The sequence below is a fragment of the Roseateles flavus genome (genome assembly GCF_039872765.1).
Taxonomy (GTDB): Bacteria; Pseudomonadota; Gammaproteobacteria; order Burkholderiales; family Burkholderiaceae_C; genus Roseateles_B; species Roseateles_B flavus.
Map to the genome: position 1 here is coordinate 53,318 of NZ_JBDPZC010000001.1, position 225,167 is coordinate 278,484.

The 225,167-nt window shown below is 67.3% G+C and carries 198 protein-coding genes, 6 pseudogenes and 1 riboswitch (1 of these 205 cut by a window edge); of the genes and pseudogenes, 105 read left to right on the forward strand and 99 right to left on the reverse strand.

Annotation, left to right across the window (positions count from 1 at the left end; genetic code table 11):
* From ABDJ40_RS00270 to ABDJ40_RS00290, 5 genes are all read left to right on the forward strand, one after another.
* On the forward strand, positions 1-812 hold the 3' portion of the coding sequence (locus tag ABDJ40_RS00270) for a GNAT family N-acetyltransferase (protein ID WP_347604518.1). It extends 373 nt beyond the left edge of the window; 812 of the gene's 1,185 nt are visible here — the last part of the coding sequence; its start codon lies beyond the left edge, outside the window; the stop codon is at positions 810-812.
* Positions 813-1,010: 198 nt separating this feature from the next.
* Positions 1,011-1,604, forward strand: a complete 594-nt coding sequence (locus ABDJ40_RS00275) for a response regulator (protein WP_269632387.1) — start codon at positions 1,011-1,013, stop codon at positions 1,602-1,604.
* Positions 1,605-2,117: 513 nt separating this feature from the next.
* Entirely contained in the window at positions 2,118-4,547 is a 2,430-nt protein-coding gene (locus ABDJ40_RS00280; protein WP_347604521.1) for a penicillin acylase family protein, read from the forward strand.
* Positions 4,548-4,595: 48 nt separating this feature from the next.
* Complete coding sequence (locus ABDJ40_RS00285) at positions 4,596-5,489, forward strand: hypothetical protein (protein ID WP_347604524.1); 894 nt, start codon at positions 4,596-4,598, stop codon at positions 5,487-5,489.
* A gap of 156 nt (positions 5,490-5,645) precedes the next feature.
* A complete protein-coding gene (locus ABDJ40_RS00290; protein WP_347604526.1) occupies positions 5,646-7,424 on the forward strand; it encodes a serine/threonine protein kinase in 1,779 nt (592 codons plus the stop codon).
* A 97-nt stretch (positions 7,425-7,521) separates the two neighbouring features.
* Here ABDJ40_RS00290 and ABDJ40_RS00295 read toward each other — a convergent pair whose 3' ends face one another.
* The 7 genes from ABDJ40_RS00295 to ABDJ40_RS00325 all read right to left on the reverse strand — a co-directional run bounded on the left by ABDJ40_RS00295 (position 7,522) and on the right by ABDJ40_RS00325 (position 13,197).
* Positions 7,522-7,878, reverse strand: a complete 357-nt coding sequence (locus ABDJ40_RS00295) for a hypothetical protein (protein ID WP_347604529.1) — start codon at positions 7,876-7,878, stop codon at positions 7,522-7,524.
* Positions 7,879-8,029: 151 nt separating this feature from the next.
* Complete coding sequence (gene pstS, locus ABDJ40_RS00300; protein ID WP_347604532.1) at positions 8,030-9,121, reverse strand: phosphate ABC transporter substrate-binding protein PstS; 1,092 nt, start codon at positions 9,119-9,121, stop codon at positions 8,030-8,032.
* Positions 9,122-9,223: 102 nt separating this feature from the next.
* Complete coding sequence (locus ABDJ40_RS00305; RefSeq protein ID WP_347604535.1) at positions 9,224-9,742, reverse strand: RidA family protein; 519 nt, start codon at positions 9,740-9,742, stop codon at positions 9,224-9,226.
* A gap of 24 nt (positions 9,743-9,766) precedes the next feature.
* Entirely contained in the window at positions 9,767-10,210 is a 444-nt protein-coding gene (locus ABDJ40_RS00310) for a c-type cytochrome (RefSeq protein WP_347604538.1), read from the reverse strand.
* The gene (locus ABDJ40_RS00315; protein WP_347604541.1) at positions 10,207-11,814 is read right to left on the reverse strand and encodes a flavin monoamine oxidase family protein; all 1,608 of its coding nucleotides are present in this window, start codon (positions 11,812-11,814) and stop codon (positions 10,207-10,209) included. Before ABDJ40_RS00315 ends, ABDJ40_RS00310 begins: the two co-directional genes overlap by 4 nt.
* A 101-nt stretch (positions 11,815-11,915) precedes the next feature.
* Positions 11,916-12,557, reverse strand: a complete 642-nt coding sequence (locus tag ABDJ40_RS00320; RefSeq protein WP_347604544.1) for a histidine phosphatase family protein — start codon at positions 12,555-12,557, stop codon at positions 11,916-11,918.
* The gene (locus ABDJ40_RS00325) at positions 12,550-13,197 is read right to left on the reverse strand and encodes a glutathione S-transferase family protein (protein WP_347604547.1); all 648 of its coding nucleotides are present in this window, start codon (positions 13,195-13,197) and stop codon (positions 12,550-12,552) included. Before ABDJ40_RS00325 ends, ABDJ40_RS00320 begins: the two co-directional genes overlap by 8 nt.
* Before the next feature lie 213 nt (positions 13,198-13,410).
* Between ABDJ40_RS00325 and ABDJ40_RS00330 the strand changes: the two genes are divergently transcribed.
* Positions 13,411-14,031, forward strand: coding sequence for a DUF6515 family protein (locus ABDJ40_RS00330; protein WP_347604550.1), 621 nt, complete (start codon positions 13,411-13,413; stop codon positions 14,029-14,031).
* Between the two features lie 15 nt (positions 14,032-14,046).
* On the opposite strand, the gene ABDJ40_RS00335 is transcribed toward ABDJ40_RS00330, so the two are convergent.
* Positions 14,047-15,474: a GGDEF domain-containing protein gene (locus tag ABDJ40_RS00335; protein ID WP_347604553.1), complete on the reverse strand. Its 1,428-nt coding sequence runs from the start codon at positions 15,472-15,474 to the stop codon at positions 14,047-14,049.
* A gap of 150 nt (positions 15,475-15,624) precedes the next feature.
* On the opposite strand from ABDJ40_RS00335, the gene ABDJ40_RS00340 reads away from it, so the two are divergent.
* Both ABDJ40_RS00340 and ABDJ40_RS00345 read left to right on the forward strand, forming a co-directional pair.
* A complete protein-coding gene (locus ABDJ40_RS00340) occupies positions 15,625-16,170 on the forward strand; it encodes a GNAT family N-acetyltransferase (protein WP_347604556.1) in 546 nt (181 codons plus the stop codon).
* Positions 16,171-16,838: 668 nt separating this feature from the next.
* Positions 16,839-17,939: an acyltransferase family protein gene (locus tag ABDJ40_RS00345; RefSeq protein ID WP_347604559.1), complete on the forward strand. Its 1,101-nt coding sequence runs from the start codon at positions 16,839-16,841 to the stop codon at positions 17,937-17,939.
* Here ABDJ40_RS00345 and ABDJ40_RS00350 read toward each other — a convergent pair whose 3' ends face one another.
* Positions 17,940-18,620 (reverse strand): helix-turn-helix transcriptional regulator, encoded by a 681-nt coding sequence (locus ABDJ40_RS00350; protein ID WP_269632371.1) that lies wholly within the window; start codon positions 18,618-18,620, stop codon positions 17,940-17,942.
* Between the two features lie 58 nt (positions 18,621-18,678).
* Here ABDJ40_RS00350 and ABDJ40_RS00355 point away from each other — a divergent pair, with 58 nt between their 5' ends.
* Positions 18,679-19,593, forward strand: a complete 915-nt coding sequence (locus ABDJ40_RS00355) for a 2OG-Fe(II) oxygenase (protein ID WP_347604562.1) — start codon at positions 18,679-18,681, stop codon at positions 19,591-19,593.
* A 17-nt stretch (positions 19,594-19,610) separates the two neighbouring features.
* On the opposite strand, the gene ABDJ40_RS00360 is transcribed toward ABDJ40_RS00355, so the two are convergent.
* Together ABDJ40_RS00360 and ABDJ40_RS00365 are read right to left on the reverse strand one after the other, a co-directional pair.
* Positions 19,611-19,859, reverse strand: coding sequence for a TfoX/Sxy family DNA transformation protein (locus tag ABDJ40_RS00360; RefSeq protein ID WP_347604565.1), 249 nt, complete (start codon positions 19,857-19,859; stop codon positions 19,611-19,613).
* A gap of 38 nt (positions 19,860-19,897) precedes the next feature.
* Complete coding sequence (locus tag ABDJ40_RS00365) at positions 19,898-20,290, reverse strand: VOC family protein (protein WP_347604568.1); 393 nt, start codon at positions 20,288-20,290, stop codon at positions 19,898-19,900.
* A gap of 79 nt (positions 20,291-20,369) precedes the next feature.
* Positions 20,370-20,487: riboswitch (yybP-ykoY riboswitch) on the forward strand.
* Positions 20,488-20,592: 105 nt separating this feature from the next.
* Here ABDJ40_RS00365 and ABDJ40_RS00370 point away from each other — a divergent pair.
* On the forward strand, positions 20,593-21,174 hold the full coding sequence (locus tag ABDJ40_RS00370) for a TMEM165/GDT1 family protein (protein ID WP_269632367.1): 582 nt from the start codon (positions 20,593-20,595) through the stop codon (positions 21,172-21,174).
* A 332-nt stretch (positions 21,175-21,506) separates the two neighbouring features.
* Entirely contained in the window at positions 21,507-24,596 is a 3,090-nt protein-coding gene (locus ABDJ40_RS00375) for an ATP-binding protein (RefSeq protein WP_347604572.1), read from the forward strand.
* A 133-nt stretch (positions 24,597-24,729) separates the two neighbouring features.
* Here ABDJ40_RS00375 and glpK read toward each other — a convergent pair whose 3' ends face one another.
* On the reverse strand, positions 24,730-26,223 hold the full coding sequence (gene glpK / locus ABDJ40_RS00380) for a glycerol kinase GlpK (RefSeq protein ID WP_347604575.1): 1,494 nt from the start codon (positions 26,221-26,223) through the stop codon (positions 24,730-24,732).
* 41 nt (positions 26,224-26,264) lie between these two features.
* On the opposite strand from glpK, the gene glpD reads away from it, so the two are divergent.
* From glpD to ABDJ40_RS00395, 3 genes are all read left to right on the forward strand, one after another.
* On the forward strand, positions 26,265-27,791 hold the full coding sequence (gene glpD / locus ABDJ40_RS00385) for a glycerol-3-phosphate dehydrogenase (RefSeq protein ID WP_347604578.1): 1,527 nt from the start codon (positions 26,265-26,267) through the stop codon (positions 27,789-27,791).
* Positions 27,792-28,096: 305 nt separating this feature from the next.
* Positions 28,097-28,486 carry a hypothetical protein gene (locus ABDJ40_RS00390; protein ID WP_347604581.1) on the forward strand — a complete coding sequence of 130 codons (390 nt, stop codon included), beginning with the start codon at positions 28,097-28,099 and terminating at the stop codon, positions 28,484-28,486.
* 37 nt (positions 28,487-28,523) lie between these two features.
* Entirely contained in the window at positions 28,524-29,369 is an 846-nt protein-coding gene (locus ABDJ40_RS00395; RefSeq protein WP_347604584.1) for an AraC family transcriptional regulator, read from the forward strand.
* A 1-nt stretch (position 29,370) separates the two neighbouring features.
* On the opposite strand, the gene ABDJ40_RS00400 is transcribed toward ABDJ40_RS00395, so the two are convergent.
* Positions 29,371-30,252 carry a LysR family transcriptional regulator ArgP gene (locus tag ABDJ40_RS00400; protein WP_347604587.1) on the reverse strand — a complete coding sequence of 294 codons (882 nt, stop codon included), beginning with the start codon at positions 30,250-30,252 and terminating at the stop codon, positions 29,371-29,373.
* A gap of 101 nt (positions 30,253-30,353) precedes the next feature.
* Between ABDJ40_RS00400 and ABDJ40_RS00405 the strand changes: the two genes are divergently transcribed.
* Both ABDJ40_RS00405 and ABDJ40_RS00410 read left to right on the forward strand, forming a co-directional pair.
* On the forward strand, positions 30,354-30,968 hold the full coding sequence (locus tag ABDJ40_RS00405; RefSeq protein ID WP_347604590.1) for a LysE/ArgO family amino acid transporter: 615 nt from the start codon (positions 30,354-30,356) through the stop codon (positions 30,966-30,968).
* A gap of 70 nt (positions 30,969-31,038) precedes the next feature.
* Entirely contained in the window at positions 31,039-32,010 is a 972-nt protein-coding gene (locus tag ABDJ40_RS00410; protein WP_347604593.1) for a DMT family transporter, read from the forward strand.
* Between the two features lie 12 nt (positions 32,011-32,022).
* Here ABDJ40_RS00410 and pssA read toward each other — a convergent pair whose 3' ends face one another.
* On the reverse strand, positions 32,023-32,640 hold the full coding sequence (gene pssA / locus ABDJ40_RS00415; protein WP_183106042.1) for a CDP-diacylglycerol--serine O-phosphatidyltransferase: 618 nt from the start codon (positions 32,638-32,640) through the stop codon (positions 32,023-32,025).
* A 304-nt stretch (positions 32,641-32,944) separates the two neighbouring features.
* Between pssA and ABDJ40_RS00420 the strand changes: the two genes are divergently transcribed.
* From ABDJ40_RS00420 to ABDJ40_RS00455, 8 genes are all read left to right on the forward strand, one after another.
* Positions 32,945-33,586: a hypothetical protein gene (locus tag ABDJ40_RS00420; RefSeq protein ID WP_347604597.1), complete on the forward strand. Its 642-nt coding sequence runs from the start codon at positions 32,945-32,947 to the stop codon at positions 33,584-33,586.
* 78 nt (positions 33,587-33,664) lie between these two features.
* Positions 33,665-33,937, forward strand: a complete 273-nt coding sequence (locus tag ABDJ40_RS00425; protein WP_347604600.1) for an HPr-rel-A system PqqD family peptide chaperone — start codon at positions 33,665-33,667, stop codon at positions 33,935-33,937.
* The gene (locus ABDJ40_RS00430; RefSeq protein WP_347604603.1) at positions 33,927-34,859 is read left to right on the forward strand and encodes an HprK-related kinase A; all 933 of its coding nucleotides are present in this window, start codon (positions 33,927-33,929) and stop codon (positions 34,857-34,859) included. Before ABDJ40_RS00425 ends, ABDJ40_RS00430 begins: the two co-directional genes overlap by 11 nt.
* The gene (locus ABDJ40_RS00435) at positions 34,856-35,929 is read left to right on the forward strand and encodes a nucleotidyltransferase domain-containing protein (RefSeq protein ID WP_347604607.1); all 1,074 of its coding nucleotides are present in this window, start codon (positions 34,856-34,858) and stop codon (positions 35,927-35,929) included. Before ABDJ40_RS00430 ends, ABDJ40_RS00435 begins: the two co-directional genes overlap by 4 nt.
* A gap of 117 nt (positions 35,930-36,046) precedes the next feature.
* Positions 36,047-36,460, forward strand: coding sequence for an FKBP-type peptidyl-prolyl cis-trans isomerase (locus ABDJ40_RS00440; RefSeq protein WP_347604610.1), 414 nt, complete (start codon positions 36,047-36,049; stop codon positions 36,458-36,460).
* Between the two features lie 39 nt (positions 36,461-36,499).
* Complete coding sequence (locus tag ABDJ40_RS00445; protein ID WP_347604613.1) at positions 36,500-37,003, forward strand: PH domain-containing protein; 504 nt, start codon at positions 36,500-36,502, stop codon at positions 37,001-37,003.
* On the forward strand, positions 36,996-38,576 hold the full coding sequence (locus ABDJ40_RS00450) for a PH domain-containing protein (protein ID WP_347604616.1): 1,581 nt from the start codon (positions 36,996-36,998) through the stop codon (positions 38,574-38,576). Before ABDJ40_RS00445 ends, ABDJ40_RS00450 begins: the two co-directional genes overlap by 8 nt.
* Positions 38,577-38,638: 62 nt before the next feature.
* Positions 38,639-39,571: a class I SAM-dependent methyltransferase gene (locus ABDJ40_RS00455; protein ID WP_347604619.1), complete on the forward strand. Its 933-nt coding sequence runs from the start codon at positions 38,639-38,641 to the stop codon at positions 39,569-39,571.
* Here ABDJ40_RS00455 and ABDJ40_RS00460 read toward each other — a convergent pair.
* The 3 genes from ABDJ40_RS00460 to exaC form a co-directional block, all read right to left on the reverse strand.
* The gene (locus ABDJ40_RS00460) at positions 39,553-41,148 is read right to left on the reverse strand and encodes a methyl-accepting chemotaxis protein (RefSeq protein WP_347604622.1); all 1,596 of its coding nucleotides are present in this window, start codon (positions 41,146-41,148) and stop codon (positions 39,553-39,555) included. The two genes, ABDJ40_RS00455 and ABDJ40_RS00460, sit on opposite strands and share 19 nt — an antisense overlap.
* A gap of 188 nt (positions 41,149-41,336) precedes the next feature.
* Positions 41,337-41,729 (reverse strand): DUF779 domain-containing protein, encoded by a 393-nt coding sequence (locus tag ABDJ40_RS00465; RefSeq protein ID WP_347604625.1) that lies wholly within the window; start codon positions 41,727-41,729, stop codon positions 41,337-41,339.
* Between the two features lie 77 nt (positions 41,730-41,806).
* Entirely contained in the window at positions 41,807-43,327 is a 1,521-nt protein-coding gene (gene exaC, locus ABDJ40_RS00470; RefSeq protein ID WP_347604628.1) for an acetaldehyde dehydrogenase ExaC, read from the reverse strand.
* A 344-nt stretch (positions 43,328-43,671) separates the two neighbouring features.
* On the opposite strand from exaC, the gene ABDJ40_RS00475 reads away from it, so the two are divergent.
* Both ABDJ40_RS00475 and ABDJ40_RS00480 read left to right on the forward strand, forming a co-directional pair.
* Positions 43,672-45,594, forward strand: a complete 1,923-nt coding sequence (locus ABDJ40_RS00475) for a sigma-54-dependent Fis family transcriptional regulator (RefSeq protein ID WP_347604631.1) — start codon at positions 43,672-43,674, stop codon at positions 45,592-45,594.
* A 194-nt stretch (positions 45,595-45,788) separates the two neighbouring features.
* On the forward strand, positions 45,789-47,264 hold the full coding sequence (locus ABDJ40_RS00480) for an outer membrane protein assembly factor BamB family protein (protein WP_347604634.1): 1,476 nt from the start codon (positions 45,789-45,791) through the stop codon (positions 47,262-47,264).
* 18 nt (positions 47,265-47,282) lie between these two features.
* Here ABDJ40_RS00480 and ABDJ40_RS00485 read toward each other — a convergent pair whose 3' ends face one another.
* Entirely contained in the window at positions 47,283-49,010 is a 1,728-nt protein-coding gene (locus tag ABDJ40_RS00485; protein ID WP_347604637.1) for a sensor domain-containing diguanylate cyclase, read from the reverse strand.
* Between the two features lie 71 nt (positions 49,011-49,081).
* On the opposite strand from ABDJ40_RS00485, the gene ABDJ40_RS00490 reads away from it, so the two are divergent.
* The gene (locus tag ABDJ40_RS00490) at positions 49,082-50,188 is read left to right on the forward strand and encodes an S-(hydroxymethyl)glutathione dehydrogenase/class III alcohol dehydrogenase (RefSeq protein WP_347604640.1); all 1,107 of its coding nucleotides are present in this window, start codon (positions 49,082-49,084) and stop codon (positions 50,186-50,188) included.
* Positions 50,189-50,200: 12 nt separating this feature from the next.
* Positions 50,201-51,052 (forward strand): S-formylglutathione hydrolase, encoded by an 852-nt coding sequence (gene fghA / locus ABDJ40_RS00495; protein WP_347604643.1) that lies wholly within the window; start codon positions 50,201-50,203, stop codon positions 51,050-51,052.
* A gap of 18 nt (positions 51,053-51,070) precedes the next feature.
* Here the strand turns inward: fghA and ABDJ40_RS00500 are convergent, their stop codons facing one another.
* Positions 51,071-52,786 (reverse strand): alkaline phosphatase family protein, encoded by a 1,716-nt coding sequence (locus ABDJ40_RS00500; protein WP_347604646.1) that lies wholly within the window; start codon positions 52,784-52,786, stop codon positions 51,071-51,073.
* A 114-nt stretch (positions 52,787-52,900) separates the two neighbouring features.
* Positions 52,901-53,899 (reverse strand): hypothetical protein, encoded by a 999-nt coding sequence (locus ABDJ40_RS00505; RefSeq protein WP_347604649.1) that lies wholly within the window; start codon positions 53,897-53,899, stop codon positions 52,901-52,903.
* 364 nt (positions 53,900-54,263) lie between these two features.
* Between ABDJ40_RS00505 and ABDJ40_RS00510 the strand changes: the two genes are divergently transcribed.
* Positions 54,264-54,728, forward strand: a complete 465-nt coding sequence (locus ABDJ40_RS00510) for a hypothetical protein (RefSeq protein WP_347604652.1) — start codon at positions 54,264-54,266, stop codon at positions 54,726-54,728.
* Between the two features lie 99 nt (positions 54,729-54,827).
* Here the strand turns inward: ABDJ40_RS00510 and ABDJ40_RS00515 are convergent, their stop codons facing one another.
* From ABDJ40_RS00515 to ABDJ40_RS00560, 10 genes are all read right to left on the reverse strand, one after another.
* Positions 54,828-55,454 carry a cold shock domain-containing protein gene (locus tag ABDJ40_RS00515; protein WP_347604655.1) on the reverse strand — a complete coding sequence of 209 codons (627 nt, stop codon included), beginning with the start codon at positions 55,452-55,454 and terminating at the stop codon, positions 54,828-54,830.
* A gap of 67 nt (positions 55,455-55,521) precedes the next feature.
* Complete coding sequence (gene sodC, locus ABDJ40_RS00520; RefSeq protein ID WP_347604658.1) at positions 55,522-56,040, reverse strand: superoxide dismutase [Cu-Zn] SodC; 519 nt, start codon at positions 56,038-56,040, stop codon at positions 55,522-55,524.
* Positions 56,041-56,497: 457 nt separating this feature from the next.
* Positions 56,498-57,088: a hypothetical protein gene (locus ABDJ40_RS00525; RefSeq protein ID WP_347604661.1), complete on the reverse strand. Its 591-nt coding sequence runs from the start codon at positions 57,086-57,088 to the stop codon at positions 56,498-56,500.
* Between the two features lie 196 nt (positions 57,089-57,284).
* A complete protein-coding gene (locus ABDJ40_RS00530) occupies positions 57,285-57,650 on the reverse strand; it encodes a hypothetical protein (RefSeq protein ID WP_347604664.1) in 366 nt (121 codons plus the stop codon).
* Between the two features lie 105 nt (positions 57,651-57,755).
* Entirely contained in the window at positions 57,756-58,190 is a 435-nt protein-coding gene (locus ABDJ40_RS00535; protein ID WP_347604667.1) for a hypothetical protein, read from the reverse strand.
* Entirely contained in the window at positions 58,177-58,674 is a 498-nt protein-coding gene (locus tag ABDJ40_RS00540; protein ID WP_347604670.1) for an ASCH domain-containing protein, read from the reverse strand. Before ABDJ40_RS00540 ends, ABDJ40_RS00535 begins: the two co-directional genes overlap by 14 nt.
* 34 nt (positions 58,675-58,708) lie before the next feature.
* Positions 58,709-59,110 (reverse strand): DUF4345 domain-containing protein, encoded by a 402-nt coding sequence (locus tag ABDJ40_RS00545; RefSeq protein ID WP_347604673.1) that lies wholly within the window; start codon positions 59,108-59,110, stop codon positions 58,709-58,711.
* Positions 59,107-59,310, reverse strand: coding sequence for a GNAT family N-acetyltransferase (locus ABDJ40_RS00550; RefSeq protein ID WP_347604675.1), 204 nt, complete (start codon positions 59,308-59,310; stop codon positions 59,107-59,109). Before ABDJ40_RS00550 ends, ABDJ40_RS00545 begins: the two co-directional genes overlap by 4 nt.
* 235 nt (positions 59,311-59,545) lie before the next feature.
* A complete protein-coding gene (locus ABDJ40_RS00555; protein ID WP_347604677.1) occupies positions 59,546-59,947 on the reverse strand; it encodes a hypothetical protein in 402 nt (133 codons plus the stop codon).
* Positions 59,948-60,236: 289 nt separating this feature from the next.
* Positions 60,237-60,863, reverse strand: a complete 627-nt coding sequence (locus ABDJ40_RS00560; protein ID WP_347604680.1) for a PEP-CTERM sorting domain-containing protein — start codon at positions 60,861-60,863, stop codon at positions 60,237-60,239.
* Between the two features lie 313 nt (positions 60,864-61,176).
* Between ABDJ40_RS00560 and ABDJ40_RS00565 the strand changes: the two genes are divergently transcribed.
* The gene (locus ABDJ40_RS00565; RefSeq protein ID WP_347604683.1) at positions 61,177-61,551 is read left to right on the forward strand and encodes a putative quinol monooxygenase; all 375 of its coding nucleotides are present in this window, start codon (positions 61,177-61,179) and stop codon (positions 61,549-61,551) included.
* 42 nt (positions 61,552-61,593) lie between these two features.
* On the opposite strand, the gene ABDJ40_RS00570 is transcribed toward ABDJ40_RS00565, so the two are convergent.
* From ABDJ40_RS00570 to ABDJ40_RS00630, 13 genes are all read right to left on the reverse strand, one after another.
* On the reverse strand, positions 61,594-62,064 hold the full coding sequence (locus ABDJ40_RS00570; protein ID WP_347604685.1) for a hypothetical protein: 471 nt from the start codon (positions 62,062-62,064) through the stop codon (positions 61,594-61,596).
* Positions 62,065-62,075: 11 nt separating this feature from the next.
* Complete coding sequence (locus ABDJ40_RS00575) at positions 62,076-62,525, reverse strand: hypothetical protein (protein ID WP_347604688.1); 450 nt, start codon at positions 62,523-62,525, stop codon at positions 62,076-62,078.
* On the reverse strand, positions 62,522-62,974 hold the full coding sequence (locus ABDJ40_RS00580) for a DUF3592 domain-containing protein (protein WP_347604691.1): 453 nt from the start codon (positions 62,972-62,974) through the stop codon (positions 62,522-62,524). The genes ABDJ40_RS00575 and ABDJ40_RS00580 overlap by 4 nt, the downstream gene beginning before the upstream one ends.
* Positions 62,975-63,094: 120 nt before the next feature.
* Positions 63,095-64,360 carry a glycolate oxidase subunit GlcF gene (gene glcF, locus ABDJ40_RS00585; RefSeq protein WP_347604694.1) on the reverse strand — a complete coding sequence of 422 codons (1,266 nt, stop codon included), beginning with the start codon at positions 64,358-64,360 and terminating at the stop codon, positions 63,095-63,097.
* A gap of 12 nt (positions 64,361-64,372) precedes the next feature.
* The gene (gene glcE / locus ABDJ40_RS00590; protein ID WP_347604697.1) at positions 64,373-65,500 is read right to left on the reverse strand and encodes a glycolate oxidase subunit GlcE; all 1,128 of its coding nucleotides are present in this window, start codon (positions 65,498-65,500) and stop codon (positions 64,373-64,375) included.
* Positions 65,501-67,000, reverse strand: coding sequence for an FAD-linked oxidase C-terminal domain-containing protein (locus ABDJ40_RS00595; RefSeq protein ID WP_347604700.1), 1,500 nt, complete (start codon positions 66,998-67,000; stop codon positions 65,501-65,503).
* Positions 67,001-67,073: 73 nt separating this feature from the next.
* On the reverse strand, positions 67,074-68,732 hold the full coding sequence (locus tag ABDJ40_RS00600; RefSeq protein WP_347604703.1) for an L-lactate permease: 1,659 nt from the start codon (positions 68,730-68,732) through the stop codon (positions 67,074-67,076).
* A 179-nt stretch (positions 68,733-68,911) separates the two neighbouring features.
* The gene (locus tag ABDJ40_RS00605) at positions 68,912-69,379 is read right to left on the reverse strand and encodes a hypothetical protein (RefSeq protein ID WP_347604706.1); all 468 of its coding nucleotides are present in this window, start codon (positions 69,377-69,379) and stop codon (positions 68,912-68,914) included.
* 2 nt (positions 69,380-69,381) lie between these two features.
* Positions 69,382-69,858 carry a hypothetical protein gene (locus tag ABDJ40_RS00610; RefSeq protein WP_347604709.1) on the reverse strand — a complete coding sequence of 159 codons (477 nt, stop codon included), beginning with the start codon at positions 69,856-69,858 and terminating at the stop codon, positions 69,382-69,384.
* A gap of 9 nt (positions 69,859-69,867) precedes the next feature.
* The gene (locus ABDJ40_RS00615) at positions 69,868-70,749 is read right to left on the reverse strand and encodes a LysR substrate-binding domain-containing protein (protein WP_269632319.1); all 882 of its coding nucleotides are present in this window, start codon (positions 70,747-70,749) and stop codon (positions 69,868-69,870) included.
* Positions 70,750-70,803: 54 nt separating this feature from the next.
* Positions 70,804-71,559, reverse strand: a complete 756-nt coding sequence (locus ABDJ40_RS00620) for a PhaM family polyhydroxyalkanoate granule multifunctional regulatory protein (RefSeq protein WP_347604712.1) — start codon at positions 71,557-71,559, stop codon at positions 70,804-70,806.
* Positions 71,560-71,614: 55 nt separating this feature from the next.
* On the reverse strand, positions 71,615-72,577 hold the full coding sequence (locus ABDJ40_RS00625; RefSeq protein WP_347604715.1) for a TraB/GumN family protein: 963 nt from the start codon (positions 72,575-72,577) through the stop codon (positions 71,615-71,617).
* Positions 72,574-73,053 carry a retropepsin-like aspartic protease family protein gene (locus tag ABDJ40_RS00630; protein ID WP_269632316.1) on the reverse strand — a complete coding sequence of 160 codons (480 nt, stop codon included), beginning with the start codon at positions 73,051-73,053 and terminating at the stop codon, positions 72,574-72,576. The genes ABDJ40_RS00625 and ABDJ40_RS00630 overlap by 4 nt, the downstream gene beginning before the upstream one ends.
* A gap of 165 nt (positions 73,054-73,218) precedes the next feature.
* Between ABDJ40_RS00630 and ABDJ40_RS00635 the strand changes: the two genes are divergently transcribed.
* The gene (locus tag ABDJ40_RS00635) at positions 73,219-73,629 is read left to right on the forward strand and encodes a VOC family protein (RefSeq protein ID WP_347604719.1); all 411 of its coding nucleotides are present in this window, start codon (positions 73,219-73,221) and stop codon (positions 73,627-73,629) included.
* A gap of 73 nt (positions 73,630-73,702) precedes the next feature.
* Here ABDJ40_RS00635 and infA read toward each other — a convergent pair whose 3' ends face one another.
* The 4 genes from infA to ABDJ40_RS00655 form a co-directional block, all read right to left on the reverse strand.
* Positions 73,703-73,963, reverse strand: a complete 261-nt coding sequence (gene infA / locus ABDJ40_RS00640; protein ID WP_269632314.1) for a translation initiation factor IF-1 — start codon at positions 73,961-73,963, stop codon at positions 73,703-73,705.
* 552 nt (positions 73,964-74,515) lie between these two features.
* Positions 74,516-76,003: a DUF3999 family protein gene (locus ABDJ40_RS00645; RefSeq protein WP_347604723.1), complete on the reverse strand. Its 1,488-nt coding sequence runs from the start codon at positions 76,001-76,003 to the stop codon at positions 74,516-74,518.
* Positions 76,000-78,912, reverse strand: a complete 2,913-nt coding sequence (locus ABDJ40_RS00650) for a DUF2339 domain-containing protein (protein ID WP_347604726.1) — start codon at positions 78,910-78,912, stop codon at positions 76,000-76,002. Before ABDJ40_RS00650 ends, ABDJ40_RS00645 begins: the two co-directional genes overlap by 4 nt.
* A gap of 85 nt (positions 78,913-78,997) precedes the next feature.
* A complete protein-coding gene (locus ABDJ40_RS00655) occupies positions 78,998-79,345 on the reverse strand; it encodes an antibiotic biosynthesis monooxygenase family protein (protein ID WP_347604729.1) in 348 nt (115 codons plus the stop codon).
* A gap of 130 nt (positions 79,346-79,475) precedes the next feature.
* Here ABDJ40_RS00655 and ABDJ40_RS00660 point away from each other — a divergent pair, with 130 nt between their 5' ends.
* On the forward strand, positions 79,476-79,934 hold the full coding sequence (locus ABDJ40_RS00660; RefSeq protein ID WP_347604732.1) for a nuclear transport factor 2 family protein: 459 nt from the start codon (positions 79,476-79,478) through the stop codon (positions 79,932-79,934).
* A gap of 21 nt (positions 79,935-79,955) precedes the next feature.
* Here ABDJ40_RS00660 and ABDJ40_RS00665 read toward each other — a convergent pair whose 3' ends face one another.
* The 4 genes from ABDJ40_RS00665 to ABDJ40_RS00680 form a co-directional block, all read right to left on the reverse strand.
* The gene (locus ABDJ40_RS00665; RefSeq protein WP_347604735.1) at positions 79,956-80,327 is read right to left on the reverse strand and encodes a hypothetical protein; all 372 of its coding nucleotides are present in this window, start codon (positions 80,325-80,327) and stop codon (positions 79,956-79,958) included.
* A gap of 81 nt (positions 80,328-80,408) precedes the next feature.
* The gene (locus ABDJ40_RS00670) at positions 80,409-82,706 is read right to left on the reverse strand and encodes an ATP-binding protein (protein ID WP_347604738.1); all 2,298 of its coding nucleotides are present in this window, start codon (positions 82,704-82,706) and stop codon (positions 80,409-80,411) included.
* A gap of 187 nt (positions 82,707-82,893) precedes the next feature.
* Positions 82,894-83,175, reverse strand: a complete 282-nt coding sequence (locus ABDJ40_RS00675; protein WP_269632307.1) for a BTH_I0359 family protein — start codon at positions 83,173-83,175, stop codon at positions 82,894-82,896.
* Positions 83,176-83,326: 151 nt separating this feature from the next.
* Positions 83,327-84,337: a DUF3108 domain-containing protein gene (locus ABDJ40_RS00680; protein WP_347604741.1), complete on the reverse strand. Its 1,011-nt coding sequence runs from the start codon at positions 84,335-84,337 to the stop codon at positions 83,327-83,329.
* Positions 84,338-84,372: 35 nt separating this feature from the next.
* Between ABDJ40_RS00680 and ABDJ40_RS00685 the strand changes: the two genes are divergently transcribed.
* The 3 genes from ABDJ40_RS00685 to ABDJ40_RS00695 are packed head-to-tail and all read left to right on the forward strand — an operon-like array spanning position 84,373 to position 87,067.
* Positions 84,373-85,461 carry a fumarylacetoacetate hydrolase family protein gene (locus ABDJ40_RS00685; RefSeq protein WP_347604744.1) on the forward strand — a complete coding sequence of 363 codons (1,089 nt, stop codon included), beginning with the start codon at positions 84,373-84,375 and terminating at the stop codon, positions 85,459-85,461.
* Complete coding sequence (locus tag ABDJ40_RS00690) at positions 85,458-86,426, forward strand: nucleoside hydrolase (protein ID WP_347604747.1); 969 nt, start codon at positions 85,458-85,460, stop codon at positions 86,424-86,426. Before ABDJ40_RS00685 ends, ABDJ40_RS00690 begins: the two co-directional genes overlap by 4 nt.
* Positions 86,426-87,067, forward strand: a complete 642-nt coding sequence (locus ABDJ40_RS00695; protein WP_347604750.1) for a pyridoxamine 5'-phosphate oxidase family protein — start codon at positions 86,426-86,428, stop codon at positions 87,065-87,067. The genes ABDJ40_RS00690 and ABDJ40_RS00695 overlap by 1 nt, the downstream gene beginning before the upstream one ends.
* A gap of 71 nt (positions 87,068-87,138) precedes the next feature.
* Here the strand turns inward: ABDJ40_RS00695 and ABDJ40_RS00700 are convergent, their stop codons facing one another.
* Positions 87,139-88,482: a hypothetical protein gene (locus ABDJ40_RS00700; RefSeq protein ID WP_347604753.1), complete on the reverse strand. Its 1,344-nt coding sequence runs from the start codon at positions 88,480-88,482 to the stop codon at positions 87,139-87,141.
* A 186-nt stretch (positions 88,483-88,668) separates the two neighbouring features.
* Between ABDJ40_RS00700 and ABDJ40_RS00705 the strand changes: the two genes are divergently transcribed.
* Both ABDJ40_RS00705 and ABDJ40_RS00710 read left to right on the forward strand, forming a co-directional pair.
* Positions 88,669-89,727: a homocysteine S-methyltransferase family protein gene (locus tag ABDJ40_RS00705; RefSeq protein ID WP_347604756.1), complete on the forward strand. Its 1,059-nt coding sequence runs from the start codon at positions 88,669-88,671 to the stop codon at positions 89,725-89,727.
* Positions 89,724-90,029: a hypothetical protein gene (locus ABDJ40_RS00710; RefSeq protein WP_347604759.1), complete on the forward strand. Its 306-nt coding sequence runs from the start codon at positions 89,724-89,726 to the stop codon at positions 90,027-90,029. Before ABDJ40_RS00705 ends, ABDJ40_RS00710 begins: the two co-directional genes overlap by 4 nt.
* A gap of 47 nt (positions 90,030-90,076) precedes the next feature.
* Here the strand turns inward: ABDJ40_RS00710 and ABDJ40_RS00715 are convergent, their stop codons facing one another.
* Positions 90,077-91,276, reverse strand: a complete 1,200-nt coding sequence (locus tag ABDJ40_RS00715) for an HD-GYP domain-containing protein (RefSeq protein WP_347604762.1) — start codon at positions 91,274-91,276, stop codon at positions 90,077-90,079.
* A gap of 153 nt (positions 91,277-91,429) precedes the next feature.
* Between ABDJ40_RS00715 and metH the strand changes: the two genes are divergently transcribed.
* Complete coding sequence (metH, locus tag ABDJ40_RS00720) at positions 91,430-94,303, forward strand: methionine synthase (RefSeq protein ID WP_347604765.1); 2,874 nt, start codon at positions 91,430-91,432, stop codon at positions 94,301-94,303.
* A 133-nt stretch (positions 94,304-94,436) separates the two neighbouring features.
* Complete coding sequence (locus tag ABDJ40_RS00725; protein WP_347604768.1) at positions 94,437-95,045, forward strand: glycine zipper 2TM domain-containing protein; 609 nt, start codon at positions 94,437-94,439, stop codon at positions 95,043-95,045.
* 84 nt (positions 95,046-95,129) lie between these two features.
* Here ABDJ40_RS00725 and ABDJ40_RS00730 read toward each other — a convergent pair whose 3' ends face one another.
* The 6 genes and pseudogenes from ABDJ40_RS00730 to ABDJ40_RS00755 all read right to left on the reverse strand — a co-directional run.
* Entirely contained in the window at positions 95,130-95,951 is an 822-nt protein-coding gene (locus tag ABDJ40_RS00730; RefSeq protein WP_347604771.1) for an SPFH domain-containing protein, read from the reverse strand.
* A 9-nt stretch (positions 95,952-95,960) separates the two neighbouring features.
* Positions 95,961-96,143, reverse strand: coding sequence for a hypothetical protein (locus tag ABDJ40_RS00735; protein ID WP_347604774.1), 183 nt, complete (start codon positions 96,141-96,143; stop codon positions 95,961-95,963).
* A gap of 133 nt (positions 96,144-96,276) precedes the next feature.
* Positions 96,277-97,320 carry a Gfo/Idh/MocA family protein gene (locus ABDJ40_RS00740; protein WP_347604777.1) on the reverse strand — a complete coding sequence of 348 codons (1,044 nt, stop codon included), beginning with the start codon at positions 97,318-97,320 and terminating at the stop codon, positions 96,277-96,279.
* A gap of 183 nt (positions 97,321-97,503) precedes the next feature.
* Entirely contained in the window at positions 97,504-97,926 is a 423-nt protein-coding gene (locus ABDJ40_RS00745) for a magnesium chelatase subunit ChlI family protein (protein ID WP_347607316.1), read from the reverse strand.
* A 668-nt stretch (positions 97,927-98,594) separates the two neighbouring features.
* Entirely contained in the window at positions 98,595-99,068 is a 474-nt protein-coding gene (locus tag ABDJ40_RS00750; protein ID WP_347604780.1) for a DUF4431 domain-containing protein, read from the reverse strand.
* Between the two features lie 93 nt (positions 99,069-99,161).
* Positions 99,162-99,590, reverse strand: a pseudogene (locus ABDJ40_RS00755) (IS66 family transposase); the annotation flags it as partial.
* A 58-nt stretch (positions 99,591-99,648) separates the two neighbouring features.
* Between ABDJ40_RS00755 and ABDJ40_RS00760 the strand changes: the two are divergent.
* Positions 99,649-100,419: a substrate-binding periplasmic protein gene (locus ABDJ40_RS00760; RefSeq protein WP_347604782.1), complete on the forward strand. Its 771-nt coding sequence runs from the start codon at positions 99,649-99,651 to the stop codon at positions 100,417-100,419.
* Positions 100,420-100,775: 356 nt separating this feature from the next.
* On the opposite strand, the pseudogene ABDJ40_RS00765 reads toward ABDJ40_RS00760, so the two are convergent.
* The 3 genes and pseudogenes from ABDJ40_RS00765 to ABDJ40_RS00775 all read right to left on the reverse strand — a co-directional run.
* A pseudogene (locus tag ABDJ40_RS00765) lies at positions 100,776-101,483 on the reverse strand (IS91 family transposase); the annotation flags it as partial.
* Between the two features lie 6 nt (positions 101,484-101,489).
* Entirely contained in the window at positions 101,490-102,389 is a 900-nt protein-coding gene (locus ABDJ40_RS00770; RefSeq protein ID WP_347604785.1) for a tyrosine-type recombinase/integrase, read from the reverse strand.
* 350 nt (positions 102,390-102,739) lie between these two features.
* Positions 102,740-103,342 (reverse strand): hypothetical protein, encoded by a 603-nt coding sequence (locus tag ABDJ40_RS00775; RefSeq protein WP_347604788.1) that lies wholly within the window; start codon positions 103,340-103,342, stop codon positions 102,740-102,742.
* 1,099 nt (positions 103,343-104,441) lie between these two features.
* Here ABDJ40_RS00775 and ABDJ40_RS00780 point away from each other — a divergent pair.
* Positions 104,442-105,683: a hypothetical protein gene (locus ABDJ40_RS00780; RefSeq protein ID WP_347604791.1), complete on the forward strand. Its 1,242-nt coding sequence runs from the start codon at positions 104,442-104,444 to the stop codon at positions 105,681-105,683.
* 40 nt (positions 105,684-105,723) lie between these two features.
* Here the strand turns inward: ABDJ40_RS00780 and ABDJ40_RS00785 are convergent, their stop codons facing one another.
* Both ABDJ40_RS00785 and ABDJ40_RS00790 read right to left on the reverse strand, forming a co-directional pair.
* Positions 105,724-106,317 (reverse strand): S1/P1 nuclease, encoded by a 594-nt coding sequence (locus ABDJ40_RS00785; RefSeq protein WP_347604794.1) that lies wholly within the window; start codon positions 106,315-106,317, stop codon positions 105,724-105,726.
* Positions 106,318-106,571: 254 nt separating this feature from the next.
* The gene (locus ABDJ40_RS00790; RefSeq protein WP_347604797.1) at positions 106,572-106,760 is read right to left on the reverse strand and encodes an antitoxin VbhA family protein; all 189 of its coding nucleotides are present in this window, start codon (positions 106,758-106,760) and stop codon (positions 106,572-106,574) included.
* A gap of 310 nt (positions 106,761-107,070) precedes the next feature.
* Between ABDJ40_RS00790 and ABDJ40_RS00795 the strand changes: the two genes are divergently transcribed.
* The 11 genes and pseudogenes from ABDJ40_RS00795 to ABDJ40_RS00835 all read left to right on the forward strand — a co-directional run bounded on the left by ABDJ40_RS00795 (position 107,071) and on the right by ABDJ40_RS00835 (position 117,283).
* Positions 107,071-107,403: a hypothetical protein gene (locus ABDJ40_RS00795; protein WP_347604800.1), complete on the forward strand. Its 333-nt coding sequence runs from the start codon at positions 107,071-107,073 to the stop codon at positions 107,401-107,403.
* Between the two features lie 653 nt (positions 107,404-108,056).
* Complete coding sequence (locus tag ABDJ40_RS00800) at positions 108,057-108,782, forward strand: PDDEXK family nuclease (protein ID WP_347604803.1); 726 nt, start codon at positions 108,057-108,059, stop codon at positions 108,780-108,782.
* Complete coding sequence (locus ABDJ40_RS00805; protein WP_347604806.1) at positions 108,736-110,106, forward strand: DDE-type integrase/transposase/recombinase; 1,371 nt, start codon at positions 108,736-108,738, stop codon at positions 110,104-110,106. Before ABDJ40_RS00800 ends, ABDJ40_RS00805 begins: the two co-directional genes overlap by 47 nt.
* Positions 110,103-110,834, forward strand: coding sequence for a Mu transposase C-terminal domain-containing protein (locus ABDJ40_RS00810; RefSeq protein WP_347604809.1), 732 nt, complete (start codon positions 110,103-110,105; stop codon positions 110,832-110,834). The genes ABDJ40_RS00805 and ABDJ40_RS00810 overlap by 4 nt, the downstream gene beginning before the upstream one ends.
* On the forward strand, positions 110,831-111,754 hold the full coding sequence (locus ABDJ40_RS00815; protein ID WP_347604812.1) for a TniB family NTP-binding protein: 924 nt from the start codon (positions 110,831-110,833) through the stop codon (positions 111,752-111,754). Before ABDJ40_RS00810 ends, ABDJ40_RS00815 begins: the two co-directional genes overlap by 4 nt.
* Positions 111,726-113,231, forward strand: a complete 1,506-nt coding sequence (locus tag ABDJ40_RS24700; RefSeq protein WP_430765579.1) for a TniQ family protein — start codon at positions 111,726-111,728, stop codon at positions 113,229-113,231. The genes ABDJ40_RS00815 and ABDJ40_RS24700 overlap by 29 nt, the downstream gene beginning before the upstream one ends.
* A pseudogene (locus tag ABDJ40_RS24705) lies at positions 113,228-113,731 on the forward strand (TniQ family protein); the annotation flags it as partial. The gene ABDJ40_RS24700 and the pseudogene ABDJ40_RS24705, both read left to right, overlap by 4 nt.
* Positions 113,732-113,863: 132 nt before the next feature.
* On the forward strand, positions 113,864-114,985 hold the full coding sequence (locus ABDJ40_RS00820; protein WP_347604815.1) for a hypothetical protein: 1,122 nt from the start codon (positions 113,864-113,866) through the stop codon (positions 114,983-114,985).
* Positions 114,982-115,305 (forward strand): hypothetical protein, encoded by a 324-nt coding sequence (locus ABDJ40_RS00825; protein WP_347604818.1) that lies wholly within the window; start codon positions 114,982-114,984, stop codon positions 115,303-115,305. Before ABDJ40_RS00820 ends, ABDJ40_RS00825 begins: the two co-directional genes overlap by 4 nt.
* A 236-nt stretch (positions 115,306-115,541) precedes the next feature.
* On the forward strand, positions 115,542-115,667 hold the full coding sequence (locus ABDJ40_RS00830) for a hypothetical protein (protein WP_347604821.1): 126 nt from the start codon (positions 115,542-115,544) through the stop codon (positions 115,665-115,667).
* A gap of 329 nt (positions 115,668-115,996) precedes the next feature.
* Positions 115,997-117,283: a methyl-accepting chemotaxis protein gene (locus tag ABDJ40_RS00835; RefSeq protein ID WP_347604824.1), complete on the forward strand. Its 1,287-nt coding sequence runs from the start codon at positions 115,997-115,999 to the stop codon at positions 117,281-117,283.
* A 235-nt stretch (positions 117,284-117,518) separates the two neighbouring features.
* On the opposite strand, the gene ABDJ40_RS24710 is transcribed toward ABDJ40_RS00835, so the two are convergent.
* The 3 genes from ABDJ40_RS24710 to ABDJ40_RS00850 all read right to left on the reverse strand — a co-directional run bounded on the left by ABDJ40_RS24710 (position 117,519) and on the right by ABDJ40_RS00850 (position 120,383).
* Positions 117,519-118,376 (reverse strand): sensor histidine kinase, encoded by an 858-nt coding sequence (locus tag ABDJ40_RS24710; protein WP_430765580.1) that lies wholly within the window; start codon positions 118,374-118,376, stop codon positions 117,519-117,521.
* A 502-nt stretch (positions 118,377-118,878) separates the two neighbouring features.
* Positions 118,879-119,571 (reverse strand): response regulator transcription factor, encoded by a 693-nt coding sequence (locus ABDJ40_RS00845; RefSeq protein WP_347604829.1) that lies wholly within the window; start codon positions 119,569-119,571, stop codon positions 118,879-118,881.
* Between the two features lie 11 nt (positions 119,572-119,582).
* Complete coding sequence (locus tag ABDJ40_RS00850) at positions 119,583-120,383, reverse strand: MipA/OmpV family protein (protein ID WP_347604832.1); 801 nt, start codon at positions 120,381-120,383, stop codon at positions 119,583-119,585.
* A gap of 157 nt (positions 120,384-120,540) precedes the next feature.
* On the opposite strand from ABDJ40_RS00850, the gene ABDJ40_RS00855 reads away from it, so the two are divergent.
* The 3 genes from ABDJ40_RS00855 to ABDJ40_RS00865 all read left to right on the forward strand — a co-directional run bounded on the left by ABDJ40_RS00855 (position 120,541) and on the right by ABDJ40_RS00865 (position 125,469).
* Entirely contained in the window at positions 120,541-121,650 is a 1,110-nt protein-coding gene (locus ABDJ40_RS00855) for an efflux RND transporter periplasmic adaptor subunit (protein WP_347604835.1), read from the forward strand.
* Positions 121,647-124,709 carry an efflux RND transporter permease subunit gene (locus tag ABDJ40_RS00860; protein ID WP_347604838.1) on the forward strand — a complete coding sequence of 1,021 codons (3,063 nt, stop codon included), beginning with the start codon at positions 121,647-121,649 and terminating at the stop codon, positions 124,707-124,709. The genes ABDJ40_RS00855 and ABDJ40_RS00860 overlap by 4 nt, the downstream gene beginning before the upstream one ends.
* 64 nt (positions 124,710-124,773) lie before the next feature.
* Positions 124,774-125,469, forward strand: coding sequence for an MlaA family lipoprotein (locus tag ABDJ40_RS00865; protein WP_347604841.1), 696 nt, complete (start codon positions 124,774-124,776; stop codon positions 125,467-125,469).
* Positions 125,470-125,739: 270 nt separating this feature from the next.
* Here the strand turns inward: ABDJ40_RS00865 and ABDJ40_RS00870 are convergent.
* A pseudogene (locus tag ABDJ40_RS00870) lies at positions 125,740-126,654 on the reverse strand (YifB family Mg chelatase-like AAA ATPase); the annotation flags it as partial.
* Positions 126,655-126,738: 84 nt separating this feature from the next.
* Here ABDJ40_RS00870 and ABDJ40_RS00875 point away from each other — a divergent pair.
* From ABDJ40_RS00875 to ABDJ40_RS00925, 11 genes are all read left to right on the forward strand, one after another.
* The gene (locus ABDJ40_RS00875; RefSeq protein ID WP_347604844.1) at positions 126,739-128,628 is read left to right on the forward strand and encodes a hypothetical protein; all 1,890 of its coding nucleotides are present in this window, start codon (positions 126,739-126,741) and stop codon (positions 128,626-128,628) included.
* Positions 128,606-130,891 carry a hypothetical protein gene (locus tag ABDJ40_RS00880; protein ID WP_347604847.1) on the forward strand — a complete coding sequence of 762 codons (2,286 nt, stop codon included), beginning with the start codon at positions 128,606-128,608 and terminating at the stop codon, positions 130,889-130,891. Before ABDJ40_RS00875 ends, ABDJ40_RS00880 begins: the two co-directional genes overlap by 23 nt.
* 7 nt (positions 130,892-130,898) lie before the next feature.
* A complete protein-coding gene (locus ABDJ40_RS00885) occupies positions 130,899-131,531 on the forward strand; it encodes a hypothetical protein (protein ID WP_347604850.1) in 633 nt (210 codons plus the stop codon).
* Positions 131,528-132,724, forward strand: a complete 1,197-nt coding sequence (locus ABDJ40_RS00890) for a tyrosine-type recombinase/integrase (RefSeq protein WP_347604853.1) — start codon at positions 131,528-131,530, stop codon at positions 132,722-132,724. The genes ABDJ40_RS00885 and ABDJ40_RS00890 overlap by 4 nt, the downstream gene beginning before the upstream one ends.
* A gap of 512 nt (positions 132,725-133,236) precedes the next feature.
* Complete coding sequence (locus tag ABDJ40_RS00895; protein WP_347604856.1) at positions 133,237-133,890, forward strand: hypothetical protein; 654 nt, start codon at positions 133,237-133,239, stop codon at positions 133,888-133,890.
* Entirely contained in the window at positions 133,887-135,815 is a 1,929-nt protein-coding gene (locus ABDJ40_RS00900) for a hypothetical protein (RefSeq protein ID WP_347604859.1), read from the forward strand. The genes ABDJ40_RS00895 and ABDJ40_RS00900 overlap by 4 nt, the downstream gene beginning before the upstream one ends.
* 17 nt (positions 135,816-135,832) lie before the next feature.
* The gene (locus tag ABDJ40_RS00905; protein ID WP_347604862.1) at positions 135,833-136,996 is read left to right on the forward strand and encodes a hypothetical protein; all 1,164 of its coding nucleotides are present in this window, start codon (positions 135,833-135,835) and stop codon (positions 136,994-136,996) included.
* A gap of 116 nt (positions 136,997-137,112) precedes the next feature.
* Complete coding sequence (locus tag ABDJ40_RS00910) at positions 137,113-137,712, forward strand: hypothetical protein (RefSeq protein ID WP_347604865.1); 600 nt, start codon at positions 137,113-137,115, stop codon at positions 137,710-137,712.
* 20 nt (positions 137,713-137,732) lie between these two features.
* A complete protein-coding gene (locus ABDJ40_RS00915; RefSeq protein WP_347604868.1) occupies positions 137,733-139,289 on the forward strand; it encodes an AAA family ATPase in 1,557 nt (518 codons plus the stop codon).
* A gap of 7 nt (positions 139,290-139,296) precedes the next feature.
* On the forward strand, positions 139,297-140,145 hold the full coding sequence (locus tag ABDJ40_RS00920; RefSeq protein ID WP_347604871.1) for a hypothetical protein: 849 nt from the start codon (positions 139,297-139,299) through the stop codon (positions 140,143-140,145).
* 1,524 nt (positions 140,146-141,669) lie between these two features.
* Positions 141,670-144,861: a glycosyltransferase gene (locus ABDJ40_RS00925; protein ID WP_347604874.1), complete on the forward strand. Its 3,192-nt coding sequence runs from the start codon at positions 141,670-141,672 to the stop codon at positions 144,859-144,861.
* A gap of 445 nt (positions 144,862-145,306) precedes the next feature.
* Here the strand turns inward: ABDJ40_RS00925 and ABDJ40_RS00930 are convergent, their stop codons facing one another.
* Positions 145,307-146,260 carry a WYL domain-containing protein gene (locus tag ABDJ40_RS00930; RefSeq protein WP_347604877.1) on the reverse strand — a complete coding sequence of 318 codons (954 nt, stop codon included), beginning with the start codon at positions 146,258-146,260 and terminating at the stop codon, positions 145,307-145,309.
* 121 nt (positions 146,261-146,381) lie between these two features.
* Here ABDJ40_RS00930 and ABDJ40_RS00935 point away from each other — a divergent pair, with 121 nt between their 5' ends.
* The 6 genes and pseudogenes from ABDJ40_RS00935 (at position 146,382) to ABDJ40_RS00960 (ending at position 152,874) form a co-directional block, all read left to right on the forward strand.
* On the forward strand, positions 146,382-147,470 hold the full coding sequence (locus ABDJ40_RS00935) for a nucleotidyltransferase domain-containing protein (RefSeq protein ID WP_347604880.1): 1,089 nt from the start codon (positions 146,382-146,384) through the stop codon (positions 147,468-147,470).
* Positions 147,467-149,200: a ThiF family adenylyltransferase gene (locus tag ABDJ40_RS00940; RefSeq protein WP_347604883.1), complete on the forward strand. Its 1,734-nt coding sequence runs from the start codon at positions 147,467-147,469 to the stop codon at positions 149,198-149,200. The genes ABDJ40_RS00935 and ABDJ40_RS00940 overlap by 4 nt, the downstream gene beginning before the upstream one ends.
* Positions 149,197-149,745 (forward strand): Mov34/MPN/PAD-1 family protein, encoded by a 549-nt coding sequence (locus ABDJ40_RS00945; protein ID WP_347604886.1) that lies wholly within the window; start codon positions 149,197-149,199, stop codon positions 149,743-149,745. The genes ABDJ40_RS00940 and ABDJ40_RS00945 overlap by 4 nt, the downstream gene beginning before the upstream one ends.
* Entirely contained in the window at positions 149,672-150,850 is a 1,179-nt protein-coding gene (locus tag ABDJ40_RS00950; protein ID WP_347604889.1) for an SAVED domain-containing protein, read from the forward strand. The genes ABDJ40_RS00945 and ABDJ40_RS00950 overlap by 74 nt, the downstream gene beginning before the upstream one ends.
* 286 nt (positions 150,851-151,136) lie before the next feature.
* Positions 151,137-151,700, forward strand: a pseudogene (locus tag ABDJ40_RS00955) (transposase); the annotation flags it as partial.
* A gap of 74 nt (positions 151,701-151,774) precedes the next feature.
* Positions 151,775-152,874, forward strand: a protein-coding gene (locus ABDJ40_RS00960) for an IS3 family transposase (protein WP_430765600.1) whose coding sequence is annotated in 2 segments (ribosomal slippage) — positions 151,775-151,985 and positions 151,985-152,874 — 1,101 coding nt in all. Because the reading frame shifts where the segments join, the coding sequence is not laid out codon by codon here.
* Between the two features lie 246 nt (positions 152,875-153,120).
* On the opposite strand, the gene ABDJ40_RS00965 is transcribed toward ABDJ40_RS00960, so the two are convergent.
* Entirely contained in the window at positions 153,121-154,122 is a 1,002-nt protein-coding gene (locus tag ABDJ40_RS00965) for a toll/interleukin-1 receptor domain-containing protein (protein WP_347604892.1), read from the reverse strand.
* 54 nt (positions 154,123-154,176) lie between these two features.
* Here ABDJ40_RS00965 and ABDJ40_RS00970 point away from each other — a divergent pair, with 54 nt between their 5' ends.
* The gene (locus ABDJ40_RS00970; protein WP_347604895.1) at positions 154,177-154,818 is read left to right on the forward strand and encodes a hypothetical protein; all 642 of its coding nucleotides are present in this window, start codon (positions 154,177-154,179) and stop codon (positions 154,816-154,818) included.
* A gap of 201 nt (positions 154,819-155,019) precedes the next feature.
* Here the strand turns inward: ABDJ40_RS00970 and ABDJ40_RS00975 are convergent, their stop codons facing one another.
* From ABDJ40_RS00975 to ABDJ40_RS00985, 3 genes are all read right to left on the reverse strand, one after another.
* Positions 155,020-155,568 carry a hypothetical protein gene (locus ABDJ40_RS00975; RefSeq protein WP_347604898.1) on the reverse strand — a complete coding sequence of 183 codons (549 nt, stop codon included), beginning with the start codon at positions 155,566-155,568 and terminating at the stop codon, positions 155,020-155,022.
* 348 nt (positions 155,569-155,916) lie between these two features.
* Positions 155,917-156,690, reverse strand: a complete 774-nt coding sequence (locus ABDJ40_RS00980) for a thermonuclease family protein (protein WP_347604900.1) — start codon at positions 156,688-156,690, stop codon at positions 155,917-155,919.
* A gap of 2 nt (positions 156,691-156,692) precedes the next feature.
* Positions 156,693-157,469, reverse strand: a complete 777-nt coding sequence (locus tag ABDJ40_RS00985) for a hypothetical protein (protein WP_347604903.1) — start codon at positions 157,467-157,469, stop codon at positions 156,693-156,695.
* A 631-nt stretch (positions 157,470-158,100) separates the two neighbouring features.
* Here ABDJ40_RS00985 and ABDJ40_RS00990 point away from each other — a divergent pair.
* Positions 158,101-158,832 carry an MbcA/ParS/Xre antitoxin family protein gene (locus tag ABDJ40_RS00990; RefSeq protein WP_347604906.1) on the forward strand — a complete coding sequence of 244 codons (732 nt, stop codon included), beginning with the start codon at positions 158,101-158,103 and terminating at the stop codon, positions 158,830-158,832.
* A 433-nt stretch (positions 158,833-159,265) separates the two neighbouring features.
* Here ABDJ40_RS00990 and ABDJ40_RS00995 read toward each other — a convergent pair whose 3' ends face one another.
* The 4 genes from ABDJ40_RS00995 to ABDJ40_RS01010 form a co-directional block, all read right to left on the reverse strand.
* Entirely contained in the window at positions 159,266-159,889 is a 624-nt protein-coding gene (locus ABDJ40_RS00995) for a tyrosine-type recombinase/integrase (RefSeq protein ID WP_347604909.1), read from the reverse strand.
* 270 nt (positions 159,890-160,159) lie between these two features.
* Entirely contained in the window at positions 160,160-161,110 is a 951-nt protein-coding gene (locus ABDJ40_RS01000) for a GGDEF domain-containing response regulator (RefSeq protein ID WP_334279790.1), read from the reverse strand.
* A 113-nt stretch (positions 161,111-161,223) separates the two neighbouring features.
* Positions 161,224-161,505: an alpha/beta fold hydrolase gene (locus ABDJ40_RS01005; protein WP_234687292.1), complete on the reverse strand. Its 282-nt coding sequence runs from the start codon at positions 161,503-161,505 to the stop codon at positions 161,224-161,226.
* A gap of 51 nt (positions 161,506-161,556) precedes the next feature.
* On the reverse strand, positions 161,557-166,734 hold the full coding sequence (locus ABDJ40_RS01010) for a CHASE domain-containing hybrid sensor histidine kinase/response regulator (RefSeq protein WP_347604913.1): 5,178 nt from the start codon (positions 166,732-166,734) through the stop codon (positions 161,557-161,559).
* Between the two features lie 130 nt (positions 166,735-166,864).
* Here ABDJ40_RS01010 and ABDJ40_RS01015 point away from each other — a divergent pair, with 130 nt between their 5' ends.
* Positions 166,865-168,625 carry a response regulator gene (locus tag ABDJ40_RS01015; protein WP_347604916.1) on the forward strand — a complete coding sequence of 587 codons (1,761 nt, stop codon included), beginning with the start codon at positions 166,865-166,867 and terminating at the stop codon, positions 168,623-168,625.
* A 151-nt stretch (positions 168,626-168,776) separates the two neighbouring features.
* Here the strand turns inward: ABDJ40_RS01015 and ABDJ40_RS01020 are convergent, their stop codons facing one another.
* From ABDJ40_RS01020 to ABDJ40_RS01050, 8 genes are all read right to left on the reverse strand, one after another.
* A complete protein-coding gene (locus ABDJ40_RS01020) occupies positions 168,777-169,325 on the reverse strand; it encodes a hypothetical protein (RefSeq protein ID WP_347604919.1) in 549 nt (182 codons plus the stop codon).
* Positions 169,326-169,690: 365 nt separating this feature from the next.
* Complete coding sequence (locus ABDJ40_RS01025) at positions 169,691-170,350, reverse strand: GAD-like domain-containing protein (RefSeq protein ID WP_347604922.1); 660 nt, start codon at positions 170,348-170,350, stop codon at positions 169,691-169,693.
* Positions 170,347-171,999 carry a polymorphic toxin type 15 domain-containing protein gene (locus ABDJ40_RS01030; protein ID WP_347604925.1) on the reverse strand — a complete coding sequence of 551 codons (1,653 nt, stop codon included), beginning with the start codon at positions 171,997-171,999 and terminating at the stop codon, positions 170,347-170,349. Before ABDJ40_RS01030 ends, ABDJ40_RS01025 begins: the two co-directional genes overlap by 4 nt.
* On the reverse strand, positions 171,996-173,180 hold the full coding sequence (locus ABDJ40_RS01035; RefSeq protein ID WP_347604928.1) for a DUF2169 family type VI secretion system accessory protein: 1,185 nt from the start codon (positions 173,178-173,180) through the stop codon (positions 171,996-171,998). Before ABDJ40_RS01035 ends, ABDJ40_RS01030 begins: the two co-directional genes overlap by 4 nt.
* A gap of 3 nt (positions 173,181-173,183) precedes the next feature.
* The gene (locus ABDJ40_RS01040; protein ID WP_347604931.1) at positions 173,184-175,463 is read right to left on the reverse strand and encodes a type VI secretion system Vgr family protein; all 2,280 of its coding nucleotides are present in this window, start codon (positions 175,461-175,463) and stop codon (positions 173,184-173,186) included.
* Between the two features lie 539 nt (positions 175,464-176,002).
* Positions 176,003-178,873 carry a TrlF family AAA-like ATPase gene (locus tag ABDJ40_RS01045; RefSeq protein ID WP_347604934.1) on the reverse strand — a complete coding sequence of 957 codons (2,871 nt, stop codon included), beginning with the start codon at positions 178,871-178,873 and terminating at the stop codon, positions 176,003-176,005.
* Between the two features lie 332 nt (positions 178,874-179,205).
* Positions 179,206-179,502, reverse strand: coding sequence for a helix-turn-helix domain-containing protein (locus ABDJ40_RS24715; RefSeq protein WP_430765581.1), 297 nt, complete (start codon positions 179,500-179,502; stop codon positions 179,206-179,208).
* Between the two features lie 70 nt (positions 179,503-179,572).
* A complete protein-coding gene (locus ABDJ40_RS01050; RefSeq protein ID WP_347604937.1) occupies positions 179,573-179,875 on the reverse strand; it encodes a helix-turn-helix domain-containing protein in 303 nt (100 codons plus the stop codon).
* 254 nt (positions 179,876-180,129) lie between these two features.
* Here ABDJ40_RS01050 and ABDJ40_RS01055 point away from each other — a divergent pair, with 254 nt between their 5' ends.
* A complete protein-coding gene (locus tag ABDJ40_RS01055) occupies positions 180,130-180,498 on the forward strand; it encodes a hypothetical protein (protein ID WP_347604940.1) in 369 nt (122 codons plus the stop codon).
* Positions 180,499-180,529: 31 nt separating this feature from the next.
* A complete protein-coding gene (locus ABDJ40_RS01060) occupies positions 180,530-180,733 on the forward strand; it encodes a hypothetical protein (protein WP_347604943.1) in 204 nt (67 codons plus the stop codon).
* A gap of 723 nt (positions 180,734-181,456) precedes the next feature.
* On the opposite strand, the pseudogene ABDJ40_RS01065 reads toward ABDJ40_RS01060, so the two are convergent.
* The 4 genes and pseudogenes from ABDJ40_RS01065 to ABDJ40_RS01080 all read right to left on the reverse strand — a co-directional run.
* Positions 181,457-181,669 (reverse strand): annotated as a pseudogene (locus ABDJ40_RS01065) (magnesium chelatase domain-containing protein); the annotation flags it as partial.
* Between the two features lie 96 nt (positions 181,670-181,765).
* Positions 181,766-182,671 carry a MipA/OmpV family protein gene (locus ABDJ40_RS01070; RefSeq protein WP_347604946.1) on the reverse strand — a complete coding sequence of 302 codons (906 nt, stop codon included), beginning with the start codon at positions 182,669-182,671 and terminating at the stop codon, positions 181,766-181,768.
* A gap of 128 nt (positions 182,672-182,799) precedes the next feature.
* Positions 182,800-183,609 carry a LytR/AlgR family response regulator transcription factor gene (locus ABDJ40_RS01075; RefSeq protein WP_347604949.1) on the reverse strand — a complete coding sequence of 270 codons (810 nt, stop codon included), beginning with the start codon at positions 183,607-183,609 and terminating at the stop codon, positions 182,800-182,802.
* Positions 183,602-184,708 carry a sensor histidine kinase gene (locus tag ABDJ40_RS01080; RefSeq protein WP_347604952.1) on the reverse strand — a complete coding sequence of 369 codons (1,107 nt, stop codon included), beginning with the start codon at positions 184,706-184,708 and terminating at the stop codon, positions 183,602-183,604. The genes ABDJ40_RS01075 and ABDJ40_RS01080 overlap by 8 nt, the downstream gene beginning before the upstream one ends.
* A 401-nt stretch (positions 184,709-185,109) precedes the next feature.
* Here ABDJ40_RS01080 and ABDJ40_RS01085 point away from each other — a divergent pair, with 401 nt between their 5' ends.
* The 3 genes from ABDJ40_RS01085 to ABDJ40_RS01095 are packed head-to-tail and all read left to right on the forward strand — an operon-like array spanning position 185,110 to position 187,762.
* The gene (locus tag ABDJ40_RS01085; RefSeq protein WP_269632291.1) at positions 185,110-185,826 is read left to right on the forward strand and encodes a TorF family putative porin; all 717 of its coding nucleotides are present in this window, start codon (positions 185,110-185,112) and stop codon (positions 185,824-185,826) included.
* 23 nt (positions 185,827-185,849) lie between these two features.
* Positions 185,850-186,188 carry a P-II family nitrogen regulator gene (gene glnK, locus ABDJ40_RS01090; protein WP_269632290.1) on the forward strand — a complete coding sequence of 113 codons (339 nt, stop codon included), beginning with the start codon at positions 185,850-185,852 and terminating at the stop codon, positions 186,186-186,188.
* 32 nt (positions 186,189-186,220) lie between these two features.
* The gene (locus tag ABDJ40_RS01095) at positions 186,221-187,762 is read left to right on the forward strand and encodes an ammonium transporter (RefSeq protein WP_347604957.1); all 1,542 of its coding nucleotides are present in this window, start codon (positions 186,221-186,223) and stop codon (positions 187,760-187,762) included.
* Between the two features lie 82 nt (positions 187,763-187,844).
* Here the strand turns inward: ABDJ40_RS01095 and ABDJ40_RS01100 are convergent, their stop codons facing one another.
* Positions 187,845-189,521 carry a WD40/YVTN/BNR-like repeat-containing protein gene (locus tag ABDJ40_RS01100; protein WP_347604960.1) on the reverse strand — a complete coding sequence of 559 codons (1,677 nt, stop codon included), beginning with the start codon at positions 189,519-189,521 and terminating at the stop codon, positions 187,845-187,847.
* Positions 189,522-189,619: 98 nt separating this feature from the next.
* Positions 189,620-190,003 carry a response regulator transcription factor gene (locus ABDJ40_RS01105; protein ID WP_347604963.1) on the reverse strand — a complete coding sequence of 128 codons (384 nt, stop codon included), beginning with the start codon at positions 190,001-190,003 and terminating at the stop codon, positions 189,620-189,622.
* Positions 190,004-190,150: 147 nt separating this feature from the next.
* On the opposite strand from ABDJ40_RS01105, the gene gshA reads away from it, so the two are divergent.
* Together gshA and ABDJ40_RS01115 are read left to right on the forward strand one after the other, a co-directional pair.
* Entirely contained in the window at positions 190,151-191,446 is a 1,296-nt protein-coding gene (gshA, locus tag ABDJ40_RS01110; RefSeq protein ID WP_347604965.1) for a glutamate--cysteine ligase, read from the forward strand.
* A 176-nt stretch (positions 191,447-191,622) separates the two neighbouring features.
* A complete protein-coding gene (locus ABDJ40_RS01115) occupies positions 191,623-193,461 on the forward strand; it encodes a potassium transporter Kup (RefSeq protein ID WP_347607322.1) in 1,839 nt (612 codons plus the stop codon).
* 18 nt (positions 193,462-193,479) lie between these two features.
* On the opposite strand, the gene ABDJ40_RS01120 is transcribed toward ABDJ40_RS01115, so the two are convergent.
* Entirely contained in the window at positions 193,480-195,843 is a 2,364-nt protein-coding gene (locus tag ABDJ40_RS01120) for an ATP-binding protein (protein WP_347604968.1), read from the reverse strand.
* A 140-nt stretch (positions 195,844-195,983) separates the two neighbouring features.
* Here ABDJ40_RS01120 and ABDJ40_RS01125 point away from each other — a divergent pair, with 140 nt between their 5' ends.
* The 3 genes from ABDJ40_RS01125 to ABDJ40_RS01135 all read left to right on the forward strand — a co-directional run bounded on the left by ABDJ40_RS01125 (position 195,984) and on the right by ABDJ40_RS01135 (position 199,766).
* The gene (locus ABDJ40_RS01125) at positions 195,984-197,138 is read left to right on the forward strand and encodes a benzoate/H(+) symporter BenE family transporter (protein WP_347604971.1); all 1,155 of its coding nucleotides are present in this window, start codon (positions 195,984-195,986) and stop codon (positions 197,136-197,138) included.
* A 49-nt stretch (positions 197,139-197,187) separates the two neighbouring features.
* Positions 197,188-198,174: a glutathione synthase gene (gshB, locus tag ABDJ40_RS01130; RefSeq protein WP_347604974.1), complete on the forward strand. Its 987-nt coding sequence runs from the start codon at positions 197,188-197,190 to the stop codon at positions 198,172-198,174.
* Positions 198,175-198,416: 242 nt separating this feature from the next.
* Complete coding sequence (locus ABDJ40_RS01135) at positions 198,417-199,766, forward strand: chitinase (protein WP_347604977.1); 1,350 nt, start codon at positions 198,417-198,419, stop codon at positions 199,764-199,766.
* Between the two features lie 75 nt (positions 199,767-199,841).
* Here the strand turns inward: ABDJ40_RS01135 and ABDJ40_RS01140 are convergent, their stop codons facing one another.
* Positions 199,842-201,236 carry a cytochrome P450 gene (locus ABDJ40_RS01140; RefSeq protein WP_430765582.1) on the reverse strand — a complete coding sequence of 465 codons (1,395 nt, stop codon included), beginning with the start codon at positions 201,234-201,236 and terminating at the stop codon, positions 199,842-199,844.
* 96 nt (positions 201,237-201,332) lie between these two features.
* Here ABDJ40_RS01140 and ABDJ40_RS01145 point away from each other — a divergent pair, with 96 nt between their 5' ends.
* Positions 201,333-202,193, forward strand: coding sequence for a helix-turn-helix domain-containing protein (locus ABDJ40_RS01145; protein WP_347604980.1), 861 nt, complete (start codon positions 201,333-201,335; stop codon positions 202,191-202,193).
* A 43-nt stretch (positions 202,194-202,236) separates the two neighbouring features.
* Here ABDJ40_RS01145 and ABDJ40_RS01150 read toward each other — a convergent pair whose 3' ends face one another.
* From ABDJ40_RS01150 to ABDJ40_RS01160, 3 genes are all read right to left on the reverse strand, one after another.
* Positions 202,237-202,938, reverse strand: coding sequence for a DUF6624 domain-containing protein (locus tag ABDJ40_RS01150; RefSeq protein WP_347604983.1), 702 nt, complete (start codon positions 202,936-202,938; stop codon positions 202,237-202,239).
* 120 nt (positions 202,939-203,058) lie between these two features.
* On the reverse strand, positions 203,059-203,247 hold the full coding sequence (locus ABDJ40_RS01155; protein ID WP_347604986.1) for a hypothetical protein: 189 nt from the start codon (positions 203,245-203,247) through the stop codon (positions 203,059-203,061).
* Between the two features lie 32 nt (positions 203,248-203,279).
* Positions 203,280-204,326, reverse strand: a complete 1,047-nt coding sequence (locus tag ABDJ40_RS01160; RefSeq protein WP_347604989.1) for an ATP-grasp domain-containing protein — start codon at positions 204,324-204,326, stop codon at positions 203,280-203,282.
* Between the two features lie 170 nt (positions 204,327-204,496).
* On the opposite strand from ABDJ40_RS01160, the gene ABDJ40_RS01165 reads away from it, so the two are divergent.
* Complete coding sequence (locus ABDJ40_RS01165) at positions 204,497-206,362, forward strand: ATP-binding cassette domain-containing protein (protein ID WP_347604992.1); 1,866 nt, start codon at positions 204,497-204,499, stop codon at positions 206,360-206,362.
* Between the two features lie 21 nt (positions 206,363-206,383).
* Here the strand turns inward: ABDJ40_RS01165 and ABDJ40_RS01170 are convergent, their stop codons facing one another.
* Positions 206,384-207,022 (reverse strand): response regulator, encoded by a 639-nt coding sequence (locus ABDJ40_RS01170; RefSeq protein WP_347604995.1) that lies wholly within the window; start codon positions 207,020-207,022, stop codon positions 206,384-206,386.
* A gap of 228 nt (positions 207,023-207,250) precedes the next feature.
* Here ABDJ40_RS01170 and ABDJ40_RS01175 point away from each other — a divergent pair, with 228 nt between their 5' ends.
* On the forward strand, positions 207,251-208,813 hold the full coding sequence (locus ABDJ40_RS01175; RefSeq protein ID WP_347604998.1) for a GGDEF domain-containing protein: 1,563 nt from the start codon (positions 207,251-207,253) through the stop codon (positions 208,811-208,813).
* Positions 208,814-208,826: 13 nt separating this feature from the next.
* Here the strand turns inward: ABDJ40_RS01175 and ABDJ40_RS01180 are convergent, their stop codons facing one another.
* Positions 208,827-210,266, reverse strand: a complete 1,440-nt coding sequence (locus ABDJ40_RS01180) for an aminotransferase-like domain-containing protein (protein ID WP_347605001.1) — start codon at positions 210,264-210,266, stop codon at positions 208,827-208,829.
* Positions 210,267-210,339: 73 nt separating this feature from the next.
* On the opposite strand from ABDJ40_RS01180, the gene ABDJ40_RS01185 reads away from it, so the two are divergent.
* Genes ABDJ40_RS01185 through ABDJ40_RS01210 form a run of 6 tightly spaced genes read left to right on the forward strand, consistent with a single transcriptional unit; the run spans position 210,340 to position 215,043 of the window.
* Entirely contained in the window at positions 210,340-211,056 is a 717-nt protein-coding gene (locus ABDJ40_RS01185) for an aspartate/glutamate racemase family protein (RefSeq protein ID WP_347605004.1), read from the forward strand.
* A 59-nt stretch (positions 211,057-211,115) separates the two neighbouring features.
* Entirely contained in the window at positions 211,116-212,327 is a 1,212-nt protein-coding gene (locus ABDJ40_RS01190; protein ID WP_347605007.1) for an aminotransferase-like domain-containing protein, read from the forward strand.
* A 12-nt stretch (positions 212,328-212,339) separates the two neighbouring features.
* Positions 212,340-212,828: a GNAT family N-acetyltransferase gene (locus tag ABDJ40_RS01195; protein WP_347605010.1), complete on the forward strand. Its 489-nt coding sequence runs from the start codon at positions 212,340-212,342 to the stop codon at positions 212,826-212,828.
* Between the two features lie 32 nt (positions 212,829-212,860).
* Complete coding sequence (locus ABDJ40_RS01200) at positions 212,861-213,706, forward strand: PhzF family phenazine biosynthesis protein (RefSeq protein ID WP_347605013.1); 846 nt, start codon at positions 212,861-212,863, stop codon at positions 213,704-213,706.
* A 39-nt stretch (positions 213,707-213,745) separates the two neighbouring features.
* Positions 213,746-214,324 (forward strand): VOC family protein, encoded by a 579-nt coding sequence (locus ABDJ40_RS01205; protein ID WP_347605016.1) that lies wholly within the window; start codon positions 213,746-213,748, stop codon positions 214,322-214,324.
* On the forward strand, positions 214,321-215,043 hold the full coding sequence (locus tag ABDJ40_RS01210; RefSeq protein ID WP_347605019.1) for an alanyl-tRNA editing protein: 723 nt from the start codon (positions 214,321-214,323) through the stop codon (positions 215,041-215,043). Before ABDJ40_RS01205 ends, ABDJ40_RS01210 begins: the two co-directional genes overlap by 4 nt.
* A 15-nt stretch (positions 215,044-215,058) precedes the next feature.
* Here ABDJ40_RS01210 and ABDJ40_RS01215 read toward each other — a convergent pair whose 3' ends face one another.
* The gene (locus ABDJ40_RS01215) at positions 215,059-215,541 is read right to left on the reverse strand and encodes a c-type cytochrome (RefSeq protein ID WP_347605021.1); all 483 of its coding nucleotides are present in this window, start codon (positions 215,539-215,541) and stop codon (positions 215,059-215,061) included.
* Positions 215,542-215,717: 176 nt separating this feature from the next.
* Here ABDJ40_RS01215 and ABDJ40_RS01220 point away from each other — a divergent pair, with 176 nt between their 5' ends.
* From ABDJ40_RS01220 to atpD, 11 genes are all read left to right on the forward strand, one after another.
* Complete coding sequence (locus tag ABDJ40_RS01220; RefSeq protein ID WP_347605024.1) at positions 215,718-216,410, forward strand: cytochrome b/b6 domain-containing protein; 693 nt, start codon at positions 215,718-215,720, stop codon at positions 216,408-216,410.
* Positions 216,411-216,535: 125 nt separating this feature from the next.
* The gene (locus tag ABDJ40_RS01225) at positions 216,536-216,982 is read left to right on the forward strand and encodes a GNAT family N-acetyltransferase (protein WP_347605027.1); all 447 of its coding nucleotides are present in this window, start codon (positions 216,536-216,538) and stop codon (positions 216,980-216,982) included.
* Positions 216,983-217,095: 113 nt separating this feature from the next.
* The gene (locus tag ABDJ40_RS01230; RefSeq protein ID WP_347605030.1) at positions 217,096-217,998 is read left to right on the forward strand and encodes an SMP-30/gluconolactonase/LRE family protein; all 903 of its coding nucleotides are present in this window, start codon (positions 217,096-217,098) and stop codon (positions 217,996-217,998) included.
* Between the two features lie 246 nt (positions 217,999-218,244).
* Positions 218,245-218,829 carry an ATP synthase subunit I gene (locus tag ABDJ40_RS01235; RefSeq protein ID WP_347605033.1) on the forward strand — a complete coding sequence of 195 codons (585 nt, stop codon included), beginning with the start codon at positions 218,245-218,247 and terminating at the stop codon, positions 218,827-218,829.
* Between the two features lie 14 nt (positions 218,830-218,843).
* Positions 218,844-219,722, forward strand: a complete 879-nt coding sequence (gene atpB / locus ABDJ40_RS01240; protein WP_269632258.1) for a F0F1 ATP synthase subunit A — start codon at positions 218,844-218,846, stop codon at positions 219,720-219,722.
* 75 nt (positions 219,723-219,797) lie between these two features.
* Positions 219,798-220,055 (forward strand): F0F1 ATP synthase subunit C, encoded by a 258-nt coding sequence (atpE, locus tag ABDJ40_RS01245; RefSeq protein WP_269632257.1) that lies wholly within the window; start codon positions 219,798-219,800, stop codon positions 220,053-220,055.
* 37 nt (positions 220,056-220,092) lie between these two features.
* A complete protein-coding gene (locus ABDJ40_RS01250) occupies positions 220,093-220,563 on the forward strand; it encodes a F0F1 ATP synthase subunit B (protein ID WP_183105861.1) in 471 nt (156 codons plus the stop codon).
* Between the two features lie 2 nt (positions 220,564-220,565).
* Entirely contained in the window at positions 220,566-221,099 is a 534-nt protein-coding gene (locus tag ABDJ40_RS01255; protein ID WP_347605038.1) for a F0F1 ATP synthase subunit delta, read from the forward strand.
* Positions 221,100-221,184: 85 nt separating this feature from the next.
* Positions 221,185-222,738 carry a F0F1 ATP synthase subunit alpha gene (gene atpA / locus ABDJ40_RS01260; protein ID WP_183105859.1) on the forward strand — a complete coding sequence of 518 codons (1,554 nt, stop codon included), beginning with the start codon at positions 221,185-221,187 and terminating at the stop codon, positions 222,736-222,738.
* 55 nt (positions 222,739-222,793) lie between these two features.
* Positions 222,794-223,666: a F0F1 ATP synthase subunit gamma gene (atpG, locus tag ABDJ40_RS01265; protein WP_347605043.1), complete on the forward strand. Its 873-nt coding sequence runs from the start codon at positions 222,794-222,796 to the stop codon at positions 223,664-223,666.
* Positions 223,667-223,714: 48 nt separating this feature from the next.
* Entirely contained in the window at positions 223,715-225,127 is a 1,413-nt protein-coding gene (gene atpD, locus ABDJ40_RS01270; RefSeq protein ID WP_183105857.1) for a F0F1 ATP synthase subunit beta, read from the forward strand.
* Positions 225,128-225,167: the final 40 nt, after the last annotated feature.

Sequence of the window (225,167 nt, forward strand, 5' to 3'; positions counted from 1 at the left end):
CGGGCGCACGCTGGCTGCGCCTGGGCGTGGTGGCCGGCAACGAACCGGCCGAGCGCTTCTGGTGCAGACAGGGCTTTCGGGAGCTGCGCAGCCGGGTGAGCCAGGTGGCCGGCCAGCCGCCCGGGCCGGTGCGGGTCCTGCTCAAGGGCCTGTCGGGCAGCCCGGCGCTGGCGGATTGGGCCGACTACCTCGCCGCTGTGCCGCGCGACCGCCAGCCCCTGGACAGCCTGTGCCGCCTGGCGGATGTCCTGCCCCTGCGCTCGCCCGCGGGCCGCGTGCAGCTGCGGCGCATGCGCGAGAGCGACCTCGAGCGCTTCCATGCCTACCGCAGCGACGCCGAGACGGCGCGCTTCCAGGGCTGGACGCTGGCCCGTGAACCGGCGGAGTCGGCCGCCTTCCTGCGCGAGATGAGCGGGGCCGCCATCGGCGAGCCGGACCAGTGGGTGCAACTGGCCATCGCCGATGCCGGCGACGACCGCTTGGTCGGCGACATCGGCCTGTGCCTGCGCGCGCGCCCGCCCAGCGAGGTCCCGGGCGCCGACACCCACCCGCTGAGTGCCTGGATGGGCATCACCCTGCATCCCGGCTGGCGAGGCCGGGGCCTGGGCCGCGAGGCCTTCGTCGCGCTCCAGGACTTCCTGCTGGAGGCCGGCGGGCTGCTGGAGGTGGAATGCTGGGTCGATGCCCGCAACACCGCGTCCATCCAGCTGCTGGAGGCCAGCGGCATGCGCCGCTTCTGCAGCGAGGTCCGGGACTTCCGCGGCGCCCCCTGCGAGGAGCACGGCTACCGGCGCTGGCGCGGGCGCTGCTGAGCGGGGAGGGGTGACGGCCAGGCGGGGGCAGGGGCGGTCGGCATATTGAAACGCCTGCTTACAAAATCCGGCCTGCCACCCGCCTATTCGAGCGGGCCGTCCTGTGCAATCCCCAGTTCGACGCACCCGCCGCGGTGGTAGATTCCTGCGGCATCCGCCCAGTCCTGCCGGCCGCGCCGCCGGCGTGGAGAACCCCCCATGCCTTTCCAGTTGCCCGACCTCCTGGGTCCCTACCTCCTGCCTCTGCTGATCGCGGTGCCGCTGGCCATCGTCGTGATCCTGATCAGCATCCGCAAGGAGGACGAGGAGGTCCGCCAGTTCCAGGAGTCGCAGCTGCCGGCCCCGTTCAGCGGCCCTGCAGCGGCCAGCCGCTTCCAGCCGAGCGTGATGCCCGTGGACGGCCCGGTGCCCGTGCTGGTGGTCGACGACTCCGCCGTGGTGCGGGCCAAGCTGGGCAAGCTGCTGGAAAGCGCGGGCTACCTGGTGCTGCTGGCCCGTGATGGCGTCGAGGCCCTGGAAGTGCTGGCCCGTCATCCCGTGCAGGTCATGATCACCGACCTGGAAATGCCCAACAAGAACGGCTTCGAGCTGATTGCCGACGTGCAGGGGGCCCTGGAAACCGAGGACCTGCCCATCATTGCCATCACCGGCCATGAGGAGCTGCAGGGCCGCGTCCACCAGATCCAGGGGCTCTACGGCATCTTCAAGAAGCCCTGGAGCGACCGCGACCTGCTCAAGCGCATCGAGACCCTGACCCAGCTGCGCAAGCAGGGCCCGCGCATCGCCGCGTGAGCGCGCGGCCCGGCCGGGGCCGGCCGCCTGGCGCTGTCGCGCCGGCGACGTGATCTGTGTCAAGGTTCACGGATTGCTGCGCGCCTCGGGTTTTCCTTGATGGGGACATTCCCAAATTCACTGACTCAGCGCAATTTTCATGCGCCGAGTGCGGTCTGGTCGCCGCGAAACGCAAGCCTTTTGTGCGCTAGGCAGCCTACAGTGCACAGCACGACAACGAGGGTGGCCCGCAAAGACGGGCCGGAGGGGCGGATGAGGAGGTGTGAGCACACTCATCCGCATTGAGCAGGCGGCTCGCCGGAGCCGCCTGTGTGCCGCGGCATAGCGCGGATGACCGGGGCTGATGGGGCTGAGAACCATCAGCCCTTTTCATTGGCGCCGGCAGGGGCTGGGCGGTCTCTCCCCCCGATGCTGGACACCGTCGGGCGTTTTCGCGTGCGCTGCCCGCGCCAATCCCGATGCGCCGGCCCGGTCGCTGTGCTGCAATGCATGCCCTGTCCTGGAGTCTTGCGCATGGCTGCACGCACCTTTCGTCTTCGTTCCCTGCTCTGGCTGCTGCTCGGTCTGCTGATCCTGGCCCTGCTGGCGGCCGGCCTGCACTGGCGGGCCAAGCTGCCCAAGCGCGAAGGCGAGCTGCAGCTGCGAGGCCTGAGCCAGGCGGTCAGCGTGCGCTTCGACGCCTGGGGCGTGCCCCATGTCGAGGCCCAGAACGAGACCGATCTCTACCGCGCCCTGGGCTACCTCCATGCCCAGGACCGCCTCTTCCAGATGGAGATGGCCCGGCGACTGGCGCGCGGCGAACTCTCCGAAGTGCTGGGCGAGAAGCTGCTGCCCACCGACAAGCTCTTCCGCAGCCTGCGCCTGATCGACTTCGCCGAGGCGCGGGTCAAGGCCGAATCCACCCGCCCGCCCGGTCCGGCCCAGCAGGCCCTGCTTGCCTACCTGGACGGCGTCAACCAGTACCAGGCCAGCCGCCCCGCGCCCCTGGAATTCGAGCTGCTGGGCATCCCCAAGCGGGACTTCACGCCGGTGGACACCTATGCCGTGGCCGGCTACCTGGCCTACAGCTTTGCCTCCGCCTTCCGTACGGAGCCTGCACTCACTTATGTGCGGGATCAGCTGGGGCCTGAATACCTGAAGATCTTCGACCTGGACTGGAAACCCGAAGGCGCCCTGGCCGCACGGGCCCGCCTCAGTGCGCCCGCCGCCTCGGCCGTGGCCGCCGGCAGCCGCCTCCAGCCGGCGGACTGGCAGGCGCTGGCCCGCATCGGCCAGCTCAGCGACAGCCTGGGCACCGGCCTGGCCCAGATGGAAGGCAGCAACGCCTGGGCCCTGGCAGGCAGCCGCACGGCCAGCGGCAAGCCTCTGCTGGCCGGTGATCCGCACATCGGCTTTTCGACGCCCGCCGTGTGGTGGGAGGCCCATCTGAAGGCGCCCGGCTTCGAACTCTACGGTCACCTGCAGGTGCTGAATCCCTTCGCCCTCATCGGTCACAACCAGCGCTTCGGCTGGAGCCTGACCATGTTCCAGAACGATGACATCGACCTCATCGCCGAGAAGACCGATGCCGCCCATCCCGGCCAGGTGCTGGTCAAGGGCGCCTGGCTGCCGCTGGAATCGCGCGAGGCCCGCATCAAGGTCAAGGGCCGGGCCGATGAAGTCATCCAGTTGCGGCGCTCGCCCCATGGGCCCCTCGTCAACGACGTCGTGCCTGGCGACACCGGGCGCACCCCCATTGCCATGTGGTGGACCTTCCTGGAGAGCGAGAACCCCCTCATCGAGGCCTTCTACCAGCTCAATCGCGCGGACACCCTGGCCGCCGCGCGCACGGCGGTGCAGGGCATCCATTCGCCGGGCCTCAACGTGGTCTGGGCCAACGCCGCCGGTGACATCGGCTGGTGGGCCTCGGCCCGCCTGCCGCAACGGCCGGCCGGCGTGAATCCCAGCTTCATCCTGGACGGCAGCACGGCCGAGGCTGACAAGCCCGGCTTCCTGCCCTTCAGCGCCAACCCGCAGGAGGAGAACCCGGCGCGTGGCTACATCGTCTCGGCCAACCACCAGCCGGCCTCGGCCGAGCCGGTGCCGGGCTACTACAACCTGCCCGACCGCGGCTGGCGCCTCGAGGAAGGCCTGAAGGCCAGCGCCACCGGCTGGGACATGGCCCGCGCCCAGGCGCTGCAGCTGGCCGATGACACCGGCTACGGCCCGCGCATCCTGGCCCCGCTGATGCCCATCCTGCGCCAGCAGAAGGACGGCGCCGAGCTCGTGGCCCTGCTGGCCGCCTGGAAGGGCAACCACGGCCTGGAGGATCGCGCCCCGGTTCTCTTCCATCAGCTCGAACACCAGCTGATCCACGCCGTGCTGGCCGACAAGATGGACGAGGCTATGCTGGACAACCTCACCCGCACCCGCGCCCTGGACCATGCCTTGCCGCGCCTGGTCGCCGACCCGGATTCGCCCTGGTGGGACCGCAAGGCCACGCCCCAGCGCGAGACCCGCGAGCAGATCGTGGCCGAGGCCTGGGCCGCCACCCTCCAGCACCTGCGCCGCACCTTCGGCGAGGACGCCGCGCAATGGACCTGGGGTCGCGCTCACAGCATCACCCACAAGCACCCGCTGGGCGAGGTCAAGGCCCTGGCTCCGCTCTTCAACGTCGGCCCCTTCCCGGCGCCGGGCGCGCACGAGGTGCCCAACAATCTGGCCCAGCGCAGCGGTGATGCACCCTGGTCCGTGGTCTACGGCCCCTCCACCCGCCGCGTGATCGACTTCGCCGCGCCGGGCCGCAGCCAGGGCATCAACCCGGTCGGCCAGAGCGGCGTGCTGGGCGACCGCCACTACAGCGATCAGGCCCGCGACTACGTCGCCGGCCGCGCCCGTGCCCAGTGGCTGGACGCCGCCGACGTGCAGGCCCAGGCGCGCAGCAGCCTCACCTTCAGGCCCTGAACGGGCTCTCGCTTGCTTTCCCCCAACGTCCCCCCGGTCGCCGACACCATGCGCACACCGCTTCCCCCCTTCGCCCGCCGGACCCTCGCCACGCTGCTGGGCGCCGTGCTGGCGTCCGCGGCCTCGGCTGCGGTCCCGCCGGCAAACCCGCCCGGAAAGCCGCCCGAAAATCCGCCCGTCACCGTGGCCAGCGCCACGCCCTTGCGCCTGCCTGACCCGGCCGTGGCCGCCAAGGCGGGGCCGGCCCAGCGCCAGGTGACGGTCGCTGAGCCCCATCTCTCGCGCCCCGGGCAGCCGCCCGTGCAGGTGCGCTACCGCGGCTGGCCGGCCCGGATCTTCCTGGATCGCTGGCTGGGCAAGGGCTGGGACCTGCCGGACGGCGAGCTCGAGTTCCGCGCCCAGGACGGCTTCGTGTCCCGCGTCCCGGTGGAGCGCTTCGGCCGTCACCAGGCCTGGATCGTCACCGCCCGCGCCGACGGCCGGCCTTTCCAGGTCGACAACCACGCGCAGGGCGAGAAGCAGGTGCCCCTGGGGCCGTACTACCTCATCTGGGACAACCTGGCCGAACCCGCCCTGCAGGCAGAAGGCGGTGCCGTCTGGCCCTACCAGGTGGTCAGCGTGCGCCGCACGCCCTCCAGCCGGGCGGCCCTGCTGCCGGGCGACCTGGCGCCGCGCTTTGCCGCCACGGCCCAGGCCCTGCAGACCCACTGTCTCAGCTGCCACCAGGTGAACGGCTATGGGGGTGACAAGATGCCTCTCAACCTCGCCCTGCGTGCCCGCGAGATCGACCCCGCGCGCTGGCGACAGTGGCTGCTGCAGCCGGCCCAGCTCAAGCCGGGCACCACCATGCCCCCGCTGAGCGAGGGTTTGCCCGAGGCCGAACGCGAAGCGCTGGCGCAGCAACTGCACGACTACCTGAAGGCCCTGCCTGTCCAACCCTGAACAATTTCGCGCTTCTCCCTGCTGAGGAGCAAGCAGTTGTTACATCTGGCGGAGAAGCGACGCCGGCGGCGCATTTGATCCGCTACGCTTCGGCCCTCGCACGCCGCATCCTGCCCGTCCCTGCCTGAACTACGCCTTCGCGCTAACCGCCCGGTCATGATGTCCGACGCCAGCCCTGATCGCCGCGCCGCCGCTTCGTCGGCCGCGCCTAATGCCCTGCCGGCAGGCACGCGCTTTGGCGAGCTCGAAATCCTCAGCACCCTGGCCGTGGGCGGCTTCGGCATCATCTACGTTGCCCAGGACCATGCCCTGCAGCGCCAGGTGGCCATCAAGGAGTACATGCCCTCCATGCTGGCCCAGCGCAACGCCAAGTCCAAGGTGTCGGTGCGCTCAGGCTCCCAGCAGGAGACCTTCGACGCCGGCCTGCGCTCCTTCGTCAATGAATCACGGCTGCTGGCGCGCTTCGACCATCCCTCGCTGCTGAAGGTCTACCGCTTTTGGGAGGCCAATGGCACGGCCTACATGGCCATGCCCTATCTGCAGGGCCAGACCCTGCGCCAGGCCCGCCGCGCCATGAGCCAGCAGCCCGACGAGCCCTGGCTGCGCCGCCTGCTGACCGCCCTGCTGGAGGCCCTGGAGCTGCTGCACACGGAGTCCATCTGGCACCGTGACATCGCCCCCGACAACGTCTTCCTGCCCTATGGCGGGGCGGCCCCCGTGCTGCTGGACTTCGGCGCCGCGCGCCAGGTCATCAGCGATCGGGCCGAGGGCCTGACGGCCATCCTCAAGCCCAGCTACGCCCCCATCGAGCAATACGCCGAGTCCCGCCAGCTGCGCCAGGGCCCCTGGACGGACCTCTACGCCCTGGGCGCCATGGTCCATGAGCTGATCCTGGGCCGCACGCCGCCTGCCGCCACCGCCCGCAGTCTGGGCGACGAGTACCAGAGCCTGGTCACCCTCGCGCCGCCGGGCTACAGCCCCGAGCTGCTGGCCTGCGTGGACTGGATGCTGCGGGTGCATCCGCAGGACCGCCCGCAGTCCGTGGCTCATCTGCGCGCGGCGCTGGAAGGCCGCATGGCGCCGCCCGAACCCCGCATGACCGAGACCCTGGTCGTGCCACCGCCGGTGGGTTTCGAGGAAACGCGCCTGGCCAACGATTCCGAGTTCGCCGAGACCCGCCAGCTGGGTGACAGCGACTTCCTCCCCACCCGCGCCATGGATGCGCCGGACCTCCTGCTGGAGGACGCGCGCGCCGCTTCTGCCCCGGTGCCCCTGCCGGTGCCCGAGCCCGCCCCGGCGCCACCGCCCTCGCGGCGCGTCTCGTCCAGGCGCGGCCCCCCCGTCGGCGGCCGCCGCTGGCCCTGGGCCCTGGGCCTGCTGGCCGCCGGTGCCGGCACCGCCTTGCTGGTGTCCATGGTGCAACTGCTGCTGCACCGCCAGCCAGCGGCCCCGTCGGAGCTGGCCCTTGCCGCCTCCGAGCCCGCCTCGGCGGCCAGCGCCGACGCCGCGCCCGCTGCCGATCCCGTGCTGGCCCTGGTGCAGTCGCAGCAGGAGACCGCAAGCCCCGCCCCGCCCGCCGCGCCCGCCGACAAGATGAGCGACAAGCCCGTCGACAAGCGCGCCACCGACACCCCCGCCCGCAAGCGCAAGGATCCCGCCCCCGCCGCCGGCGCTGCCTCCAGCCCGACCGCCCCGGCGCCAGCGCCCGTTGAACGCACCCCGCCCGTGGCCGCCTACACCCCGGGCCCCGCCAGCGCTCCTGTGCCCGCGGACACCCATCTCCCTGTCAGTCCCTCCGAAGCCTGCGGCAAGCGCGTCTTCCTCGCCCGCGCCCTGTGCCTGGACGAGCAATGCGCCACCCCGCGCTTCCACGGCCATGCGGAATGCGTGGCCTTGCGGGAGGCGCGGGAGCAGCGGCAGAGGAACAGGAACTAGGCTGGTGCCCTGGATGGCGCTGGGTACGCGCAGCTGAGGGATTCTGGGTGGCGGTGCCCGTCAGGCCCGTCGCCGCGGCGAAGCACCGCCGTGGCGCTTACCAGCGTTCCAGCATTTGCTGAGACGCCCCCTGCCTGGCCAGCACGACCAGCTCGCGGGTCACCATGAGCATCCATGGGTACAGAAAGGCATCAGGGTCGGTGAAGTTCTTCTCGGTCAGCTGGGGTGACGGAGCCGGACACACCTTGTGCACTTGAGACAGGATCTGCGCGGCCAGCCGGACCGACTCGTCGTGGCCCGGTGTCTCGCCTCGGGAGATGGAGGCGCTGACGTAGCCCGAGAGGCAAGAGACAAACAGCTCTTGCCGGGTGTAGACCCGCTCCGCGGCTGCACCTTGTGCGAATGAGGATGCTGCTGACAGGAACAGCAGCACGCCGATGAGGACTGAACGCATCTGAAATACCCCTGGGTGTCGTCTCCACGTCTGCGACGTGAGCCCTGCATTGGAACATCCCACGCAGCCACGGCACGCCAGGGCATGCCCGCTCCGAGGGGCCCGGACATCGCCAGGCCGACGCAGGGGCGCCTTGCTCCGGATGCCCGCCTCAGTAGTAGTTGATCACGCCCCCATCCTGCGCCCTCACACTCGCGATCCGCGCCGCCATCCGCGCCTGCACGGCCACGGGCAGGGGGGCGAAGCCGGTGTCGGCCAGGAGGCGGTCGCCGGACTGGAGGGTCCAGTTGAGGAAGTGCAGGGCCTCACTGGCAGCGGCGGCGGACTTGGGCCGCGCGTCGACCAGGATGTAGGAGGTGACGGTGATGGGCCAGGTGCCCTTGCCGGGGCGCTGCAGCAGGCTGGCGGATTCGTCGCCGGTGCGGCCCATGGAGGAGTTGCGCACGGCCTCGCGGAAGCCGGCCTCGCTGGCGGCGACGAAGTCGCTGTCCTCGGCATTGCGCAGCTGCACGCCGCTCAGCTGCGCCTTCTGCAGGCGGTCGAAGGAGACATAGCTGATGGCGCCCGGCGTGGTCTTGAGGGCCTGGGCGATGCCGTCGTTGCCCTCGGCGGCCACCGGAGCCTGGGTGCCCTCGGGCCACTTGGGCAGCATGCCGGCGCCGACCTGCTCGCGGAAGGCGGGCGAGACGAGGCTCAGGTAGCGGCTGAAGGCGTCGGTGCTGCCGGACTTGTCCTTGCGCACCACCCGGGTGATGGGCAGGGCCGGCAGGGTGATGCCGGGGTTCAGCGCGGCGATCCGCGCATGGTTCCAGTGCCGGATCTCGCCGCGGAAGATGTCGGCCAGGGTGGGGCCGTCCAGGCGCAGCTGGGACACGCCCTTGAGGTTCACGGCCGGCACGATGCCGCCCACCAGCATGGGCAGCTGCACCAGGTGCTTGCTGGCCAGCTCGGCCTCGCTGAAGGGCACGTCGCTGCCGGCGAAATCTACCGAGCGGGCCTGGATCTGCTTCTGGCCGTCGCCCGAACCGGTGGGCTTGTAGCGGACCTTGCGGCCATGGGCGCGGGCGTACTGCTCGGTCCAGGCCTGGTAGACCACGGAGGGGAAGCTGGCGCCCACGCCCTGCACGTCGGCCAGGGCATGGCTGGGGCTCAGGGCGGGCAGCAGGATGCTCAGGGCCACCGCACGCAGGGCATGGCGGCGCAGGAATCGCGAGGCGGAGAGGAGGGGCAGGGCATGTGACATGCCCCGGCATTCTGGAGACGATTTATGACAGTTCTGTTCCAGTCTGACTCAGGGGGTCAGGTCTTGCCAGGGGGGCAGGTCTTGCGCCTCCGCGTCCCGCCTTCAGCGCACGGCCGTCACCTCGATCTCCACCAGCCAGCCCGGCACCACCAGGCCGGCCACCTGCATCACCGAGCGGGCGGGCAGGTTGGGCTGGGCGGCCGTGCCGAAATGCTCGCTGTAGGCGGACATGAATCCGTCAAAGTCCATGCGGCCGCCCTTGGACGGGTCGCCCACCAGGAAGACCTGCATCTTCACGACCTGACCCATGGACAGGCCCAGGCCCTTGAGCTGACGGTCGATGTTGGCCAGCACGCTGAGCGTCTGGGTGCGGGTGTCACCATAGGCGGCCAGGCTGCCGCGCTCGGCCTTGGGGTCCGCCACGGCCGGCACGGCGCCGCTGACGAAGACCAGGGTCCGGCCTGCCGGCACCTCCACCGCACTGGCGATGGGGAAGCTGGAGTTGGGGATCCGGTGGCGGATGACCTCCGGCGCAGCGGCCGCAGCGGGCGCGGGCGGTGGGGTCTGGGCCTGGGCGGCCAGCGCGAGAGGCAGCAGGCAGGCGAGCGCGAGTCGTTTCATGCGGGCTCCGGATAACGTTGGAGGTCAGTGTGCCACGGCCGGGCTGGCCTGCTGGCCCTTGCGGACCTCGGCCGATTCTGCCGGCGTGACACGCGCGGCCTCGGGGGGCATGCCGCCGAAGCGCTCGCGCACATGGCTCAGCACGGCGGCAACCTGATCGTCGCTCAGCTGGCGGCCGAAGCCGGGCATGGCACGGTGGCCATTGAGCACCATGTGCAGGGCGTAGGGTGCGGCCGCCAAGCGGGGATTGCCCTGCAGCGCGGGATAGGCCCCGGCCCCGCGGGCCCCGCGGCCGTCGGGCATGTGGCAGGCCGCGCACAGGGCGCCGTAGAGGGCGGGACCGCTGCGCTGCTCGAAGCGCCAGCCGCTGGAGAAGCGGGGCTCCGGTGCGGAAGCCGCTTCATCGGCCAGGACCAGCGCGGGGCATGCGGCCCACGCGGCCAGCAGGAGTGTCAGGGCGGCTTTCATGCGGCGCGGGCCTTCTCGTGCAGCTGGGTGATGGCGTGGCGGGCCGAGAGCACGGCGCCCTCCTGCCAGGCGGGCAGCAGCGAGGCGTGCTCGCCGGCCAGGATCAGGCGGCCGTCCATCTTCAGCAGCGTGGGGTAATGGCGCTCGCGGGCCACACGGCTCCAGTCACCGAAGCAGCCCAGGGTGGCGGGATGGCGGTGCCAGCCCACGGTCATGCCGCTTTCGTATTCGGTGGCAGCCTGGGGATGGATCTGGCTGTCCATGCGCAGCACCTCGCGCAGGCGCTCGGCCGGCGGCAGTGAGGTGAACTCCAGGGCCTGCGTGCCGAAGGCATAGGCGCCCAGCAGCACGCCCTTGCGGCCCTGCAGCTCGTGGTTGGGATAGGCGATCAGGCGGATGGGCAGCTCGGTGCTGCTCATGCCACCGAAGATGGCCTCGTCCTCCTCCCAGAAACGGCGCTTGAACTGCAGGCCGGCCTTGAAGGCGGAGAAATAGGGCACGGCCTCGATGGCCTCGTGCAGGGCTGCGCTGCACTGCACGTCCAGCTGCGAGAGCACCGAGAGGGGCAGCGTGCAGATGCACCAATCGGCCTGCACGGTCTGCTCGGGCTGGCCGGGGCGGCTGAGGTCCTGCACCTGCACGCGCACGCCCCGGGCGTCCTGCTGGATGGCGCTGACGCGGCGGCGCAGCCGGATGCGCTGCTGCCCCACGGCCTGGGCCAGGGCGTGTGCGATGCGGTCCATGCCGCCTACGGGCTGGAACAGCGGGGTCTGGTACTCGAAGCCCGCGCCCTGATCCAGCTGGCCCCAGAGACCCGAGCGCAACAGGGCCTGCAGCCCTTGCGGCTGGGCCTCGGGCGGATGGGCGGAGACGCCCATGCCGGGGAAGGGCTCGAAGCCACGGCGGTCGGCGGCGGCTTCGCCGGCGCGGTAGCGGCCTTCGCGGTCCAGCCCGCCGAACTGCTGCAGGGCCTGGACCAGGCGCTCGCGGTCCTCGGTGCTCAGTGTTTCATCCAAGGGCTGCTGGCGTACCAGCTTGGCCAGGAGCTCGGCGACGTCGCCCCGGAAATCGGCCTGCACCTCACGCAGGCGCTGCGGCCGCCCGCCCGCCACGCGCGGGCTGTGCACATAGGCGTTGTGGTTGAGCTGGACGAAGGGCTCCAGCCTCACCCCCAGCTGGCGGCAGTAGTCCAGCACGCCGTGGTGATGGAAGGGGATGCGCCAGGGGCCGGGGTTGAAGTACTGGCCGCGGTCGAACTGGCAGTGCTGGGGGGCGCCGCCCAGCTCGGTGTAGTGGTCGCCGCCGCGCAGGGTCCAGCAGCGGCCGCCGATGCGGTCCTGGTACTCGAGGATCTCGACCTCATAGCCCGCACGCAGCAGCTCCAGCGCCGACACCAGGCCAGCCACGCCCGCGCCCAGGACCAGCACCCGCCGGCCGCGCGCCGGAGCGGGGCCGAGCCTGAAGCGGGCCTCGGCCGGCGATGCCTGGGCCAGGCCCAGGGCGCTCATCGCGGCATAGACCGCGCCGCTGCCCGCCACGGCGCCCAGGCGCTGCAGCCAGGCGCGCCGGCTCGGGCCGCGGGCAGGAGTGGTGTGGGTAGGCATGGCCGCACCATAGCAAGCCCCCGCATGGGCTCAAAGAGGGTCTATGCCGGGTGACTTTGGTGATGGGGTCCGGCGTGCGGGTGCGGGGCGAGCCCCCGGCTTCAGTCCAGGGTCCGCAGGTGCTGGTCCTCGGCCCAGGACAGCAGGCTGGGCCCGTCCGGCCCCCAGCGCAGGCGGTTGATGCCGGCATTGGGGATGTCGCAGGCCCGCGGGCCGTGCAGGGGCAGGCCTCGGGCGGCGCGCCAGACCATGTCCAGCGCGCCGCCATGGGTCAGCACCAGAACGCGGCCGCCGCCATGCTGCCGGGCCAGGCGGGCCGCGGCGGCCAGGATGCGCTCGGAGAACTGCCGCCGGCTCTCGGCGCCGCCGGGCAGGGCGTAGTCCGGATCATGGCGCTGCCATTGCGCATGCAGCTCGGGGTGGGTGCTGCGCAGGGTGTCCACGCTCTGGCCCTCCAGCACGCCGAAGGCCTGCTCGCGCCAGGCAGGGTCATGCTGCAGGGGCAGGTCCAGGGCCTGGCAGACGGGCTCGGCGGTCTGGCGTGCGCGGCCCAGGTCGCTGCTGACAATGGCGTCGAAGCGCAGGCCTTCGGAGTGCAGCTGCCGCGCCAGGCGCCGGGCCTGGGCCAGGCCTCGCTCGTTCAGCGGGACATCGATCTGGCCCTGGAAGCACTTGCGCAGGTTCCAGTCGGTCTCGCCATGGCGGACGAGGACCAGCTCGGTGAGGGCGTGCGGCTCAGACATACGGCGCCTGCAGCCCTTCCGCCGCCCACAGGCCCTGCACGGCGGGCCGGGCCAGCATGCGCTGCACATAGGGCCCCAGATGCGGCAGCGAACGCGCCGGGCGCTGCAGGCCGCGGGTCCAGCGGCACATCATGAAGGCCAGCGGGTCGATGGCACTGAACTGCTCGCCCAGCAGCCAGGGGCCGCCGTGGCGGGCGAACTCGGCGTCCAGGATGTCCAGCAGCTCACCGGCGCGCGCTTCCGCCAGGGTCTTGATCTCGGCGATGGCCTCGGGAAACTGCGCCGGCAGATGGCGCTCCGGGTAGAACCAGCGGCCCATGGTGGGCTGGAGGCCGGTGCTGAGCCAGCAGAGCCACTTGTAGGCCTGGGCCCGTGCGGCGCTGCCCAGGGGCGGCAGCAGGCCGGAGGCCGGGTGGCGGTCGGCCAGGTGCAGCAGGATGGCGCCGGTCTCGTAGAGCACCAGGTCGCCGTCTTCCAGCACGGGGATCAGGCCGTTGGGGTTGAGGCGGAGGTAGTCGGGGCTGCGGTGCGCGCCTTTGTCGCGGTCCACCGGGACCAGCTCGAAGGGCTGCCCCAGCTCGCGCAGCAGCAGGTGAGGGGCGAGGCTGGCATTGCCGGGGGCGAAGTACAGGCGAAGCATGGGAGGCATCCTTGCACGATCCAGGGTGAGGCGCTGTGGCACGGCCGGGCCGGCCATGCTCCGACTGTAGCGGGCCGCCCGGCTTCCCTTGCCGCGGGATGGCGACCGTCTGGCGAGCCGCGGGCCGCAATGCAGCTTTACCGGGGCGCAACAAGCACCTAAGCCGCGCGCGGCAGCATGGATCCATCCCAAGATTCCTCCGGCGAGCCGTCCATGCGATCCCTCCTGCGCCCCCTGGCCCTTGCGCTGCCCCTGTGCTGTCTCTTCGTCCCGCCGGTGCAGGCCGGCACCCATGTCGACGTGGGCATCGGCCTGCGCTTCGACAACCGCTACCACCATGACCACTACTACCCCGCACCGGGCTATGTGGTGGCGCACGCGCCGCCGGGCGCGGTGGTCGTGCATCACCATGCCGACCCCTACTACTTCCACGGCGGCGTCTGGTACCGCCCCTATGGTCCGCGCTTGCGGGTAGTGCTGCCGCCGGTGGGCATCGTCGTGCCACTGCTGCCCGCGGCCTATGTGAGCCTGCGCATCGGCGGCTTCCCCTACTTCTATGCCAATGGGGTCTACTACCAGAGCGCCCCGGGCGGCTACGTGGTGGTGAATCCGCCGCCCGAGGCCGCGCAGGCCGTCCCGGCCCCTGCGCCCGTGCCGCTGAAGCCCGACCCCATCCTCTATCCGCGCAATGGCCAGAGCGCCCAGCAGACCGAGGCCGATCGCCAGGAATGCAACCGCTGGGCCACCAGCCAGCCCTCGGCGCTCAACGATGCGGGCGTCTTCAACCGGGCCGTGGAGGCCTGCATGGATGGCCGCGGCTACAGCATGCGCTGACAGGCGCTGCGCCGCTCAGGCGTGGCAGACGCGGTTGCGGCCGGCGTCCTTTGCGCGGTAGAGCTGGGCGTCGGCCTGCTCCAGCAGCGCAGCGGCGCTGGCGGCGGCTGGGTCGGCGGCCAGTCCCATGCTGAGGCTCACCTGCAGACGCGGCGCCAGCTGGCCCCAGTCCTCGGCGGCGACGCTCGCGCGCAGCCGCTCGCAGACGTCCGCCGCCTCGTGCAGGGGCGTCTGCGGCAGGGCCATCACGAACTCCTCGCCGCCGTAGCGGGCCAGGAGGCGGGCGCCGCCGAGCTGCCGCTCCAGCAGCGCGGCCACGCGGCGCAGCACCTCGTCACCGACCGCGTGCGAGTACTGGTCGTTGATGCGCTTGAACCAGTCGATGTCGGCCAGCACGAGGGTCAGGTCTTGCCCATGACGGCGGCTGTCCTCGAACAACTGCCGGACGGACTCGTCGAAATGCCGCCGGTTGTAGAGCCCGGTGAGGGCGTCGCGGATGCTCAGCTCCTTCAGCTGCAGGGCCTGCGAGCTGATCGTGGCGTGCGAGGCGCGCAGCTCCGCGTCGCTGCGCGCCAGGGCCTCGCTCATGTGGTTGAAGGCCAGGGCCAGGGCCTCGATCTCCGCGCTGCCCCGGGCGTCCACCCGCTGCAGCAGTTCGCCGGCATGCATGCGCCGCACGGCCTGGGTCAGCCGGCGCAGGCGGGCGCTGAGACCGGAGCCCAGCAGCAGGCCCAGCAAGGCGGCCAGCACGGTGGCGGCGATGGCGCCCACCAGCAGGGCCTGGCGCATGGCGGCCAGATAGGCCAGGTCGTCCTGGCCGGGGCTCAGCACCCCCTCGGTCGACACATAGGCGCGGATCTCGCCGTCCACCCTCACCGCTTCGGCCAGGGCGCGCTGTGCTTCGGGCAGGGCCTCGCCCTGTGGATAGCTGCCGGCGCCCAGCAGCACCCGGTAGTTCGCGTCGGTGAGGATGAACCGGAAGGGCGGACGGGCGCCGGGACCCGCGGGAGGCGGGCCGTCAGGGGGCGGGCCGGGGCGGCGGCCGGGGTCGTCCCTGCCGTCGGGCGCGGGCCAGGGCTGCGGTCCTGGGCCGGGTCGCGGCTCCCCCGAGTGGCCGGGCGGCGGCCCGCGTCGCACATCCCAGGGGCGCGGGGGGCCGTCGGAGCTGGCGGGCCCGGCGCCTTTCGCATCGGGGCCGCGCAGGCGGGCGAGGTAGTCCCCCAGACCCACGCCCCGCGCCTTGCCGGACTCGAAGCTGCCGAACTCCTGCAGATAGGACGCAACGCCTGCCCGGAAGTGCGCGGTGGCCTGCTGCGCGGCCTGCGAGCTGAACTTGCGCTGCAGCTCCAGGTAGGCCACGCCGCCCACCGTCACTACCACGGCCAGGCCGGTCAGCATCAGGGCCAGGGTGAGTTGGAGGCGCAGGGACAGCGGGCGCAGCATGGCGGGGGACGGTTCGGAGGTGCAGGGGTGCGGTCGATGGACGGGGCGGCCAAGGGGCGGCCACGGGCTGACCATTGTCACCGCCCGACCGTGCGAATGGCGGGGGGCCGCAGCGCCGGGGACTTCAGCCGGCTGCTAGGCTTGCGCGCCATGAGCATCTTGAGCCTGCACCGACCCCAGCCCTCGGACCTCGAGGAACTGCTGGACTTCGAGCGCCGCGAGCGCGCCCATTTCGAGACCTGGGTCCATGCCCGTCCGGACGCGTTCTACAGCCCCGATGGCGTCGCGGCCCACCTCGAAGAGATCGAGGCCGCGGCGGCCGCGGACCGGGCGCACGCCTTCCTCATCCGTCACCAGGGCCGGCTGGTGGGGCGGATCAACCTGCACCATGTGAATCGCGAACACCACGGCCGCGCGGACCTGGGCTATCGCCTGGGGGCGGATGCGCAGGGGCGGGGCTGGGCCAGCGAGGCCGTGAGGCTGCTGCTGCCCATCGCCTTCGACTCGCTGGGCCTGTGGCGGCTGGAGGCCGTGGTGCGACCGGGCAATCCGGCCTCGGCCCGGGTCCTGGAGAAGAACGGCTTCCAGTGCTGGGGGCGCAGCCGGCTCAGCGTGAGCCTGCACGGCCAGTGGCAGGACCTGCTGCACTTCGAACGCTTGAGCCCGGCGGCCGAGGCCCTGGCCCGGGCCGGCTGAGCCCGGGGCGCGGCAGCTTCAGGCCTGCACCTGCAGCGACTGTCCCGTCGAGGGCAGCTGCGGTACGACGCCCGGGCCCAGGTTCTGCTGCAGCGTCTGCAAAAAGGATGGCAGGGTGGTGGTGCTGTCGCCGCTGCCCTCGCGGCGGCTGCCTTGCAGATCCTGGACCAGCTTCTGGAAGGCCTCCTGCAGTTCGCTCGGCCGGCTTCTCTTTTGCGATCTTTACCTTGTGAAACAAGCCCGTCGCGGCGCCGCGCAGGGAGGCCCGCGAGCGGGCCGCAGCGCGGGGCCCCGAGCGCGAATCAGGGGCCCCGGGACGGTGGCCACGCGCAGTGCCTGTCACGTGTGTTCACCTCTGCTCACCAGCTGAGGTGGGCCCGGGGGCTGCAATCCGGGCGCTGGCCGACTAAAATCGCGCGCTTTGCAGCCTTTGCTGCAGGCAGGGCTTCTTGTGCGCACTGCGGACTTCCGCCCCGGACGGCAGGGTCAAGCAGGACGAGCAGGACGAGCAGGACCGCAAAGACGGATCTCCAGCGATGGAATCCGCCTGTCCCGGGCTGTTCCCGGGCGGACCAGCCCCTCTGGACGCGCGCTGCGCCTGTCGCTTGCGCCATTTTTCAACGACAAACCCCATGCCAGCGCCCCCCGGCTGCCGGCTCGCCGTACCCATGTCCGCTGCCAAGACTCGACTGCTGCACATCGATGCGCTGAAAGCCCTCGCGGCCCAGTTCATCGTCCTGCATCACCTCTCGGTCTACGGCCCGCTGGCTGAGGCCCTGCACAAGGCCTGGCCGGTGCTGGGCGGCTGGCTGTTCCACTACGGCCGCATGGCGGTGCAGGTCTTTCTGGTGGTGGGCGGCTATCTCAGCGCCCGGGCGCTGTCTCCCCAGGGCGGGCTGCTGAAGGCGGCGCCGCTGGAGTCTCTGTGGCGGCGCTACCTGCGCCTGGCCCTGCCCTTCATGGCGGCGGTGGGCCTGACCCTGTCCTGCGCCTGGCTGGTCCAGCCCTGGCTGCCGGAGTTCCTGCCGCAGCAGCTGACCCTGGCCACGCTGCTGAGCCACGCCACCCTGACCCACGGCCTGCTGGGGCACGAGTCCATCACGGTGGGCGCCTGGTATGTGGCCATCGACCTGCAGCTCTACGCCCTCATGCTGGGCCTGCTGTGGCTGGCCCGCCGCAGCCGCCTGCTGCCGCACGCCTGGCGCATGGTGCTGGGGCCGGTCCTGGTGCTGGTCCTGTGCAGCCTGTCGCTGCTGGTCCTCAACCGCGATGCGGACCTCGACAACTGGGGCTTCTACTTCTTCGGCGCCTACGGCCTGGGCGCCCTGGTGCACTGGTTCTCGCTGAGCCGCTGGCCCCGCCTGGGCCTGCTGCTGCTGCTGTGGCTGACGGGCCTGGCCCTGTGGCTGGACTTCCGCGAGCGTCTGGTCCTGGCCCTGTTCACCGCCCTGCTGCTGGGCCTGTGGCAATGGCGCGTCGGGCCGCTGGCCGGCCGGCTGTGGCAGCGCGTGGCGGACGTGGTGGCTCATCTGGGCACCCATTCCTACTCGCTGTTCCTGGTGCACTTCCCCGTGCTGGTGCTGCTCAACGCCTGGTACGACCAGCAGAGCGAGCAGCCCCTGCTGCTGACCTTCGCCCTGGTGCTGTCGGCCTGGGGCTTTGCCAACCTGGCCGCGCTGCCCTTCCACCGCTGGGTGGAGGCCCCCAGCAGCCGCCTGCGCTTCAACCCGCTGCGCTGGCTGGTGCCGCAGCGCAGCTTCGGCCGCTGATCAGGGCCAGCCCTCGGCCCGCTGCATGTCGGCCAGGGTCTTGCCGGCCTCGTCCCTGAAGCGCTCGTCCAGCACCTCCAGCTGCTGGATGCGGTCGACCCGGAAATTGCGGAAGCCCTCGCGCAGCTCGCACCAGGCTGCGAAGGTCCAGACCGGGCCCCAGAAGAAGCAGCCCAGCGGGCGCAGCACGCGTTCGCTGGCGGTGTTGCTGAGGTCCAGGTAGACCACGCGCAGCTTCTGGCGCTGCTCGGTGGCCAGGCGCAGCTGCTGCAGGCGCTCGCGCGTGGCCTCGTCCAGCCCGCCCAGCGGGGCCCACAGCGCCAGGCTTTCCGCGGCGGCACGCGCCGTGCCGGGCAGCACGGCCAGGATCTTGTAGATGGCCTCCTCGCCGTGGCGGGCCAGGGCGCTGTCCATCTGCGGCTGCGCCATGCGCAGCGCTGCGACAAGGGCCTGGGCCTCTTCCTTGCTGAACATCAGCGGCGGCAGGTCAAAGCCCGCCCTCATGCGATAGCCCACGCCGGCCTCGCCGTCGATGGGCACGCCCTGCTGCTGCAGCGCGGCCACATCGCGGTAGATGGTGCGCGGCGAGACCTCCAGGCGCTGGGCCAGGTAGTCGGCGGTGGAGAGTCGTCGTCCGCGAATCAGCTGGACGATCTGGAACAGGCGGTCGGCTCGGCGCATCCGGGCATTGTCGGCGATAGGCCAGAATGCAGCCGCACGAGACAGCGAGGAGACGTCCATGAGCCTGGATCAGCTGAGTCCCGAATGGCGGCAATGGGTGGCGGAGAACGTGGCGCGCGGCTGCACGGCCGAGTCCATGCTGCCGATGATGGTGCAGGGCGGCTTGCCGCGCGCCCTGTCGGAACGCGTGCTGAAGGCGGTCCACGGCGCGGCGCAGCCCTTGCCGGCCACCCAGGCGCTGAGCCCGCAGGCCTCCCTGCTGGCCGAGCACGCCGAGGCTGCCCAGGCCGCGGCGGCCGGGGGTCAGGTCTTGCGCGCCCGCCCGCGCCCGCGCCTGGGCGGCAACCGTCTGCGCCTCAGCGACGGCTGCGAGTTGCGCATCGCCGCCCAGCTGGACCATCCCCAAGTGCTGCTGTACGAGGGCCTGCTGAGGGCGTCCGAGTGCGAGGCCATGATCGCCCTGGCCGAGACGCGCCTGACCCGCTCCACCGTGGTGGACGAGCAGCTGGGCGAAGCCCGGCCGCACGAGCACCGCACCAGCGCCGGCGGCTTCTTCCAGCGCGGCGAGCACGCGCTGGTGGCGCGCATCGAGGCCCGCCTGGCCGAGCTGCTGGACTGGCCGGTGGAGAACGGCGAGGGCCTGCAGGTGCTGCGCTACGGCGTGGGCGGCGAGTACCGCGCGCATTTCGACTGGTTCAACCCGAGCCATGCCGGCAGCGAACGCCACCTGCGCACCGGCGGCCAGCGCGTAGGCACCTGCATCCTGTACCTCTCGGAGGTGGAGGACGGCGGCGGCACGCGCTTTCCCAGCCTGGGCCTGGAAATCCGCCCCCGGCCGGGGGCGGTGCTCTATTTCGCCGATGTCGATGCCCGCGGCGTCGAGGACCCGAGCACCCTGCATGCCGGCGTGCCCGTGCTGGCGGGCGTCAAGTACATCGCCACCAAGTGGCTGCGTGAGCGGCGCTACGGCTGACATCGCGCCGGCCCTGTTCAGCGCGGGGCCAGGCCGATGTCGTCCAGGCGCAGCAGAAGGGCCGTGCGGCGCTCCCGTGCCACCTCGCGCCAGTCCAGATCTTCCTGGGCGCCGATCAGCGCGTAGAGCAGATTGAGGCTGGCGCCGGGCCACCGTGCCTTGATGCTGGCATACAGGGCAATGGCGTCCTTGGCCCGGAGCTCCTCGGCGCTGTTGACGCCCAGCGCGGCGAGTTGCTCAAGGCTGCGCGGGCCGAGTCCCCGCATCCGTGAGGTCGTTGCCTTGCCCATGCGGCGGGTCCCGCTCAGCCGCCCATGGGCGTGCACAGCTCGACCAGGCAGCCGTCCGGACAGCGCACATAGGCCACCACCTGGCCCCAAGGCTTGGTGGTGGGCGGCTTGAGGCCGGTGGCGCCGGCGGCCAGGGCGCGGGCGTAGGCGGCGCTGACATCCGCGCAGGCCAGGCCCACCTCCATGCCCAGCGGGCGCTCGCTGCGCGCGGCCTCGATGAAGTCGCCACCCAGGCTGTCGCGGGCGACCTCCAGCTGGGCAAAGGCGAGCGCGGTGGCGCCGGTCTCCAGCTCGCCATAGGCGCCGGACTCGTGCAGGAAGCGCGTCTGCAGCCCGAAGGCGGCCTCAAAGAAGCGCAGGGAGGCCGGGACATCGGCGACGTAGAGGATGGTGTAGGCGTAGTTCATGGCGCCATCATGGGCGCGCGCTGCTGCCAGCGTCATGGCAGGAACCCGCGGCCGCGGGGCCGTCCGGCGTCCTGCCCTTACAATCCGCCTCGTCATTGGGGAGTAGCTGCCGCGACCGGGTCACCGGTTCCGCGGGCCTGCGTCAACACACTTGCCTGGGCCTGGCCCGGCATGGCGCTGGCAGTTCCCGCCCTGGCCGTCCTGGTCCGGGCCTGTACCTGGCAAGACCTTTGACCGCTCGTTCTCGGTATCCGGCCGGAGAGGGGCGGTCATGGGTGTCCGCACCGGCCGGGGAGTCTCACATGGAAGCTTTTCTCGTCTCCACCGGCCTGGTGGCCCTCGCCGAAATCGGCGACAAGACCCAGCTGCTGGCCTTTCTGCTGGCCGCGCGGTTCCGCAAGCCTCTGCCCATCATCGCGGGCATCCTGATCGCCACCCTGCTCAACCATGCCGGCGCCGGCGCGCTGGGCGCCTGGATCACCGCGCAGGTGCCCGCCGACATCATGCGCTGGGTGCTGGGCCTGGGCTTCGTGGCCATGGGCATCTGGACCCTGGTGCCGGACAAGATCGATGAGGAGGAGGAAGGCGGCAAGGGGCTGCGCCTGGGCGTGCTGGGCACCACCATCGTGGCCTTTTTCCTCGCCGAGATGGGCGACAAGACCCAGATCGCCACGGTCGCACTTGCGGCGCAGTTCCACAGCCTGCTGGCCGTGGTGGCGGGCACGACGCTGGGCATGATGATCGCCAATGTGCCCGCCGTGCTGCTGGGCGACCGCCTGGCGCACAAGATCCCGGTCCGTCTGGTCCATGGCCTGGCGGCCCTGATCTTCATCGTGCTGGGCGCCCTGGTGCTGGGCGGCTTCGCGCAGGCCTGGGGGCTGTGACGTCCGTCACCACACAGGCGCGGGCCTGGTCTTGCCCTGCCCGGCGTGCTTGCCGTACCCTGGGGACCTGGGGCGGGCGCACCCGCTGTCATCGGGCCGCCCCTTGCCATCAGTGAAGTGAAGAGGCGCACCCGCTGGAGCGCCATCTTGACCGAGGGAACACATCGGGATCCGCCCAGCAAGGGAGTGACGAGATGGATGAACGGTCAACGCAGCGGTGGGTCCCCTCGCGGCCCCGCCCTCCCCGGGACGCCTGCCTGAGCCTGCGCGAGCGCGCTCGCGGCAGCGCCCCCGCCCGCTGAAGCGTCGCAAGGCCGGGCCGGGCGCCAGCCATGGACAAACCCCACGGGCCGGACATCCGGGCGGTCGAGGCCGCCCTGGAAGCGGCCGACCGCCAGCAGGGCATCGAGGCCTTCCATGCGGCGCTGGACCGCCGCGTCGTGCGCGGCGCCGCGGTGCTGCTGGCCCTGGTCATGCTGGCCGCCCTGTTCCAGCTGGCGGCCACCGCGCTGGAGCCGGGCTACAGCTGGCCCCAGCGCCTCTACCGCATGGCCACCGGCGCGGGCGTGCTGGCGGTGGCCGCCACCGCGGCCGTGCTTGCACGGCGCGGCCATGTGCGACGGGCGGCCGGCTTCTTCGCCGTGACCACGCTGCTGATGCTGATGGGCATGGCGGCGCTGCATGGCAACGGCATCATGTCCTCGGGCCTGGGTTCGCTGACGGCCCTGGTCGTGGTGCTGGGTTTCATGGTGGGACCGCAGGCTGCCAAGTGGGGCGCCCTGGCGGGGCTCGCGGGGCTGCTCCTGCTCTTCGCGGCCGAGGCCCTGGGCTGGATTCCCGGCCTGCATCCCGGCAACACGCCGCCGCACGCCAGCTACCTGGTGGTGCAGCTCTTCAGCTGCGGCCTGGCCGGCTGGCTGATGCTGCGCTACGGCACGCTCTACTGGGACCTCACCCGCTCCCTGGACAGCTCGCGCCAGGTGCTGGCCAACACCCTGCGTGCCCAGCAGCAGGGCGCCCAGGATCTGCTGTCCAGCGAGCGCCGCCTGCGCCAGCTGCTGGAGGCCTCGCACATGTCGGTGCAGATCTTCGACGGCGAGAGCGGCGCCCTGCGCTATGCCAACACCCATTGCCTGCGCCGATTCGGCGTCAAGACGCGCGAGGCGCTGACGCCAGAGCTGACCTTCCCCGGGGGCGACTACAGCCCGGCCCGCGCGCGGGCCCTGGTCCGCCGAACGCTCGTGGAGGGCAGCCAGACCCTGGAGTGGCAGTCTCGGCACGTCGATGGCAGCCCCATCTGGTGGGACGTCAAGCTGGACCGCTTCGAGCTCGATGGCGAGGCCTGCGTGGTGGCCTTCGCGCATGACATCACCGACCGCGTGCAGGCCGAGCAGTTGCTGGAGCAGCATCGCCAGCACCTGGAGGAGCTGGTCCGCCAGCGCACCTCCGAGCTGCACAAGCAGCAGCAGCAGGTGCAGGAGATCCTCGAGGCCCTGCCACTCCTGCTGAGCATCCGCGATGCCGAGGGGCGCTTCCTGCAGGTCAACCGTGGCTTCGAGCAGGCCAGCGGGCGGCCGCGTGATCAGGTCATCGGCCAGACCGTGCTGTCCTTGTTCGGACCCGAGCTGGCCGCCGACGCGCGCGAGAGCGACGCCCTGGTGCTGCAGCGCGGACTGCGCCTGGACCGCGAGCGGCAGACCCGGCTGGCCGACGGCCCGCATGACTTCCTCGTGACCACCGTGCCCCTGCGCGACGAGCACGGCCGGCCCTATGCCGTGCTCAACCTCAGCACCGACATCACCTCCCTCAAGCAGCTGCACCGCGAGCTGGCTGCCGCGCGCGACGAGGCCGAGCGCCTGGTGCATGCCAAGAGCCAGTTCCTCGCCAACATGAGCCACGAGATCCGCACGCCGCTCAATGCCGTGCTGGGCCTGGCCCAGCTGGGCGAGCAGCGGGCGGTGGACCCGCGGGCCGCCGCCGACAGCTTCCGGCGCATCGTCCGCGCCGGCCGCCACCTGCTGGGCGTGATCAACGACGTGCTGGACTTCGCCAAGCTGGACAGCGGCAAGCTGGAGCTGGAATCCAGGCCCTGCGAGCTGGCGCAGCTGGTCAACGATGCGCTGGAGATGGTGGGCGAGCGCGCACGCGCCAAGGGCCTGCGGCTGAGCTCCAGCATCGAGGGCCTGCCGGCCTGGGTGGAGATCGACGCGCTGCGCCTGACCCAGGTGCTGGTGAACCTGCTGGCCAATGCCGTCAAGTTCACCGAGCAGGGCGGTGTGAGTCTGAACGTGCGCTCCGCGCAGCTCGGGCGCTGCCTGGTCTTCGAGGTGGAGGACAGCGGGATCGGCATTGCCGAAGACAAGCTGGACAGCATCTTCACGCCCTTCGAGCAGGCCGACAGCTCGGTGACGCGGCTCTACGGCGGCAGTGGCCTGGGGCTCAGCATCAGCCGGCGCCTGGCCCGGTTGATGGGCGGGGACATCCGGGTGCGCAGCACGCTGGGCCAGGGCTCCAGCTTCGTGGTGGAGCTGCCTCTGATCGAGGCGCGGCCGCCCCTGCAGGAGCCGGCCGCGGCAGGCACGCATCCCGAGGCCCTGCCCGGCAGCCTGGCCGGCCTGCGCATCCTGATCACCGACGACGTCGACATCAACCGCGAGATCCTGCACGACATGCTCAGCGGTGCCGGCGCGGAGGTCATGTCCACCGACAGCGGCGAGCAGGCCGTCGCCCGCATGCAGGAGCAGGGCATGGGCGCCTACGACCTCGTGCTGATGGACGTGCAGATGCCCGGCATGGACGGCTACGAGGCCACGCGCCGCCTGCATGAGATCGATCCGGCCCTGCCCGTGCTGGCCCTGACGGCACATGCGCTCAGCGAGGAGCGCCAGCGCTGCCAGGATGCCGGCATGTGCGGCCATATCTGCAAGCCCATCGATCAGACCGAGCTGCTGAGGACGCTCGCGCCCTTCCCGCGGCGCCCGCGCGGCGAGGAACCCGCGCCGCTTCCGGTGCCGCCGCCCAAGGCGACCCTACGCGGGCCTGCCGATGCCGCCTCGCCCTGGCCCCTGGTGCCCGAGGCGGATTTCGAGACCGCCGTGCTGCGCTGTGCCGGCCGCACCGACCTGCTGGCCAAGCTGCTGAGCAGCTTCGCGCGGCAGTACGAGCAGCACCTCAGCGCCCTGGAGGAGGCGCGCATCGCCGGCCCCATGGCAGTGCGGAGCTATGCCCACCGCCTGCGCGGCGTGGCCGGCAACCTGGGCCTGGACGGCCTCGCTGCCACGGCGGGCGCCCTGGAGCACCAGGCGCCGCTGGCCGCGCCGGCCGAGCTGGCCATGCTGATCATGGCCACCAACCGTGCGCTGGCGGCGCATCTGCAGGCCATCAAGACTTGGGAAATCTCTCGCCTCAGCAGAGCGGCTTGACCCCCCTACCGGCTGCGCCGGCCCCCCCAGGGGGCGCAGCCGAGGGCCCGGCGAAGCCGGATCCCCGGCTGCCGCTTGGGGCACGGGCCTGGCGGCCGTGCCACTCGGCGGGGGGCGTGGGCGGGGGGCTGCGTCAGCTGGCGGTGGTCTGGCGGATGGCGTGTTCCCAGTCGGCCATGCGTTCGAGGGCGCGTTCGCGGGGCAGGGTGGGGTGGAAGATGCGCTCGGCCTGCCATTGCTGGCCGAGGGCCTCGAGGTCGCTGTAAAGGCCGGCGCTGAGGCCGGCGAGGTAGGCGGCGCCCAGGGCGGTGGTCTCGATGACGCGGGGGCGGACGACGGGGATGCCCAGCAAGTCGGCCTGGAACTGCATCAGCAGGTTGTTGACGCAGGCGCCGCCGTCCACCCGCAGCTCGCTGACGGGGGCGGAGCCCGCGGCCACGGCATCGCGGCTCATGGCCTGCAGCAGGGCGGCACTCTGGAAGGCGATGGACTCCAGGGCGGCACGCGCGATGTGCGCCATGGTGCTGCCGCGGCTGAGGCCCACGATGGCGCCGCGCGCGTCGGGCTGCCAGTAGGGCGCGCCCAGGCCGGTGAAGGCGGGCACGAACATCACGCCGCCGGCATCGGGCACGCTGGCGGCCAGGCTCTCGACGTCTGCGCTGCTGGGGAAGGCATGCAGGCCGTCGCGCAGCCACTGCACCACGGCACCGCCGATGAAGACGCTGCCCTCCAGCGCGAACTCGGGCCGGGCACTCGTCTGGGCCGCGCTGGTGGTGATCAGGCCGTTGGCCGAGGTCTGGAAATGCTCGCCCAGGTGCATCAGGGTGAAGCAGCCGGTGCCGTAGGTGTTCTTGGCCATGCCGGCCTTGAAGCAGCCCTGGCCGAACAGGGCTGCCTGCTGGTCGCCCGCCACGCCGCCGATGGGCAGGGCGGCGCCCAGCCATTGGGGGTCCAGGGTGCCGAACTCGTGGGCGCTGGGGTGCACCTGGGGCAGCAGGGCGCGCGGGATGTCCAGCGCGGCCAGGATCTCCTCGTCCCAGTCATTGCGGTGGACATTGAAGAGCATGGTGCGCGAGGCATTGCTGACATCGGTGGCATGGATGCGGCCACCGCTGAGGCGCCACATCAGCCAGCTGTCCACGGTGCCGAAGGCCAGCTCGCCGCGCTCGGCCTGCTCGCGGGCACCGGGGATGTGGTCCAGCAGCCAGCGCAGCTTGGTCGCGGAGAAATAGGCATCGATCACCAGGCCGGTGCGCTCGCGGATCAGCGGGGCCAGACCCCGCTCGCGCAGCTGGGCGCACAGGGGCTCGGTGCGGCGGTCCTGCCAGACGATGGCATGGTGCAGCGGCGCGCCCGTGCCACGGTGCCACAGCACCGTGGTCTCGCGCTGGTTGGTGATGCCCACGCTGGCGATCTGCTCCGGGCGCAGGCCCGACTCGCGCAGGGCCTCGCGGGCGGTGGCCAGCTGGCTGGACCAGATCTCCTGCGGGTCGTGCTCCACCCAGCCCGGCTGCGGGTAGATCTGGCGGAATTCCTGTTGGGCCTTGGCCAACTGGCGGCCCTCGCGGTCGAAGATGATGGCGCGGGAGCTGGAGGTGCCCTGGTCCAGTGCGATTAGGTAGCTCATGGGAATTTGGCAGGGTAGAGTGCCCCGCGAGGAGCGTGGCGATGGCTGATTTTGACGTACTGGTGGTGGGTGGTGGCATCAATGGCGTGGGCATCGCACGGGACCTCGCCGGCCGCGGCTGGCGCGTGCTGCTGTGCGAGCGCGACGACCTCGCCGCGCACACCTCCTCGGCCTCCACCAAGCTGATCCACGGCGGCCTGCGCTACCTGGAGTACCGCGAGTTCGGCCTGGTCCGCAAGGCCTTGCAGGAGCGCGAGCGCCTGCTGCGCGCAGCCCCGCACCTGATCCACCCCCTGCGCTTCGTGATGCCCCACCATCCGCAGATGCGGCCGGCCTGGCTGCTGCGACTGGGCCTCTTCCTCTATGACCACCTGGCCCACCGCGAGCTGCTGCCGGGTTCCGCGGGCCTGGACCTGCGCGGCCATGCCCTGGGCGCGCCCCTGCAGCCGCAGTTCCGGCGCGGCTTCCTCTATTCCGACGGCTGGGTGGACGACGCCCGGCTCGTCATCGCCAACGCCATCGACGCCCGCGAGCGCGGCGCGGAGATTCTCACCCGCAGCCCCTGCCTGGAAGCCCGTGCGGCCCAGGGTCTGTGGCAGGCGCGGCTGCAGACGCCCGCCGGCGAGCGCCGGCTCAGCGCGCGCCTGCTGGTGAACGCCACCGGCCCCTGGGCGGCGAGCTTCGTCGAGCAGGCCCTGCGTGACGATGCCGGCCTTGTGCCGCCGGCCCGGCGCCTGCGCCTGGTCAAGGGCAGCCACATCGTCGTGCCCCGGCTCTACGGGCACGACCACGCCTACCTGCTGCAGGGGGCGGACGGCCGCATCGTCTTCACCATTCCCTACCAGCAGGACTTCACCCTGGTCGGCACCACGGACCTCGAGCTGGCGCCACAGGACATCGCCAGCGGTCGCACGCCAGGCATCAGCGAGGCCGAGGTGGCCTATCTCTGCGAGCAGGTCGGGCGCTACTTCAGCCGCGGCATCGGGCCGTCCGAGGTGCGCTGGAGCTTTGCCGGCGTGCGCCCCCTGCTGGACGACGACGCCGGCACCGCCGCCGCCGTGACGCGGGACTATGCCCTGGACCTCGACACCGGCGCAGGCGCGCCCCTGCTGCATGTCTGGGGCGGCAAGCTGACCACCTACCGCCGCCTGGCCGAGGAGTCGGCCGATCGCATCACCGCGCAGCTGGGGGGCGGGCAGGGCGCCTGGACGGCGCAGGCGCCGCTGCCCGGGGCCGATGTGTCAGCCTGGGTGACCGGCGCTCCCGCGGGCCCTGCCGCGCTGCAGGCCCTGCAGACGGCGGTGCAGGCCCGTCATCCGCAGCTGCCGGCGCCGCTGCTGCGGCGCCTGTGCCTGGCCTATGGCGGACGCGTGGATCGCGTACTGGGCGATGGCCGCCTGGGCCTGGAGATCGCCCCGGGACTCTTCGAGGCCGAACTGCGCCACCTGCAGCGCGAGGAATGGGCCGTCAGCGCCGAGGACGTGCTGTGGCGGCGCAGCAAGCTGGGCCTGCGCTGCTCGGCGGACGAGGCCGCACGGGTGGAGCGCTGGCTGCACGAGCCGGCCTGAACCCCGGAAACTCCGCCCCTCGCGAGGGGGTCAGGTCTTGCCATGACCCCCTTCACATGCCTTCGGAAAGCAAAGTTGCAGGCGCGTGACGGGTGACATGTGAAGGCCGTCATGGCCCCATTCCATCGGGGTTCTCGGCCGTTTCAGGGGCGTCGCAGTTCGTCTGCCGGAGCAGCATTTCGGACCCCTCATGCAGCGCCCGATCGAAGACAGGAAGAAATCCGGCCGGGAACTTCCCACACTGGATCCATCCCTTCCCCCACCCGATCCGCGACACGCGGCCTCAGCTTTCCAAGGAGTCCATCATGAACATGCCGTCCCGCCTCGCCCTTGCCTTCGCCGCCCTCGCACTGGCTGGCGTGGCCCAGGCCCAGGAGCCCACGGTGCTGGAGCCCGTCAGCCTGCAGAAGCAGCTCGCCTCCCCCATCATCCGCTCCGACATGAAGGTGCTGGCCGGCGTCTACCAGATGGAAGATGGCCGCAATCTGCGCGTGGACGGCCGCGGCCTGCGCCTGCGCATCAGCCTGGGCAATGACGAGCCCGTGGCCATGACGCGCTCCGTCGATGGTGTCTGGCACAGCGCCAACGGCGAGCTGCACATGCAGTTCCACGGCGAGACCTGGGGCACGCCGGACACCGTCCTGCTGACCATGCCGCGCCGCAACTGGAGCCTGGCCTCCGTGAACCTGCGCTGACGGCGGCCCGGCCCGGCTGTGCCATCATGGCCGGGTCATGCAGTCCGACGCCAACATCCGCTTCGAAGGCCCCGAGGATCGCGCCCAGTACCGCCGTCCCGCCGACAGGCCGGGCGTCGAGTTCTACCGGGCGCGCATCCGGGACCACCGCTTCGAGGCCCATTCCCACGAGGCCTACGGCCTGGGGGTGATCACCGACGGCCTGGGCCGCTTCCGCTGGCGCGGCGGCGAGCACCTGGCCCCTCAGGCCAGCCTGATGCTGATGAACCCGGCGGACCTGCACACCGGGCAGTCGGCCGATGCGGGCTGCTGGGCCTATCACATGGTCTACCTCGACGAGGACCTGCTGCCCGTCTACGGGGGCGACCGCAGCTGGCGCTTCGACGCCGCCGTCAGCGGCAGCCCGGCACAGGCGCAGGCCGTGGCGCGCTGCATGCGGGCGCTGTGGCTGGCCCGCGAGCCGCTGGCCGTGGACAGCCTGCTGCTGGAGCTGGTGGAGCTGATCCGCCCCCAGGCCCGCGTGCAGGGCCGGCCGGCCGAGGCCGCGGGCCGCTTCGAGCCCGTGCTCGACTTCATGCGCAGCCAGCTGGATCAGCCCATGAGCCTGGAGCAGCTGGCGGCGGTCGCGGGCCTGAGCCCCTTCCATTTCCTGCGCAGCTTCCGCGCGCTGCACCATGCCACCCCGCAGCAGGTGCTGATGGCCTTGCGCAGCTTCGAGGCCAAGCGCCTGCTGGCCCTGGGGCAGGCCCCGGCCGAGGTGGCTGCGGCCACCGGCTTCAGCGACCAGTCGCACCTGACCCGCAGCCTGCTGTGCCGCTACGGCGTCACGCCGGCGGCCTACCAGCGGCAGCTGGGCCTGCCCGGCGCGCGGCGCGCACGCTGAGTCAGCGCCTCAGGCCCTGGCGAGCAGCTTCCACCACCGCCTGGGTGACGGGCTCCAGCAGCGCCCAGGCCTGGGCCGGCGCCTGCCAGTACAGGGGCACCTCCAGCACTTCCGCGCTCAGCGCCTGCAGGCTGCCGCGGTCCAGCTCCGCCCGCACCAGCTCGCGCGGGCACATGCCCCAGCCGATGCCGTTGCGGCAGGCCGCGAGGTAGACGTCGTTGGACGGCAGCCAGTGATTGGGCAGGGGCGGGCTCTCGCCCGTGAGCTGGCGCACCCAGCGCGACTGCAGCTGGTCCCGGCGGTTGTAGCTGAGGCAGGGCGCCTGCATCAGGGCGCCGAGTCCCAGGCCGTCGCCGAAGTGCCGGGCGATGAAGGTCGGCGTCGCGACGGCCAGGTAGTCCATGCAGCCCAGGGCCAGGCTGCGGCAGCCGGGCAGGGCGTCGGCCAGGGCGGTGACCGCGGCCAGCACATCGCCCTCGCGCAGGCGCTCGGCGGTGTGGTCCTGGTCGTCCATGCTGAGGTCCAGCAGCCAGTCCTGTCCGGCCAGCGCGATGGCGGCGGGGACGAACCAGGTGCTGAGGCTGTCGGCGTTGACGGCCAGGCGCAGGTGGCCGGGGCGGCCCTGGCCCGTCTGGGGCAGGCTGGCCAGCAGCTCGCGCTCCAGCAGGGACACCTGCTCGGCATGACGGCACAGCTGCAGCCCGGCCGGGGTGGCGCGGCAGGGGTTGTCCCGCACCACCAGCACCTGGCCCAGGCGCTGCTCCAGCAGCTTGACCCGCTGCGAGACGGCCGAGGGGCTCAGGTGCAGGCTGCGGGCGGCCTTCTCGAAGCTGCCCTCGCGGATGACGGCGGCGAGGGCGGCGATCAGGGGGTAGTCGAGCATGGCGGGCAGGGCAGGGCGGCGAGGCCGCGATTCAGCGCCACTGAAGGCGCTTCAGGAAGTCTAACTGGCCGGCCCGGCTGCCTGGCGGCATGCTGCGCGGCATGAATTCGCTTGCTGTCTTTCTTCAGGGGCTGGTCCTGGTGGCCGGGTTGATCGTCGCCATCGGCGCCCAGAATGCCTTCGTGCTGCGCCAGGGCCTGCTGCGCCGGCATGTGGGTCTGGTCGTGGCCTTCTGCGCCCTGGCCGATGCGCTGCTGATGGCGCTGGGGATCTGGGGCCTGGGCGCGGTCGATGCCCGCCTGCCCGGCGTGACCACGGTGCTGCGCTGGGCGGGCATCGCCTTCCTGCTGGTCTATGGGCTGCGTTCGCTGATGCGGGGGGCGAGGCCCGGCGGCCTGCAGGCCGGGGCGGGCACTTCGGCGTCGGCGGGGCGCACGCTGGCACAGGCGGCGGCCTTCACGCTGCTCAATCCCCATGTCTACCTGGACACCGTGCTGCTGGTGGGGGCCATCGGCACCGCGCAGCCGGCGGCCCAGCGGCCGGTCTTCTTCGCCGGGGCGGTGAGCTGCAGCCTCCTGTGGTTTGCCGGGCTGGGCTACGGCGCGCGGCTGCTGGCGCCCGTCTTTGCGCGGCCCCTGGCCTGGCGGGTCCTGGACCTGCTGCTGGGGCTGATGATGCTGGCCCTGGCCTGGGGCCTGTTCCGCAGCGCCGCCTGAGCCTGGCCTGACGGCCGCCGCAGCAATCCTGTACAAGCCGCCGATGCGCTGGGGCCGGCATGATGGCCGCATGTGGACAGGTGTTTCATTCGCGCTGGCGGCCGGGCTCATGTGGGGCCTGGTCTTCGTGGCTCCCCAGATGCTGCCGGACTACCCGGCGGCCCAGCTGATGGCGGGCCGCTACCTCGCCTTCGGGCTCATTGCCCTGCCCCTGGCCTGGCTGGACCGGCGCGCCCTGCGCGAGTTCGGCGCCACGGACTGGTGGGCGGCGCTGCGTCTCAGCGCCATCGGCAACTTTCTCTACTACCTGTGCCTGGCGGCTGCGATCCAGCGGGCCGGCGGGCCGCTGCCGACCATGATCATCGGGACGCTGCCGGTGCTGATCGCCCTGGTGTCCAACCACCGCAACCGGGCACGGGACGGCCGTCTGCCCTGGTCCCGGCTGGCCCTGCCGCTGGCGCTGATCGCCGCGGGCCTGGTCTGCGTCAACCAGGTGGAGCTGCAGGCCCTGGCCAGCCAGCCTGGGGAGCGCATGGCGGCCTATGTGCAGGGCGGGCTGCTGGCGATGGGCGCGCTGCTGTGCTGGACCTGGTACCCCATCCGCAATGCCGACTGGCTGCGCGCGCATCCCGATCGCAGCCCGCGCGCCTGGGCCACGGCCCAGGGCCTGGTCACGCTGCCGCTGTCCCTGCTGGCCTTCCTGGCGCTGGCGCTGCTGCAGGGCAGCGGGCAGATCGAGGTGGACCTGCCCCTGGGGCCGCGCCCCCAGGTCTTTGTGGGGCTGATGCTGGCCATCGGCCTGCTGGCGTCCTGGGCCGGCACCCTGTGCTGGAACGAGGCCAGCCAGCGCCTGCCCACGACCCTGGTCGGGCAACTGATCGTCTTCGAGACCCTGGCGGCCCTGGCCTACGCCTTCTTGTGGCGCCATGAATGGCCGGCGCCGCTGACCGCCCTGGGCATCGGCTTGCTGGTGGCGGGTGTGCTGGGCGCACTGCGCGTGCGACCCCAGCCCGAGGCCACGCAGGCCGCCGAGGCGGCCTGAGCCTGGATCGGCTCAGAGCTTGGGAATGCGGATGCGGCTGACCATCAGGGAACCCGAGGCCGCAAAAAGCAGCACCAGGGGATGGAAGTTGAAGCCGGCCAGCTGCAGCCGGCCGCCCCACATCTGGTCGCCCAGGGCGCCCTGGGCCGCGGCCACCCACAGCAGGATCACCAGCAGCAGGGACGTGGGGATGGGCGTGCCCTCGAAGTACTTGACCTTGCCGGTGCCCTCCGAGAGCTTCTCGGCGGTGATGTTGAAGCGGGCCAGGCGCGAGACGCCGCAGGCGACGAAGAAGACCAGGATGATGCGGTCATAGAGCCCTTGCATCCCACAGCCGTAGGCGATAGCCGCCGGGGCGACGCCAAAGGAGATCACGTCGGCCAGGGAATCGAGCTCGCGGCCCATGGCCGAGCTCTTCTGGCGCCAGCGCGCGATGCGGCCGTCCAGGATGTCGAAGACCAGGGCGGCGGGGATCAGGGCGCAGGCGTAGAACAAGTGCAGCACGTCCCGCGTCTGCAGATAGGTCATCACCGAGAACAGCGAGCCCATGCCGCAGAAGGCATTGGCCAGGGTGAACCAGTCCGCCAGATGGAACTCGCGGATCATGGAGAAGGGTTTGGGTCGGTTCATGGGGGCAAGAATACAGGAGGCCGGGCGGCCTTCCCCGGCGGCGGCCTGCGCGTGCCGCACCGGGGCTGGGCCGGACGGCGTCCCCCGTTTGAGCGGCCTGCGCCTCTGGCGGCGGCCCCCCCTGGATGCGCGGGTGGGGCTTCCACGGTGCCTGCGATAGTGTCAAATACAGGGCCATTGGCAGGCTGGCCATGCATGTCGGCGCGCGAGGCGCGCCTCCTGCACCTGGCGGCCAGCCCCGGCACGGACCCGGTCCGTGCCATCCCGGTTTTTCAATGAGTTCTCAGGACTGTAGAGGTTCGTTATGGACAAGCAGCGTTCGACCCCGGATCAGCAGGCAGCACGGGACCCCCTGGCGGTCACCCGTGGGCTGTCCGCCGAGGCGCTGGCGCGCCGTCGCATGCTGCTCAAGACCGCCGGCACCGGCAGCGTCGCGACCCTCGCCGCCCTGAGCCCCATGAAGGCCATGGCCGGCGGCGTCACCCTGGCGGTCTGCAACAGCGCCACCACCGGCAAGGCCGTGATCTGCACCATCTCCGGCGTGCAGTCGGCCGCCCACTCCTTCCATGGCGAGACCTATCCCAACGCCTGGGGCTACAGCCCGGGCTGGTGGGGCCAGAGCACCTACCTCAACGGCAAGCTCGTGCCGCGCCGGACCTGGCCCTGCAACTGCAATGTGACGGTCGGCTCCATCCTGATCCGTGCCAGCTCCAGCACCAAGAACCTGACCCTGTTCACGCTGATGAGCAATTCGGCCTACTCGGACACGCCCGAGCGCCACTGGCTCAACGCCTATCTGAACGCGCTGGCCTACGAGACCAACACGGGCTGGGACAAGGGCCGCACCGGCTGGGCCTTCCCCTACAGCTCGACCGACGTCATCAACTTCTACCTGAACAACGATCAGGCGGCCTACGCCTTCTTCGTGGGCTACCTGGAGAAGTGATCCAGCGCCCCCCGCGTGGCTGATTCCGCCACCCCCGCCCCGACCGCAGCGCCCGCCCTTCCCGGCGGGCGTTGGTCATTGCACCCCCTGGCCGAGTTCCATTGGCGCTGCTGGGGCGAGGACTGGGTGCTGTTCGACAAGGGCAGCGGCCAGACCCTGCAGCTCGATGCCCTGCTGGTGGCCGCCTTGACCGAGCTGGAGCAGTCCCCCGCCACGCTCGCCGAACTGCAGCAGCGCCTGCCTCTGCTGCTGGAGCGCGCGCTGCCGGAGGAGGTCTGGCCCGGCCTGTCCCAGGGCCTGGGCTTTCTGGCCGAGCAGGGCCTGCTGAGACACTCTGCGCATGAAGCTTGAGCAGCTGAGGCCCGCTGAACTGCGCGCGCGACTGGCCCGGGGCGATCTGGTCCTGCAGGCCGGCGTCTTCAGCTACCGCCTGCAGAGCCCGCTGCCCCTAATCGAGCAGGGTCTTCGGCAGCTTTACGGCGGCTACCCCTGCCTGCCACCCGAAGTGCAGGCGGACTTCTCCCTGCAGCTGGACCACGGCCGCGGCCTGCACCGCTGGTGGCGCCCGCAGGTCCGCTTCTGTTCCGATGGCGAGCGGCCCTTCGAGCCCCTGCCCCAGTCGCACGCCTTTGCCCAACTGGAATGGGCGATGAACTGGTGCGTGAGCACCCGCGCCCACCAGTACCTGATGCTGCATGCCGCCGTGCTGGAGCGGGGCGGCCGGGCCCTGCTGATGCCCGCGCCGCCGGGCTCGGGCAAGAGCACGCTGTGCGCCGCCCTGACGCACAGCGACTGGCGCCTGCTGTCTGACGAACTCTGCCTCGTGAGCCTGGCCGACGGCCTGGTGCACCCGGCGGTGCGGCCGGTGAGCCTGAAGAACAACTCGCTGGACGTGATCCGCCGCTATGCGCCGCAGGCCGAGTTCGGCGCCGTCACCCGCGGCACGAGCAAGGGCGACGTGGTCCACATGAAGGTCCCGCAGCCTCAGCTCGAGCGCATGGCGGAGCCGGCACAGCCCCGGCTGGTCGTCTTTCCGCGCTATGCGGCCGGCGAGCCCACCCAGCTCCAGCCGCTGCCCAAGGCGCCGGCCATGATCGAGCTGGGCAAGAACTCCTTCAACTACCTGATCCTGGGCCTGGAGGGCTTCGAGGCCCTCGGCTCCCTGCTGGAAGGCTGCGACTGCTACGAGCTGCGCTACTCCGACCTGCACGACGCCGTCCCGCGCCTGGCCGCTCTGCTGGACGGTCTGCCCCCCGTGGAGGCTGCCCCATGAGAGACCTGCTGCGCCTGCTGCTGCAAGGTGAGCTGCCCTCGGGCTACCAGGGCCGCGACTGGGAGCGCCTGCTGGGCCAGGCCCGCCAGGCGCGCCTGCTGGGACGCCTGGCCTGCCGCATGCAAGACCAGGGGCTGATGCACCGGCTGCCCGAGCCCGTGAGCACCGCCCTGCAGGCCAGCCTGCGGGTGCTGGATCGCCATGGACATGAGGTCCGGCACGAGCTGCTGGCGGTGCGCGAGGCCCTGCAGGGTCTGGGCCAGCCGGTGCTGCTGCTCAAGGGCGCGGCCTATCTGCTGGCCGAGCTGCCGCCGGCGCGCGGGCGCATCTTCTCGGACATCGACCTCCTGGTGCCCGAGGCCGGGCTGACCGCGGTGGAGTCCGCCCTGATGGCCCGGGGCTGGATCAGCGAGGAGCGCCAGGCCTACAACCAGCGCTACTACCGCCAGTGGATGCACGAGATCCCGCCGCTGCGCCACGTGCAGCGCGGCTCGGTGCTGGACGTGCACCATGCGCTGGCGCCGCGCAGCTCCCGCTTCCACACGCCGGGGGCCGAGCTGATCGCGGCCTCGCAGCCCCTGGCCGCCAGCGGCTTTCGCCTGCTGCAGCCCGCGGACCTGGTCCTGCACTCGGCCCTGCACCTGTGCCTGGATGGCGAGATGGATCACGCCTGGCGCGATCTCCTGGACCTGCACGACCTGCTGGGCCTGCTGCCCGCGCAGGGCGGCGCGGCAGCGCTGCTGGCGCGGGCGGCGCAGCTGCGCCTGCTGCCGGTGCTGGCTCAGGCCCTGGCGCCGCTGTGCCGGCTGCTGCCCGCGCACGGCCTGCTGCAGGCCCTGGCTGAGGGCCTGGATGCGGCCGAGCCCGGTTGGCGATTCCGGCCTGAGGCGCGCTGGATGGGCACCGCCCTGGGCCTGGACGCGCAGGCCAGCCCCGGCCAGCGCCACCGCGCCAGCCGCCGCCTGTACTGGCGCGCCCACCTGCTGCGCATGCCCCTGCGCCTGCTGCTGCCGCATCTGCTGCGCAAGTCCTGGATGGGCCTGCGCGAGCGCCTGGCCCCCTCGCCCTGAGCCGACGGCCGGCCCCGCCTGCGCCAGTGGGCGAACTCCGTAACGATACGGCTTGGCGGACCTGTGCGCTTGCCGCATGATGCGCGGCATTTCGACCTCGCAGAAAGCAGCGATTCCATGAGCCTCTCTTCCCGCACCTCCCTGTTCCTGCTGGCCCTGGGCCTGAGCTGCACGGCCGCCGGCGCTGCCGAGCCCGTCACCACCGCCAGCGGCCTGGTCTATGAAGAGCTGAAGGCGGGCACCGGCGAGCAGCCCACCGCCGCGGACAAGGTCCGCGTGCACTACGTCGGCACCCTGCCCGACGGCCGGGAGTTCGACAGCTCGGTGCGCCGTGGCCAGCCGGCCGAGTTCCCGCTGGGCAAGGTCATCAAGTGCTGGACCGAGGGCCTGCAGCGCATGAAGGTCGGCGGCAAGGCCCGTCTCACCTGCCCGGCGTCCATCGCCTATGGCGAGCGCGGTGCCGGCGGCGTCATCCCGCCCGGCGCCACGCTGAACTTCGAGGTCGAGCTGCTGGGCGTCAGCAAGCCCTGAGTCCGCGGCAGGGGCGCCGTACCGTCCCGAGGAGCAAGCATGAGCGATGAGCTGGAGGGCGCCGCCGCCCAGGTGCTGGGAAAGATGCGCACCCTGCGCACCTTGTGGCAGCTGAGGGCGGCCCTGGTGTGCGCCGTCGTCCTGAGCGGCCTGACGGTGCTGGTGCTGTCCCTGATCGACGAGAGCTGGCCCTGGACCTGGCTGGCCGGCACCGCGCTGCCCGTCGTGCTGGGCAGCCTGGGCCTGGGCGCGGTCTACGGTGCCTGGCGCTACCAGGCCTATGGCGCGGCCCTGCATCCGGGCGAAGGCCTGGTGCTGCGCCGCGGCGTGTGGTGGCGGACCGAGAGCTGGGTGCCCATCGCCCGTCTGCAGCACCTGGACCTGCGGCAGTCCCCGCTGGAGCGCCTGTGGGGCATGGCTCGCCTGGAGCTGCACACTGCTGGCCAGCATGACCACAAGACCGCCGTGCACGGCCTGCCGCTGGCCGAGGCGCAGGCGCTGCGGGCCTCGCTGATGCCGCGCGTGCAGGGTCACCATGAGTGAGCCGCTGGCCGGGGCGCAGGCGCTGCAGGCCGGGGCCTGGCAGCGCCTGCATCCCTTGTCGGCCCTGTTCGTGGCTGCCCATCTGCTGCGGCATGTGGCGCTGCCGGTGCTGGCGGCCGTGGTCTTCGGCCGCGGCTCGGACTGGGAGGTCTGGGCGGCCGTGCCCTTGGGGATCACCGCCATCTGGGCCGTGCTGCAGGCCAGCCGCTACCGTTACGCCCTGCAGGGCGGCGAGCTGGTCATCCACGAGGGCGTGCTGGGCCGCAGCGTGCGCCATGTGCCGCTGGCCCGCATCCACAACACCAGCCGGATGCGCAAGCTGCCGCACCGCCTGCTGGGCGTGACGGAGCTGCATCTGGAGTCCGCCTCCGGCGGCAAGCCCGAGGCGGTGATGAAGGTGCTGGGCCTGGAGGCCGCCCTGCGCCTGGAGCAGGCGCTGCGGGGCGCAGCGCCGACGGTGCCGACGACCGGCGCCGGCCCGTCCTTCGCGCAGGTGGACGGCATGACCACCGCCCCGCCTGCGGTGCGCCTGCTGCACCGCCTGAGCAGCCTGGACATCCTCAAGCTGGGCCTGATCTCCAACCGCGGCATGGTGATCGTGGGCACGGCCTTCGCGGCGGTGGCCCAGAAGCCGGAGCTGCACCGCCGCTTCTTCGGCTGGCTGTCCGTGCCCATCGCCTGGGTGCGCCAAGCCTTTGGGCGCCTGTTCGAGTCCGGCCACTGGCTGTGGCTGGCTGCCGAGATCGCCCTGCTGGTGCTGGCCTTCCTGCTGTTCGTGCGCCTGCTGTCCGTGGTGCTGGCCTTCTTCCGTTACCAGGGCTTCCGCCTGGAGCAGGACGGCGAGAAGCTGCTCGTGCACCGCGGCCTCAGCACCCAGGTGACCGCCACGGCGCGCCTGCCGCGCCTGCAGCGCTGGGAGCTGGTGGAGACCTGGCTGCACCGCCGCTTCGGCCGCTGCCGCCTGGCCGTCAGCGTGGCGGGGCACGACTCGCACGACCATGAGCACGGCCTGGACCCCGGCGGCCGCTTTGACGAGCTGGCGCCCATTGCCACGCCGCAGGAGGCCCGCGCCCTGCTGCGCCTGTGCCTGCCGGCCCTGCAGTGGGAGCAGCTGCAATGGCAGCCCCTGCCCGCCCGGGCCTTCTGGCGGCAGCTGTGGGGGCAGGGGCGTTTCCTCATCATCGCGCTGCTGGCGCTGGTCGCTGCCGACCTCGCGTTCGGCCAGCGGGTGCCCCTGCCGGGCCTGCTGGCCGCGGGCCTGACGCTGGCGGCGGGGCTGTGGGTCTACTGCCACGCCTGGGTGCGCTTTGCCGCCTATGCCGAATGCGGCGATCTGCTGCTCTACCGCCATGGCGTGCTGACGCGCCGCTGGGTGGTGGTGTCGGGCCCGCGTCTGCAGCAGCTGAGCCTCTACAGCTCTGCCCTGGACCGCAGCCTGGGCCTGTGCCATCTGCGTGCCGACACCCAGGGCCGCTCCCAGGGTGGCCTCGCCCTGGACATCCCCTGTCTGCCCCTGGCCGAGGCGCGGCGCCTGCGCCAGCGGCTGTGGGGTCAGGTCTTGCGGCCGTATTGAGGTGCGGCCGGAGTTACCGGGGTCTGCATCGACAATGCCGGCTTCCTGCCCTTGAGACCGCCATGCAAGCCCTGCTCGACACCATCGCCGCCCTGGCCCTGCCCACCGAGGCCGGGCGCGTCTTCCATGGCCGTGGCGGCCTGCATCCGGGCTGCGAGCACTGGGTGCTGGACTGGTTCGAACCGGTCTGGGTGCTGACCAGCTTCCAGGCCGTGAGCGAGGACGAGCTGGCCCGGGTGGGCCAGGCCCTGGCGGCACGCTGGGCGCTCGTCGCGCCGGGGCAGGCGCTGAACTGGGTCTTCCAGTGCCGCCAGGACCACCACGCCGAGACCCGGCTGATGGCCGGCAGCGTGCCGGAGCCGCATGTGGTGACGGCGCAGGGCGCCCGCTATGCCGTGCATGTGCTCAAGGGCCAGAACCGCGGCCTCTTCCTTGACATGGCCGAGGGCCGGCGCTGGGTGCGCGCACGCGCGGCGGCGCAGCCGGGCCTGCGCGTGCTGAACCTGTTCGCCTACACCTGCGCCTTCTCCGTGGCGGCGCTGCAGGGCGGGGCGGCCGAGGTCATCAACGTGGACATGGCCTCCGGGGCGCTGTCCATCGGCCGGCGCAATCACGAGCTCAACGGCCTGGGCAAGGAAGGCGGGGGCCGCGCCAGCTACCTGGCGCATGACATCTTCAATTCCTGGGCCAAGCTCAAGCGCAGCGGGCCCTATGGCCTGGTCATCGTGGACCCGCCCAGCTTCCAGAAGGGCAGCTTCGTGGCCACCAAGGACTACGCCCGCCTGATGCGCCGCCTGCCCGAGCTGCTGGCACCGGGCGGCGAGGCCCTGCTGTGCCTCAACACGCCCAAGCTGGACACGGCCTTCCTGCGCGACCAGATGGCCGAGCTGGTGCCCGCGCTGCAGTTCGTGGAGCGCCTGCCCAATCCCCCGGCCTTTGCCGACGCGGACCCGGAGCGCGCGCTCAAGGTGCTGGTCTACCGCGCACCGGCCTGAACCGGCAGCAGCGAGTCCTCGACCCGGAATACCGCCACGGCCTTCACCAGCTGCTGGGCCTGCGAGCTCATGCTGTTGGCCGCCGCGGCCATCTCCTCGACCAGGGCGGCGTTCTGCTGGGTGGCGTGGTCCATCTGGCTGACGGCCGCGCTGACCTGGGACACGCCGCGGCTCTGCTCGTGGCTGGCGGAGCTGATCTCGCTGACGATGTCCGTGACGCGCTGGATGCCGCTGACGATCTGCTGCATGGTGTTGCCGGCCAGGTCGGCCAGCTTGCTGCCCTGCTCGACGCGTTCGACGCTGTCGTTGATGAGGGTCTTGATCTCGCGCGCGGCCTCGGCGCTGCGCTGGGCCAGGGCCCGGACCTCGCCGGCCACCACCGCAAAGCCCCGGCCCTGCTCGCCGGCCCGGGCCGCCTCCACGGCGGCGTTGAGCGCCAGGATGTTGGTCTGGAAGGCGATGCTGTCGATCACGCCGATGATGTCCGCGATGCGGCGGGAGCTCTCGTTGATGCCGCGCATGGTGTCCACCACCTGGGTCACGACCTGACCCCCGGCGCTGGCCACCTGCGAGGCCGTGCGGGCCATCTCGTTGGCCTGCTGGGCGTTGTCGGCGTTCTGGCGCACGGTCGCGTTGAGCTGCTCCATCGAGGAGGCCGCCTGCTGCAGCGAACTGGCCTGGCTCTCGGTGCGGCCGGAGAGGTCCTGGTTGCCCTGCGCGATCTGCACGCTGGCCGTGGCCACGCCATCGGCCCCCTTGCGCACCTGGGTGACGATGCCGGCGATGTTGCGCCGCATGTCCTCCATGGCGCCCAGCATGTGGGCGATCTCGTCGTGGCCCTGCACCGTGAGGGCGTGGGCCAGGTCGCCGTGGGCGAATTCCTCCGAGGCCGCGGTCGCCATGGCCAGGGGCCGGACGATGGAGCGCGTGGTCAGCACGCCCAGCACCACGGCCGCCAGCACGGCCAGGGCGCCCAGGCCCAGCAGGCTCAGGCGCAGGGTGCTGAAGTCCGCCTGCGAGCGCTCCACATTGGCCTTGCTGATGCGGTCGGTCTCCTTCAGCAGCAGGTCCAGGTTCTGGATCAGCGTGGCCAGCAGGGGGCGGCAGTCCTTGTTGATGTGCAGGATCGCCTGCTCGCGCTGGCCGCTGGTGGCTAGCTGGGTGATGTTGAGGGCCACCGGGCCGTAGGCCGCCTCGGTCTGCTCGATCGTCTCCAGCAGCTGCCGGAGCTCGGGCGTGCTGCTGGCGGCACCGGTCACGGCCTCGCGCAGGGCCTTGAGCCGGTCCTGCACCCGGGCGTGCGAGCTCTGGATGGCGCTGAGCTCGCTCGCGGCCTGGGTCGGGTCGGCGGACAGCACCAGGTTGCGGGCCGCGACGGCGCGCGAATTGGCCGCTGAGAGCACCCCGTTGCCCAGGTCCTGCAGATGCTCCATCTGCTGCACCTGGTTCTCGAAGTTCTTCTGCGAGCTGCCCAGGGCCCGTATGGCCATCAGCGCCACCAGCATGACCAGGAGGGTCAGCAGGGCGTAGCCCAGGGCCAGGCGAGCCTGGATGTTCAGGCGGTCGGTCAGTTTCATGCGTGGTCTCCCTGCGCGCCGGGCAGCCATGCGTCATGAGTCCGGGTGATGCCGGCGCCTGCTATTTGTAGGTGTTAATGTGAGTGTTCGCCAGCATCCATCGGGGTGAATTCGCGTCATGACCTGGAAAGCCAGGACAAAATTGGCACCAACCCAGGCCAGGTGCGACTGATCTGCGCCGCCGCGCCTCAGGCCAGGTCTTGCGCGACGCGGGCCTCGATCAGCGCCCATTCCTCGTCGCTGAAGAGCCGCGAGCGGGTGTGGAAGGCCAGGCCGGTCGAGCCCTCCAGGGAAAAGGTGCCGCCATGGCCCTCGATGACGTCGAGGATCAGCTGCGTGTGCTTCCAGTACTCGTACTGCAGCTTGCCGATGTAGAAGGGCACGCCGCCCACCTCGCCCAGGTGCACGTCCTGGGCGCCGATGGTGAGGTCGGTGGGGAGGTAGCAGTTGGCGGCGCTGTTGTCGCAGCAGCCGCCGCTCTGGTGGAACATCAGCGCGGGGCCGTGCTCGGCCTGCAGTCGCCGGATCAGCGCCAGCGCGGCCGGCGTGGCCACGACGCGTGGGACCGGGGTGTCGGACATGAGGACCTCCATGCACAAAGTACAAAAGGGAGCGGATCGCTCCGCTCCCCTCGCTCACGCGGTGAGCGACCGCAGGGTCAGAAGAAGCCCAGCTTGTTCTCGCTGTAGCTGACCAGCAGGTTCTTGGTCTGCTGGTAGTGGTCCAGCATGTCCTTGTGGGTCTCGCGGCCGATGCCCGATTCCTTGTAGCCGCCGAAGGCCGCATGCGCCGGGTAGGCGTGGTAGCAGTTGGTCCAGACGCGGCCGGCCTTGATGGCGCGGCCCATGCGGTAGGCCACGTTGCCGTTGCGGCTCCACACGCCGGCGCCCAGGCCGTAGAGCGTGTCGTTGGCCAGGGCCAGGGCCTCGGCCTCAGTCTTGAAGGTGGTCACGGCCAGCACCGGGCCGAAGATCTCCTCCTGGAAGATGCGCATCTTGTTGTGGCCCTTGAACACGGTGGGCTGGACGTAGTAGCCGCCGGCCAGCTCGCCGCCCATCTGCGCGGGCGAGCCGCCGATCAGCAGCTCCGCGCCCTCCTGGCGGCCCAGGTCGAGGTAGGAGGTGATCTTGGCCAGCTGCTCCTTGGAGGCCTGGGCGCCGATCATGGTGTCGGTGTCCAGCGGGTTGCCCTGCTTGATGGCGGCGATGCGCTCCAGGCAGCGGCCCATGAACTTGTCGTAGATGGACTCGTGGATCAGCGCCCGCGAGGGGCAGGTGCAGACCTCGCCCTGGTTGAAGGCGAAGAGCACCAGGCCCTCGATGGCCTTGTCGAAGAAGGCGTCGTCCGCATCGGCCACGTCGGCGAAGAAGATGTTGGGCGACTTGCCGCCCAGCTCCAGCGTGGCGGGGATCAGGTTGTTGGCCGCGGCCTGCGCGATCACGCGGCCGGTGGAGGTCGAGCCCGTGAACGCGATCTTGGCGATGCGCTTGCTGGTGGCCAGCGGCATGCCGGCCTCGCGGCCGAAACCGTTGACCACGTTGAGTACGCCGGGGGGCAGCAGGTCGGCGATCAGCTCCATCAGCACCAGGATGCTCGTGGGCGTGGACTCCGCCGGCTTCAGCACCACGCAGTTGCCCGCGCCCAGAGCCGGCGCCAGCTTCCAGGCCGCCATCAGGATGGGGAAGTTCCAGGGAATGATCTGGCCGACCACGCCCAGGGGCTCGTGGAAGTGGTAGGCCACGGTGTGCTCGTCGAGGTCGGACAGCGCGCCTTCCTGGGCCCGCACGCAGCCGGCGAAATAGCGGAAGTGGTCGGAGGCCAGGGGGATGTCGGCATTGAGCGTCTCGCGGATGGGCTTGCCGTTGTCCACGGTCTCGGCGTAGGCCAGCAGCTCCAGGTTGGCGTCGATGCGGTCGGCGATCTGCAGCAGGACGTTGGCGCGGGCCGCGGGCGCGGTCTTGCCCCAGGCGTCGGCGGCGGCATGGGCGGCGTCCAGGGCCAGCTCGATGTCCTCGGCGGTGGAGCGCGCGGCCTGCGTGTAGACCTGCCCCGTGATGGGCGTGACCACGTCGAAGTACTGGCCCTTGACGGGCTCGCGCCACTGGCCGCCGATGAAGTTCTGGTAGCGGGGCTTGTACTGGACCTTGGCGCCAGGGGCGCCGGGCGGGGCGTAGATCATGCGTGTCTCCTGAGAGGCCTGTCGAAGGCTTGTGGGTGTGGAAGTGGTGGTGCACGGGCGGGCCGGCTCCGTCTACAGCATTGCAAACGCAATGCCAGCCCGCGGCCGGCCTGCCAGCCTGGCAGCAAGTGCTTGATTCCCCGGACGTTTTCCAGCTGTCTCCGGGTCTACCCGAGGCGCTCGCCCGGCCCCGGCGCTGTCACGGCTGTCCGCCTGGTGTCAGCGACACCTGTCACTAATTGCGACAGTCGCGCAGCCGTCCGTCGGCCGGTGCCGCGCCTGCGGCCGAGTCCTCCTAGACTCGGCGCCACAGACCGCGGGTCCACCCGCGCACGGAGACACGCATGCGTTCCCACCCCCTCGTGCCGGCGCAGCAGCTGCGCCAGGCCCGGCAGCGGCTGACCGAGCAGGGCCTGGCCCCGTCACCGGGCGTCGACGCCCTGCTGGCGCGCTCCTGGCAGCGCAGCCTGACGGCCGGTCTCTCGCCCGTCGGCCGCCTGCACTGCCAGGACAACCTGGCCGGCCCTGAACTGCAGCGCAGCCGCGCCCTGAGCCATGAGCTGATCAGCCACTCCGAGCCGGTGATGGAGCACCTCTTCGAGCAGGTGCGGCACAGCCACAGCATGGTCATCCTGGCCGATCCGCAGGGCGTGCTCATGCACACCCGCGGCGACCTCGATTTCCTCAGCAAGGCCGAGCGCGTGGCCCTGACCTGCGGCGCGAGCTGGGCCGAGTCGCAGCGCGGCACCAATGCCATCGGCACGGCCCTGGCCGAGGCCCAGGAGGTGGAGATCCACGGTGCCGAGCACTACCTGGAGCGCAACGGCTTCCTGACCTGCGCGGCCGCGCCCATCGTCTCGGCCCAGGGGCAGCTGATGGGCATCCTGGACATCTCCGGCGAGCAGCGCAGCCGCCACCCACACACCCTGGGCCTGGTGGGCACGGCGGCCCGCATGATCGAGAACAGCCTCGTGATGGCCAGCTGCCGCCACCAGCTGGTGCTGCAGTTCCATGCGCGGGCCGAGGGCATCGGCTCGGTGGCCCAGGGCCTGCTGGCTTTCTCGGAGGACGGCTGGCTGGTGGGCGCCAACCGCAAGGGCCTGGCCCTGCTGGGGCTGGGCGTTGCCGACCTGCAGCGCAGCGCCTGGTCCCAGCTCTTCGAGCGCGGCATGCAGGCCTGGCTGGGCAGCCTGCGCCAGTCCGGCGGCCGGCCCCTGCTGCTGCGCACCCAGCGGGGCGAGGCCTTCTACGCGCAGCTGCAGGGCCGCAGCCCCGCCGTGCTGACCTTGGCGCCGAGGACCGGCACCGCTCCCCTGGCGCCCGAGGCCCCGCAGGAAGACGCCCTGCAGCGCCTGGACAGCGGCGATGCCCGCTGGCGCGCTGCCGCCGACAAGGCCCGCCGCGTGCTGGGCAAGGACATCCCCCTGCTGGTTCTGGGCGAGTCTGGCGTAGGCAAGGAACTCTTCGCCAAGGCCCTGCACGAGATCAGCCCGCGGCGGGGCCGGCCCTTCGTCGCGCTGAACTGCGCGGCGCTGCCGGAGTCCCTGATCGAGGCCGAGCTCTTCGGCTATGCGCCCGGTGCCTTCACCGGCGCGCGCAGCCAGGGCGCCGCGGGGCGCCTGCGCGAGGCCCAGGGCGGCACCCTGTTCCTGGACGAGATCGGTGACATGCCCCTGGCCCTGCAGACCCGCCTGCTGCGCGTGCTGCAGGAACGCGAGGTGCAGCCCCTGGGCGGCGGCGCGCCCGTGGCGCTCGACGTGCAGCTGCTGTGCGCCACCCACCAGTCCCTGGCTCAGGCCGTGAGCGAGGGGCGCTTCCGGGCCGATCTCTACTACCGCATCAATGGCCTGGCCCTGCAGCTGCCGCCCTTGCGCGAGCGCAGCGACCTTGAGGCGCTGCTCGACCGCCTGCTGCAATCCCTGGCGCCGGACCAGGGCCTGACCCTGGAGCCGGCCCTGCGCGAGGCCTTCCGCGCCTACGACTGGCCCGGCAACCTGCGCCAGCTGCACCAGGTGCTGCGCACCGCGGTGGCCCTGCTGTCGCCCCAGGAGAGCCGCATCGGCTGGGCCCATCTGCCGGACGACCTCCTGCCCCAGCTCCAGCAGCGCCAGCACCTGCCCGGCGGGCGCCCGGCCCAGAACCTGCGCGAGCTCTCCCAGCAGGCCATCGCCCAGGCCCTGGAGAACACCCGGGGCAATGTCTCGGCGGCGGCCCGCCAGCTGGGGATTGCGCGGCAGACCTTGTACCGGCGGCTGCAGGCGGGCTGAGGCGTTTCCGGTATCATCCCGACCCTTTTGCGCCAGAGGCTCATCGAGAAGCCCGGCAAATGGGAGGGATCATGCGTACGACAAGATTTGGATATGCCCTGCTGGGCTTCGTTCTGGCAGCATGCGGCGGTGGCGGTGGCGGTGGCGGTGGCGGTGGAAGTAGCGGCGGGTCAAGCCCTGCGCCCAGCAATGGGATGCAGCTGAGCTTCGCGCCAGCCTCGCTGGACACCACCGTCTACCAGGGCGAATGGGATGCTCTCGAGGTCAAGGTTCAGGCGGGCGGTGTCCTGCCTGCTGCGGGGACGAGGGTCAATGTCGCCGTGGTCGATGCCGAGGGTGTCTTTGAACACTCGAACATCATGCAGACTGGCGACACGACCTTCACGGGAACTTTCATGCTGTCCCGGAAATTGAGTGTTGGTACCCATGCCGGGGCCATCGAGGTCCGTGCCTGCGTGGACGACCCGCTCGTTTGCGCCAAGCCCGTCTCCGGCTCCCCCTGGCGTCTGCGCTACCAGTTCACCGTTCGGTCGCAGGCCGACGCGCGCGAGCTGGCCAAGCTGCCGGATGTGTCCAACTATGCCGGCAGCCCCAGCCACAACGCCCTGACCAGCGCCACCCTGGACCCTTCGAAGATCACGCGGCGCTGGAGTCACGAGCGGCCGGTGTCGGACCGTCTGCCGGCCTTGGGTGGCGGCCGCATGTTCGTCGTCACCGGGAGCGATGCCGGCTTCGGCAGCATGAAGCTGGCGGCCTACAGCGAACGAGACGGCTCGACGGTGTGGGGCCGTGAACTTGCGGAGGAAGCCATCAGTGCGCCCGCCTTCGCTGACGACCGGCTCTACCTGATCACCCGAACCCTGCAGGCCAATGCAAGGCGGATGACCCTGCGCAGCTTCGACGCAGAGACCGGAGCCCCGATTGCTTCGCTCGAACTTGGACCCGCGAGTGACTTTCCTGCCAGCCCCGTGGTGAAGGATGGCAAGGTGTACCTGTGCAAGCTCAACGAGTGGTTCGAGTACGCGCTCGTCCGTGTGGACGGACGCACCCTGGCAGAAGAGTGGGCCAGGCCGTTTGACTGGAACGACGACAACAAGGCGCTTTGCACGCCGGCCGTCGACAGCCGCTATGCCTATGTGCCTCGCCAGAATGCGCTGCAGGTCATTGACGTGGGCAGCGGGCAGCTGGCGTTCTCGATTCCGGCTCCTGCGGGCATTCCGTCCATCAGCAGCAAGCAGCCGCCGGTCCTGGGGCTCAATGGGCGTGTCTATGTCAATGCCGGCAAGGGCCTGATCGCCTTCGACACGGACAAGCGTTCGGTCGCCTGGCATCTGGAGACCCGTCCGGGCCAGTACCCGGTGGCTCGAGGGGAGGCCCTCTACCTGGCCAACGAATCCGGATTTGTGGCGATTGCCGCTGACACCGGCAAGCTCTTGTGGACGTGGTACAGCACGCTCGGCATGGCAAGCGACCTGTCTGCCAACTTGCTCATCTTTGGCAACCATGCCCTGTTCTCGAATGCCGGCGTTACGCAGGCTGTGGACCTGAGCACGCACCAAGCGGTGTGGTCGGACCAGGGCGGCGGCTCCCTGGCTTTGTCACCGAATGGCGCGCTGTATGCCCAGCGCCGAGACCTCAATCTGGGCTTCCGGGTCTTCAACCTGAACTGAGTCGAGGGGGCGGGGGCCTCAGGCCTGCCGCTTTGTCGGCGCTGCGGTGTCGCCTTGGCTGGTCCCGCCGGGAGGCGCCACCATGAACCGGTTGCGCCCCGCGTTCTTAGCCTCGTACAGCGCGGTGTCGGCCCGGCGCACGACGTCCTCGTACAGGGCGTCGCCCTCGTCGATCTCGGCCACGCCGATGCTCACGGTCACGTAGCCCACGCCCTTGAAGGTCTGCTCGCGCGTCTTCTGGCAGAGCTTGGCGGCCAGCGCCGCGGCGCCCTCCAGGGTGGTGCCCGGCAGCAGGGCGAGGAATTCCTCGCCGCCGAAGCGGCCGACGAAATCGCTGGCCCGCAGCGAGGACTTGATCAGCGCGGCGAACTCCCTCAGCACCGCGTCACCGGCGGCATGGCCGTGGGCATCGTTGATCAGCTTGAAGTGGTCGATGTCCATCAGCAGCACGCCGTAGGTCTGGCGGTGCCGCACGTAGCGGGTGTACTCCTCGGTCAGGCGGGCGTTGAGGTGGCCGCGGTTGTGCAGGCCCGTCAGCGCATCAGTGAGGGCCACGCGTTCCAGCTCGGCATTGGCCTGGCGCAGCTCGGTGGTGCGCTGCTCGACCCGCGCCTCCAGCTCCTGTGCATTGCGCTCCAGCTCCTCGCGCTGATGGGCCAGGCGCTTGTCGCGCCAGTGCAGGGCCTCCAGGAGGTCGTCCATCTCGCGCGTGGCGCCCAGGTCCTCGCGGTCCGGGGCGGGCACCGGCTGGCGCCCGCGCAGCAGGGTGGCCAGGTGCTCGATCGGCCGGCTCAGGCCCACGGCGACCAGATAGGCCATCAGCATGATGGCCAGGGCGCCGGCTCCCCACAGCAGCCACAGGCCCTGCGCCAGCTTTTGCGAGGCGGCCAGGAGCTGGGACGTGGGCTGGCGCACCAGCACCGTCCAGCCCAGGTCCTGGCCATGCTCGGCCGCGGGCACGGGCGCCGCCACCAGGTAGTAGTGCTCGTCGCGGAGGTAGTCGTCCACCACCGGCTCGCGCTCCAGCCGCTGCAGCAGCTCATGCGCCGAGCCGTCGAACTCCGCCTCCGGGTAGATCAGCTGGCCGTCGCGCCGGGCGATCATCACCTCCATGCCCTGCGGCAGCACGCCCGAGGCCGCCATGTCCTGCAGCAGGTGGGCGAACCAGCGCCAGTGCACGTGCGAACCGACCACGCCCAGCGGGCGGCCCCGCGCATCGAGCAGGGGCACGGCGAAGTCCAGCATGCGCGGCGGCTCGCCGGGGTCCAGGGAGCTCAGGTGACGAGCCAGCAGCAGGGCGTCATGCAGATCGCCGATGAAGGGACTGAGGCGGGCGCCCTGGAACCAGGGGCGCTGGGAGACATCCACGCCCTCCAGCACTCCGTCACTGGAGACCAGCACCCGGCCCTGCGGGTCGGCAAAGCCGATCCAGGCGTAGTCGCGGAAGCTCCCCTTGAGCTGGCTGAGCAGGGCGCGCAGCGGCCGGGCGTCGCCGGACGCGGCCAGGGTGACGGGGAGGGTGGCGATGAAGTCCAGCTCGCGCTGGCGCTGGCGCAGCTGCTCCGACAGCTGGGCGGCCACCATGCGTGCGCTGTTCTGCAGGCTGCCGGTGCGCTCCTGCATCACATGGCGCGCGAAGACGAGGCCGATGTAGGACTGCATGCTCAGCGCGACGATCACGGCCAGCAGGCCGAAGGTCAGCGCCATGCGAAACCGCAGGCTGCGCCAGGCGAAGAAGAGCCACATCCCCTCAGATTCCTTGCTTGGTCTGCATCCCCTACAGTCGGACCTTTCCCGATCTCCCAGCAGGAGTGCCCATGAAGACACGCGCCGCCGTGGCCTGGAAAGCCGGCCAGCCCCTCAGCATTGAAACCCTGGATCTTGCCGGACCAAGGGTCGGCGAAGTCTTGATTGAAGTCAAGGCTACAGGCATCTGCCATACGGACTACTACACCCTGTCCGGCGCGGACCCCGAAGGCATCTTCCCCGCCGTGCTGGGGCACGAGGGCGCGGGCGTGGTGGTGGACGTCGGCCCGGGCGTCACCACGGTGCGCAAGGACGACCACGTCATTCCGCTCTACACGCCCGAATGCCGGCAGTGCAAGTTCTGCCTCTCGCGCAAGACCAACCTCTGCCAGCTGATCCGCGGCACCCAGGGCAAGGGCCTGATGCCAGATGCGAGCTCGCGCTTCTCGCTGGACGGCAAGCCGGTCTTCCACTACATGGGCACCAGCACCTTCAGCAACTACATCGTGGTGCCCGAGATCGCCGTGGCCAAGGTGCGGCCGGATGCGCCCTTCGACAAGATCTGCTACATCGGCTGCGGCGTCACCACCGGCGTGGGCGCGGTGATCTTCACGGCCCGGATGGAGGCGGGCGCCACCGTGGCCGTCTTCGGCCTGGGCGGCATCGGGCTGAACGTGATCCAGGCGGCGAAGATGGTCGGCGCCGACAAGATCATCGGCATCGACATCAACCCCGGCCGCGAGGCCATGGCCCGCCAGTTCGGCATGACCCACTTCATCAACCCCAAGGCAGTGGACAACGTGGTCGACGCCATCGTGCAGCTGACCGACGGCGGCGCCGACTACAGCTTCGAGTGCGTGGGCAACACCCAGCTGATGCGCCAGGCCCTGGAGTGCACGCACAAGGGCTGGGGCCGCAGCATCATCATCGGCGTGGCCGAGGCCGGCGCCGAGATCAGCACCCGGCCCTTCCAACTGGTCACCGGCCGCAAATGGGAAGGCTCGGCCTTTGGCGGCGCCCGCGGCCGCACCGACGTGCCCAAGATCGTCGACTGGTACATGGAAGGCAAGCTGCGCATCGACGAGCTCATCACCCACCGCCTGAAGCTGGAGGACATCAACGAGGGCTTCGATCTGATGAAGCGCGGCGAGTCCATCCGCTCCGTGGTGATGTACTGAGGCCGGGCGCGCATGAGCCAGACCCTGCGCCTTCTGTCCGAGCACGCCTGCTTCGGCGGCGTGCAGCGCTTCTACGAGCATGCGTCCGAGGCCACCGGCACGCCTATGCGCTTCGGCGTCTACCTGCCGCCGCAGGCCGCGCAGGGGCCCTGCCCGGCGGTGGTCTACCTGGCCGGCCTGACCTGCACCGAGGAGACCTTTGCGATCAAGGCCGGGGCCCAGCGCGAGGCGGCGCGCCTGGGCCTCATCCTCGTCTCGCCGGACACCAGCCCGCGCGGCACCGGCATCGACGGGGCCGACGCCCTCTGGGACTTCGGCCACGGCGCCGGCTTCTACCTGGATGCCACGCAGGCGCCCTGGTCCGCCCATTTCCGCATGGAGCGCTACATCACCCGGGAGCTGCACGCGCTGCTGTGCGCGCAGCTGCCTCTGCGCCCCGATGCCATCGGCCTCATGGGCCATTCCATGGGCGGGCACGGCGCGCTGACGCTCGCGCTGCGGCACCCGGGCCTGTACCGCTCGGTCTCCGCCCTGGCGCCCATCGTGGCGCCCAGCCAGGTGCCCTGGGGCCGCAAGGCCTTCGCAGGCTATCTGGGCCCGGACGAATCGAGCTGGGCCGCCCATGACGCCTGCGCCCTGATCGCTGCCGGTCACCGCCTGCCGCCCCTGCTGGTCGACCAGGGCCTGGCCGACAAGTTCCTGGCCGAGCAGCTGCAGCCTGAGCGCCTGGAGGCCGCCTGCCGCGCCGCGGGGCAAGACCTGACCCTGCGCCGCCACGCCGGCTACGACCATGGCTACTACTTCGTGGCCAGCGTCATCGCGGACCACCTGCAGCACCATGCAGTCCGGCTGAAGACGGGCTGAAGGGCGCGAGCCCGCGCCTTACTGCTTCAGACGCGGCACCGGCAAGACCTGACCCTGCGCCTCGCGCGGCGCCGGCAGGTCCAGCATGCGGGCCAGCGTGGGGGCGATGTCGGCCACCGCCACGGGCTGGCGCACTTCGCCCCGGCCCCACCAGGCCGGACCCCAGGCCAGGATGGGCACGTGGGTGTCGTAGCGGTAGGGCGAGCCGTGGGTGGTGCCCGTGGTCTTGCTGCTGATCATCCAGCCCGGCTTGACAACGATCTGCAGCGGCGCGGCGGCGTCCGGATGCCAGGACAGGCGCATGCGGCTCAGAACCTCGGGTGCCGGGCCCGTGCCGCTCAGCTGGCCGCGGGTGAGGGCGGCAGCGATGCCGGGCACCTGCTCGGCGGCGTGCGCAGCGCTGGCATAGACGCGGTCGCGGTCCAGCCCCCTGGCCTGGATGCGGGCCTCGTCGAAGAGCATGCCCGTCCCCGACCAGTGCGTGACCCAGGGCCCCTCGCCGAACTCGCGGGCCAGGCCTTCGTCGACCGCGCTCATCAGGGTCTTCAGGGGAACGCGGCCGGCATCGCGGCCCTGGGACCGGGCCCACTCGGGGGTGTCCAGGAAGCCATGGTCCGCCGTCAGGACCACCATGTAGCGGTCGCGGCCGACGCGCTCGTCCAGCGTCCGGAAGAAGGCCTGCAGGTAGCGGTCCAGGTGCAGGAAATGGTCGTGCGAGAGGCGCGACTCGGGCCCGAAGGCGTGGTTGATGTAGTCGTGGCTGGACAGGCTGATGCTCAGCAGGTCCGTGGTGTCGTCGGCGCCCAGCTGCTCGCCCTCGATGGCGGCGCGGGCGAAGTCCAGCGTCAGCTCGTCGGCGAAGGGGGAGGGCAGCAGATTGGCCCAGAAGGCCGGCCCCGGCGCACTCATGCCGGCCCCCACCACCGCGGGCAGATGGTTGCCGTTGCCGCCCGTGGACTGCCAGGGCTGACCGTCCGGCACCGAGCGGTCGTAGGCGTGCGGGTCCTTCAGCAGGGGTTCCCAGCTGCGGCCGAAGTAGCGGTCGGCGGGGTGGGCGTCGTTGAAGGCGCGGACCCAGGCGGGCAGCTCGGGCAGGTAGTAGTCGCTGGTGGTGAAGCCGCCGCTGCTCTGCATGTAGAGGTAGGCCGTGCCTTTGTGGCCGGCGGGCAGGATGGCGCCGCGGTCCTTGCCCGAGATGCCGATCATCCGGGCCTCAGGATGCAGGGTGCGCAGCACGTCGCCCACGGTCTCGACGCGGTAGTTGCGCGGGCTGGTCCCCACCAGGGCCGGCGTGGCATGGCCGAGGTAGTGGTGCGCGGGGTCGTCGGTGTTGTAGCGGTCCTCGCGTGTCTGCGGGTCCACCCATTCATTGCCGATGATGCTGCTGCGCTGCGGATAGGCCCCGCTGAGCATCACCGAATGGCCGGCGGCCGTCACGGTGTAGCCGTGGCCATGGTGCGCTTCGGAGAACCACAGGCCGCGGTCCAGGAAGCGCCGGAAGCCGTCTTCCGCCAGCTGGTCGCGGTAGGCCAGCACCTGTCGCATGGGCAGGCCATCCACCGCCATGAAGACCACCAGGCGCGGCGGCGCCGCGGGCGCGGGCTGCGGCAGCGTGGAGCAGGCCTGGAGCAGGGCGAGGGCACAGGCCGCCGAGAGACCGGCGAGCGTGCGCGTGAAGGGGCGTGGGTGGCAGTGGGACATGAACCAGGCGGTCAGGAAGACGGGGGAGGGCACGGGAGGGGAGGCGAAGTATCCCCCAGTGCCGGGTCGTCGGCGGCGGCGGCGGGGCTTGCCCTGGGTCAAGCCCTCGCTGCGGCGCCGCTGGCCTTCAGCCAGCCCCTGGGACAGTCAATAGTCCGGGAAGCACTGCTTGCTGGGGTTCTGCCAGCTGCACACCCAGCTCCACCTCACCTGGGCCTGCTCGACCATGCCCACGCCGAAGGAGAAGGCCGGCGAGCTCAGGCTCAGGTCCAGGACGGTGCCGGTCTCGGTGGTGGTCGTGGGCTCGCCGCCGAACTTGGGCCGGACCTGCACGCCCTGCCCCAGCTTCAGCGTCAGCTGGCTGTTCCCGATCAGATAGGGCAGGTTGTTCTGGATGTACTGGCCCAGCGCGAAGCTGCTGCCATTGGGCAGGGTGATGACTTTGTCAACCGGCACCAGCTTGTTCAGGCCGCTGAGGTAGTTGGCGTTCCGGTCGAACAGCAGGTCGTCCTTGAGGCCGCCCAGCGAGGTCTGGATGGAGGACACCACGGCTGCGTCCTTGCGCGAGGCGATCTGGCCGATGATGAAGTCGCCGACAAAGGGAAGGATCCAGCTGAGGTTGGAGTCGCAGTCGGTGCTGGACGAGACATCGGCGGTGGCGCCGGTCTTTTCGTCCAGCAGCCGGCCATCCACGCTGCCGTACTGGGCGGTGATGCTGAGGTTGCGCAGGCTCAGGGTGTTGACGCAGTCGTAGCTGATGAAGCCCAGCTTGCGGCCGGTGAAGCGCGTGGTGGCGGTGTAGCTCCAGCCGCCCAGATGGATCAGGGTGATGCCCGAGGCCTGCGGCGTGATGGTGACGGTGGGGTCGCCCGAGAGCGTGCCCTTGAGGAAGGTGCCGCCGCTGCCGGCGGCCTTGTTGCTCAGGGCGGTGTTCAGGCCGCTCTCGACCTGCATGGGCACGCGCTTCATGGCCGTGGCCATTTCGGCCAGGGGGCCGTTGCCATAGCGGTTCTCGGCGTAGCTGACGGTGGCGCCGTTGTAGCGGGCCGTGGCGATGTACTGGCTGCTCTGGATGGCGGGAACGATGTCGGCATGGGCGAGCGCGGCGCCGAGGCCAAGTCCGACGAAGAGAAGGGATCGTTTCATGGTGTGCATAGGAGGTGAGTCAGTGGGAGGGCTTGCCCGGAACTGCTGGGCGGGGCGCGGGCCGGTGAATCGGGGCTCGTGGCTTCGGATGGCGGCCACCGGCGTCCGGCTGATGGGGAGTGTAGAAGCGAAGTTATTGCAGAACGATGTGACCCTGCGGCGCGTAGGCCTGCTGCTGTCCTTTCGGGCAGCACAGGGGCCAGGTCTTGCCACAGCGGCCGGCGCCAGGACGCAGCCGGGACCCTCGGCCGCCAACGCCCTCCTCGTCAAGCCAGGGGCGCACTGCGCACGGTGTCACTTCCATCGGCGCATGGCATGGGCTAGCCTGGCGCCGCAGGCATGTGCCTGCTCACTGTGACATCACATGGGTATATCGATCCGATCGACCACTTCCCTTCAACGGCTGGCAGCACTCCCCCTCGCTGCCGCCCTGGCAAGCCTCTCGGCCTGCTACGTCGTGCCCCTGGAGGCACGGCATGCGCACCCTGTTGCGGTGCCCGCCCAGGTGAGCGTTGCGCCACCGGCCCCCGTGACCTTCCCGGTCCGGCTCTACCCCACCAATGCCCTGGCCTCACGCTATGGGATGGTCAGCGCCACGGTGACCAACGACCTGCATGGCAAAGGTGTCTTCAGCACCCACATCAACGGCGAAGCCTTCACCGGCGAGGCGACACGCAAGGCTGACTCCCAACGCAACGGCCTGGCCAACGGCGCAGGAAACCGCGGCTCCTACCTCTCTTGCACCTACAGCATGAACAGCAGCAGCCAAGGGACGGGCCAGTGCCGCCTGTCCGACGGGGCCGAGTTCTCCATGCACATGGGCAACTGAGGCCGGGCCCGGGGCGGGTTCAACCGCCGCCCGGGCCTCCATCGGGACGCCTGCCACCCGGCGCGGCCAGGGCCCGCCGGGTGCGCGGCTTCAGGTCGGCTATCGTGCGACCGGCGAGGTGCACCACTGCTGCTCGCAGGGCACGCCGTCATGGTTGCCGTCCATCTCGGTGCCCGGGCAGTTCTGGAGGAACCAGGTGGCCTCGGCACAGGACGTCATCTGTGAGCAACGGGTGCGGCCATCGCAGCGAAATCGCGGGTGAGGGGACTCGGTGCCCCTGCCTGGCGCCATCGGGCTGGTGGGCACCTCGACAGATGGCGGGAGCGGCTGCGCGGCCTTGAAGCGCTGATAGGCCCAGCCTCCGCCGATCAGCAGCAGGGCAGCCAGCGTCAGCAGGCCCAGGACGGAGGGCTGACTCCGGCGGTGCCCGCCACGTGGGCGGCGGCCGGCGTCGTGATCCCGCACGGCGCTCCTGGCCTGCACAGGCGCGACCGCCCTGCGCTCGCGGGCCTCGCCGACCGCGCTGCGCACCACCTTCACGGCCTGCGGCCGGCCATCCCGGCCGGTGCCCAGCTCGTAGCTGAGCCTTTCGCCGGGCGTCGGGCGGGTGCCGTCGCGCGGGAAGGCGCTGAAGTGCACGAAGAGCTCGGCGCCTCCATGCGTGGGGGCGATGAAGCCGAAGCCGCGCTCGTCGTTCCAGCTGCGCAGGATGCCGGTGTGCTGCATGCTCCGGCCGTTCAGGGCCTGGCCGGCCTGGCCGAGGTGTGCCGCATCACCGCGCTGCAGCCCTGGCTCATTCGATCACGCCGCAGGCCACGCGGGCGCCACCGCCGCCCAGCGCCATGGGGTGATCCGAATGGTTGTCGCCGCCGGCGTGGACCATCACGGAGCGCTGCCGCACATCCGCCAGCTTCAGCCGTGGTGCCAGGACCGGGCTGGTGGCCGTGCCGTCGGCTGCCACGTAGAGGGGCGGCAGATCGCCCAGATGCCCGTCGCCCCAGGGCTCGCCATGCTTCTTGGCACCCTGCGGATCCAGGTGGCCGCCGGCCGACAGCGCGGGCACCGGGGCGCCATCCTTCTCGGCGGGCGCGCAGGAGGGCTTTTCATGGATGTGGAAGCCATGCAGGCCCGGCGGCAGGCCCGTGAGCGCGGGATAGAAGGCCAGGCCATGGGGCGTCTCGAGGATGCGGACCTGCCCCAGGGCGGCGCCGGTGCCCTGCTTCTCGGCCAGGTGCAGGGGGACCGTCAATTCGGCAGCGGAGGCCGCGGTGGCCGACAGGAGCCAGGCGGCGGCGATCAGGGTGTTCTTCATGGGCTGTCTCTCCAGGTGCTGGCCAGCGATCGAGGGCTGGCGATGGTCTGCTGCGCGGCACGCGCAGGGCTTGGCTTGGCTTGAAGCTGGCCCCGATTGTGGACGCGCAGCTTGAGATCCATCAAGCGCCTGTCCTGGTGATGGGCTGCGCATCTCCCACACCAGCATCAGCAGGGCCAGCACTGCCAGGCCGGCACGCAAGGCCGTTCCGTTCACCATGAACACCGCCAGCAAGGTCAGCGTGCCCGGCACGCTGCGCCATGCTGACCCTTGCCGGACGCACAGCTCGCGCGCCTCCGGCGGGAGCTGTGCCATCGTGCGAAAGAACAGCGGGAAGTACAGCGCCAGCGCGGCGAGGCCGGCGTAGAACAGCAGGGATGAGGTCGGCAGATTCACGATTCAGGCGTGCCATGCCTCGGCCAGCGGGCGCAGGCCGGGCTCGTCGCCCAGGCGCGCATCAGTTCCGTGCCGACTGCAGCGCGCGCTTCTCCTTGGCCTCGATCAGGCGCTGGACAATGGTGCACACCGAGCGGGCCTGCTGCTCGTCGATGTCCACGTTCTCGATCACTGAGCGCTTGAAGCGGATGGCGCACACGGCGCCGCTGTGCTCGACGAAGCCCAGGGTCAGGGTTCGGTTGAGGAAGTAGTAGATCAGGGCCAGGACGACGCCGATGCAGGTGGTCACCGCGAAGGTGGTGAAGGAGAAACCGTCGCCCGCGGAATGTGCCGAGGGGGCGGCGAAGGAGAAGCCCAGGAAGGCGAACAGGGCCATGAAGGAGGCGGCCGCCTTCCAGGGCTTGTGATAGCCGTAGTAGGTCGAGCACACGCTCTGCAGCGGCACCATGCGCGATTCGGTGCCGGCCAGCGAGGCGCTGGTGAACTCGACCCGCTCCAGGCCCACGCGGATGGTGGTGGTGGGATCGACGCCCATCAGGGACAGCAGCCAGGCGATCAGGCCGCCCTCACGGCCGGTGATGCTGACGAAGGTGTTGCGGTCGTCGATGGGCTTGGTATCAGCCCGCCAGGCCTTGATGACAAGTGCGCTCAAGTGGATGTCCTCGTTGAGGTGTTGGATGCAGCGTCAGAGCCCCGTCGAGCCGGCCCCCTCCTGCGGCGTGCGATTGTGCAGCGTGCGGCAAGGCCTGACCCTTGCGAACCGTGATGTATTCACTCCCCCCGATGGGGGTCAGGTCTTGCCAGGGGCGCGCCGGCCCGGGTGTCAGGGCTGACCGCTGATCAGCGGCTCAGGCGCCGGCCTTCTCCGCCCGCAGCGCCAGTTGCGTCCAGACGGCACCGGCGAAGTCCGCCAGGCCGAACACGACCAGGATGGGGCTGGCCAGCCCCAGGCCGGCGAAGGTGGCGAAGCTGACGAGCACCAGGACCCGTGTGTAGACCGAGGCCTGGAAGAAGGCGCGCGCCTCGCACTTGGCGGCGTAGACGTAGTAGACGCCAATGTTGAAGGCCAGGACGCCGACGACGCGGATCCAGACCTCGGTGGCAGGCGGCATGCCGAAGAGGCCGAGCAGCAGGTTCGGCGCGAGCGCCAGGGCGATGCCCAGGACAATCACGTAGAGGCCGAAGGCTTTGACGCTGAAGGCGGACTTGGACATGCGGGCTCCGGATGGCAGGGGGTGGCGCAGATTCTTGCAGGATTGGCCTCCGAGGTCACCGAACGCAGTGCGGGCGACGGGGCAGCCGCTGTCGAGGACGGCCTGCTATCGCCAGGCGCCGAGCGAAGGGCAGTGCGGCGGGAGCCCGCCGGACATTGCCAGGCCCATGCCCAGCACCAGCGCCGCGGCCGGGAGAAGAAAGAACAGCAGCTCCTTGCGCTCACGGAACAGTCGATGCCTGGCGAGGGCGAGGCCCGTGGCGCCACTGCAGGCCGCGGTCAGCAGGACGGCCAGCGCATAGTCAGGGCGCAGGAATACGTGCAGGCAGAAGGTCGCCAGGGTCGGCACCACGCTGGCGAGAATGCCGCCGCAGGCGACCATGTGGAGGCCCCAGACGGCGCTGACGGTGGCGGCCCAGGCCATGGCGGGGAAGAACCACCCGGGCAGCGGGGATGGGTGCGAGGCCGCCTGCATGCTGCCTGGCGCGGGCTCGGGCGTCTGCCGCTTGCCGGCGAGCCTGCGCCCTTCACGCCCTGCCATCGCCATCCACCTGATGGACCACCCTGAAGCACTCGCACGCCACCGGCATGCGCTCATCGAACGTCCGCCCCGTCCGTTCGCACTCCCGGCTGTAGTAGGCCCGGTGTTCCTGCTGCCAGTAGGCCAGGGAGCCGTCGCCCTCGCCTTCGATGGCGGCGAACTCGGCGCTGACCTCGTTGAAGGGGCGCACGTCCACGCTGAGGGTCTCGATGACGCACAGCGGCTGGCCGGCCCAGTTCGTGACGATGCTGAGGTCGCCGGGCCTGGGCAGGCGCTTGCCCTCGGCCTCGAAGGACCAGACGGAGCCAGCGGTGCCGCGCTTGGTCCCTTGCAGCACCAGGGCGGCGAGCTCGTCGGCCAGGGCCTGGCTGTCGCCGAAGTAGAAGGCCTCGTAGAAGCGCTCGTCCAGGCGTTCCTTGTCCGCCGCGCCGACGGCGCTGCGAAAGGCGGTCCAGAAGTCGTGGCACTGTGCGGGGATGGGCATGGCGGTCTCCTGTGGGGGACGAGGTCGGGCCGGATCAGCGTGGGGCGGCTGCCTGCCGGGCGTATCGGGACTGCCAGGCGATGAACAGCGGCGCCCCCACGATCTCCAGCACGGTGAAGCCCACGAAGGGCAGGGGCGGCAGGCCGAGGAAGACCATGGACAGCAGGCGGCCGATGCCGCCGGCGAAGATCATCAGCCACAGGGCCCGGAACAGGACGGTCTCCTGCTCGATCCGCGGAAGGAGCCAGTAGACCGCCAGGCCCAGCACCAGCCACAGACCGCCGAAGAAGCGGAGGTTGCTGTCCAGCAGCGCGTTGGCCGGCAGCCCGGCCGAGGCGTAGATCGGGTCGCTCAGGCCGAACATCGTGACGATGCCCGTGCCCAGGGGCACCGCCCCCAGCACGGCCATCGAAACTTGCAGCGCGCGCTTGCTCATGGGATTTCCTGGTGATGTGCGGATGTGTGGGGTGCCCGGGCCTGCGGCCACTCCGGCCGGATCAGACTGTAGAGCACCGAGTTGCGGAGGTGGCCGTCCCGCATGACCATGTGGTTGCGCATCACGCCTTCCTCGCGCGCGCCGATGCGCACGATGGCCTGACGCGAGCGCCTGTTGCGCTCGTCCGTGAGCGGCTCCACCCGGTGGCAGCCTCAGGTCTTGAAGGCATGGCGCAGCATCAGGTACTTGGCCTCGGTGTTGACGTGGGTGCGCTGGCTCCTGGTCATTCCTGTACCGAGGGCTGCGGCGGTTCGCGGCGGGCGGCCAGGCTAGGCAGCCAGATCCATGACCCATTGTGGACCAGGGCAAGCAAGACCTGACCCCTCTCCTGACGCTTCTCGGCAGGCCTGGCTGGCCCGCGTCGGCGAGCTGGCCTTATGCCAGGCGGGTGGCGCGGCGCCGGAAGGCCAGGGTGATGAGGGTCGGGAAGATGAAGCCCTTGAGATAGCTGAGCGGGTGTCGCCCGCGGGTGAACTCGACGGGCAGTTCGCCGAAGTGCGCCCAGTACTGGGTGGCCACCAGGCCGGCGATGCTGATCCACATGCCCCACAGCGCCCGGGGCTTGCCCCACACGACGAGCAGCAGGCTCGACGCGATGGCGGCGCGCAGCAGCCACTGGACCCGGTCGAAAAGAGTGGGCGGGTGCTTGTCCAGGTCCAGCAGGGCCTCGCACAGCATGACGCTGTGATGGAAGATCAGCAGCCCGGCCAGCACCAGGATGAGCAGGCGCCTGGCCAGCAGGGCCGGCCCCGAGGAGATGAGAGATGCGAGCGTCATCAGCCGCCTGCCTTTGCGTCGGTTGCCGGTCCATGAGACGGGCGCAGGGATGTCGGCGACCGTGCCCCGGCCAGGCGCCGGCAGCCTGGCGCAGGGTGCGCGGATGATAGGGCCAGCGATTCAGCAGGCCCCGTGCCCAAAGTCGGACCCCTTCCGCCGCCTCGCCCGCACCGTCGCCGACGGATGCCCCATGGTTCTCCCTGCTGGCATCTCGCCCGGATGCCCCCATGGCAAAAACCCCGCCGAGGCGGGGTCAGGAGGGCGGCCAGGCGCGCAGGAGCGCAGGGGCTCAGCCGATCCGCCGGCGGGCGCTCAGGCCCAGCCCCGCCAGCGCGAGGGCGGCCAGGGCCAGGCTGCCGGGTTCCGGCACGCGGCTGGGGCTGAGATCCAGCACCAGGTTGTCAATGGCCACGGCATAGGCGGTGTGGCCCCTGAACTCCACGCTCAGGAGGTTGTCGAAGCCCGACAGCAGGCGGGTGGCCCATGCGTCGCCGGTGTCCAGCACGGCCGTGACCGTGCCGCCACCCAGCACCGAGCCGATCAGCTCCAGGGTGCCTGCGGGGCCGCCCGTCTCCCAGTTGCCGACGTCGATGCTCTTGAGCGTGAACGGCGCGCCGCCGGTCAGCTTGATGGAGGTGCCGCCGAAGCAGGTCGAGTCATAGGCGCAGAAGACGAAGGTCGCGCTGCCGTTGGAGTTGGATGCGTTCTTGCCGAAGATGCCGTCGTTGAAGTCGCCGCGGTTCGTGTTGGTCAGCGTGTAGCCGCCTTCCGCATAGGGCGTCACGGGGACGATCTGATCGCTGTCGGCGGTCACGCCTTCAAAGCCCATGACCACCGGTGTGGCGCTCGCGAAGGTCGGTACCGTGCCGAGCGCGATGAGGGCTGCGGTGCTGAGGGTTGCAGTGAACTTGCGCATGAGATTCCCCTGATGTCGTGATGGCGGGCCGGAAGGGTCCCGGGGACGATCAGCAATGTCCGCGCCAGGAGCGGGCTTCCTTTGGCACATCAATCACTTAGTACTTCCGCAGCCGGCAAGGCGCCCCGGAGTGTCAAGGCGGCCGACGGCCGGGGCGCGAGCGGATGATCCGAAGCTGCGTCGAAGGAGCACTTGAATCCCGCCCCGAGGATGCGAGGCGTCCAGTCTCCCTGCTTGCAGGATGGGGGTGATGGACCCTGGCGCAAACGTGCAGAATGCGCTGACCAATTTCGCGTGACGACGAGGAGACACGATGTTCAAGGACGACACCGACTGCACGATCGCCCCCTACTTCAAGATTCACGAGGGCAAGGTCCCGGCATTCAAGGCCCTGAGCCGGCAGCTGGTGGAGGTCACCCGCCAGGAGCCTGGGTGCCGGCACTACGCCTTCTCCTTCAGCGGCCAGGACGCCCATTGCCGGGAGGGCTACGTCAACGCCGAGGCCTTGCTCGCCCATCTTGAGAACGTCGGCGGGCTGCTGGGCCAGCTGCTCCAGGTGGCCGAGCTCGTGCGGCTCGAGGTGCACGCCCCGGCGGATGAAGTCGAGAAGCTGCGCGGGCCGATGTCGGCACTGGAGCCGCAGTTCTTCGTCCTGGAGCCGGGCATCCGGCACGCGGCAATGGGCTGAGTGCCGGCCCGGGCAGGCAAGACCTGACCCCGCGATCCCGGCTCAGGTCTCGTCGCGGCCGAAGCGCTGCTCGTCCGGCACGCGCCAGGGTCGGCGGTACAGCAGCCGGCCGAGGACGACCAGCATCAGCGCGAACAGCGCGAAGCGGGTCTGGCGCGGCGGCAGCAGGAACTGCGCGGCCATCGCAAGCGCGATGAACGCCACGGACTCCCGGGCTGCCACCTTCGGGTAGCGGCGGTCCAACAGCCGCGCCTGGCAGTGCGGGCAGCACAGCGCCTGGGACTGCGGCACATACCAGCGGGCCTTGGGCGGGACCAGGGTGAAGTCCGGCCGCGCGAAGGCCTGGCTGCAGGCCGGGCAGCGGTACCTGCCACGCTGGTGGTCCACGTCCGGCACCGCGAGCTCGGCCTCGCAGGGGGCGCAGACGGCATCGGCCGAGGGCAGCACGCGGCCGCAGCGCTCGCAGCGGCAGGCCGGGGAGGCGGCGTCGCGCGGGGGCGCAGGGGGCGTCATGGCGGCCAATGCTAAGGCCTCGAGGGCGCGCGCTCCGGCTTGCCTTGCGAAGGGTCCGGGAGCGTGCGGTACTTGTGACGCCAGGCCTGCAGGGACAGTGGCGCCTCGCTGGCGGCATCGTCGACGAGGATGTCGCCGCTGCCCAGGTGCACCAGGAACACGGTCCACAAGCCCAGGCGGTCGCCCATGTCCAGGTAGACCGAGACCGACCAGTAGCAGCGCCCCCCGAACCGCACCTGGCCGTCCACGGGCATGCCGAAGACGGCGGGCTGCTGATGGCTAGCGGCCCAGGCCCGGTAGTCGGGCAGCCGTTCGACGAGCGCGCTGGCCTGCCGGTAGGCGCGCGACCCTGCCGCCTTGGCGTCGCAGGCCGGCGCTGCCTGCGCCATGCCGGCCCAGGCAAGGAGCAGCAGGGCGGCGGCCAGATGCTGTCTGAAGTGAGGTCGGGGCAGCGATCTCATCGCGCCTGGCGTCTGGAGTACAGCCGGCCCAGCACGAGCAGGATCACGCCGCCGATCAGCAGGTAGCGGCCGCTGGCCTTGCGCGCCTCGGGGGGATCGTCATTGGCGTCGGCGAGCACGAGCGGGTCCTCCGGCAGGTAGCGGACCGTCAGCGTCCGGGGCGTCACCTGACGAGCCATGGCGTGGCCCTGCGCCGCGGGAATGCCGACCTGGGTCCTGATCTCGCGCCCCCGTGACGTTCTGAAGCTGACCTGGGCCGTGTACTCCCCGTCCTTCTGAAGGAATCTGCGTTCGTGCGAGCTCAGGGCGGTGACCTTGGCCTCGGCCTCCTCACCGTGATGGCGCAAGGCCTCGTATTTGCTGGCGCTGCGATGGCCGGACACCATCAGGGCGGCGCCGGACAGGATCAGGCCTGCCGCAAAGAGGCGGCTGGCGAAGATGCGGAACATGGAAAGGCCCTCCCAGGGCGAGATCTTGTTGTCGTGACTTGTTGTCGTGATTTGGCGGCGCGATGGTACTGCAGCGGCCGGTCGGGAGCGCTCAGGGGGCTGCCCGGGGAGGGGGGCGGCTCAGGCCGGGTTCAGGGCTTCGTCCAGCACTTCCACCCAGTGCCGCACGGGCTGCTGAGTTCCCGACTGCAAGTGCTGGATGCAGCCGATATTGCCCGACACCGTGCAGTCCGCCTGCAGCGGCGCCAGGGCGGCGAGCTTGCGGTCGCGCAGCTGGTGGGAGAGCTGGGGCTGCAGCAGGGAGTAGGTGCCGGCGGAGCCGCAGCACAGATGGCTTTCGGTGCGGGAGACCTGGATGTCGAAGCCGAGCGCGCGCATCAGGGCCTCCACGCCGCCCTTGAGCTGCTGGCCGTGCTGCAGGGTGCAGGGCGGGTGGTAGGCCAGGCGCGGGCGATGGGGCGCGCTGGCCTGCGCCCGTTCGATGGCCTGCTGCAGGGCGCTGACTTCGGGGGCCAGCAGCTCGCTGATGTCCTTGCACAGGGCGCTGATGCGGGCGGCGCGCTCGGCATAGGCCGGGTCATGGGCCAGCAGGCGGCCGTAGTCCTTGACCATCACGCCGCAGCCGGAGGCGTTCATCACCAGGGCCTCGACCGGTGCGCTGCCGCCCAGACCCTCGACCAGGGGCCACCAGGCGTCGACGTTGCGGCGCATGTCGTCCAGGCCGCCCGCCTCGTCATGCAGATGGGCGCGGATGGCGCCGCAGCAGCCGGCGTCATCGGCCACCACGGTCTGGATGCCGATGGCGTCCAGCACGCGGGCGGTGGCGGCGTTGATGTTGGGCATCAGCGAGGGCTGCACGCAGCCCATCAGCATCAGCATCCTGCGCGGATGCGTGCCGGCGGGCCACTGGTGGGCACGCGGGCCGGCCTTGGGCGGCAGCTTCTCGCGCAGGGCCGGCGGCACCAGCGGGCGCAGGGCCTGGCCCAGCTTCGCGGCCGCCGGGAAGACGGGCGAGGTCAAGCCCTCCCGCAGCAGCCAGTGCACGGCGCGCTCGGTGGCAGGCCGGGGCACCTTGCGCTCGACGATCTCGCGGCCGATCTCCAGCAGCTGCCCGTACTGCACGCCCGAGGGGCAGGTGCTCTCGCAATTGCGGCAGGTGAGGCAGCGGTCCAGGTGCGCTTGCGTGGCACGGGTGGGCTCGGCGCCCTCCAGCACCTGCTTGATCAGGTAGATGCGGCCGCGCGGGCCGTCCAGCTCGTCGCCCAGCAGCTGGTAGGTGGGGCAGGTGGCGGTGCAGAAGCCGCAGTGCACGCAGCGCCGCAGGATGGCCTCGGCCGCCTCGCCGGCGGCGGTGTTGAGGAACTCGGGGGCGAGGCGGGTCTGCATGGCAAGAGGGGGTCAGAAGTCGGGGTAGAGCCGGCCGCGGTTGAAGATGCCGGAGGGGTCGAAGGCGGTCTTGAGATCGCGGTGGATGCGGGCCAGCGGCGCGCTCAGGGGGCTGAACACGCCCTCGGACTTGTCCAGTGCGCGGAACAGCGTGGCATGGCCGCCGGCCTGGGCCGCGAGCTCGCGCAGCTGCGCCGCGGGCAGGGGCGTGGTGACCCAGCGCTGGGCGCCGCCCCATTCGATCATCTGCTCGCCGGGGATGCGCAGGCTGGGCGCCGTCTGCGGCAGCGAGAGCCGCCAGAGCTTGGCACCGCCCTGCACCGCACGGCAGGCGCCGACGAAGAACTCGTCGCTGTGGTCGCGCAGGCCGCGCCAGAAGCCGGTTGCGAGGTCCTCGGGGATCAGCTCGCCGCCCAGCTCTCGCCGGGCCGCGGCCACGGCGCGCTCGGCGCCGGCCAGCTCCAGCACCAGCGCGCCGTCCCAGGCGGCGCTCGCGCGCAGGGGCAAAGGGCGGCCGGACCAGCGGTTCATCTGCTGCAGGGCCTCGGCCTCGGGCATGTCGAAGCGCAGGGTGCAGCGCGCCACCGGCAGGGGCAGCACCTTCAGCGAGACCTCGGCGATCACGCCCAGCACGCCCAGGCCGCCGCACATGAGGCGGGGCAGGTCGTAGCCGGCCACGTTCTTCATCACGGTGCCGCCGAAGCTCAGCAGCTCGCCGCGGCCGTTGACCATGGTCAGGCCCAGCACGTGGTCCCGCAACGAGCCCTGCGTGGCGCGCGAGGGGCCGGAGAGGCCCGCCGCCACCATGCCGCCCACGGTGCCGCGGCCGTCGAAGCGGGGGGGCTCGAAGGCCAGGTGCTGGCCCTGGGCGGCCAGCAGCGCTTCCAGCTCGGCCAGCGGCGTCGCGGCCTTGGCCGTCACCACCAGCTCGGTGGGTTCGTAGGCGCTGATGCCGCTGAGGCCGGGCAGCTCGCCCAGTTCCAGCAGCTCGCCCCAGGGCTCGCCGCCATAGAACTGCTTGCTGCCCTGGCCTCGGATCTGCAAGACCTGACCCCGGGCCGCGGCCTCGCGGATGCGGGCCTGCAGCAGGCCCAGGTCGGCCGGCGCGATGCGGGGGGAGGGCGTGGCTTGTGCGCTCATTCAGAACCTCGGCAGATCGGGGAAGGCCAGCAGGCCCTTACGGACGTGCATCTTGCCGTATTCCGCACAGCGGGCATGGCTGGGGATGAGCTTGCCGGGGTTGAGCAGGCCTTGCGGGTCGAAGGCGGCCTTGAAGTCGCGCATCTGCTGCAGCTCCTCGGGGCTGAACTGCACGCACATGGACGAGAGCTTCTCGATGCCCACGCCATGCTCGCCGGTGATGGTGCCGCCCAGGGCCACGCTGGTCTCCAGGATCTCCGCGCCGAAGCGCTCGCAGCGGTCCAGCTGGTCCGGGTCGTTGGCATCGAAGAGGATGAGCGGGTGCAGGTTGCCGTCGCCCGCATGGAAGACGTTGGCGCAGCGCAGGCCGTACTTCTTCTCCATCTCGGCGATGGCCAGGAGGATGTCCGCCAGGCGCTTGCGCGGGATGGTGGAGTCCATGCACATGTAGTCCGGGCTCAGGCGGCCGGACGCAGGGAAGGCATTCTTGCGGCCGCTCCAGAAGCGCAGGCGCTGGGCCTCGTCGGCGCTCACTGAAATCTGCGTGGCGCCGCTGGCGCGCAGCACGGCGCTCATGCGCTCGATCTCCTCGTCGACCTCGTCCGGCGTGCCGTCGCTCTCGCACAGCAGGATGGCCTCGGCCGTGAGGTCGTAGCCGGCGTGGACGAAGTCCTCCACGGCGGCGGTCATGGGCTTGTCCATCATCTCCAGGCCGGCGGGGATGATGCCGGCGGCGATGAGGTCGGCCACGGCCTGGCCGGCCTTGCGGATGTCGTCGAAGCTGGCCATGATGCAGCGCGCCAGGATGGGGCGGGGCAGCAGACGCACCGTCACCTCGGTCACCACGGCCAGCATGCCTTCGCTGCCGACCACGGCGGGCAGCAGGTCAAGACCTGGCACGTCCAGGGCCTCGGAGCCGAACACGACGGTTTCGCCGCGCACGGTGAAACCCTTGACCCGCAGCACGTTGTGCAGGGTCAGGCCGTACTTCAGGCAGTGCACGCCGCCGGAGTTCTCGGCGATGTTGCCGCCGATGGTGCAGGCGATCTGGCTGCTGGGATCGGGCGCGTAGTAGAGGCCCAGGGGCGCGGCGGCCTCCGAGATCGCCAGGTTGCGCACGCCGCACTGCACGCGGGCGGTGCGGGCGAGGGGGTCGATGTCCAGGATCTCGTTGAGACGGGCCAGCGAGAGCACCAGGCCGTCCGGATGCGGCAGGGCGCCGCCCGAGAGGCCGGTGCCGGCGCCGCGCGCCACCACGGGGATCTCCAGTTCCAGGCAGCAGCGCAGCACCGCGGCCACCTGCGCCTCGGTCTCGGGCAGGGCCACGGCCAGGGGGCGGGCGCGGTAGGCGGAGAGGCCATCGCACTCGTAGGGCGTGGTCTCTTCCGCCTGCCACAGGAGGGCATGGGCGGGCAGCAGGCCGCGCAGGGCCTGCACCAGGCGGTGCTGGCGCTGGCTGCGCTCGGCCGGGGAGAGCGGGGCGGCGTCGTTCGCGTTCATGGCGGGGGCTTCATGCAAAGGGCGGGGCTCAGCGTCTCACTGTAGCCCCGCCGCGGGTCGCGCGCGGGCCGGCTTACCTCACCAGCCAGGTGAAGGGCGGCACATAGGCCTGCAGGGTCACGAAGATCCCCACCAGGCAGGCCAGCGCGATGCTGTGGAAGAAGACGTAGCGCAGGATGTCGCCCTCGTGGTTGAACCAGCGGGTGGCGGTGGAGGCCACGACGATGGACTGCGCGTCGATCATCTTGCCCATCACGCCGCCGGAGCTGTTGGCCGCGCCCATCAGGTTGGGGTTGAGGCCCAGCTGCTCGGCCGCCACCTTCTGCATGCCGCCGAAGAGCACGTTGGAGGCGGTGTCCGAGCCGGTCAGCGCCACGCCCAGCCAGCCCATCAGGGTGCCGAAGAAGGGGTAGAGCACGCCGGTGCCGGCGAAGGCCAGGCCCAGGGTGGTGTCCAGGCCGCTGTAGCGCGTCAGCGTGCCCAGGGCCAGCATCAGCACGATGGTCAGCAGCGAGGTGCGCACCAGCCACACCGTCTTGAAGAAGGTGCGGACCAGGGCCGGGAGGCCGTAGCCCATCAGCAGGCCGCCGATGATCGCCGCCACCAGGATGCCGGTGCCGGTGGAGGACAGCAGGTTGAAGACGTACTCGGCGGCCTCGCTGTGCGGCGTGGGCACGACGGGGGCGACCTTCTGCACCATCTTGTGCAGGCCCTCGATGACGAACTTGGGCGCGAAGATGCCGTTGAGCCAGGTCTTGGTGACCGGCAGGCCCCAGGCGAACACGAAGACGGTCAGGATCACCCAGGGCGTCCAGGCCTTGATGACGGCGGCGCGCGGGTGCACCTGCGGCTTCTGCGGCGGCAGGGCGGTGCCGCCGTCCTGCTCATGGCCCTTCAGCGAGACCGAGGTCCACAGCTTCCTGGGCTGCCAGACGCGCAGGAAGCCCACCAGGCAGGTCATTGACACCATGGCGGCGATCACGTCCACCAGCTCGGGGCCGATGAAGTTGCTCACCAGGTACTGCGGGATGGCGAAGGAGACGCCGGTCACCAGGATGGCGGGCCAGATCTCCATCATCGCCTTGCGCCCGGCGAAGGCCCAGATCAGCCAGAAGGGCACCAGCAGCGAGAAGAAGGGCAGCTGGCGGCCGATCATGCCGGAAACGGCCATCAGGTCGTAGCCGTGCACCTTGGCCAGCGTGATCACCGGCGTGCCCAGGGCCCCGTAGGCCACCGGCGCGGTGTTGGCGATCAGCGAGAGGCCCGAGGCGGCCAGAGGCGAGAAGCCGAGGCCGATCAGGATGGCCGCCGTCACCGCCACCGGCGTGCCGAAGCCGGCCGCGCCCTCGAAGAAGGCGCCGAAGGCGAAGGCGATCAGCAGCAGCTGCAGACGCCTGTCCTGCGTGATGCCGGCGATGGAGTCCTGCAGCACCTTGAAGCTGCCGTTCTGCTCGGTCAGCTGGTGCAGGAAGATGATGTTCAGCACGATCCAGCCGATGGGCAGCAGGCCGGTGAGCCCGCCCAGCAGCGCGGCCCGCGTGGCCATGCCCGCCGGCATGCCGAAGGCCAGGATGGCGATCAGCAGCGCACTGGCCAGGCCGGCCGCCGCCGCCACATGGGCCTTGAGGTGGAACACGCCCAGGCCCAGCAGCATGACCACCACCGGAATGGCGGCCACCAGCGTGCTGAGCAGCATGTTGTCGAAGGGGTTGTAGACCTGTTGCCAGACCATGGTTGTCTCCAGTCGCTCTTGGGGTGGGCCCTTGGGAATGAGCCACTGGGGAGCGATGGTGCGGGGCCAGGGTCAGGCGCGGCGTGAATCCTCGCGGGCGGGGCTTTGAGGAAATTTCAAAGCGGGGGCGGACACAGGGTAGATCCGGAGGCCGTCATCGCGGAGGCGTCAAGCTGTTGTCAGCGGCCCTCGGCTGATTCCCGCAGTGACCGGATGACACGGGCCGCCTGCTGGCCTTGCCAGGCGTTCTGCACGGTGCTGATGGCGATCAGGACGAACAGGGCCAGCAGGCCGCCAGTCATGAGACGGACGCCGGGCTGCTCCGCCGTCGAGAACATCATCCATCCGAAGACCAGGATGACTCCGGCGTGGAAGAGGCCGCGGCCCAGGGAGCGGTGCCTGGGCAGCACGTCCTCGCCCGTGGTGTGGTTGTGCCATCCCACGAGTGACTGGAAGTTGCCGGACTCCCGGAGCACGAAGCTGACCCGGTCGCCCGCCTTCAGGCTCGGGGTGCCGGGCGCGTTGAGGCCGTACACCTTGCGGCCCTGTGCCTCGAAGGAGAAGTCCGAGGTGGTGTCGCGGCTGCGTCCGATGGTCGGCCGCTGCACATCGAACACACGCTCCAGCGTCAGGGTCTCGACGTGCATGCTCAACGGTCTCCCTCGTGCAGCCGCCGCAGCCAGGCGGCCATCCCGCCCAGCACGCCCAGCCCGAGGAGGATCAGGTGCAGCTCGGGCAGCGCGATGAGGCGAAAGAGCGCGTTGGACTCGCTGAACGGCGCCAGCGGGCGGATGTCGGCATGCATGACGCTGTCCAGCATCACGTGGCTCCAGGCACCCAGCAGGGCGCCGAGCAGGAGCGAGCGCCGGTGCGGTGTCGGCAGGGGATGCCCCAGCCGCCAGCGCCGCCACCGCCCGCACAGCGCGGCCGTCGCGAGGCCGGCGAGCGTTGCACCGACGTAGGTGTGGAAGAAGGCATGGACCTGGGCCTGTCCGTGCAGGAGGTTCCAGACGGACTCCACGTCGATCAGCACATTGGCGGCGCAGAAGGCGAGGAAGCTCAGATGGCGGGGCGCAGCGCCGTGCAGGGCGGCGCCCAGGCCGAAATGAAAGGGCGTGACCGGCATGCCGCGCTGCTAGCCCAGCGCCTTGAACAACCAGTCCGCAAACGCCGCGCACTCCCAGCGCTCCATGGTCCCCTGCTTCCAGCACAGGTAGTGGTGGAAGGGCGAGGGCACGGTGCGGGGCGAGAGGCGCAGCAGGCGGCCGCTGTCCAGCCAGGTCAGGCCCAGCTTCATGCGCATCAGCGCCACGCCGAAGCCGGCCGCCGCGGCGTCCAGCACCAGGCCGACGTCGTTGAACTGCGCGCCGGTGCGGGGCTCGTCCAGGTGGATGCCGTGGGCCTCGAACCAGGTGCTCCAGGGGTCCAGCGGGCTGCGGATGAGGCGGGCGCGGCGGATGTCCTCGGCGCTGTCGAAGCCCTCGAAGGGACCGAACTCGTGCAGGTACTCGGGGCTGCAGACGGGGGTGAGCTCGTCGCTGAGGATGCGGCGGTACTCGAGGCCGGGGTAGTCGCCGGTGCCGTAGCGGATTTCGAGGTCGGCATCCTCGGACTTGGTGTTGGTCAGCGGGATGGCCACCTGCATCACCAGCTCGATCTCCGGATAGGCATGGCGGAACAGGGCCAGGCGCGGCAGCAGGATCTGGCGCGAGAAGGTGGGCGTCACCGCCAGGCGCAGCCGGGCGGACTGCAGGCCGGGGCCGTCCGGACGGGGGATCTGCTGCAGGGCCTTGAGCCCCTGGCGCACCGAGGGCAGGTAGCGCTGGCCTTCATCGGAAGGGCTGAAGTCCCGGCCGAAGAGCTTGAAGCCCAGCTGCGACTCCAGCTGGCGGATGCGGTGGCTGACGGCGCTGGGCGTCACGCTCAGTTCCTCGGCCGCCAGGCTCACGCTGCGCAGCCGCGCCACGGCCTCGAAGGCCAGCAGGCTCTGGATGGGCGGGATGCGGGGGGCGGCCATGCGCGGCGTGGGGGAGGCTGGCGCAAACAGTCGCGGGACGGCCGGGCCGGCCTCTCAGCGCACGCTGCCGCGCTTGCTGGCCGGGGCCTTGCGTGTGGACGCCTTCACCGCGGCCTTCACCGCGGGCCTGGTCGCCGCGTTCGCGGCAGCCCCGGCGGCGGCACCGGCAGCCGCGCCGGCCGCGGCGGCCGCGCTCTTGGCCACGTTCAGGGGCATGGCGGCGGCTTTCTTGATCGTCTCGCCCGCTGCGTCGAAGCTCTGCTTGACCATGGTGCCGGCCAGGTTCTTCGCGGCATCGGTCGCGCCGTCCTTCATGGCCTGGGTGGCCAGCTGCGTGAACTGGTTGCTGAGCGCCGACCACCACTGCATGGGGTCCACCGCACCCAGGCCGGGCAGGGCGGGCGCCTCGGCGGCCTTCGCGGCTTTCGTGGCCTTGGCGGCAGGCTTGTGCGCCTTGGGCGCGGCCGCCGCAGGCATGCCCGGCATCTCCGGCAGCTTGTACTCGGGCATGGGCGGCACCTTGAGCGTCTCGCCCAGCTCGGCGAGGGGCACGTTCATGGACTTCAGCGTGGACAGCGTCATGCGCTGCACCTCCAGCGCCTGGATGGTGGCGCCCAGCATGCGGGCGTTCTGCTCCAGCCAGAACTGCACGGTGCGCAGCTCCTCGATGCGCTTGGAGAGCTCCTCCGGGTTCAGCGTGGGGGCGACCCACTGGCCGATGCCCGGCAGGGCCGCGCCGGCGTTCTTGACCAGGCCCTGCAGGAACTCGAAACCGGGCACGAACTTGCTGAAGCTGCTGCTGTCTGCCATGGGGCCTCCTGGGGTGATGGCGCGATGGTAGCGCCAAGGCGCGGCGGACCGCCGCTCAGCGCGGCTCCGGCCAGCGCTGCGTGACCCTGAAGCCACGCGCCTGCAGGGCCTCCAGCAGGCTGCCCTCGCCGGTCATGTGCAGGGCCCCGACGGCCACCAGCAGGCGCCGGCCCTTGCCATGCAGCCGGGCGATGCGCTCGGCCATGCCCGGGTTGCGGTCGGCGATCGTGCGCTTGAGTGCGGCGCGATCGGCGGCGCTGTGGACGCAGTCGCACCACTGCTCGTAGGTTTCCAGCGTGCGCAGGTCCCCCTGGGCCCAGGCCTCGGCCAGGCGGCGGGTCTGGAGGCGCACCTCGGGCGATTCCAGCTGGCGCAGGCTCTCGCGCACTTCCTCCAGCGCTTCCTGGCGGTCCGCCGGGATCAGGGCCTGCAGCTGCAGCGTGGGGGTCTCCAGGCCGGCGAACTCGAGCCCGCGCAGCCGGGCCTGGATCATCAGCCCCATCTCCTGGCCGAACTCCGCGCCCAGCCCGTCCCTGCGGGCACTCTGGGCCAGCAGCTGGCCCACCTGCAGCACGGGGTGCAGCGTGGCGTAGGGTGTCAGATCCGTGCAGCTGCTGCGGGCGAGGGCCTGCATGCGGGCCTTCAGATCCGGGGGCAGGGGGAGCGAAGGACGGCCCGGCACCGGGCTCATCAGGGCCTGCAGCACATAGACATTGCTCAGGTCGAGCTCCAGGGCCAGGGTGTCGCTGGCGTCCAGGGCCGCCTGCAGCCGCGGGCCCGGGATCAGCCACTCCGGCCGCCCCAGGTGGATGCTGGCGAAGAGCCAGGCACTGCGGCCGTCCTTCTCGAGCTGCCACAGCAGGCCGCGGTCCGGCGCGCCGGCCGGCGGCTGGGCCAGCAGGGCGGGATTGGGCGCCGACAGCGGCGGCGGGCAGTCCTGGGCCTGGGCGGCGCCCGCCAGCCACAGAGCGAAGAGGGCCGCGCCGCAGCGGCGCAGGCAGTGTCGGACCAGATTCATGGGCGCTCCACGGTGAATTCTCCCGCGTGCTGGCTGAACTTCAGCCGGCCCAGCACGTCCATGCCCAGCAGGGGGGCGTCCAGTGTCGGCAGCACGACCACGCGCAGGCGCGGCGCCTGCAGGCCGCCCTCCAGGCTCAGGTCCACCTCGGCCGCGTAGCCATCGACCACGCCGCCGGCCGTGTTGCTGCGCAGGGATTCGAGGGGCCGCAATCCCAGCTGATCCGCGAGGGCACGGGGCAGGGCCGTGGTGGTGGCGCCGGTGTCGACCAGGAAGACGGTGTCCCGGCCCGCCAGCCGGCCTGGCCAGTGGAAGTGGCCGTCCGGGCCCCGCTGCAGGCGCAGCTCGCGCTCGTTGAGGGTGAAGCGCGGGCGTTCGCGCTGGTGCTGCCAGGCCAGCACCGCCAGGAAGACGGCAGTGAGGATCAGCAGCCAGATCGTCAGCAGCTTGAAGGTGGAAGGCAATTCCTGGCTCATGTGCGCACGATGCCACAGCTTTGAGGGACAGGCGTCGCATGCGCGCACGTGCGCCCCTAGGCCGGCTCGCCAGCGGCGGGCAGCTTGGCTATTCTGGGCGGCCAATGCAACAGGACGTTGCATATCCGTGTCCTCCGGTATCCAGGATTCTCGGGAGATTCAAGGATGTTCACTGCCTCCGCCGCCCCTTCCGAGCCCCGGCCCACGGCCTGGGCGATCCGCGTGCATGACCTGGGCCAGGCCCGCGCCTTCTATGGCGAGCTGCTGGGCTGCAGGGAGTCCCCGCCTGCCGAGTGCGCCCTGAGCTTTGACTTCTTCGGGACCCATCTGGCCGTGTGGCCGGACGACACCGATGCGCCTGGCGTGGCCCCGGGCCCGCTGGACGCCTGCCTGGCGCTGCCGCAGTGGCGCAACCTCGCCCAGCGCCTGATGGCCGCGGGCACCCGCTTCGAGGTGCCGCCGCATTGCGAGCAGGAGGGCCGGGCGGGCGAGCGCTGGACCATGTTCATCCGCGATCCCAGCGGCAATGCCCTGGAGATCCGCGCCGTCGGTGGCGCAGCTCCTCGCTGGCATTGAGTCCGGCGCCATGAAAAAGGCCTCCGCAAGGGGAGGCCTGCTGCGCCGCGCCTGGCCGGGGCCAGGGCGATGATCAGAAGCGGCGGCGGGCCATCGGCGCACCGCCGGCGCGGGGCTCCAGGTGGCGGAAGGTGATGCGGCCCTTGTTCAGGTCGTAGGGCGACAGCTCCAGCGAGACCTGGTCGCCTGCCAGGATGCGGATGTTGTGGCGGCGCATCTTGCCACCGGTGTAGGCCACCAGCGAGTGCCCGTTCTCCAGGGTCACGCGAAAGCGCGAATCCGGCAGCACTTCGTCGACCTTGCCGCGCATCTCGATCAGTTCTTCTTTTGCCATGGATCTGTCCTTTGTTGAATCGTTGGTGGTCCGACGCCGCCGGCCGGGCCTGGCCGCTGCCCCACGCCTGAAGCAGCAGGAGGCTGCCGCGAGGGGCTGCAGGGGAGCCATCGGCTGACGGGCGCCTGCGCGGCGGGAGCGGCACGCGCGGGCTGGAGCATTTCAGGGACACGCGGACGGGGCCACCGACCGTGTGCGTTGCGGGTGTGCAGTTCAGGATTCCGGGCTGGACAGGCGGGCCCTGCCGGTGTCAGGAATCGATGAGCCAGACGAGCTTGCCTGGGGTCGCGGGCGTCCCCCGGGAAGGACGGCTGCTGGCCGTGGCGTCCGTCGGGCCGCTCGGGCCGGGGAGGGACGCACAGAATGCTGCAGAGGAAAGCGAGACGGCAGCAATGGGACGCAGTTTAACAGCCGTCCTTGCAACCCGCCCCCTGGCGACCGCCCAGGATGCCAACTGTGGCCGCCTTCGCGGGCCCAGAAGGCCTGGATCGCCGGCCTGCGGCGCGCCTGGCCCGGTGCGCGCTGGGTAACGCCGGCCGGGCGGGCGCAGGCTCAGGCGCGCGGCGGCGGGCTGCCCAGCTCGCCCTTGAGCCGCCAGGCCAGGCCGGCGAGGCCCAGCACGCTGAAGCCCAGCACGGCCCACAGCGCCCAGCGCTTGCGGGCGGCGGGGTCCTCCCAGGCAGGCGGCGGTGCCGGCGCAGCCTGGACTTGCGCCGTACCCGGCCGGGCCTCGGGCAGCTGGTACTCGCTGCCGGGCTGGTAGCCGGGCATCAGGGTCTGCAGCGCCAGGTGGCCGGGGCCAGGCGCCGGTGCCCCCAGCTGCAGGCGCAGGCCCGCCAGCTGGGCCGGATCGGCCGGCAGCAGGGTGACCAGCTGGGGCGGTCGCCACAGCCACTCCAGGCTCAGCGCGCCCTGGGCCAGTTCCGCCGGCACCGGCCCTTGCGCCACCAGCCGCCACTGGCGGGCCGGCGCGGCCTGGACGGGCTCGGCGGGCGACTGCCCCTCCACGCCGCCACGCTGCATGCGCCAGGCGACGAACTGCTGCACCGGCTGCCAGGCCTGGCCGTCCTGCTGCCGCTGCTCCAGCCGCAGGCTCAGCAGCTGGTTGAGGGCCGGCAGCCGCACCCGCAGGGCCTCCGGGCGCAGGGGCAGGGGCAGGTCCAGGCGCCAGCGGGGCGCCTCACCGGCCTGCGGGGCCTCGGGCCGCCAGGACAGGCTTTCGGTGACCAGGTCCGGGCGTTGCCGGCTCTCGGCGCTCAGCGTGACGGCGTGCAGCTGCACCGGTGTCTTGAATTGAAGGCGCAGGTAGGGAGGCAGGGGCTGGTCTGCGGGCCAGTCGATGCGCCTGAGCTTCAAGGCGGGCGCCGCGGCGGCGGCGGGCAGGTCCAGCAGCTGGGCGCTGCGCAGGGGGCGCCAGTGCAGGGCGTCGTCGCTGGCTTGCAACTGCACGGTCAAGGCCTGCCCCCCGGACGCAGCCGCCCAGTCCAGCAGCAGGTCCAGCGGGCGTTCGCCGGGGTGGCGCAGGGCGGACAGGTCCAGCAGCCAGCGCGCACTGCCCGGCGCGCCGGTGCCCGCCGGGGGCTGGGCGCGGGTGTGCGTCTGCAGGTGGCGCACCCGGCCTTGCTCGTCAAGCTCGATGTCCAGCGATCGCGCGGCATCCGCGGGCTGCGCGCCGGCCGCCTCCGGCCAGGCCCACAGCGGCACGGTCGCCTCGCGGCGGGACTGCCCGTCGGGCGGCGGGCCTGCCCAGGCGCTGGGCAAGACCTGACCCTTCGCATCCAGCACCTGCACGGACTCCACCCCCGCTCCGGGGGCTGCACCCAGCAGTGCCCAAGGCAGGGCCAGGCGCTGCAGGCCACCGCCAGGCTGCGCTTGCAGCGGCGCCCAGACCAGGACCGGCGCCGGCGTGGCCTGGCTTGCCGCGGGGGCAGTCGGTCCGGCCTGTGCGGCACCCAGGTTCAGGCAGATGCCCAGGACGACGGTCCGGCAGGTGGCGAGGGCCAGGCCGCCCGGGCCCGGCAGCGGACGCGGGGACCTCATGCGCCCGCCTTTGCATCGGTGCCGCCGGCGACCGGCGGCAGGGGGGCGACATAGCCGATCACCAGCATCAGCAGGCCCACGACGAGGAAGCTGGCAATGCGCATGAGGCTGTTGAGCATGGCCAGGTCCAGCAGGAAGAGCTTGAGCACCACCACGCCCAGCAGGCCGGCGCCCAGCATCCAGGCGCCGCGAGCCAGGCGCGGGGGCGCACGGCGGGTGGCCCAGCCCATGGTCGCCAGCGCGCAGAGCGTCCACAGCAGGCTCAGGCTGGTCTGCACCAGGCTGCTGCCCAGGGCACCGTCCAGCCACAGGGGCGTGCCGGCCCACAGGCTCAGGCTGCGCACCAGCAGGCTGTTGAGCCAGAAGAAGGCCAGGCCCGCGCCCCAGCGGAGCCAGCCGCCGCCCAGGCGGCCATCGGCTTCGCTGCGGCCCAGGCGCAGCGCATACAGCAGGGCCAGACCATGGGCGAGGTCCAGCGGGTTGAGCAGAGGCAGCGAGGGCAGCGGATCCATGCGGCCGTTGCCCAGCAGATTCGCCAGCAGGCTCCAGCCCATCAGCACCGCCAGCCAGGGGCGCAGCACGGTCTGGCGCAGCCAGGTCTGATGGGGCAGCAGCGGCCAGCGTCGGGCAAGGCGCGGGCCCAGCATCGCCAGGCAGGCCAGGGTCGGCAGCACGATCAGCGCGGCGGGCGTCCAGGCCTCGTGGCGGCCGATATGGGCGACGGCCAGGGCATACGGCAGGGCCGCGGCATGCAGCAGCAGATGCCAGGCGCCCAGGGTCAGCAGGAACTGGCGGGCGGGCAGGCCCGCGCTGTCCGCGTCGGCGTCCTGGCGCCACAGCAGCCAGGCGGCGGCGAGCAGGCCCAGCAGGGCGATCTCCAGGCCGCCCTGGCGCAGCAGCAGGGCGTCGGCGCTGCCCTCCATGCGGGCGAGCGCCAGCGTCAGCCGGGCCAGGCCCAGGACCAGACCCAGTGCCGCGAGGCCCTGCGCAGCCACGCCCAGGGCCGGCCAGCGCAGGCGGCGGCGCAGACCTTCACCGGCCAGCGCCAGCAGCGCACTCCAGCCGGCGGCCAGCAGCGCCTCGCCATAGCGTGCCTGCTCCCACTGGGCCAGCTCCTTCACGCCGCCCGCCCACAGCTGCACGAGGGCGCCGGTCAGCAGCATCCACGACATCACCGGTTCGGCGAAGCTGCGGGCCACGGCGCTGTCGCGGGGCTGGCGCTGCAGGGCATGGCTGCTGAACAGCAGGGCCGCTACCAGCAGGCTCAGGCCCAGCCAGGCGCTGTTCATGAAGAGCCAGCCGCCCGGGGCAGGGGCTTCGCCGGCTCGATGGCCCCAGTAGGCCAGGCAGGCCAGGACCTGCAGCAGCAGCCCCATCACCGCGGCCCAGCGGCGTTGCTGGCGCAGCGCGATCCACAGCACGCCGGCGCCCTGCACGGCCCAGGCGGCGCTGGTCCAGCGGGCATCCAGGGCCAGAGGGGTCACCAGGGCCAGGAAGATCAGGCCCAGCGCCAGCATGCCCTCCACCAGCACCAGTACGCGCTCGCCCGCCAGGCGCAGCAGACGGCGCCCCAGCACCAGGTAGAGGCCGGACAGCACGGCCGCGCTGAAGGCCAGGGCCAGGGGCTGGTGCTGCAGCATGGCGGACTGCAGGCCGAAGGCGGCGATGGGCGTGCCGAAGAGCAGGCTGCCGTCCACCAGGGCCAGGTCTTGCCCCGGCTCGCTGCGCTCGATCATGTGCAGGGTGTACTGCACGCCGATGTAGAGATACAGCAGGAAATGGGCGATCAGGAAGGGCTCGGTGCTCGCGAAGAGCGCGGGCTGGTAGGCGCCGAAGCCCCAGGCCGAGGCGATGGCCAGGGTGAAGGCGAACCCCTCCAGGTGCAGCAGCTTCCAGGGCTTGTGCCGGGCGATGGCCGCGATGCTGACGTTCAGCAGCAGGTAGTAGCTCAGCAGCGCCACATGGCTGCCCTGGCCGGTGGACACAAGCACCGGCGCGAGGAAGGCCCCTCCGAAGCCCAGGGCCGCGAGGGGGAGGGCGTCCTGCTTGAGGGCCAGGGCGGTGATGGCGGCGCACAGCAGGGCCATCAGGCCGAAGCTCAGGCCAGCGGGCATCAGGCCGTAGAGCCGGAAGGCCGCGAACAGGGTCATGTAGGCGATGCCAACGCCCGCGCCCTGCAGGCTGAGGCCATAGCCGCGACGCCGGGGCGTGAGGCGCAGGCCGAGCGCCGTCAGGCCCAGGCCGCCCAGTGCGCTGCCGGCCAGGCGCCAGGCCAGGGGAATGACGGCGTGCTCGGCGGCATAGCGCAGCAGCAGGCCCACGCCCACCAGCAGCACCAGCACGCCCACACGCACGATGGTGTTGCCGCCGCGGAACCACGCCAGCACGCTGGCGCCCAGGCTGCTGGTGACTGTCAGGCTGCGTTCATCGGGCTCCAGGGCGGGGTCGGGCAGGACCTTGGCGGCCGGGGCGGGCAACGGATCTGCCGGCAGCGCGCCGGCTGGATCTTCGGCCACCTCCAGCGCAGCAGGGGCGGTAGGGGCGGCGGGCGGGGCGAGCACGGAGGCGAACTGCCGCACGGTGCTTTCCGCCAGCGAGGCCGGCGCCACAGGGGGCGCGGCGAAGGTGGCAGGGGCTGTTGGAGGTGCCGTCTCGGGCGTGCTTGCAGACGTCCTCGTGGTGGCCGCTGCCGGACCCGAGGCCGGGGTGGTCACCGAGCCCGGCGAGGACTGCATCTGCTGCTGCAAGCCTGCGACTTGCTCCTGCAGCTGGCTCACGCGGCGATGCAGGTGGGCCGCCACGCCGCCCATCACGGCGCCCAGGGCCACGAAGCCGCCCTCGCGCCAGCCGAACCAGTCGCCCAGGATCCAGGCCACGAAAAGGCCCAGCACAGGTCCCAGCACACGCATGCCATCCTCCTTGCGCTTCGCGAGCGCTTGTCCTGCCGCTGCGGGGCGGCGTCTGCGGCGGATTGTGGCAGGGCGCCTGGGGGCTTCAGTCCCCCGCCTGGGGGTGATGGACGGGGCAGGTGGCACCGGGTGGCGCCAGGCGGCCGTCGCCATAGGAGCGCAGCACCTGGGCCACATGCACCTGGTAGCCCTGCAGCCAGCGGGCCTGCTGCCGCTTGGCCTCCAGGTGGGCCGGGTGCTGCATCAGGGCCTGCAGCGCTTCCAGGGACTCCCAGTAGTAGACGTTGCTGACGAGGCCGCGCTCGGCGTTGTCCCAGCTCTCCTCGCCGAGGTAGCCGGGAAGGGCGCGTGCGGCCTCGGCAATGGTGGCATCCAGGGCATGGAACTCGGCGTCCCAGTCGCCCTTGGCGAAGATGAAGGTGGCGGTGTACATGAGGCGTCTCGGCGAGGCCGCGTTGGCAAGATCGGGGGAGACCTGCGCGGTGCAGGCATGACCGGCAGCACAGGAGGCCGCCGCGGGTTCATGAGTATGCTGGCCGCTTCCCTCTGACCAGGCCCTTGCCATGCCCACGATGAAGCTGACCCTTGCGACCTGTGCGCTGTGCGCGCTGCTGCTGGGCGCCTGTGCCAGCCCGCCCGCGCCGGGCGCTGATGCGGAGCCCGCGCTGAAGGCCCTGGCCCGCGGCTATGTCGAGGCCCAGTTCGCCTTCGACCAGGGGGCGCTGCAGCGCCTGACGTCGCCGCAGTTCGTGGAGGTCTCACCCCGGGGTGAGGTGGACGAGCGCGCCGCCGTCATCGGCTTCTATGCGGCGGACAGGAAGACCGCCACGCCGCCCCACCGGGTGCTGGACCAGCAGGTGCGAGTCAGCGGCCCGACGGCCGTCGTCACCCAGACCCTGGAGATGGGCAGCAGCCCGCGTCTCGTGCGCATGACGCAGGCGCTGTCGGCCACCTGGACGCAGGGGCAGTGGCTGCTGACCTCCTCGCAGACCACGCCGCTGCCGCCGCCGAAGCAGCCCTGAATCCAGCGGTCGAACTGGGGGTCAGGTCTTGCCTGCCCCCAGCCAGAGCAGCAGGGCGATGGCCAGGAAGGCCAGCCACGACAGGTGCCGGCCGCGCGTGAACACCAGCGGAAAGAGCGCCGAGAGCGCGGCAAGGCCGCTGAAGACCTGCAGCACAAGCCGCGTCTGCAGCGGCCCCTGCGCGGCCAGCAACACCAGGGCAGCCAGGGCCCACCACACCAGGGTCAGCAGGTGCCACACGAAGCGCAGCGTGCCTGTCGTGAAGGCGGTGCTTCCCAGCAGTGCCGGCAGGTTCTCGTGCTTGAAGAGCCGGCGCAGCAGGTAACGCTCGCCCAGCCAGGAATGGGCCAGGCCGGTGAGGAAGATCAGCAGTGCGGCGAGGGTCAGCAGCATGGGATGCCAGCCTAGGGCCATTGCGCAGGCCGTGCGTCGACCGCGTTTCACGGATGTGCGCTCTGCGGCGCCGGTCGACCCTCAGTGCCTGAAGCCGATGTTGCGCTGCTGCCGCACTTCGGGCTTGACGCGGTGCTCGGCCTCCAGCTGCTCGAGGAACTCCTCGGCGCCGGGCGTCTCGCCCAGGATCTCGCCCTGCTGGCGCACGGCGGCGAAGTCCCCGGGGGTGAGGCTGTCCAGGCGCTGCAAGCGTTCGCGCTGGGCGGCCGTGGGGGCGGCACCGGCCTCGCGCTCGAACATGGTCCAGCGCTGCTCGGCGCGCAGGGGCTTGAAGCGGATCTTGAAGGCGAAGCGGCGCAGCGCGGCCTCGTCCAGGTCCTCGAAGAGATTGGTGGTGCAGATGAAGATGCCGGGGAAGCGCTCCATGCCGGCCAGCATCTCGTTGACCTCGCTGACCTCGTAGTGGCGCTCGGCCATGCGGCGGCTGCGCAGGAAGCTGTCGGCCTCGTCCAGCAGCAGCACCGCGCCCTCCTGGCCGGCGGACTCGAACATGCGGGCCATGTTCTGCTCGGTCTCGCCGACGAACTTGCTGGAGAGGTCGCTGGCCTGGCGCACCATCAGCGGCCGGCCCAGCTGCTCGGCGATATGCTCGGCCAGGGCGGTCTTGCCTGTGCCAGGCGGGCCGTAGAAGCAGAGGTTGCCGTGCCCGCGCTTGCGCAGGGCCTGGACGATGCGGGCGACCTCATAGCGGGATTCGCAGTTCAGCAGGTCCAGCTCGTACTGGGTGACGCGGCGCCGCTCCTCGCGCTCCTGCGACTGGTGGCCCAGGGCGCGGTCGGCGTTGAGCAGCTGGCGGTCGATCAGGCGTTCGTAGCTGGCGGCCGATTCCTCGTCGCAGGTCAGCTGCGCAAAGCGCACCGCGGTGCGGATCTGGGCCGGCGTGAGGCCGCGGCGCGCGGCCAGGCGCTCGCGGAATTCGGCCGTCACCGGCACGTCGGCCAGGGCACGCTGCACCAGGCTCAGGCGTGCGCCGGGCGGCGGGGACTTGAGCTCGAGGTGGTACTGGAAGCGGCGGCGGAAGGCCGGGTCGATCTGCTCGATGCGGTTGGTGACCCAGATCACCGGCACCGGGTTGCTCTCCAGGATCTGGTTGACCCAGGCCTTGCCGCTGACCGAGTTGCCGCTGGGCATGTCCAGTGCGGAGTCGAGGCGGGCCATCAGCTGGACGGTGTCGCCGGACAGGGGCGGGAAGACGTCTTCCACCTCGTCGAAGAGCAGGGCCACATTGCTGCTGGCCTTCAGGAAGACCTGGCTGATCTGCAGGGAGCGGTAGCGGTCGCGGCCGGAGAGGGAGTTGCCGTCGCGGTCCGCGTACTCGACTTCATAGAGGTCCAGGCCGGCCGCCTGCGCCGCCACCTTGGCCAGCTCGGTCTTGCCGGTGCCCGGCGGGCCGTAGAGCAGCACGTTGACGCCCGCCTGGTGGCGCGCCACCGCATGGCGCAGCAACTGGCCCAGCAGGGCGAGGTCCTCGGCGACGAACTGGAAGTCCTGGGCCGAGAGCTCGCTGCGCGTGGCCGGCCGGGTGAAGACGGCCATGAGGTCGTTGGGATCGCGGTACTCGCGCATCAGCACCGGCGGGAGCTGGTCGCTGACCTTCATCAGGTCGGCCAGGTCGGTGATGTTGTGCTCGGAGATCAGGTTCTCCACCATGCCGATGCGTTCCAGGCGCGAGCCCGCGCGCAGGGCCTCGGCCACCTCGCGCTCGTCCACGCCGGCCACGGCCGCGATGGCGGCGAAGGCCTCCTGCGCGTTGTTGACCTTGAACTCCACCAGCGCCCCGCGCAGCTCGCGCTGGTAGCGGGCCAGGGTGCCGTAGAGCAGGATGGCGCGCTCCGCCGGGTTGAGCTGCAGCAGGTGGCCCAGCGAGGCGATGTTCTTCTCGACCAGGGTGGACTCGCGCTTGAGCTGACGGTCCAGGTGCTCGCAGGTGCTGGCCAGCAGGGCCATCATGTCCTTGGGAGAATCCTTGATGTATTCGTCCAGGTAGAAGAAGAGCGTGGCCTCGGCGAAGGGTCCGTTCCAGACGCCGTGGCGTTCGAGGAAGCGGGTGTCGTCGAGTTCCGTGTGTCCGGCCCAGAGTTCGTTGTGGGCGCAGCGCTGGGCGAGGTAGGCCCGCAGGCGGGTCAGCACGCGCTGCGGCCAGACGAGGTGGCGGCCGGTGAAGGAGAGAAGGCCGTTGAAGTCGCGCCGGAGGTTGAAGCGGTTGGCGTGCTTGACCGTCAGCGTGAGCACGAAGTGCGAGCACATGCGGTCCATCACGGGGGCGTCCCGGAGGCCTGGCGATGCCAGGACGCGCAGCTCTGCCAAACGCTTCACCATGGGCCTCTCCTCACAGAGGATGAATGGAACGCCGGGCTGTCAGGCCCGGCGTCCGACCCATCTTGGCGCAGGGAAGGCGGAAGGACAAGTCCCGTTCGGGGTCTGGTTTCGTGAACTCTCTCGCAAAAGACGCCAGGGGAACGGGGCCGTGACGCGATGATCAAGCCCCGCGGCGGCACGCGGTGCCTCAGTGCATGACCACGGGCTGCTGGCCCATGTTGGCGTAGCGCTCGATGAAGTCGTCCAGCTCTTCCTCGCTGGGCTCCTGTTCGATGAGGGCTTCCACGCCTTCCTGGAACTGCTGGGCCAGGGCGCCCTCGATGAAGATCTCCTTGCGGGAGAACTTGTCGACGATCTCGAAGCCTCCCCGCTGCAGGGCGGGAAGCTCACGGCCGTCATGACGCAGCTGCTCGACGGGCACGTCGAACTGCACCACGATGAAACTGGGGGAGTTGTAGAGCATGTGCATGATGGACTCCTGTGACCAGCAACTGCGGTCGGCAGGACCGGTTTCAAGGGGAACCGGCCTGCTAACGGCCTCGACCGCGATCAAATAGTGGCAGAAAGCCTGGCTGATCGGCGGATGGCGGGTCTTTTATTTGTGGCAGGCGCGTCACAAATCACACGGCCGGGCGCGCCCCGGGGCTGGCGAGCTCGTCCTGCAGCTCCATTTCCCAACCTTCCTCCTCGCCAATCTGCTGGTGCAGTCGCACGGGCAGGTACTGGCGGGCGGGATCCAGCCACACATCGAGGCGGGTGTCGTGCGGGCCCAGGCCGCCGCGCTGCAGATGCCACAGTCCGCCCTCCTGGCCCAGCACGCTGAACTGCCAGCGGTGCAGGCCGCCGCGGATCAGGGCCACGGGCATCTCGAAGCGCTGCCCCGGCAGCGGCGCGCCGTGCTGGATCTGCCAGGCCTGCAGCAGGGCGGGCAGCTGCAGCCACCAGGACAGGCGGTCCTGCGTGGCCGGCGCCAGGGGCTGCAGCTCGGTGCTGGCGGAGTAGCTGATCACGCCCTGCTCCCGTCGGAAATTGAGCGCTTGCATCTCGCGCGTGCCGCGCAGCACCGCGAAGCGCAGCGGCGCCAGGCCCAGGGCATCGCGGCGACCTTCGCTGCGCCAGCCGGGCAGGGGATGGCCGGGCAGCTGGCGGCGCAGCTGCAGGGCGTAGTCCTCCCCTTGGGACTGCCAGTGCAGCCAGGCCTGGCCTTCGACGCCGGCCTGGCGCAGGCGGTAGCGCCAGAGGCCCTCGCCCTGCGGCGGCAGGGCGGCCAGGTCCTGGGCCGTCATGGCGGCGTCCGCGGCGTCTTCGGGCGCCGAAGCGGGCAGGGCTGGCGCCGCGAGGGCTTGCGTTGCCGCGGGCGCCGGCTCCGCCGCGGGACGCTCCGGGCTCCTGGGCTTCGGAGCTTCGGCCGGCGCGGCGGCCTGCGGCGGTACCCTCACGGCGGGCCGGGCCGCCTCGCGCAGGCTCAGCAGCACCGGCGCGCTGTGCAGGGCCGGCGGCTCCTGGGCCGGCCAGCTCGTCAGCAGCCAGGCGTGGGCCAGCAGGGCCAGGCCCACGGCCGCGGCCAGGCCCCGCCCGGGCCGGGGGGCCAGGCGGTGGGCGGGGCGGGGCGCAGGAGAGGCTCGGCTCATTGGACAATGCGGTGCATGCAGGAGTGTCACCCACGATGAAACTAGCCACCTACCGAGACGGATCCCGCGATGGCCAGCTCGTGGTCGTCTCCCGGGACCTGAGCCAGGCGCACTACGCCAACGGCATCGCCTCGCGTCTGCAGCAGGTGCTGGACGACTGGAATTTTCTCGCGCCACAGCTGGAAGACCTCTTCCTCACCTTGAACCATGGCAAGGCCCGCCATGCCTTCGCCTTCGAGCCGGTGCGCTGCATGGCGCCCCTGCCGCGCCCGCGGGCCCTGCTGCAGGGCAATGCCTACGCCGAGTTGCAGGCCCTGCTGCAAGGCCGGGAGGCAGCCTCGGAGCCCGTGCTGCTGCGCGGCCCGGCGGAGTCCCTGCAGGGTCCCACCGAGCCGGTGCGCCTGCCCAACGAGGCCCTGGGCCTGGACTTCCAGCCCGGCCTGTTCGTCGTGTGTGCGGATCTCGCCCAGAGCGCGAGCCCTGAGCAGGCCCTGGAGGCGGTGCGCCTGCTGGGCCTGTCCTGCGACTGGACCCTGCAGCAGCTGGCCCTGCGCGAGCGGGAGGCCGGCCTGGCTCAGCAGCTGAGCCAGCTGGCCTGCACGCTGGCGCCTGTGCTGGTGACGCCGGACGAGCTGGGCGAGGCCTGGCGCGAGGGCCGTCTCAAGGGCAGCCTGCAGTCCCTGCTGAACGGCCGCAAGTTCGGCCCCATCGACCTCGGCGCCGGGCTGCGATTCGGCTTTGGCGATCTCATCGCCCAGGCCGCCCGCCTCAAGCCCCTGCGCGGCAGCGTGCTGGTGGCCAGCGGCCCACTGGGCCCGGCCCGGCCGCGCCAGGGCTGCGCCAGCCTCAGTCACCGCCGGACCCTCGAGGCCGACGAGAAGGGCGGCGTGCAGACCGGCTTCATGAAGTGGGGCGACAGCCTGCGCGTGGACCTCAAGGGCGCGGACGGCCAGAGCGTCTTCGGTGCCATCGACCTCGACGTGCTGAACCTGAGCGATCCCGATCCCCAGGACGCTGCGGCGGCCCCGCAGGCGGAGCCTGAGCCCGAGGCGGCGGCCGAGCTCGAATCCGCTGAGCCGGGCACCGAACCGGGCACCGAACCGGGCCAGGAGGTGGCGGAATGAGCAGCGCCGGCCGCCAGGCCATCGTCATCGACACCGACCCGGGCCAGGACGATGCCATCGCCATCCTGCTGGCCCTGGCCAGCCCCGAGCTGGAGGTGCTGGCCATCAGCACCGTGGCCGGCAACGTGCCCCTGGCCCTGACCAGCCGCAATGCCCGCATGGTGTGCGAGCTGGCGGGCCGTCCGGACCTGCCCGTGCATGCCGGCGCGGACCGCCCGCTGCTGCGCCCCCTGGTCACGGCCGAGCACGTGCACGGCAAGACCGGGCTGGATGGCCATGAGCTGCCTGCGCCCACCATGCCGCTGCAGGCCGAGCACAGCGTGGACGTCATCATCCGCAGCGTGATGGAGCGCCCTGCCGGCAGCGTCACCCTGTGCCCGCTGGGCCCGCTGACCAACATCGCCCTGGCCCTGCAGAAGGAGCCCGCGCTGGCGCAGCGCATCGGCCGCATCGTGCTGATGGGCGGGGGCTGCTTCGAGGGCGGCAACATCACGCCGGCCGCCGAGTTCAACTGCTATGTCGATCCGCATGCGGCGGCCGTGGTCTTCGGCAGCGGCGTGCCCCTCACCATGGTGCCGCTGGACTGCACGCACCAGGCCCTGACCAGCCCGGCGCGTATCGCGGCAATCCGGGCCCTGGGCGGGCGCATCGGGCCGGCGGTGGCGGGTTGGCTGGCCTTTGCTGAGCGGTTTGACGAGCAGAAGTACGGCCAGCAGGGCGGCCCTCTGCACGACCCCTGCGTGATCGCCTGGCTGATCAAGCCCGAGCTGTTCCGAGGCCGGACCTGCAATGTCGAGATCGAGACCCAGAGCCCGCTGACCCTGGGCATGAGCGTGATCGACTGGTGGGGCGTGACCGAGCGGCCGCGCAATGCGCTGGTGCTGGGCGAGGTGGACGCCCAGGGCCTCTTCGATCTCATCACCGAACGCCTGGGCCGCCTGGCCCGTCACCTGGAGAAGGCCTGATGATGGCGGACCCAATCTGGCTCGACGACTCGCACGATGTGCGCGATGCCGCCACCCTGCGCGCGCACTACGAGCGCACGCCCACACCGGCCTCGATCTTCAAGGAATGCCGCGAGGTCCATCCGCTGTACCGCCGCTACATCGAGGCCGCGCCCTTCGTGGTGCTGGCCACGCGCGGGCCGCAGGGGCTGGACACCTCGCCGCGCGGCGACGCCCCCGGCTTCGTGCAGGTGGCGGACGCCAGGACCCTGCTCCTGCCCGATCGCCGCGGCAATGACCGCATCGACAGCCTGCGCAACATCCTGCACGACCCGCAGGTGGCGCTGCAGTTCCTGATCCCCGGCGTGCCCGAGGTGCTGCGCGTCAATGGCGAGGCCCGCATCAGCGCCTCACCCGCGCTGCTCGAGCGCTTCGTGGTGGATGGCAAGCGGCCCGCCACGGTGCTGGTGATCACCGTGAACCTGGTGTTCTTCCAGTGCGCCCGTGCCATCAAGCGCTCGCGGCTGTGGGACCCGGCGGTGCAGCGCGACCGCAGCGAGCTGCCCTCGCCGGGCGAGATCCTGCAGACCCTGGAAGCCAGCTTCGATGGGCGGGCTTACGACGCGGCGCTGCAGGAACGGCAGGCCCGGACACTTTACTGAAGCGCGGCGCCCCGGCGCCGGGCTGGCGTGCCGCAGTGCCGTGCCGGGCCGCGCCGCGGCCGCCCGGTGGCTCAGGGGATCGGCACTTCCGTGCGGATCTGCGAGAACCAGTCGCTGTGGTCCTCGACTTTTTCAGGGGGCATGCCGGCAAAGTAAGCCGGCGTGGCCCGGTTGGTGAAGTTCTCGGTGTAGTAGACCACCATCGCCGTCTGCCGCCTCAGGTTCCAGCTGGGCTTCCATCCCAGTCCTGCAAGTTCCGGCGACGTATAGCTGACCGTGCGTGCGCCACCGATCCAGCCGGCGGAGAAGGTGTAGTCGAGGGTGGGGCCGATGCCGCTCTTCTCCCAGGCGTAGACGTTGGTCAGGGTGCTGCCCGCCACTGGCGTCCAGGTCAGGGTCGGGCGAGGACCGGAGCCGTTGGGAGCGGCACCCAGCGCCAGCGGGTTGGCGTAAGTCGGCAGCTTCAGGGGCTGCACCGCGCCGCTGACAGAGACATAGCTGGCCGAGCGACGGGCCGTGACATTGCCCTGGACCAGGCGGGCGGTCGCCGACACCCTGTAGCTGTCGTTGCTGCCGAGCACGCCGGCCGGCACCAGCGGGTAGGACAGCGAAGTCTGGCTGTCCGCCGCCAGACGGATGCTCGCGCTGGGGGAGTTCAGGGTGGCGCCCACGGCCAAGGTCTCGCCAGCGACGGGCGTGTAGTCGGTCAACGTGCTGGTCTGGCTCGGAGCGGGCAGCGCGATGGCCTTCGCGAAGTCGAAGTTCACCTCTGTGATGGACCGCATGTCCAGGTCGCGCTGGATCACCAGCGAATCGGCTGCGCCGCTGGCATTCAGGTGCACCGCAAAGGCGTCCATCCGGTCCTTGGGCACGCTGTAACGCGACTGGTTGAGGGTGTCGCAGCTGCCAGGCGAGGGGGCCAGGGAGCCTAGAGCCACCGCGCATGTGCCCGACGCCGGGGCACCCTGTTGGGTGAACCGCACGGCCGTGTAGTCCATGCGGCCCGGGTCATTGCGTCGGCTCAGGTCGATGGTGGCGGTCTCCGCCCGCGTCAGGTGAAAGGCCATCACCTCGGGTGGCATGTCCGAGGTGTTCGGCGAGTTGGATTCAGCGACCAGCATCACGGCGTACTTGCCGGCCTTGTCCTTGACCTGGAAGCTGAAGCCGCCGTTGCTCCGCGCCGCCACCTGCCAGGGGCCGTCGCCGTCCTGGTAGGCCATCCAGTAGGCGTAGCCGCCATAGGCGGGCAACGTCACCGCGACGGGCCCGGCCTGGCTTGCAACGACCGGACCGGTGGGGGTGCCGCCCATATCCCCGGTGCCGCCACCCCCTCCGCCACACGCGGTTAGCAACGCCGCGACGACGCCCAGCGACAGCAGGCCCACCTGACGGTAGGCGGACTCAAACCTTGCCATTCTGATCCCTCCCAGCCTCATCTCGAGGCTCTTTCACTGATGTTCTGAAGTTGTGCGCCGCCTTGCGCGGCGGCGCGATTCTGGCACGTCGTTCGTTTCGCTCCCTTCCCCCGGGAGGGGGGCGCCGCGCGGTCCGCATGTCCGTGTCCATCGTCAGGGCGTGCCGGTCTTCCTACAATCAGGGCCATGAACGCCCCCACCGCCCCCCGCTACACCCGTGGCAGCGCCCTGCCGGCCCTGCTGAAGCAACGCATCGTGATCCTGGACGGGGCGATGGGCACCATGATCCAGCGCTACAAGCTCACCGAGGCCGATTTCCGCGGCACGCGCTTCGCCGACCATCCCAAGGACCTCAAGGGCAACAACGACCTGCTGGTGCTGACCCGCCCGGACGTCATCAGCGAGATCCACGAGAAGTACCTGGCCGCCGGCTCGGACATCATCGAGACCAACACCTTCGGCACCACCTCGGTGGCCCAGGAGGACTACGGCCTGCAGGACTTCGCCTATGAGATGAACGTGGCCGCCGCCCGCCTGGCCCGCGCCGCCTGCGACAAGTACAGCACGCCCGACAAGCCCCGCTTCGCCGCGGGCGCCCTGGGCCCGACGCCGCGCACCGCCTCCATCAGCCCCGACGTGAACGACCCCGGCGCCCGCAATGTCGACTTCGACACCCTGCGTGCCGCCTACTACGAGCAGGCCCGCGGGCTGCTGGAGGGCGGCGTGGACCTCTTCCTGGTCGAGACCATCTTCGACACGCTCAATGCCAAGGCCGCGCTCTTCGCCCTGGACGAGCTGATGGAAGCCACGGGCGAGCGCCTGCCGGTGATCATCTCCGGCACCGTGACCGACGCCTCGGGCCGCATCCTCTCCGGCCAGACGGTGACCGCCTTCTGGCACTCGGTGCGCCATGCCAAGCCCCTGGCCATCGGTCTCAACTGCGCCCTGGGCGCCACGCTGATGCGGCCCTATATCGAGGAGCTGGCCAAGGCCGCGCCCGAGACTGCGATCAGCTGCTATCCCAATGCCGGCCTGCCCAACCCGATGAGCGACACGGGCTTCGACGAGACGCCGGACGTCACCGGTCGCCTCATGGCCGAGTTTGCCCAAGCCGGCTTCCTCAACATCGCGGGTGGCTGCTGCGGCACCACGCCCGAGCACATCGCGGCCATCGCGGCCAAGGTCTCGGCCTACCAGCCGCGGGCCTGCGGGCACAAGCTCTTCAGCGAGCTGGTCGCGGCATGAGGCGCCTGCTCCTGAGCTGTCTGCTGGCGGGCCTGGGTGTTGCCGCCCAGGCCGAAGGGTTCCTGCCGGTGGCAGAGGGCCTGAAGCCCCTGAAGCAGCGCCTGCAGGCGATCGCCGAGGAAGTCCGCCCGCTGCGCCTGCGTCTGCAGCAGGCGCCTGCCGCCGACGAGGCGAAGCTGGCCGTCCAGGAGCGCGCCCTGGCGTGGTCCCGCCTGCAGGACCTGCTTGATGAGCAGGCCCGGCTCCAGGGCGAGCTCGACGAGGCCCTGCTGGCCGCCCGTGACCCCCTGCGCCAGCACTGAGGTCCCGGCATCGCGGCCCGGCACCGTGCGCCCTCGGGGGCGACGGCTCAACCGGCGGTCTTGAGCAGCTTTTCCATGTTGATCACGAGCTTGAGCTCATGCGGCGCCAGGCTGGCAGCGACGGCCTGCGTCTGCAGCCGGGTGTCCCGCGGCACAGGGCCGCTCAAGGGCGCGCCGCTCTTGCCGATCAGTGCCGCCACCAGGGGCTCGGTGGCGCTGTGGCCCCGCCGCACCACGATGCCCTGCTCGCCATTGGCCAGGCGCACGAGGCTGCCCGGCGGGTAGAGCCCCACGGCCTTGATCACGGCAGCGCCGGCCTCGTCGGGCTGCTGGAGTTCGTCCAGGTAGATGGCGCGCACCGCGGCGGCGCCGGACAGGGCCTTGCGGGTGCGGCGCGGGCTCAGGCGGGCGCCGAAGATGTCGATGCGGCGCAGCAGGCGCGCCAACTGGGCCACGGCCACGCGCCCGGCCAGGGGGCCGGGGCCGGCCTCGTGGTGCAGACGCACGGCGCCCAGCCAGAGCTCCTCCTGAACGCCCAGCTGGCGCAGCAGCTGGGCGCTGCGGTCACCGTGGTCGAGGAGCTCCGCGCGCTGGCGCTCGCTGGGCCGGTCTTCCTGAGCTGCCAGCCGGTCCTGCAGCAGCGTGGTGCTGAGGTTCATCGTCAGCGCCGCGTTGTGCAGCGCCCGCGTGCCTTCCTCCGCCCAGCCCAGCTGGCGCGCCACGAGGTCCGCGACCAGCAGGCACAGCACGGCATGGCGGGCGCTGTAGCGCTGGAAATCCTGGCTCGCATCGTGGACCAGCAGGGTCAGCACGGCGTCCGGCCGCTGGCGGAATCGCTGCAGGGCCTCCTCGCGCAGCGTTTCCAATCGGCCAAGGAAGTCTTCGCGCGGGTCCTTGAGCAGGCTGTGGGCGTGCAGGTGCAGATCGGTCCAGAAGGCCGGCTCCGTGAGTTCGGCGACGGCGCGCGGGTTGCGTTCGGCGCGGTAGTCCGCCTCCACCTTCACGATATTGGCCAGCGAGGCGCCCTGCATCATCAGGGTGTCCATCTTGTGGACCAGGGCCTTCTGATATTCCTTGGTTTCATGGGCCAGAACCCAGGCGCCGCGCTGGATCAGGGCCTGGACCTGGGGGGTGTTCTGCAGGGTCTGGCCGGCGGCGAACAGCAGCTTGCCCTCGGCGTCACGCACAGAGAAGGTCAGCACCTGGCCGATGCGCAGGCTGTGGGGAGGAAGAGGGACGAGTTCCACGATCAGGAATTATTTCGGCGCGGCGCAGTATGGTCTTGAGCCAGGACGGGAAAGCCGCGCGTAAACCCTGCGAGTGCGTAAAATCCGGCACGTTCGAGGAGCGTTGCGACGCCCCGACCGGCAGCCCGCCGGTCAGCGCCAGGCTCGAACCCGGTGGCCCGCCCTCCCCCGAGAAGCGGAGCCCCCCTGCCAACGACGCTCACCGAGTCCCCAATCCCTGGTGGCCGAGGTGAGTCCTGCGCCCGGCCGCCCTGCAGCATCGCCTGCAGCTTTCGCATCGCCGAGGTCCCCATGTCCACCACCGCCAGCACCATCGTCCAGCCCATGAAGCTCTCGGGCCTGGAGCCCGTGGAGATCGGCCAGGGCACGCTGTTCGTCAACGTGGGCGAGCGGACCAACGTCACCGGCTCCAAGGCCTTCGCCCGCATGATCCTGGAGGGCCGCTACGAGGACGCGCTGTCCGTGGCCCGCCAGCAGGTGGAGAACGGCGCGCAGATCATCGACATCAACATGGACGAGGCCATGCTGGACAGCAAGGCCGCCATGGTGCGCTTCCTCAACCTCATCGCCTCCGAGCCCGAGATCGCGCGCGTGCCCATCATGATCGACTCCTCCAAGTGGGAGGTGATCGAGGCCGGCCTGAAGTGCATCCAGGGCAAGGGCATCGTCAACTCCATCTCGCTGAAGGAAGGCGAGGCCGAGTTCAAGCGCCAGGCCACCCTGGTGCGCCGCTACGGCGCTGCGGCCGTGGTGATGGCCTTCGACGAAAAAGGCCAGGCCGACACCTTCCAGCGCAAGACCGAGATCTGCCAGCGCGCCTACCGCGTCCTCGTGGACGAGGTCGGCTTCGCGCCCGAGGACATCATCTTCGACCCCAACATCTTCGCCATCGCCACCGGCATCGAGGAGCACGACAACTACGCCGTGGACTTCATCGAGGCCACGCGCTGGATCAAGGCCAACCTGCCGGGCGCGAAGGTCTCGGGCGGGGTGTCCAACGTGTCCTTCAGCTTCCGCGGCAACGACCCTGTGCGCGAGGCCATCCACACCGTCTTCCTCTACCACGCCATCCAGGCGGGCATGGACATGGGCATCGTCAACGCCGGCATGGTGGGCGTCTACGACGACCTCGAGCCGGTGCTGCGCGAGCGCGTGGAGGACGTGGTGCTGAACCGCCGCCCGGACGCCGGCGAGCGCCTGATCGAGGTCGCCGAGAGTGCCAAGGGTGCCGCCAAGGACGACAGCGCCCGCCTGGCCTGGCGCGCCGGCAATGTCAACGAGCGCCTCTCGCACGCCCTGGTGCATGGCATCACCGACTTCATCACTGAAGACACCGAGGAATGCTGGCAGGCCATCCGCGCCAGCGGTGGCCGGCCCCTGCATGTGATCGAGGGCCCGCTGATGGCCGGCATGAACATCGTGGGCGACCTCTTCGGACAGGGCAAGATGTTCCTGCCCCAGGTGGTCAAGAGCGCCCGTGTGATGAAGCAGGCGGTGGCCCACCTCGTGCCCTACATCGAGGAAGAGAAGCGCCAGCTGGCCGCCTCCGGGGGGGACGTCAAGCCCAAGGGCAAGATCGTCATCGCCACCGTGAAGGGCGATGTGCACGACATCGGCAAGAACATCGTCACCGTGGTCCTGCAGTGCAACAACTTCGAGGTGGTGAACATGGGCGTGATGGTGCCCTGCCAGGACATCCTCGCCCGCGCCAAGGTCGAAGGGGCGGACATCATCGGCCTCTCCGGCCTGATCACGCCGAGCCTCGAGGAGATGCAGCACGTGGCCGCCGAGATGCAGCGTGACGACTACTTCCGCATGAAGAAGATCCCCCTGCTGATCGGCGGCGCCACCTGCAGCCGCGTGCACACGGCGGTGAAGATCTCGCCGCACTACGAGGGCCCGGTGGTCTATGTGCCCGATGCCTCGCGCTCGGTGGGCGTGTGCTCGGACCTGCTGTCCGACGAGCGCGCCACCCGCTTCATCGACGAGCTCAAGGCCGACTACGACAAGGTCCGCGACCTGCATGCCAACAAGAAGCAGACGCCCCTGGTGAGCCTGGCCCAGGCCCGCGCCAACAAGCAGCGCCTGGACTTCGACGCCTACACGCCGCCGGTGCCCAAGTTCCTGGGCCGCCGCGAGCTGCGCAATGTCGACCTCGCCGAGCTGGCCGCCTGCATCGACTGGGGTCCCTTCTTCCAGACCTGGGACCTGGCCGGCGCCTTCCCCGCCATCCTCAAGGACGAGGTCGTGGGCAGCGAGGCCCAGCGTGTGTTCAGCGACGGCAAGCGCATGCTGCAGCGCCTCATCGACGGCCGCTGGCTCACCGCCAATGCCGTCTTCGGCCTCTACCCCGCCGCGCAGGTGAATGACGACGACATCGAGATCTACCGCGACGAATCCCGCAGCGAGGTGCTGATGACCTGGCGCGGCCTGCGCATGCAGTCGGAGCGGCCGGTGGTCGATGGCGTGATGCGGCCCAACCGCTGCCTGGCCGATTTCATCGCGCCGAAGGGCACGGTGCCGGACTACGTGGGCCTGTTCGCCGTCACCGCCGGCATCGGCTGCGACAAGAAGGAAGCGCAGTTCCTGGCCGACCACGACGACTACTCCGCCATCATGCTCAAGGCCCTGGCCGACCGCCTGGCCGAGGCCCTGGCCGAGCGCCTGCACCAGCGCGTGCGCACCGAGTTCTGGGGCTATGCCAGCGGCGAGCAGCTGGACAACGAGGCCCTCATCGCCGAGCAGTACCGCGGCATCCGCCCGGCGCCGGGCTATCCGGCCTGCCCGGACCACCTGGTCAAGCGCGAGCTGTTCCGCGTACTGGACCCCGAGGCCATCGGCATGGGCCTGACCGAGTCCATGGCCATGACGCCGGCCGCCAGCGTCAGCGGCTTCTACTTTGCCCACCCCGAGGCCAGCTACTTCAACGTCGGCCGCATCGGCGAGGACCAGCTGAAGGACTGGGCGGCCCGCTGCGCCCTGGACGAGGCCACCGCCCAGCGCGCGCTGGCGCCGCTGCTGGGCTGAGTCCGGGCCCGGCGCGTCCGGGCGCGGAACGCTCTCTTACAACTGTGACCGGTTCGGCTGTCGGCCGAATCGGGTCGCGTGGCATTCTTGGATGGCAGTCCGTCCCTTTTGTGGCGTGGCTCGCGGAGCACCAATGAAAATACCTTTCTCCTCCAGTCAAATCATTGCCGGCGTGCTGGGTGCCGGCGTCCTCCTGGCCGGCGCCTTCGCCGTGGGCCGGGCCTCGTCTCCAGCGGCGGCTCCCACGCCGGTGGCCGCGCCCGCGGTGGACGCCGATGCCGGGGCCAGCCCGCAGGTGCCGCTGAAGCAGGCGGCGGCCGACACCCGCAATGGCGGCCCCGCGGCCAAGGGCAGCGAGCCCGGCCGTCCGGCCGGCCCCTCGGCCTCGGCCAGCCCCGCGCTGTGCGCCGAATGCGCCCGTGTGGTCGAGGTCCATGAGGAAACCCGGCAGGGCAAGGCCAGCGGCATCGGAGCCGTGGGTGGCGCCGTGCTGGGCGGCCTGCTGGGCAACCAGGTGGGCGGCGGCACCGGCAAGAAGATCGCCACCATCGGCGGGGCCGTGGCGGGCGGCTATGCCGGCAACGAGATCGAGAAGCGCCAGAAGTCGCACCGCGTCTGGGTCGTGCGCCTGAGCCATGCCGACGGCAGCACGCAGCGCCTGGAGCAGGGCCAGGACCCCGGCCTGCGCGCCGGTGACGTGGTCGTGGTGCGGGACGGCCGCATCGAGCGCCGCGAGCGCTGATCCTGCCTGCCCCTCAACGGCAAAGGCGGCCTGCGGGCCGCCTTTGTCTTGGTGCCTGGCTCAGCGCCTGAGCCAGCCGGCCGCTCAGCGGCTGTTGGCGTTCACGATGCCCTTGAAGTCATAGGGCACGACGATGGTGTTCACCTTGCCGGCGGCGATGCCCTCGGCGATCTTCAGCTGGGCCTGCGCGTTCATGTACTCGATGGCCTTGCTGTTGGCGTTGAGCGCGGCAATGCGCTCGGCCTCCTTCTTGGCCGTCTCCACCTCGATCTCCTTGGCCCGCAGCGCGTTCTGCGCGGTGACCACGGCATTGGCCGAGGCGATGATGTCGTCCGCCGGCATCACATTGCGCACCTGCACCAGGCTCACGGTCAGGGCCTGGTCCAGCTTCTCCGAGGCCAGGGTCTCGGTGACGATGCGCTTGATCTCCTGCTCGATCTTCTGGCGGTTGTCCGCCACCGACAGCGCCTTGTACTCGCGCACGGCCTTGTAGGCGGCGTTGTTGGCCACCGTGGTCATGTAGCTGTGCATCAGGATCCAGTCGCGCTCCTCCTTGTTGAAGGTGTGGAAGCTGCGGCTCTTGGTGCTCCAGAGGTCGGACACGCTGCTGGGGCTGATGGAGTAGACCAGGGTCAGGTCGAAGTCCTTGAGCGTGCTGTTGTCGGCGGTGAGCGGGTTCTTGTTGTCCAGGACGACGGCGATGTCGCGCACCGGGAAGGTCAGCACATCCCCGAACAGGGTCTGGTTGAAGCTGCCGGGCATGAGCTCGGCGCCGCTGATCTGCTTGTCAATGCCCACGCGCAGACCGACCTCACCGGTCTCGATGCGGGTGCAGGCGCCCAGGGTCAGGGCGGCCAGCAGCAGGGCCAGGGTGGCGGGGCGGATGGTGGTCTTGGGTGTGCTCATGGGTCCCTCTCAGAAGAAATGAATCATCGCGGCGGCCAGGACGCCCGCCAGCACGGCACCGACGGCCGCCCAGCGCAGCCACTGCAGCCAGGCGATGGCCTGGCGCCGGTTCAGCGATCGCAGCCAGATCAGCAGGCCCAGGCAGGCCAGCCACAGCATCAGCAGTACCAGCCACGCACGCAGCAGGCTCATGGCGATGTCCCTCGCGGTTTGGTTTGTCTGTGTTTCCGCGCGCATCATTCCACAAGCCCGTGACGCTGCCGGACTTCATCGTGCCGCGGGCCGCCGGGGCTGTCGGGCCTCCACCACAGCCCCCTTCCGGTGCTCAGGGCAGGGGCGCGTCCTGTTCGAAGGGATAGCGCACGCCCAGCCGGGCGCGGATGCGGTCCATCCAGCCGAGGATGGCCAGGGACTCGCCATGCCGCATGCGCGGGCTCTCGACGAGACCGGCGCGGATGCAGGCCTGCGCCTCCTCGATCTCGCCCTCAAAGCCGTTGATGCGCCAGGGCGCGTCGACGAGCTGCTCTGCCTGGCCGTGGGGCCGCAGGACCAGCTGCTGGCTCTCCCAGAAGTTGCGCGGCAGGCTGATGGAGCCGCGCTCGCCCAGGATCGTCAGCGCATTGGGCGAGCTGGCGTCCAGACCGCAGAGGAACTGCGCCGAGATGCCGCCCTCGAAGCCCAGCAGGCCCTGCACCCGCAGGTCCACGCCCGTGGGCGCCAGCCGGCCCTGCACATCCAGCTGCTGGAGTTCGGGGACATGGCCCAGGGCCTGCTCCAGCACCCAGCGCGTGGCGGTGAGGTTGTAGATGCCGATGTCCAGCAGGGCGCCGCCGGCCAGGGCCGGATCGAAGAGGCGGCTGTGCGGGTCAAACGGGGCGGGAAAGCAGAAGCTCGATTCGATGGCGCGCAAGGGCCCGATGGCCTGCTCGCGCAGCCAGCCGCTCAGCACCTCGTAGGCCGGCAGGAAGCGCGTCCAGACTGCCTCCATCAGGAAGACGCCGCGCTCGCGTGCCAGTGCCACCAGGGCCTCGCCCTCGGCGCGGTGCGGCACCAGGGGCTTTTCGCACAGCACGGGCTTGCCGGCCCGCAGGGCCGCGCGCACCGGCTCGCCATGCTGGGCATGCGGCGTGGCGACATAGACCGCGTCGATGGCCGGATCCGCCAGCAGCGCGGCCAGGTCCGTGCTGACGCGGGGGGCGCCGGCCGGGTCGGGCCACTGGTCCTGGCATTGCCTCGAAAAGGCGGTCGCCCGTTGCGCGTCGCGGCCATGGACGGCGGCCAGCCGGCTGCCGGGCAGGGCGCTCAGGGCGTGGGCAAAGCGCCGGGCGATCTTGCCGGGGCCGATGAGGGCCCAGTTGAAAGTCTTCATGAGCAGCGGGGGGGGAGGGGCGGGGCGAAGGGCGGGCGCAGGCCCGGTGCCCAGCCCCGTCGAGTCATTGAGCGCGGGCATTGTGGCCCTGGCCCGCCGTGGACCGGTTTCAAGTGGGTTTCATGAGGGATTCATGAGGGAGTGCCGTGCCGTGGCGTCGGGCTTGCTGCCGCCTGGGACGGCTCATTGCCTCACCAGCGCTCGCCGCAGCTGCACCGCCTCGGCCACATGCGCTTTCTGGATCGCGTCGTCGCCGGCCAGGTCGGCAATGCTGCGCGCCACCCGCAGCAGCCGGTGCTGGGCCCGGGCGGACCAGCCCAGGGCGGCGATGCTGCGCTCCAGCAGGGCCTGGGCGGCCGGGTCAGCCCGGGCGTGGCGGTCCAGCTGGGGCGGGCTCAGCTGGGCGTTGACGCAGTCCTGGCGCGCGCGCTGGCGCTCGCGGGCCTGCTGCACGGGCTGCGCCACGGTGGCCGTGTCGTCGCCATCCGGGGCGGCGGCGAGGAGCTCTGGCGGGAGGCCGGGCACCTCCACCATCATGTCGATGCGATCCAGCAGGGGGCCGCTGAGACGGCCCTGGTAGCGGGCGACCTGGTCCGATGTAGGAATTCAAACTTCCTGACCTCGCTTTGCCAAGGAATTCAAAGTGATGATCGCCATCTTCGCAAAGCAAGCCGGTCGCGAGTTGCAGGCATGTCGACTTTGCACCGCACTCATTTCAAAGATGACGAAACGCGGAACGGTAGGACCGTTTGGCTCGGATCGCTAGGATCGGCCCGCCAGTGAATCACCATCGCCGTGGCGTACCGACCCTCGATGCGATCGTGGCCCGAATTCCATTGTCGAGGACGAGTTGCGCATGCTGGGGCTGACGGGTACTTCATATAGCGTCGTGATCAACAAGTCCAATGCCGGTGAGCACCGTTTCGCTTGCTCCCACACTGACCGATGGGCGACCGTCTCCTCAAGGCTGGTCAGAGTCATTCGCGTTCGGCGGCCTGCGTGGCGGCTGCGATCGGTACCGACCATTCGACTGACAGCGGCGCGTCTGTCCGCTACACCTTCGATAGCGCCAGTTCGAGTCCGCCTGCAGCAGAAATTCACTACGGGCAGACGAGGCCTTCCGCAGCTCAACCGCCTTGACGGCTGGTTCACCGTAAGCGGACAGGCATGTCATGTTGACTTCGACCAGCGGGACGGAGCGACATTCGTGCGTGCTGCCATGACCGCATGCGCGCTGCGACCACAGAACGACTCGTTCTAGCCTCTTGCGTCGGCTATCGAGCTTCTATGCCGTACACGTCGAGAAGCACCGGTGTTCGATGATGTCCTGTGAAGGCGTGGTACAGCTGGCCCGTAGCGGTCACTTGACGGCCAAGCATCCTTGCTACCTCCTTGGGCTTGACGTGTGAGGGAGCCAAATGCACGACGATCTGGTCGCGTTCGAACGAATTGTTGTCCTTCTCAGGATGCGCCGATGCTGTCACGCAGATCGGTGCATCCAAGAGCAAAAGGAAAGCACGCTCGCGGCTATCCGTAGAGGGGGTCTCTCCGTAGTTCGGCGGGCCGTAGTACGGTCGGCTAAGCAGCGTTCCAATCAACTTGGTTGAAGTGCTGTCATAGCTAAGGCAAGAACTGGAAAGTTCACTTGCATCGGGCGTTGCCGCGAGCGCAGCAGGGACGACACAAAGAGCGAGCGCCAGGCCAGCGAAGCGGCGGCGGCTGAATGGGTTCCGGACAAAGATGTTCATATGGCTTGAAGGTTTCACTGTCAGTGCGAGAACCGCTCGGTGATGATGCACGGCTGACAATAAATTCACAGTGCACTTCGCGGGTGAAGGTCTTCACGCGGCGGAAGAAAACTTCCGTTCATCTGGGGTGAGCGGTTGGCGCTGGACCCAACGATTTGGCAACAGCTCATGAACCTCAGAGGCCCGCTGGGTTGGGAGCCGCCGCAACACGTCGCAGAGGTACGAATAGGGGTCGTGCCCGTTGAGCTTGGCCGTTTGTATCAAGCTCATGATGGCCGAGGCGCGCTGCCCGGCGAGCAGCGTCCCGGCGAAGAGCCAGTTCTTCCGCCCGGTGGCCGAGGGCCTGATCTGCTGTTCGTTGAAATTGTTGTCGATGGGCAGCGCGGGGTCGCCGAGGTAGCGCGTCAGCGCGGCCCAGCGGTTGAGGCTGTAGTCCATGGCCTTTGCGGTCGCCGAGCCATCGGGCACCTTCGGCCGGAACTCCAGCAACCACTTGTGCAGAGCCTGCGCGACAGGTGCCGCGCGCGCTTCGCCACACGGCCTGTATTATTACGAAAGAGGACTTCGATCGAACCCGCTCATGCGATTCCTTTTGCTTGCCGCTTGCTTTCTCGGCCAAGTCCAGGCGGCGGACTGCACGCATCTGGTGTTCTCGGCGAACCCGAATTACCCGCCCTTCCATTGGTCCGATCGCGGCGTCCTGCAAGGGGCCAGTATCGAGCTGACGCAGCGCATCTTCAAGGAGCTCGGCGTCAGCGCGGAAGCGCGTTATCTGGGCCCTTGGAGCCGGGTACTGCGGGCGGCCGAGACCGGGCAGATTGATCTGATTCCCGCGCTCAAAATCACACCTGAGCGCGAGGCATTCCTTCAATTCACCGCGGCGCGCTTCTCTGCCAATCCGATGGCGGTGTTCGTGCGCGCCGATCAGCGCTTCGAATACAGCGGCTGGAACGACCTGATCGGCCGCGGCGGCCTGGTCGCGCGCGGCGACCGCTTCGGCGAAGGATTTGACGAATTCCTGCGCGACAAGCTGACCGTGGTCACAAGCAACAGCATGGAGGATGGGTTCGCGAACTTGGTCCGCCGGCGCGGCGACTACTTCGTCACGAGCTATTTCGCCGGCCGCGCTTATCTCGCAGGCAAGGGCCAGGACGCGTCCATCGTGGCGCTAACGCCAGTGCTCAACCAGGGCCCGGTGCACCACGGCTTCGTGCGCAGCTCGCCTTGCAGGGCCTTGGCCGAGCAGGTGTCCGACAAGCTGCGCGCCTATGAGGCAGACGGAACCACAGAGCGCTTGCTTGGCAAGTACCTCGAGAAGTGGCGCCTCATGGCGCCGCGGCGTGTCGAATAGCGCAGACCTCGGACCCGGTCGCGCTCGGTTGCTTCGATGAAGTCGCTCGGCTGGAGACATGCCAGTGGTGGCGCGGAAGCCTTTGACTTGGCATTCACCCGCTGCGCCAGCGTCCCGATTCACGATTCGGCCGCCGCGCATGCGCGAACGCTCGAAGGGTTGCTGTAGACCCGCACAACCCTTCCCAGGGTCGCGGCTACGTTGAAGCCAACGAAATCAGAAGCGCAACGATGACAACAACGACCTCGCGCCAGACAGTTGTTGACAGAGTGTGGCCAGTCGTCGGATTCCCAATGACCGACAGCTTACGCTACAAAGCAGCCGGTCGCGGTGCGACTACGGCTTCAGGCTGAAGGCCGCAGCGGCATCAGCCACTCGGCAAAGGCCCGGACGTCCTGCAGGTCCGCCTGCTCGCCGAAGAACCGCAGCTGCCCCTGGCGATGCAAGTGCTCCAGTCCTTCGAGCAAGCGCCGCCGGAACAGGCGCGAGAGCACCCGCACAGGCAGGAAGAACCCCGGCCGGCAGGCGACCCAGGTCTTGCCGTCGGGTGCCAGCCCTCCGCCCGGCACGATGCCGTGCACGTGCGGATGGTGCGTCAGCGCCGAGCCCCAGGTGTGCAGCACCAGCGTGGCACCGATGCGTGCGCCCAGGTGCTTGGCATCGCCGGCAATGGTCAGCAGCACCTCGGCCGCCATGTCGAACAGCAGGCCATAGATCGCGGCCTTGTTCTGATAGGCCAGGTCGGCAATCGGTGCGGGCAGCGTGAAGACCACGTGGAAATACTCGACCGGCAGCAGGTCGGCCTGCCGGGCATCGAGCCAGCGCTGGGCCGCGGGGCTCTGGCACTTGGGGCAATGCCGGTTGCGGCAGGAGTTGTAGCTCACCTGGTCGGTGCCGCAGCCCTCGCAGCGCAAGACATGGCCCCCCAGTGCCGCGCTGCGGCACTGTTCAATGGCCGACATGACCTTGAGCTGGCCCAGGCTCAGGTGGCCGCGCTGAGAGGCTCGCCAGGCAGGACCGTGGGTGCGGAAGATGTCGGCGACCTCCAGGGCGGAGTGCGCCACGGCGCGCTATGGGGCCGAGGGGTGCACTGAATGTGCCGGCTGCACCGCCTCCAACGGATTGACCACCTCGCGCAGGATCTCCGTGGCCACGTGTGTGTAGATCGAGGTGGTCTCCAGCTTCTTGTGGCCCAGCATCACCTGGATCACGCGGATGTCGACCTTCTGCTCCAGCAGGTGCGTGGCGAAGCTGTGGCGCAGCGTGTGCATGGTCACGCGCTTGTCGATCCTGGCGGTCTGGGCGGCGATGTGGACGGCGCGGTTGAGCTGGCGCGCGGTCAACGGCTCCACCGGGTTCATGCCGGGGAACAGCCAGCCGCCCGGCAGCATCTTGCCCTGGGCATGGGCCAGTCGCCACCAGGCACGCAGGCGCTCCAGCAGCACGGGCGAGGGCATGGCGTAGCGATCCTTGCCGCCCTTGCCCTGCTCGACCCGCAGCGTCATGCGCTGGCTGTCGATGTCGGTGACCTTGAGCGCGACCACCTCGCTGACGCGCAGCCCGGTGGCATAGGCGACGGACAGGGCCGTCTGACTCTTGGGGTTCGGCGCGGCTGCGATCAGGCGCGCGACCTCGTCGCGGCTGAGCACGACGGGCAGCTTCTGCGGCACGCGCACGGTCTGCATCCTGGCCATCAGTTCGCCGCGCCCCAGGGTGATGTCGAAGAAGAACTTCAAGCCGGTGATGGTGGCGTTGAGCGTGATGGGCGAGGTGCCCTGATCGACCAGGTAGAGCTGGAAGCGGCGCAGGTCCTCGACGGTGGCGGTGTCGGGCGAGCGCTGGAGGAAGGTGGCCAGCTTGCGCACGGCGCGGAGGTAGGCGGTGCGCGTCTTGGGTTCAAGCTTGCGCATGCGCATGTCTTCGACCATGCGCTGGCGCAGCGGTGAAACAGCTTCGGACGATGGCTTCATGATCCTGCTCCTGTTGAAGAGCGAGGCGGAATTCCTCGCTGCTCAACGGTGGCAGGAATGTGGCTACGAGCGGCAGCGAGCCTGGCCGAAGCGGCTACCGCGAGAGCGGTTTAGTCCTCCGCTGCATTGCCGCCATTGGCAACCTGAGGTCAGGCTCAGGCCGATTGTGGAGGTTCACCGACGACCGCTCTTCGACACCTCAGTGCTCCTCAGGGAGCCCAGCGGACTGCTGCGGGGCGCTTCAGGCGCGCGGTAGGACTTGCCGCTGAGGGAATGGCGCCTGGGAGGACTGCAATCGCTGCTGGGATGCCAGTTGATCTTGCAGCGACCTAGCGGCGATGGCCTGATCCTCACTGGCGCAGCTGTGCCCATTGCTGCCGGCGGATCCGCTGTTCGATCAACTGGGCCAAGGCTTGGGCGCGCTGCAATTCTTCAGCGCTCATGGTGGCATTGCTGTCGCATGCGTAGGCGATGGCGCAGCGCTGACTACGCACCCAAATTTCCATACCAGGATCTTTGAGAAAGGTTTTAATCAATGCGTCCTGGACCCAATAGGCCTGCCGTGCGCTGGCCTGGAACTCGCGCGCAAGCAGCGGGCGCAAATCATTCTCCAGCCATAGGCTGAACGGCACGGGATAGGCCTCGGGCATAGACAGCACCTGAGTCATTGCCTGGAAATGCGCCTGTGGGCGCGAAACGGCAACGCCCCCTTCCATGTCAATTCGAGTCCGGTCAAGTCTGGGCATCGGAAGCTTGCGGAAGCCCTCCATCCATGCCCCGGTATCCACGGTGGCACATTCCCGAAGCAATCGTGCGCGCGCGTCATTGACCTCCGCCTTCAAGCGTTCAGGGTCCTGGCCGCTGCCTGCAGGATTGCTTATCACATCGCCTACTTCAACCGGCTGGCGGTAGCTGTCGGCTCCAAGGCAGAACGAGGCCAATTGAAATGCCAAGGCCCTATCTTTTGGATCTCGCGCGGTGAGTGCCTCTGCGTAGATCTCTGCCAGTGGTCGTCCTAGTATGGGCCGCTCCTGCATTGCAAGTGCAGGTGTTGAAGCAGCCGACTGGTGAGACATTGGGGGCTTAGGACTATCGACCACCCGTGGCGTTTGAGGTGCGAGAGAGGGAGCCTGCTCGGAGGTTATTGAGCCCGCGACTTGGAGCTTTGGGGCTGCGGCAACGGTCTCCGAAACGGAAGTACGCCCGTGAAGCCAAATGGCGGTCGCACCGACCGCCGCCACACAAGTCGCGCTCCAGACGACGGTTCTGAAATTCAATTCGAACACTCTTCCACGCGGCTCCAAGTCAACCCCATTTTTGACTGTACCCCGTTGCAGGCGGCAGTAGCGACGCCAGTCGTTGCCACAGGATTGAAGGCGGTCTTCACTTTACCGACGCAAAACTGCATAGCCCGAGCCATGTACACCCCCGAAACTTCACCGTCTTTTGGGCAAGGGAAGGTCAATCCCTTTGCAACATCTGCTGCCGCATCAGCCCGCGGATCCGACGGGCTGGGGTCCGGTGCGCCTGGGCCACGCGGCGTTGGAGTAGGGCAGCTACGGCCGCAACCCGGTCCTGTCCCGCCGCCCCCTCCGATGATGCCACCGCCGCTACCCCCACCGCCGGTCGATTTGCCGTTGTTCTCGGACGGCGGCAGTTGCACTGGATCCTCGGCAGTGCCTTCTGCTTTGGCAAGCTGAGGGACAAAGGAAAAGGCGATTGCTGTGCAGACGGCAATCAGGCCGGATCTGGTGTTGAGGCTGAAAAGACTTTGACGCATCACTATCCTCCGTTCGTTTTTGATTCGTGTTCAAGTCCGTGGCCACCTCTTTGGTCACTGACTAGCCCTCCACTCCCGCAGATGGCGGCGCGAATGCTATGGGTGCGGCGGAGCCATTCGTACTGTCAACTGTTACACCTTGGCCCCGAATTGACTGTCGGCGGGGCGGCTGTCGCACCGCAATGCTGGATGGGAGTGACCTGCCCGGCTTCTCCGAGACACTAATTCCAAGAGAAGATGGCTCCAACCCCCGAGGAGCCCATGAGGAAGAGATGAAAGACAGGCCAGTGATCGACGCCCTCTACGAGGCGCTCCTGAACGGAGACGACGAGCAGATTCAGGCTATCCAGCAGCATCGGGCGTTGGAGTGTCTGGACTTGCGGTTCCTGGCTTGCACGGACGATCCCGGAGCCGTGGATCTGAATCTGGGCTTGGGGATTCAGTCCTGCGAGTACGTCATCCCGATCTTCGAAGGCCCGCGAGCGCGATTGATGTCGCGACACACAGCGATCCAGCAAAGGATTTCAGGCGGGCAATCCAATGTCCTCATCGACTACTCGCTCTGTTTCGATTCGAATTTCGCCGAGAAGCTGAAGTGCCTCGTGCTGGGCAAGAACATCGATCCCGTCGAGCAGGCGCGGGTGATCGAGGTTCTTCGTCTGAAGGCCATCAATCCTCGCGTGCAGTTCGATGTCATGCCATTCCTCCTCGAGAACACGCGGCTCACCAGGGATGACCCGAAGAATCTACGGCCACTCGACACGCTGATCGCCTTTCGGATGCTCGACCATCTGGACTGGAAAGCTTTCCGCGATGACCCAACTCAGTTGCTGTTCGACGCCAGCGTCGACAGCCTTCGCGAGCGCCTGCAGCCTGCAGAAGAGTCTTTCCTTGCCAGCCTGAAACTGGACGTGCACGTGCTGCGTCAGGAAGCAATAGCGCTGGGAACGCAGGCCCTGCTTCTGCGATTCGCATCCTTATGGAAGGCACACGCACGGGATCGGCGAGCCGTCATGCGCGACCTTGTGGACTTCAGCCTCTTCGAACTCGGCAGCTTTCCCGCCACTGAACTAACTCTCATTTGGAGCGGCATACGCGAGAAGGATGTCGCGCCGTTTTTCGGCCCGCTGATTAATCCGTCTCACAAGATCGTCCACGCGTCGCGCGGCATGGCCTGGGATATGACCCATTTGCGCGCCCTCCAGGACACGACAAGGCAATCGCAACTCGGCTCCTTTTTCGTCCCCTACTTCGTCTCGTTCGATGCCAGGTGGCGTGACCTTCTGAGGCTCAACCCGATCCGCCTGCTCCTGATCGACGACGGTCGGCACAGCCTGAACGCCGGCCGGGTCAATGACCGCGAGTTTCAACTGCTCCTGAACGACGTCATGAGCGATCAAGCGAAGCAGGCCTTCTCGACCGAGCAGGTCGAAGCGCGGCGGCTGGGAGCCCGCCAGCCAGATCGTTCCGCCCGCCAGGCACTCGTGGATCGCGAAGTTCAAGCTTGGGCCTGAGCGCTCGAAAGCGTTGCCGCAGAGGCCAGGCTTGCTTCCCCTACTGACGCAGTGCTGCGGTGAGCAGCCAGGCCAGACGCGAGGCAGCTTGCGCAATGCGCTCACACAGGACTACATCGAACGTAGTAATGTAGCTGGGAGCCAAATCCCGGTCAGTAGGCACAAAGTCCGGGGTCCGACTCACTTGGCAGGACTCGATGGCCCAGGCCTCCGGCGAGGCTTGGTGATCTGAAGATGAAGGTAGCCGCGCCTCCACGCTAGCGCGTAGTGCGTCGATCCCGCCTGGTCGATGCTTGATCAGCAGGCTGTCCCAGAGCGCATGCAAGTTCGTCCCACGCCCGAAGGCGCGAAGCTGGTGCAGGTTCCCGCCCTTGTCCGACGCGCGCCCTGCGTGAAGGGGCTGGTGCACGTCGGCTACCAAGTGAATGAGGTACTTCAGGGCCTTCAGCTTCTCTTCGTCCGGCGCCTGGCCTGAAAGCACGCTGGCCTGACGCTTGATCGCTTCCACAACGCACGCATCGCCGGGGCAGTCTCGTTCGGGAACGTAGCTGCAGTCATCTGGAAGACTGACAAAGTGCCATCGAGCTGTTGATCCGCCCTTGATGTCATCCGCCCAGGTCGCCACCGATCTCATGGTGGCGCCAGGCTCCAGCGCCAGCAGTCACATCACCTCAGTTCGAGTCGACTAGTCAAGACGCTGTTCGGCGAGATCGGCGATCATCCGATGCCCGTCCGCACCCCAGGCATAGACCGAGCCGGCAGCGACCGCAAGCGCGCCCCAAGCCAGCAGCCGCACGGCGCAGCGTCCGATCCACCACCGCTTTGCCGCATCTCGCACGTCAGCCCACGGTCGTTCCGGCCTCAGGTACGACGGGCCAGCTGTAGTGATCATTCTCGCGGCGTGCCCATCGCGCTGGCGTCAGCATCCTTCGCGCGCTGGATGACGCGCACACGAACCTCATCGGCAGTGAGTTGCCCAGTGATCATCGCCTCGCAATCGGCGAGGAAATCCGCCGAGGGCACATGCCCCTCTAGGTGGGTACTCGCCAGTGCTTGCTCGAGGTGCCAGCGGCGCATCGCCACGCTTCGACCGTCCGACCTTGTGTCGCTGGACGACGGATCAACTTCTGTGTCGGATCGGCTGCTCACCGTGGCCTCAACTCAGCAGGTTGTACATGGGCTTGCTGCAGGCCTCGCCAGCCCGAGCAGGGACGATTTTCCTCGATGTGCGACCCGTTTGACGTTCGAGGGCTTAGACACCACGTCTGGCCACAGTTTCGCAGCACGGTATAAATCTGATCCACCTCGACATCCAGGCATTATCAAAATTCGTCGCGAACGTCTTGCCATCTACCGATGACGCGCCTAAAGTCGTGCGAGTTCAAAAATGATCTCGATAGGCGCAAAAGTACCAATGGGCGCGAGTTTCAAGGACGATTTACTTGCAGAGTATGGGCCGTTCATGCCAGCCCGCGCCATCTGCAAGCTGCTGCACTACCCGACGGTGGGAGCACTCACTGCGGCGAAGAAGCGCGGCAGCCTTCCATTTGCTCCTCTGGCCCTCAAGGGAAGGCCCGGGATTTACGCTGCCACGGAAGAGATTGCGGAATATGTTTTGGGTACTTTGGCCGCTGCCAAGGCAATGCAGGCGCAAGCGGCTTATCCCGAGGAAGCAAATACTTTATCCGCAACACGAAAGTCAATTGCCAATAAAGGATAGTTTGAGACTCCATCAAACTATATTTTCCACTCCAAGCAAGGAAAAGGAATCCCCAGAGCCAGAAATGAAAACCGCCGCGAGCCCGGGAAGGCTGCGGCGGTTTAGAGCGTCCCTGCGGGCACTCTGAAGAGTAAGCACCTTCAGTATCTGCCTCCAGGCGCAAGTCGTCAACCCAACACCAGCCCCGAACGACTGCTTCCAAGCGGTCGTTGCGGAAACCCGTCGACTTTTGATACTTGAAGGAGGTCACATGACCATATCCTCAGCGGAGCTCTTGCCCGTCGGCACTGGGCGAGCAGCCTCCCAATCCCTCCCTAGCCTCCTGCGTCCGTGGCTCCTGCGGCGCGCAGCCGTCCTGCACAGCGGACCTCGTCGCCGCTTCGCCGCTCTGTTTCAAGCCCGAATGGAGCAGTCGCCAGGCCCAACAGGCGAGCGCCCCATTCCGCATGTGCTGCCAGGCCATCGAGCGGCGCACGAGAACTGGCTTGTCTACACGCAAGCCAGATGTCTCTTCCGCACCCCTCGTGGTGCCGTTCAACGGAATCCACTGGATCCACGAACGGCAAGAGACCGGTCTCTGGTAACGCACTAGTCCCGTGACGGCGGCCCGCCATCGGCAGGCCGCCATCAAGCATCCACGCAAAGGAGGCCCTATGGCCCAGTCCTTGGCAGCGCGCTTGGCCGAGATGCTCGGACAGGAACTGCGGCACAACCCCCGCCGGCTCGTCACTCGATCCGGCTTCCGCAAACGCGGCTTTCACAACTCATGGCGCTTTGGGCGCCTGCCCTGGGAGTCTGCTATCGAGCGCCAGATGCTGGCGCGGCTCTGCCAGTCCTGGCTGACCGCCCAGTTGGAGGTGCAGCCCATCGCTCTTCAGATTCCGTGCACGACGGATGAGCGAGGCTATTTCACCTACGAGCCTGACGCCATCGCGCTGGATAGGCGCGAACAGATGTACGTCGTTGAAGCCAAGAGCTTCGAGGATCTGCAGACCGACGACGTCCAACGAAAGCACCGCGACATCCGCATTTGGCTCCAGTCTCGCTCGGTGACCTTCATCGAAGTCACCGAGCGAGATCTCGGCACGTCAGCCCTGACGGAAAACCTCAGGCTCCTGAGAAGGGCCGGCCGCCAGTTGCCCCTTACCCGTCAGCTTGACGGCACGCGGGCGCTGATCCTGCGCCACCAGCCGGCGACCTTCGAGGACCTGACGACGGTGCTCGGGAGATCCCGGGCCGTGCACGCCCTGGCGCACGGCCATCTGACTTTCAACATTCACCAGGTCCTCGGCCCTTCGACCGCCTTGGACACCCAACCCAATGAGGCCAACGATGCAGCTCTTTTCATTTACGCCCGGTCAGCCGTTTCGGCTGTTTAAGCAGCGCTACTTCGTCACGGACGTTCGAAATGACATCGTGACTGCGCGAGACGAGGCCACGGACGCAGTCAAGGACTTTGAGGCTTCCACGCTGTTGATGCACTACAGCGCCAAGAACCTGAGGGCAGACAAACCTCCAAAGAAGCTCGCCGAGCGTCGCCCGCCGTCACGCATCAAACGATCTACGCCGTTGCTGGCCGACGCCAGCGAGAAAGCCGTCGACTCGAGCCGGCGGAAGTACGCCTACCTCAAAGCCATCGCGCAGGCCGGCGTTCCATTCAAGGCCGGCGACCCCGCGTTGATCGAAGTCCTGCAAGACGTGGCTGCCAGTCGAGGCGAGGACTCCCCACCCAGCTTCTCCAGCCTGAGCCGGACGCGCAGTCGATTCGTTCGCTCCGGCGGCGACCCAGCGTCGTGCCTGCCGCGCTACGACTTGCGCGGTGCACCAGGCAAGCCGCGCTTCAACGCAGCCATCGAACGCGTCCTGCAGTTCACGATCGACAACCACCATATGACGATAGAGGCGGAGTCGATGCGCTCCTCCTATGACGAGTTCAGGCGGGTTTGCATCGAGAAGCATGGACTCGATGATGGCTTTGACGCCTCGATGCTGCCGTCCTACTCCACCTTCCGACGGCGGGTTATGGCGCGCAGCGCCTACGAGATCTACGCGGCAAGGAATGGAGAGCGTGCTGCCGAGAAGACCTTCCGCCACGCCCGGCCAAACCACGACAAGCCTGGCCTGAATGAGGTTTGGGAGATCGACCATACCCCTCTCGATCTCCTCGTCGTCGACACCCTTCGCGGCATGGTGGCCAAGAGGCCGCGCTTCACGGTAATCCTCGAAGCCTGCACGCGCTCGGTCATGGGGTTCGACGTGGACTTCACCGGAGACTCCAGTCAGGCAGTCCTCAACGCGCTTTGCCACGCCATCACCCCGAAGACCTACGTCAAGCAGCGCTACCCGGACATCGAGCACGCCTGGCCGTGCCACGGCGCCCCGCTGGTCCTGCGATGCGACAACGGCAAGGAGTTCCACTCAGAATCCGTCAGAAAGGCCTGCGAAGAAGTTGGCATCGAAGACATTGAGTACTGCGCTGCACGCAGACCAACCTCCAAGGGCAGGGTCGAGCGCTTCTTCAGAACCATGTCGGAGGGCTTCTTGCGCTCGCTTCCTGGCTACGCCGGCCCGGATTTGCAGCGCCGCAAGGATCTCGAGGAGGCGAACTTGCCGGTGATCGACTTGGAGACGTTCGTCCACCTACTGCACATCTGGGTGATCGATGTCTACATGCAGAAAGATCACAGCGGGAGCCCATCATGAGCAGCCCCGTCGAACGCTGGAATCAGCTGGCCTCACCGGATCGCCTGGAGCTACCGGTAGATCCTGACGAGTTGGAGATCATTTGCTCGGACGCCGATGTGCGAGTTATCAGCCACGAAGGTATTCAATGGCGCGGCACCATGTTCCAGAGCCATGCGCTGCAGCAGTTAAGGCGCAAACTCCCGGAGGCCTGCGGCTCCAAGGTTACGGTTCGCTGCAACGGCCACATGGCTCGAATCTGGGTTCGAGACCCCGCTGATGGCAGCCACCTGGAAGTCTTGAACACTGATCCAGACACCAAGGATTTGACAGTTCAACAGATTCTCGACCTTGACGCTGTGCGCGGCAAGGCCGGCACTCCAGGGCGTCTCACTGCAGCTCAGGGCCGTAAGCGGATGAAGGACTACGCTCGACAACTGCAGGACTGCAAAACCAGGAAGGCCAAGAAAGCCCTCCTGCGGCTTCTGAATCTGACTGCCATACCAGAGACGCAGGCGACTCCCGACGAGGCATCGCTCAAGTCCAGCTCCACGCCGAGCGCCGCATCTGGCGGAGGCGGCGGCAGGAGTTCGCACCGTCGCAAACCAGCAGCCAAGTCCGAGCAACCAACCTCGAGTGTGCATAGGGGAAGCGGTTCGCCTCCACCGCAAAGCGCGAACACACCTGTGCCGCGCTTCAAGACGGCTCCCCATTCACACCAATCTCACAACTCAGGAGGTCAACCATGAGCTGGTTCGTGAACACCCCCTCCTTCGAGCAAGCTTGGGGCAGGCTGGCCGCCTGCCATGCCAGTTTTCGCTCCCAACATGGGCCGCAGCATTTGAGGATCCTGGGGCAGACTGGTGTCGGCAAGACGTTCTTGTTCAAGCGCTATCTCGCGGAACACCCCCGAAGAGCGCTGGACGACCGCGATCTCATTCCAGTCTTGTTAGTACCCATCCCGTCCACGCCAACCGGGAAAGGCGTCTACGCCGCGATCCTTCAGGCCATGGGTGTGGCGAACGTCGGCAACGCGACTCAGGAAAAACTGCATGACCGCGTGGTCACCTTGATTCGGAACCTGGGTGTCGAAATGCTGATGCTTGACGAAATCAACCATCTGGTTGATCGCGGAAGGCGGCGCACGCATGAAACAGTCACAGACCTCATCAAAGAGTTGGTCGACGCGATCGAAATTCCGACAGTATTTGCTGGTGCTCGACGCTCATCTGAGCTCTTCGACACCAACGCCCAGCTCCGCTCGCGCGTCACTGCCGTGCATTCCCTAGAGCCCTTCGACCTCGATGCGCGCTTCATGGAACTGCGCGGGTTCATCCTCAGTTGGTTGGAGCAGAGTCATCCGCCGGAGCAGGCCGATTGGCTGTCTTCTGAAGATCTTGCAACGCGCATCTTCTATGCCACGGACGGCATGCAGCGGCAATTGGCGTTGCTTCTTAACGCAATTCCTGTCTGGGGTGGGGAGCAATCGCTGTCGCCTGAACTGCGAATGCCTGATCTAGCGCAGCTGTTTCGGGACCTGCTTTGGGAGATGGCGCCTACGGCGCTGAATCCCTTCGGGGACAAGTTCGTGTACCGGCGATTGAATCGGCGCGGCGAGCCCTACTGGCCAACGCCTCTGGATGGCGACAATCACCGTGATCCGTCCTGATTCCGGCATTGCTGGGGCGTCCGTCACCGGACGCCCATTCGCTGCTCTTCAAGGTCACCCCGGCAATGTCGGTGAGGCGCCCCGAATCGGTGGCCGACTCGAGCGAACTCTCAACCCAATCAGGGTGAGGCCTGGTCATCTCGTCGTTGGAAATGGTTCTGAGCCTGAGTCAATTCGTTCCTGGCTTCATCGCTTCGCATCAGCGAATGGGCACGCCGACATCTGGGATGTCGTCGCTGCATCCAAGTGCAGGCGAATGCTTCGCCAAGATCTTGACTGGGATGGCCCATGCAGCTCGCGGGCCATCGAGTTGGCGCGCGCCTGCCGTGTCGATGCCGGTGATCTCATCCCACACTTCTTGCGGACGGGTGCATCGAGATCCATTCGATGGCACGCGTGGCTCCTACGCGGCAAAGATGATTTGTCGAAGGGCGAGTCTTCCAAGCACGTAATCTGCCCCAAATGTGTGGCCGCTCAATCGATGCCGATGTGGTCCAAGGCATGGCGCCTCGCACTGACCTTGCATTGTCCGGAGCATGAATGCTGGTTGCTGGATCGCTGCTCAAATTGCGCAGCCGAATTCAACCTAGGTCGGCAGCGTAAGGCAGGCTTAGGTGTGTGCGAAACCTGCGGGCTCCGAATCGAAAAGATGCGCCCCGTATCGACGCACTCCTACGACGCCGGCCTGGACTTTCTGGATGCATGCCCCAGTTCGCGCCAGTTCCTTGCATGCGCTGAACAAGCTGCAGTTCCCGATCCATGGTGGCTCACCGTACGTTGCTTGCGAATGTTGGAGGCGCCAACGCTCACTCTGTGGGCCTCGACCAGAGTCGGCGCAGCGCCAGCGGCTTTCCAGGGGATGCTTAATCAACTCGCGCCTGCAGTTACTGGATTTCTTGATTTCGGAAGCTTCTGCTCGTGGCCGATCGAATGGCGACGTGACGCTCTGTTTGCGACATATCAGGCCCTACATTGCGCCCCGGACCGAATGCTTGCGCTGTCGAACCACCTCCTCCAGCGGCATATGCAGCTTTACGGCCGCACGCGTGGGAGCTTCACTTGGCGAGCTGAAGGCGAGCACGGCGCACTAGCCCCGGAAAAGCCCCCTTCACATAGATCGCTTCGGCGGGTTGCGCCGCTAATTTCAACGCAAGGTGGCCACCGCCTATCGATCAATTGGCCAATCAAGCGTCGTCCAGATGCATCTTCATTTGCGTGGGACGCACTGCCATCGACACCGGTTTTGTGCACCCAGAGTTACGTCATGGCGATGAACTGGCGACTGGGCCAACTCAGCGGCAGACGTGTCCGGCGCATGCGGCTGCTAGAGGAGGCTCGTCAGGCGCTTTGCCAACTCGGTGATCAGACCGACTCCCTCCTTTGCTGGAGCAAGCGGCAAGTCCGTTGGCTGAACGCGGCATTGGAGGCCGGGCAGTTGCCTCTTTTCACGCAGGAACCCCAGGAGAAGGCACTGTGAACGGATCAGCCCCGGGAGCCCGCACCGGCCCTCCGGTCGCGCTTCGGAGCACAGCTCCAGCGCTCTTGCTCGTCCGAACAATTCCTGGGAATGTCAGCGACCCGACTGACCGCGAGTCCATGGCCTCCTGGGTATTTCGTCTAGCGAAGGCCAATGGGTTCCAGACTGCAGGCGACCTTTTTAGTCAGATGAAGATGCGGATGCCGGACTTGGGCCGAGTAGACCTCGACGAAAGCGGCCGGCGCGCTTCAGCCCTTTTGATGGACCTGACAGGCTTTGACCAGACCGTCCTAGAAAGACTCCAGTTGACGGCGCTTTTGCAAGTGTTTGGCGCGACCGATGGGCGCACTGGCCACCCCTGGGTCATTGATGCCGGCATGGGCCCCAAGAGCTCCATGGGAGCCCGCCACGCTGTCTGTCCTCGATGTCTAGCTGAAGACGCGGCCCCTTACTGGAGACAGGCGTGGCGCTTGTCAGTCATAACCCACTGTCAGCGTCACGCGTGCCTGCTCACAGGGCAGTGCAGCAACTGCGGCGCCGCCCCATTGATTTCCTCAACCCGAGCAACTGCGCTCGGACGATGCCACGCGTGCGATCGTCCCTATGGCCCAACCCGCAGGAGCTACTTCTACATGCAGGACCGATGGCTTGCGGTTCATCCCCTCGAGATGCAGTCAGACCATCCAAACGTCCGAGTTGCTATCCCCGCGGCGTGGTGGCAAGGCGTTCACATCCTGCTTTCGCTCGTCACGAAAAAGCATCGCGCCAGAAAGCTTCTCGACGCCGACTTGCCGATCCGCCACCGAAGGTGCCTGTCGAGAATCGCTATGGGATCGATGCCCCGCTTCATCGATGCCGATCTCGAGTCACGGCGACATCAACTGCACCTTGTAGGTTGGCTTACCGCCAACTGGCCTTGTCGCTTCGCAACCGTCATGACGCAGGCTGGCCTGTCCGCCACCGATCTCCGGCACTCCGAATACCCCGTTCCGCATTGGGTCAGTACCGTCAGCGAATCCATGCTGGTTCGACGGGGATATCGGGTCAACAGCGCGGAGGTCTCCGAAGCCATCAAGGTTCTGTCGGCGCAGGGCAGGTCGCCCTCCAAGATTGAGCTCAAGCGCATGCTGAATGTCACCGAGGCCCGTGCGGTTGATGCTGCGTTAGGTTTAAGCGCTACCTGTCTGTCAGACAGCGAGCTCACGCGCGTACTCGCTCTCATCGACCAACGCGTCAAGGCCGCCCCACCAGGTCGCTCTGAATGGGCAAGTTGGGTGCGTGATGCAGCCTGCTTCGCCGCGATGCTTTGCAAAGGCCTCCGACCCCGCCAGTTGAGCAGCCTGACGCTGAACGACGGACTCTGCATGCTTAGAGAGCCTCCGTCGCTCGGCTCGACGACAGTCTCAAAGGCCGCAGCCATACACAAGCAGCACTTGGCCGCGTGGATGCAGACCTACATCCACAGAGTACGACCTTCCTTCCTTCGGCAATCTGCGCCCAGCGACTGCCTATTTCTGACTCGATTCAGCTTGCCCTACGGTGGGTTTGGCTTAGCCGAGCGATTGGCAGAGATTCTTCGCGAGGCCGGTGTCAGGGATTGGCGTCGCGGCGCGCTTCTACTTTCGGGGACCCGCTTGCAGCACCCAACGCCCGACATTGAGGGTGCAGTTCGCGCCGGTGCAAGCCAGCGACCACGCCACAGCGGCATAGCCGGTTCACCTGCAAATCAGAGGCAAACCCAGGAGTCGTCATGAAGTCCTTCAAGTCTCGAAAAGTTTTCGACTGCACCGGCGTCCAGTGCGACCGCTGCGGGCATAGCTCTAATGCTGCGGGCGAGACCATATCGAACTTCACGTGCATCGACTTCGACGCCACATGGGGATCGGCCTTTGGCGACGGTAATCATGTTGAAATCGACCTCTGCCACCAGTGCGCAAAGGACCTCCTTGGTGATTGGGTCCGCGTCACGCCTAGTCGATGGATCAGCGGATCCAAGGAGCGCGCCAGAGGCTCCTCCAAGAGTCCGAAGGAAATGACACAACCAACGAAGCCCAAGCTGCGCAGCAGATCGTGAAGCCCATCACATCCAGAACATGCGCTATGGGGCTGGATCCGGAACTGGCGGCAAGCATCAGCCAGACACCAAACGCTGATACGCCAGGCGCTATGTCGACGATATCGTCGTCCGTCGACATGGCCGCAATCATTGGGACGAACTACTTGACTGTCTGGCGGATCGAGCCAGTGTATACGCAGGCGATCGGCTCGCCCTTGCTGTAAACCACGGTCTTGCTGAAGTCACACACCAACATGACCGCAACATGCGACCACGACGCGCTGGTCTGGCAGACCTACGACTGGCCCAACGCCGAAAGCAAGAGCGAGGTATTTAGCGGCGGCCACAACATTGGGTTATGTTGCCTGCGCGGTGCCTGACATCTACGCCGCCTACGCGCGCCTGCAGCAGCATGACGTGACGATCAACTACCCAACTCGCGATGGGCAGGTGGCATGCTTGCGCCCGCCGCAACTCGATTGAGTTACAAGTCGGGGACACGCCTGCTCCAGCTGAGCCTTGGTCCGCGACGCCGAACGTTGGTCGCTGGCAAAGGCAGCGTTATCCATCTGATTCGACATTTTTTCACGCTTAACACCTTCCGGTCCGAGTCCACACTGACGCACGCAGGCGCGCGGCAAGACTATTCTGTAAACTAATCAGACTCCCCTGGAAAGTTGCCGCGTAGATCCATCGTTGGAGGCCCTTCTTGTTGAGTTTTCTTCGCCGTCGCAGTGCCTCCGTCTGGACGTTACAAGCCCTGGACCGCTCCACCGCCATCATCCACTTAGGACTCGATGGCAAGGTCATCAAGACCAATAAGAACTTCGGCGACATCTTCGGCTTTCGGCCCGAGGAGCTTGAGGGCAAGAACCATTCGCAGCTATGCACTCCAGAGTACGCCAGCCGCCCGGAATACCAGGATTTCTGGCGGCGCTTGCGTGCGGGCCAATCGTTCACCGGCCTGTTCCAGCGCCGCCACAAGGATGGCCATCTGGTCTGGCTGCGAGCCACCTACAACCCGGTAATCAACAGTGCCGGCAAGGTCACGCGCGTCATCATGCTTGCTTCGGACGTGACCGAACAGACTGAGGCGCGGGTTCGCAGCATGGGCGTCCTCGGCGCCATCGACCGATCAATGGCGGTGATCGCCTTTGACCTGGAAGGCCATATCCAGGAGGTCAATGACAATTTCCTGAGTTGCATGGCTTACCGCCGCGAAGACATCATCGGCAAGCACCATCGCATCTTCTGTGCTCATGACTACGCGTCGAGTGCCGCCTATACCTCCTTCTGGAACGATCTGCGGCAGGGCCGCTTCTTCCAGGGCGAGGTACAGCGCGTCAACCGCAACGGCAAGACGGTCTGGCTGCAAGCCACCTACAACCCAGTGACCTCGGAAGAGGGCCACGTCGTCGGTGTGGTCAAGATCGCCACCGACATCACCGCGAACGTGCTGCAGAACCTGGCACGCCAGGAGGGCGTGGACACGGCCTACAGCATTGCCGTGGAGACGCAGTCCATCTCCGTCGAGAGTTCGCAGACCGTCAAGCAGGCGGTGCAGCACATCCAGTCGATGGCTGTTTCGTTTGGCGACTCGGTGCAGCGCGTAACCGTACTCGGCCAGCAGACCAGGGGCATCGGGGAGACGGTTGATGCGATCCGCCGCGTGGCCGAACAGACCAATCTGCTGGCGCTCAACGCCGCCGTGGAGGCCGCACGCGCCGGCGAGTCAGGACGCGGGTTTGCCGTGGTGGCGGGCGAAGTGCGCCAGCTGGCGGCCAACAGCAAGGCGGCTACCGAGACCATCAGCAAGACCATCGCAACCATTCAGGCCGAGGTGGCCGCCCTGACCACCACCATGCAGGCGGGGCAGGAGATGGTGCAGGACAGCGTGACCTTGGCCACCAAGGCGGTCGATTCGATGGAAATGATCCGCAAGGATGCCGGCAAAGTCGTCGGCGCCGTTCAGGCCCTTCGCTCGCAGACCAAGTGAGGCAGCTGTCTTCGCAGAGGCTCGAGCTTCCGCAATGGGCACATAGCAGTCCGCCGCAGAGTGCGCCGCGAGCGGCAGCAACCAGCCTGTCACTGCCTTTCACCAGGTAGCAGGCAGGTCCGCAGCGATAGCGGTCCGTTGCACCCCAACAATGAATACGCGCTTTCCGCCAAACTTCTGCCGTTGAGGCGCTGAGGTAGCAGTTGGACGGCTCGTTTAGTGCATGCGACATGATTCAAGCGTCCAGTCTGGAAAGCACGATGCGCAATCCCGGGTCGGCCCGGCTCGCAGCAAGCGTCCAGCCATGAGCAAGCGCGATCTCCTGGCAGATGGCCAGGCCCAGGCCTGCTCCCAGGTCGCGCCGGTGCGCACCGCGCCAGAAGCGCGCAAAGATCATCTGCAACTGGTCTTGCGGAACACCTGGCCCCCAGTCGCGCACTGACAAGCTCCGAGGCGAGACTTCGACGCTGACCAGCGTGCCCGGCGGTGTGTGCTGGACGGCGTTCTCGAGCAGGTTCTTGACCAGGGTGAAGAGCGCGCAGCGGTCGGCCATCCAATGCACCGGGGCCGAGGTCCTCGGGAGTTCGAACCGTACACCAAGGGCTTGGGCCATACGCTCCAAGTAGGTGGCCGCTTCTTCAACCAGCGCAGTAAGGTCAACCCGCGCAAGCTGACGACTCTGCACCTCGCTGGCCTCGGCCAAATGGAGCAGTTGCTGGACCTGGCGAGACATGTGCGCGACGTCCTGCAGCAGTTCCGCACGACCCGCGTTGTCGGTACTCAGTTCGATTTGCGCGCGGATCAGCGCCAGAGGCGTCTTCAGTTCGTGAGCCGCCGTGGCCAGGAACTCACGCTGGGTTCGGTAACCCTGCTCCAGCCGATCCAGCACCCGGTTGAAGCTCTCAACCAAGGGCGCGATCTCAGTCGGAACGGTGCTGGTGTTCAGCCTGGCGTCAAGCGAGCGTGGCGAAATCTCCGCAGCAGCATCAGAAATCCGCTGCAGCGGTTTGAGCGTGTACTTCAGCGTGACAAAGGCGCAAGCGCCGAAGATCACGAGCAGCACGAGACTGAACAGCAGGATGCCTTTGCCCATGACAGGCAATGCGAACGCCCCGAGCATGAACTGCGTGAACCTCGCGCTGACTGCGCACTGCAGATACCAGGTCTGCCCCTTGTGGACGACCGACGCAGTGGCGCCGCGCATCAGCACGCCGCGGTGCTCGAACTCAAAGCGCGAGCGGCGGGCTTGGGCCTCCGCCGGGCTCGCGGCCCAGAACGCATCCCCTGCAGCGGAAGACAACACGACCTTGCCGGATGCGTCCAGCACGCGGTAGGCTGCCTCCTGCTTCAGACTGTCGAATACCCAGGCTTGTGATTGATCGGATGGCAGTTCGTCATCGCTGTCGACCAGACTAACCGGCAAGCCGCGCTCATCGAAGCGAATGAATCCGGCCAGTTCCTCCGCGAGTTCCGCCACCGTCGCCGAGGACGGGGCGGCGTCACGCCTGTCGATGACCGCAGCGGCGGTCGCCACGATCAGCAGAATGCTCAAGGCAACGCCGACCACATAGGCCAGCAGCACCTTGGCCCTAAGGCTACTCAGCCACTTGTTTTTCTTCATCGCGGAGCGCATAGCCCAGACCTCTCACGTTGACGATGCGCAGGCGGGAACCGAGCGCGCTCAGCTTGCGGCGCAGCCGGTGCACGGCCACGTCCAGGGCGCCCGGTGTGACGGCTTCGGTCAAGCCCCAGGCGGCGGCCTCCAGCGCCGTGCGGCGCACCGTCTCGCCGCCCTTGCGTGCCAGCAGCAGCATGAGCTGCATTTCCGAGGCAGGCAGTTGCACGCTCTGGTCGCCGCATTGAAGCAGCCCGTCGCTGGGCACGAGCCGCAGATCGCCATGGCCGGGGTCGAGCGGCTCCAACTCCTTCTGCCGGCGAAGCAGCGCGCGCACCCGCGCCACGAGCTCGTCCATGGCGAAGGGCTTGGGCAGGTAGTCGTCGGCTCCGGAGTCCAGTCCAGCGACGCGGTCGGCCAGCGCATCGCGGGCCGTCAGCACCAGGCAGGGAATGGGGGAGCCTGCGCCGCGAAGCCGCTGCAGCAGCAGGAGGCCGTCGCCGTCGGGCAACCCACGGTCGAGCACCAGCGCGCCGTAGTCCACCTGCTGAAGCGCAGACCAGGCGGCGTCGATGCGATGGACCACATCGGCGGCGATGCCGGCGCCGGCCAGCCCGGTGCAGACCAGGCGTGCCAGCCTCTCGTGGTCTTCGACCAGCAGGATTCGGTTCATCAGAAGCGCGTTTAGAAGCGATATTGATAGCCCAGCATGAGGCGGTTCTCGGTCGAGCGGTCCACGAGGGGGCTGTTCCTGATCTCCTTGCCGAGAGACTTCACGCCCACATTGAGCATCAGGGACTGCTGCTTGTCCAAACGGATCATGCCCGTCAGGCCGACTTCAGCGTTGAGCGTGGCCTTGCCCGTGTAGGCCGCTCGCCCCGCCACCACTTCGCCAGTTCGCACGCCGTAGTAGTAGTCCACGTACTTCTTGTCCGCCCACTCGGCGCTCACTTGAGGAATGAGCATCAGGCCGGGGCCGACCATCCATTTGCGGTCCAGGCCAAGGACGATACGTTGCCCCTTGCTGTGGCTCGCCGCATCGGCCAGCCATTCCAGCTTGAGGTCGGCGACGCCGTTCTCCCATTCCATCTTGCCACCGACCCAGGTGCTGGACTTGCGCTCGGCCATGCCGGCCAGGAAGGGCGAGTCGCTGGCCTCGTAGCCACCGCCGCCGAACAACTTGGCCACGAGGCTGAACTTGAGGCGCTGTGAATCTCCTAGGTCAAGCCCGGGCAGCTTGGCCTCCACGTTCGGGCCGGACAGCTTCAGGTACTGGTTCTCGTAGGAGAGCATGGGCAGCGCTCGCGTCTCGCGATCCGTGCCCTTGTAGGCCTTCTGTGCGCTGATGACGGCAATGCCCACACCCCAAGAAGACCCCTCGGGCTTGCCTTCGCCGGGAGGCTTCTGCGCGAAGACGCTGGTGGTCGGGAGCAGGGCAAACGCGGCGAGCGTGCGGCGCAATGTGGGAGTGAGAAACGCGGGCATGGGCTTCCTGGACAGGGTTTGGGATGGCGCATCTTCAGCGCGCGAGTCTTACCGGGTTCTTTCCGGCCGTCCGGTCTTTCACAAAGGGGTCGGAAAGGATGTGGAAAGTGAACTGCCCGGAGCATCGCAGACGCCACGAGCTCACCAGGACTCCTCCATGAAGAAACTGCCCCGCGCCGCCTTGCTGAGCGCGGTCACCCTACTCATCGCCGTGACCGGCATGGCTGTCGCCATCGTTGCCCACACTGCCGACCAAGCGCCCCAAGGTGCGGTGACCACAGTCAAGCCCGCCCTGGCCGTCACCGTCACTCAGCTGCGTGCTGAGTCCATGCCCCTGCGCCTCGCAGCCAACGGCAGCATCGCCGCCTGGCAGGAAGCTAGCGTCGGCGCTGAAGCGAACGGCCTGCGCCTGCTGGAGGTCAGGGTCAACGTCGGCGATAGCGTGCGCCGCGGCGACGTGCTTGCCATCTTTGCGGCCGACACCGTGGGTGCCGAGCTGGCGCAAAGTCGTGCGGCACTGACTGAAGCCCAGGCGACGCTGGCCGAAGCGGCTGCCAATGCGCAGCGCGCCCGCGATCTGCAGCCCAGCGGCGTACTCTCCAGGCAGCAGGTCCAGCAGGTCCTGACGAGTGAGCGCACCGCGCAGGCGCGCGTGGATGCGGCGCAGGCGAGCTTGCGCGTGCAGGAGTTGCGTTTGACGCAGACCCGCGTGCTGGCGCCAGACGACGGCGTGATCTCGGCGCGGAGCGCCACGGTCGGCGCCGTGCTGCCGGCTGGGCAGGAGCTGTTTCGGCTGATCCGCGGCGGCAGGCTGGAGTGGCGCGCTGAGATGGCAGCACCAGAACTGGCGCGTCTCAAGGCCAGTCAGACGGTGGTGCTCACCCCTGTGGGGGGTGACGCCATCCAGGGCAAGGTGCGCATGGTCGCGCCGACGGTGGATGCACTGACCCGCAACGGCTTGGTCTACGTAGACCTGCCGGCCGGCACGACGGCGCGACCCGGCATGTTTGCGCGTGGCGAGATCGCGGTCGGCGCGGCTGTTCCCGCGCTGACCCTGCCGCGAACGGCAGTACTACAGCGCGAGGGCTTCCACTACGTGATGCGCGTCGGTGCGGACGGGCGCGTGATGCAAACCAAGGTGACGGTCGGGCGGAGCACCGCCGAACGCCTCGAAATCCTGAGTGGGGTGGACGCAAACGCCAAGTTAGTGACATCCGGCGGCGGCTTCCTCGGCGATGGCGACCTGGTTCGCGTGGTCGCACCATGAGTTTCAACGTCTCGTCCTGGTCGATCCGCAACCCCATCCCCGGCATCCTGCTCTTCGTCCTCCTGAGCTTCGTCGGCCTGATGGGCTTTCGAGCCATGAGGGTGCAGAACTTTCCCGACATCGACCTGCCGGCCGTGACGGTCACAGCCGCGCTGCCGGGGGCCTCGCCGTCACAGCTTGAGAACGAGGTGGCCCGCAAGCTCGAGAACGCGCTGGCTGCGGTGCCGGGCGTCAAGCACATCAAGACCACGCTGACCGAGGGCAGCGCCAGCATCTCCGTCGAGTTCCGGCTGGAGAAGCCGCTGCAGGAGGCCGCCGACGACGTGCGAGACGCTGTCGCACGGGTGCGCGGCGACCTGCCGGCCGAGCTGCGCGACCCCGTGATCAAGAAGGCCAATCTGTCGGGTTCCACCATCCTGACCTACACGGTGGCCTCTGAACGGATGGACGATGAGGCGCTGTCCTGGTTCGTGGACAGCGAACTCAGTCGCAGCCTGCTGGCGGTGAACGGCGTCGGCGCCGTCAATCGCGTGGGCGGCGTCACACGCGAAATGCGCGTCGCGCTCGACCCGGCGCGGCTGCTTGCACTCAATGCCAGCGCGGCGGACATCTCGCGTCAATTGCGCGAGGTGCAGTTGGAGGCCGCCGGAGGGCGTACCCAGTTGGGCGGCGGCGAGCAGTCGGTGCGCACCATGGCCACGGTGAAATCCGCAGCGGAACTCGGCGCCATCGAAATCACTCTCCGCGACGGGCGTGCGATCCGACTCAACAAGGTCGCCGAGGTCAGCGATACCGTGGCTGAGCCGCGTTCTGCAGCACTGCTCGACGGCCGGCCGGTGGTCGGCTTCGAAGTCACCCGCGCACGCGGCGCCGGCGATCTGGACGTGGCCGCCGGTGCCCGCGCGGCCCTGGATGCGCTGAGGGCCACCCATCCGCACATCGAGATCACCGAGGTCATCGACGACGTCGCCCCGGTCCAGGAGAACTACGACGGCTCCATGCACCTGCTCTACGAGGGCGCGGCGCTTGCCGTGCTGGTCGTGGCCCTGTTCCTGCGCGACTGGCGGGCGACCGTGGTGTCGGCCGTGGCGCTGCCGCTGTCCATCGTCCCGACCTTTGCAGTCATGCACTGGATGGGCTTCACGCTGGATGTCGTCACGCTGCTGGCGCTGTCGTTGGTGGTGGGTGTGTTGGTGGATGACGCCATCGTCGAGGTCGAGAACATCGAACGCCACCTGCGCATGGGCAAAAGCCCTTTCCAGGCGGCCATGGAGGCGGCCGACGAGATCGGCTTGGCCGTCATCGCCACCACCTTCACGCTGATCGCGGTCTTCCTGCCCACGGCCTTCATGAGCGGCATCGTCGGCAAGTTCTTCGTGCGCTTCGGTTGGACGGCGGCCATCGCGGTGTTCTTCTCTCTGGTCGTCGCGCGCATCCTCACGCCCATGATGGCGGCCTACCTGCTGCGCGCGCCCGAGCCGAAGTCAAACCCGGAGCCGCGCTGGATCAGCGGCTACCTCATCTGGGCGCGCTGGTGCCTGCAGCATCGAGCGTGGACGCTGCTTGCGGCGCTGGCCTTCCTCGTCGTCGGCCTGCTGCTCGCCGTCCGGCTGCCCACTGGCTTCATGCCAGGCGATGACCTGCCGCAGACCCAGGTGAACTTGAGCCTGCCGCCGGGTGGCACGCTGGCCGACACCCTGGCCACGGCCGAGCAGGCGCGGCAGATCGTGCGCCGGCATGCCCATGTGAAGCAGGTCTACACCGCCATCGGGAGCGGCGGCAACAACGGTGGCGGCCCCGATGCCGCCATGGGCGGCTCGGCTTCTGGCGACATCCGAAAGGCAGTGCTGACCGTCGGCTTGTCGCACAGGGACGAGCGCGCAGGCCTGAGCCGCGAAGCCATCGAGGCGCAACTGCGCGACGCGCTGGCCGTGCTGCCCGGCGCGCGCGTTCAGGTAGGCCTGCAAGGCTCATCCGAACCCTACACGCTGGTGCTGGCAGGCCAGGACGGCCGCGCGCTGGCCGAGCATGCCACCCAGGTGGCGCGCGAGCTGCGCGGCATCCCGGGCGTCGGCGCCGTCACATCCAGCGCCGGCCTGGTGCAGCCCGAGCTCATCGTGCGTCCGAACTTCGTCCGCGCGGCCGACCTAGGCGTGACTTCGTCGGCCATTGCCGACACCTTGCGTGTCGCGACAAGCGGCGACCAAGAGCAGGCGCTGGCCAAGCTCAATCTCGGCGAGCGCCAAGTGCCTGTGGTGGTGCGCCTGAGCGGCCCGGCGCGGCAGGACCTGGACCTGCTGCGGCGTCTGCCAGTGCCCGGCGCGCGCGGTCCTGTCGCACTTGAGAACGTGGCCGACCTGGAGATGGGCAGCGGCCCGACCGAGATCACCCGTTTTGATCGAGCACGCAACATCAATATCGAGGTCGAACTCAATGGCCAGGCGCTGAGCGAAGTGGACGCGGCGGCTCTTCAGCTACCCAGCCTGCAGAAGTTGCCAGCTGGCGTGAGCCAGCTTGCAGCAGGAGACGCCGAGAAGATGCAGGAACTCGCCCAGGGCTTCGGCATGGCCATGCTCACAGGCGTGCTCTGCATCTACGTGGTGCTGGTGCTGCTGTTCAAGGACTTCGTGCAGCCGCTGACCATCCTGGTGGCGCTGCTGCTGTCAGTGCCGGGCGCCTTCATCGCACTGACGGTCACTGGGACGCCGCTGTCCATGCCCGCCATGATCGGGCTGATCATGCTGATGGGCATCTCGACGAAGAACTCCATCCTCTTGGTGGACTACGCGGTCATTGCGCGAACCCAGCATGGCCTGAGCCGTCGCGCCGCCGTGCTGGACGCCTCCAGTAAGCGCGCGCGCCCCATCGTCATGACGACCTTGGCCATGGGGGCCGGCATGTTGCCTGTGGCGCTTGGGCTGGGCGGCGACCCGAGCTTCCGCGCGCCGATGGCCATCGTCGTCATCGGTGGGCTGATCTCTTCCACCGTCCTGAGCCTGCTGGTGATACCGGTCGTCTTCACGATGGTTGATGACATGGTGCAGAGGCTGCGCCGGTAAGTGCTTGGAAAGACGAGCGCGGCAACGATGGCGCCTTCACACCCGCAGAAACGGAGACTTCACCATGCCCCTCAATAAGCTGCTGCTGGCCGCCTGCGTTCTCGCCTCGGGCTGTGCCACGCAGTTCAATCCTGATCCGCTGGAACTGCTGAACCGCAAGACCTTCGCGCTGAATGAGGGGCTGGACAAAGCCGTGCTGAAGCCCGCGGCCCAGGCCTACAAGAACCACGTTCCGGCACCGATACGCACGGGCGTTTCGAACGTCCTGTCCAACCTGGGCGAGCCGTGGTCCGGCGTGAACCTGATCCTGCAAGGGCGGCTCAAGGAAGGACTGTCCGACTTCGGCCGCTTCGGCACCAACACGACGGTCGGACTGCTCGGCGTGATGGACGTGGCCACGGGCTGGGGTATGCCCGGCCATGGCGAGAGTTTCAACGGCACCTTGCGCACCTGGGGCGTGGGTGGTGGCGCCTACCTCGTGCTGCCCTTGCTAGGGCCTGCCGATCTGCGTGGCCTCGCTGCTTTCCCCGTCGACCGCATGGGCAGCGTGCAGTCGCAGATCGACAGTTCAGGGGCCAGTGCCGCCTTGACGGCCACCGAAGTCCTGGACAAGCGCACCAGCCTGCTTGAGGTGACTCGAATGATCGACGAGCTTGCGCTGGACAAGTACGTGTTCGTTCGCGACGCCTACCTGCAACGGCGTGCGGCGCAGAAGAGTGACGCGGACGAAAGGAACGATTCCCACAATGGGAGCCGCTGAATGCACGGCTTTCATCGAGCGCCAACGCTTGATCAGTGAACACCCCGGCAAGTCCCGCAGATACCTGCCATCCGCCCCGGGTCAGAAGCTGAATGGCGGGTTCCTGCGGCTGCTGTCATTCATCCGCCGGTCCTGATTGACAGCAAGCAGCCTTAGGCAGTCACCTGAGCAAGGCTCATTGACTGGCGAATCGCGCAGACTTGGTGCCTCCATTTGCGCACAATCGACCGCGCGAACTGTGCACAAAGGTCGCTAACTTTGAACGCCCACATCCGGCGTGCAGCGGCACTGCCGCGCGCCGGACTGGCCATGAAAACCGCAGGCGCAGGGGTTCATGGCCGCCACCAGATGGAAGCGGGCGGGGAACTCCGCCTGGCGCGCGGCCCGGGCAATCAGGATGCGGCCGGTCTCGAGCGGCTCGCGCAGGGCCTCCAGGGCGCTGCGCTGGAACTCGGGGAGTTCGTCCAGGAAGAGCACCCCCTGGTGGGCCAGCGAGATCTCGCCGGGGCGCGGGGGCGAGCCGCCGCCCACGAGGGCCACCGCCGAGGCGCTGTGATGCGGCGCCCGCAGCGGCCGGCGGCCCCAGGCGGCAGGGCGGAACTGGCCGGCCAGGCTCAAGGTGGCGGCGCTCTCCAGGGCGGCGTCTTCGTCGAGGGCGGGCAGGAGGCCGGGCAGGCGCTGGGCCAGCATGGACTTGCCCGAGCCCGGCGGCCCCACCAGCAGCAGGCTGTGGGCGCCCGCCGCAGCGATTTCCAGCGCCCTCTTGGGCACGGCCTGGCCCTTGATGTCCCGCAGGTCGGGGCCGGGCGCCTCGGTGATGCAGGCCCGGGCGGGCCTGCTGGCCCGGGCCAGGGGGGCCTGCGACTGCGGCAGCAGGGCCCGCACCACGTCCAGCAGATGCCCGGCCTGGCGCACGTCCACCCCGCCCACCAGCGCGGCTTCGGCCGCGCTGGTGGGCGGCAGCAGCAGCTGGCGCGGCGAGGCTCCCTGGCGCAGCGCCAGGGCCATGGCCAGGGCGCCGCGCACGGGTCGCAGCTCGCCGGCCAGGGAAAGCTCGCCCGCGCACTCCAGCTCGGCCAGCGGCCCGGCCTCGATCTGCCCGCTGGCGGCCAGCAGTCCCAGGGCGATGGGGAGGTCGAAGCGCGCGCCCTCCTTGGGCAGGTCGGCCGGGGCCAGGTTCACCGTCGAGGACGAAGTAGCCTTAGCCACTGTGTAAGGTACAAACACCCTATAGAGAGTGGTCGTCCACTAGCCAACACGGGTAAGGTAGTGCGCTTCAAATTCAGATCAATCCACAAGCTCCACCAGAGGGTCTACCAGAAGGAGATCGAGCTCGACCTTTCAAACGGGCAACTCGCTTCTGGGTGTTGGGCGCTCGAAGCGATCCAGGCGGCGGCTGATCGATCACTGCTCAAGCCAGTTCAAGAGGAGGTGCCTCGGAAGTATGAGCGGGTCATCCTGGGGCTCGCAACAGACACCGAATGGCTGCGGGCAGCGCGTTGCAGTCCTGAGGAACTCACTGTCGACAAGATCGTCATCGCGATGGAGCGGGTTGACGAGTTTGTGACAAACGCTGGTGGGACCAAGTCCAGCAAGTCACAACTGTCGTATCACGTGCGTCGGCTGCTGAAGGACTTCGCCACGGCGAAGAACGTACCTCGAATTGAACGACTGAACGTCATGTATCGAACCCCACATAGGGGCCCGAAGCGCAGCGGGCGCAAGATGATCAGCGATGCACCGAGCCCAGGGACCGAGACTCCGCACCCTATCGGGGCAATTCCGTTTTCCTCTGCGGAGGATCTTCGCGCAAAGACTGAGGCAAAGATCTCCTCCACGTTGCGGCAGATTGAGGCTGCGGCGGTGAGCGAACTCGACGAGCACGTAGCTCGGTCCGCGTTTTTGGATCGGCTTCTTAGTCCGATTGAGGTGGAGCCCGCGCTCTTGTCCCGAATAGAGCAGCTCTGCTCTGACCCGAAAGTGAAGGAACCACCATCCTGGCTTGGAGCCGTTGAGCCAGCGACGCTTGCAGCCGTGTATCACCGCATCTGTTCTCGAGCGCTGACCGGTCTACATGGAGGGAAGTTTCATATCACTTGCCATCGAGGCAAAGACGTCGGTGACTGGCTCTCCGCTCAAGGATACCTGGTGGGCCACATGGACGTCGGCTACACCATGCTCGGATCACGCCTGCTCAATGCGCAGACCCTCCATGCTTGTCTGGTGATCTTGCAAAAGCACACCGGCTGGAATGTGAATGCCGTCCTGGAGATGAGCGAGGCCGGTATCGAGCCCAACGGAAAGGGCGGCTATGTCATCCAGGGCTACAAGGCGCGCATTGGGGAAGAGACCCCGTTTGTAGAAATTTTGCCGTCTGACGAAGCACCTCGCCGTGCAATTGAATTACTACAAGACAGACTCGCCGCGATGCGACAGCTTGGTTGGATATCAAACAGCGAAGGACGGCTTTGGCTGAACGGCCGTTACGCCCGAGGAGGGCGTCTCCAGCAGTATGTCGGTTGGGGCCAGACACTCAAAACGTTTACTCAAAAGTATGGGCTTCCCAGCTTCTCGGCGGAGCAACTGCGTGTCGAGGTCCTCGGCTTACGTGGAGTCGAAAAAGGAGGACTCGAGGCCGCACGACACACGGCCGGCCACGCTCGCTTGAGCACAACCGCGTCCTATCTTGATCAGATTCTTCTACAACGCACCAACTCTGCATATTCGTTGGAGTTTGAGCGCCAGTTGGAAGGCTCGGTGAGATTTCGGATGGGAACGGATAAGGAGTTTGACGTTTCCAAAGACTTGCTCTACCCAATTGGGGATGGGACGAGTTGTTCGGATCCTCATAACCCGCCCGATCCAGCGTTTTTGGATCGCGCTATCTGCTCTGGTAAAGAATGCCACCGGGAAGGTGGTTGTGCGAATCGTCGGCTGGTTTTTGACGAAGACAGGGTTGATGAGGTATTTCGAACTAAATACTTCTACGAGGAAAACTGGCGAGATTTGCAAAACGGAAATCGTGATCAATTCGTCGCACTTCATCTTCCGGCAATGTTGGTCAACCTAGCTCTTGTTCAAATCCTAGAGAAGAGTGCTTATCGGCATATCGTCAAGCAGATCCAGGGGGGCGTTTATGGCGAAATCAAAGCAAAGTAATCCAGAACAATTTCACCTAGATATCGATGCCGAGTCTAGCGGTCCTGCTGTTACGAAAGTCGGCCATCGAATAAGAGTGTTGAAACACTTCGCGAGAACCGACGAAAAGCAATATCTTGAGATTGATGCGGCCGATTTTTGGCTCCCTAAGGCGCCGTTCACTGAGGGGCCGGTCCGCTTGTCGACGCGCCCTGACTTGGTCGATGCAGCATTCGTAGCAGTTCGCGCATACGCTGCTCGCCAAGAGCCTAGTAAGTCCACTCATTTGAATGTCGCAAAGGGCTTTCGGGCGATTGCCAAAGCGTTTGAGTACAGCTGGCTGCATGGCTACTACAGCATAAAGGACTGGAGTCCATCGTTTACCGATGCACTTCCAGAAATTCTTGGCAAAGGAGGGTGGGCTCTCGCTCTTGATGTTTCAAAGCGGGTTGAACAATTGCTTGAAGGAGGGGAGTCGGAGCGCGCCAGCACTTATGTATATCGAATACGCGCCGGCAATATCGGTTTTGCGCTCAGTCAGAAGTTGCAGGCGGATATTGGCTCCAACATCATGCAAGCCGAACTGAGGCCCGCACGCGATGTCCTCGCCAAGACCCTTGGGCTGACTCTCGATAACGGCCAGCCTCTGGTACATCGCACGTTTAAGAGCTCTGCCGCCAATGGGATGGTTGACAGCCTGCTGCGTCAGGAGCTTTCATGGATCAACCTGTTGTCGGAGGTCCCGGCGTCTCCTCCGCTGAGCTACACGCCCTTCTCATCGCCAGTTCAGCTCTCCAAGCAGTTCGGCCGTGCAAGTGGGCGAACCCCGAACATGACGCCAGCACACGTGGCCGACATCTTGGCGGAAGGACTGCGATGGTCGGAGGACGGCGGTGACCATGTCGTACGTGTACTTGGGCACGTAGTTGAAGCGCTGGAGTTCGAGGTCCGCGCGGGGCGCCCCGCTACGCGGACTGCGGCGCTCTCCGCGCTACGCGCTTCCCCGGGGCTGTCGCAACTGAACGGCTTCGTCGGGCGGGAGATCGCCGATTTGCGTCCACACACTCATGCGAATAAGGACGAGACCCTCGAAGGCGCGGTGGAAAACCTAGTCTCGGGCTGCTTCTGTTTGATCGCGCTTCTCAACGCGCGGCGAAAAGACGAGGTGCAGCACCGCAAGCTTGGACTCATGGTTGATTCAACAGAAGTCGTCGACGAGGCGCTTGAACTGCACTTGTGCTGGTTTTATATCCAAAAGACACACAAGGCGTATGTGCCGTTCTACATCGGCCGAGCAACGGTCCGAGCCATACGGCGCCTCGAAGAGTTGGAGCAGTTGACGGCGCGCCTCGCTGCCGCGTTGAACCCGTCACAGAAGGAAGTGAACCGCGCGGAGCGTGCGTTGTTCAGAATGCCCAATCTTTGGTTTACTGAAAAGCGTGGGCAGGCTAACTCTTACTTCGCGTTTGGTGCCGGTGGAGCGTCCAAGCGGTTCCTGCATCGAGCACTGGGAAAGACTTCGGCACCCGAGCGCGTGATCGCGCACATGTTTCGTCGGGCGTACGGGCTTCTGTTCATCTATCGCTTCGAAGGACCACTACTCGCACTTACACAGAAGTATGGGCATCTCGACCCAACGGAAACGATGACGTATGTCGTCGATCCGGCGCAAGGTGGTGCCGGGCCCGCGGTTAGAACCTACGGCCGCCTTTCGGAAGAACAAATTAAAGCGATAGCGCAAGAGCAGCATGAGGTCGAACAGGAAATTCTGCTGGTGAGCAACGAAAGGCTTGCAGAAATGGTGCGGGACGTCATTGAGGGAAAAACAGTTGGAGCGGGTTCATTTCCAGTCCTTATTCGCCGCCTGCATCAGCGTCTTGCATCCAAGTCAGAATACAGACTACTTTCGAAAGACCGCAAAGCCGCGGCGGTCTCCGACGCTTTTATATCGAAAGGTCACAGATTTCGGCCGGCCTGGCACGGCAACTGTTGCGCACCCCGAGATTCCTCTGTAAAAAAGGCTGCGTGCAATCCGCAGGGGGGCTCCGGGATTCGTCAAGAAAATGCCGGACCAGATACGTGTGCTGCTTGCCATTACCACTATCTTGTCGAAGACCACGTGCGCTCTATCGAAAGGTATTGCGATGGCCTTCGACGCAAATTGGAAAGCGCTCGATGTGGCGTTATCGAGCAGGCGCGGCTCAAGTCGAATATCCAGAACACGGAGCATGTAATCTTCTTGCACCGGAAGCGTCTCGGAGGGCGGGGAAGTGAAATCTATTAAGGGTTCGATGACTAAATTCAAGCCGTCTGTCGCGTTTGAGAGCGAAAGAGAGGCTCGCGCCAATATCGAGGTGAAGATTGAGTTCTTGAAAAGCGTCGTCGAGCGTACAGCAACGAATCTCGCGGTGTTTGATATCACTGATGAGAAACTCATTGAGCTTCTGAAAACCCTGCCTGACAGTAAGAACAAGTTCAACGCTTTATCATCAGATTCCTTAGTCGAAGAGCTTAGGGCCAGTGCCCCACCCTTCCGGATGAACGGAGCTAGCACGCTGCGACGCGACAAAGCCCTAACCGGTCGCGTCGAGACGCTCTTGAACGCAATCGTTCAAGCAATCGAGAATCTCTCGATGCCACCCAAAAAGGTTGCTAGGGTTGCAGGGTTGTCGCGGCAGCTGAAACTGTCAAACACGTTAAGGGAAATCGCTGAAGCCACCATCTACGCGCAGAAGCGCCAAATCGAGAAGCTTCGCAGCGAAGTTGCTTCGTATAAAAACAAACTTGAGTCGCTGCGGTGGGCTTCGGAACAGAGCGCCGGCACTCTTCGGCAAGAGATCAAGAACCTAAAAGGGAGGGCGACAAAGGAGGTAGATACAAGCCCAAAGGTGGTTCCTCTTCCAGCCAAGCCTACACGCACATGAGCCGAATCGTCCGCGCAGGAACGATCTCGATCGTGGCCTACGATTTGGCGGTCCGATCTGTTGTGCATGAGCTGACGGATTATGCGCTGTTCATGCTCGACAAATGCCGGCTCGAGCAATCAACGGTCAGCGACGCTATCAATAATCTGGTCCGCTTTTGCAACTACCTGCTCGCAAATACGTCGAGCAAATCACGTCCTATAATTGAGGCTGTTGCTGGGCTAACAGACAACTCGCTAGCGTCATTTCGTGACGATGACCTAAAGGCTGTGCTTTTTAATTCGCGCTCGCGGAATAGCGAAGCTAAGGCGAAAGAAACGGTGAACGGGCGCCTCGCCGGCGTCTACCAGTGGATTTGGTGGCTCCAGAATTCGGGCCGTTTGCCTGCGAATGTTGCAGGGCCAAGCGGATGTGCCGTTACCGTTGGGGAGGTCTGTTGTTCCGCCCGCGGTCGGAAGAAATCCTTCCGAGTGACATTGGATATGCCGCTTCTTTATTCTGACGCTGCGCGGCGCGGGAAGCACAAAACTGGATTTGTGGCTACCCGAGAGACGGCTGATGGAGCTATAGAGATTTTGATGTCGAGATCGTCCAGCGAGTACAGGAATTTGCGGGACGCCCTGATCGTCGATCTTGCAATAGAAGTAGGTCTTCGGGTGGGGTCGGTTGTATCCCTTGTGGATTCTGATTTTGATAAAGCTGCAATTGAGAGTACTATTGACACGACGATTCTGGTAACACCAAAAAAGCAAAAGTTCTCATATGAGAACTCATTTGAGGTTCCCATTTGGCTCGCGTTACGGGTCTGCTCCCTCGTCGAGCTTCGAGATGAATTGCTCGAATCCAAAGGAAAGCGTGCGACGGTTGCAAAGGGGGCCATATTCATCAATGAACTTCGGTGCACGCCATTGACAGCTCGAGCGGTTTCTCAACAAATTAGCGAGGTACTTCGCAGTCTGGGCGCACCCAAAGGAACCTCAATCCATGCCTTTCGGGGTCTTTTTTGCACGGAAGAGATCGAATATGAGATCGATCAGCGCGTGCGTTTGGGGCTCGACACCTCCACGGCTTCTGTCAGTGCGGCTGTAGCGCTGAAGATGGGCCACCGCGACCCCATGTCACTGTTTCACTATGTCGCTCGTGCACTGTCGCTTCGGGCAGCACGTGAAAGGGCAACTCGCCGAAGAGGATGATGCGCCCGTTCACTCGTGTGGATGTGACGCTTTGGGCCCCGCCCGCCCCCCGCCCCCCGCTCCAGCATCAGTTCAGCGGACCGGTTGTAGATCAGCGTGCCCAAACATGTTGTGCGGACGGGTTGGTTCGGAGGTGACCGATTGGTAGACCGCTTCAGGCTGGATCTGGACATTCACGCTAGCGGCCCGAACGTCAGTAGAGAGATCGATTAGTCATTCGCCGCGAGCCCCCAAGTGCACCATGAGTCTGATCTGTACGCACCTGACTAGCAATGCATGCGGATGAGGCCAAATAACACGGGGCTACGACGTCTACGCTGGAGCTGAATACTCGGATCATCGACTCCGGAGACTTGTTCCTTGTTCGGCTTCCGTCGCTTGCCGCAGCGCAAAGCTGGCTCCAGCAACATTGGCCTCAACCGCAGTCACCTTCTCATGGGTTCTGACCGTAAGGCTATCATCCGACCAAACACAGCCCGGCCTCAGGACGCCAGGCGCTGAGGGAGGAACCCGTGGGGTATGCGCTCGATCACACTGCACGCAAACGCGACGCGGTACGAATCTTATTCATTCTTGACCAGGCAGGGACTGCACCCGGTTCCGGGGCGCCGGCTGGTGCTGTTGCGGTCATCAAGGCTGAGAAGCGTCTGCAAGCGCTGGATTTCTGGGTGCGCAGCCCAGACTACCTTGCGGCTGAGCTCATGCTTTTGCATGAGCAGAACCCCGGCGAGGGGTTCCTGGATGAGGCCTTCAAGGTGATGCAAGGCGACGAGCCGGACGTCCGCCGGATGCAGATGATGCGATTCCTTTTCGGCGCATGGGAGCAAATCGACGACTCGATGTCACAGCTGATTTCTCTGGGGCTGGCGGCCATCAAGCGAAATGTGAAGCGAGATGGCAAGGTCGGTCGAACTGACTTCTACCTGCTCGAATCGGGGCGTATCCGAGCTGCTGAACTGGTAGCGTTCTCCTCGCACCTTGCCTGGTATCGAGACAGAGCTGCGCTGGTCGCGCGGGTTGCAGGTACGGGGTCCGGCGATGACCTCAAGGTCCGGCAGTACGCGCAGGCCGAATATCAAGGGGCTAGATGGGGGCAAGTCATCGGTCCCATCAAACAACGGGTCCTGAAACGGCTAGAAGAACTGAAACATGGAGCGAAGCTGTGACCACGACATTCGCCGCAAAGGTTGCTCAGAAGTCGGGGCGATCCCTTGAAGATGTGCGGGCGGTGCTGTCCGACCGCCACATCGTAGATGCGCCAACGCCTGCCGTCTCGCGACAGCTGCGATTGAAGGTGCTCAAGTTCAGCGGTGAGAAGCATGTGCATCACACCGTTGAGCCCTTCAGCTTTGAATGGGCGCCTGAACAACAAGGGGTCAACGTCATCGCCAGCGAAGGGAACTTCGTTGGTAAGTCCAGCATACTTCAAACGATGTTGTGGGCTGTTCGGGGTGATCCGAAAGCTTTGACGGCGACCGTACAGGGTTGGATCAAGCACGTACTTGCCGAATTCCAAGCCGGTGACCGGCATGTCCGCGTGGAGTTTGATGTCGATGATGGTGTCCCGCGTGGTGCTATCGAGTTTCTGGGTGCGGACGGTGCGGCCCTTCATTCGACGCCGTTCTTGACGGCAGACATGTTCAAGTCGCACATGAACAGCGTCATGCTGGACGCCCTTGGTCTGGAGCCCATTGCGACCTCTCGTGAAGTGGCTTCGTTGGAGAAGACGGTGATGTATGCGGACGGCTGGGCCGCGTACACCGGCGCATTTCTGTTCGATAGCGATAGCAGCGCGCTCATTGGTGAGCATGTCGGCAACGATCTAGCTCAGCGGTTGCTGCAGGTCTTTCTGGGCATTCCCTGGGCCACTACTTTGTTTCAAGCTCGGGCCGCTAAGCGCGTGACGGAAGCCCTCGTGCAGTCACGCAAGCGCCGGTTGGGGCAACTCGGCGACCGCTCCGTCGAAGACTTGCAAGCCAGGCTGGCGGAAATAGAGCGGCAGATTCTGGACGGCTCAGCTCAACAGACTGCGCTGGCTCAACTTGAGGCGGCTCGAAAGCGGTACGAAGAGCTGTCGGAGTCAGCCTCCATGTTGAAGGCGAGCGCCACGGTGCTGAATGCCGAGGTGGTTGCTGGCACTGAGGAGATGAATAACAAGAAGCGCGCGCTCTTGGAAATCGAAGAAGAGAGGGCTGCGTCAAGATTCTTCGGCCGTCTGTCCCCGACCTGCTGTCCTCGGTGCACCCGCGCTTTCGACAGACGACGCATCGAGAACGAGAAAACGTCTGGTGACTGCTCGGTGTGCCTCACGCATCTGGACCAAGAGGTACAGGTGGACTACGACGCGCTCAAGGAGGGCATGGCCAAGGAGGTTTCCAAGTTGGAGAAGCTGCTTGGTTCTGTTACGACGAAGGCGCAGGAGGTAGGAACGGAGTTCGACCAGACGCGCCGCGACCTTGAGGCAGCCGCGATGGAGGTGTCGCGCCTCGCTGCTAGCGGTACTGCTCAGGAAGAGCAGAAGCTGAGGTTGGAGGCTGCGCGGATCGAGGGCATGCTCGAAGCGGTGTCCAAGCTGGTCCAATCAGACAACGGCGAAGAGGCTGACTTGCTTGTTCTCGACGCCGCAGTCGATGTCGCAAAGGAGTTGGTGGAGGAGGCAGCCGAAGCGGTTCTTGAACGCAGCGGAGACCTCATCTGCTCACTGGTGCAGCGCCTCGGGATGGGCGACGTGGAAAAGGTCGTCCTGAAGCGCAATGGCAGCGTGGAGGTCCACAAGGGCGGCAGCATCTCGTTTTTCACGCGACTGTCTCCTGGGGAAAGGCTTCGGGTGCGGATAGCGACTGTCATGGCACTGCTTCAGGCCGCTCAACAGTTTGGCGCAGGGCGCCACCCGGGGTTCCTCATCATCGACTCTCCCGCGAAAGAAGAGATGGCTGACGCCAACGTCGAGGAGATGTTAGAGGCGCTTGCCGAGCTGTCTCGCTCCGTGCAAATCCAGCTGTTTGTAGCCTTTAAGGGTACTGAGCGAGCGCTAAAGCACTTCCCGGAAGATCATTGCCTCCTGGCCCGCGAAGGCGAGTTGCTCTGGTGAGCTGGCGCGGTCTTGCCATGTCCCAAGCACCGCCTCTAATCCAACAGCGCATGATGAACGCGCTAGAGGTCGATGGCGAGCTCAAGGTCGGCGACTTTCCTGAGTCCGAGTTGTTGGCTGCTGCAGAAGGGATCGTCTCCTCGGCATTGTTTGGTGACTTCGTGGAGTTGTTGCTGGAGCAGTGGAGGGACCTCGACGATCACAAGGCAGCCGTGAAGGCGATATGCGCAGGCCTGAAGAGGAACGGAAACCGCGAAGCGTTCATCCACGCGGTCGACGCTCTGGCCGAGTCTGAGCTTGATGATTTCGCGTCGTTCGCCGGGGCGCTGGATGCGCGCGCTGGGGACGACGGCACGTCGTTGCACATCAGGGTCGAGGCGGTGGCCGGTTTGGTTCGGTTCGCGTTGCGCGAACCGCGATGGACAACGTATGCCGGCGCCGGCGTCCTTCGCCTGTTGGAACAAGATGATGACTGGGTAAAGGCCAAGCTATGTAGGTTGACGTCCATCCTGCATGACCATCTGGCCTGGGACCAAGCGGTCAAGTCGCTTGAAGCTTTGACCGTTTGCTCCGCCTGCGCCGCGGAGGCGCGGCAGGAGCTAGGTTTCGTTGAGATGGCATCGGCGTTCAAGAGTGACGACGTCGCATCCATGAGTGTTCACCTGGCGCAGGCCACTGCTTGGTTCGACCAATGCGCGGCTCAGGCTGACGATGTACCTCGGGCCCGTATGTACGGGACGGTGGCCGGCGCCTTGGCGCGGTCGCTGCAGGCCGACACGCCTAATGCCCTCGACGTCGACTCGTTGGCTGACGACGCTCAGTGGGTGGTTCACTACAACCAGCCGCGGGCTGGTGCTGCATGGCTCACGCCGCCTGCGGAAGCAGAGCTTGAGTGGATACCGCTCCTTTCGCCATACGACGGATCATCCCCCGTTGACCCGTTGACGCTCCTGGCCAGTGCCGTTCAGGTCTTCGAGAAGGTGCGGTCGGTGCAGGTCATCATCAGAGGGCGGCGCGAATTTCGCGTTCCTCGTCTAAGCGGGCTGACTGAACGCGCCAGAGAGATTGGTCTGGCTCGGGCTTGGCTGCGCAGCGGCGCGACCACCCATGTGTCGGCAGACGGCAGAGCGAGGCTGGAGGCTTTACTCAAGCCGCCGGGAGAACCGCCGGGAAAACACTAGAGGAGTCGGCACAGCGGTCAACCGACTTCCTCCAGAGCGCAATGACCGAGCTGTCCGATGCGGACCGAGAGCTTGTCGTGAGTTTCCGGGATTCCTGCGCGGTCGTTCAGGTCCCCATGAGCATCACCGAGCAGGAGATGGTTGAGCGTGTCCGAAGCGAGCTCTCGGGAGCGCCGGACTACAAGGGGAAAGTGAAGCAGTGGTTCGATCTTCTCGTAGTGCGGTTGTGCAAATTCTTGACGTCGCGCGCAAACATGGGCGCCATCAAAGGTAGCTTCGCCTACTTAGCCGAGGTCCGACCGGGCCGTGCGGAGCTTCCTCACGAGTCAGAGCTGCAGCTCGACCTCTACAACTACCTGGTGAGCGCGATGGCTTCTCCGCTATTGGAGGTGCCATTTATCGCGGCTGGCCGGACGGACATCTACCTGCCGATGGATCGTTTTCGGTTCATCGTCGAGGTGAAGCGCTCAACCGCGGTGTCGTGGTCACGGTACAACATCCGACCACACTCGGTTCAGGCGAGCGCATACAGCGTGGGGGACGTCCGGTTGGGGGTGCTGGCTACCTTGGACCTTTCGGAGCGTCCACCGGGGACGCCACATGTCTCCGAATGCTTCGGCGTGATCCGACGACGCATGTCTGCGACGGATGTACGCACGGTCGTGTTCATGCGTGTTGCGGGGAACAGGACCACGCCGTCATCGGTGTCTCACTAGCAATCAGATTGAGGTTGACGATGTTCACCGTTGTCGAGTCGTATGCCAGCATCCCTCGTGATGTGCGGTCGCACGTCTACTTGATCGTCGACTATTGGGACGACTGGTTCAAGTTTCGGACCATGTTCACGGTGCTGGTCTATGACGACAACGGCGTCCAACACCGGGCCGGCTCCGTCAAGATTGGACAGGTTGGGTTGCTGCCCGCGCCGGCGACGCCACCACCACCACCTGGGTCCCGTGTCCCTCAGTTGCCGACGACCTTCCCGCATCTCGACACCAAACTTTTCTTCTCGTTGGGGCAGGACGAGGACTACTACTCGACGCTGCGCAGCCTGCCAGTGCACATATGCGAGTACATTCTCGTCGGCCTCTGCGACTGTGCCTACAACCTGGCGCTCTTCGAGCGCAACCAGAACCAGCTGGTCATGCATGAATCGCTGCTGCGGTCCGTGCGAGAAGGCAATGTTCGGAACCGACTCCATCGACTCGCGCATGGCAACGCGGAACTGACGCGGTTCGAGTTTCAGTACACGCTGCCGGCGGCGCCTCTGGAACATGGGCAGCTGGTTCCTCCGGCGCCTCCGACGCTCACGTTCCTTGTGGAACCCAACTCCTATCCGCCGACCAACTTGCATGTCCTTGTCGGTCGCAACGGTGCGGGAAAGACGAGATGCACGCAGTCTCTTGTCAACGCGGTACTGGGGCGGCAAAGCGAGACGGCGGCGCCCGGCCAGCTCACTCGCCTGGGAGCCAACTTGGGTGAGTGGGACTTCGCGGGCCTGGTCTCGGTGTCGTTCAGTGCATTCGACGAGTTTGAGGCTCCCCCGAGCGCTGCGCTGCTCACTCTCCGCACAGGGTTCATTGGTCTGCGAGGGGAGGACTCAGAGGGAAGGGTCGTGCTGAAGACGAAGGACGACCTTGCGGGCGATTTCGTCAAGAGCTTTGCCATCTGTCGCAGCGAGCCGAGGCGGACTCGCTGGCTTAAGGCCGTGGCCACATTGAATGCAGACCCGCTCTTCGCTGAGATCGAGGTGTCCGGTTTCCTGCAGCTTGAAGACCAGTGGGAAACCTATGTAGCCCACGCATTCAAGAGGCTTAGCTCAGGCCACGCGGTTGTACTGCTGACGACCACGAGGCTTGTGGAGTTGGTCGACGAGAAGACGCTTGTTGTGATCGACGAACCAGAAGGACACCTCCACCCTCCGCTGTTGGCAGCGTTCGTCCGGGCGGTATCCGACCTGCTGGTGTCGCGCAACGGCGTGGCGCTCATCTCGACGCACTCTCCCGTTGTCCTGCAAGAGGTGCCCATGCGCTGCGTTTGGATGCTTCGACGCACGCGGACTTTCGCTGCGGTCGAACGCCCCTCTATGGAAACGTTCGGTGAAAGTGCTGGCGTCCTCACCCGGGAGGTATTTGGGCTGGAGGTCTCGAACTCGGGCTTCCATCAGATGGTGGCGGCCGTTGCGAACGAACCTGGACGCCGCTTCGAAGAGGTGGCGGGACGCTTTGGTGGCCAGCTTGGGTCTGAAGCGAAAGTCCTGGCGAGAAGCCTCATCGCTCAGAGGCCGAACTAGGGGCCCTATGAAGCGACTGCCGCTGCCCGGTTTTGACGTCAGGCATGCTGTTGAGCTGTGCGCATTTGGCATCACTATTCCGGAACGTGCCCAGGCTTTGATAGATGCGCTTCCTGCAATGCAGAGCGCTGAATCCGCGTACCTGCATATGGCGCCGACCGCGCAGCTGTACCTGATTCCAACAAGCGATGGCGTGACGCCTCAGCTCACAGGGGAACTTATGGGCGTGGTCTATAAGTCCCACTTTATGAAAGCTGGTTCGCCATCGAGAGGGCTCTATGACGCCATCCGTGTTGCGTCGCCATACAACTTGTGTCCGTTGTGTGGTCAGCGCACCGTTGCGAGCGTTGACCACTACTTGCCGCAGTCGCTGCATCCTGTCTTCAACCTAACGCCTGTGAACCTCGTCCCTTCATGCTCTGACTGCAACAAGAACAAGCTGGCGAAGCTGGCGCAGAGCGCCGAGCGGCAGACCCTGCACCCGTACTTTGATGATCTTGGGAATGAGCGCTGGCTGGTGGCCGACATTCGAGAGACGACTCCTCCGAGCATTGCGTATCGGGTGAGGCCGGCCCAAGCCTGGACCGCGGTGCTCGCCCAGCGCGTTCAACATCATTTTGAGGTCATGGGCTTGGCGGAGCTGTACGCTGCCCAGGCCGCTAGCGAGCTAGCGGACATCTCATTCGGCCTGGAGCGGGTTGGGCAGACCGGTGGAGGTGCCGCAGTTTGTGCGCATCTTCAGGGCGAGTACGCGAGTCGGTTTGTGCGTGACGCAAACTCCTGGAAGACGGCCTTGTACGAGGGGCTGTTTACGTCGGACTGGTTCTGCGATGAGGGGTATCGACTGATCCGGTGAAGTAGTGCTGCCAGCGTCTATCGGGAACGCTGTGTACTTGCTGTACGGAGCATCGTGGACGTATCGCTAGTGGCTTACTGCGGCGACGCGATTGCGCGCAACTGAGTTCCTCGTCGAAGTTCCAACGTATGCGTCCGGTCATCCCGTCTTGAATTGAGGCATCGCGGCTGCAAGGATCGTGTCCACGTAATCAGAGGTGGACACGATGGCAAGCGACAAGCCCGCGAGGCGAAGGACGTACAGCGAGGCATTGAAGGCCCAGGTGCTGGCCGAATGCGCAGCGCCAGGCGCCTCGGTGGCGAAGGTGGCCCCGGGGCCACGACATCAATGCCAATGTCGTGCACCGCTGGCGGCAGTTGCTGCGTTAGGGCAAGCCATCGGTTCCCGCGATCTCAAGCGGCTTTGTTCCGGTGTCGCTTGCCAAGATGACCAACACTGAACTCCAGCTCTTGCGCGAACAGCTCTGGGCCACTGCTCGCGACAGTGCTCCGCCGGCTGAAGAAATCGGTCGTTGGGTGCATTCACTGGATACCGAAGGTGGCCCTGACCACTGGTTCCAAGCATCGCTGTACTTAGAACTGGAACCAGAACTTTTGCGTCGCCGCAGCATCTCTGATTCGCGTTAGCCGCCAATCGAAGAGCCCGCGTGGGAAACGGCGGCTGGCGATGCAGCGCTGACCCACAGAAACGGCAGGGCAGGATTGACGGCGTCCTGCCAGGTTCATGCGCTCAGCTCAAGATGTGTTAGTTGGCCGCTTACGTTCCAACGGTTGCTCCGTGAACTGCACTGACCCGCCTTGCGGGATAGGCCCCGGCCCGCCGGACGGCGGGGCTCGGCGAGGGCTGTCGTGCAGATGCGCGGGCTAGCGCGATACGGGACGCTCAATGCCAACCTTCGCATCTCACCGTCCGGCATGACCGAAGCCCGCAAGGTAAGCGTCCGGCGAACCCATCTTGAACTTTGAGGCTGGTCCAGCCAGGATGGTGTCCACCAAACGAGACAGGTGGACACCATTCATGGCCGGAAAGAGCGGTCATCGGATTGGCCTTGGTGACCGCGAGCAGCGCCAACGACCACTGCACCTCGCATAGCTGACCTCCGTGGGCACGCTTGCCGTCCGGGCTAGCGACCGCTTGATGGCGACCAGCGTGAGGTCAACCCGACGCAACAACGGGTCGCAATCGCTGCATTGCTGCGTTAGGCTGGCAGAGGCAGCTTCAGGCTGACCTCAGTCGCTCACCATTCAGGGCTTGAGCGGCCGCTATCTTCAGAACCGGCTACTCGGGCTCGCGACGCCTGACCGTCCGCTTCGTCAACCGAGCCAGTCGCTCGAGGCAGTAGCGCTCGCCCCGTACCTGCTTGAACGACCAAGTCCAAGCGATGACCCGCTGTTGATGCCGCGACAGCATCAGCAAGTGGGCAACCGGCGCAAGGAAAGTGGAAGCACTGCCGTTTTCAGTGGGCAACTACTGTAGGTAGGCCGTTACTATTTCGGACTAGTTCAGGGACTAAGAAAGTGAAGCATGTACAAAAATGCATTCGGTGCGCAGCGGCATAAGCTTTTGGATTGGCTGACTGGCACCTGGCTTCCGGGTGGTCCCCCGATCTGCTTCATTGAGGGATTTCCAGGCGTAGGGAAGACCGCCCTAGCAGGTGACCTCTGTGAAGCAGCTAGAGAGAAGTACAGCCTTCAGTCCTGTTTCGAAGAGGTCTCAAACCGTCTTGACCCGTCACTGACAGATCTGTTCATCGATCTCGCCGCCAATCTGAGCAGCCATTGCCATCAACCAGAGATGGAGGCGATGTTGCTTGGCGAGGAAATGAGCCTGCCCAAGGCTCTGGACCGGGCGCTGAGAAATAAGGTTCTCATCGTCGTAGATGACATACAGAGGCTGTTCAAGCCTGACTCCGGTGAGCCAACCGACGAGCTGGCAGCCGTCCTCGCGTCGATAGGATCGCGACGGGGCCACGTAGGGCGGCTATTGCTGCTCAGCGACCGGCTGCTGGTTGAAGGTCGTTGGTCGGCCGAGATCCCTATCAAAAGGCTCGATGAGCTGGACGTCGAAGAGGCGGTATCTCTGCTCGACGATCGATTGGCCGAGGCCGAGCTTCCTGAGGCCGTCAATGATGAGCGGAAGTCCGATCTGGTGCAAGCGCTTGGCCGAAATCCTCGCGCGATCGAGACCCTCGTCTCTACACTCGCTTTCGAATCACTCGATGAGGTGATTGGACGGCACCCTGGCTTCTGGTCCGTCGAAGATCGCAGCGTGTCGCGGGACTTCCTGAAGAAGCTGGAGGCAGACCTTCTGGAGCGTTCGATCTCTCGCCTCAGTGCCGAGCACTATAGGCGCCTGCTGATGTTGAGCGTCCACCGGAAGAACTTCGAGCAAGCCGTCTTCCAGTTGCTTCTTGACGGCAAGCGCACCGAGAGCAGGCAACTCGCTCACGCCCTTGTCTCGCATTTCCTTCTGAAGCAAACAGCAGGCTGGTACTCGATTCAGCCCGTCGTGCGCGAGATTGGCCTGGCTCATCTCAAGGAGCATGAGGCCGATTTCAGGCAAGCGCACTCGCGAGCTGCGGACTACTACGCGCGCCCGCTGAAGTCGGTGGACGCTAGCGGCTTCAATTCGCGCCTGGTCAACTCGTTCGCAGAGGCCCGATATCACCTCTTCCATGCGGGACGTGTCGATGATCTGAGGCAACTGCTTATCCAGATGCTGGACGTGGCGCGTGACCTCGGGGGCAATGCGCCGGTGCCCGATCACCCCGAGGTTCTGAACGAACGCATTGGCATCCTCACCATACTCCTGGAAGACGGTGGTCCTGGCGGGCTGCACTACTTCCTTGCGAGGTGCCTTCGGGCTCGCAAAGGCGCCGGAGATTTGCAGACCTCGATTGCCCATGCGCGCAAGGCCACATCGAGCCGCAGGGCGCCAGCTGACCATTGGGTACTCTTGGCGCAACTTCTCGACCAGGTGGGCAAAAGGTCCGGAGCCATCGACGCCGTCTACAAGGCGCTTGACTCGGTGCCGTCTCAGGATAAGAGGTTCGCGCTGTATCACTTTGGAGCCGGCCTCTTGGTGGGCGCAAAAAGAGCGGAGGACGCCCTGCTCCTGCTGCAGGAGGGCATCCTCAACGTTCCTGCAGAGAAGAACCTCGCGGCCCTGTACCTCAAGGCCGCTGACATCTATCAGGAACAGCATCGGCCGGACACCGCGATCGGCCTGCTGAAGGAAGGACTACAGCGGATTCCGCCGAAGCACGATCTCATCTCCATCGCCAGGGCATTGGCACAGGCGTTGATCAAGCAAGGACGCGCTGCCGAGGCTGCAGAGCTACTTCGCCAAACTGCGGCCGAGAACACGTTTGACGAAGCAGACACCGCCGCGCTACGTGAGATTCAGCGCGTGGTAGCAGCCAGCAACGCAGGATCGGCAGAGTTGGCGGTGACCACCGTGGAACCTTCCCGCCCCTCCCGGGAGCCAGCATCGGCAAAACAGCAGGTGAAGCCGCAACCGAAGAAGAATTCCCCAAGCAAGAAGATCCTTGTCATGGCAACGGAGTGGATCGCTCGGCAAGGTGGGCTGTCTACATTCAACAGGGAACTCTGCTGTTCGCTGGCCAAGCTCAATCACGAGGTGGTGTGCGTTGTGCCGGCAATCGTTGACGATGAGCTGCAGTCTGCACAGGACGCAGGCGTCAGGCTTGTAGCCGCGTCCCCCGTGAGCGTCGGTGATCCGCTGGGTGGGCTGCTTCGCAAGCTTCCGTTGGACAGGTTTGCACCAGACGTCATCATCGGACATGGTCGCATCACGGGCCACGCGGCCAAGGCGCAGCAGGAAGATTCTTACCGTCGCGCCAAGCGCATCCACTTCGTTCACATGGCACCTGGTGAGATCGAGTGGTACAAGGGAAAAGAGGATGCCGCCCAGACCGCAGAGGCCAGAGAACAGGTTGAGCTGGGGCTTTGCAAAGGTGCGGACCTCGTTGCTGCCGTGGGGCCGCGCCTACACCTGGAGTTCAGCAATCTGCTGTCTACGCTGCTACCTCCCATCCCAGTGCATCAATTCATTCCGGGCATCCGCTCCGCCACTGTTGGCAACCCCGCACCCGGCAACTTCTGCCTCGTCCTAGGCCGCGCGGAAGACCTGGAATTGAAGGGCTTGGATATTGCGGCCTTGGCAATGGCCAAGCTGCTGGAATCAGGGTCAGAGTTTGAGACCCAGCCTGAGCTGGTTGTTCGTGGAGCACCGATCAACACCGGCACGGCGTTGCGAGAGCAACTGCGGGGCCTGATCTATCCCAGCGACCTCCCGATCCGGGTCAAGGAGTACTCCGCCGACGTGGACGCCATCGAGAATGACTTGCGGCGTGCAGCAGTGCTGTTAATGCCGTCGAGGCGTGAGGGGTTCGGCCTTGTGGCTTTGGAGGCGCTTCAACTGGGGATCCCGATCCTGGTGAGCAACAAGAGTGGATTTGCCGAGTACCTCAGGACCAAAACGCTAGCTGCGAGCAACCTGCGGCAGTACGTTGTCAGGACCGTGGATGACGCCAACGAGTCCGCTGAGGAGTGGTGCAAGTCGATCGATTTCGTTCTTCGAGATCGGAAGGCCGCTTTCGACCGAACCATGAGCCTCAAGGAATTGCTGGCCGGCGACACGTGGGAGGCAGCGTCTACCGGACTTATAGCAGCGGCACTCAAAGATTGGCATTGATCCCCGCGAGACGATGAAGTCGGCATGGGTCAACCGCAGTGCCCTCGACGCCGGTCGTTGAGGTCCTCAGCAGGCCTGGTGCGCCGGTGACTGCTTCATGTCGGGCAGCGTGAATTCGGCGGCTGACCGCTGATGACGGCAACCGCTGCAGACCTGGCTGCCACCATGTGAAGGGCTGGATCAGGCTGGGTGCTGACCTTCGCCAGCGGCTGCTTTCCAGCGGTTCGGTCTCGGGTCGGTAGCTCAGGGCGCTTCTTATTGCGCCGCCAGCTACCTTGAGAGCTCGGGTGTAGTTCTAGGTTGTTGGCGCATCCGCATACCCCAGGACTTCCTACACAGTTCGAATGTCGCAGTAGTCGGGGAAGCCAGGGCAATGCAGCGTTTGGCACGGCAGATCAACATGAAGACCTTCATGTGGAGGGCGCTTTCTGATGACTGGCTGTCGTTATAGCGCCTTAATTTCGCGGTCCGATCGTGGGTCTTTGTAGCCCGGCGCCAGGTGTGCGTTGCTTGCGCCATACAGGACGAGAGGGTCGCGCAGGCACAGTGCGTACTCCATGCCTCGCAGCTGATGGTCTAAAGAACAGTCCACGGACCAGCGACGCAACATGTAGCCTGCGTTGGCCGCGCGGACACGAACCCGAAGCACACCATCTTCGGCGAAGGGGTAGTCCATGAGGACAACCTCAGGCCGCGTGTGCTGGGGGTGCGGCACCAGCTCCAGCTCAATGATGCGGCTCCACTGCAGGTCGAACTCAGCCGTCTCCTCGCGCTGCACGACGCTATCCTCTAGAACCATCGGTTCCTCCATCCGTGTCAGCACGAAGTCGCGGAACTGCAGATTCCTGCGGTCAAAGGCGCGCACGTGCCAGCGGAGCCCGCTGTCCACAAGGGCTACTGGGACAAGCTCACGCTCGGTGCGGCCACTGTCGATAGACGTATAGCGAAGTTTGACAGCCTTGCCTCGATGGATCGCGCGGGTGATGGGTGCCAGTACCGACGTCTTCGGAAGGCTCAAAGAAGACGGTACTTCACATCGCAGCATCGGGTAAACCTCGACACCCAATAGCTCACCTAGGCCTTCACCGTAGCCCTGAGTAAGGGCTGTCAACACGCGGTGTGCGCTGTGCTGGAACAGGGGCTCAAAAGCCTGGGTGGGTCGATAGACCTTGTCGGAGTTGTCCAGCTCAAGGTTCTCCGGCGCCAGCTCTCGATATAGAGCGATATCGCGGGTGGCTCCAGCAGGTCCTGTTCCGAAGCGGTCGACGACATCGGCCCGTCGCAGCTCTCCAAGGAAGTAAAGCTTGAAGTCAATATGGGACAGCCGTTCTCGCTGAGTCTTCGTCAGGCTCGCCAGTGCTTGCGAACGCTTCTCTGCACGTTTCATCGAATCGATCATATCTGACTGCGCGACATGTGGCTGTAAAAAATCACATCTATGCTGATCAAAATGATCATGTATACTGATCATAAGTCGTTGCCGCACTGCGGCCCATTCCACCGGCCACCTCGTCAAGTACATGCACCCCCTGATTGCCATCGGGTTGTTCGCAGGTCTCGCGTCTTGGCTTTTCTCGAAAGAAAAGGAGGCCAAGATGCCAGCAGTCCAGCGTCAGTTCGAAGATTTCCACAGCGCCATCTGCTTCGATGAAGACGATGAGAAGGCGACCCTGCGCGAGAAGCGCGACACCATCGTCAAGGCGCTGAAAGCCAACCTCGGTGATGACGTGCCCACGTTCACGAACTTCAACCAGGGCAGCTACTCCATGCACACGGGCGTCGTGCCGCTCGACGGCAACTTCGACATCGACGTCGGCCTCATCTTCGATTGCGACCAGGACAAGTACCCCGATCCGGTGTTGCTCAAGAAGAAGGTGCGGGACGCCGTCAACACCAACTTCCGCACGGTGCTCATTCGCCGCCCGTGTGTCACTGTGAACTACGTTAGCGGTGGCGAGGTCGCGTATCACGTCGACTTGGCCGTCTACTCCCGTGACGCCAACGGCACGCTGTACTTGGCCAAGGGCAAGGAAAATTCCGCTGCAGAGCACCGCATTTGGGAGGTTTCCGACCCCAAAGCTCTCACCAAGCTAGTCTGCGGCGCCTTCAGCGACTCTGATGAACTCGCCCAGTACCGCCGCTGCATCCGCTACTTGAAGCGCTGGCGCCAGTGGCAGTTCACGGGCTCGGGCGCGCCGCTGAGCATCGCGCTGACGGTGGCGGCCCTGAAGTGGTTCAAGCCGAACTTCAACAACTCCGGCAAGCCCGTCGACTTGCTGGCGATGCTGAATTGGGTGGAGGCGATGCTCGGACAGTTCACCTATGACTGGAGCCAAGCCGACGGCATGCATAAGCGCCTGAAGGTGATGCTGCCGGTGGCGCCGTATACCGACTTGATGGCTAAGCGCACGGCAGCGCAGATGAAGACCTTCAAGGAGAAGCTCGAGTCGCTGCGCGACGCACTGAGCGAAGCCTACGACGAGGAACTGCCCGAGGACGCCTGCAAGCTGCTGAGGAAGCAGTTCGGCGACGACTTCAAGGTGCCCGAGAAGTCGGAGACGGCCAAGGCGGTCTCGGCTGCGGTCATCAGCACCGGGAATTCCGCTTGATCGAGGCCGCTGCAGTTCAGGTCGACACCGCGAAGGTCGACGCGGCCTTCGCGGCAGTGGTTGCCGCGTTCGCGCTGCGCGGCGTCGCGGTCGCGCGCTTGGCGAGCTCGACCTCCAACGTCTTGGCGATCGAACTGAACGGCACGCACCGGTGGAAGGTCTACGTCGACTGCGCAGAGGAACACCTGCAGCTGCCGACGGTGACCACAGACCCGCCGACATCTCTACTGGCCCACGTCAGCTACAGCGGATATGTCTGTATCGACGATGAGCAAGGGCTGTCACTGGATCCCAAGCGTCCTGCCGACATCGTCGCGCATGCGGCGATGAAGTCATACGAATTGCTGGAGAACTCTGCGGCAGACGCTTCTGCTGGCTACGCGGAGTTCTTCAACGAGCTGGAAGGGTACTGGCGGGGCCTGCCGCGGTCGGTTCGCGGCCGGGCGTACTTCGAGATTGACGGCGTCGCTCGCCTGCTCAAGGGCTTCCCCCACCTCGGCCTTAAAAAGCCGACCTGGTACTTCCTGGAGCGCGACGCCAAGCTCCCGTGGGAGGTAGAGAAGAACAAGCTCGAAGCTCACCGCACGCTCTACGTCCACTTGGACCATATTGGACTACCGCCGGTGAAGCCGGGTGAGCTCACGGCCGCCTTCATCGCCGATGTCCTGCAGCGCATGTCGTCCGATCAATTGGTGCTCTGGGACAAGCTGGTCGGGGCGTCGAAGAACTCGCCGAAGCGCCTGGCGCTGCTGGTATCGGTTCCCCGCCAGGCCGGCGGGCGCTCACTGGTGGGGGTGTCCTTTACCGCGAGCCGCGGCATCGTCGACCCAAAGGGTCCGGTGACGCCGCTGACCATGCGGCGGCGCACGCCGGCCTTCATGCGCGAACGCGGGGGCGCTTCGCTCGAGTTGCTCAAGAAGCACATCGCGGTTCTCGGCGTTGGGGCTGTGGGTTCCGTGGTTGTGGACACGCTGGCTGCGGCGGGCGTCGGCAAGCTCACGGTGGTGGACCCCGATGAGTACGCGGCAGACAACGTGTTTCGACACGTCCTTGATCCGATGTACATCGACCTGGACAAACCGACTGCACTGAAGTTGGCGCTGGAGCTGCGTTATCCGGGTTTGAACGTCACTGCGGTTCCTACAGCCGCGCAGACGTGGCTCAAGACTGCTGACCTCAGCCAGTACGACGGCATCGTCCTTGCATTTGGATCTCCGTCCATCGAGCGGTCGTTTTCGCGGGCACTCAAGGGGCGTGCAATTGAGCTTCCGGTGGTGTTCACCTGGCTCGAAGCACTCGACCTCGGCGGCCATTCGTTGCTGATGTGGACCAAGGGAGAGGGGTGCCTCAACTGCGCCTACCGCGACGACGAGGGGCAGCCTTCCCTGGCGTCGCGCACGGCCTTCCTGGAGCCCAACCAGCCGGTCACTCGCAATCTCACTGGGTGTTCGGGCGCGTTCGTGCCGTACGGCGCGCTTCAGTCCCGGCGCACTGGCTTGATGGCAGCGGAACACATACTGTCCGCCATGAGCGCAGTGGGCTCGGGAGCCGGGGCGCGCCGGCCCTCCTACAAGTTCTGGGTGGGCGAAGGCAAGGCCGCCGCTGAGCAGGGCTTGCGCACAACTCCCTGGTTCCGGCTCGCGCGGACCACCTCCGAGGAGGTTGCAACCCAGCAGGTCTTTGGGCGCCCGTGCCCGCATTGTCGCGCGCGCAAGGAGCCGGCGCCGTGAAGCTCGTCTATCGCGTCACGCCCAAGCAGCGACTCATCATCGTCGAGCATGCGCTCAAGCAGATGCAGGCATTCGCGCAGCATCGCTCAGGGGACCGTGAGGCTGGCGGCGTTCTTCTTGGTCGGCACTTGCTGGACTCGCGCGATATTGTCGTCGACGAGGTGTCGACCCCCCAAAGCAGTGACCGTCGCAGCAGGTATGGCTTCTTCAGGTCCTCCAAGCACGAGCTGCTGGCGCGCCAGCGATGGCTGGAGGAGAACAGCACATCCGCCTACCTGGGGCTCTGGCACACGCATCCGGAGCCAGACCCCACGCCATCTGGCGTCGATCAGCGCGACTGGCAGAGGGCCGTGGCCGGCGACACCTATGAGGGTGACCGCCTGTTTTTCCCCATCGTCGGCACCGACTGCATCCGGATCTGGACGCTAAGCCGCCGAGGCACCTATCGCGAACTGAAGTTGGAGAACAAGAATGCTCAAATCTATAGCAACGGCGAGTCTGGCCGCCGCCCCAGCGCCCGCGTCGGCGGCGACAAGGACCGTTGAGCGCGCCTACATTTCAGCGCCAGTCCGTCGTGACCTCTGGATTGCAGCGGCCGGCCGCTGTGAATTCCGCGGATGCTGCAAGCCTGTAGACCGCGACTTTCTCACCAAGAAGGCTAAGAGCGTGGTCGGGGAGTACGCGCACATCATTGCCGACAGCCCCGCTGGTGCCCGAGGCGTTCCGGGGCTATCCGAGAAGCTGGCGGCAGACCCCAACAACCTCATGCTTGCCTGCTTTGACTGCCATGCTCGCATCGACCGGCACGGCCAGAGCAACGAGTTCACGGCTGAACAACTGCGCGCTATGAAGCGTGAGCACGAGGTCCGCATCGAGCGCATATATTCGGCGACAGGAGTGGAGGAAAGCATGCCCGTGGTGATGTCGTTCCCAGTCGGCGCCCACGTGCCCGTCATCGACGTGCGTGACATCCATTACGCGATGCTGACGAACAGCGATTTCAAGCGTTTTCCAACCGCTACCGCGGTCCATATTGACCAGAGCAACTTCTTCTTGCAGGACAACGAACCCGACTTCTGGGGTGGCGCACAGCGCGCGCTGGCGCAGCAGTATGAGCAGCGCATCAAGCCTGAGCTTGTCGCCCGAGGAGGGGCCGCCCACTTGAGCATTGCCGGCTTCGCTCCGATTCCGATGCTGATGAAGCTGGGGGCGCTGGTGGGCGACAAGACGCCAGCGGCGGTCATGGACCTGCCTGGAGAGAAGTGGCTTTGGGACACCCGTGATACGTGCCCCGAGCCTAGCTATATCTTCACCGTGCCGCCCACGCTGCCTCGTGAGGTGTCGGTGGTCATCAGCATCTCAGGCAGGGCTCAGCATCCCGTTGGCCGGGACGTCGTCGAGTTCCAAGCCCTTGCACCTAACCGCGGCATCATCCGCAAGGAAGCGCACGTGCAGCAGTTTCGCACAAGCTTTAACGCCTTCCTTCAGCAGCTCTTCGCCGCGGGTGCTCGGATCCTCCACGTGCACCCGGCGACGCCGCTGTCAGCGAGCATCGAGATCGGTAGGACCATGCTGCCCAAGGCGTTCGAAGAGATTCATATCTGGGAGTGGCAGGCACCTGAGTGGAAGCCGGCGCTGAGGCTTAAGTAGTGACGTGTAAGGGTCGCACGGCCAAGTTCCGCGCCAAGGCCGGGTGAGCACTAGCAAGCCGTTGAACACCCAGCGTGTAAGGAGTCGCCAAAGGGGCCTAACCCCGAGACATAGCATTGGCGCGAGACTTGCAGCGTGCAACGCTCAGAGAAATCCTTGAACGGCAGCTATCGGCCGTTGAGCTTTGAAACTCCAAGGACCGCAACCGCTGGAGGCTGTGTGAAAACCCTCCTTGGATTGCGCGCAATGCTGCCTAGATTGTGGGAACGCCACTCAGGGCTGCCACATGAAGCGATTCATCGAGGGAGAGGATCGGCACCAGGTCACGCTGCTGCCAGAGTGCCTGGACGACTTCATTGACACAGACAACACGGTTCGGGTCGTTGACGTGTTCATTGACGAGCTGGACCTCGCAGCGCTGGGCTTCGATGGGGCGAGGCCTGCTGCGACGGGTCGCCCCTCGTATCACCCGTCGATGCTCTTGAAGCTGTACTTGTACGGCTACCTCAATCGCATCCAGTCCAGCCGGCGTCTTGAGCGCGAATGCCAGCGCAATGTGGAGCTGATGTGGCTGACTGGCAGGCTGGCTCCCGACTTCAAGACCATCGCGGACTTCCGTCGGGACAACGGCAAAGGCATCCGCAACGTCTGTCGCCGCTTCGTGATGCTGTGCCGGGAACTGAAGCTGTTCACCGAGGCTGTCGTGGCCGTCGACGGCAGCAAGTTCAAGGCGGTCAATAACCGCGAACGCAACTACACGCCAGGCAAGATCGAGCGTCGCGAACGTGAACTGGAAGAGAGCATCCAGCGCTACCTCGATGCATTGGAGACGGCCGGCCGGACACAGCCGGTGGAGTGACCTGCCCCCTCCCAGCCGTACCAACGTAAAGGTAGTGAAGTCCATCAACCAGGAGAATGATGGACATGAAGAAGAGCAGATTCACCGAGGAGCAGATCATTGGCTTCCTCAGGCAGGCCGAAGCAGGCATGCCGGTCAAGGAGCTGTGCAGGCAGGGCGGCTTCAGCGATTCGACGTTCTATAAGTGGCGCGCGAAGTTTGGCGGCATGCAGGCGACTGACGCCAAGCTCAAGCGCTTGCTGGCCGAGGCGCATCTGGACATTCATGCGCTCAAGGATGTCTTCGGCGTAAAGCCCTAGCCCCGCAGGCCAGGCGCGAAGCGGCAGCCAGGATGATCTCCGTGCATCACCTGTCTGAGCGACGCGCCTGCCGCCTGGTGGGGCTCTCCAGGGACAGCTATCGCAACCCGCCGGTGCCCAGTGAAGCGACACAGCGGCTCAGCGCCAGGATCGTCGAGATCGCGCAGGTGCGGCGCCGCTTCGGCTATCGCCGCATCCACGATCTGCTGCGCCTGGACTTCCCCGGTGTGAACCACAAGCGGGTCTATCGCCTGTACAACCAGGCGCAGTTGGCCGTGCGCAAGCGCAAGAAGGCCAAGCGCGCGCTCAGCGAGCGCGTGCCGCTGGCGGTGGCGCTGGCCTCGCGCGTCAACGAGGTGTGGAGCATGGACTTCGTCAGTGACAGCCTGGCCAATGGGCGGCGCATCAGGTGCCTGACCGTGGCCGATGACTTCACGCACGAGTGCGTGGACATCGCCGCGGACTACGGCATCTCGGGCCAGTACGTGACGCGGCTGCTGGACCAGGCCGCAATGTTTCGGGGCTATCCCGTCGCGGTGCGTACCGACAACGGGCCGGAGTTCACCAGCCGTGCCTTCATCGCCTGGGCGCAATCCCATGGCGTGCGGCACATCCTGATCCAGCCAGGCAGGCCCATGCAGAACGGCTACATCGAGAGCTTTAACGGCAAGTTCCGCGACGAGTGCTTGAACGAGCACTGGTTCGAAAGCCTGCCGCAGGCGCGCTCGACGATTGCGGCTTGGCGGCAGGACTACAACGAGGTGCGGCCGCACAGTAGCTTGGGCCGAATCCCTCCGGCGGAGTTTGCGCAGCGCCATCTCAGCAAGAACTCGCCACCACCGGCTTCAGGCAAAGAGATCAAGTAACCTTCAACCCGGACTTCCGCCTTGGTGGTACGGCGGGAGGGGGCAGGTCACCCGACGTTCGAAGGGCAACGTCCCGTATGACCGCTGTTCATTCGATACCAGGTATTCTTGTGAAGTGCTGCAGCCGAGCCGATCTGGCTGACCGATCCGGTCTCTGTCGAACTAGCTCGATGGCCGCTGAATTCAAACCTGGTAACTCGTATCGCCACCCCACATCGCGCAGTTCGACGCTTAGCTCCGGACCTATTAATGCTGTAGTAGTGGACTCACAAACATATCCCACAGATGGCTCGCCGCCCCTTCGTGCGTCATCGGCGAGTTCGACCCGCGACCGTAGAACGCCGCCCCGAACATCGAACGCCAGCCAAGGTTGTACTTGTCGTCAACTAGGCTTAGCGACTCATTGCTACTGTTCGACTGGTGCGGGTCGTCGTTGGCCACATAGCTGATGCCATTGCTCCCAACGAATCCGCCCTGGCGAACGCCGCAGCCCGCCACTTTCTTCCCGTCGCTGAAAATGGTCGCTACGAAGGACGATGCAGTCTGAGGTCGAATGCGAGTCTGGATATGGGAGTTTCGCGCTTCAAGTTCATTGAGCGAGTTTGTGAAGTACTCCATGATGAACTCGTACCCCTCTTTGACAAACTCAGAACGGTCCAGGTCCGTGAAATGACGCGGAATGTTGAGATTACTGGAGCGGCGGGCGAGTGGCGCCTGCGCAAGGGGCGACATCCCTGCCTCGAGGCCCTCTCCTTGCTGGGAATTGGGCCCTGCAACGCGAGCCTCGTGCCGAGCGAAGGGGTGCGCCGGTGCAGGCTTCGTCAACATTGCACGGAGGTGCTTGACGACATCATGGAACCCATCATCAAGCGTTGGGAACTTCACCACTGGCACGCCATCCGTCGGTAGTGCCTTCAGACGGCCAATTTCCAAGGACTGCCAGTCACATGGACGCAGGATGATGGCAATTGCCTGAGCTTGACCTGCCCTCGCACGTTCCAGCGCACGCTGCATCTCGATGGTGACGCAGTAGTCTGAATGCAGGAAATCAGGGCTGACCAAAAGAAGGATGACGTCCGCTGCCTCAAGGGCGGCCGATATTTTGGAATCGAATGGCTCGCCCGGTCGGATGCAGTGGTCCGTCCAGACCTCAATGACATCCTGCCGCTTGAGCGTCGCCATGTGGACGTCCAACTGGCCTCGAAGCCCTTGGTCTACATGACTGTATGAAACAAAAACGCGAGCCATGGTAAGTTGCCGCTGCCGGCCTCGCCGGCGGAGCTAAGTCTTTGGGAGGAGCCAATGTTAACGAGCCTCGAACCGGCACTGGATACACCTGAGCGCTTGCCGTTTGTCAGGAAGCTTCGCAACTTCATGGCCGACCACGGATTGGACGACGTTCCCGCACTTGTCCTCCAGTGCGCACCCGATGAGCCTCACGCTCCTGACCTCAAAGCGCAAGCCCTACAGCAGGCCCTTCTACAGGGCGCCGGCCAAACGGGGCATGGCGACTGGTGGTCGGGATTCATGGGTGGCGCCTCGTTCACAGTCTTCGAAGGCATCGCGGCTACGAACGAGTGGGCCGAGCCGAAATGGACTACCGAGTTCCAGCACGATGGCCACGTACTCGCGGGAATTCGGCTAACGGTACTCACGCATATTGACGGAGTGCCCGACAACATCGAGAACGCGTTTCCGCACTTTGGGCTTTTGGTTGAGAACCTTTATAGCGCCGGTGGCATCAACGGCAAGATGCGGGTCACCGCCTCGCTCGTCAACGCCAAAGGCCTCCGCATGTTGAAGTTTCATAAGTACGGACAGCCATCAGCGCGGGAACTCCGCCGGGAAATGCTGGAATGGCCGTTACGTCACGCGAGCAATGTTGGGGATCTCGAAACGATTTGCAAGGACATGCAGGACCAGATGCGCCGAGTCTTTCCGTAGACAGCTCCGCGACCGCGTGACCCTCAACATTTACAGCCGAGTCTTGCTTCTATTGATGCCGGCCGAAGGACGGTAGTGCTGATAAAGCAGTCAGTAAGGGCGCGCCAGCGAGCGGCAGCACCCGCTGCAGTGCTGCCTGTCGTGCCAAGGTTGCGCTCAACCAAAGAGCCTTGACTGGCACTCATGGGCCTTAATGCCCGCCTATGCGCTCCCGACATTCATAGCCAGCGCCTTCACCGCCTGATAGGCGGCTCGAAGCGTAAGAGCGTCAGCCAAGGCGTGATGACGGCCCAGCCCTCGCTTTCGAAGATCGCGGAAGCACTCCTCGGCAGCGATTTCACCGGTTGGGCTACCAGAAAGGGCGCCGATGTTGACTGGGAGTACCGACTCACGCACCTGCTCCCACAGTCCTGCATTGCGGACGGAAAGTGCCAGCAGCTCAAAGTCCACAGGGTAGTCAAAGGCCACTTCGACTCGGGCGCTGGCCTCCTCGGACATCGAGAGCAGCCATTCGCCGGTTCGGCGGCCCATCTCCCATTCAGTTGAGGCGGCATTGGCGACCTTATCCCACTGATCCAGGACTCCTTCAAAGAGGACGAAATTGGAAGCGCCCCTCCGGCGAGCGATGCCAACGTCGCTCGACAGATTCAGTTCGACGTAGTGCTCGCGTCCGTCCAGGCTGACAAGCCCCATGCTGAGGAGTTCAGGGCGAAGAAGGTCCGTGAACTCTGTATCCAGGAAGACGATCATGTGCAGGAGTTCCAACGTTCGGAACGGCCATTGCCGGTGCATGGCCATTGGTGCCCAACACTGCCGGATTGCACACGCCAGACCGTCACCTGATGCCATGCGCCTTCCATGCTGCCCGCCTTGGTATGAAGCGATCCAGCATGCATAGATCGTCGAAGTTGCAACTCGACGTTTAGGTGCAACTTAATGGGCTCCTTGGGGGCGACTGCAACGATTGCCGCTACCGAGTTGGAGGCTCCTCTAAACCCGGGGCGATTCAAGTCGCCGCCGATAGGCAGAGCGATCGCCGCAATTGATAGCGGCCGCACGACAGCGCACATACAGTTGAGACCCACAAGCTCGCTCGCGCTAAACCCGCTCTATGCCTTTGTGCTCTGGCGCTCGATGTATTGCAGCAAGACGTTCCATCTCCTGGTCGGCAATGGCTCGCGTCCTGTCCCGCTCAGCTGCGTCGGCCTCGGATCGGATATGTGCAAGGCGACTTGCTTCTGCAGACGCCTTCAAGTGTTCATCTTGCTTCGCAATCCAACCAGAAATGCGCTTGTCGTAGATCGACAAAATGAGGCCAAGCAAAGCAGCGCTCGATAGTGTCGCCACAAGGAAGTGCCGCCAGCGCAAGGCCTGCTCGGCGCGGGCCCGGTAGTCGCGGGGCAGCTCAAGGCGTTCCAGCGCCCAGATGCCCTGGCGCGTTTGCTGTGCGGCGGCCACAGCCGCCTGGTACGTATCCCGTTCGAGATTGGGCTGGGACTCAAAGTAGGAATGCCAGGCCAGTCCACGCTTCACAAGTTCAAGGTTCACCAGATGCCCATTCGGTTCGATTACCTCAGCCTGAGCGAACCCATCATCACTTCGGCCGAGCAGTCGCGCTGTCACTGGTCGACCGAGCACCATGGCTGCAAGCGCTGATTGCGCTTCATCCCCAAAGGGTTGTCCAGGTTCCGGTGCGTCAATGAATGCCAGCCTCAATCTGTGCTCGAGACCGTGCGCGTCGACCAACTCGAGCACATCGCCACCGGACACGCTGACTACTTGGCCGCGAACAATCCCGTCTGCCCAGGTCGGTGAGACAAGGCTGAGCACGATCAGGCATGCCCACAGAAGTTGCTCGGTGAGGTGAGGCATGACTACTCCCCTGAGCGGTGGGCTGCATCAGCGCCATAGGGCGGACTGGCGCTCTGCTCGTTGGAAGCCTTACCAAGCTCTTGGCTCGATAGCGGGGCCATGACGCCTATACCGAGCAGATTGCAGAGGATGCGTTTGGCAAGTTCATGCTCGCCGTTGTGGGCCAATTCGATGGCCCTGCCGATCGACGCCTGAGCAACGTCCAGGTCGTTCTGCATGCGGGCGAACATTGCCAACTTTGAGTCTTTGGTGGCGCTCCCCTCGAAGTCCTGAATTAGATTCCCAGGCAGTTCTCCATCAAAGTCTGGGGGGGCCTCGAACCTTCCTTTGAGGAATCCAATAGACCTGCGCGTCCGCGCCTCATGAACTTTGGCCTCGAGTTTGGAAATGACCAGATCTGCCGGAATCCAAGCGCCGGCGGTCTCCGAGCGTTCGAGGGGCTCGCGGCCGTGGCGCCCTTGCAGTGAGGCATCGGCCACCGCCGGGAACTCCCCGCCATGCCTGTCCCTATCGAACTGGGACAGCCGACCCTCAAGTTGTCGCTGACTGTCGTCTGCGTCGCCGATCCTCAGCCACGGACCCAATGAGGCCTTCAAGCAGTGCTGGCATAGGTCGAGTTGGACGTCGCAGCCGTCTCCAAAAATCGAGGCATAGCCGGCTTTCAGGTCGATGCTGATGAACTCCTGGAACTCGGCTTCGCCCACCTCTGCAAGACGGTCGCAGCGGTCACATCGGATCTGCTTGACGAAGGTTTGGGGACGCACATCCTTGATCTGCATAAGGGCTCCGCTGACATCGGGGCGCAGCAATGAGCAGACGGCTCGGCGTGACGCCGGTCGCTTTTAGAACAGTCCGTAGCGCTCCATCTTTTGCCGAGCAGAACCATAATACTCATATAAATCAATAACTTAAATCACATCGACGCGTACGCGGCCGGTATGAATTCGATACTGGATTTGACCGTCGGGCGACCTGTCGCCCCACCGTTTCTCCAGTCACAACGCCCTCATGAATACCCATGCCTGACCAGTTGGTGCTACCGCCGCCCAAAGGATCCCGATCCCAACGTCAGCGGAAGAAGCTGTGCATCGGCGAGTGCCACATACTGGGCTTCGACCTCTCACGGGCCTGGCGTGCAGCACCGTCGATCGAGGTGCAGGAACGATTCAATTGGCCAGTTGCACGTGGACTTGATCGAGGCTCAAGCTCTGAGCCCTGCCGACGGAATCAACCTCGGCTTCGCGGCCGCACGCAGCGGGAGCGCCACGATTGCCGATCACTCCGCTTTTGTAAGTTGGCTCGGGCAATGGCCGGCGCTCGCCGAGAGCAAGTTGAGACTCCTCCGGAATGCTTGGTACGACGTAGTGCCTCGATCGCCCGCTCCTCAACCACGAACTTCAGGAGACTTCCATGATTGATCAGACCGACGACTGGCACATCGGGCGCAAAGGTCGTAGATGGACCGGGCCAGAAGGCTTGGCCAAGCTCGAGCGACTACCCGGGCGTCTTGAGCTCGTGCATGGCAAGCTCTGCTTCAGCGATGAAGAGCGGTGGACGCTGTTGGCCGGGCTGTTGGAGAACGTGGGGCTCGACGAGGTGGTGCAGCTCGGCAATGTTGAGGACTGGCAGCAAGCTATTGCGGCACGAGCGACGACCAAGGGCAAATCACCTGCGCCCTCTGCCATTCGCACGCCAGCCAGCCACTGGAACTGTCGCGTGATCGAGTTCCCGTCTGACGAGGAAACTTGGTATGCGATTCACGAGGTCTACTATGAACAAGGAATTCCCGTCGCCTACAGTGACTCACCCGCCGCTCCCGGATGGACGAAGGACGATGGGCTGGACGCAGGCCTTGATCGGCTGGAGAAGTTCAGGGAGGCGTTGTGGAAGCCCGTCTTGAAGGTGTCAGCCTTCGAACATATCGATGCCAAGGCGGCGCTGCTGGACAAGTTGGGCCGGATGATTGAAGAGAGCGGCGGCAATATGGACCGCGTCGAGCTCTCGGCTTGGCTGGAGGCCTGGCTTGCTGAGCCCCTGCCGGAGCTGAATGGCGCTGCGCCGTCCAAGATGCTGAGGAGCGAGAAGGGGCGCCGCCAACTGGAGTCCCTACTTGAGCGAATTCGCGGAGAGTTGCCTGGTTGAGCTGCAGGTCCGGGCGTCGAGGTAAGCTTTGCTTCACTGCGGAGCTGAAGCGGTCACCGACGGATCGCTGGTTGTCACCCTGGATATCCGCAAGCACGGCTGCCAGCTTGGCGACGCTATTCGTGCGCGCCATAGCTGACGCTGGCCAACGACAGGCCTTGGCCTAGAAGCGATCGGCCAAGGCAGGTAGTCCAAAGGCAATCGCTGCACGGCTGCGCCAAGCGCTGCAGCGATGTCGGTTTCAGGCTGAGAGCCGTCCGTCAACCCTTCTTTGCCCAATGGCCGCTTTCACCCAGGATCGGTCCCTTACCCCAACCGGTGGAACCGGTGATGTTAGAAGTCGGACGGAGCAGGACGCGGCGTTCCAGAAGGAGGGCGCCGCGCTTGCGGCGGTCACATCACTAACTGCGTCGCCGTGATCGCCGCAGCCTTTTCAGATCTCCGTCTGTTCCGAGATCTCGAGGGCGTCATCGACTTCGATCCCAAGGTATCGGACAGTCGACTCCAGCTTGGAGTGGCCAAGCAGCAGCTGCACTGCGCGGAGGTTTTTGGTACGTCGGTAGATCAGGGTCGCCTTCGTCCTGCGCATGGAGTGCGTGCCGTAGTCGGCTGGATCGAGTCCCAGTTCCTTCACCCAGTGCCCGACGATGCGAGCGTACTGACGCGTGCCCAGGTGCGGCGACTCGTGCAACCGGCCGGGAAAGAGGAAATCCTCGCTTCTCAGGCCGGCCTGCTTGATCCAGGTTTGCAGGGCATCACGCGTGCTCGCAGTGATCTCGAACTGCACGGGGCGCTGGGTCTTGTGCTGCATGACGATGGCGCGGGAGGCCATCTGGTCGCCATGGCACACATCCCTCACTCGAAGCGCCACCAGATCGCACCCGCGAAGCTTGCTGTCGATGCCCAGGTTGAACAGGGCGAGCTCGCGAACTCGTCCTTGCATCTGCAGGCGAACGCGAAGCGCCCAGATGTCTTTCAGCTTGAAGGGCGCCTTTTGTCCGACGATCTTGCCCTTATTCCACGGCTCGCGAGACGCGTTGCCATTCGACATGCTCATGATGGTCTCCCATCGAGTTGATGGGCATCAGAGCATGCGCCGATGGGCGAATGATTCAAGCTGCCATTTGGAGTGCGAATTGCTCTCTGACGCTACCGGGCTGCCAGCACCCGCCCCATGTTTCAGCGTGGCCGTCTGCATTTCTTGCGTTCAGGCCGCTCGATTGGATTCGGCGTCGCCCTCAGCTTGGTGCGGTCTTGCTCTACGCCATCACCGGCTTCGTGCTCGCCTTGTGCGGCCGTCGCCGTACGCGGCGTGGTTCGAGCTTCCTCAGCTCTCTGCGATTTCGCTCCGGCTTCTGCCCGCTGCCTTGGCGCGGTACAGCGCCGCATCGGCTCGCCCCAGCAACTCCTCGATCCGATCCTGAACCGGCGCCGCTCGCAGTGCAGCGGCGCGCTCCTCACTGAGCGGCTCCAAGGTCGCAATGCCGACCGACGCGGTCAACTGCCCCAGCGGACTGGCTTCATGCGGGTGGGCAAGTTCGGCCAGGGCCCGATGCAGGTGCTGAGCAACCGCCATCGCGCCTGGGCCGTCGGTGTCGGGCAGCAGGACCAAGAACTCCTCGCCACCCCAGCGCGCGCAGTCGTCATTGGCACGGCTGGCTGCCTGTCGAAGACAGTCGGCCATCTTGATCAACGCGTGATCGCCGCCTGCATGACCGTACAAGTCGTTGAAGGCCTTGAAGTGGTCGACGTCGACCATCAGCACGCTCAGTGGCGCGTTCTGGCGGTCGGCGCGCAGCAGTTCCCTCTCCAGCCATTCCTGCATCGCGCGGCGGTTGGACAGCCCGGTCAGCGGGTCGGTGCGTGACAGCCGTCGGACTTCGGCCAAAGCCCGGCTCAGTCGCAGCTGGGTGTTCACCCGGGCTCTCAGCACGCCGGGGCGGATCGGCTTGGACAAATAGTCGACGGCGCCCGCGGCGAAGGCGGCCTCCTCGGTGGCCTCGTCGCGGTGACTGGTCAGCAGCACCACCGGAATCTCTGCCAATTCGCTGGCCTTTTGCATCAGCGACAACATCTCCAGCCCCCCCATCTCCGGCATCTCCGCGTCCAGCAGCACCAGATCGACCGGCTCTTGACGCAGCAGACGCAAGGCGTCTGCTGCGCTGCGCGCGAAGCGGCAGCGACCGAAATCGCTCAGCAGGCGGCTGGCCGCCTGGATGATCGATGGGTCGTCGTCGACCAGGAGCAGCGTGGCTGGCGTGGGTCTGGATTCGTTCATGTCAGTTGACGACCGGGTTTGCTAGCGTTATCGACGCGCATCATGCTTGACGCGACGAGGCATCGGATGCCTGTCAATCACGGAGGAACGGATGCGCAGGCGCAAAGTCGAGATCAGCGATGCGGTGCTGAAGGCGACCAGGGTGATGCCCCGCGACAGGCCTCGCGTCGATCAGGTCCTGCGCATGGCCGTCCAGGCGGCTGCAGCGCCTGCTGTCGAAGAGCAGTCGCCGGGCCGCTGCCCGTGTAGCCCATCAGCATCTGCTGGTGGCTGGCCTCAAACGCCGGCGTGATGCCGGCCCACATGCCTTGGTGACAGCCAAAGCCATGTGCATAGAGCAGCACCGGGCCCTGCTGGCCGATGCGGCGGACATGGTTTCTTTCGATCGGGTTCATGCTCTCGACTCCAGAGGGAAACACATCGCAGTGCAGGTGGCGCCAACAGGTTCAAGTTAAGAGCTGACGAGCTTCCAACAGACGCAAAGCCTGTTCAAAGTCCAACTCGTCGACGTGGGCCTCGATCGCCGCAACATCCTGCTCACTCAGTCCCCGCTCCCGCAACCAGAACCGCAACTCCTTCAGAGCGCTGCCAGCATCCAGGTCCTGCTGTCGAAGCAAATCGAGAAGCACCCCATACCGCGCCGGTCCGTCGCTCAGGGGCGCTGCCTGGCCGCTGTCCACCTTGTCAATGGCTTGAGCCAGCCAAGCCGATGCCGCGCCACGCAGCGCCGACAGGGAATGCGACAGGCTGTCGAATAGTGATGTCAGTTCGGTCAGGGGATCGCCCTGACGCAAGCGCTCCTCCCCCTCGGCGGCGAGGTCCTGCACTGGCTTGGCACCCAGCAAACCGGCGGAGCCTCGCAGCTTGTGCAGGCTCGCGGCAGCCTGTTCGGCACTCATCGCCGCCAGGCGCCCCACCCAGGCCGAGTCATGCGTCTCCAGAAGCCTGCCCAGCAGGCGGTGGAACAGGGCGACATCCCCGCCCAAACGATGCGCGGTTTCCTGGGCCTGAATGCCCTCGATCAGCGGCCAATCGGGCGGCAGCGCGGCCTGGGTGTCGCTGCCGCGCACGGGCAGAGGCGCGCCTCGCCGCGCTTCGACTCGCCGCCTGACCGCGCGCACCAAGGCCTCGGGGTCCAGGGGCTTGGTCAGGAAATCGTCCATGCCGGCGTCCATCGCCCGACGGCGCTCCTCGACCAAGGCGCCGGCCGTCAGCGCGATCACCGGCAGCTCGCGCAACTGCAGACCCTCGCGGATCTGCCGCGTGGCTTCCAGGCCGTCCATGCCGGGCATCTGGATGTCCATCAGCACAGCGTCAAAGGTCTCGCCGCCGGCCAAGCGCGCCAGCGCAGCCTCGGCACCGCTGTCGCAACGAACCACCGCGCCCTGGCGCTCCAGCATCCGTCTTGCCACCTCCAGGTTGATATCGCTGTCGTCCACCACGAGCAGGCGCATATCGGGCAGCAGGCCACCACCCAGGCGCTGGATCGCGGCCTGGTCCAGCAGGTGATCGCTGCTGCCCTTGCGCTTGGCGATCGCCTCGTTGACGGCGTTGAACAGCGTGGACGGGTTGGCCGGCTTGGCCAGCACCGCATCGACCACATCCTCGATGTCCTCGGTCTGCAGCGCGCGGCGTTGGTCCTGGGTGATCAGCAAGGCCGCCGGCACCTGGCCGGCCGGCAGCGATGCGCGCAAACGGCGCATCGCGCTGATGCCGTCCAGGCTGTCACCGAGATGCCAGTCAACCAGCAACACATCAGGCAGGGCCTGACCGGCTTGCTGGCGCTGCTGGAGTAGCGCCAGCAAGCCGGCGGCCTCGGCGAAGCTGCGCGCCTGCCAGCCAAAGCCGACGCACAGCGCGCTGAGGCGATCGCGTTGCAGCTCTTCGTCCTCAACGATGACCGCCTCCAGCCGTTGCGGCCTGTGCCGGCTGGTCTCGGCCGCCTCCAGCAGTGGCAACTCCACGGTGAACACGCTGCCCTGGCCCGGTTGGCTTTCCAGGGCCACCGTGCCGTCCATCAGGCCCACCAGGTGCTTCACGATGGACAGGCCCAGGCCGGTGCCGCCGAAGCGCCGGGTCGTCGACGCCTCGGCCTGCACAAAGGGCTGGAACAGCTGCGCCTGCGCCTCCGGGGCGATGCCGATGCCGCTGTCTCGCACCTGGAAGCGCAGGCCTGGCCGCTGCGCATCGAGCTCGACGCGGTCGACGCGCAGGCTGACCCGGCCCTGGGCGGTGAATTTGATGGCGTTGCTGAGCAGATTGCCGAGCACCTGCTGCAAGCGCTGCGCGTCGCCGATCAGGGTGTCGGGCAGGTCCGGTGCGCTGTGCAGCTCCCACCCCAGGCCCTTGGCCCGCGCCGGGTCGGCAAACACCGCATCCAGTTCTCGCAGCAGCTCGCTCAGCTGGAAAGGTGCCTGCTCGACGGCCAGCTCGCCGGCCTCGATCTTGCTCAGGTCCAGCACATCGTTGATGACGCCCAGCAGCGAGCGCCCGGCCACCTGCAGCTTGCGCAGCAGCTGGCGCTGGTCCTCGTTGAGCGGGGTGTCGGCCAGCAGGTGGGCGATGCCGATCACCGCGTTCATCGGCGTGCGGATCTCGTGGCTCATATTGGCCAGGAACATGCCCTTGGCGGCGCTGGCCTGCTCGGCGGCGGCCTTGGCATGGCGCAACGCCTGCTCGGCGGCCAGCCGGGCCGAGATGTCCTGCGCAATGCCCAGATAGCCGACGATCTCGCCGCGCTCGCTGCGCACCACGCTCGCCGTCAGCGACACCGGCACCCGGCTGCCGTCCTGGCGCACATAGGTCCACTCGCGCTGCTCGCTGCCATCACGCTCGGGCACATGCAGGAAGACTCGGAAGCCCTGTACCTCTACGCCTTCGGCCGCGCTGAGCTCGACGCCGCGCTGCATGACCTCTTCGGGCAAGTGAATGAGGGCCGGCGTCTGCCGCCCGACCATCTCCTCGGCGCGGTACCCCAGCAGGCGCTCGGCACCGGCGTTGAAGACGGTGATCAGGCCATCGGGCTCGGTGGCGATGATGGAGAAGTCGGTCGCTGCCTGCAGCACGCCGCGCAGCAGGTTGGCAAAGCGCTCGCGCTCCTGCTGCGCGGCGCGCATCTCGGAAATGTCCAGCAAGGTGCCGCTGACCCACTCGGCCCGGCCATCGGGGGTGCGGCTCATCACCCGGCCGGTCGACAGGGTCCAGACCCAGTGCTGGTCCTGGTGGCGCAGCCGGCTTTCGCAAACGTATTGCGCGCTCTCACCCTTCAGGTGCGCACCCAGCAGCTGCCGGGTACGTGCCAGGTCCTCGGGGTGGATCAGCGCGATCCAGCCGTCGCGGGTCATCGGCAGCAGGGCCTCGGGGCGGTAGCCCAGTATCTCTGCCCAGCGGGCGTTGAAGCGGGTCTCCCCGGTCTGCGCGTTCCACTCCCAGGTGGCGGCCCCGGTGCCCTCCAGGATGTTGCTCAGTCGGCTCCGTTCGCTCTGCAAATCCCGGGTCTGCTCGGCGACGCGGCGCTCGAGGTCGGCGTTGAGCGTCGTGAGTCGCCTCTGATGGCGCTGTTGAAGGCGCCAGTACAGGTAGATCAGCGCATAGAACAGGCCCGCCAGCAACGCCGGTGGCAGCATCCGCGAGCGCCATTGCGTCATCGCCGCGTCGTCCATGGCCGACTTGGGCACCACCGCGCGGTAGATGACTCTGGCGCTTCGGTCCCCAGGGTTGGGGTCGATGACGCTTTCCACGCTCAGCACCTCGGCCTGGGCGCCCTGCCAGGCGCGCAAGCGGTCGAGCGGGGTGGCGACCGCCAACGAGCCGGGGCGGTAGCGGTCCCGCCAGCTGTCGGCGGCGTTCCCCTCCAACGGGCCCTGGCGGGTCAGCCAGCGCTCGTCGCTGCTCAGCACATGCAAGCTGCCGCCCCAGGGCAGGCGCAGGCTCTCGGCGCTGAAGCGCGCGGAGACATCGACGTCCATTTCCAGCACGCCGAACAGCCTGCCGTCGACCAGCACCGGTTGGGTGTAGCGAATGAGCTGCCGCAGCGGCTCGCCTTGCGCGCCCGGGCGCGGGGCGGCCGTGATTGGATGCGTCCAGGCCTCGCCGCGCAGCAGACGGGCGCGCAGATCGTTCAGCGTGCCGAGCGACGCCGGGTCCATCGATTGGTCCACCAACACAGCACCCGCCCGAGCGGGGCCGACGGCTTCCCGACGCCACGTGACCAGTTGCAGGGCAGTGCCTTCCAGGCGGATCAAGCGGATCTCCTGGGCATCCGGGTTGGCCTGCGCATAGGCCGCGAAGATCTGCCCCATGCGCTGGCGCCACAGCGCGGCAGCGCTGCCATCCAGCGGGTCGCGACCGCTGGCGTCGCTGCGCACCAGCCCATCGACCGGCGGCGTTCCACGCAGGTAGACCAACGCGGCCTTGCGGCCTTTCATGGCGGTCTCGCCGGTGCTGGCGCGCTGGTCGACCAGCAGCTGCAGCTCGCGCTCGACGCGGGCGGCAAGCGACTGCCTGACCTGCCAGCCCACGAAGGCCGCATAGGCACCGCCCAGGGCCAGCAGGACCAGCAAGGACCAGCGCGCCAGCGGGCTGCGAACGAAGTCCGACAGCCGGGTGCCGCCTTGCTGAGCCAGAGCCTCCGCATCCGGCCGGGCCGTCGCCAGGCGGGTGACCAGGGCGATCAGCCCGCTGATCAAGGCGCCGAGCACCAGCACCAGCCAGACCGGTGCGAGGCGCGACTGGGCGCGCAGGGCGGGGCTGGACTGCAGCTCCAGGCGCCAGGTCCGCCCGAACACCGACAGGCTCTTTTCAACGCGAGCCGTGTCCGCGTCCCCCATGTCGCTCGTGTCCGGGTGGGTCGCAAAAAAGGCCTTCGCTTGATCGTGTTCCGCCAGGCCGATGCTCACCAGCGGGAACGCCTCCAGCAAGGGCTTGAGCACCTCGTCGGCCAGCAGCGGCGCGTAGGACCAGCCCAGGGTCCGGGCCAGTCTTGCATCAGGGTTGGGTGGCAGCACGCCCGGCGCGTAGACCGGCAGCAGCATCAGAAAGCCCTGCCGGGGCTTCTGGTTGGCCTGCACCAGGGTGATCGGCGCCGTCAGCTGCGGCGCGGCTGACTGGGCCGCGGCCACCGCTGCCTCGCGCCGATGGCGTTCCGAGGCGATGTCCAGGCCGGTCGCGCCCTGGTTGCTGGCCTGGGGATAGATGTACTCGATGACGAACCGCTCGCCAGGGTGCGAAGTCAGTTCGCGCAGCCGGAAATCCGGCATGCCGTCCGCGCGCGCGCGGCGCAGCTCGGCCTCATCCTGGCCAAGGGACCAGCGCCGGATGAAGCCCAAACCCCGCGCCCCCGGGAACTCTCGCGACAGTTCGCGGCTTTGCGAGTAGGCGGCAAAGGTCGGGCGCCGGATGTCTGCGCCGCCGCCGGCGAGGATGGCGCCGCGGGCGCCGCGCAGACCGTACTCGTAGAGGCCGAAGCGCGCCTCCACCTGCTGCGCCACCTGCTGTGCCTGGCGCTCCATCTCCTGCGCGAGTCGGCGCTCGTTCTCCAGACTCAAGCCGCCGCCGACGAGACCCGTCGCGATCAGACCCAGCAGTCCGACCCATGTCCATGCCCTGCTGAGTTGAGCTTGCATCGTGTTGGGATTCCTGGCGTGGCGCAGCGTGCGACGGTCGCGCGAGCCGATCCTTTGCTATGGTTGGTGCCCAAATAATACAGAGACGGCGCCAGCCGAAGCGCCGGGATGGTCACAAGGAGGTTGATCGATGGCCGACAAGCCCAGACTGTTGCTGGTGGATGACGACACGGTCACGCTGCAGGTCCTGAGCAAGACCCTGGCGCCCTACGCCCGCATACGCTTTGCGCGCAGCGGCGCCGAAGCACTCCAGGCGGTGGAGTCGGAACTGCCCGATCTGCTCATTCTCGACGTCAACATGCCGGGCCTCGGGGGCATGGAGGTGCTCGCGCAGCTCCGGGCCCGCCCCGCCAGCGCGCAGCTGCCGGTGATCCTGGTGACCAGCGCCAGCGATGAAGCGCTGGAGGCCACGGCGCTGCAGATCGGCGCCCAGGACTTCGTCCGCAAACCGTTCCAGCCGGAGCTGCTGGTCGATCGCATGCGCGCCTTGCTGCGGCTGTCGGCGCTGCGCGCCCACCAGCCGGCCACCCTGAACCTGCGCAGCGCGCGCATCCTGCTGGTGGACGACGACCCGCTGGCGATCGAGGCACTCCGCTCGACGCTGGCGCCGCTGGGCGCCACCTTGCTGGCGGCGGCCGATGGCGAGGAAGCGCTCGCCCAGATGCACAACGAGGTTCCCGACCTGGTGCTGCTGGATGCCCAGATGCCGCGGCTGGATGGTTACGCCGTGTGCCAAGCGATGCAGACCGACCCCGTGCTGAGCCAGGTGCCGGTGGCCTTCGTCAGCGTTCACGCCGAGGCCAAGTACGAGACCCTGGGTTTTGCGGTCGGCGCCTCCGACTTCCTGGCCAAGCCCTTCAAGCCCGACGTGCTGCTGGCCCGGGTGCGCAAGCTTTTGCAGCTGCGCAGCGAGCGCGAGGAGACGGCCAACGCCATCGCCGCGCACTGGCAGGAGCTGGGCGATCGCCGCGTGGCCGAGCTGGTGTCGGTGGCCTCGGATGCCATCGTTTCCGTGGACTCGGCCGGCGTGGTGCGGCTGATGAACAAGGCCGCCGCAGCCTTGTTCGGCGTCTCGGTGGAGCGCGCGCTCGGCCAGGCCGCGGAGGTGGTGCTGCCCGGCTGGATGGCCTTGGACTTTGCCAACGAGGCCATGGCCCAAGCCAACGAGCGGCGGCGCAGCGGCCGCCCGGCGCGGGTGCTGCGCGTGTTCCGCGGCGATGGCGCGGTCCGATCGGTGGAGCCGGTGGTCTTTCAGCAGGGGGGCGGTGCGCACCGCATCACCACCGTCGTGCTGCGTGATGCGACCGATCGAATCGCCGCCGAGCAGCGTCGCGAGGCGCTGCGGGATGCGGTCGTCGCCTCCGGCGTGCAACTGGCCTTGCTCCAGGCCTTGAGTGACGGCGCCCATTCGGCCGAGGACCTGGTCGCCGCCGTTCAGGGGCGTGCGGTGCTACCGATTGCGCCCCCGGACCTGAAAGGCTTTGACCTGGCGCGGGCGCTGACGGAGCTCGACGCTTGGTGTCGAACCCAAAGCAAGGCCATCGACCTGGGCTTGGCCCTGCCCAGCCGGACCCTGGCGGTGGTGGGCAATGCGGAGCACTTCCGCGCAGGAATGCAAAGACTCCTGCTCGCCCTGGCGGCGTCCAGCGCAAGCGGCCTGACGCTGGAGATCAGCGTCAAAGCAGAAGAAGCCATCAGTCTGTCACTGACCTTCGGCGGGCTCAGGCTTGAGTCAAGCCACCTCGAATCCCCGCTGGTTCGCCTGGCCTTGATGCAGATGGGAGCAGGTGGGGCCATCGCCAGTTTCGACGATGAGCGGGTAGGCACCGAGAGTCAAACCCTGAGCTTCAACCTGCTGAAGCCCTCGCTCACCACCGAAGCCCACATCTGATCGGCTTCGCTTCGAGTGACCCCGAAGCGGTCTAGTTCGGTCATTCGTTGGGTGTCATTGAATGTCTGATCTCGCTGCAATGCTGTCCGCCGGTCCAGGGTGGTGCTCAACCAAAGAGCCTTGAATGGCACTCATGGGCCTTAACGCCCGCCTATGCGCCCCCGACATTCATAGCCAGCGCCTTCACCGCCTGATAGGCGGCTCGAAGCGTAAGAGCGTCAGCCAAGGCGTGATGACGGCCCAGCCCTCGCTTTCGAAGATCGCGGAAGCACTCCTCGGCAGCGATTTCACCGGTTGGGCTACCAGAAAGGGCGCCGATGTTGACTGGGAGTACCGACTCACGCACCTGCTCCCACAGTCCTGCATTGCGGACGGAAAGTGCCAGCAGCTCAAAGTCCACAGGGTAGTCAAAGGCCACTTCGACTCGGGCGCTGGCCTCCTCGGACATCGAGAGCAGCCATTCGCCGGTTCGGCGGCCCATCTCCCATTCAGTTGAGGCGGCATTGGCGACCTTATCCCACTGATCCAGGACTCCTTCAAAGAGGACGAAATTGGAAGCGCCCCTCCGGCGAGCGATGCCAACGTCGCTCGACAGATTCAGTTCGACGTAGTGCTCGCGTCCGTCCAGGCTGACAAGCCCCATGCTGAGGAGTTCAGGGCGAAGAAGGTCCGTGAACTCTGTATCCAGGAAGACGATCATGTGCAGGAGTTCCAACGTTCGGAACGGCCATTGCCGGTGCATGGCCATTGGTGCCCAACACTGCCGGATTGCACACGCCAGACCGTCACCTGATGCCATGCGCCTTCCATGCTGCCCGCCTTGGTATGAAGCGATCCAGCATGCATAGATCGTCGAAGTTGCAACTCGACGTTTAGGTGCAACTTAATGGGCTCCTTGGGGGCAACTGCAGCGGTTGCCGCTACCGAACTGGAGCCTCCTCGAAACCCAGCGCGACTCACCCGTGAGCAGATAACTGCACGACTCATGCGTGAAGGCAGGAGCTTTTCCGAAGCGCCAAGCGATCAGTGCATCGAGGGCGCCGCGGCATACCTTTCTTCACAAGGTCAGGACTTGAGCAGCTTCTGGATATCGATGTTGCCGAAGGGCATGGTGGGGGCTGCCAACTGGCGAAGAATGGTCAGGTGCTGGTCGATCTTGACCTTGCGCAGACGGTCCAGCGTGATCTTTCCGCCCAGCACCAGGGCGGGTTCGAAGCCGTACATCTCATCGGGGGCCAGGGGGCCAAGTGAAGTCAGTGCGCGCTCGAATAAGGGATCTCCGGCTACGTCATCCATGTCACATTCATCAAGGTTCATTCCTGAGAAGAACCACGGCAACCTTCGCTCCAGCTCCTCCGCAGGCAGCACCTCCAGATCCCTGGGGAAGATGGCGTGCAAGCTGCAAGCAATGATGACCTTGCATCCAAATTTTTCGCCACAGAGATACAAGTCTCCAAAAGCAGACCTGGCAATAACGTGAAAGCTGTCCGCCTGTTCTAGCGGTGACCCGTCTAACCACTCATCCACGATGTCCTCATAGTCGTCTGGATTGACGGTCCAGAAGCGTCCATGGGCATAGCCATTCCAGCCCTCGGTCTGCCAGTAGTGCAGCAGCTTGTTTGGCAGCTTGCCGCGCCATTGGTCCATGGCTTCTTTTGGGACTGTTTGGTGGGAGGTCGCTTCACCAAATTTTTGAATGAAGTACTCAAAGTCCTCGTCTCTCATCGCAAGCCTCGTCCTCTACAAACTTCCAGCTGAACATTCATCTTGTCGGATCCATGGCCATTTTTAATGGCGTCGTTGGCTGAGCTTTCCATGTGCCCCACACGACTGGTCGGATCGCCCGGTGCCTTCTGATTCCAGCTGCCACCGATGGAGGAGTTGACATCCGCGCGCCCCATGCCCTTCGGGTCCGGTGCAAGCCAGCCGCCGGCCACCATATCAGGCTCATGAAGGGCGGCAAGCTTCCCCATCAATTCTTTCGTTCGTGCAAGGGCCTCCGTTTCCGCCTTCACCGGGCTCATCCCCCCTCCCTGCAGGCTTTCCTTGATCGATTTGCCAACGGTTTCTGCAAACTTCTTTCTGAACCCCTCCTGCGCCCCCTCCGCCATCGGATTGCGCCCGTACTTGGCGAACGCCTCCCGCGCCGCCTTGAACTCCGCCGCCGTCATGCTGTTGATGGCATCCTGCTGGCGCTTGAGCTGCTCGGACATCTCCTTGAGGTAGTCCTTCTTCTGGTCAGGAGACAGGCGCCTGAACTTCTTCTTGTCATACGGATGGAAGCAGGGCACCCGCTTGGCGCGGATGTGCGCCGCAGAACCGCTGCCGTCCCCACCACCGCCCTTGCCGGCGTCCTTGCCCGCGTCCTTGGCTTCCTGCGCCGCTCGGGCCTCGGCCAGCTTCTTGCCCCGCGCCTCCTCCAGCAGCTTGATCTCATCCGCACTCTTGCCTGCGGCGCGGGCGGCCTTGACCTCCTTGTCCAGCATCTGCGCCGCTTCCAGCGGGGTCTTGGCCAGCTTGCTGATCTCCGCGATCCGACCCGCCACGCGGCCGAGGGCGCCCAGACCCTTGCCGCCCACCACTTCGGTGCCCAGCGATGTCACCACCATGGCCATCGCGCCAGCCGTGCCGCTGCGCGCGCTGGACTCTCGCCAGCTCTGCCCGATCGAGTCCACGATCGCCCCGGCCGCCTGCTGCTGGTTGGCCAGCAATTCGTTGGCCAGGGCGATGCTCTTGGGATCGCCGCTCATATAGGCCGCGTTGACGAAGTCGGGATTCGCGCCGAACAGCGCCCCCAGGCCGTCCGCCATGTCGCTGAACCCCTGCGCGATACGGCCCCGGGCCGCCGCCGTCGTCGCCTCGTCCGAGGTCCACGGCAGCGCCTCCCAGATCGTCTTCCCGCTCTCCTTGATCCCCTTGACCTTGTCCTTGAGCACCTTGCCCGACTCGTCTCCCATGCGCTCCAGCATCGGCCGGGGAATGGGCTTGACCACGGTCACCAGCTCGCCCTTGGCGCCGCCCATGCCGGCCGCATTGCAGTTGATCAGGCATTCGCTGCCCTGCCAGGCCATGGGCTGCTTGTTGAGCTTGATGGTGGGATGACCGGACAGGATCAGGACATGCCCCGAGCCCTGCGACGTCCCGGCGACGATGTGGCTGCCGGCATCCGCCTGGACGTTCTTGAACAAGTCGCCGACGCGGTAGATCTGCAGGCCATCGCCATACACGTCCGGCGAATGGGTCACCTTGTGATCCAGCTGCGAGAAGCTGCTGAACCCCACCACGTCCTTGCCGACGCGGCACAGGTCGGGCTGCTTGGTCACGGCGCGCCACTGCGCATCCGCATTGCCGGCGTGCTTGGCGGATCCGCTCATGGCGCGGCTCCAGCCGGCGGGGCGACGGGCAGCGCCGCGGCGCGCTTGCGTCGTATCTCCCGCATCAGGTCCAGGGGCATGCCACCAATCAACGCCCACTTCAGCGACTGATGCGGCATGCACAGCCGGTGCCAGGTCATGCTGATCTCCTGGCGATCCAGGTCGATGCTGACGGTGTCCAGCAGAAATTCCAGCAGCTGCACGGTGTCCGAGCCTTCGAACTCGGCCGAGGCATAGACCGCCATGCCGGGCAGCTGAGTGTTCAGGAAGCAGTCGCCGTCTCGGCGCGTGGCGCCTTGGACCACGCAATTGGCCAGGGTGACGGTTTCATCCCCTTGCAGCCGCGTGCGGCACATCAGGTCGGGATGGGCGCTGTTGTAGTAATGGCTGTCAAAGTCAGCAGGCCACTCGGGGTAGCGGTACTGGCGCCAGATCTCGTCCAGCGTGCCTTGCCGCTCCTTGCGCGGGCTCCACCAGCGGGCGATGGGCCCCAAGCCCTGTGTGGCCTGGCGATCGAAGGGGCTGCTGACGGGCGCCCGTGGATCCTCGAGCTGCGGAGCCGCCTGCTGCCTGATGGCCTTGATCTTCTGCTCGATCTCCTGTCGTGCCGCCTTGGGCAGAGGCTTGAGGTCCGTCACGTCGGGCAACCAGCCCTGCCCCGCCGGGTTGCCTGCGAAGGCGCAATATTCCGGATGCCCGTGCTCGTCCAGTTGGGAGGCAAGTTGGATCCCGCCAAAAGCCTGGCGGTAGTCCAGCCTGATCTGCTCGACAGGCGTCGGGCGCGTCAGGCTCCAGCCCGTCAGCCCCTTCTCAAACTGACGCGGCCCGCAGACCCTCAGTGTCTTGCTTGTGTCTCCCACGCGGACCAGCGACAGCCAGTCCCGCTGGGCGCGGCCACTGGGCGCCATGAGATGCCCGCAGACGTGGATGTCGGTGGTGGGCTTGCCGATCTCCACATCGCCATCGCTGCCCACGACGCAGCGCTGGATCTGATCTTGCGGCCCCTCATAAGTCTCTCCCCAGCGAATGGGCTGCTGCACCTCGGCCAGCTTCAGCGGCGCGCCATCGTCCGTCCATCGGAAGGTCGCCCTCACGGCCATGACATCCATTTCCTGGCGCGCATAGCCCTCCTTGCGGTAGTGGGCCAGGGCAAAGGGGGTGACGGTTTCCAGCTGGGCCATTGATCAGCCCTGCCCATCGGCGCCAGCCTCTTCCGCGTCATCGCCCGAGGGCGCCGAAAGTGCGCTGCCGCCATTCATGAGAATGTCTGACGGTCCATCGACGTGCACATAGCTGCCGGACTTGATGTGCACCTCGGGCCCGTCCAGGTAGATCGCCTGCGGGGTCAGCACGATCTTGGAATCACCGCAGACCAGCTCGATCCTGTCCCCGGCCTCCAGGCGGTAGGTCTTGCCCACCTTGCTGCTCTTGTTGAGCCCCACCTGCTCCATCTGCTGCAGCGCCACGGTGGTGTTCATCAAGCCACCCACGGTCGTCTGGTAGGCCCCGCCCACCGTCAGCGCCTTGGCCAGCCCGATCGTCTCCGCCTTGGCCAGCGTGATCGTCTCGGTCTTCATGCCGCCAATCGTCACGCTCCGATTCGACCCAATGCTCACCGTCTGGTTCTGCCCGATCGTGATGGTCTCGTTCTGCCCCACGTCCTCGGTGCGGTTGTCCCCGATGCTGATCGTCTCGTTGTGGTCCACCCGCTCCTTGCGGTCGTTGTGCACCGTGATCGTCTCGTCGTGGTCCACGGTTTCGGTGCGGTCGTGCTTCACGTGCACCGTCTCGTCGTGGTCAATCGTCTTGCTGCGGTCGTGGCCCACCCAGTGGCTCTCGTCGTGCTCGACCTCGATGCGCTGGTCCTTCTCGGCGTGCAGCCAGACTTCCTCCTGGCCCTTCTTGTCCTCGAAGCGGATCGCGTTGGCGTTCTCGTAGCCGCCGCCCTTGCTGGAGCGGCTCAGGATGCCCGTCTGCGTCTTGTTGGCCGGCAGTTCCCAGGGCGGCATGTTGTCCTGGTTGTAGACGCGGCCCGTGATCAGCGGGCGGTCCGGGTTGCCGTCCAGGAACTGCACCAGCACCTCCTGCCCGATGCGCGGGATCGCCACGAAGCCGAAGTTGCTGCCCGCCCAGGTCGAGGCCACGCGCACCCAGGCGCTGCTCTTGTCATCGAACGTGCCCTCGCGGTCCCAGTGGAACTGCACGCGCACGCGGCCGTATTCGTCGGTGTGGATCTCCTCGCCCGCGGGGCCCACCACGATCGCCGTCTGCAGGCCGTAGATCTTGGGCTCGATGGAGTTGTGGCTGCGCCCGGGGCGCCAGGGCACCTTCTTGCGCAGGCAGCTCAGCTGGGCCTGGTAGTGCGAGACCTGACCCTGCTGGGTCTCGAAGTTGTTGCTCGCGCTGTGGCGCACCTCCAGCACGAGGAAGCTGGTGTCGTCGCCGTCGTCCACCAGGCCGAAGCTCTCGCTCATCACGTGGCCGGTGAGCTGGAAGTAGCGGCCTGGCTGCATGCCGCGGAAATCACTCACCGCCACGAAGTGCTTGGCCGCGGCTTCGATCTCCTCCATGCGGCGGCGCACGTAGTCGCGGCCCGCGCCGGCGTCGGCGTAGCCGTAGGCGCCGGCGTACTCGTAGACCTCCAACGGGGGGATGTCACCCTGCTGGTTCAGCGTGGGCGTGTCCGCCATCTGCGGACGCGGGCGCTTGAAGTCGAAGCTGGACGCACTGAAGCTGGTGCTGGCCACATTGCGCACGGGGGTCAGGCCTTGCACGCCGGGCTCGCGCACGCCAGCGTCACCCTTCCAGGGCACGGCGGCGCCGCCGTCCAGGGGCTCGCAGGCGGTGGAGTCACCGCTGATCACCAGGGTGTGGCCGCTCTTGCTGTGCTCGTACCAGTAGTGCCAGCCCAGGGCCTCCCAGCGGCGGTGCAGGTAGTTGTAGTTGCTCTCGTCGAACTGGCAGGCGTCCGTCATCACCGGGTCGCTGCCCAGCTGCTGGCTGCGCCAGTCCGCGTGCGGGCACTCGCCCAGCAGCTGCGCGGTCTGCTGCTCCACCGTCTTGAAGTGGAAGAGGCGGTTGTTGCGCGTCAGGCGCAGGAAGGCGAGCCAGGGCAGCAGCACCATGTCGTAGTACGCGAAGCCGCCCTCGTTCTTGACGAAGCGGAACTCGAAGACATGGCCGTTGAAGAAGCGCGAGCTGCCGTCGTCGCGCAGCAGCTCGATGCTCACCATCTTGCCCAGCACGTCCTTCAGCGCGATGTCCGGCTGGTCCGACAGCACCTCCACCACGAAGTGGAAGTCGCGCGAGAGGCCTTCGGTCGCGTCCAGCCGGTTGGCCACCATCAGCGCGGAGGGGCCGTCCTCCCGCGGGAAGTGCAGCTGCAGCAGCCGCGCGTTCTGGCGTTGGCCCCGGATGAATTGCAGCAGCGCGCCGCTGGCTTCGCTCAGCGCTTGTGATGACATTGTTGATTCCTCCCTGGTCCGCACCCTGCTGGCCGGGGCGGATGGGCAGCGCGCTCGGGGAGGCGCTGCGTTTCATGGGCTTCCGTAGGGCTGGCCTGGGGCGATGCCAGGACAATCTCCTCGGAAACCCGCGGATTGTTTCAAGCGGTGCGGCAAGCGTCCGCAAGAAGATGAATCCCGCAGAAACCAAATGTGCGAATTGGCTGGGAACGTAACGACAGCGAGCCGGCCCCCCCGGTCTGCGGGGGGCATGTGCTGGGGCGCGGTCGTTCAGCGGGCAATGTCGGTTTCAGGCTGATAGCTGAAGTTCGCCAGCGTCCACTTTGCGGCACTTCAGCTCTCGAGCGGCTTCAAGCAGTGGCCAGCTCTCGAGGTGCAGGCCCGTGCCGCGAGCCCATGCCGAAGCTGAGGAGTCACTCGGATGGCTGCCTCGGCTGGAGGCTGCAGATAGTTGGGCTGCGGCCAGAACTTTGGCCTCGGCGCTATCCGACCACATGTCGTCCGTGACCCAGCAAGGGGCGGGCTCGGCCGGGAGCCGGCTAGAAGTGGTACTTTTCGCTGCGCCGGCGGAAGGCCTGTTCGGAGCCTTCCATGATGTCGAGAACTGCTTCGACAACTTCCTTCCGGTCGAGACCGCCCTGTGCCTGTATACGCCCTCGTCCGGTCTCACCCTTCAAAGCGAGCACAAGTTCAGCATCGCCGTTCACGGGTAGATTGGCGTTGTGCGTTGCAACGATGAGCTGCCGCCTAGACTTGACCTTCCGGAAGTCATCGACGAGGTTCTTGTAGATGAAACTCGAGTCGAGTTCATCTTCGGGTTGGTCAATGATGATGGGGCCGTCACCACGTGCCAACAGCAAATTCAGCAACAGCGTGTTGCGCTGCCCCTCGGACAGGGCACCATTCATCGAGCCGACGACGACGCCTTCGCGGGTAACGAGTTCGACATCAATGCCGTCTCCCACGCGGGTTGTCCGGACATCCTCCCAAACCCGACTTACGTCCTTGCTGTTGAGGTGTGCCGCAAGCAGCGGCAACAAGTCCTCGCGGGTTTGAGTCGCAAGCTGAAGGGCGAGGTCGGTGTCATAGGACGCGAGTTCGACCGTTTCCCAAGGGGCCTCTTCACTTGCGCGGGCACGCCAGACATGATGTACCGCGGTGCCCAATTCGTCCCAACGCTTCGAGAGCTTCTCCCGGCCATCCTGGGGCATAACCCGACGCCATTGCGCCATGAACGACTCGAAGTCACCCATGTACGTCGTTTGAATCCTCGCCATCTGCGACATCGACTGCTGAATGCTCTCGGCCATGCGCTGGCGAATGGCAAACCGTTGACGCCAAACTTGATGCAGCTGCTGCAGGAGGTCGGGAAGCCGTGCTGCAGACGCACGAGCAACTTCGTGCCGCTCAGCAACCTTCTGGCGGTCTGCGTCCTTCGCCTTCCGCTCATCCATAAGCTCGGTCAACTTGCTGATGTCCTCCGGTTTCAGTCCCTTTGCCTCGCAGGCTTGGATGAACGCTTGACTAATGCCATCCACCTCTTGCAAGAATCCTGAGGAGGCGTCGGCGCCGACCGCCTCGTCCATCTTCCCGCGGAACGTCCTCAACGCCGCATCAACCTCGTCGGCCAGTGCCGCCCGAGCCGCGTTTACCTTTGCGAGACTTCCATTGAGCCATTCAGTCATCGGCCAGTGGTCCGTGGGCTCCACGGAGTACTGGTTGCGCAGGAATACACCGGACGCAGCCAAAGACTCAGTCTCATCGGACACGGAGTCTTTGAGCCCATCAAAGAAGGTCTGGGCCTCAACCGCGCCCTGATGCCTACGCGAATCATCACGAACTGATTGGCGGGCTTCGAGTTGTCGGTCAAGCTCTTGCAGTTCCTGGGTGATTACCTGAAGACGCGTTGCCAACTCTGAGGCATCACGTCTAGCTTGGAAGGAGACATTAAGGCGAACCTTCAGCTCGGCCTCGTGCGACGCGTTCGCCTGCAGTTCGACCGCGGCTGCGGCATCGATGATTTGGAGTACGTGCGCCTGTCCGCCGGCGCCGGATGTCATGCGACTCAATTCGCCCTGGCTAAAAAAGCTGGCTCTCAGCTGGCGCAAGATTGTTCCGAGGTCAATGACCTCTCGCCCCTCTATGGTCCGATTCGGTTGCCCGGCCGGACCTGGCCGGTAGACCAGCACATCCCTTAGGCCGGGCGCGGTCTCAAACGCGACGCGCACCTCACCACCTCCCGCAAGGGAGTTCACCAACTGAGTCTTCTTCTTCTGGAGGGCCGGGTCCTCGTCCTTCGCAACTTCTGGTCCGTCCCCGAGGGCGAAGTGAAGGTACTCCAACAGAGTCGACTTACCGCTGCCTCGGCCGCCAATGACGCAGTTGAGGTTTGGCGAGAACGACACCGCGAGGTCGTCGAGGAACCTCGCGCCGCGCACTTCGACCGACAGAATTCGAGGGTGATTCTGTGCGTCCGCCGGATTTAGCCCCTTCAGTTGGATGCGGGATTCGGAGTCAAGAAAGCTCTGCCGAAGTGCTTCAATAGAGGGCTTCGACATCTTGACCCAGGTGTGGCGATAGCCCAAAGAATTTGGCCCTGGCTCTTGGGTCTGCGGGTCAACCTTCAGAGACTTGGCGTCAGACGACATGACCAACGCCAACGGACGGTCTGCCCTGCCCCAGTCCCGGTCCCGTCCTGCCAAAATTTCCCGGTAGCGCTCGGGGACAGGCTGCGCGGTCACTTCGACTGCCAGCAACTGCGGTAGCTGGTAATCGTGCCGATTCCGCGCGTTCTCCAGTAGGCCGTCGTTCTGGTCAGAATGGGCTGCAATCACCATCCCACCGTGCTCGCCCTGGACCACCTCCAGCAGCGTCTTGAGGCTTACGTTCTCGTTGTTGTTCCGAAGTTCCTGGGGGAGGCCTCTTACGAACCGCCTGTCTTCAACCAGACCGAGCCGGGTAAGAATCTGATTCACACGCCAGATATGGCGCTGAGTCCTGGCCGGGCCGAAAAGGCACAGCACGTGGTACCCAATGTCGACCTCAAAGCCAGGGAAGATTGCGAGTGGTTCCCGTCCGAGTTCGCGCGCCACGCGTCGGTTCTGTTCGACCAAGTGCGTTAAGAACCAGTCACGCGGGTCTGACTTGTGGGAAAAATTGTGGTCGGTGATGCCGACCATTTGCAGCCCGACTTCGTGACAGCGTTGCAGGAACGTGCGTGCGACTTCCTGGATGGACGTCTCATCCGGCCTGCGGGGAGTCGCGGAGCCGTCGGCCGCGGGGGGCTGGTCCGCAAGGGGGCGCCGGGGCTCCGACAGCCTGGTCTCAGCGTCAGCCCAATGGGCGGCGTCTTCAGGTGTTTGGACCTGGAAGTCACATTTGACCCAACGCATCCCCTCGTACGTAGCCATCACCACCCCTCCCGCGGTAGGTTTGCTGGACGGACTGATTGCGCCAGCTATTTAACCAATCCTATCTGAGCCTCTGCGGGGACCGGCTGTGGTCTTCTGCTGGTCGGGAGGGTGACGGCTCCAAGTCAATTCGGACTCCGACCATGTTGCCTGCCGAGCCCGTAGTCACTGACCTGCCCGGCGTCAACTACCCTGAGCTGCGTGTCGTCTCGCGGAGGAATGTTACCGGGCGAGTTGTTGTCGACGCGCAATCGTTTTTCAGTTTCTCAATCGAAGGCTGTGGGCACGTGGGTGAAGGTGGTGGCGGTGGGCAGCTCGCCGCTTGCCCGTAGCTAGCGCCGACGCCTGAAGGTCTTCTCCACCGGGGCGAGCAGGTCACCCGCCTCGCAGCCCAGGCCTTTGGCCAATTTGAGCAATGCAAGCAGTGTTGGCTGGCTCAGTCCGCGCTCAAGTCGACTGATGTACGAGCGCTCGATTCCAGTCTCCAGGGCCAGCGCCTCCTGGGAGAGACCCGCCTCGAGGCGTCGGCCCTTCGCTGCCCTTCCAAACGCCTTTGCAATTCCTGCATCAAGGCTGCTATAGCCCTTCGGGCGGCCAGGTTTGAGGGAAGTCTTCGGGCGGACAGGCATCCGCCGAAGGGTCTAAGAACTGAGCTATCTACGCCACGTTATAAATAACTCAAAACGATTGGCTTCGTGCTCAGGGTGACCGGGGGCGTGGGCTGTTCCGGCGCAGTACGCGCAGGCCTGCGGTGCCGTGCGGGGTCAGTTCTGCATGCAGCTCGCTGAGGAACTCGATGAAGTCGGTATCGAGGGCGCTCAGCCAGTCTCTCAGCTCGATGACATCAAGCCTGCGCTCGCCGCGCTCCACCTTGCTGACCAGCCCCTGGTGACGGCCCAGCAGCAACGCCAGATCTCGTTGCCGAAGGCGCCTGCGCGTGCGTGTGCGCTTGAGCAGTTCGAGAAAAATCTCGTTGTGACGTGAGTGCAGGATCTTGGGCATGGTGCAGTTCGTTGCGAACCCTACGCCATCCTGTGCCGTATTCGGTAAGCGCTTTTTTTCCCGGGCGGGCTAGGCGCCCTTTCGAGGAAATGCTTTGCGCCAGGGCGCGGCACAAACAGAATTGTCCTGCGTTATTTAAAACTCAGGAACCCATCCATGATCTCATCAAGCCGACATGGTGGCGCCGCATATCTGCCGCTCAACTTGTACAGCCATTGACCGCACAAGGAGTACAAAACTGCAGGAGCTTTCACATGAACTTGCCCCATCCGATGTCTCTCACCTTTGCCAACGAGAGGGACGCTTCGGATATCGAAACGCAGCCGCGGGTGCTGGTTCATTCCTGGCGGTTGATCAGGACGCGAACTGGCACCCTTCACCTGGTCACATTCAGGGACGTGGGCGATGAACAAGAAACCGTTTGCGTCACATCGGCGATCTCAGCCGTTGAGCGAGGTAGGGTGGCTGTGACCACATCATCGGGGCGGATGTATGAACTGGCGGGTCCAGCCGAAGAGCGCGAAATCGAGCGCGAGATGCTTCGGGCGGGAGCGGTCAGGTTAGGCATGGGTGGCGCGGTTGACGTCAGCGTGTTGGCCTGGGATCTCGTGGGCCTCGACTGAGTCGCGTTGCGACTTCAACTGGTCGGCAATCATGACCATTGCTGCCAACGTCGTTGCCCTTATTGCGGTGCAACGGAGGGTGCTCGACGAACTGGCGAAGTTCGTCGAGACGCCTGGGTACCTGCGCCTTCTGGCGGCGGCCGTGGCAATGGGGGTTGATGAAGATCCTGACCCATGGCTTTCGCAGTGGCTGATCAAGCCGATCTATGGCTTGAATTGTCAACAAACATGGTGACAAAACCAAACGAGATTAACCGTTTGGAGCATTACTTGAAGTAGATGTTCACGTTTGTGGTCTTGTAAGCTTGGATAATCAACCAAGTGACGAAACAACTCGGTGTCAAGTACGCAGCCTACTGTCGCGAGATTCGGTGCGATCGTTGTGGTGACATCGCTTCGGACAGCGACGACAACTTCGACCAATTCCTTAAGCTGGACTTCGATGTTGGCTACTATTCGCCGCTTGGCGATGGCCAACATGTCGACCTCGCTCGATGCCATGGCTGTGTAATGCATGTGCTCGGTCGCTGGCTGCGGTTCTCCCCCTCAGAATGGGCTGGCGGCCCAAACGGGTCGAGATTGTCAGAGGGCGACTGGCGAGTGACACAGGTCAATGGGTCAACATCCTTGTTGCTGACCACTCAGTCTCTGAAGACGCCGCCAATGCCGCTCTGCGCGACCACCTGGTATCACCAGAGATCAAGGGATCGTGATCGCTCCAGGCTGATCGGTGGCGTGCTGGGCGCTTGATCTTCTCGGCAACATGGCTGAGGGGCGCCAGCGAGGCCTGCAAAAGTGCGGAGTGCTGCCTCAGCATGAGGGCAAGAAGGTTGGGGTAGGCCGGGCGCTGCGCGCCCGGCAAGCCCGTGGACAACGCGTTGCGCTGCCCACCTACATGAGACTCGGAAGCTCGAAAAGCCCACATCCAGGATCTACCTGACACACTTTTGAACAAAAGTGCTTGACTACATTGGATGCGCTTGTTGGCAGGAAATTCCAGCCCGCTGCTGAGCAGGGCGGCCCGCACGCGCTCGCGGGCTTCTTTCACTTCCGTGTCGGCCAGGCCGACCAGGGTGAAGCTGGGCAGGCCGTTGGCCAGGTGGACTTCGACGGTCACCGCTTCGGCGCGCAGGCCGTCCAGGGCGCGGCTGTGGATCAGGGCCAGGGTCATGTGGCAGGTCTCCCTGCCGGCCATTCTGTAGGGCCCCGAGCCGGCTCGATGGCGGCGTCCTCCGCAAGGGGCAGGACAAGCCGCCGGGGCGGTGCCTCAGAACTGGAAGGGCCGGACCACGCCCACCGTGGCGCTGACCTGGCGTGCCTTCTGGGTGACGGGGCTCTGCGCCGCGTCGCCACGCAGCTGCGCCAGCTCCAGCGATGCCGCAAGTCGCCATTGCTGGCTCAGCGCCATGTCGAACTCGATGCCCAGCTGCACGCTCTTGATGCCGGCGCGCGGGGTGAACTGGGGCCGCCCGGAGGCCGCCGCCTGTCCCTCGGTGACGCCAAAGTAGGCCTGCTGGTAGCGCCGGTCGGCCCATGTGAGGCTGGGCGCCAGGGTCAGCTGCATGTCGTCGGCCCGGTACAGGGGGTAGGACAGGCCCAGGTTCAGCTGGCGGCCCTTGTGCGAGGTCAGCGCCTGGCGGGCGCTGCCGCTCAGCGCAAGGCCGCCCATCTCTGGCAGCACATAGCTGACCATCCCCACCGCGACGCCCGTGGCGCGGACTTCGCCCATGCCCTTCAAGGTGTCGCTGCCGGGTCGATAGCCCAGCAATCCCAGCTTTCGCTTGCCGCTGTCCACGCGGCCAGGGTCGACTTCCAGCCCCAGATGGACGCGGATTGACGGAGCCAGCACCGGGGCCCAGAGCAGGCCTCGATTGCCGATGGACACGGTGCCCATGCCGGCGTCGTGGTAGCTGAACTCCAGCCCGACACCGGGCAGGACACGGCTGTCCTGGCTGCCCTGGTAGCGCGGGGCCACGACGGCGCCGAGGAAGGCGCTGCCGGACCAGCCGGGATGGGCGGGGGCAGTCTCGGAGGCTGTCGACTGTGCCTCCGCGAGCAGAGGCAGGGCGCCCATGGCGAGGCCGATGGCGGCGAGGGCCCGGCCGATGCCGCCGGACGGGCGCTGGCGTGCAAGGCGGGACTGCGAGGACGTGGACTTGAGAGAGCGGGACATGGAAGGCATCCAGTTGATTGGGTGCCTGCATCCTAGGAAGCATCGCCGGGCGTCAGGGGCGGTGGGCAGCGAACAGTCGATTCAAGGCTGCCAACGACCGCTGCGCGCCGTGAGCGGCAGGAAAGGACTCACATGGCTCGGAAGCGATGGGCGAAGAGCCGGCTGACCGGCAGCTGGGCTTCATGCCCATGGAGCCCGGCGCTCAGCCGGCCGTTGTCATGGCGCGCGACATGGGCGATGGCGCTGGCTTGCACCACCACACTGCGATGCAGCTGCCAGAAGCGCTGCGGATCCAGACGCAGGACCAGGTCCCGCAGCGCCATGCGGATCAAGGCCTCGCGCTGGCGGGTCACGACGCGCACGTACTTGTCGGCCGCCTCGAAATACAGCACATCGGCGAGCGGTATCAGGTAGGTCACGGAGCCCACGGCGGCATTGATGACGCTCAGCGGCTCCGCGCCGGCCGTCTGCGGACGCAGGACGCCGTCGAGGCGCTGCAGTTCGGCGCCGACGTCATCGGCCGTGCCCGCATCGCCCGAGGCCCTGGTCAGGGCCAGCCGATCCTGCAGGCGCTGGATGGTGCGCTGCAGCCGGTCCTGGCTCAGGGGCTTGAGAAGGTAGTCGATGGCGCCGTGGTCGAAGGCCTGCAGGGCGTAGTGGCCGTAGGCGGTCACGAAGACAAGAAGGGGCAGGGCAAGGCCCTCGGGCCACTCCTCCAGGATGGCCTGCGCCGCCTCCAGGCCGGAGCAGGCGGGCATGTGGATGTCCATGAAGATCACGCGCGGCAGGTGCTCCAGCGCCAGCGCGATGGCGGCAGCGCCGTTGTCGGCCATCGGCAGCAGTTCGAGCCCCGGCCAGAGGGCCAGCAGCTGTTCCTGCAGCCGCTTGGCCAGGACGGGTTCGTCTTCCACGATGAGGACGAGCAGGGGTTCAGTCATGGGGTGCGGGTCTCGCTTGAATCAGGGGGATGTGGAGCAGCGCCCGGACGCCGCCGGACTGGCGCGGGCTGACCTGGACGGACGCTCCAGGGCCGAAGGCGTAGCGCAGCCGCTGCCGGACATTGCTGATGCCAATGCCTTTGTGGGGTGAGGGCATCGCTTCGGCCTGCAGGCCAGCGCCGTCGTCCAGCACCTCGACGTGCAGGTGCTCATCCTGCAGAAAGGCGCGCACCTGCACGGCGCCGCCCTGCAACTGGCCGTCCAGGCCGTGCTTGATGGCATTTTCGACAAGCGGTTGCAGCGTCAGCGGCGGCAGCAGCACCGGAGCCAGCGCGTCCGGCAGGTCCAGCGCATAGCGAAGCCGCGAGCCCATGCGGATGGCCATCAGGCGCAGGTAGTGCTCCACCAGGGCAATCTCCTCGCGCAAGGGCACCAGGTCCCGCTCGCCTGTCTGCATGCTGGCGTGGAGCAGTTCGCTCAACGCTTCCAGCAGGCGCTGTGCCTGCCGGGGCTCATCGTCGATGAGGGCATGGGCGTTGGCCAGGGTGTTGAACAGCATGTGGGGCTCGATCTGCTGCTGCAGCAGCTGCAGTCGGGCGCTGGTGGCCCGCATCTCGGCGTTCTCGGCCCGCAGGCGCTCGGCTTCCAGGCGGTCGCGCTGATGGGTGAACAGGATGGCCACGCTGGACACCAGGACGGTGAGCGCAACGACCAGCACATCCCACGGGTGCCAGGTCAGCGGCAGGCGCAGGGGGTCATTCAGCAGCAGGCTCGCCAACAGGGCGCCCAGGCCGAAGCCCAGTGGAACCACCGCCATCCGCAGCAGGTTCAGGACCAGGGGGCGCTTCCATCGCGAGGCGGGGCGCAGCAGCAAGGGCAGCTCGCCCAGGCCATGGATGCTGTAGCCGATGCACTGGGAGTAGACGAACAGCTGCCACCAGGGCCGGCCGATGCTTTCCAGGTCCAGCCTGTCCGACTGGAGTGCGCCGGTGCCCAGCGCCATCAGCAGCAGCAAGGTGGCCACAGCGGTGTTGAGTCCGGCGACCAGCAGCAGGTCACGTCCCAGTGAGCGGGCATGAGCGGAGGGGCGCAATCGCAAGGAAGGGAACGGCATGAGGAGGTGGGGGCGATGGTTCGCGCGAGCGGCGCAGGCGTCAGTGTCGGCCCTGTGGCAGGGGGCGCGATGCGGCTGGCGCCCAATGGGGCCTGCCGAGGCGTGAAATGCATGCCGGAGGCGGTGAGTGTTCCGCGCGGGCCTCGCCCAGGCACGCCGCCCAGGTTCAGGAACGGTTGTCACCAAATTGGTGCGAACCGGCCACCCATCCCCTGAATCGGTGCGCGCCCTTCGCGCCGGGGGGCAGCCGCCGCACGGGAGCGTGCATGCCTGCCCTGCCCATGGGCGCTTGATGGGGGGCGTGAGCTCGAGCGCTGCCTGGCACGGAAGCTGCAAGAGGGACTGTCGAAAGTCATTTCACCATCCACTTTGCAGGAGTCCCCGCGATGAAGTCCCTGTTTGCGCTGCTGGCCCTCTCCGTCACCGCCACCGCCATGCCTGCCTGGGCCGACGAGCCGGCCAGCCCGCTGAGCTTCAATGCCAGCCTGACCACCGACTACCGCTACCGCGGCATCTCGCAGACCCGGCTGAAGCCCGCGCTGCAGGGCGGCGCCGACTACGACTTCGGCAACGGCTTCTACCTGGGCACCTGGGCCTCCACGATCAAGTGGGTCAAGGACGGTGGTGGCGACGCCAGCGTCGAGATCGACGTCTACGGCGGCTACAAGACCGAGATCAGCAAGGGCCTGACGCTGGACGTGGGCTTGCTGCAGTACGTCTACCCCAGCAACAAGCTGAGCCCCAGCGCCAACACGCTGGAGATCTACGGCGCTCTCACCTACGGCGTGTTCACCGCCAAGTATTCGCACAGCACCAGCAATCTCTTCGGCTTCCCCGACTCCAAGGGCTCGGGCTACCTGGACCTCAGCGCCGCCCTGGACCTGGGCGAGGGCTTCACGCTGACCCCGCACGTGGGCCACCAGCGCGTGAAGAACCTGGGCAGCGCCTCCTACACCGACTACTCGCTGACCCTGGCCAAGGACTACGCCGGCTTCACCTGGAGCGGCGCCCTGGTCCGCGCCAGCACCGATGCCTATGTGGGCCCCGGCGACAAGAACCTGGGCAAGAGCGCCCTGGTGCTGGCGGTCAAGAAGGTCTTCTGAATCCGATCGCAAGGAAGCACACCATGAAACTGATCACCGCCGTCATCAAGCCCTTCAAGCTGGACGAGGTCCGCGAGGCGCTCAGCGCCATCGGCGTGCAGGGCCTCACCGTCACCGAGGTCAAGGGCTTCGGCCGCCAGAAGGGCCACACCGAGCTCTACCGCGGCGCCGAGTACGTCGTCGACTTCCTGCCCAAGGTCAAGGTCGAGGCGGCCGTGGATGACGCGGTCGTGGACCAGGTCATCGAGGCCATCGAGACCTCGGCCCGCACCGGCAAGATCGGTGACGGGAAGATCTTTGTCTCGCCCCTGGATCAGGTCGTGCGCATCCGTACTGGCGAAACCGGCAAGGATGCTCTCTGAGCATCGCCACAAAACATCGTTGGAGTGATCCCATGAAGAAACTGCTTGCCTCCCTGGCCCTTGCCGCGGCGGTCTTCGCCCCGGGCGCCTGGGCCCAGGACGCCGCTTCGGCCCCGGCCGCTGCGGCTTCAGCCGCCGCCGTGGCCGCCGTGGCCGCAGCGCCTGATGCGGCCCCGGCCTCGGCCCCTGCCGCCGCCGCCGCTTCCGCCCCGGCCGAAGCCGCCTCGGCGCCCGCGCCCACACCCAACAAGGGCGACACGACGTGGATGATGCTGTCCACCCTGCTGGTCATCATGATGACGGTGCCAGGTCTTGCCCTGTTCTACGGCGGCCTGGTCCGCAGCAAGAACATGCTGTCGGTGCTGATGCAGGTGATGGTCACCTTCTCGCTGATCGTGGTGCTGTGGGTGCTTTACGGCTACAGCTTCGCCTTCACCGAGGGCAATGCCTTCATCGGCGGCACGGACCGGCTCTTCATGAAGGGCATCTGGGACAACGTCGCCGGCACCTTCTCGAACGCCGCCACCTTCAGCAAGGGCGTGGTGATCCCGGAGATCGTGTTCGCCGCTTTCCAGGCCACCTTCGCCGGCATCACGGCCTGCCTGATCGTGGGCGCCTTCGCTGAGCGCATCAAGTTCTCGGCCGTGCTGGCCTTCATGACGATCTGGTTCACCTTCAGCTACCTGCCCATCGCGCACATGGTCTGGTTCTGGGCCGGACCGGACGCCTACACCAGCGCCGCCGTCGTCGACAAGGTCAACAGCACCGCCGGCCTGATCTGGCAATGGGGCGCGCTGGACTTCGCCGGCGGCACCGTGGTGCACATCAATGCCGCCGTTGCCGGCCTGGTGGGCGCCTTCATGGTGGGCAAGCGCATCGGCTACGGCCGCGAGGCCTTCACGCCGCACAGCCTGACGCTGACCATGGTCGGTGCCTCGCTGCTGTGGGTGGGCTGGTTCGGCTTCAACGCTGGCTCCGCCCTGGAAGCCAACGGCTTCGCGGCCCTGGCCTTCATCAACACCTTCGTCGCCACGGCCGCCGCCGTGCTGGCATGGAGCGTGGGTGAAGCCCTGCACAAGGGCAAGGCCTCGATGCTGGGCGCCGCCTCTGGTGCCGTGGCCGGCCTGGTGGCCATCACGCCGGCTGCGGGCAATGTGGGCGTCGGTGGTGCCCTGGTGATCGGCGTGGTCGCGGGTTTCGCCTGCCTGTGGGGCGTGTCCGGCCTGAAGAAGCTGCTGGGCGCGGACGACTCGCTGGATGTCTTCGGCGTGCACGGCGTGGGCGGCATCATCGGTGCCCTGCTGACCGGGGTGTTCAACTCGCCGGCCCTGGGCGGCCCCAGCGCAGTGGGCGACTGGGTCACGGCCTCCATGATCGCGCCGGATGCCTACAGCATCGCCAGCCAGGTCTGGACGCAGGCCAAGGCCGTGGGCGTGACCATCGTCTGGTCGGCCGTGGTGTCCGTGATCGCCTACAAGGTCGTGGACCTGACGATCGGGCTGCGCGTCTCCGAAGAGGAAGAGCGCGAGGGCCTGGACATCAGCTCGCACGGCGAGACGGCCTATCACAAGTGATCTCCCGCAGGCCCCCTCGCATCGGCGAGGGGCGCAGCAAAAAGGCCGCCCGAGGGCGGCCTTTCTTCTTGCGGGCGGGCCGTCAGAGCGGCTTGCGCTCCAGGGTCCACTCCTTGGCACCGGCGGCACGGCCGTAGATCAGGCCTTCCGGGTTCATGAAGAGCAGGGTGTCGTTGTACTCGCTGGCAAAGAGGGCGGAGGCCGGGGTGGGCGTCTCGTCGCTGATCGTGGTCCAGCGGCCGCCTTCGCCACCACGCTGCATGATGGCCGTGGAGAACACGAAGGCGCCCTGGCCGCAGACGTTGTAGGCCTGGCCCTGGTAGCCGTAGGCCACCGTGATCATCTTCATGCAGCCCTGCTCGTCCTTGGTCCAGGTGGCACCCTGGTCGCGGCTGACGTAGACCTTGTTGCGGCTGTAGGCGACGAGGGTGCCATCGCGCAGGGCCGTGACCTGGCGGGGTTCCTCGAACGAGGTCTTGCTGCGGGTCCAGCTGCCATCCTTCAGGTCCATGCTGTTCACGAAGCCGTTGGCGGTGACCATCACGTAGCGCTCGCCCACGATCCAGCCGCTGGCGGCCATCGAGGCCAGGCGGATCCAGCCCATGGCCTCAGGCTTGTCCGAGCGGCTGCCGGCCTCGCGGCGCAGCTCCTGCCAGGTGCCGGACTTGAGGTCGTCGGTGGCGTACAGCACGGCGTCCAGGCCCTCGACGGCCAGCAGGTAGACGCGCTGGCCCTGGCGCGCCAGGTTGACGATGAGGCCGTGCGTGGGGGCGCTGAGCGCCTGCCAGGTCTTGCCGGCGTCGCTGGTCTGCATCAGCAGGCCTTCCTCGCCGCCGACCATGAAGCGCTGGCGGTCGGTGGCCAGCAGGGCGGTGATCTCGCGGGTGTCGCCGGTGTCCAGGCGTTCCCAGCGGCCTTCGGAGTCGCGGGCCAGGACCTGGCCCAGGTTGCTGCCGGCCAGCACGTCACCGCTCTCCAGCATGCGCGCTGCATTGAAGGCGTAGGTGCTGCTGCGGGCCATGGCGAGGCGCTTCTGCGGGTCTTGCTCGTCCTTCCAGGCCTGGATGGCCTCGGTGGCCGAGGCCTTCTGGATCAGCGACTGGATCAGGCCCACCGTGAGCGTGCCCACCACCGCCGTCATGCCGGAGTTGCTCATCACCAGGGTGCGGCCCTGCTGAGCCTGGTTGCTGCGAGCCGCCACCTCGTTGCTGAGGCAGGGGCGCACCGGGGCATGGTCGGCCATGGCCTGGTGCAGCGCGGGGTAGCTCAGGCGCACGCGCTCGATCTGCGGGGCGTCGAAGCCGTCGCAGAGGATGGTGTAGCCCTGGCTGCCCGTCGGCTGGTAGATCAGGGTGCCCAGGCTGGTGACGGTCTGGGGCTTGACCTCGAACTCGCCGATCACGCCCTTGAGGTCACCCGTCACCCGGCCGGCCAGCTTGGGAGAGAGCATCTGCACCAGCTGGTACTTGCCGGCAGGCAGCACGGCCTCGAAGACCTGGCTGCTGTTGTTGCCGCTGCCCTTCTCGGCCTTGATCTCGATCTCGCGCTTGTCCTGGTTGACCAGCGTCAGCGTTTCCCATTGGTTGAAATACAGGAAGTTGCCGCGGTTGGTGCTGGACGCGTTGGTCACGATGCGGCTGGTGAACAGGCCGGAGTCGGCGGGCACCTCGCCGGCGGCCAGGCAGCCCAGCGGGGTCAGGGACAGGGCGGCCGCCAGGCCCAGAAGGCGCGCGGGAGTGCGCCGTGCAGTCGGATGCATGCGAAGTGGTCCATTGGAAGTCGCCCGGGGCGACGGTGGCGGCATTCTAGGAAGGCCCTCGTGAGCCCGTGGCCGGGTTTGTGCGAGGGGGGGATGCCCTAGCGGTCCTGCCGATGCTTGAGCAAGGCGTTCAGCAGCTCGGACAGCTTGGCCGGGCTGAAGGGCTTGGGCAGGAAGTAGTCGGCGCCGGCGGTGCGGGCGGCTTCGTGGTCGGCCGAGGTGGCCTTGGCGGTGAGCATCACGATGATGGTCTTGGCGGTGCCCGGCGCCGCACGGACCTGGCGGCAGAGCTCCAGGCCGTCCATGCCGCCGGGCATCATCATGTCCAGCAGGACCATGTCAGGGTGCCAGCCGAGGATCTGGTCCAGCCCGGCGGCGCCGTTGGCGGCCTCGCGGATCTCGTAGTCGTCGTCCTCCAGGGCCCAACGGATCAGTCGGCGGATGTCGGCCTGGTCTTCAACGATCAGCAGTTTGGCAGGCATTGTGGGCAGGGCGGTGCAGCGTTGATCGGCCAAGCATAGCGCCGCCACTCGCACAAATGGTGCGTCGAAGGGCTTGCATTCGGGCAATACGCCCTCAGTTGCGGCCTCCTAGAATCTCCCTGCCCCGTCAGCCCAGGACTCTCCACCATGGTTCCACATCTCGTCACCGCCCTGAACGGCCCCATCAAGGAACTGGAGCAGCGCATCCTGGAGTCCCTGCCGGCCATCGAGCGCTGGTTCCGCCTCGAGTGGATGGAGCACACGCCGCCCTTCTACAGCTCGGTGGACGTGCGCAATGCCGGTTTCAAGCTGGTGCCGGTGGACACCAACCTCTTCCCGGGCGGCTTCAACAACCTGAATCCAGACCTGCTGCCGCTGTCGGTGCAGGCGGCCATGGCGGCCATCGAGAAAATCTGCCCCGAGGCCAAGAACCTGCTGCTGATCCCTGAGAACCACACCCGCAACAGCTTCTACCTGCAGCACCTGCAGACCCTGGTGCGCATCTTCACCCAGGCCGGCCTCAACGTGCGCCTGGGCAGCCTGGATGAAAGCCTCACGGCACCCGCCTCCCTGGCCCTGCCGGACGGCGGCAGCCTGGCGCTGGAGCCGCTGGTGCGCAAGCGCGGCCGCCTGGGGCTGAAGGACTTCGACCCCTGCACCATCCTGCTCAACAACGACCTCTCCGCCGGCATCCCCTCGGTGCTGGAGGGCCTGCACGAGCAGTACCTGCTGCCGCCCCTGCATGCCGGATGGACGCTGCGCCGCAAGTCGCGTCACTTCCAGGCCTACGAAGAGGTGGCCAAGAAGTTCGCCAAGCTGCTGGGCATGGACCCCTGGCTGATCAACCCCCTCACGGTGGGCGTGCAGGGCCTGGACTTCGCCGAAGGCCAGGGCATGGAGGCACTGAAGGACCAGGTCGACCAGGTCCTCACCAAGACGCGGCGCAAGTACAAGGAGTACGGCATCCAGGAGAAGCCCTTCGCCATCGTCAAGCCCGACGCCGGCACCTACGGCATGGGCATCATGACCGTGCGTGACGCCAAGGAGCTGGAGGAGCTCAACCGCCGCTGCAAGAACAAGATGTCGGTGATCAAGGACGGCCAGCCCGTCCACGAGGTCATCGTGCAGGAGGGCGTGGTGACGCACGAGCGCGTCAACGAGGCCGTGGCCGAGCCGGTGGTCTGCATGATGGACCGCTACGTGGTGGGCGGTTTCTACCGCGTGCATGCCGACCGCGCCGCAGACGAGAACCTCAACGCTCCCGGCGCCAGCTACGTGCCCCTGGCCTTCGCCCAGTCCACCCAGCTGCCGCGCCCCGGCGAGACTCCTGGCGCCAGCGCGCCCAACCGCTTCTACATGTACGGCGTGATCGCCCGCCTGGGCATGCTGGCCGCCAGCTACGAGCTGGAGGCCACCGACCCCGAGGCCGAGGTCTACGCCTGAGCCTCAGCCCCCGAGGCAGGGGGGCATGCCCAGCTTGCATGAGACAGGCGGAGTCCTGAGGGCTGGCGAGCGCACAATAGCCACTTTTGACTCCTCGGCCTGACCTGCGTCAGGCCGTCGCGCCTGTGAGCTCGAGCCACGAACAACAACACCGCAGCCCCGGCATCCTTGCCGCCATGACCCTGGGCGCCCTCGGGGTGGTCTACGGCGACATCGGCACCAGCCCGCTCTACGCCCTCAAGGAAGTCTTCCACGGCGGCCATGTGCCCCTGAACTCGCAGAACATCCTGGGCGTGCTGTCCCTGCTGTTCTGGACCATGACCATCGTGGTCTCCTTCAAGTACGTCCTGCTGATCCTGCGGGCCGACAACAACGGCGAGGGCGGCCTCATCGCCATGCTGGCCCTGGCCACCCAGGCCGTGAAGGAGAAGCCCACGCTGCGGCGGGTGCTGATGGGCGTGGGCCTGTTCGGGACGGCCATTTTCTTCGGGGATGCGGTCATCACGCCGGCCATGACGGTGCTCGGTGCCGTCGAGGGCATCGACGTCTATGCTCCGCAATACCACCAGCTCATCGTCCCCATCACCCTCATCGTGCTGGCCGGCCTCTTCGCGGTGCAGCGCTTCGGCACCGGTGGCGTGGGCAAGGCCTTCGGGCCGGTGATGCTGGTCTGGTTCGCCAGCCTCACCTTGCTGGGCCTGCCCCAGATTCTTGAGAACCCCAAGGTGCTGGCGGCCGTGAATCCGGTCTATGCCATCGAGTTCTGCCTGCACTACGGCTGGGTGGCCTTCGTGGCCCTGGGCGCGGTGGTGCTGGTGGTCACGGGGGGCGAGGCGCTCTACGCCGACCTCGGCCACTTCGGCAAGCAGCCCATCCGCATCGCCTGGTATGCCATCGTGATGCCAGCCCTGGTGATCAACTACTTCGGCCAGGGCGCCCTGCTGCTGGAAGACCCCACGGCCATCAAGAATCCCTTCTACCTGATTGCGCCCTCCTGGGCCGAGATGCCTCTGTTCGGCCTGGCCACGCTGGCCGCCATCGTGGCCTCGCAGGCCCTGATCACCGCGGCCTTCTCCGTCACCAAGCAGGCGGTGCAGCTGGGCATCCTGCCGCGCATGCGCATCGTCCACACCTCGGTGCGCGACATCGGCCAGATCTACGTGCCCTTCATCAACTGGATGCTGTTCGGCTTCGTGGTCGTGGCCGTCGTGATGTTCGGCTCGTCCAGCAAGCTGGCCGGCGCCTACGGCGTGGCGGTGACCATCGACATGACCATCACCACGGTCATGACCTTCTTCGTGATCCGCTACGGCTGGAAGTACCCGCTGGCGCTGTGCGTGGCGGCCACCGGCTTCTTCTTCCTGATCGACGTCACCTTCCTGGCCTCCAACCTGCTGAAGGTCGCGGCCGGTGGCTGGTTCCCGCTCCTGATCGGCATCTGGATGTTCACGCTGATGCTGACCTGGAAGCAGGGCCGCCAGCTGCTGTCCGACAAGCTCCGCGAGGACGCCATCGACATCAAGGGCTTCCTGGAGGCCGTGTTCCTGAGCCCGCCGCTGCGGGTGCCCGGCTCGGCCGTCTTCCTCTCGGCGGAGCAGGGCATCACGCCCAATGCGCTGCTGCACAACCTCAAGCACAACAAGGTGCTGCACGAGCAGAACCTCTTCGTGACGGTCAAGCACCACGAGAAGCCCTGGATCGGCTTCGACAAGCGCGTGGAGGTCGAGAGCCTGGGCAACGACTGCTGGCAGGTGATCGTGCACTTCGGCTTCAAGAACGAGCCCGATGTGCCCGAGGCGCTGAAGCTGCTGGAGACCCGCGGCGTGCACCTGGACGAGATGGAGACGAGCTACTTCCTCTCCCGCGACATCGTCATCCCCACCATCGGTTCGGGCATGGCCCTGTGGCGCGAGAAGCTCTTCGCCAGCATGCACCGCAACGCAGCCGCGGCGGCCGACTTCCTCCACCTGCCCACCAACCGCATCGTGGAGCTGGGCTCCAAGGTCGAGATCTGAGCCCCGCACCACGCCGGCTCACGGGGCCGGCGCGGATTCCTCGGGCTTGAGGGGCGGCGCCACGCGGGGCAGGCTCAGCGTGAACACGGTGCCTGCGCCCGGCTGGCTGTGCACCTGCATCCGGCCGCCCAGCACCTTGTGCACCAGGCGGTCCACGATCACCATCCCCAGCCCCATGCCGCCCGCGTTGAGCCGGGTGCTGAAGAAGGGCTTGAAGAGCTGCTCCAGCGTGGCCTGGTCCATGCCCCGGCCGTTGTCGCTGACACGGCACTGCACCAGCTCGCCCTGCGCCTCGGCCTGGATGCGCACCTCGCCGGCCTGGCCGTCCTCGAAGGCATGGAGCAGGGCGTTGTTCACCAGGTTGATCAGCACCTGGCCCAGGGGGCCGGGGTAGCTGTCCATGCGGATGCCCTCGGGGATGTCCAGCACGACCTGGTGGACCTGCAGGCGCAGGGTGGGCGCCAGCGAGCCGATTAGCTCACCCACCGTCTGGCTGAGGTCGAAGCTGCGGCGCTGGGCGCTGACCTGGTCGGCCGCGACCTGGCGCACATCGCCGATCAGGTCCACCGCGCGTCGCACATTGCGGCTGATGAGCTCGGCATGCTCGGCGCTGTGCTGGAGGAAGCTGTCCAGCTCGGCCCGGCGCAGGCTGCCCTGGGCGATGCGGGCCTGGAACTGCAGGGCTTCCGTGCGCAGGGACTCGCTGCACACCAGGGCGTTGCTCATGGGCGAGCTGAGCTCATGGGCCACGCCGGTGACCAGGGCGTCCAGGGTGGCTCGCTGCTGGGCCTGGGCCAGGGCCTCGCGCGATTCGCGCAGCGATTCCATGGCCTCGGCCAGGGCCTCGCCGCGCTCCACCACCCGGGCCTCCAGCGTGGCGTTGAGCTCCAGCACGCGGGCCTCCGCCGCCTTGCGGTCGGCGATGTCGACCATGGTGCCGGCGATGAGCTGGGCGCGGCCCTGGGCATCCCGGCGCATGACCTGACCCCGCGAGTGGATCCAGCGCCACTCGCCGGACTTGCGGCGGTGCCGGTACTCGACGTCGTAAGCCGGCGTCTCGCCGCGCAGGTGGCGGCGCAGCGCCTCGCGGACGCGGGGCAGGTCCTCGGGATGGCAGTCGTCCTTCCAGTCATAGCCGGGCCCGGGCTGGAACTCGCCCACGGCATAGCCCAGCAGGGTCTGCCAGCGCTCGTTGACATGGGTCTCGCCGCTGAAGAGGTTGTGCTCCCAGGTGGCGGCCTGGGTGCCGTCGATCACATGCTGCAGGCGCTCGCGTTCCAGGGCCAGTTGCTGGCCGGCCAGCGCGGTGCGGCGGCGCTCGGCCAGGGCGCGCCACAGGGCGGCGCTGATGAGCAGGGTGCCGGCGATGCCCGCCAGCAGCCCGGCCAGCGGCTGCCGGTGCTGGCCCGCATCCAGGGTCTCGGGCAGGGGCTGCAGCAGCAGGGTCCAGGGGCGGCCGGCGATATCCATGCCGAAGCGCTGCTGCAGGGCGCGCGCCGGTCCCTGTTCCGCAGGCTGGAGGGCGTTGCCGCTCTCGGACACCCGGCTGGTGAAGCGCACGGGCGCCTGCTCCTCGCTGCCCTCCATGGCCCACAGGCCCATGCCGCCCTGCCGCGCCCGCTCCACCGCCGGACCCAGCAGCAGGGGCAGCTCCACCACGGCGGCCAGGTAGCCGCGCAGGCGCGGCTCGCCGCCTTCCGGTGCCGCGTCGAAGACAGGCGCGGTGATGGCAAAGCCCCAGGAGCGGCGGGCCCCGATGTCGTCGCGGATCACGGCAAAGCTGTTGGAGGCCACCGGCCGGCGCTGGGCCGCGGCGGCCAGCTTGGAGGCCATGCGAGCGGCGTCCGGTGCCAGGTCGTAGCCCAGGGGCGACTGGCCGGCGGGCCAGCCGTACAGCACCGGCACATAGCTGTCGCGCTCGGGCGCCACCTGCCAGCCGCGGCCATCGGGCCGGGGCTCGCGGATCTCGAAGCCGGCCAGGCCCTCGGCCCGGGCGTCCCGCTCCAGCTGGCGGCGCTCCTCGCGCCCGGTCACCAGGGGCTGCCATTCGATCAGGGTGCGGGGAGGCAGGGAGGCCGAGAGCTCGCGGGCGAAGTGCTGGAAGGCGGGCAGCCGCAGCGGCTTGTGGGTGCTCACCAGCAGGCCTGCGCTGCGGCTGGCCTCCACGATGCGGGCCAGGGTCAGCTCGACCTCCAGTCGCACGGGCTCGGCCATGGCCTGTGCGTGCTTCATCGCGTGCAGCTGCTCGGCCTCGGCCAGGGCGCGGTAGACCCAGACGCTGGCGGCGAGCCCCAGCCCCAGGGCCAGCCCCAGCAGCAGCAGGTCGCTGGATCGGCCCACCGCCAGGGGCGGCGCAAGGGGAACGGAGGAAGAGTCGCTCATGGACGCGATCCCATCGCGGCAGGGAAGGAGCTTGCAGTATTTCAGCTTTCCGGCCGGAACCCAATGCCGGTGCGACAGCCAATCCCCTGCGCCTGCCGCCCGGGCCCGGCCCCGCTATGCTGCCCCCCATGCGCCGCTTCATGCAAGACCTGTCCCTGCCCTCCACCGTTGCCGGCTTCGTGGCCGTGCTCGTGGGCTTCACCAGCTCGGTGGCCATCGTCTTCCAGGGCGCGCAGGCCCTGGGCGCGACCTCGACCCAGCTCACCTCCTGGATGTGGGCCCTGGGCCTGGGCATGGGCCTGACCAGCCTGGGCCTGTCCCTGTGGACGCGCCAGCCCGTGCTGACGGCCTGGTCCACGCCCGGCGCGGCGCTGCTGGCCAGTGCGGTGGGCGTCTCCATGCCCGAGGCGGTCGGCGCCTTCATCGTCTGTGCGCTGCTGATCACGATCGCCGGCTTCAGCGGCCTCTTCGAGCGGCTGATGGACCGCATCCCCATCGCCATCGCCTCGGCCCTGCTGGCCGGCGTGCTGGCTCGTTTCGGACTGGACGCGATGCTGGCCACCCAGAGCGCGCCACTGCTGGTGCTGAGCATGGCCGCCGCCTTCCTGCTGGGCCGACGCTTCTGGCCGCGCTATGCCGTGCCTGTGGTGCTGCTGGTGGGCGTGGCGGTGGCCGGCGCCCAGGGCCGCCTGCACATGGATGCCGTGCAATGGGCCTGGGCGCGCCCGGAATGGGTGAGCCCGCGCTTCAGCGTGGCGGCCATGGTGGGCGTGGCCCTGCCGCTGTTCCTCGTGACCATGGCCTCGCAGAACCTGCCCGGCGTGGCGGCGCAGCGGGCCTCGGGCTACCAGACCCCCATCTCGGCCAGCATCGGTGTGACCGGCCTGGCCTCGCTGGTCCTTGCGCCTTTTGGCGGCTATGCGCTGAACCTGGCGGCCATCACCGCAGCCATCTGCATGGGCCGCGAGGCGCATGAGGACCCAGCCCGGCGCTACACCGCGGCCGTGATGGCCGGCGTGTTCTACATCGCCCTGGGGCTGGCCGGGGGCGCCGTCGTGGGCCTGCTGGCGGCCTTCCCGAAGGAGCTGGTGGCGGCCATCGCCGGCCTGGCCCTGCTGGGCACCATTGCCGGCGGACTCAGCGCGGCGCTGAAGGACGAGGCCCATCGCGACGCCGCCATCCTGACCTTTCTCGTGACGCTGTCAGGCCTCAAGCTGGCAGGCATCGGCTCGGCCTTCTGGGGCGTGGTGGCCGGGGCCCTGGCCCTGCTGGTGCAGCGCCTGCGCCGGGCCTGACGCCGCCTTCCCTCCCAAGATCCATCGCCTACTCATCCGGACCTTCGCCATGAAACTGCTTTTCGTTGCCGACCCGCTGCCCAGCTTCAAGACCTACAAGGACTCGACCTTCGCGATGATGCGCGAGGCGGCCCGCCGCGGCCATGAACTCTGGGCCTGCGAGCCCGCGGACCTCGTCTGGCAGCGCGGCGGCCTGGTGACGGCCCGCGGCGCGCAGCAACTGCAGCTCACGCCCGAGGCGCTGGCCAGCGGCTATGGCACGGACACGCCGGACTGGCACACCGTGAGCGCCAGGCAAGACCTGGCCCTCGCCGGGGTCGATGCCGTGCTGATGCGCAAGGATCCGCCCTTTGACAGCGAGTTCTTCTACACCACCCAGCTGCTGAGCCAGGCCGAGCGCGAGGGCGCCCGCGTCTTCAACAAGCCCGCGTCCCTGCGCGAGCACCCCGAGAAGCTGGCCATCCTGGAGTTCCCGCAGCACATCACGCCCACGCTGGTGACGCGATCGGCCGCGGCCATCCGCGCCTTCCATGCCGAGCACCGCGACATCATCCTCAAGCCCCTGGACGGCATGGGCGGCATGGGCATCTTCCGCGTCGGGCCGGACGGCATGAACCTGGGCGCCATCATCGAGACGCTCAACAAGGACGGCGCCCAGACCGTCATGGTGCAGCGCTACCTGCCCGAGATCGCCCAGGGCGACAAGCGCATCCTGCTGATCGGCGGCGAGGTCGTCCCCTTCGCCCTGGCGCGCATTCCGCAGGGCGGCGAGGTGCGGGGCAATCTGGCGGCCGGCGGCAAGGGCGTGGCCATGCCGCTCACCGATCGCGAGCGCGAGATCGCCCAGCACCTGGCGCCCATCCTCGCGGCCCGCGGCCTGCTGCTGGTGGGCCTGGACGTGATCGGGCCCTGCCTCACCGAGATCAACGTCACCAGCCCCACCTGCTTCCAGGAGATCGGCGCACAGACCGGCTTCGACGTGGCGGCGCTCTTCGTCGACGCGCTGGAGAAGGCGGTGGGCGCGGCCCAGGGTTGATCCGCATGCCGCACAGGCGCTTCGGGTTGTCAAATACCAGAGCAAGACCAAAAAAATACCAATAACGCCTGATCCCGGATCGGGCGCGGCACTCGTCGGGGCTTGCACGGTCAGCCCTGGCGGGCCGGGGAAAGACGGGTGCGCTGGAGGGGTCGTCAACGAACGGCCCAGCGTGGCGCCGCTGCGGGCGGTGCCTCCACCGGGCTGCTGTCCAGCCTTGCACCGATCCCCTGGAGGTTCCCATGACCGTGTCCACCCCATCCGTCCGCCGCCATGCCCTGGGCCTGGCCCTGCTGGCCGCCGGCGTCCAGCTCTCGACTTCCGCGCTGGCCGCGACCTGCTCGGCCGCCTGGGCCGAAGGCAAGACCTACACCGCCAACACCTTGGCCAGCTACCAGGGCAAGGACTACAGCGCCCTGGTGACCCACACCGCCTATGTGGGCGCCAACTGGAACCCGGCCTCCACGCCTTCGCTGTGGCGCTTCGTGGCGGACTGCACGGCCAGTCCCACGCCCACGCCGACACCCACACCCACTCCGACACCGACACCGACACCGACACCGACACCGACACCGACGCCCACGCCCACGCCCACGCCCACGCCCACGCCCACGCCCACGCCCACGCCATCCCCCGGCCTGCCCAAGCACGCCCTGATCGGCTACTGGCACAACTTCGCCAATGGCGCGGGTGCGCCCATCCGCGTGAAGGACGTGTCCGATGACTGGGACGTGATCATGATCTCCTTCGCCAGCGACGCGGGCGACGGCGGCGTGGCCTTCCAGCTGGATCCCGGCGCCGGCTCCGAGGCGGACTTCATCGCCGACATCGCCGCCAAGCGCGCCAAGGGCAAGAAGGTGGTGCTGTCCCTGGGCGGCCAGGAGGGGCGCATGACGCTCAACACCAGCGCGCAGGTCACGAACTTCGTCAACACCCTGGCCGCGCTGATCGCCAAATACGGCTTCGACGGCATCGACCTGGACCTGGAGAGCGGCGCCGGCGTCTCCCTGGGCTCACCCATCATCAACAACCTGATCAGCGCGGTGAAGCAGCTCAAGGCCAAGGTGGGCCCGGGCTTCTACCTCTCGATGGCACCCGAGCATCCCTATGTGCAGGGCGGCTACGTGGCCTACGGCAGCATCTGGGGTGCCTACCTGCCCATCATCGACGGCCTGCGGGACGAGCTCACGATGATCCACGTGCAGTACTACAACAACGGCGGCTTCACCTACTCTGACGGGCGTCAGCTCAACGAGGGCACGGTGGACGGCCTGGTGGGGGGCAGCCTGATGCTGATCGAGGGCTTCAAGGTCAGCCAGGGCACGGGCTGGGAATTCAAGGGCCTGCGCCCTGACCAGGTGGCCTTCGGCGTGCCCTCGGGCACTCGCTCGGCCGGCCGTGGCTATGCGCCGCCCAGCGTCATCAACCAGGCGCTGACCTGCCTCACGCTGCTGCAGAACTGCGGCGCGGTGAAGCCCAAGGTGGCCTATCCGGCCTTCCGCGGCGCCATGACCTGGTCCATCAACTGGGACCGGGCGGATGGCTACAACTTCTCGGTGCCGGTGAAGGCCCAGTTGAAGACGCTGCCCTGAGGGCCGTGTGAAGGCAAGACCTGACCCCGGCAGCACAGACGCCGGGGGGCAGGTCTTGCCCGACTGAGCGGCAATTCAGCGCCGCTTCAGGGCCAGGTGCAGCGGCACGTCGGGGCGCAGGGTGATGTCCAGGCGCGGCTGCGGCGCGCGCCGGCCGGGCACGGTCTGCAGCTCGTAGCGCTGCAGCAGCAGGGCGGCGATCACGCTCATCTCCGTCAGCGCGAAATGGCTGCCCAGGCATACGCGCGGGCCGGCGCCGAAGGGCAGCCAGGCGCCGCGCGGGATCTCCGGGTGGCCGGCCGCCGGATCGAAGCGATCGGGGCGGAAGGCCTCCGGCTCCAGGAACCAGCGTGGATCGCGGTGCGTGAGGGCGGGCGTGATGCGCACCATGCTGCCCACCGGCAGCGTGTAGCCGGCCACCCGGACCGGCGCGGTCGTGCGCCGCGAGAACAGGGCGGCCGCCGGTGGATACAGGCGCAGGCTCTCCTTGAAGCTGCGGGACAGGCGGGGCAGCTGGGGGAGGTCGGCGGCGGTGGGCGCGCGCTCGCCCAGCACGGCCTGCAGCTCGTCGGCGACACGGCGCTGCTCCTCGGGGTGCGACGCCATGCACCAGCCCCACCAGGTGAGGGCGGCCGCGGTGGTCTCGTGCCCCGCGAGGAAGGTCGTCATGCACTCGTCCCGCAGGGCATGGGCGTCGAAGCCCTGGCCCTGGGCGTCCTGGGCCGCCAGCATCAGGCCCAGCAGGTCGGTGCCGGTGTCGGCGCCGGTGTCCTCGCGGGGCTCGGTCCGGGCCAGGCGTTGATCGACTTCCGCCTCGATGAAGCGCTTGAGCAGCTGCAGGGCCCGTCGCTTGCGGGCCTTCCAGGGCATCCACAGCGGGGCGCTGACCGGCCAGTAGAACTCCTGCATGGCCTCGATGCCCAGGTCATGCACGGCGGCGGCCATGGCGCGCCCCTGCTGTTCGTCGCCGCGGGAGAAGAGGGCGCGCATGATCACCTCCATGGTGACCTGGGTCATGGCCGACTCGAAATCGAAGTCCAGTTCGAAGTTCGGCTGGCCCTGCCAGCGCTGCAGGCTCTCGCGGGCGGCGTCCACCATGCGCGGCACGAAGCTCTCGACACGCCGGGGCGCGAAGGCGGGCTGCAGCATCTGACGCTGACGCTGCCAGGCCTCCCCTTCGGCCACCAGCACGCTGTGGCCATGGGCGCTGGCGAACACCTCGGTGCCACGCTCCCAACGGATTAGCTGCTCGTGCGAAGCCACCAGCACCTCGCGGATGTGATCGGGGTGCAGGAAGCTGTAGTCCACCAGGTGGACGAAGCGCTGGCGGACGACGTCGCCATACTGCGCATGCCATTGGCGCAGCGGGCCGAGGTAGTCGCGGCTGAGGGCGCGCAGGCGGTCGAAGCCCAGGCCTGCGGGGCCTGGAGGGAGGGCGGATGTCGTCGGGGTGAGGGTCTGGGTGTTCATGGGCCCGCATGGTGGCGAGACGCCCGCGGCGGGTCTTGAACGAAATCGACATCGGCCCGGGCCTCCCCCTGTCCCCGGCCTGACTACACTGCCGCCATGGACAGCGACCGCCACCCCGATGCCGTCGCCCGGCTGATAGCGCCCAGCCTGGCCCTCAGCGGCTGCCTCTATGCCTCCCTCTGGCGCGACACCACGGCCGCTGCCTCGCTCACCGCGGCGCAGCGCAGCTCCCACTTCCCGGCCACGCCCTTCTGCGGCATGACCTGGGTGCTGGAGGGCGACGGCTGCCAGGTGCTGGACGACGGCAGCGAGCGTCGCCTGGGCGGCCGCTGCCTGGTCGGCGGGCCGCGTACCCGGCCCGCCCAGTTCCGCTCCGATGCCGGCACGCGCTGCTTCATGGTGGCCATGCTGCCGGAGGCGCTGCATGCGCTGACCGGCGTGGACCTGACGGCCCTGCTGGACCGCTACGAGCCCATCGAATCCGCCCTGGGGGCCGACTGGCAGGCCCTCAACACCGCCTTGCTGGCCGCCCCGGACGAGCACGCCTGCCAGGCCCTGCTGGAGGAATTCCTGCTGCCGCGCTGGCGGGCCTGGGCGCAGAGCCAGGCCGCGCCGCCGCGCCGCTACCGGGACTGGATGCAGAACCTGGCGCTGAAGGCGGTGGCCGGCGGCCATGGCGACAGCCTGCGCCAGGTCGAGCGCCGCATCAAGCGCTGGAGCGGCCAGAGCATGCAGGCCCTGCGCCGCGTCAGCCGTGCCGAGTCCACCTTTCACCGGGTGCGCCGCGAGATGGAGGCCGGCGAGGTGCTGTGGAGCGCCCTGGCCCAGGACGCGGGCTATGCGGACCAGGCCCATCTGTGCCGCGAGACCCGCCGCGTCACCGGCTTCAGCCCGGAGGAGCTGCGCCGGCGCATCGACACGGACGAGGCCTTCTGGGCCTATCGCGTCTGGGTCTGAGGCACGCAGCCAGGCCCGGCGAAGGGCGGGGTGGCCGGCTAGCCTATGGCCCTTCGCAGCGCTTCAGGCGGGCGTTCATCATCGAAGCGTAAGCGCAGATGGAGGCCGGGACGATGCCCGCATCCGCGCGAAGCCGGTCCACGGCCTCTTCATCCTCGATGGGGAACATCTCCGCATTCCCGAGCGCGTCGATGACTCGGGTCTGGGTGCCATAGCGCTGTGGCTTTTGCTGTCTGACGAGAATCCGGTCCGTCAGCAGCGCCAGATGTCTTTTTTCGAATTCACCCTGGGCCGTCGCTGCCGTGATGACGGGCAGGTACTTGAGCTGGTAGTCCAGAGGCGCGTGCTGGACGACCATGTAGGCGGACTGGACGGCCGCTTGCCCAAAGGCGGTTCTTGACGGCCAGCCGCACCGGGTGACCAGATCCTCCAACGCCTTCCTCAGGGAGGCATCGGCCTCATCAATCAACGCCATGGCTTCCTTGACCTGGGCCGGATCCGCCGCGATGCCGCTTTCCTGGGCGCGCGAGTAGATGGCCATAAGCTGTTGGCGCGGTTGCTGGTCGCGTTCGAACCACTGGTTGGTTTGCCGGGTTTCCTTGTACCAGTCGCATGGGGTCGAGATTGAAAAGTCAGGCACGCGCGGCGCATCCTCAGCACGGACATGGACTGCAAGAAGCAAGGCCATCCAGGCGCATCCGCAAACGAAGGTCCTGTGGCGCAAGCGTAGGGATTCAGATTTCATGCGGGCGATCATTGGAATGCTCGGCTGGCGATGACGGCACGTGCTGGAGGCATCCGGCCCCGGTATCCGCGGAGCGCAGCAGGCGCGTGGAGGCGGTCCACGCGCCCGGGATCTTCAGGATCAGCTGATGAAGTCCCTGTCAGGGCAGGGGCAGAAGGGATTGGGGCCCCAGCCGCTGTCCGTGGTGACGGTCGAGACCCAACGGGCGCCGGCCACGGAATTGATTTCTTCGTCGCTGAGGTCCTGGGCCGAGTATTCACCCAGCATCTTGATTTCCAGGTCTTCGCCTTGGGTGTCGGTGTGTTTCATGATTTCCTCTTCGTGGTTGGATTTGATGGGGTTTACTTCCATTCCTGACCTGGCCGGTCAAAGAATTCTGTTGGCAGATGATCGGCGAGTTTCAGGCTGGGCTTTTCCCTAAGTCTGAAATCCGCTGTTCCCGAAGCCAGGAACCTGCACATCAGGTCCAGGGTGCGCAGCTCCGGTTCGTGCAGTTCCATCCAGAGAAACTGTCCAGCCTGATTGACTTCGAAGAAATTCCACTGGCCGGAACGGGTATATGCCAGATCAATTGAACAGGTACAGAGTCCCAGCTGCCGGGTCAGTTGAATGCAGCGCTCATGGATTGCCGCAGGCAGCTCCATGGGTGTGATCGCCAGCCCGCCGAGCTGATCCCGCCTGATGTCGATACCTGCCTTTCCGCTATTGATCATCTTGGCGGCCAGGATTTCCTCTCCTGCCACCAGCACGCGGGCCTCGAATTCGATGTCCAGAAGCTCCTGGAATATGCCCGGACACAACTCGAGGGTCTGTGTTTGACTCATCAGTTCCGGCGCCACCTTGGCGGTGCAGGCTGTCGCGCCCTCGAATGTCGCAGGGTTGAACATCTTGTGAATGATGTTTCCATCATGCGACTCGTAAAAGCGGCGAATTTCATCCGCTGAGTTGGAGATGAGCGTCCTGGGAACTTTGAATCCGAGCTTTCTGGCCGTGCTGAGCTGGAGTACCTTGTTTTCGGCACGCCAGGCCTGCATCCAATGATTGGCCCAGAATGGGGCGGCTTGATCGAGAAGATGCAGCATGCCCCGCCTCGAGTCCTGCCACTCTTGATTGAATATCTTGTGATTCTTGGAGGGGAGCTGGGCTGGGGCGGAAATGCTGCCGCTGCGTCGGTGCCAGATTGTTCGAACCTTGCTGAAGTCCAGCGCCGCGCTGCGAGCCCTGCTCCTGAAGCGCAGGCACTCTTCTTCCTGCAGGCTCAGTGATATCTCATGATTGAAGGGGGACCCGTCCAGGCAGAGCAGCTGACTATGGCTGCCTAATTCATCCAGGCCCTTTGATACGGCGTGCGCATGAAAATCAGACTCGGTGGAGATTATTAATATCATTTATCTCATCATGCGGCGCGGGTGGATTCTAAGTATTGCCCTGGGTGGGGCAACTGTAAGAAGTTGCAGGTAATTGGATGTCCGGATCAGCAATCGCCCAATGGACGCCGCCAGAGGGGGGGCAGGCCCGTGGCCCGGAGCCGCGGCCGAGTCTGGGACAATCCGCCCCCATGGCTGTCCTCTCCCTGACCAATGCCCACCTCGCCTACGGCCATGTGCCGCTGCTGGATGGTGCCAATTTCGCGCTGGAAACCGGTGAACGCGTGGGCCTGATCGGCCGCAACGGCACCGGCAAGTCCTCCCTGCTCAAGATCCTGGCCGGCATCGACAAGCTCGACGACGGCCTGCTGCAGCTGCAGCTGGGTCTGCGCAGCGTCTACGTGCCCCAGGAGCCCGAGCTGCGGGCCGAGGCCAGCATCTTCGAGGTCGTCAGCGAAGGCGTGGCCGAGGCCCGCGCGCTGCGCGAGCGCTTCGAGGCCCATGCCCCGGGCGAGGACCTCGACGCCCTGCAGACCCGCCTGGAGCAGCTGGGTGGCTGGACCTGGGAGCAGCGGGTGGAGGAGACTCTGCAGCGCCTGGGACTGGACGGCAGCCGCCAGGTCGGTGCGCTGTCCGGCGGCCTGAAGAAGCGCGTGGCCCTGGCCCGCGCCCTGGTGGCCCAGCCCGACGTGCTGCTGCTGGACGAGCCCACCAACCACCTGGACCTGGACGCCATCGCCTGGCTCGAAGGCCTGCTCAATGCCTTCAAGGGCAGCCTGCTGCTGATCACCCACGACCGCGCCTTTCTTGACAACGTCTGCAACCGCATCGTCGAGCTGGACCGGGGCCAGCTGCGCGGCTACCCCGGCAACTTCGCCGCCTTCCAGGCCGCCAAGCAGTACGAGCTGGAGAACGAGGCCCTGGCCAATGCCCGCTTCGACAAGGTCCTGGCACAGGAGGAGGTCTGGATCCGCAAGGGCGTGGAGGCCCGCCGCACCCGCAGCGTGGCGCGTGTCGCCCGCCTGATGCAGATGCGCGAGGCCCACGCCGCCCGGCGCGACGTGCAGGGCAAGGTGCGCCTGGACATCGCCACCGGCGACGCCAGCGGCAAGATCGTTGCGGAGCTGGACAAGGTCAGCAAGCGCTTCGGCGAGCGCACCGTGGTGCGTGAGTTCAGCACCACCATCCTGCGCGGCGACAAGATCGGCCTGATCGGCCCCAACGGCGCGGGCAAGACCACGCTGCTGAAGCTGATCCTGGGCGAGCTGGCCCCTGACAGCGGCACCGTGCGCCAGGGCACCCGCCTCACCGTGGCCTATTTCGACCAGATGCGTGACGGGCTCAACCTGGAAGCCACGCTGGCCGACACCATCAGCCCCGGCAGCGAGTGGATCGAGATCGGCAACCAGCGCAAGCACGTGATGAGCTATCTGGGCGACTTCCTCTTCGCCCCGCAGCGCGCCAACTCGCCGGTCAAGAGCCTCTCCGGCGGCGAGCGCAACCGCCTGCTGCTGGCCCGGCTCTTCGCCCGCCCGGCCAATGTGCTGGTGCTGGACGAGCCCACCAACGACCTCGACATCGAGACCCTGGAGCTGCTGGAAGAGCTGCTGCAGGACTATGACGGCACGGTCTTCCTGGTCAGCCATGACCGCCGCTTCCTGGACAACGTGGTCAGCTCCACCCTGGTCTCGGAGGGAGATGGCGTCTGGCGCGAGTACGAGGGCGGCGTGCAGGACTGGCTGACGCAGTCCCAGCGTGCCAGGGCCATGGCGGCTGCGGCTGCACCCAAGGCCACCCCGGCGCCGGCAGCCGCGGTGGCGGCGCCTGCGGCGGCCAGGCGCAAGCTCAGCTACAAGGAGCAGCGCGAGCTGGACGAGCTGCCGGGCCGCATCGAGGCCCTGGAGACCGAGCAGGCGGCACTCAACGCCCTGATCGGCGGTACCGAGCTCTACACGCAGGGCGCCGGCCGCATCCAGGAGGTCACGAACCGGGCGGCGGCCATCGAGGAGGAACTGATGGTCCTGCTGGAGCGCTGGGAGACCCTGGGCGCCCGCTGAGCACGAGGCCGGGCGCCGGACTCAGGCGCGCTGCAGCTTGTCGGCCGGGATCAGGCCGTTCTTGTTCTTCAGCTGCACCACCAGCTCGCCCTGGCGGATGACCACGGCGTCCACCACCTCGGTGCTGCTGCCCAGGCGCACGCGGTCGCCCGGCTTCAGCGGGGGCACCTGGGGCATGGCCGGCATCGGGATGGGGGCCGACACCCGCTGCATCACCTGCGGCGAGCCCATGACCTGCTGCAGGCGCTGGTGCAGCTCGGGCCGTTCGGTGGCGAGCTTTTCCAGGGCCTGGCGCAGGGTGCTCTTCAGCTCCTGGGCCGTGAAGGGCTTCTTCAGCAGGAAGCGGGCGCCGGCCGCCTGGGCCTGGGCCTGCTGTTCGGGGCCGGCCTCGAAGCTCAGCAGTGCGAGCCGGCAGTCCGGCACCTGCCGGCAGACCTGCCGGTGCAGGGCGATGCCGCTGAGCGCCTCCTTGGGGAACCAGTCGCAGATCAGGAACTGGGGGCGGAAGCCGGGCAGCAGTGCCAGGGCCTCGTCGGGCCGGCTGCAGCAGCGGATGCTGTCCGCCGGAAAGCCGTAACCCTCCAGCAGCTGGCGTGCAAAGGCCTGGACGCCGGGCAGCGGATCGACGATGAGGAAATGGAGCGGAGTGGGGGCGTTCATGGCGGCGCGGCCGGGTGTGGACGGCGGCCTGCAATCGATATTGCAAACGATCTTATCGAGCCCGGCCTGCGCCTCGCTGACGCCCCGGGAAAGCCCGGCCGCCTAAACCTTCGGCAGCGTGAAATAAGTGCGTGACGCCGTCGCGACGCCGGCCCGGGCGGCGCAGCCTCTGCGCCGCGTTTGGCCCTAGCATGGGCTGTTCGGGCCAGCTGCAGGAAAGTCCGTTGCATGGGACTCAGGCGTCAGATCCTCGTCTATGTGTTCGCGCTCTGTGCGGGTTGCGTCCTGCTGGGCATCTGGGCCATCCAGCGCGGCCTGGCGAAGGCCTACGAGGACGTGGAACTGGAGGAGGCTCGAGACGACTTCCAGCACCTGGTGGCCATCCTGGATGGCGAGATCCAGCACCGCGAGTTCATGCTGCACGAGTGGCGCCTGTGGCCGGATCTGCGCCGGCACCTGACCCGGCCCGATCCCGAGTTCATCCAGCGCAACTTCAGTCCCGCCTACCTCGCGCAGGTGGGCCTGGACGGCCTGCTGCTCCTGGACGACCAGGGCCGCGTGGCCCTGCAGGTCTGGGCCGCGGTGGATGGGGCGAGCTGGCTGGCCTCCCTGCCGGCCGGCACCCGCCACTGGCTGGGCGCGCCCGCCGCCGACAGCCCCGCCTGCGGCCTGGCGGGTTCGCCGGACTACCTGGTGCTGCTGTGCCGGCGCCGCCTGGAGGAGCCCGGGATGAACGACGGCGCCCGTGGCGTGCTGGTGATGGCCGAGCGCCTGGACAGCCATTTCCTGCGGCGGCTCGAGCGCCGCGTCGGCCTGCCGGTGCGTTTCGTCCCTGCGGCCCAGGCCCTGCCCCTGGCCGGTGACCCTGTGCAGGCCCTGGGCAGCGCCGAGTTGCCGGGCGCGGGCCCCTGGAGCCTGCGCCGTCTGGACGAGCGGCTGCTGATGCACTGGCCCCTGCCCGTGGCCGGCGAGTCCCTGCAGCGGGTGGCCCTGGAGGTGCAGCATGGGCGCCGCATCGTTCAGCGCGGTGAACGCGAGGCCCGAGAGCGCCGTCTGACCGCCGGGGTGCTGGCCCTGGTCTTCAGCCTGACCCTGGCCTGGCTGCTCGATCGCACGGTGATTTCGCGCGTGGTGCGCATGCGGCGCGAGCTGGCCGCCATCCGTGAGCAGAGGCAGTGGCATGCCGCCGTGACCCTGCAGGGCGCGGACGAGATCAACGAGCTGGGCGCCGGCATCAACCACCTGCTGTCCGTCATCGACCGCCAGGTCTACGAGCTGGAGAAGCTCTCGCTGACCGACGCCCTGACCGGCCTGCCCAACCGGCGCTGCTTCAGCCAGCGCCTGTCCCTGGCCCTGCGCCAGCAGCACCGCAACGGCGCCTCGCTGTGCCTGATCCTGATCGACGTGGACCACTTCAAGCGCTACAACGACCACTACGGCCATGCTGCGGGGGACCGGGCGCTGCAGGAGGTCGCGCGCTGCCTGCAGGAGGTCGCGCGCCGTCCCTCGGACCTGCCGGCCCGCCTGGGCGGCGAGGAGTTCGCCCTGCTGCTGCAGGACACCGACGCGCCGGGCGCCCTGCACCAGGCCGAGGAGTTCCGTGCCCTGCTGGCGCGGGCTGGCATCGCCCACGAGGCCCAGCCCGAGGGCGCGGCCACCGCCTGTGTCACCGCCAGCATCGGCCTGGCGATGTTCTCGACGCCGGACAGCCCCGACACGCTCTACCAGCGGGCCGACGCGGCCCTGTACCGCGCCAAGGCCGCGGGCCGCGACCGCATCGAGTGCGCCTGAGCCGGGCCGGCGCTCAGCGCAGGCGCTCCTCGCGCATGGCCTGCAGGCGGCGCCAGAAGCGGGCGTCCTGCGAGGTGGCGAAGTTGATGCGCATGAGGCTGCCGGCCTGGCGGGTGGCGCTGAACAGCACGCCCGGGGCGATCAGCCAGCCTTCGTCCAGCATGCGCTGGGCCAGGCGCTCGGTGTCCATGCCGACCTCCAGCCAGCCGAAGAGGCCGGCGGGCGGCGTGACGAAGCGGCAGCCTGCGGCTTCGGCCAGGGGCACGACGCGCTGGCGGGCGGCGTCCAGCCGGGCGATCACGCGCTCGGCGTGGCGGCGCAGCGTGCCCTGCTCCAGGCACACGGCCACGGCGCGGTCCATCAGGGGGCTGGTGGTGAGGGTGGTCAGCAGCTTCTGTTCGGTCAGCTGGGCCACGACCTCTGGCGCCGCCGCCACGAAGCCCACGCGCCAGGCCGGCGTGAGGATCTTGGAAAAGCCCGAGACATAAAGCGTGCGCCGCAGCCCGTCCAGGGCCGACAGCCGCGGCGCGTGGTTGGGCGCCATGGAGGCATAGGTGTCGTCCTCGACGATCTGGAAGTCCTGCGACTCGGCCAGCTTCAGGATCTGGTGGGCGCGGGCCAGCGACAGCGTGCCGCCCGTGGGGTTGTGCAGCACCGAGACCGTCACGTACATGCGAGGCCGGTGCTCCTGGGCGAGCTGGGTCATCACGGCCATGTCCGGACCGTCGGCGCCGCGGGGCACGGGCAGCAGGCGCATGCCGGCCTGGGACAGCCGCGCGTATTCGATGGACCAGCCGGGGTCGTCCACCAGCACGGCGTCGCCCGGCTGCAGCAGGCGGCGGGTGATGAGGTCCAGGGCATGGGTCGCGCCGACGGTGCTGACGATCTGGTCCGCCGGGGCGCTGATGCCCAGGTCGTCCAGGCGCCGGGCCAGGGCCTGGCGCAGGCGCAGGTCGCCGCCGGGCTCGCCGTACTGCAGGGCCAGGGGGTCGTCGCCGTCGGTCTGGGCCAGCACGCGGCGCATGGCGCTCTGCAGCAGGGGCAGGTCCAGCCAGTCGCCGGGCAGGGTGCCCAGGCCGGGCGCATGGCGGGCGTCGGCCTGGAACATGCCGCGGATCAGCGCGGTGGCGTCCAAGGGCACGCCCTGGGGGATGCCCACTGGCGGACGCGGGGGGTCGCTGCGCCCGGGCGCCACGGGTTGGGGGCGCAGGTCCCGCACGAAGAAGCCGCGCTGCTTGCGCGCCTCCACCAGGCCGGCGGCCAGCAGCTGGTCATAGGCGGCCACCACGGTGTAGGGGCTCACGCGGTGATGACGGGCGCATTCGCGCACCGAGGGCAGGCGGCTGCCCGGCAGCAGCAGGCGCTGCTGGATGCGCTGGGAAAAACGCTGGGCGAGCTGCTGGGCCAGGGTCTGGCCGGCGTCGCGCTGCAGGGAGGCTGTGTCGGTGTGCATGCCAGTACAGTTTCTAGTGCTGTCTGGATAAGTGTATTGGTTCTGTACTGGCTGTGGGCCGTAGACTGGGCCGATGCAGAAGTCTTCGACCCGTGTTCTGGGACTGCTCGGCGGCATGAGCTGGGAGTCCAGCGCGCAGCTGTACGCCCTGATCAACCGCGAGGTGGCCACCCGCCAGGGCGGGCTGCACAGCGCGCGCCTGCTGCTGTGGAGCGTGGACTTCGACGAGATCGCCACCCTGCAGCGCGAGGACCGCTGGGACGAGGCCGGGCGCCTCCTGGGCGAGGCCGCCGCCGGCCTGCGCCGCGCCGGCGCCGGGGCCCTGATGCTGGCGACCAACACCATGCACCGCGTGGCCCCGGCCATCGCGGCCGGCGGCGAGCTGCCCCTGCTGCACCTGGTGGACCTGACGGCCGCCGCGCTGAAGCGCCAGGGCATCCGCCGCGCCGCGCTGATGGGCACGCGCTACACCATGGCGCCGGGCTTCTACACCGAACGCATGCAGGCCCAGGGCATCGAGCTGCTGAGCCCTCAGGGCGAGGACGCCGAGGAGGTGCACCGCATCATCTTCGAGGAGCTGTGCCGCGGCGAGGTGCGGGACAGCTCGCGCCAGACCCTGCTGCGCCAGGCCGCCCAGCTGGCCACGCAGGGCGCACAAGCCCTGATCCTGGGCTGTACCGAATTGGGACTCTTGCTGGATGATGCGGTCCAGCAGGACTGCCCGCTGCCGTTCTTCGACAGCACCCGCTTGCAGGCGCAGGCGGCTGCAGACTGGCTGCTGGCCCCGTGAAATCACCGGGCCTTTGCCGGCCCCCGACGTTTTTCAGACGACTTGCTGGAGACAAGAAGATGAGCACCACCCCCTGGAACCTGGCCCAACGCGCCGCACGGATGAACCCGTCCATCATCCGCGAGATCCTCAAGGTCACCGAGAAGCCGGGCATCCTGTCCATGGCCGGCGGCCTGCCTTCGGCGGACACCTTCCCCGTCGAGGCCCTGAAATCGGCCTGCGACCGTGTGCTCTCGCTCAATGCCAAGGAGTCCCTCCAGTACGCCGCCAGCGAGGGCTTTGCGCCGCTGCGCGAGTGGGTCGCCGCCCGCATGGCGCACCTGGGCATCGACTGCTCGCCGGACCAGGTGCTGATCACCAGCGGCTCGCAGCAGGGCCTGGACCTGGTCGGCAAGATCCTGTGCGATGCCGGCGCGCCCGTGGCCGTCGAGACGCCCACCTACCTGGGCGCCCTGCAGGCCTTCACGCCCTACGAGCCCATCTTCACCAGCCTGGCCAGCGACCACGAAGGTCCGCTGCCCGAAGCCTTCGGCCGCCTGGCCCATGACGCGCCTGGCACCCGCTTCGCCTACCTGCTGCCCAACTACCAGAACCCCACCGGTCGCGTGATGAGCCTGGAGCGCCGCCAGGCCGTGATGGCCGCGGCCAAGGCGGCCAACGTGCCGGTGGTGGAAGACAACCCCTACGGCGACCTGTGGTTCGATGAGGAACCGCCGGCAGCGCTGACCTCGATGTGGCCCGAGGGCTCCATCTACCTGGGCTCCTTCTCCAAGGTGCTGACCCCCGGCTTCCGCCTGGGCTACATCATCGCGCCCAAGGCCCTGTACCCCAAGCTGCTGCAGGCCAAGCAGGCCGCCGACCTCCACACGCCGGGCTTCAACCAGCGCGTGGTCTATGACGTCATCAAGGACGGCTTCCTGGATCAGCACATTCCCAGCATCCGCACCCGCTACAAGGCCAATCGCGATGCCATGGCCGAGGCCCTGAAGAAGTACCTGCCGGCCGGCTGCGAATGGCAGAAGCCCAAGGGCGGCATGTTCTTCTGGATCCGCCTGCCCGAGGGCCTGGACGCCATGGCCCTGCTGCCCAAGGCCGTGGACGCCAACATCGCCTACGTGCCCGGCGCGGCCTTCTACGCCGCCAACCCTGATCTGCGTGCCCTGCGCCTGTCCTTCGTGACCCTGACGCCGGAGCTGATCACCGAGGGCGTGGCCATCCTGGGCCGCGTGCTGGGCGAGGCGCTGGAGTCCGGCGCGCAGCCTACGCCCTGAGGCGCCGCCGTGGTGGGCGACGGCCTGCACCGCCAGCTCGGGGAGCGCCGCTACCGGCTGGGCCTTGAGCCGGCCGACATCGACGCCGTGGCCGCCCATGCCTACCTGAGCCAGGCCTACTGGTCCGAGGGCATCCCGCTGGCGCTGGTGCGGCGGGCGATCGCGCACTCGCTGTGCATCGCCCTGCGCTGCCGTGAAGGCGAGGGGCCCGAGGTCCAGGTGGGTTTCGCCCGCATGGTCACGGACCGGGCGACCTACGCCTACCTCTGCGACGTCTACGTGCTGGAGCCGCACCGCCGCCAGGGCCTGGCAGACTGGATGATGCAGACCCTGCTGCAGCACCCGGACCTCCAGGGCCTGCGCCGGCTGCAGCTGGTCACCCGTGACATGCAGGCGCTGTACGCCCGCCACGGCTTCCGGCCCCTGGGCCATCCCGAGCGGGGCATGGAGATTGCCCGGCCCGGCCTGTACCTGCGCGACGGCGCCAAGCCGCCGCCCTGAACTTTTCATCGTCACCGTCTGAAGGAGCCTTGATGAGCCCGCGTTCGCGTCCCTTTGCCCAGGTCGATGTCTTCACGGCGGTGCCGCTCAAGGGCAATGCCCTGGCGGTCGTGGTGGACGGGACGGGCCTCGACGAGACCCAGATGCAGGCCTTCGCCTGCTGGACCAACCTCAGCGAGACCACCTTCCTGCTGCCGCCCACCCTTCCCGAGGCGGACTATCGCGTGCGCATCTTCACGCCCGGCGGCGAGCTGCCTTTTGCAGGCCATCCGACCCTGGGCTCGGCCCATGTCTGGCTCAGGCACGGTGGCGTGCCCAAGACGCCCGGCCGCATCGTCCAGGAAAGCGCCATCGGCGCCGTGCCCCTGCGCCAGGACGGCGAGCGCCTGGCCTTTGCGGCGCCGGCCCTGGTGCGCAGCGGCCCGGTTCCGGCCGAGGTGCGCGAACAGGTCGTCCGTTGCCTGCGCGTGGCGGACACGCAGCTGCTGGACGTGGTCTGGGTGGACAACGGCGGGCCGCCCTGGGTGGCGGCGCGCCTGGAGACGGCCGAGGCCGTGCTGGCCATCCAGCCCGACTTCCTGGCGATGCAGGGCCTGGACCTGGGCGTCGTCGGCGCCTACCCGCCGGGGCATGAGCTGCAGTTCGAGGTGCGCGGCTTCGTGCCGGGCCTGTCGGTGCCCGAGGACCCGGTGACGGGCAGCCTCAATGCCGGCCTGGCCCTGTGGCTGATCGGCAGCGGCCTCGCGGGCCCGTCCTATACCGCCGGTCAGGGCCGGGCGCTGGGCCGGGATGGCCGCATCCATGTGCACAGCGAGGGCGGCACCTGCTGGATCGGCGGGGATGTCGTGCCCTTGATCGAGGGGCAGGTCCTCCTCTGAGGCCGGCCCTGACAGCGAAGCAGAGCAGGGGAGATAGCGATGGACATGGATCATCTGGTGGTCGGTGCGGCCACGCTGGAAGATGGGGTGGCCTGGTGCGAGCGGGCCCTGGGCGTGCGCCCGGTGCCGGGCGGCAAGCACGCGCTGATGGGCACGCACAACGCCGTGCTGAACATCGGCTCGGCGACGCATCCGCGCTGCTACCTGGAGATCATCGCCATCGATCCCGAGGCGCCGCCCCCCGGCCGCGCCCGCTGGTTCGACCTGGACCTGCCCGCGCTGCGCGAGCGCCTGGCGCAGGGGCCTGGGCTCATCCATTGGGTCGCGCGGGTGCCCAGCCTGGAGGCCACGCTGGCGCAGTGGCGCAGCGAGGGCGTGGACGGCGGCCAGCCCGTGGCGGCCTCGCGCGGCCTGCTGAGCTGGCAGATCGCCCTGCGCGAGGACGGCCGGCGGCTGCGTCGCGAAGGGCTGCCCATGCTGATCGAATGGGGCGACAGACACCCCTGCGACGCCCTGCCTGACAGCCCCGTCAGCCTCAAGGCCTTCGAGGCCCGTGATGGCCTGCGGGTCTGGCTGGACACGCCCCTGGGCGAGCGGATGCTGGAGGTGATCGGATGACCCAGGACCTGTTTCGGGACGACGCCGGGCTGCTCGAATGCACGGCCCGCCTGCTGCGAGCTGACGAGCGTGGGCTGCTGCTGGACCGCACCGTGTTCTACCCGCAGGGCGGCGGGCAGGCGGGCGACGCGGGGGAGGTCGTGCTGGCCGATGGACGCACGATGGCCATCGCCGACACCCGCAAGGGCGAGGGCCTGGAGATCCTGCACCTGCCCGCCGTGGGGCAGTCGCTGGAGGGGCTGGCGCCCGGGCAGGAGGTGCGGCTGCGCATCGATGCGCAGCGGCGCCGGGCCCACATGCGCTTCCATACCGCCACGCACCTGCTGTGCGCGCTGGTGCCGCATCCGGTCGACGGCTGCTCCATCACCGCGGGCTATGCGCGCCTGGATTTCCATATGAGCGAGCCCCTGGACAAGGAGGCCCTGACGGCGGGCCTGGCGCGCCTCGTGGCCGAGGCCCGGCCGGTGCGGCTGCGCTGGATCACTGACGCCGAGCTGGATGCCAATCCCGGCCTCGTGCGCAGCATGAGCGTGCAGCCGCCACGCGGCAGCGGCCGCGTGCGCCTGGTCGAGATCGAGGGCCTGGACCTCCAGCCCTGCGGCGGGACGCATGTGAGCAACACGGCGGACATCGGCGCCGTGGTGGTCACCAAGATCGAGAAGAAGTCCGCGATGACGCGGCGCGTCGTGCTGGGCTTTGCCCAGCCAGTCGACGCCTGAGGCGGAACAAGCGCCTCAGTGGCCCTTCTGCTTGAAGTTGTCGTGGCAGGCCTTGCAGCTCTGGCCCACGGCGCCCGCGGCGATCTTCACGTCTTCCTGCTTGCCTGACTTGACCGCGGCCTGCAGCTTGCCGACCTCGGCCTGCAGCTTGTCAGCCGCTTCCTGGAACTTGGCCGGCTGGCTCCAGACTTCGGGCAGGGCTTCGGTGCCCTTGGCCTTGTCGCTGCCCGGCACGAAGGCGGTGAAGGGCAGCTTGGACACGACGGCGATCACGGCCATGTTCTCTTCGACGGCCTTCGCGTCGTAGGGCACCTTGCCCTGAGCCATGTCGTTGAGGCGCTTGAAGTGCGTGGCCATCAGCTCGAAGCCGGCCTGGCGGTATTCCACGGCATCGCTGGGGCGCTTGAAGGCGCTTGGAGCCTGGGCGCTGCTCAGGGCGCTGCCAAAGCACAGCAGGGCCAGCAGGGCGGGGCGGGACTGGGCGAGGATCGAAGGCATGGGGTCTCCGTGTTGGGGTGTGCCTGCCCGGTGGTGCCGGGCGGGGACGGCGCAGTGTAGGCCAGGCCCCGCGGCCTTGCAGGGCAGGCCGAGCGCCGTGGCGTCGGGCCATCGGCCGGGCACGGGCATTGCCACTGCGGCTTGGGTTCGCCCCGGGGCTCGGGTATCGTTGCCTCATGAAGGACCGCGACACCCATCAAGCCCTGCGGGTCTGGGACCTGCCGACCCGCCTCTTCCACTGGGGCCTGGTGCTCTGCGTGGGCGGGGCGGTGGTCTGCGCCAAGCTGGGCGGGAACGCCATGGCCTGGCATCTGCGCTTCGGCTATGCGGTGATGGCGCTGCTGGTGTTTCGCCTGCTGTGGGGCGTGTTCGGCGGGCACTGGTCCCGCTGGCGCCAGATGTTCTACGGGCCCGCGGCCACCTGGCGCTATCTGCGGGGTCAGGCCTTGCCTGATGATCACTTCGATGTCGGCCACAACCCCCTGGGCGCGCTTTCGGTGCTGGTCATGCTGTGCTGGCTGGCCGTGCAGGTGGGCTCCGGCCTGATCTCGGATGACGAGGTGGCCACCACGGGCCCGCTGGCCGCCTGGGTCAGCAGCGAGACCAGCCTGGACTGGACGGACTACCACCAGCACCTGGGCCAGTGGGGCCTCTACGCCATGCTGGGCCTGCATGTGGGTGCGGTCCTCTTCCATCAGTGGTTCAAGCGCCGGCAGCTGATCGGCGCGATGCTTGGCGGCGACAAGCTGGCGCCCGCCCATCTGCAGGCCAGCCGGGATTCCGCCGCCACCCGGCTCTTCGCGCTGACCCTGCTGACAGCCTGCGCGGCCGCGGTCTACCTGCTGGTGAACCTGGGCACGCCCGGCTGAAGCGTGGACGCACCGCCCCGCCCTCAGTCGCATCCCGGCAACGCGCGTCGCCGCAGCCTGGGTACACTGGCCCGCCTATGGACGCTTCGAACCAGATCCAACTGATCAGTCCCGATAGCCCCCAGATGTGGGAGGAAGCGCGGCAGATCCTGCGTGAATACGCGCAGAGCCTCGATGTGGACCTGTGCTTCCAGGGCTTCGAGCAGGAGCTGCTGCAGCTGCCCGGCGAATATGCCCCGCCCTCGGGCCTGCTGCTGCTGGCCCTGGTGGACGGCCAGATCGCAGGCTCCGGTGCCTTCCGCAACCTGCCCGATGTGGACTACGCCAACGCCTGCGAGATGAAGCGGCTCTACGTGCGGCCCGCCTTCCGCCGCTTCGGCCTGGGTCGCATCATGGCCCAGACCCTGATCGAGCGCGCCACCCAGGCCGGCTATTCGGCCATGCTGCTGGACACTCTGGATGACATGGAAGCCGCCCGTGGCCTCTATGGCAACCTGGGCTTCGAGACCGTGCCGCCCTACTACTACAACCCCATCCCCGGCGCGCACTACCTCAAGGTCGAGCTGGACTGAGGTGCAGGCGTCGAGGCCCGGGCGGCGGGTGACGGCGGGTTTGCGGTCGATTGCGGCCGATTACGCCCGATTACGCCGCTAGCATGGCTCCCCCACCCGCCCGAAGCGCCGCCATGAGCCTCTCCCCCGACATCCGCCCCGTCCACCCGCATGCTGCCGGGCTGGGCGAGTCTCCGCTGTGGCATGCCCAGGAGCAGGCGCTCTACTGGGTGGACATCCCCGGCAAGGCGCTGCTGCGCCTGCGGGCCGATGGCGAGACCCTGGACCATTGGCCCCTGCCTTCCGAGCCGGGCTGCATCGCCGTGCGGGCTCGCGGCGGGCTGCTGATGGCGCGGCGCGACGGCATCCATGCCTTCGACCCCGCGACCGGCCGCTCCGAGCGGCTGTTGTCGCCACCCTACGATCCCGCCCGCCAGCGCTTCAACGACGGCAAAGCCGATCCGCAGGGGCGCTGGTGGATCGGCGGCATCGACGACGCCCGCGCGCCCGAGGCCTTCTTCTACCGCCTGGACGCGCAGGGCTGCCAGGCCCTCATCGCCGGCGTGAGCACCGGCAACGGTCTGGCCTTCAGTCCCGATGGTCGCCGGCTCTACTGCTCGGACACCAAGGCGCACACCGTCCAGGTGCGCGACTACGACCCCGCCACCGGCCTGCCCGGCGAGCCCCGTGTGCTGGCGCGCTTTGCGCCGCGCGAGGTCGGCCAGCCCCTGTCGAGCTATGGCGGGCGCCCGGACGGCGCGGCCGTGGACGCCGAGGGGGCCTACTGGGTTGCGATGTTCGAGGGGCAGCGGCTGCTGCGCCTCTCGCCCGAGGGCGAGGTGCTGGCCGAGCTGCCCCTGCCTGTGCGCTGCCCCACCATGCCGGCCTTCGGCGGGCCGGACCTGCGGACCCTCTTCATCACCACTGCCCGCCAGGGGCGGCCTGCGGAGGAAGTGGCCGACCAGCCTTGGGCGGGCTGCGTCCTGCAGTTGCGCGTGGAAGTGCCCGGCCTGCCGGTGCCGGCCGTGGCCTTGTAGGAGCGGCGGCGCCTGCCCGGAGGGGGCGCTGGCCTCCAGCGCGGTGCATTCCTGCCCCGGCAGGCTTCGGGCCGCCAGCCTCAGCCATGGGCGACTGAGCGTCGTTCAGGTGCATCTTGATGACAAAAGGCACTTGCCGGACCTTGTCAAGGGCAAGCCCTGATGCATTGTTGGGCGTCTGTTAAGTGCTTGTAAGGGGAAACCACATATAATCTTTGGGTTTTGCCGATCGACCCCCAAGGATTCGTGAGCTCCGAACCGCATGCCGCCGCCTCGGCCGATGACGCCCAAGCGACCCATGCAGCGGCTCTGCCAGCGGCTGCAGCCTCCCTGCAGCCTGCTCACCAGGTTCCCGGCACGCCCACCGGCGTGCGCCCTGATCCATGGAATGAGGACGGCGAGGAAGATTTCAAGGCCCGTGAGCCCCTGACGCCTGAAGAGGCGGCAGCCTGGCGGGCCCGGCACCGAGCGACGTCGCCCTGGCGTGTGGTCTTGTTCCAGGGGGTGGCGGCGGTGCTGATGGTGGCGCTGTGGACCCTCTTCGGTTCGACGCGCCACGGGCTGTCGGCGCTGTTCGGCGCCTTGGCCGTGGTCGGTCCCAATGCCTTGATGGCATGGGGGACGACCCGGCGCCCGGCCGGCATGGCGGGAGCTGCATTGCTCTCCCTGATGGTCTGGGAGCTGATCAAGATTCTCTTGGTCGCCGTCATCCTGTTGGCGGTGATCAAAGGGGTGCCCGACCTGCGTTGGCCAGCACTGCTGCTGACCATGGTCGTGTGCCTCAAGGTTTACTGGCTGGTCCTGCTTCGGTGGGGCCGAAACAAAAATTAGACGGAACCCTGAACATGGCAGCAGAAGGACACGCGCCGACCGCAGGTGAGTACATCACTCACCACTTGCAGCACTGGCAGAAGAACTTTGCTCTGGTGGACCAGAAGCAGCATGGCATCGTCGATTTCAGCGTCTTCAACCTGGACTCGCTGATCTATTCCGTCGTGCTGGGCTTCCTGGCTGTCTTCTTCCTGTGGCGTGCCGCCCGCAAGGCCACCTCCGGCGTGCCGGGCCGCTTCCAGGCTGCCGTCGAGATCCTGGTCGAGATGGTCGACAACCAGGCCAAGGGCGTGATCCACAACGAGAAGAGCCGTAAGGTCGTGGGCCCCGTCGCCCTGACCGTGTTCGTGTGGATCTTCTTCATGAACGCCATGGACATGCTGCCCGTGGACTGGCTGCCCAAGCTGTGGGGCAACTACGTCGCCGCCACCGGCCATGACCCGCACCACGCCTACATGCGCGTCGTGCCCACGGCCGACCTGTCGACCACGCTGAGCATGTCCACCTTCGTGCTGCTGCTCTGCCTGTTCTACAACATCAAGATCAAGGGCCTGGGCGGCTGGGGCCACGAGCTGATCTCGGCACCTTTCGGCGCGCACCCCGTGCTGTGGCCGTTCAACTTCGCCATGCAGATGATCGAATTCCTTGCCAAGACCGTGTCCCACGGCATGCGACTGTTCGGCAACATGTTCGCAGGCGAGCTCGTGTTCATGCTGATCGCCCTGATGGGTGGCGGCTGGGCGCTGACGGGCACGGGCATCGGTCTGGCCATCGGCCACATCGTTGCCGGCACCGTCTGGACCCTGTTCCACATCCTCGTGATCGTGCTGCAGGCCTTCATCTTCATGATGCTGACGCTGATCTACATCGGCCAGGCCCATGACGCGCACTGATTGAAGACCTTCAGTCGGGCACCTCTTTCTTTCTCGTTTCCTTTCTTTCTTTTCTAACCTCTTCAGGAGCACAAAATGGAAAACATCCTCGGCCTCGTGGCACTGGCTTGCGGCATCATCGTTGGTCTGGGCGCTATCGGCGCTTCCATCGGCATCGCGCTGATGGGTGGCAAGTTCCTGGAGTCCTCCGCTCGCCAGCCCGAGCTGATGAACGAACTGCAAACCAAGATGTTCATTCTGGCCGGCCTGATCGACGCTGCCTTCCTGATCGGCGTCGCTATCGCTCTGCTGTTCGCCTTCGCCAACCCCTTCACCGCTGGCCTGGCTCACTAAGCGCCACGTCCCCTTTCACGACTGAAAGGATCGTGCCGTGAATATCAACGCAAGCCTTTTCATTCAGTGGATCCCGTTCGCAGTGCTCGTGTTCGTCACGATGCGCTTCATCTGGCCGCCGATCACCAAGGCCTTGGACGAGCGTGCAGGCAAGATCCGCGAGGGTCTGGCTGCCGCCGACAAGGCCAAGGCTGAGCTGGCCACCGCCAACAAGGCGGCAGATGAGCAACGGGCCATTGCGCGCAACGAGACCACCAAGCTGCTGGCTGACGCTGAAAAGCGCGCCGCTGCCATCGTGGACGAGGCCAAGAAGCGTGCTGAAGAAGAAGGCGCCAAGATCGTGGCCGCTGCCAAGGCTGATGCCGAGCAGCAAGCCACCCGTGCCCGCGAGGCCCTGCGCGAGCAGGTCGCCGTGCTGGCCGTGAAGGGCGCCGAGCAAATTCTGCAGCGCGAGGTCAATGCCAGCGTGCACGCCGAGTTGCTGGGCCGTCTGAAGACGGAGCTGTAATCATGGCTGAGCTCGCCACCATTGCACGCCCCTACGCTGAGGCGCTCTATCAGGTCGCGAAGAAGCACGATGTGAAGGCCTGGGGTCAGCAGCTTGATGCGCTGGCCCTGGTCGCACAGGATGCTGACCTGCGCTCGTTTGCCGACAACCCCAAGGTCACCGCTGAGCAGGTGTTCGTCATCATGACGGCCGCCACCAAGCAGACCCTGGCACCGGAGCTGCAGAACTTCCTGCGCGCGGTGATCGACAACGGCCGCCTCTCGGCGCTGTCGGCGGTCGTGGACCAGTTCCACGTGCTCGCCAACGCAGCCGCCGGCGTCGCCGATGCGCAGATCTTCAGTGCCTATCCGATCGAGCCGGCCCAGTTGGCGGACGTGGTCGCGACGCTGGAAAAGCGCTTCGGTCGCAAGCTCGAAGCCCATGTTCAGCTGGAGCCCGCTCTCATCGGCGGTATCCGGGTGGTGGTTGGCGATGAGGTGCTCGACACCTCCGTCAAGGCCCGCCTGGACCGCATGAAAGTGGCGCTCACCGCTTAAGCACCAGCGCGAAGACACCTTATCCGATTCATCCCTGTGTCACCCGCGCTCTGGCAACAGACGCCCGACCAGATGGGAGCAAGCAATGCAACTGAATCCTGCTGAAATTTCCGAACTGATCAAGAGCCGCATCGAGGGCCTGGGCAGCACGACGGACGTCCGTAACCAGGGCACCGTGGTGTCCGTGTCCGACGGCATCGTGCGCATCCACGGCCTGTCCGACGTGATGCAAGGCGAAATGCTGGAGTTCCCGGCTGACGCCAGCGGCCAACCCTCCTTCGGCCTGGCCCTGAACCTCGAGCGCGACTCCGTCGGCGCCGTGATCCTGGGTGGCTACGAGCACATCTCCGAAGGCGACACCGTGAAGTGCACGGGCCGCATCCTGGAAGTGCCCGTGGGCCCCGAGCTGATCGGCCGCGTGGTGAACGCCCTGGGCCAGCCCATCGACGGCAAGGGCCCGATCAACGCCAAGATGACGGACGTGATCGAGAAGGTCGCTCCCGGCGTGATCGCCCGCAAGTCCGTGGACCAGCCGGTGCAGACCGGCCTGAAGTCCATCGACTCGATGGTGCCCGTCGGCCGTGGCCAGCGCGAGCTGATCATCGGCGACCGCCAGACCGGCAAGACCGCCGTGGCCATCGACGCGATCATCAACCAGAAGGGTCAGAACATGACCTGCGTCTACGTCGCGATCGGCCAGAAGGCTTCGTCGATCAAGAACGTGGTGCGCGCTCTGGAACAGGCTGGCGCGATGGAGTACACCATCGTCGTGGCTGCCTCGGCGTCCGAATCCGCTGCCATGCAGTACGTGTCGGCCTACTCCGGCTGCACGATGGGTGAATACTTCCGTGACCGTGGCCAGGACGCCCTGATCGTTTATGACGATCTGTCCAAGCAGGCCGTGGCCTACCGCCAAGTGTCGCTGCTGCTGCGCCGCCCGCCCGGCCGCGAAGCCTTCCCCGGCGACGTGTTCTATCTCCACAGCCGTCTGCTGGAACGCGCCGCTCGCGTGAACGCCGACTACGTGGAAGCGTTCACCAAGGGTGAAGTGAAGGGCAAGACCGGTTCGCTGACCGCGCTGCCCATCATTGAAACCCAGGCCGGTGACGTGTCCGCCTTCGTTCCGACCAACGTGATCTCGATCACCGACGGTCAGATCTTCCTGGAAACCAACCTGTTCAACGCAGGTATCCGCCCCGCGATCAACGCCGGTATCTCGGTGTCGCGCGTGGGTGGTGCTGCCCAGACCAAGCTGATCAAGTCGCTGTCCGGCGGTATCCGTACCGACCTGGCCCAGTACCGTGAACTGGCGGCCTTCGCGCAGTTCGCCTCCGACCTGGACGAAGCGACCCGCAAGCAGCTGGACCGCGGCGCCCGCGTGACCGAACTGCTGAAGCAGGCCCAGTACTCGCCGCTGAGCATCAGCCTGATGGCTGCCACGCTGTACGCGGTGAACAAGGGCTTCATGGACAGCCTGGAAGTGAAGAAGGTCCTGGCCTTCGAACACGGTCTGCACCAGTTCCTGAAGACCAGCCACGCCGCTCTGCTGGCCAAGCTGGAAGCCGACAAGGCCATGGACAAGGACGCAGAAGCCGAGCTGAACGCCGCCATCACGACGTTCAAGAAGTCCTTCGCCTAAGCAACCATGACCGGGTGCAAACCTCGGTGAGCACCCGGCCCTAACAGGAGAAATCATGGCAGCAGGCAAGGAAATTCGCGGCAAGATCAAGTCGGTCGAGAACACCAAGAAGATCACCAAGGCCATGGAAATGGTCGCGGCATCCAAGATGCGCAAGGCGCAGGACCGGATGCGTGCGGCCCGTCCCTACAGCGACAAGATCGGCAACATCGCTGCCAATCTGTCCAAGGCCAACCCCGAGTACCAGCACGCCTTCATGGTCAAGAATGACCAGGCGAAGTCGGCCGGTTTCGTGGTGGTCACGACGGACAAGGGTCTGTGCGGCGGCTTGAACACCAATCTGTTGCGCGCGGTCACCACCAAGCTCAAGGACCTGGAGTCCGCCGGTCAGAAGGCTGAGGTCGTTGCCATCGGCAACAAGGGCCTGGGCTTCATGAACCGCATCGGCGCCAAGGTCGTGGCCCACGCCACGCAGCTGGGCGACCAGCCGCACATCGAGAAGCTGATTGGCCCCGTCAAGGTGCTGCTGGACAAGTACGCCGCTGGCGAGCTGTCCGCCGTCTATCTGTGCTTCACCCGCTTCATCAACACGATGAAGCAGGAGCCCGTGGTGCAGCAGCTGCTGCCCTTGTCGGCTGACGACATGCAGACGGACAAGGCCTCGCACAGCTGGGACTACCTCTACGAGCCCGACGCCGCGACCGTCATCGACGAGCTGCTGGTGCGCTACACCGAGGCCCTGGTCTACCAGGCCGTCGCCGAGAACATGGCGTCCGAGCAATCGGCGCGCATGGTGGCCATGAAGGCCGCCACTGACAACGCAGGCACCCTGATCGGTGAGCTGAAGCTGGTCTACAACAAGACTCGCCAGGCCGCGATCACGAAGGAGCTGAGCGAGATCGTCAGCGGCGCCGCCGCCGTGGGCTGATCGCAGCAGACGCAGCAGCAAAAGTTTTGGAATTGAAGGAACGAAAAAATGGCTAACACTCAATCAGTGGGCAAGATCGTTCAGTGCATCGGCGCCGTGGTGGACGTGGAATTCCCGCGTGACCAGATGCCCAAGGTGTACGACGCCTTGAAGATGGAAGGTTCCGCCCTGACGCTGGAAGTTCAGCAGCAGCTGGGCGACGGCGTGGTGCGTACCATCGCCCTGGGTTCGTCCGACGGCCTGCGCCGCGGCACCGAAGTCTTCAACACCGGCGACACCATCAAGGTGCCGGTGGGCAAGGCCACCCTGGGTCGCATCATGGACGTGCTGGGCAACCCCATCGACGAGCGTGGCGAGGTGTCCTCGGAGCTGACCGCTTCGATCCACCGTGCCGCTCCCTCGTACGACGAGCTGAGCCCCTCGCAGGACCTGCTGGAAACCGGCATCAAGGTGATCGACCTGATCTGCCCGTTCGCCAAGGGCGGCAAGGTGGGTCTGTTCGGTGGCGCCGGCGTGGGCAAGACCGTGAACATGATGGAACTCATCAACAACATCGCCAAGGCTCACTCGGGTCTGTCGGTGTTCGCTGGTGTGGGCGAGCGTACCCGTGAGGGCAACGACTTCTATCACGAGATGGCCGATTCCGGCGTCGTGAACCTGGAGAACCTGGGCGAGTCCAAGGTGTCCATGGTCTACGGCCAGATGAACGAGCCCCCGGGCAACCGTCTGCGCGTGGCCCTGACCGGCCTGACCATCGCCGAGTCCTTCCGTGACGAAGGCCGTGACGTGCTGTTCTTCGTGGACAACATCTACCGCTACACCCTGGCCGGTACCGAAGTGTCCGCACTGCTGGGCCGCATGCCTTCCGCCGTGGGCTACCAGCCGACGCTGGCCGAGGAAATGGGCCGTCTGCAAGAGCGCATCACCTCGACCAAGGTCGGTTCGATCACCTCCATCCAGGCCGTTTACGTGCCTGCCGATGACTTGACCGACCCGTCCCCCGCCACGACCTTCGCCCACTTGGACGCCACCGTCGTGCTGTCGCGTGACATCGCCGCCCTGGGTATCTACCCCGCCGTGGATCCGCTGGACTCCACCTCGCGTCAGGTGGACCCGAACGTGGTCGGCGAAGAGCACTACACGACCACCCGCGCCGTCCAGCAAGTGCTGCAGCGCTACAAGGAACTGCGCGACATCATCGCGATTCTGGGCATGGACGAGCTGTCCCCCGAAGACAAGCTGGCCGTGGCCCGCGCTCGCAAGATCCAGCGTTTCCTGTCGCAGCCCTTCCACGTGGCCGAAGTGTTCACCGGCTCGCCCGGCAAGTACGTGCCCCTGAAGGAAACCATCCGCGGCTTCAAGATGATTGTGGCTGGCGAGTGCGACCACCTGCCGGAGCAGGCGTTCTACATGGTCGGGACCATCGACGAAGCCTTCGAAAAAGCGAAGAAGCTGCAGTAAGCGGCGCATTCGGGCCTCAGGCGTCGTTGCCGTGCTCGCC

Bases quoted from the DNA above. Each gene is read 5' to 3' on its own strand.
- ABDJ40_RS00275 (WP_269632387.1), top strand. From the start codon at position 1,011: ATGCCTTTCCAGTTGCCCGACCTCCTGGGTCCCTACCTCCTGCCTCTG.
- ABDJ40_RS00280 (WP_347604521.1), top strand. From the start codon at position 2,118: ATGGCTGCACGCACCTTTCGTCTTCGTTCCCTGCTCTGGCTGCTGCTC.
- ABDJ40_RS00285 (WP_347604524.1), top strand. From the start codon at position 4,596: ATGCGCACACCGCTTCCCCCCTTCGCCCGCCGGACCCTCGCCACGCTG.
- ABDJ40_RS00290 (WP_347604526.1), top strand. From the start codon at position 5,646: ATGATGTCCGACGCCAGCCCTGATCGCCGCGCCGCCGCTTCGTCGGCC.
- ABDJ40_RS00295 (WP_347604529.1), bottom strand. From the start codon at position 7,878: ATGCGTTCAGTCCTCATCGGCGTGCTGCTGTTCCTGTCAGCAGCATCC.
- pstS (WP_347604532.1), bottom strand. From the start codon at position 9,121: ATGTCACATGCCCTGCCCCTCCTCTCCGCCTCGCGATTCCTGCGCCGC.
- ABDJ40_RS00305 (WP_347604535.1), bottom strand. From the start codon at position 9,742: ATGAAACGACTCGCGCTCGCCTGCCTGCTGCCTCTCGCGCTGGCCGCC.
- ABDJ40_RS00310 (WP_347604538.1), bottom strand. From the start codon at position 10,210: ATGAAAGCCGCCCTGACACTCCTGCTGGCCGCGTGGGCCGCATGCCCC.
- ABDJ40_RS00315 (WP_347604541.1), bottom strand. From the start codon at position 11,814: ATGCCTACCCACACCACTCCTGCCCGCGGCCCGAGCCGGCGCGCCTGG.
- ABDJ40_RS00320 (WP_347604544.1), bottom strand. From the start codon at position 12,557: ATGTCTGAGCCGCACGCCCTCACCGAGCTGGTCCTCGTCCGCCATGGC.
- ABDJ40_RS00325 (WP_347604547.1), bottom strand. From the start codon at position 13,197: ATGCTTCGCCTGTACTTCGCCCCCGGCAATGCCAGCCTCGCCCCTCAC.
- ABDJ40_RS00330 (WP_347604550.1), top strand. From the start codon at position 13,411: ATGCGATCCCTCCTGCGCCCCCTGGCCCTTGCGCTGCCCCTGTGCTGT.
- ABDJ40_RS00335 (WP_347604553.1), bottom strand. From the start codon at position 15,474: ATGCTGCGCCCGCTGTCCCTGCGCCTCCAACTCACCCTGGCCCTGATG.
- ABDJ40_RS00340 (WP_347604556.1), top strand. From the start codon at position 15,625: ATGAGCATCTTGAGCCTGCACCGACCCCAGCCCTCGGACCTCGAGGAA.
- ABDJ40_RS00345 (WP_347604559.1), top strand. From the start codon at position 16,839: ATGTCCGCTGCCAAGACTCGACTGCTGCACATCGATGCGCTGAAAGCC.
- ABDJ40_RS00350 (WP_269632371.1), bottom strand. From the start codon at position 18,620: ATGCGCCGAGCCGACCGCCTGTTCCAGATCGTCCAGCTGATTCGCGGA.
- ABDJ40_RS00355 (WP_347604562.1), top strand. From the start codon at position 18,679: ATGAGCCTGGATCAGCTGAGTCCCGAATGGCGGCAATGGGTGGCGGAG.
- ABDJ40_RS00360 (WP_347604565.1), bottom strand. From the start codon at position 19,859: ATGCGGGGACTCGGCCCGCGCAGCCTTGAGCAACTCGCCGCGCTGGGC.
- ABDJ40_RS00365 (WP_347604568.1), bottom strand. From the start codon at position 20,290: ATGAACTACGCCTACACCATCCTCTACGTCGCCGATGTCCCGGCCTCC.
- ABDJ40_RS00370 (WP_269632367.1), top strand. From the start codon at position 20,593: ATGGAAGCTTTTCTCGTCTCCACCGGCCTGGTGGCCCTCGCCGAAATC.
- ABDJ40_RS00375 (WP_347604572.1), top strand. From the start codon at position 21,507: ATGGACAAACCCCACGGGCCGGACATCCGGGCGGTCGAGGCCGCCCTG.
- glpK (WP_347604575.1), bottom strand. From the start codon at position 26,223: ATGAGCTACCTAATCGCACTGGACCAGGGCACCTCCAGCTCCCGCGCC.
- glpD (WP_347604578.1), top strand. From the start codon at position 26,265: ATGGCTGATTTTGACGTACTGGTGGTGGGTGGTGGCATCAATGGCGTG.
- ABDJ40_RS00390 (WP_347604581.1), top strand. From the start codon at position 28,097: ATGAACATGCCGTCCCGCCTCGCCCTTGCCTTCGCCGCCCTCGCACTG.
- ABDJ40_RS00395 (WP_347604584.1), top strand. From the start codon at position 28,524: ATGCAGTCCGACGCCAACATCCGCTTCGAAGGCCCCGAGGATCGCGCC.
- ABDJ40_RS00400 (WP_347604587.1), bottom strand. From the start codon at position 30,252: ATGCTCGACTACCCCCTGATCGCCGCCCTCGCCGCCGTCATCCGCGAG.
- ABDJ40_RS00405 (WP_347604590.1), top strand. From the start codon at position 30,354: ATGAATTCGCTTGCTGTCTTTCTTCAGGGGCTGGTCCTGGTGGCCGGG.
- ABDJ40_RS00410 (WP_347604593.1), top strand. From the start codon at position 31,039: ATGTGGACAGGTGTTTCATTCGCGCTGGCGGCCGGGCTCATGTGGGGC.
- pssA (WP_183106042.1), bottom strand. From the start codon at position 32,640: ATGAACCGACCCAAACCCTTCTCCATGATCCGCGAGTTCCATCTGGCG.
- ABDJ40_RS00420 (WP_347604597.1), top strand. From the start codon at position 32,945: ATGGACAAGCAGCGTTCGACCCCGGATCAGCAGGCAGCACGGGACCCC.
- ABDJ40_RS00430 (WP_347604603.1), top strand. From the start codon at position 33,927: ATGAAGCTTGAGCAGCTGAGGCCCGCTGAACTGCGCGCGCGACTGGCC.
- ABDJ40_RS00435 (WP_347604607.1), top strand. From the start codon at position 34,856: ATGAGAGACCTGCTGCGCCTGCTGCTGCAAGGTGAGCTGCCCTCGGGC.
- ABDJ40_RS00440 (WP_347604610.1), top strand. From the start codon at position 36,047: ATGAGCCTCTCTTCCCGCACCTCCCTGTTCCTGCTGGCCCTGGGCCTG.
- ABDJ40_RS00445 (WP_347604613.1), top strand. From the start codon at position 36,500: ATGAGCGATGAGCTGGAGGGCGCCGCCGCCCAGGTGCTGGGAAAGATG.
- ABDJ40_RS00450 (WP_347604616.1), top strand. From the start codon at position 36,996: ATGAGTGAGCCGCTGGCCGGGGCGCAGGCGCTGCAGGCCGGGGCCTGG.
- ABDJ40_RS00455 (WP_347604619.1), top strand. From the start codon at position 38,639: ATGCAAGCCCTGCTCGACACCATCGCCGCCCTGGCCCTGCCCACCGAG.
- ABDJ40_RS00460 (WP_347604622.1), bottom strand. From the start codon at position 41,148: ATGAAACTGACCGACCGCCTGAACATCCAGGCTCGCCTGGCCCTGGGC.
- ABDJ40_RS00465 (WP_347604625.1), bottom strand. From the start codon at position 41,729: ATGTCCGACACCCCGGTCCCACGCGTCGTGGCCACGCCGGCCGCGCTG.
- exaC (WP_347604628.1), bottom strand. From the start codon at position 43,327: ATGATCTACGCCCCGCCCGGCGCCCCTGGCGCCAAGGTCCAGTACAAG.
- ABDJ40_RS00475 (WP_347604631.1), top strand. From the start codon at position 43,672: ATGCGTTCCCACCCCCTCGTGCCGGCGCAGCAGCTGCGCCAGGCCCGG.
- ABDJ40_RS00480 (WP_347604634.1), top strand. From the start codon at position 45,789: ATGCAGCTGAGCTTCGCGCCAGCCTCGCTGGACACCACCGTCTACCAG.
- ABDJ40_RS00485 (WP_347604637.1), bottom strand. From the start codon at position 49,010: ATGTGGCTCTTCTTCGCCTGGCGCAGCCTGCGGTTTCGCATGGCGCTG.
- ABDJ40_RS00490 (WP_347604640.1), top strand. From the start codon at position 49,082: ATGAAGACACGCGCCGCCGTGGCCTGGAAAGCCGGCCAGCCCCTCAGC.
- fghA (WP_347604643.1), top strand. From the start codon at position 50,201: ATGAGCCAGACCCTGCGCCTTCTGTCCGAGCACGCCTGCTTCGGCGGC.
- ABDJ40_RS00505 (WP_347604649.1), bottom strand. From the start codon at position 53,899: ATGAAACGATCCCTTCTCTTCGTCGGACTTGGCCTCGGCGCCGCGCTC.
- ABDJ40_RS00510 (WP_347604652.1), top strand. From the start codon at position 54,264: ATGGGTATATCGATCCGATCGACCACTTCCCTTCAACGGCTGGCAGCA.
- ABDJ40_RS00515 (WP_347604655.1), bottom strand. From the start codon at position 55,454: ATGCAGCACACCGGCATCCTGCGCAGCTGGAACGACGAGCGCGGCTTC.
- sodC (WP_347604658.1), bottom strand. From the start codon at position 56,040: ATGAAGAACACCCTGATCGCCGCCGCCTGGCTCCTGTCGGCCACCGCG.
- ABDJ40_RS00530 (WP_347604664.1), bottom strand. From the start codon at position 57,650: ATGTCCAAGTCCGCCTTCAGCGTCAAAGCCTTCGGCCTCTACGTGATT.
- ABDJ40_RS00535 (WP_347604667.1), bottom strand. From the start codon at position 58,190: ATGGCAGGGCGTGAAGGGCGCAGGCTCGCCGGCAAGCGGCAGACGCCC.
- ABDJ40_RS00540 (WP_347604670.1), bottom strand. From the start codon at position 58,674: ATGCCCATCCCCGCACAGTGCCACGACTTCTGGACCGCCTTTCGCAGC.
- ABDJ40_RS00545 (WP_347604673.1), bottom strand. From the start codon at position 59,110: ATGAGCAAGCGCGCGCTGCAAGTTTCGATGGCCGTGCTGGGGGCGGTG.
- ABDJ40_RS00555 (WP_347604677.1), bottom strand. From the start codon at position 59,947: ATGACGCTCGCATCTCTCATCTCCTCGGGGCCGGCCCTGCTGGCCAGG.
- ABDJ40_RS00560 (WP_347604680.1), bottom strand. From the start codon at position 60,863: ATGCGCAAGTTCACTGCAACCCTCAGCACCGCAGCCCTCATCGCGCTC.
- ABDJ40_RS00565 (WP_347604683.1), top strand. From the start codon at position 61,177: ATGTTCAAGGACGACACCGACTGCACGATCGCCCCCTACTTCAAGATT.
- ABDJ40_RS00570 (WP_347604685.1), bottom strand. From the start codon at position 62,064: ATGACGCCCCCTGCGCCCCCGCGCGACGCCGCCTCCCCGGCCTGCCGC.
- ABDJ40_RS00575 (WP_347604688.1), bottom strand. From the start codon at position 62,525: ATGAGATCGCTGCCCCGACCTCACTTCAGACAGCATCTGGCCGCCGCC.
- ABDJ40_RS00580 (WP_347604691.1), bottom strand. From the start codon at position 62,974: ATGTTCCGCATCTTCGCCAGCCGCCTCTTTGCGGCAGGCCTGATCCTG.
- glcF (WP_347604694.1), bottom strand. From the start codon at position 64,360: ATGCAGACCCGCCTCGCCCCCGAGTTCCTCAACACCGCCGCCGGCGAG.
- glcE (WP_347604697.1), bottom strand. From the start codon at position 65,500: ATGAGCGCACAAGCCACGCCCTCCCCCCGCATCGCGCCGGCCGACCTG.
- ABDJ40_RS00595 (WP_347604700.1), bottom strand. From the start codon at position 67,000: ATGAACGCGAACGACGCCGCCCCGCTCTCCCCGGCCGAGCGCAGCCAG.
- ABDJ40_RS00600 (WP_347604703.1), bottom strand. From the start codon at position 68,732: ATGGTCTGGCAACAGGTCTACAACCCCTTCGACAACATGCTGCTCAGC.
- ABDJ40_RS00605 (WP_347604706.1), bottom strand. From the start codon at position 69,379: ATGCACGTCGAGACCCTGACGCTGGAGCGTGTGTTCGATGTGCAGCGG.
- ABDJ40_RS00610 (WP_347604709.1), bottom strand. From the start codon at position 69,858: ATGCCGGTCACGCCCTTTCATTTCGGCCTGGGCGCCGCCCTGCACGGC.
- ABDJ40_RS00615 (WP_269632319.1), bottom strand. From the start codon at position 70,749: ATGGCCGCCCCCCGCATCCCGCCCATCCAGAGCCTGCTGGCCTTCGAG.
- ABDJ40_RS00620 (WP_347604712.1), bottom strand. From the start codon at position 71,559: ATGGCAGACAGCAGCAGCTTCAGCAAGTTCGTGCCCGGTTTCGAGTTC.
- ABDJ40_RS00625 (WP_347604715.1), bottom strand. From the start codon at position 72,577: ATGAATCTGGTCCGACACTGCCTGCGCCGCTGCGGCGCGGCCCTCTTC.
- ABDJ40_RS00630 (WP_269632316.1), bottom strand. From the start codon at position 73,053: ATGAGCCAGGAATTGCCTTCCACCTTCAAGCTGCTGACGATCTGGCTG.
- ABDJ40_RS00635 (WP_347604719.1), top strand. From the start codon at position 73,219: ATGTTCACTGCCTCCGCCGCCCCTTCCGAGCCCCGGCCCACGGCCTGG.
- infA (WP_269632314.1), bottom strand. From the start codon at position 73,963: ATGGCAAAAGAAGAACTGATCGAGATGCGCGGCAAGGTCGACGAAGTG.
- ABDJ40_RS00645 (WP_347604723.1), bottom strand. From the start codon at position 76,003: ATGAGGTCCCCGCGTCCGCTGCCGGGCCCGGGCGGCCTGGCCCTCGCC.
- ABDJ40_RS00650 (WP_347604726.1), bottom strand. From the start codon at position 78,912: ATGCGTGTGCTGGGACCTGTGCTGGGCCTTTTCGTGGCCTGGATCCTG.
- ABDJ40_RS00655 (WP_347604729.1), bottom strand. From the start codon at position 79,345: ATGTACACCGCCACCTTCATCTTCGCCAAGGGCGACTGGGACGCCGAG.
- ABDJ40_RS00660 (WP_347604732.1), top strand. From the start codon at position 79,476: ATGCCCACGATGAAGCTGACCCTTGCGACCTGTGCGCTGTGCGCGCTG.
- ABDJ40_RS00665 (WP_347604735.1), bottom strand. From the start codon at position 80,327: ATGCTGCTGACCCTCGCCGCACTGCTGATCTTCCTCACCGGCCTGGCC.
- ABDJ40_RS00670 (WP_347604738.1), bottom strand. From the start codon at position 82,706: ATGGTGAAGCGTTTGGCAGAGCTGCGCGTCCTGGCATCGCCAGGCCTC.
- ABDJ40_RS00675 (WP_269632307.1), bottom strand. From the start codon at position 83,175: ATGCACATGCTCTACAACTCCCCCAGTTTCATCGTGGTGCAGTTCGAC.
- ABDJ40_RS00680 (WP_347604741.1), bottom strand. From the start codon at position 84,337: ATGAGCCGAGCCTCTCCTGCGCCCCGCCCCGCCCACCGCCTGGCCCCC.
- ABDJ40_RS00685 (WP_347604744.1), top strand. From the start codon at position 84,373: ATGAAACTAGCCACCTACCGAGACGGATCCCGCGATGGCCAGCTCGTG.
- ABDJ40_RS00690 (WP_347604747.1), top strand. From the start codon at position 85,458: ATGAGCAGCGCCGGCCGCCAGGCCATCGTCATCGACACCGACCCGGGC.
- ABDJ40_RS00695 (WP_347604750.1), top strand. From the start codon at position 86,426: ATGATGGCGGACCCAATCTGGCTCGACGACTCGCACGATGTGCGCGAT.
- ABDJ40_RS00700 (WP_347604753.1), bottom strand. From the start codon at position 88,482: ATGGCAAGGTTTGAGTCCGCCTACCGTCAGGTGGGCCTGCTGTCGCTG.
- ABDJ40_RS00705 (WP_347604756.1), top strand. From the start codon at position 88,669: ATGAACGCCCCCACCGCCCCCCGCTACACCCGTGGCAGCGCCCTGCCG.
- ABDJ40_RS00710 (WP_347604759.1), top strand. From the start codon at position 89,724: ATGAGGCGCCTGCTCCTGAGCTGTCTGCTGGCGGGCCTGGGTGTTGCC.
- ABDJ40_RS00725 (WP_347604768.1), top strand. From the start codon at position 94,437: ATGAAAATACCTTTCTCCTCCAGTCAAATCATTGCCGGCGTGCTGGGT.
- ABDJ40_RS00730 (WP_347604771.1), bottom strand. From the start codon at position 95,951: ATGAGCACACCCAAGACCACCATCCGCCCCGCCACCCTGGCCCTGCTG.
- ABDJ40_RS00735 (WP_347604774.1), bottom strand. From the start codon at position 96,143: ATGAGCCTGCTGCGTGCGTGGCTGGTACTGCTGATGCTGTGGCTGGCC.
- ABDJ40_RS00740 (WP_347604777.1), bottom strand. From the start codon at position 97,320: ATGAAGACTTTCAACTGGGCCCTCATCGGCCCCGGCAAGATCGCCCGG.
- ABDJ40_RS00750 (WP_347604780.1), bottom strand. From the start codon at position 99,068: ATGAACATCTTTGTCCGGAACCCATTCAGCCGCCGCCGCTTCGCTGGC.
- ABDJ40_RS00760 (WP_347604782.1), top strand. From the start codon at position 99,649: ATGCGATTCCTTTTGCTTGCCGCTTGCTTTCTCGGCCAAGTCCAGGCG.
- ABDJ40_RS00770 (WP_347604785.1), bottom strand. From the start codon at position 102,389: ATGAAGCCATCGTCCGAAGCTGTTTCACCGCTGCGCCAGCGCATGGTC.
- ABDJ40_RS00780 (WP_347604791.1), top strand. From the start codon at position 104,442: ATGAAAGACAGGCCAGTGATCGACGCCCTCTACGAGGCGCTCCTGAAC.
- ABDJ40_RS00785 (WP_347604794.1), bottom strand. From the start codon at position 106,317: ATGAGATCGGTGGCGACCTGGGCGGATGACATCAAGGGCGGATCAACA.
- ABDJ40_RS00790 (WP_347604797.1), bottom strand. From the start codon at position 106,760: ATGCGCCGCTGGCACCTCGAGCAAGCACTGGCGAGTACCCACCTAGAG.
- ABDJ40_RS00795 (WP_347604800.1), top strand. From the start codon at position 107,071: ATGATCTCGATAGGCGCAAAAGTACCAATGGGCGCGAGTTTCAAGGAC.
- ABDJ40_RS00800 (WP_347604803.1), top strand. From the start codon at position 108,057: ATGGCCCAGTCCTTGGCAGCGCGCTTGGCCGAGATGCTCGGACAGGAA.
- ABDJ40_RS00805 (WP_347604806.1), top strand. From the start codon at position 108,736: ATGCAGCTCTTTTCATTTACGCCCGGTCAGCCGTTTCGGCTGTTTAAG.
- ABDJ40_RS00810 (WP_347604809.1), top strand. From the start codon at position 110,103: ATGAGCAGCCCCGTCGAACGCTGGAATCAGCTGGCCTCACCGGATCGC.
- ABDJ40_RS00815 (WP_347604812.1), top strand. From the start codon at position 110,831: ATGAGCTGGTTCGTGAACACCCCCTCCTTCGAGCAAGCTTGGGGCAGG.
- ABDJ40_RS24700 (WP_430765579.1), top strand. From the start codon at position 111,726: ATGGCGACAATCACCGTGATCCGTCCTGATTCCGGCATTGCTGGGGCG.
- ABDJ40_RS00820 (WP_347604815.1), top strand. From the start codon at position 113,864: ATGCAGGACCGATGGCTTGCGGTTCATCCCCTCGAGATGCAGTCAGAC.
- ABDJ40_RS00825 (WP_347604818.1), top strand. From the start codon at position 114,982: ATGAAGTCCTTCAAGTCTCGAAAAGTTTTCGACTGCACCGGCGTCCAG.
- ABDJ40_RS00830 (WP_347604821.1), top strand. From the start codon at position 115,542: ATGACCGCAACATGCGACCACGACGCGCTGGTCTGGCAGACCTACGAC.
- ABDJ40_RS24710 (WP_430765580.1), bottom strand. From the start codon at position 118,376: ATGGGCAAAGGCATCCTGCTGTTCAGTCTCGTGCTGCTCGTGATCTTC.
- ABDJ40_RS00845 (WP_347604829.1), bottom strand. From the start codon at position 119,571: ATGAACCGAATCCTGCTGGTCGAAGACCACGAGAGGCTGGCACGCCTG.
- ABDJ40_RS00850 (WP_347604832.1), bottom strand. From the start codon at position 120,383: ATGCCCGCGTTTCTCACTCCCACATTGCGCCGCACGCTCGCCGCGTTT.
- ABDJ40_RS00855 (WP_347604835.1), top strand. From the start codon at position 120,541: ATGAAGAAACTGCCCCGCGCCGCCTTGCTGAGCGCGGTCACCCTACTC.
- ABDJ40_RS00860 (WP_347604838.1), top strand. From the start codon at position 121,647: ATGAGTTTCAACGTCTCGTCCTGGTCGATCCGCAACCCCATCCCCGGC.
- ABDJ40_RS00865 (WP_347604841.1), top strand. From the start codon at position 124,774: ATGCCCCTCAATAAGCTGCTGCTGGCCGCCTGCGTTCTCGCCTCGGGC.
- ABDJ40_RS00880 (WP_347604847.1), top strand. From the start codon at position 128,606: ATGGCGAAATCAAAGCAAAGTAATCCAGAACAATTTCACCTAGATATC.
- ABDJ40_RS00885 (WP_347604850.1), top strand. From the start codon at position 130,899: ATGACTAAATTCAAGCCGTCTGTCGCGTTTGAGAGCGAAAGAGAGGCT.
- ABDJ40_RS00890 (WP_347604853.1), top strand. From the start codon at position 131,528: ATGAGCCGAATCGTCCGCGCAGGAACGATCTCGATCGTGGCCTACGAT.
- ABDJ40_RS00905 (WP_347604862.1), top strand. From the start codon at position 135,833: ATGTCCCAAGCACCGCCTCTAATCCAACAGCGCATGATGAACGCGCTA.
- ABDJ40_RS00910 (WP_347604865.1), top strand. From the start codon at position 137,113: ATGAGCATCACCGAGCAGGAGATGGTTGAGCGTGTCCGAAGCGAGCTC.
- ABDJ40_RS00915 (WP_347604868.1), top strand. From the start codon at position 137,733: ATGTTCACCGTTGTCGAGTCGTATGCCAGCATCCCTCGTGATGTGCGG.
- ABDJ40_RS00920 (WP_347604871.1), top strand. From the start codon at position 139,297: ATGAAGCGACTGCCGCTGCCCGGTTTTGACGTCAGGCATGCTGTTGAG.
- ABDJ40_RS00925 (WP_347604874.1), top strand. From the start codon at position 141,670: ATGTACAAAAATGCATTCGGTGCGCAGCGGCATAAGCTTTTGGATTGG.
- ABDJ40_RS00930 (WP_347604877.1), bottom strand. From the start codon at position 146,260: ATGATCGATTCGATGAAACGTGCAGAGAAGCGTTCGCAAGCACTGGCG.
- ABDJ40_RS00935 (WP_347604880.1), top strand. From the start codon at position 146,382: ATGCACCCCCTGATTGCCATCGGGTTGTTCGCAGGTCTCGCGTCTTGG.
- ABDJ40_RS00950 (WP_347604889.1), top strand. From the start codon at position 149,672: ATGCTCAAATCTATAGCAACGGCGAGTCTGGCCGCCGCCCCAGCGCCC.
- ABDJ40_RS00965 (WP_347604892.1), bottom strand. From the start codon at position 154,122: ATGGCTCGCGTTTTTGTTTCATACAGTCATGTAGACCAAGGGCTTCGA.
- ABDJ40_RS00970 (WP_347604895.1), top strand. From the start codon at position 154,177: ATGTTAACGAGCCTCGAACCGGCACTGGATACACCTGAGCGCTTGCCG.
- ABDJ40_RS00975 (WP_347604898.1), bottom strand. From the start codon at position 155,568: ATGATCGTCTTCCTGGATACAGAGTTCACGGACCTTCTTCGCCCTGAA.
- ABDJ40_RS00980 (WP_347604900.1), bottom strand. From the start codon at position 156,690: ATGCCTCACCTCACCGAGCAACTTCTGTGGGCATGCCTGATCGTGCTC.
- ABDJ40_RS00985 (WP_347604903.1), bottom strand. From the start codon at position 157,469: ATGCAGATCAAGGATGTGCGTCCCCAAACCTTCGTCAAGCAGATCCGA.
- ABDJ40_RS00990 (WP_347604906.1), top strand. From the start codon at position 158,101: ATGATTGATCAGACCGACGACTGGCACATCGGGCGCAAAGGTCGTAGA.
- ABDJ40_RS00995 (WP_347604909.1), bottom strand. From the start codon at position 159,889: ATGAGCATGTCGAATGGCAACGCGTCTCGCGAGCCGTGGAATAAGGGC.
- ABDJ40_RS01000 (WP_334279790.1), bottom strand. From the start codon at position 161,110: ATGAACGAATCCAGACCCACGCCAGCCACGCTGCTCCTGGTCGACGAC.
- ABDJ40_RS01005 (WP_234687292.1), bottom strand. From the start codon at position 161,505: ATGAACCCGATCGAAAGAAACCATGTCCGCCGCATCGGCCAGCAGGGC.
- ABDJ40_RS01010 (WP_347604913.1), bottom strand. From the start codon at position 166,734: ATGCAAGCTCAACTCAGCAGGGCATGGACATGGGTCGGACTGCTGGGT.
- ABDJ40_RS01015 (WP_347604916.1), top strand. From the start codon at position 166,865: ATGGCCGACAAGCCCAGACTGTTGCTGGTGGATGACGACACGGTCACG.
- ABDJ40_RS01020 (WP_347604919.1), bottom strand. From the start codon at position 169,325: ATGATCGTCTTCCTGGATACAGAGTTCACGGACCTTCTTCGCCCTGAA.
- ABDJ40_RS01025 (WP_347604922.1), bottom strand. From the start codon at position 170,350: ATGAGAGACGAGGACTTTGAGTACTTCATTCAAAAATTTGGTGAAGCG.
- ABDJ40_RS01030 (WP_347604925.1), bottom strand. From the start codon at position 171,999: ATGAGCGGATCCGCCAAGCACGCCGGCAATGCGGATGCGCAGTGGCGC.
- ABDJ40_RS01035 (WP_347604928.1), bottom strand. From the start codon at position 173,180: ATGGCCCAGCTGGAAACCGTCACCCCCTTTGCCCTGGCCCACTACCGC.
- ABDJ40_RS01040 (WP_347604931.1), bottom strand. From the start codon at position 175,463: ATGTCATCACAAGCGCTGAGCGAAGCCAGCGGCGCGCTGCTGCAATTC.
- ABDJ40_RS01045 (WP_347604934.1), bottom strand. From the start codon at position 178,873: ATGGCTACGTACGAGGGGATGCGTTGGGTCAAATGTGACTTCCAGGTC.
- ABDJ40_RS24715 (WP_430765581.1), bottom strand. From the start codon at position 179,502: ATGCCTGTCCGCCCGAAGACTTCCCTCAAACCTGGCCGCCCGAAGGGC.
- ABDJ40_RS01050 (WP_347604937.1), bottom strand. From the start codon at position 179,875: ATGCCCAAGATCCTGCACTCACGTCACAACGAGATTTTTCTCGAACTG.
- ABDJ40_RS01055 (WP_347604940.1), top strand. From the start codon at position 180,130: ATGAACTTGCCCCATCCGATGTCTCTCACCTTTGCCAACGAGAGGGAC.
- ABDJ40_RS01060 (WP_347604943.1), top strand. From the start codon at position 180,530: ATGACCATTGCTGCCAACGTCGTTGCCCTTATTGCGGTGCAACGGAGG.
- ABDJ40_RS01070 (WP_347604946.1), bottom strand. From the start codon at position 182,671: ATGTCCCGCTCTCTCAAGTCCACGTCCTCGCAGTCCCGCCTTGCACGC.
- ABDJ40_RS01075 (WP_347604949.1), bottom strand. From the start codon at position 183,609: ATGACTGAACCCCTGCTCGTCCTCATCGTGGAAGACGAACCCGTCCTG.
- ABDJ40_RS01085 (WP_269632291.1), top strand. From the start codon at position 185,110: ATGAAGTCCCTGTTTGCGCTGCTGGCCCTCTCCGTCACCGCCACCGCC.
- glnK (WP_269632290.1), top strand. From the start codon at position 185,850: ATGAAACTGATCACCGCCGTCATCAAGCCCTTCAAGCTGGACGAGGTC.
- ABDJ40_RS01095 (WP_347604957.1), top strand. From the start codon at position 186,221: ATGAAGAAACTGCTTGCCTCCCTGGCCCTTGCCGCGGCGGTCTTCGCC.
- ABDJ40_RS01100 (WP_347604960.1), bottom strand. From the start codon at position 189,521: ATGCATCCGACTGCACGGCGCACTCCCGCGCGCCTTCTGGGCCTGGCG.
- ABDJ40_RS01105 (WP_347604963.1), bottom strand. From the start codon at position 190,003: ATGCCTGCCAAACTGCTGATCGTTGAAGACCAGGCCGACATCCGCCGA.
- gshA (WP_347604965.1), top strand. From the start codon at position 190,151: ATGGTTCCACATCTCGTCACCGCCCTGAACGGCCCCATCAAGGAACTG.
- ABDJ40_RS01115 (WP_347607322.1), top strand. From the start codon at position 191,623: ATGACCCTGGGCGCCCTCGGGGTGGTCTACGGCGACATCGGCACCAGC.
- ABDJ40_RS01120 (WP_347604968.1), bottom strand. From the start codon at position 195,843: ATGAGCGACTCTTCCTCCGTTCCCCTTGCGCCGCCCCTGGCGGTGGGC.
- ABDJ40_RS01125 (WP_347604971.1), top strand. From the start codon at position 195,984: ATGCAAGACCTGTCCCTGCCCTCCACCGTTGCCGGCTTCGTGGCCGTG.
- gshB (WP_347604974.1), top strand. From the start codon at position 197,188: ATGAAACTGCTTTTCGTTGCCGACCCGCTGCCCAGCTTCAAGACCTAC.
- ABDJ40_RS01135 (WP_347604977.1), top strand. From the start codon at position 198,417: ATGACCGTGTCCACCCCATCCGTCCGCCGCCATGCCCTGGGCCTGGCC.
- ABDJ40_RS01140 (WP_430765582.1), bottom strand. From the start codon at position 201,236: ATGAACACCCAGACCCTCACCCCGACGACATCCGCCCTCCCTCCAGGC.
- ABDJ40_RS01145 (WP_347604980.1), top strand. From the start codon at position 201,333: ATGGACAGCGACCGCCACCCCGATGCCGTCGCCCGGCTGATAGCGCCC.
- ABDJ40_RS01150 (WP_347604983.1), bottom strand. From the start codon at position 202,938: ATGAAATCTGAATCCCTACGCTTGCGCCACAGGACCTTCGTTTGCGGA.
- ABDJ40_RS01155 (WP_347604986.1), bottom strand. From the start codon at position 203,247: ATGAAACACACCGACACCCAAGGCGAAGACCTGGAAATCAAGATGCTG.
- ABDJ40_RS01160 (WP_347604989.1), bottom strand. From the start codon at position 204,326: ATGATATTAATAATCTCCACCGAGTCTGATTTTCATGCGCACGCCGTA.
- ABDJ40_RS01165 (WP_347604992.1), top strand. From the start codon at position 204,497: ATGGCTGTCCTCTCCCTGACCAATGCCCACCTCGCCTACGGCCATGTG.
- ABDJ40_RS01170 (WP_347604995.1), bottom strand. From the start codon at position 207,022: ATGAACGCCCCCACTCCGCTCCATTTCCTCATCGTCGATCCGCTGCCC.
- ABDJ40_RS01175 (WP_347604998.1), top strand. From the start codon at position 207,251: ATGGGACTCAGGCGTCAGATCCTCGTCTATGTGTTCGCGCTCTGTGCG.
- ABDJ40_RS01180 (WP_347605001.1), bottom strand. From the start codon at position 210,266: ATGCACACCGACACAGCCTCCCTGCAGCGCGACGCCGGCCAGACCCTG.
- ABDJ40_RS01185 (WP_347605004.1), top strand. From the start codon at position 210,340: ATGCAGAAGTCTTCGACCCGTGTTCTGGGACTGCTCGGCGGCATGAGC.
- ABDJ40_RS01190 (WP_347605007.1), top strand. From the start codon at position 211,116: ATGAGCACCACCCCCTGGAACCTGGCCCAACGCGCCGCACGGATGAAC.
- ABDJ40_RS01200 (WP_347605013.1), top strand. From the start codon at position 212,861: ATGAGCCCGCGTTCGCGTCCCTTTGCCCAGGTCGATGTCTTCACGGCG.
- ABDJ40_RS01205 (WP_347605016.1), top strand. From the start codon at position 213,746: ATGGACATGGATCATCTGGTGGTCGGTGCGGCCACGCTGGAAGATGGG.
- ABDJ40_RS01210 (WP_347605019.1), top strand. From the start codon at position 214,321: ATGACCCAGGACCTGTTTCGGGACGACGCCGGGCTGCTCGAATGCACG.
- ABDJ40_RS01215 (WP_347605021.1), bottom strand. From the start codon at position 215,541: ATGCCTTCGATCCTCGCCCAGTCCCGCCCCGCCCTGCTGGCCCTGCTG.
- ABDJ40_RS01220 (WP_347605024.1), top strand. From the start codon at position 215,718: ATGAAGGACCGCGACACCCATCAAGCCCTGCGGGTCTGGGACCTGCCG.
- ABDJ40_RS01225 (WP_347605027.1), top strand. From the start codon at position 216,536: ATGTGGGAGGAAGCGCGGCAGATCCTGCGTGAATACGCGCAGAGCCTC.
- ABDJ40_RS01230 (WP_347605030.1), top strand. From the start codon at position 217,096: ATGAGCCTCTCCCCCGACATCCGCCCCGTCCACCCGCATGCTGCCGGG.
- atpB (WP_269632258.1), top strand. From the start codon at position 218,844: ATGGCAGCAGAAGGACACGCGCCGACCGCAGGTGAGTACATCACTCAC.
- atpE (WP_269632257.1), top strand. From the start codon at position 219,798: ATGGAAAACATCCTCGGCCTCGTGGCACTGGCTTGCGGCATCATCGTT.
- ABDJ40_RS01255 (WP_347605038.1), top strand. From the start codon at position 220,566: ATGGCTGAGCTCGCCACCATTGCACGCCCCTACGCTGAGGCGCTCTAT.
- atpA (WP_183105859.1), top strand. From the start codon at position 221,185: ATGCAACTGAATCCTGCTGAAATTTCCGAACTGATCAAGAGCCGCATC.
- atpG (WP_347605043.1), top strand. From the start codon at position 222,794: ATGGCAGCAGGCAAGGAAATTCGCGGCAAGATCAAGTCGGTCGAGAAC.
- atpD (WP_183105857.1), top strand. From the start codon at position 223,715: ATGGCTAACACTCAATCAGTGGGCAAGATCGTTCAGTGCATCGGCGCC.